Origin of the sequence: Microbacterium sp. (genome assembly GCF_036823965.1) — a bacterium.
GTDB lineage: Bacteria > Actinomycetota > Actinomycetes > Actinomycetales > Microbacteriaceae > Microbacterium.
Genome location: NZ_DAITBE010000006.1, coordinates 1 through 226,487, shown reverse-complemented (window position 1 = coordinate 226,487; position 226,487 = coordinate 1). Strand labels below are relative to the sequence as shown.

Below are 226,487 nucleotides of genomic sequence, written 5' to 3'. Positions count from 1 at the left end.
CTCGGCTCGCCAGGTGATGCTGCCGCTGTGGGGCCTGTCGCTCGGCCTCGACGCCTCGACGATCGCGCTCGTGGTCGGCATCTCGGGTGCGATCGACTTCGCCCTGTTCTACGCCAGCGGCCAGGTCATGGACCGCTTCGGCCGGCTCTGGGCGGCGATGCCAGCGATGGTGCTGATGGGTGCCGGGTTCTTCGCCCTCTCCGTCTCGCACGATGTCGACGCCGCGGTGCTCTGGTACGGCATGTTCGCCGCTGTGCTCGGCGTCGGCAACGGGCTGTCCAGCGGCATCCTGCTGACCCTCGGCGCTGACGTGGCGCCCAAGCGCGACCCCGCGCCGTTCCTCGGCTCGTGGCGCACGCTGACGGACGCCGGCGGCGCGATCGCCCCGCTCGCGATCTCCGGGATCGTCGCCATCGCCTCGCTCCCGATCGCCGCCGCCACGATGGGCGTCGTCGGCATCGTCGGCGCGCTCGGGTTCATCCGATGGATCCCTCGGTTCGTGCCGAGGGTCAAGCCGGACGAGGACGGACGATGAGTCGGATGCTGTCGACCGAGGTGCAGCGGCTCGTCGCCGAGCTCGTGCCGCAGTCGGACCGTGAGCGGGAGATGCAGGCGGACTTCGCCGACACCTTCGGCGACGACTCGGGTCCGGTGTCGCGCGAGTCCGGACCGCACCATGCGACGGCATCATCCGTCGTGTTCGACGAGACTCTGACGCGGACGCTGCTCGTGTTCCACGGCAAGGGACGGTTCTGGGTGCAGCCCGGCGGTCACATGGAAGACGGCGATGCGTCGGTGACGGATGCCGCGCTGCGTGAACTGCGCGAGGAGACCGGGATCGCCGCGGTGCCGACCACTCCCCTGCTCTACGACCTCGACCATCACGCGCTCTCGTCGAGATTCGGGCGCTGCGCCTCGCATTTCGACATCGGAGTGGCGATGATCGCCGACCCCGAGCTCGCCCTCACGGTGAGTGACGAATCCGCCGACGTGCGCTGGTGGCCGGTCGACGCGCTGCCAGCCGAGGCGCCGGAACAGCTCGCCCCGCGGCTGCGCGGGCTGCTGGAGCGGTTGCAGGCGCGAGGCTGACGGCGACCCGACTCGGGGTCCGAGCTCACTGCAGCGCCGTGCGGCTCGTCGCCGTCGATTCCAGCCGCACTCCCTCGGGCACGAACGGCGCGATGAGCGGCGGCATCCACTGTGTCGACACCGTGACGCGCGCCGAGACCCCATCGGGGGTGTCCGCGGACACGAGCTCGGCGTCGCGCGGCAGCGCCGCCCACAGCGCCTGAGCCTGAGCGCGCACGCCGTCGTCACTCAGCTCGGCCCGCACGTTCTCGCCGTCGACGACCAGGGTGAACCCGTCGGCTCCGGCGAGCGCCGCCGCATCCGCGAGCGAGTCGATGCGCTTCTGCGCGAGGTAGAGGTCTGTGGCGCACACGCAGACGAAGAGCACGGCCAGCGCGAGCAGCACGTAGCCGATGATGAGCAGCAGCACGCTGCCCTCGTCATCGTTCTGGGGATGATCGCGCACGGTCATCCCCCCCACATCCGCGACACCTTCTGCGACGCAGACGCCTCCACCGGAATCGACAATGCACGGTCGAGGCCGAACACCGCGGGCACGAACGGCAGGCGCACGCGTGTGGCGACGGTCACGATCACGGTCGTCCCCGCGGCGGGGCACGCGGCTCCGGCCGGCACGCACACCACTCCTGTCTGCACTGAGCCGGCATCCATCGCGTACTCGCCGATCACGCCCTCCAGCACTGCGTCGCTCCGCGCAGCGGCGGCCTCGGCATCGGGCGCCATCGCGATCGCTCGCGCCGTGTGCCGCGCAGCGGCTTCGACGCCGAACGCCTGCTCCTGCACCGTCCCGAGCACGATGACCAGGTAGACCAGCGGCACCAGCAGGATCACGCCGACGGTGATGAACTCGAGCGCGGCCGAGCCCTCGTCATCCGTCACCCAGGCTCTCCTCCGGCGCATGCGCTTCCACCTCCCAGACGCGGGGGACTCCGAGGAGTCCGATCACGGGCAGCGTCGTGCGCACTCGCACATCGATCGTCGGATACCCCAGACGTGTCGACCTGCCGACGGTGATCTCCTCGGCATAGCTCGCACCCACCGCGCGCGTGATCACGTCCCGCGTGCGCTCTGCGCCCTCGTCGAGCCCGGTATCGGCGAGCGCAGCGTGGTACGCGCCCTCCACCGCTGCATCGTGCACGACGTTGCGGACGTAGACCGCGAAGGCGAGCTGCAGCACGGCGAGGGTGAGGATGGTGAGCAGCGTGCCGACCAGCAGGAATTCCACGGGGCTCGACCCGCGTTCGTCCCCCAGCGGCAGCGGCCGGCGCATCAGAGTCCGGACACCCGCTGGATCGCCTGCTCGAACAGCGCCGAGAGGGCTGGGCCAGCGACCGCCCAGATGAGGACGACGAGCCCGGCGGTCATCAAGGTCACGAGCACCCAGCCCGGCACGTCCCCGGCCTCGTCGTCGACCAGCGCCCTGGTCCAGGCGGAGATGTCGTTCCGGCGTCGAAGCGTGGTCATGTCGTTCCTTTCGTGGGCGCTCAGATGATGCCGAGACGCAGGATGAAGAGTCCGGGGTAGATCGCGAACAGTCCGGACAGCGGGAGGATCAGGAACACGAGTGGCAGGAGCATCAGGATCTCCTTGCGGCCGGCCTGTTCGATCAGGGTGCGCTTGGCGTCTTCACGGGCATCGCCGGCCTGAGCCTGCAGCACGCCGGCGAGCGGCGCTCCGCGCTCCAACGCTGCGACGACCTGGTCGACGGCGCGCGTGAGGCCGGGGAGCTGCAGTCTCGCCGCCATCTCGCCCAGTGCGTCGGCGAGCGGAGACCCCGTGCCGACCGCGAGCACGACCTGTCGCAGCTCACCGACGAGTTCCCCCGAGCCGACACCGGTCACCCGCCGCAATGAGTCCAGCAGCCCTTCACCCGCTGACAGACACAGTGAGAGGAACTCGAGCATCGTCGGCAGTTCATCAGCGAGCCGCGCTCGTCGCGACGCGACTCTCGCCGACAGCTGCATGTCGTACACGGCCGCGGCGATGCCACCCGCGAGAACGGGGACCAGCACGATCGGCGGCGTCATCTGCCCCGTGAGCACCAGCACGATCACCACCGCGGCCCCTGACCCGATGCCGACGAGGATCCACCCGAGCTGCCTGGCACGGAACGTCGACGGCTCGGTCCGCGACCCCGCCTGCGCCAGTCGGAGCCGGAGTGCCTCTCCCCCGCCGATCGCCCCCTCGAACGCCGACTTCGCCCAGCGCCACGGCGCGACGCCCGTCGTCGGCAGCACCCCGGCCATGGGGAGTACGTCATCAGGTAGCCGCTCGTCCGGCACGACGTCGCGCACATACGGGGCGATCCTCGACACCAGTGATGCCGCCCGCCACGAGGGGACAGCCGCGAGGAGGAGCAGCACACCGCCGGCGAAGATCCCGCCCATGAGCACTGCGGTGGCCGCAGCCGAGATCGCGTTCATCCGAACCACCGTCGCGGTTCGGCAAGCCGCCCGATCCTGATCATGATGCGGAAGGCGACGACCGAGATCGCGGCGCCGACGCAGATCACCAGCACCCCTTCGGGAGTCCCGTACGCCGACGCACCCTCCGGGCGCATCACGAGCAGTCCGAGGATGACCCACGGCGCCACGGCACCGAGCACAGCTGCCCCGCGGATCCACGACTGCCGTGCCTCGACCTCGCCTCGCAGTGCGGCGTCCGCTCGCACCGACGTCGAGAGCGCTCGCAGCACCGTGGTGAGCTCGGTACCGCCGACCTGCCGCGCCATTCGGAGGGTCTCGATGATGCGGTCGCCGATCGGGTCTGCGAGCGTGGTCTTGAGCCGGTCGAGACTCGACTCGAAGCGGCCGGTGGCCTGCAGATCGCGGGCGAACACCACGAACGCCGGACGCAGTGCAGCGGGGGCCGACTCGCCGAGCCCCGCGACGGCGTCCGGCAGCGAGAGCCCGACACGGATCGAGGCGACCAGCAGGTCGCACACGTCGGGCCACAGCTGCCTGCGGACACGCCGCAGCCGGACCCTCCGCCCGCGGAGGAACATCACCGGCGCTGATCCGCCGGCGATCGCAGCCAGCACAGCGAGCACGGGGAGGCCGGTGAGGAGCCAGACGACGGATGCCGCGGCGAGCGCTGTCGCGGCGATCAGGCTCAGCAGCGCACGCTGCGTGAGCGATCCGAGGCCCGCTTCTTCGCGGAGGCGAGCGAGCGGGCCACGACGCTCGATCGTCGCTCCCCGTGCAGCACGCGGCCACATCCACGGCGACAGGCTCAGCAGCACCCCGGCCGCGAGGAGCGCGCCGAGCATCACTCTCACGACGCCACCTCATCGGCGCGCCTGCGCACGCGGACCGGGACATCGGCGCCTTCTCCGACCACCGTGAGCGCAGCCGAGTAGAGCACCCGAGTGACGATGCGCCCGTCGACGATCTGTCCGGTCGGGGCGATCACCTCCTGCACGCGCCTCGCGCCACTCGATTCGCGTGCGCAGTGCACGACGAGTCCGACAGCCGACGCGAGCGCCGGGGCGATGAACGCCCTGTCGATGTTCCTCCCGGCGAGCAGGGGAAGCATCGTGAGCTTGTCGAGCGCCTCGGACGCCGAGTTCGCGTGCACGGTGCCCGCGCCGGGCACGCCGGTGTTCAGCGCGAGCACGAGGTCGAGCGCCTCCGCGTCGCGGACCTCGCCGACCACGAGCCGGTCGGGCCGCATGCGCAGCGCCTCCTTGACGAGTCGTCGGAGCGTGATCTCGCCGGTGCCCTCGATGCTCGCCTGCCGTCCCTGCAGAGCGACGACATCCGGGCCATCGACAGCGAGCTCGAACGTCTCCTCCACCGTGATGATCCGCTGCTCGTGCGCGCACGCCTGCAGCAGCGCGCCGAGCAGCGTCGTCTTGCCCGCATGCGTCGCGCCGGACACGATGACGCTTCGCCCGTCCAGCATCGCCGCGCGCAGCAGCTCCGCGACCTCCGCCGGCATCGTTCCCTGGGCGGTCAACGCCTCCAGCGTCCGGTATCGCGGAAGGAACTTGCGGATGTTCACCGCCCACGAGCCCCGCACGACATCCGCGATCGCGACATGCAGGCGCGAGCCGTCCGGCAGCGAGGCATCGACGAACGGCTGGCCGATGTCGACGCGACGCCCCGAGGACTGCAGCATCCGCTCCACCAGATCCCGCAGCGTCCCCTCGGTCAGCCGCAGATCCACGCGTGCGGCTACGCCTCCCCTGGCGACGTGCACCTGCCCTGGGCCGTTCACCCAGATCTCCTCGATCTCCGGGTCGTCGAGCAGCGGCTGCAACGCCCCGAACCCCGTCACCGCCGCGAGCACGTCGCGCACGCACTCGGCCTCGTCGGCGATGAGCTCCTCACCACGGGCGAGCGCCATGTCGTTGTGACGACGGACCTCTGACAGCGCCACCCGCCGAGCAGCATCCGGCACCATCGACGGATCCGTGTGCTCGGCCCGCAGTCGCATACGCACGCGATCGGCGACAGCAGCGGAGGGAGGATTCACCCGAGCATCCTCGCAAGATCACCCGCCGCGGCGTGGAAGTTATCCACAGCCGCGATGGCCCCGAGACGTCGGCCCCGCAACTGCGGGCCGATCCCCAGAATCACTGACCCGGCGGTCAGTAGAATGAGACCACCGCGCGGGAGTGGTGGAATTGGCAGACACGCAGGATTTAGGTTCCTGTGCCCCAGGGCGTGTGGGTTCAAGTCCCACCTTCCGCACGACGGATGCTGCGGCATCCGCACCGCAATCCGCCGACCAGTCACGACCGACGGGAATCCTCAGTGTTCGAATCGATGATGCACGCACCGACAGCACTCATCCCCTGGCTCGACCCCCAGACGATCATCGGCGCGGCTGGTCCGTGGGCGCTCCTGGTCGTGTGCTTCATCGTCTTCGCCGAGACCGGCCTGCTGGTCGGCTTCCTGCTGCCCGGCGACACGCTCCTGGTGATCTCGGGGCTGCTCTCGCATCCGATCGGCGCATCCGAGCACGGCGTCTTCGGCATCAACGTCTGGATCGTCGCGCTGCTGATCGGACTCGCCGCGTTCGTCGGCGGCGAGGTCGGCTACGTGATCGGCCACAAGGGCGGACCCGCGATCTTCGAGCGGAAGGAATCGGGTCTCTTCAGCAAGAAGAACGTCGAGCGCACGAACGCGTTCTTCGAGCGCTTCGGCGGCATCACCGTCATCCTCGCCCGGTTCGTGCCGATCGTGCGAACGTTCGCTCCCGTCGCGGCGGGCGTCGGCCACATGCCGTGGCGCAAGTACACGCTCTACAACCTCATCGGCGCAATCCTCTGGGGCTTCGGGCTCACGATGTTCGGCTACGCGATCGGCTTCATCCCACCCGTCGCCGCGTTCGTCGAGAGCTACATCGACCTGATCCTCCTGGCTGCCGTCGGCGGCACGGCACTCATCACGCTCTGGCACTACTTCTCCGAGCGGTACAAGGCGAAGAAGGCCGCTGCCGAGGGCGAAGACGTCGTCACGGATGCCGCCGAAGCCGAAGAGCTCGTGCTCGACACCGAGGTGTTCGACCGGGCTCCCGACCTCGACGGCGACGGCAAGCACTGACGCCGGTCGGCGAGCGCGTCAGCTGGCGCTCTTCTTCGTCGCGGGCTTCTTCGTGCCCTCGGTCGACTTCTTCTCCTTCGAGCGCGCAACGCTCGCACGCAGCGCCTCCATGAGGTCGATGACCTCGCCGCCCTTGGGCACGGCATCCTCGTCGGCGAAGGTCTCCGAGACGTCGAAGCTGTCGCCGGCCTCGATCTTCGCGTCGATGAGCGTTCGCAGCTCCTTCTGGTACTCGTCGACGAACTCCTCCGGATCGAAATCGGTGGAGTAGCTCTCGACGAGGGATGCCGACATCTCGAGCTCCTTCTTCGAGATCCGCACGTCCTCGTGCAGCGCGGGGAAGTCGGCCTCGCGCACCTCGTCGGCCCAGAGCAGCGTCTGCAGCACGAGCACCTTGCCGCGTACGCGCAGCGCGGCGAGCCGGGTCTTCTGTCGCAGCGTGAAGCGCACGATCGCGGTGCGGTCCGTCTGCTCGAGCGTCTTGCGCAGCAGCACGTACGCCTTCGGCGACTTGGAGTCGGGCTCGAGGTAATACGGCTTGTCGAGCGTCAGCGGGTCGACCTGCTCTGATGGCACGAACTCGACGACGTCGATCTCCCGGCTCTTCTCCGCAGGGAGCGAATCGAGGTCCTCCTTCGTGAGCACGACCGTGGTGCCCTCGTCGACGTAGGCCCGATCGATGTCGGCGTAGGCGACGGTCTCGCCGCACACCTCGCAGGTGCGCTGATAGCGGATGCGTCCGCCGTCCTTCTCGTGCACCTGGTGCAGCGGTACGTCGTGGTCCTCCGTCGCGGAGTACACCTTCACCGGCACGTTCACCAGCCCGAAGGTCAGTGCGCCCTTCCAGATCGTCCTCATGACACCAGTGAACACCAGCCGCGACCTCCGCGGCCAGCCCTTGACGCAGTGCCTTCGCGTGCCGCAGCGCAACGGACAGTAGCCTGGCGTCATGGCGGCAGACGAGCAGATCGTGCGGGTCGACGACCGTCGACTGCGTGTGACGAACCTCGACAAGGTCGTCTACCCCGACAGCGGCACCACGAAGGGCGAGATCTTCGCCTACTACTCGACGATCGCTCCGCTCCTGCTGCCACTGCTCGCCGGACGCCCGGTCACCCGCAAGCGCTGGGTCGAGGGCGTCGGGACGGCGGATGCTCCGGCAGACGCTTTCTTCACGAAGCAGCTCGAGCGCGGGGCTCCGGAGTGGATACCCCGCCAGGCGATCCAGCACTCCGACGGCCCGAAGGAGTATCCGCTGGTCGATGACGTGCCGACGCTGGTGTGGCTCGCCCAGGTCGCCGCGATCGAGCTGCACGTACCGCAGTGGCGCTTCACACCGGACGGTCTTCCCGGCCGACCCGACCGCCTCGTGCTCGATCTCGACCCAGGGCCCGGCGTGGACCTCGCGCAGTGCGCGGCGGTCGCCCGCATCGCGCGCGGCATCCTCACCGACATGGGGCTCGATCCGCTCCCGGTGACGAGCGGGTCGAAGGGCATCCACCTGTATGCCGCACTGCCGGGCGAGCAGACGAGCGATGAGATCTCCGCGGTCGTGAAGGAGATCGCCCGCCTGATCGAGAGCGAGCATCCCGATCTCGCGACGGCGACCATGACGAAAGCGGTGCGCGGCGGCAAGGTCTTCCTCGACTGGAGCCAGAACAACGGCAAGAAGACCACGATCTCGCCGTACTCCCTCCGCGGACGAGCGCAGCCCTGGGTCGCGGCACCCCGCACCTGGGCGGAACTCGACGACCCCGACCTCGCCCAGCTCGATCTCGATGAGGTGCTCGCCCGCGCCGCAGACGGCATCGACCCGCTGGCATCGCTGCACACGGCGGATGCGGGCGTCGCGGCCGCTCCCCCGACGAGCCCATCGCACCCGGCCAGGACGCACCGCCCGCGTCCGAGCGGAGCTCCGGCACCCGGCGCCACCCTCCCGTCACTCGCACCGATGCTCGCCGAGCACGGCACACCAGGACGAGCGCGCAGCCTCAGCACACCGTCGTGGGTCGAGGTCAAGTGGGACGGCATCCGCGCGATGGGCACCTGGAGCGATGGACGGATGCAGCTGCACGCCCGCAGCGGCACGGACATCACCGCCCGGTACCCGGAGCTCACCGCCGATGGCGCCCCGTTCCTTCCGGTCGATGACGCGATCGTCGACGGCGAGGTCGTGGCGTTCGACGCGCACGGGCGACCGAGCTTCTCGCTGCTGCAGAACCGGATGCATCTGACCCGGCCTCGGGAGATCGAACGCGAGGTCGTCCGCACCCCGATCGTGTACCTGCTGTTCGACCTGCTCCGCCTGGACGGACATGACCTCACCGCCATGCCCCTGCGCCAGCGTCGAACGCTGCTGCAGGACCTCGCCGGCGACCTCGACGCGCCCGTGCGCATCCCGCCGGTGTTCGACGACCTGGACGCCGCGCTCGCGGCCAGCGACGAGTTCGGCCTCGAGGGCGTGGTCGTGAAGGATCCGGACTCGCGGTACCGACCCGGCATCCGCTCCCCCGGCTGGCTCAAGCTCAAGCACACCCGCATGCAGGAGGGCGTGATCGTCGGCATCCGTCCTGGGAAGGGAGATCGGGAGGGCAGCATCGGCTCGCTGCTGCTCGCCGTCGCGGAGACGCCCGGCGGCGAGCTGCGCTACGTCGGGCGGGTGGGCACGGGATTCAGCGAGCGAACGCTGCGCGACCTGCAGACGCGGCTCGAGCCACTGCGCACGAACGACGCCCCCCTCGACGGCGTGCCTGCGCTCGATGCGTCAGACGCGCTGTGGGTGCGACCGGAACTCGTCGGCGAGGTCGAGTTCGCCAACTGGACCCCTGACGGCGTGCTGCGGCATGCTCGGTGGCGCGGGCTTCGCGCTGACAAGTCGCCCGACGAGGTCGTGCGCGAACCGTGACCGGGACCGGCGAGGGCCGGTCAGGCGTGGTGCGGCTCGCAGTCGGACTGCTCGGCCGGCTCGATCTGGAACGTCGAATGCTCGACGTCGAAATGGTCGGCGAGGCACGCCTGCATCTCGGAGAGCAGCTTCGGCGAGCCGCCGTCGGCGAGCAGCGTCGGATCGACGCTCACGTGCGCACTGAACACGGGCGCACCACGGGTCAGCTGCCAGACGTGCACGTCATGCACCCCGGTCACGCCTTCGTAGTCGAGCAGGTGCTGGCGGATGTCGCTGACGGCCGTCCCCTTCGGCGCCGACTCCGACAGCACCGAGAACACCTCGCGGAGCAGGGAGATCGCGCGAGGGATGATCATGATGGCGATGAACATCGAGGCGATCGCGTCAGCGGGCATCCAGCCGGTCACGACGATCACGATCGCTGCGACGATGACAGCAGCCGATCCGATCAGGTCGCCCATGACCTCGAGGTAGGCGCCTCTGACGTTGATGCTCGTGCGCTGCGCGCGGCTGAGCAGCCACATCGAGACGGCGTTGGCCAACAGGCCGATCACAGCCACCACGAGCATGAGCGGGCCAGCGACCTCGACATCGCTCGGATTCAGCAGCCGCGTGACCGCCTCGAAGCCCACCCAGCCGGCGAGCAGGATCAGGATGACGGCGTTGATCAGCGCGCCGAACACCTCGGCGCGCTGGTATCCGAAGGTTCGACGATCATCGGCCGGACGCGCGGCGACCGCTGCGGCGATCAGCGCGATCACGAGCGCCGAGGCGTCGGTGAACATGTGCGCGGCATCGGCGAGGAGCGCGAGGGATCCGGTGAGGATCGCTCCGACGACCTGCACCAGCATGATCGTCGCGGTGAGGCACAGCGAGATCGTCAGCAGACGTCGGTGCCCTGCGGAACGGATGCCGCCGGCGGCGGGAGCGTGATCGTGCATGCCCCCAAGGCTAGACCGGGTATCCCCCGGTGAAGGGCGATTTCGGCTAGTCGATAACAGGAACGATTCTCAGGCTCAGCAGCAGGATGCTGCAGCGCCGCCGGGGTGTCGGATCAGAGCGCGGTGAGCAACGGCACGAGCTCGGCGAACGCCCTCGCACGGTGCGATTGCGACTGCTTCTCCTCGGCCGTGAAGTCACCGACCGTGCGCTCCTCGTCAGCCGGCTGACCGTCCGGGATGAAGATCGGGTCGTAGCCGAAGCCACCGCCGCCGGAGGCGGCGTGCGCGAGCCGTCCCGGCCAGTCGCCGACCACGACGTGCTCGGCTCCGTCTGCTGTCACGAGCGCGATCGTCGAGGTGAAGTGAGCGGTACGGTGCGGGTCGGCGATGTCCTGGAGCTGGTCGAGGAGCAGCTCCAGGTTCGCCGCGGCATCCTTCTTCTGCCCGGCCCAGTAGGCCGAGAACACGCCGGGCGAACCGCCGAGCACGTCCACGCAGATGCCGGAGTCGTCGGCCAGCGCAGCGAGCCCGGTGTGAGCTGCCGCGGCGCGGGCCTTGATCAGGGCATTCTCCGCGAATGTGACTCCGTCCTCGACGGGCTCGGGGCCGTCGTAGCCGACGACCTCGAGATCAGGCCGCGCCATCGCGACGATCTGCTGGAACTCCGCGACCTTGTGCGGATTGTGCGTCGCGAGGACGACCTTCATCACTCGCCTGCCAGCGCCGCCAGCTGCTGATCCTTGAGCGTCGCGCAGCCGGCGACGCCGAGGTCGAGCAGCGCATCGAGTTCGCGCTTGTCGAAGGGTGCGCCTTCGGCGGTTCCCTGCACCTCGACGAACAGCCCGCGACCGGTCACGACGATGTTCATGTCGGTCTCGGCGCGCACATCCTCGACGTATGCCAGATCGAGCATGGGCTCGCCGTCGATGATGCCGACCGAGACGGCGGCGACCGAGTCGCGCAGCGGCGTCGCGTTCTTGCCGATGAACTTCTTCTCGCGGCCCCACTCGATCGCATCCGCGAGCGCGACGTAGGCGCCGGTGATCGCAGCGGTGCGCGTGCCGCCATCGGCCTGCAGCACGTCGCAGTCGATCACGATCGTGTTCTCGCCGAGTGCCTTCGTGTCGACCACTGCGCGAAGGGCGCGGCCGATCAGGCGCGAGATCTCGTGCGTGCGGCCGCCGATGCGACCTTTCACGCTCTCACGGTCGTTGCGGCTGTTCGTGGCGCGCGGGAGCATCGAGTACTCGGCCGTGACCCAGCCCTTGCCCTTGCCGGTGAGCCAGCGCGGCACGCCGTTCGTGAACGACGCCGTGCACAGCACCTTCGTGCCGCCGAAGCTGATCAGGGCAGAGCCCTCGGCGTGCGCGCTCCAGCCCCGCTCGATCGTGATCTCGCGGAGCTGATCGGTGGAGCGGCCGTCGGCACGGACGATGTCGGTCATGGGAGTCCTTCGTTCGGGGGGGGTGAGGGTTCGGGTGAGCGGTGCGTCGGGTCAGTGCGGTTCAGGGAGCGCGTGCGGAAGCGTGATGACGCCGGTCTGCACGAGCTGCACGTCACGGACCTCGCGGCCCATGAGACGGTTGGCGAGGGCCGTGAACTCGACGGTGGAGTCGCCGGTCGCCTCGTAGACGTAGGTCGCCACGGCACCGGGCGAGGCCAGGAGGTCGCCACGGACCAACTGGCGATAGACGTCGCCGGCCGTCTCGTCGTCACTGGAGACGAGCGTGACGCCCTCCCCCATGACGTAGCTGATCGCGCCGCGCAGGAACGGATAGTGCGTGCAGCCGAGCACGAGTGTGTCGACCTCCGCCTCCCGCAACGGAGCGAGGTACTGTTCGGCGATCTCGAGGACCTCTGGCGTGCCGGTGATGCCACCCTCGACGAACTCGACGAAGCGCGGGCACGCGGCGGTGAAGACCTGCAGCCGCTCATTCACCTCGAGCATGTCCTGATAGGCGCGGGAGCCGATCGTGCCGACTGTGCCGATCACACCGACGCGGCCGTTGCGCGTCGTGGACACCGCGCGTCGCACCGCCGGCCCGATGACCTCGACCACCGGGATGTCATAGCGCTCGCGTGCGTCCCGCAGCATCGCGGCCGAGGCGGTGTTGCACGCGATCACGAGCATCTTCACGCCCTGGTCGACCAGGGTGTCGAGCACCTCGAGCGAGTATCGTCGGACGTCGGCGATGGGCTTGGGCCCATAGGGCGAGTGCGCCGTGTCGCCGATGTAGACGAACGATTCGCGGGGCAGCTGAGCGCGGATGGCCCTGGCCACCGTGAGCCCGCCGACGCCTGAGTCGAAGATCCCGATCGGTGCGTCGTTCATGACTCACCAGCCTAGTCGCGTGCGAGCAGGTCATGCATCGCGACGCTCACTAAGCTGAGCGCATGACCACGTCGACGGCGCTGCTCACCGATCGCTACGAACTCACGATGCTCGCGGCCGCACTCCGCGATGGCACTGCGTCTCGTCCGAGTGTCTTCGAGCTGTTCTCCCGACGATTGTCCGGCGGGCGCCGATTCGGCGTCGTGGCGGGCACCGGACGGCTGCTCAGCCTCATCCGCGACTTCCGGTTCGGCGACGACGAGCTGCGCTTCCTGCGCGACAACGACATCGTGGATGCCGATTCCCTCACCTACCTCGAGAAGTACCGCTTCACCGGGTCGGTCAAGGGCTACCGCGAGGGCGAGCTGTACTTCCCCGGCTCCCCGATCCTCACGGTCGAGGGGACGTTCGCCGATGCCGTGGTGCTCGAGACGCTCGCGCTGAGCGTGCTCAACCATGACTCCGCGGTCGCCACCGCCGCGTCTCGCATGAGCATCGCCGCCGGCGAGCGTCCGCTCGCCGAGATGGGTTCTCGCCGGGCAGCCGAGCAATCGGCCGTCGCAGCGGCCCGCGCCGCGTACATCGCCGGGTTCAAGGCGACCAGCAACCTCGAGGCCGGCCGCCGATGGGGCATCCCGACCATGGGCACTGCTGCGCACTCATGGACGCTGCTGCATGACACCGAAGAGCAGGCGTTCCAGGCCCAGGTCGACAGTCTCGGTCCTGGCACCACACTGCTCGTGGACACCTACGACATCCGGACCGGCGTCGAGACGGCCATCCGCGTCGCCGGCACCGGGCTCGGCGGGGTCCGCATCGACTCGGGCGACCTGCCGATCGTGGCCGGGGAGGTGCGAGCGCAGCTGGACGAGCTCGGAGCGACCGGCACGCGCATCACCGTGACCAGCGACCTCGACGAGTACGCGATCGCCGCGCTCGCGGCATCCCCCGTCGATTCATACGGCGTCGGCACATCGGTCGTGACCGGGTCCGGGTATCCCACGGCGAGCATGGTCTACAAGCTCGTGGCCCGACAGGACTCCGACGGCTCCTGGGTCGGCGTCGCAAAGGCCTCGACCGACAAGGCATCGCATGGAGGGCGCAAGGCCGCGTTCCGCACGCTCGAGGACGGCGTGGCCGCCGCGGAGACCATCCTGGTCGCAGACGGCTTCGAGCAGCTCGACGCGCCGGCCGAGCACGTCGAAGGTCGGCCGCTGCAGGTGACGTTCATGGATGCGGGCGACATCGACGAGTCGTATGAAGGTGCGCCGGGCACCGCATCGGCACGGGCGCATCACCTGCGCGTGCGCGAGGAGCTGCCGGTGCGGGCGCTGGCGCTCAGCAAGTCGGATCCGGCGATCCCGACGGTCTACACCGACATCGCCTGAACTGTCGGACTGCGTCCGTCAGTTCATCATCGACTCGTAGATCTCCTTGCACGTGGGGCAGATCGGGAACTTCTCGGGGTCGCGCCCCGGAGTCCACTTCTTGCCGCAGAGTGCGCGCACGGGCTTGCCCGTGATCGCCGACTCGAGGATCTTGTCCTTCTTGACGTAATGCGAGAATCGCTCGTGGTCCCCTGGCTCCAGGTTCTCCTCGCGGAGAAGCTCTTCCAGTTCGCGATCAAGCGTTGTCACGCCGCCCTGATCGGGGCTGTCCAGCGGAGTACTCATCCCGAGAGTCTAGCCGCGCCGACAGCCCCGTGGGCGCTCGATCATGCCGTCTCGACGAACTCCATCAGACGTTCACCGCTGCGCTCGAAGATCCGGCCGCCGAGGGCGACACCCGCTGCGAGCACGACGAGCCCGATGCCGATGCCGACCCAGAACGTGACCACCGCGAACTGCGGGCCCTCGATGATCGTGGCCCCGAAGAGCCAGATGACGGGCGCGCTCACGACGATGGCACCGAGGAACGCGGCGGCGGGACCGAAGGCACCGCGCGACGTCGGACGCTGCGGCTGCTGGAACGGGCTGTCGCCAGGGCGAGACACCGCATACGGTGCGACCACCGAGACGATGCTCGAGATGCCGAGCGCGGAGAACAGGAGGCTCGCGGCGAGTCCGGTCAGCGGCATCAGCAGACGCCAGTCGGAGATCGTGAGCAGCGAGAGCGGGATCACGATCGCGAGCACCGGGAGCGCGACCAGGAAGACCGGCACGAGGCGGCCGAGACGGTCGGGCACGCCCCGCACGCCGCTCGCGACGTGCGTCCAGAGTGCGGTCGAGTCGTAGGCGACGTCGTTGTGCGGGAGCCACCCGAAGAACAGCGCCATCACCGGTACCGGGATCAGCGCGGCGATCTCCAGGGGCACGCCGGCGACCAGCAGTGGGAACACCGTCAGCACCCCGGCCACCGGCACCACGATGATGTTCATGATGTAGCGGCGGTCGCGGAGCCAGTAGACGAGGCTGCGCGACGCGATCGCACCGAAGGCATTCGACGGCAGCAGTCCGAACCAGCCGAGCCCGGTGCGCTCTCGCGCGGTGACGGGGCGTTCGGTGGTCGTGAGCAGCCGACGCACGAGCCACGCCCACAGCGCGCTGAGCGCGACCAGGGTGACGACGGCGATGATTCCGCTGGTCCAGGCGGCTGCGGTGTCACCGGCGGCCGACGCGAAGAGGAAGCCAGGAGCTGCCGCGAGCGGACTCGCTCCGAAGACCCCGGTGAGCGACTGGAGCGACGCGGGGACCTGTCCGTCCCACCGGAGGGAGGCGAAGAAGACCGCGACGGGGAACGCGACGACGATGAGCGCGAGCGCGAACACCGCCGTGAGCTCCCGCGAGCGTCGCTCAGGGAGGAAGAGCGCGTTGAGCGCCATCCCGATCCGCGCGATCAGGACGGTGCTGATCGCGCCGATGATGGTCACCAGCACGGCCGGCAGCCACGGCGCACCGGCCTGGATCGCGACGACGCACACGCTGATGTAGACGGCGAGAAGCGCGAGACTCGGCACGCTCACGAAGGAGGCCAGCACGAGCACCCACGGCATCCGGCGCTCGTCGACCCCGAACACCGCGAACCGACGGGGATCGAGTTGGTCGACCGTGCCGACGAGGATCGGGCCGACGAGGAAGCCGAGCAGGATCGCGGCGCCGCCCAGCACTGCGACGGTGCGCGCGGCGGCGACCGGCGCATCGGCGAGCGTGAGCACGGCGATGCAGACGGCGGCGGTGACCGCGATCACGGCCGCGAACGTGATGAGTGTTCGAACTCGACGCTCGCCGCGCAACGACCCGATGAGGAGTGCGAACCTCAGTCGGAGAACATGTGCAGCCACTCGAGTCCCTCCACCTCTCCGATACCGCCGGAGAGCTCGACGAAACGAGCCTCGAGCGTCTGACCTGCGCGGACCTCGTCGATCGTGCCCTCGGCGAGCACTTCGCCGCCGACGATGATCGCGACCCGTGAGCACACGCGCTCGACCAGATCCATGCCATGGCTCGACAGGATCACGGTTCCGCCGTGCGCGACATATGCACGGAGGATGTCGAGGATCACGGCGGACGACACCGGGTCCACGGACTCGAACGGCTCATCGAGCACCAGCACCCGCGGCGAGTGGATCATGGCTCCGGCGAGCATGATCTTCTTGGTCATGCCGGCCGAGTAGTCGGAGACCACTCGACTGAGGGCATCGCCGAGATCGAACGCTCTGGCCAGGTCGGCCGTGCGCTTCTCGATCACACTCGACTCGAGCCCGCGGAGGAGTCCGTAGTAATAGAGCAGCTGTCTTCCGGTCAGGCGGTCGAACGTGCGCAGGCGGTCAGGCAGCACGCCCATCACCCGCTTGGCTGCGAGCGGCTGTGCGGCCTGATCGATGCCGCAGATCGCGATGCTGCCGGCATCGGCGCGGAGCAGGCCGGCGACGATCGACAGCGTGGTGGTCTTTCCGGCGCCGTTCGGTCCGACGATGCCGTAGAACGAACCGGCGGGCACGGTGAGGTCGATCCCGTCGACCGCATGATTGTCGCCGAAGTGCTTCACGAGACCGCGGATGCTGATCGCGTCGGCAGTCGTCCCCTCGGGGACCTCGGCGACGACTCGCGTCGCCGCAGTGCTCGGGGCTGCCTCAGGTTCCGGCGACGCCTCGGGCTGAGTCACCACCTCCGACTCGGGCAGCACCTCGGGCTCGGGCTGCACCTCGGGCTCCGGCTGCACCGCAGGCTCAGCCGTCAGGACGGCATCCGAAGCGATCGCACCCGGTGCCTCCGCGCCGGGGACGACCTTCTCGGATTCGTCGGTCGACTCGATCACGGACGCCCCCGTCTCGGCGTGGACATCCGCCACGCCATCCGTCTGATCTTCGACCACGTCCGTGGCGAGAGCCTGTTCCGCCACGCGGGCTTCCTCAGCCAGGCGGGCTTCCTCAGCCAGGCGGGCTTCCTCAGCCAGGCGGGCTTCCTCCGCTGCCTGCGCAGCTGCCGCCTTCGCGGCCGCGGTCTTCGCCGCCGCCGTCCGTGCCGCTGACGTCTTGGCAGAGGCAGACCGAGCGGCGGTCGTGCGCGCCGTGGTCTTCGCAGCGGCCGACTTGGCCGCCGCCGTCTTCGCTGCCGCGGTCTTCGCCGCCGTCGACTTCGCGGCCGTTCCGTTCGCCGCGGTCGACTTCGCCGCCGTGTTGCGGGCAGCGGCGGTCTTCGCAGCGTTCGTCGTACCTGCGCCGCTCTTGGCTGCCGACGCAGCGGCAGTCTTCTTCGCAGCCACGGTCTTCGCCGCCGTCGACTTGGCCGCAGTCGACTTGGCCGCAGTCGTCCTCGCCGCAGTCGATCTCGCAGCCGTGGTCTTCGCGACGGACGTGTGTGCGGGCGTCGCGCCCGGAGCCGACACCGGCTCGATCACGACATCGGTCGACGGCGCGGCTGTCTCGGCTGCAGTCTTCGCAGCGCTGCGCGCAGCGGTGGTGCTGCTCGCCGGAGCCTTGCGAGCCGGAGCCTTGCGAGCCGGAGCCTTGCGAGCCGGAGCCTTGCGAGCAGCGCCGGTCGCCTTCGCCGCAGGCTTCTTCGTCGTCGACGCGGGGCTCCGCTTCACCGGCGTCTTCTTCGCCGTGGAGGCATCCGCATCGGGCGTCGGGGTCACAGGGTCGTCCACCTGGTCGGTGCGGTCGTCAGGGGAGGAAGTCACCGTTCTACGGTATCAAGGGGTGACGACAAGCCGAGGGTCCGCGCAACAATTCGCGGTGCAGGGTTTCAGACTGCGCGATCTGAGCGATATCTCTTGACGGGACGACGCATGGTGTCCGACCCTGGGTGTTGGGTGTGTACTCGATCACGAAATGGCAACAGGGCACCTCTGCCCCGGGGCTTCCCAGCGGAGATCGCTAGCATGAACTCGGCACGAAGAAGTGTCCGGCCGGTGAACCGGCCCTGAACACACTTTCTTTTTTAGGAGCACTCGTGACTCTTCAGACCGTCATCCTCGCAGCCGGAATGGGCTCGCGCCTCGGACGCGCCCTGCCGAAGCCGCTCACCGAGCTGAGCGATGGACGCACCATCATGCGCCAGCAGCACGACAACATCCGCGCCGCCTTCGGGTCGGACGCCCGCATCACCGCCGTCGTCGGCTACCGCGCCGAGACGATCATCGATGCATTCCCCACCGCGAACTACGTGCACAACGAGCGCTACGACGAGACCAACACCTCCAAGAGCCTCCTGCGCGCGCTGGCTGCGACCGGCAGGAGCGGCGTGCTCTGGATGAACGGCGATGTCGTCTTCGACCCGATGATCCTCGGCCGCGCGGCTGCGTACATCGAGCGCGACCAGTCGTTCGTCACCGTCAACACGTCCAAGGTCAGCGACGAAGAGGTGAAGTACACGGTCACGGCCGAGGGCTTCATCAACGAGCTGTCCAAGACCGTCAAGGGCGGGCTCGGCGAGGCAGTCGGCATCAACTACATCTCCGCTGCGAACAAGAAGGCGTTCATGCGCCAGCTGCAGCGCGTCGAGGACCAGGACTACTTCGAGCGCGGTCTCGAGCTGGCGATCGCCGAGGACGGACTCCTCCTCGAGCCGATGGACGTCTCCGACCTGTACGCGGTCGAGGTCGACTTCGCCGAAGACCTGGAGCGCGCGAACCTCTTCGTCTGATCAGGGGCCTTCCCCGATCGAAACGCCGGGAGCCGCATCCTTTCGAGGATGCGGCTCCCGGCGTTTTCGCGGCATGGATCCATAGGATCGGTGCATGGCCGACAAGGTGCACAAGATCCACTCGCTCCCGGATGACTCTCCGTGGGACAAGGGTGTGCCCCCGACGGGGTCTCCGGAGCATCCGATGATGGTGCGCGGGCTCGATCGGGTGCTCTCGATCCAGCGCCCGCTGGTGCTCGCACACATCCGCAGCATCCGCCTCCGCAATCCGCAGGCGACGCCGGCCGAGATCGTCCGGATCCTCGAACGGCGCTATCTCGCCGCCGTCACCACCGGTGGAGCAGCCGTCGGCGCGACCGCCGTGGTGCCCGGCATCGGGACCGGCGTCACCCTCGCCCTCTCCGGCGTCGAGACGCTCGGATTCGTGGAGTCGACCGCGCTCTTCGCACAGTCCGTCGCCGAGGTGCACGGCATCGCGATCGCGAATCCCGATCGTGCCCGCGCGTTGGTCATGACGCTGATGCTCGGCAAGGAGGGCGTCGACCTGGTCGGTCAGCTCGCCGGTCAGGTCGCCGGTCGCGGCGGCAACCGTTCGTCGTACTGGGGCGAGCTCGTGACGAAGTCGCTGCCTCGTGCCGCGGTCGGCCCGCTGGTCGACCAGCTGAAGAGCATGTTCGTGAAGCAGTTCGCCGCACGAGGTGGCGCGTCGTTCATCGGCAAGGCGCTCCCGTTCGGCGTCGGCGCGGCGGTCGGCGGTGCCGGAAACCACATCCTCGGCCGCCGCGTGCTCACGACCTCGCACCGCGCGTTCGGCGCACCCCCGGTCGATCTCCCGCTCGAGCTGGAGCCTGTACCCGGTGCGGAGAAGATGGAGCTGCAGATGCTGCGCGGCGCTCGCTACGCAGGGAACGCCATCGCCGGCGCAGCCGGGACGGCGGCCCGCGGCGTCGGGTGGGCCGGTCGCAAGGTCGGTGCGCTGACGACGCGCCGATCTCGCGGCGGGGACGACGACCGTGCGGAGATCACCTCGGAGTCCCTGGGCGATCACGAACTGCCGTCGGGCATCGGCGACGACGTCACAGACCGCACGCGCTGACCCTCGCAGACGGTGCGCTCTCCCCGGAGTCGCCAAAGGATCACGCGACCCGTTGTGCCGAGCATCCAACAGACCGCGCCGCAGCGACGCTAGGGTGGAATCCGTGACGGACAAGCCCGACCTCTTTACCACCGCCGGCAAGATCGCGGATCTGCGCGCTCGCTACACCGAAGCCGTCGTCGACGCTGAAACGAAGGCGAAGGAGAAGCAGCACGCCAAGGGCAAGATGACCGCCCGCGAGCGCATCGAGCTGCTCGTCGATCCGGGGAGCTTCGTCGAGTTCGACGAGTACGTGCGGCACCGCACGACCGCGTTCGGCATGGATCGCTCCCGCCCCTACGGCGACTCCGTCGTCACAGGTGTCGGGACCATCCACGGACGCACCGTCGCCGTGTACTCGCAGGACTTCTCGACCTTCGGCGGCTCGCTCGGCGAGGTCGCCGGCGAGAAGATCATCAAGATCATGGAGTTCGCCATCGCCGGCGGCATGCCCTGCATCGGCATCCTCGACTCCGGCGGAGCCCGCATCCAGGAGGGCGTCGTGGCCCTCGGCAAGTACGGCGAGATCTTCCGGCTGAACACCCGGGCATCCGGCGTGATCCCGCAGATCTCGATCATCATGGGCCCGGCTGCCGGTGGCGCGGTGTACTCCCCCGCCCTCACCGACTTCGTGATCATGGTCGACAAGACCAGCCAGATGTTCGTGACCGGCCCCGACGTCATCAAGACCGTGACCGGCGAGGACGTCGGCATGGAGGAGCTCGGTGGCGCCCACACGCACAACACCCGCTCCGGCGTCGCGCACTACCTGGCGCAGGACGAGGACGATGCGCTCGACTATGCGCGCACGCTCCTCAGCTTCCTGCCCGACAACAACATGTCCGAGCTGCCGTCCTACGAGGGCGTGTTCGAGTTCGAGACGACGGATGCCGATCGCACGCTGAACACGATCATCCCGGACTCCGCGAACCAGCCATACGACATCAAGACGGTCATCGAACACGTGGTCGACGACGCCGACTTCCTCGAGGTGCAGCCGCTGTTCGCGCCGAACATCGTGATCGGCTTCGGCCGCATCGAGGGTCGCTCGGTCGGCATCATCGCGAACCAGCCGTCGCAGATGGCTGGGACCCTGAACATCCAGGCCGGCGAGAAGGCCAGCCGCTTCGTGCGCTTCTGCGATGCGTTCTCGATCCCGATCGTCACGCTCGTCGACGTGCCCGGCTACCTGCCGGGCACCGACCAGGAGTGGGAAGGCGTGATCCGCCGCGGCGCGAAGCTCCTGTACGCCTACGCCGAGGCGACGGTCCCGCTGGTCACCGTCATCCTGCGCAAGGCCTACGGCGGCGCCTACATCGTGATGGGTTCCAAGCAGCTCGGCGCCGATGTGAATCTCGCCTGGCCGACCGCCGAGATCGCGGTCATGGGCGGGCAGGGCGCCGTCAACATCCTGTACCGCGGCGAGATCAAGAAGGCCGAGGAGGCGGGCGAAGACGTCGCCGCCGTCCGCACGCGCCTCGCCAACGAGTACACGTACGACGTCGCCTCGCCCTTCCTCGCGGCCGAGCGCGGCGAGCTCGACGGCATCATCGAGCCGGCGAACACCCGCGTCTCGATCGCGAAGGCGCTGCGCTCACTCCGCGGCAAGCGGGCGGAGCTGCCGCCGAAGAAGCACGGGAACATCCCGCTGTGAGCGACCAGGCAGACGAGCAGCCGCCGACGCTCGAGATCGTCCGGGGCTCAGCGACCGACGAGGAGCTCGCGGCGCTCATCGCCGTCGTCAGCGACGCCTATGCCACGGAGGCAGCGGACGCCGTCGCCGAGGTGACGCAGGTGTCGGCGTGGACGCGCATGCAGCGCCCGCTGCGCAGGCCGCTGCGCCGTGACATCCCCTGGGGACGGTTCTCCGGCTGATCGCGGCTCGCCGCCGCTGCTGCGCGCTGCGCGCTCAGAGGCGTGGTCGGCGGAACCGCAGCGTCACCAGCTGGAACGCGCGGAGCTCGACCTCGACGTCGCCGTTCGAGACGCCGCTCAGGGCTGTCGGCTCGATCTCGCGTTCGATCAGGTCGGTCTCGATCACGCCGTCGAACTCGAAGGCCGCCGTGATCCTCGCCGCTGTCCGTCCGCCGTGCGCCTCGTACAGGCGCACGATCAGGTCGCCGCTCCGGTCCTCCGCGAGCTTCACGGCCTCGACGACCACGGCATCCGACGACACGGCGAGCAGCGGCGCCGCCGGCCCTGATCCACGGATGTCCCGGGTCGGCAGGTTCAGCCGGTACCCCTCGCGCACGGCGTCCGCGATCGAGGCACCGGGCCGCACGCTCACCCGGAAGGTGTGCTCGCCCTGATCGGCATCCGGATCGGGGAACAGCGGCGCACGCAGCAGCGACAATCGCACGGTCGTCGCCGTACCGCCACCCGCACGCGGCGTCCGCGTCATGTCGTGACCGTAGGTCGAGTCGTTCGCCACGGCGACGCCGAACCCCGGCTCGCCGACGTGCACCCAACGGTGCGCGACGGTCTCGAAGCGCGCCATGTCCCAGGACGTGTTCGCGTGGGTCGGCCGGTGGATGTGCCCGAATTGGATCTCCGAGGTCGCACGCTCCGTGTGCACGTCGAGCGGGAAGGCGAGCTTGAGCAGCTTCTGCCGCTCATGCCAGTCCACCGTGGTCTCGATGTCGAGTGCATGCGAATCAGGGTGCAGGGTCAGAGCCTGCGTGATCCGCGAACCCCCCAGCTCGCGGATCACGCAGACGACCGCAGCCGACGCATGCGGGATGATGTCGATCGAGACCACGTCCGTCACGTCCACCACGTGACGGCGATAGTGCTCGTCGATGTCCCAGGCATCCCACTGTGTCGGAGTATCGCGATGCAGCTGGAGCAGGTTGCCCCGCTCACCCGCCGCGATCGCCTGTCTCCCCGTCGCGCGGACGACGAGTGAGGTGATGAGCCCCGCACCGTCGATCAAGACGGTGAGGTGCTCGTTCTCCAGCTCGAATCCGCTCGTCGTCCGCGCGACTGTCGCAGAGATCTCAGGTCCCTGCACCGCGGCGATCCCCATCGCCGCGGATCCCCCTCCGGCGTAGGGCCCGGCGTTCGCACGCAGCTCGGTGTCACCCGAACCCGCGACGACCGTCAGCGACCCTGCGATGATGCGCTCCGTCGAGGCGAGCACCTCGGCGTAGCGAAGTTCTGCCTCCCGGTGCACCCAGGCGATGGAGCTGCCGGGAAGGATGTCGTGGAACTGCTGCAGCAGCACGGTCTCCCATGCCTCCTGCAGCTCCTCGTACGGGTACGGCGCGCCACGCAGCGCGGCGGCGGTCGCCCACAGCTCGGCCTCGCGCAGCGCGTGTTCGCTCCGGCGATTCCCGCGCTTCGTCCGCGCCTGCGACGTGTACGTTCCGCGGTGGAACTCCAGGTACATCTCCCCGGTCCATACCGGCGGGTCGACATACTCGGCCTCGGCCGCCTCGAAGAATCTCCGCGGCGAGGACAGCTCGACGGTCGGCGACCCCTCCAGGGAACGGAGGCGCGCCGCTGCGGCGAGCATCTCGCGATTCGGGCCTCCGCCGCCGTCGCCGTAGCCGAACGGCACGAGCGAGGTGTTCGCCGCGCCCTTCTCCGCGTACTGGCGCTCTGCGCGCGCGAGCTCGTCGGAGGTGAGGCGTGCGTTGTACGTGTCCACCGGCGGGAAGTGCGTGAAGATGCGTGTGCCGTCCATCCCCTCCCAGTGGAAGGTGTGGTGGGGCATCACGTTGGTCTCGTTCCACGACATCTTCTGCGTGAGCATCCACCGCGATCCTGCAGCACGTGCGATCTGCGGCAGCGCTGCCGAGTACCCGAAGGAATCGGGCAGCCAGACGTCGAGCGGCTCGACGCCGAACTCCTCGAGGAAGAATCGCTTGCCGTGCAGGAACTGGCGGGCGAGCGCCTCTCCGCCAGGCATGTTGGTGTCGGACTCGACCCACATCCCCCCTGCCGGGTGGAAGCGGCCGGCAGCGATGGCATCCCGTAGGCGCGCGAACAGCTCCGGTTGATACTGCTTCATCCACGCGTACTGCTGGGCGGACGACGCGGCGAACTGGAAGTCGGGATCCTCGTGCTGCAGCGACAGCACGTTCGAGAACGTCCTGGCGACCTTGCGCTGCGTCTCGCGCACCGGCCAGAGCCACGCCGAGTCGATGTGCGCGTGCCCGACGGCGTGCACGGCGTGCGCGGAACCGGATGCCGGACGTGCGAGCACGGCGGCGAGGGTGTCACGGGCGGCGTCGATGCTACCCGTGATGTCGTCGGGATCCGCGGCATCCACCATCCGCTCGAGTGCCGCGAGGATCTCGGCACGGCGGGGTGACGCCTCCGGCAGCTGGCCCATGAGCCCCTGCAGCACGACCGCGTCCTGCAGCAGCTCCCACGCGGAGAGGTCGCGGACCACGACGTCGGCGCGGCGCAGCCGGTACAGCGGCTCGTCACCGGCGGTGTCCCACGCGCCGAGCGCGGTCGGCTGGAAGTCCCATCCTCCGGCGACGTCCGGGTTCGCTGCAGCCTCGAGGTACAGCTCGAACGGCTCGCCCGCTGCGGCGTCGAGCGGCACGTGCGCGTTGCGGGGCTCCACCGCCTTCACGATCGATCCGTCGATGCGGTAGACGGTGCCCTCGGACTGGAACCCCGGTTCGGCCGCGTTGAAGCCGAGATCGAAGACGAGTTCGGCCTGCTGCCCCGCCTGCACCTCCGGCACGACGCCAGTGATACGGATCCACATCGTGCTCCAGGCGCGGCCCCACGCAGCCCCGACACGGAGCGGGGTGAACTCCTGCGCCACAGCAGCAGCGAGCGGCACCGGCTCCCCCGGCGCCTGCCACGACGTGAGATCGAGCGGGGTCGTGCTCACCTCGACCGCCGGGCGAAGTCGCTCGTCCAGGAAACGTCGGATTCGCGCTTCGACGAGCGCGGAGTTGTGGTGCATCACAGGCTTCCGGTCGGTGGGGAGGCAGCATCAGATACTACATCGATTGGACTTACCGCTGTCAAGAGCCCCGGCGCCGCCGGACCCCGCGGATGATGATCAGTGCTCGAGGAGCAGCGCCGAGGTGCGCGGCGTGAGCACGGAGTCGAGCACGACGCACGCCGCTCCGACCGCCCCGACGTCGTCGCCCATCACGGTGCCATCCACCGGGATCGTGCGGATCGCCCTGGTCGCACTCAATCGGTCCAGCCGACCCGGCAGCTCTTGGAGATAGACCTCGGAGAGCCGGGACCAGAACGGACCCCCGAGCACCACCCTGTCCACATCGAGCATGTTCGTCAGCACCGCGACGAGCACGGCGAGGTTGGCAGCCGCCTGCCTGAGCACGCGCTCTGCTGCAGCATCCCCCGCAGCCGCGCGCTCGCACAGCTGCGCGAGCCGAACATCGACGACCTCTGCATCGCCTGTCTCCCGATCATCGGGGAACACCCCTGCCTGCTCCGCCTGCTCGACGATCGCCTGCGGCGTGCACACCACCTCGACGCAGCCGCGAGAGCCGCACAGGCACGACGGGCCGTCCGGATCGACGATGATGTGCCCGATCTCACCGAGGTTGCGCGAACTCCCGCGGATGACGTCGCCATCCCTCGCCACTGCGGCGCCGATCCCGGTGCCCAGATAGACGAACACGAAGGAGTCATCGGGCGAGCCGTTGCTCGTCCACAGCTCGCCGACGGCTGCGGCGGTCGTGTCCTTCTCGAGTGTGACCTCGAGACCGGTCGCCTCAGCCAGCACGGCCTGCAGGGGAACGCGGTGCCAGCCGTGCAGCTTGGGTGGATCGATGACGGTGCCCCGTTCCGCGTCGAGGGGACCTGGAGCCGCGACGCCGACACCGGCGATGCGCGACCGGTCGATCCCGGCCCCGTCGATCAGCGCCTCGATCGTGGCGGCCATCGCATCGACGATCCGGCGGGGGTCGGCGGATGACGTGCGCGTCGTCAGCCGCCGCACCACGGTGCCGGCGAGGTCGAGCAGGACGAAGGTCATCACGGAGGGGTCGAGGTGCACGCCGATCGAGTAGCGGCTCTCGGCGATCAGGCGCAGTGTCACGCGCGGCTTGCCCGGCCCGTTGATCGTGCGTCCGGCTTCCTCGATCAGATGATCGGTCAGCAACCGCCGCGTGATGTTGGTGACGGTCTGCGCTGAGAGACCGGTCGCCCCGACCAGCTCGGTTCTGCTCAGGCCGGAACCCGAACGTCTGATCGATTCGAGGATGACGGACTGGTTGAAGTCCCCCATTCGAGGAAGGTTGGTCCCGCGGCGCATTCCCATGGCCCAATCCTCCCCCATCCGTCCATGAAACTGTCCCCCAAAATACCTACAGACAGCGTTTGATCGACCGAGCAGAATAAAGAAGACGCTTCGCGTTCGGCTGTTCTCTCTCTCACAGGGTAGAGAGACGAAGAACGGCCACCAGCGGTCAGTTTTCGGGTAACTGCACCGCATGGCGAGGGGCTGGCGGCTTCGCCGCCCCTCGCCCACTCTCACCACCTCGACTCCGGCCACCTCCCTCGGCCGGAGCCGCGGCGAGGTGCCTGAGTTCAGGCGCCCGTGACCTCGCGCTCGATCTCGTGGAACAGGTCGACGTCGTCGTCGTCACGGGACGACCGCGAGCCTGCTCGTCCGACCACGGTGACGGCGACTCTCGGATCGCTCGACGATCGGATGATCAGACGCCCGGCGCGAGCCGAACGAAGCACGACGGCCAACTCGTCCCTGATCGCCTCCCGCCGCTCTTCTTCGACGCCCTCGAGTCCGCTCTCATCGAACACCGTCACCACGACGCCGCGCCGACGGGCGTCCTCGATCGCGTCGCGCACATCGTCGTTGAGCAGATCGGCGCCGCGCAGCTCATCACGCAGCCGGCCCTCGGCGAGTCTGGCCTGCAGGCGCTCCTCTTCATCGAGTCCGCCGCGCGAGGCGACGACACGGCCGAGCACCGGGCCGGCGACCGCCAGCGCGAACTGCGTGCGCACCCGGCGCTCGCGCTGACGCACCAGCTGCGTCGCGTGCCAGGCCGAGACGGCCTGCTGGATCTCGGCGAGGCGGGCGGTGTCGCGGATCGCGCGGTCCCAGAAGAACACGAGCAGACGCGCGATCACGAGCCACATGATGGATCCGACGAGCCCGAGGTTCAGTGCCACGCCGATGCCGAGGTACGCGGATGAGGTCGCGACCAGCATGACCAGGGTGCCCCACCCGATCCAGAAGCGTCGACGGACGATGCACACGACGCCGAGCAGACCGATGCCGCCGATGTACGACGTCGCGAACGGGGCCGTCCGCGACGCAGGGTCCATCGACAGCGTCGCGAGGGCCGGGATGACGGCGCTGGCGACCAGCGACAGCCAGGCCACCCACATCGGCATCTTCGCCGAGGTGGCAGAGCCCCACAGCGTCGCGACGAGGATGACGGCGAGCAGCAGCACGATGGATGCGACCATCAGCAGCGGCGAGGTCGGCTGCACGACCCACCACATGGAGCGCGCGGCGAAGTACACCGCGAAGCCGACGGCGAGCGAGGTGGCGACACTGCGGACGGTGCGGTTCATGCGCGCTCCCATCCGAGCGTCACGGTCGTGCCGTCAGGGCCCGAGTCGATGTCGGCGGTGCCGGCGACACCCGCCATGCGAGCGATGATCGAGGCGCGGATGCCGAGACGGTCCTCGCCGATCGCGTCGATGTCGAATCCCGGCCCGGTGTCTGAGATCGTCACCACGATGCCCTCGTCGCCGTGCGCGGTGGCGCTGATGTGCAGCCCTCGGCCCTGTGCGTGGGAAACCGCGTTGCCGATCGCCTGTCGCGCAGCCAGCACGAGCGCACGCGCGGCGCGCCCTGGAATGAGTCCGACGCCGCCGCCCTCCTCGACCAGCGCATCCGCACCGAGCTCCGACAGCGCGCGACGCAGCTCCGCGACGATCTGTGCGATGCCGACCGGTTCGTCGCTGCCCTCCTGTGCGACAGCGGCCTCGGTGTTCGCCAATCGCGTCAGCGCCTCCCTGGCCATCGCCACGGCGAGCTCACGCGCGCGCTCGCTCTCGGCACGCTCAGCGGCGATCAGGGCCGCGAGCACGCTGTCGTGCATCAGTGCGGACATCGCGATCCGCTCCTCCTCCGCTGCCGCAGCGGCCGCGGCGGACGCGTAGGAGGCCACTGCGCGACCCCTGGCGTCATCGACGCCGGAGGCGACGGAGCGGAACATCCACCCGAGCGAGATGATGACGATGCCGAGGATGAGGGTGAACGACACGTCGAATGCCGTGGTGACCCAGAACTCATTCGTGAACCCGCCCTGCACGAGCCGGACGTACCCGTACACGAACGGCATCGCGACGGCCCAGGCGAACTGGATGCGGATCGGGAACGCGAGCATCGCGGCGACGACGCCGACGTTGACGAGGAAGAAGATCCAGGGCTGATCGCCGGCGACACCGGGCGACACGACGACCGGCCACGCGGCGAGCGCCAGCAGGAACGCGATCGCGAACGATCCGGACGCGATGCGGACTCCGCGACCGACCACGCAGGCGATGAGCATCGCCACCAATGGGACGTTGACGAACACCACGACGATGATGTGCGCGACATCGGTGCGCGACATCGCGCCGAGTGCGGCGAGGAAGGCCTGGGTGCCGAACACGGCCGACCCGATCGCGACGACCGTCGCCAGGATGCGCTCCATGCGCTTTCCCGTGAAGCGCTCGAACTCGGTCTCAGCGGTACCAGGGGAAGGGATCTTGCTCCAGGCCTCGCGGATGCTGAGCGAGTCAGTGGCCACTCGGGTCCCCGTCCGTCTCCACGATGCCGTCCTCCATCGCCCGCCGCAGCAGGTCGACCTTGGTCGGTGCGGGACGCCCGACCTCGACGTACTTCACGCGGATGCGGGTGATGTTCTCCTTCGCGGTGGAGTACGCGACCCCGAGCCGCTCAGCGACGGCCTTGAGCGGCAGACCGGTCGCATACAGCCGCAGCACCTCGCGCTCACGCGTCGACAGCTGGGCGTCGGCGAAATCGCGGTCGCCGTCGACGGCGCTCGCCCACTCGACGTTGTTGAGCGCCTCGCCGCCGGCGACCGTTCGGATCGCGTCGAGCACGTCATCGAGCGCCGAGGACTTGCTGACCACGCCGGCCGCGCCTGCGGACAGGGCCTCGCGGACGGCGGCCGGTCGGTCGGCGACGCTGTGGATCACGACGCTCGCGCCGTCGTTGACGAGCCGGGTGACGTTCTCGGTGACCGTCGATCCATCGCCGAGCGTCAGGTCGAGGACCACGACCTCAGCGGGGGCGCCACCGGTGGTCGAACGCCATTCGAGGTAGGAACTCACCGAGCTTCCGGAGAAGACGACCGTCTGCGAGTCGCGCGCGAACGCCGCCTCAAGACCGAGGCGAACGGACTCGTGATCATCGATGAGGGCGACCGTGCTCATCCGCCCAGCCTAGTGAGTCGACCGCCCCCAGCGGTGCCTTGACGTCGCCGGGCGTCAGCGCGTCAGCAGCGCGATGACCTCGAAGTGGTGCGAATGCGGGAACAGGTCGAACGCACGCAGCGTCTTCACCTGCCAGCCGAGCCCGCGGAAGGTGCCGAGGTCTCGCGCCAGCGCCACGGGATCGCAGGCGACGTAGGCGATCGCCTCGGGTGAGAGTGCATGCACGCCCTCCACGACCGTGCGTCCGGCGCCGGCGCGCGGCGGGTCGAGGACGACGGCACCGGTGCCCGTTCGATCGGTGACGCCGTGCAGGAAGCGATCGACGCGAGCGGTGACGGCCGAGATGTCGAGCGGGGCGAGATTCGCCTGCGCATGCTGGGTGGCGCGCTTGCTCGACTCGACGCTGACGATCTTCTCGCCGCCGAGGTCGGCGAGCGTCGCCGCGAAGAGGCCGACGCCGCCGTAGAGGTCGTAGTGGGTCGATCCGGCTTCCACGTGGCCGTCGAGCACGCCGTAGACGGCACCGTCGAGCACCGACGCCGCTCGCGGGTGCACCTGCCAGAAGCCGCTCGCATCGACCTGGAATCGGCGGTCGCCGACGATCTCCTCGATCACCTCGGGTGCCGGGCGCCGACCGCCGTGCCCTCGGACGGGCTTCGCGCTGTCCTCGCGGCGGATGACGCGCACCTCGCCGTCAGCGGGCTCGACGAGTTCGATCCGTCCGGCTTCCGCACCGCGCAGCGCCAGTGCGGCTGCGGCGACTGCTGGACGTGCGAGCGGATGACTCGACACCGGGATCACGCGGTGACTGCGTGCCGCGAACGGGCCGACGTTGCCTGCGTCGTCGACGTGCAGGGTGACGCGGGTGCGCCAGCCGAGACCGTCACCGGACTCGACGGCCTCGATCTCCGGTGTCTCGAGTCCACCGCCGGCGAACCGGTCGAAGGCTTCGGCGAGGACCTGCTTCTTCAGCGCGCGCTGGTGCGAGAGCTCGATGTGTCCGAGGTCGGCGCCGCCTGGACGCTGCGCCGGGTCGCGCGAGACGTCGGCCTCGGGCCAGATGTGCGGGCGACGATGCGGCGAGGCATCGAGCACCTCGATGGTCTCAGCGCGCCAGAAGCTGCGGGACTCGGCCGCCTCGTCCTGCGGGTCGATCAGGCGCGCGCGCACGCGCTCACCGGGGATCGCGTCAGACACGAACACCACGCGCCCCTCATGGCGCGCGACGAACGTGCCACCGTGCGCGATTCCGGTGATGTCGAGTTCGAGCACGTCAGCAGGGGAGGAAGTCATCCTTCGAGGATACGGTGGTGCACATGCGCGTCTGCCTGGCCTCCACCTCCCCCGCCCGCCTGATGCTGCTCCGGCAGGCGGGAATCGAACCGCTCACGATGTCTCCGGACGTCGACGAGGATGCCGTCGCGGCCGCCGCTGCCGTGGCGACCGGCGCCGAGCTGGCCCCTGCCGAGCTCGTCCTGCTGCTCGCGCGGGCCAAGGCGGCCGACGTCGCGCACCGCCTCGCGGCCGCAGGCGAGTTCGACGGGATCGTGATCGGCGGCGACTCGATGTTCGCGCTGCACGGGCGCGTGTACGGTAAGCCGCACACGGCAGCGGAGGCGACGCGACGCTGGCAGGAGATGCGCGGCGCCACCGGCATCCTGCACTCCGGGCACTCGGTGTTCCTGGTCTCCCCCGGTGCCGACCCGGTCGAGGCCACAGCGACGGCGGAAGCATCCGTCACATTCGCGGACGACGTGAGCGATCAGGAGCTCGCCGCCTACATCGCCTCCGGCGAGCCGCTGCACGTCGCGGGCGCCTTCACGGTCGACAGTCTCGGCGGCGCGTTCATCACGCGCGTGGAGGGCGATCCCTCGACGGTCGTGGGCATGTCGCTGTCGACGATCCGTCGGCTCGTCGCGGATCTCGGCGTCACCTGGACGGACCTCTGGACGCCCCACCTCCTGCCCTCCGCCTCGTAGGGTCTGCGCGACGTTTCGGCGTCTTTCTTGTGGAGAGTCGTCAAATGGAACGCGAGGCTTCTCGCTAGGCTGGCAACCATGCCTGCTATCGCCAAGGTGCTCATCGCCAACCGCGGCGAGATCGCCGTCCGCATCATCCGTGCCGCTCGTGACTCCGGGATCGCCTCGGTCGCCGTCTACGCCGACCAGGACCGCGACGCCCTGCACACGCGCCTTGCCGACGAGGCCTTCGCGCTCGACGGCTCGACCAGCGCCGAGACCTATCTGCAGATCGAGAAGATCCTGTCGGTCGCCCGTCGCGCCGGTGCCGACGCCGTGCACCCCGGCTACGGGTTCCTCGCCGAGAACGCCGAGTTCGCTCGCGCAGTGATCGGTGCGGGGATGACATGGATCGGCCCGTCGCCCGATGCCATCGAGTCGCTCGGCGACAAGGTGACAGCCCGTCACGTCGCCGAGAAGGTGGGCGCACCGCTCGCCCCCGGCACCCCTGGTCCGGTCGAGACCGCCGAGGAGGTCGTCGCCTTCGCGAAGGAGTTCGGCCTGCCGATCGCCATCAAGGCGGCGTACGGCGGCGGCGGGCGAGGGCTCAAGGTCGCCCGTGAGCTCGACGAGGTCGCCGAGCTGTTCGAGTCCGCGACCCGTGAGGCCGTCGCAGCCTTCGGTCGCGGCGAGTGCTTCGTGGAGAAGTACCTCGACAAGCCGCGGCACGTCGAGACCCAGTGCCTGGCGGATGCCGAGGGCAACGTCGTCGTCATCTCGACGCGCGACTGCTCCCTGCAGCGCCGTCACCAGAAGCTCGTCGAGGAGGCGCCGGCGCCGTTCCTGACGGACGAGCAGAACGACCTGCTGTACAGCGCGTCGAAGGCCATCCTCAAGGAGGTCGGCTACGTCGGCGCCGGCACCTGCGAGTTCCTGATCGGCGCAGACGGCACGGTCTCGTTCCTCGAGGTCAACACGCGCCTGCAGGTCGAGCACCCGGTCTCTGAAGAGGTCACCGGCATCGATCTGGTCCGCGAGCAGTTCCGCATCGCAGCCGGCGGCACGATCGACTACGACGATCCGAAGCCGCAGGGCCACTCCTTCGAGTTCCGCATCAACGGCGAGGACCCGGGCCGCGGCTTCCTTCCCCAGCCCGGTCCGGTGCACGTGTTCAAGACCTTCGGCGGTCCAGGCATCCGCCTCGACTCCGGCGTGACCGCCGGAGACGAGGTCTCCGGCGCCTTCGACTCGCTGCTCGCGAAGATCATCGTCACGGGCAAGAGCCGTGAAGAGGCGCTCGAGCGGTCCCGCCGTGCGCTCGACGAGTTCGAGGTCGCGGGCCTCCCCACCGTGCTCCCGTTCCACCGCAAGGTCGTGCGCGACCCCGCGTTCACCGCTGAGAACGGTACCTTCGGCATCTTCACCCGCTGGATCGAGACCGAGTTCGAGAACGACATCCCCGCGTGGGACGGCGAGCTCGAGGCCCCGTCCGCCGCCGGGGGCCGTCACACGGTCGTCGTCGAGGTCGCAGGCAAGCGTCTCGAAGTCAGCCTGCCCGATCGCGTTGCGGTCGCCGCCGGCACCGCGGGACGCCCGGCAGCCGTACCGCCGTCGCGTCGCAGCCACGCCACCACCGCGAATGCCGGTGCATCCGGCGACGCCGTGAAGTCGCCCATGCAGGCGACGGTCGTCAAGGTCGCCGTCGAGGACGGCCAGCAGGTCGTCAAGGGCGACCTCGTCGTCGTGCTCGAGGCGATGAAGATGGAGCAGCCGCTGCAGGCGCACAAGGACGGCGTCGTCGGCAACATCAACGCGGATGCCGGCGCCACGGTCTCCGCAGGACACCAGCTGCTCACGATCAGCTGAGCTCAGGACCCTTCGACGGGCTCAGGGACCCAGGCAGGGTCAGGGACCGGGCCCGCAGATTCCAGGCGACGAAACGGCGCCCCACCGAGGTGGGGCGCCGTTCGCGTTGCACCGATGCGTCAGGAGATGTACCCCAGGTGCATCGCACGACTGGCGTCGGTGATGCTGCTCGACAGCGACGGATACGCGGCGAAGACGCGCGAGACCTGGTCGACCGTCAGGCGACGCTCGACCGCGACCGCGATCGGGTAGATGAGCTCCGACGCCTTGGGCGCGACGATCACGCCGCCGATCACGGTGCCAGACCCCTTGCGGGCGATGATCTTGACGAAGCCGTCCTTGATGCCCATCATCTTGGCCCGCGGGTTGGCAGCCAGCGGGAGCTTGTAGACGAGCCCGTCCGCGATGCCGTCCTCGACGTCCTTCTCGGAGTAGCCGACCGTCGCGATCTCGGGGGCGGTGAAGATGTTCGAGGTGATCTTGATCAGCTCGAGCGGGATCACGATGTCACCCAGCGCATGGAACACCGCAGTGCGCCCCTGCATGGAAGCCACGGATGCCAGCGGGAAGAAGTTCGTGCAGTCGCCGACCGCGTAGACGTTGGGAACCGAGGTGCGGGCGACCTTGTTGACGCGGACGTGCCCTGACTCGTCGAGTTCGACGCCTGCCTCCTCGAGACCGATGCCAGCCGTGTTCGGGATCGAACCGACCGCCATCAGGCAGTGGCTGCCTTCGACCGTCCGACCGTCCGAGAGGGTCACGACGACCCCGTCCTTGTCGGCCTTCACCTTGTCGGCTCTGGACTTCGAGAGCACCTGCATGCCGCCGCGCTTGAAGACCTTCTCCAGGACGCTCGCGGCATCCTTGTCCTCGCCGGGAAGCACCTGCTCGCGGCTGGAGATCAGTGTCACCTTGGCGCCGAGGTTCATGTAGGCCGAGGCGAACTCGGCACCCGTGACGCCCGACCCGACCACGATGAGGTGCTCTGGGAGCGCCTTCATGTCGTACAGCTGCGTCCAGGTGAGGATCCGCTTGCCGTCCGGCTTGGCGGAGTCGAGCTCGCGCGGCGAGGCACCGACCGCGACGATGATCGTGTCGGCCTCGATGCGGTCGAAATCGGTGCCGCCCTGGCCGGTCGACACCACGATCGCCGTCGGTCCCTCGAGACGGCCATGACCGGAGAGGATCCGCACACCGGCCTCGAGGAGCGTCGCGCGCATGTCCTCCGACTGCTGGCCCGCGAGCGCCACCAGGCGCTTGTTCACGGCGGCGAGGTTGATCGCGATCTCGGGCTTGAGCGGCTTGCCGTTCTCGCCCTTGGCGTAGAAGTTGACGCCGAGGTCGCTCGCCTCGGAGATCGCGACAGCGGCATCCGCCGTGGCGATCAGGCTCTTGGAGGGCACGACATCGGTCAGCACGGCCGATCCGCCGACGCCGACGCGCTCGACCAGGGTGACTTCGGCACCCAGCTGGGCGGCTGCGAGAGCCGCCTCGTAACCGCCGGGACCGCCGCCGAGGACGGCGACGCGCTGAGTGCGCTCGAAAGTGGTTGAAGACATGGAATCCATTCTCGCGCAATCCTGGCACCGGAGCCTGCACCTTCCTAGAGTGGATCCATGCCCGAGACACACAGCAACCCCCTCGACGACCCCACTGCGAACCCCTTCGAGGTGGCCCAGCAGGCCGCCGCGGACATCGCCCGCCTGACCGGCGTCGAGCAGCACGACATCGCCCTCACCCTCGGCAGCGGCTGGGGCAAGGCCGCCGACATCATCGGCGAGACCGTCGCCACGATCCCTGCCACCGAGGTCACCGGCTTCTCGAAGCCCGCCCTGGAGGGGCACGTCGGCACCCTGCGCAGCATCCGCACACCCGACGGCAAGCACGTCCTGGTGATCGGCGCCCGCACGCACTACTACGAGGCCCACGGCGTGCGTCGTGTCGTGCACAGCGTCCGCACGGCCGCCGCCACCGGAGCGAAGACCATGGTGCTCACGAACGGTGCCGGCGGCATCCGCGAGACCTGGACGCCCGGACAGCCGGTGCTGATCAGCGACCACATCAACCTGACTACGGACTCGCCGCTCGAGGGCGCGACGTTCATCGACCTCACCGACCTGTACTCGAAGCGGCTGCGCGACATCGCCCGCGGCATCGACCCGAGCCTCGACGAGGGCGTCTACACGCAGTTCCGCGGCCCGCACTACGAGACTCCGGCCGAGGTGCAGATGGCGAAGGCCATCGGCGGGCACATCGTCGGCATGTCGACCGCACTCGAAGCGATCGCCGCCCGGGAGGCCGGCATGGAGATCCTCGGGTTCTCGCTCATCACGAACCTCGCTGCCGGCATCCAGCAGACGCCGCTCAGCCACGCAGAGGTGATCGAAGCCGGTCGTGAGGCGGAGCCGGTGATCTCGGCACTGCTCGCCCGAGTGGTCGAGGCGCTGTGAGCGAGGAGCTGCTCACCCAGGCGCGTGCCTGGCTGCGCCAGGACCCAGACCACGAGACGCGCGACGAGCTCGCCGGGCTCATCACCCGCACCGCCGGCGGCGATGCCGCGGCAGCCGCAGATCTGGCCGATCGCTTCCGGACCAGGCTGGCCTTCGGCACCGCCGGGCTCCGCGGCGAACTCGGTGCCGGCAGCAACCGCATGAACCGGGTCCTGGTCGCGCAGGCCGCAGCCGGCTTCGCCGCGTACCTGCGCGAGCGTGCCGGTGACGCAACGCCGACCGTGGTCATCGGCTACGACGGACGCCGCAACTCGCGTGTCTTCGCGACCGACTCGGCCGAGCTGTTCGCCGGCGCCGGTCTCCGTGCGATCCTGCTCCCCCGTCTGCTGCCCACCCCTGTCCTCGCCTTCGCGGTACGGCACCTCGGCGCGGATGCCGGAGTGATGGTGACGGCGAGCCACAACCCGCCGAACGACAACGGCTACAAGGTGTACCTGGGCGGGGCCGACCACGGTTCGCAGATCGTCGCACCGGCGGATGCCGAGATCGCGGCGCACATCGCCCGCATCGCCGACTCCGGGTCCGTCGCGGCCCTCCCCCGCTCGACCGCGTACGAGACGGCCGGCGGTGACGTCGTGCAGGCCTACGTCACCGCGACCGCAGCCGTCGCTCCCGCAGCCGCGAGTGCGTCCGGCCTCCGCTGGGTGTACACGGCGATGCACGGCGTCGGCTGGGACACGCTCTCGAGCATCCTGCGGGCGGCGGGCTACCCGCAGCCCGCAGTGGTCGACCAGCAGCTGCGACCGGATGCCACGTTCCGCACCGTGTCGTTCCCGAACCCGGAGGAGCCGGGCGCGATGGACCTGTCGATCGCCCGGGCCAAGCGCGCCAGAGCCGACTTCATCCTCGCGAACGATCCCGACGCCGACCGCCTCGCGGTCGCCGTGCCCGATGAGACAGCCGCCGACGGATGGCGACGCCTCACCGGCAACGAGGTCGGCCTGCTGCTCGGAGCCCGCGCGGCACGCGCCGCCGAGGGCACGCCGGGTGCCTCGCTCGCGTGCTCCCTCGTCTCGTCGCCTGGCCTCGCTGCCGTCGCAGCGCACCACGGGCTGGACTTCCACGAGACGCTGACCGGCTTCAAGTGGATCTCGCGTGCGCCGGGTATGGTCTTCGGCTTCGAGGAGGCGCTCGGCTACCTCGTGAATCCCGAGACCGTGCGCGACAAGGACGGCATCTCTGCTGCCGTCGCGATCCTCGGCCTCGCGGCAGACGCGCACGAGCGCGGCGAGACCCTCTCGACGCTGCTCGCCGAGCTCGGCGACACCTACGGCCACTTCGCGAGCGGCCAGGTGTCGGTGCGTGTCGACGACCTGTCGATCATCGGCACCGTGATGGCGTCGCTGCGCGCCACCCCGCCCGCGCAGATCGGCGAGCGAACGATCGACTCGACCGAGGATCTGCTCCAGGCCGCGCCCGGCACCCCGTCCGGCGATGTGCTCCGGTATCGGCTGTCGGACGGCTCGCGCGTGATCGTGCGTCCGAGCGGCACGGAGCCCAAGCTCAAGGTCTACATCGACGCGAAGGGCGACGACGCGGCACTGGCGGGCGCTGCGGTCGCCGAGCTCGAGGCCGGAGTGCGGGCGCTGCTCGACGAGCGGTCCTGACCTCGGCATCCTCCGCTGTCGGCGGCGCTGGATCTGTCCTCCGCGCCGCCGATAGCATCGGAGCATGGCCCACAGACGCGTGATCATCAGCGCCCACAACGGCGTGCATGCCAGGCCGGTCGCCGAACTGGTGCGGGTCGTGCAGGCGCATCCGAACCCGGTGACGCTGCGAACCGCGTCAGGAGCGTCAGTCGATCTCAGCAGCGTGCTCGCGCTGATGGACCTCGGGCTGGAGCGCGGCGATGCTGTGGTGCTCGAGACGGCCGACTCGGCCGCTGCTGCTGCCGTGCTCGATGCATTGGCCGAGGTTCTCGACCCGAGCTGATCGCCCTCTGCAGTCGATGACGCTCAGCCGTCGATGACGGCGACGAGCTCGTCGAGGAACGACTCGAAGCTGGACGCTCGGCGCACGATGCGCTGCACACTGTCGCGTTCGCTGAACACCTCGACGAGCTGCTCGAACACGGTCTGGAAGGCGGCGCGGTCGCTCTCGCTGAACGCGGCGAGCGCGACCACCTGCACTCGACCGTCTCCCCACGCTGCTGAGCCGTCGGCCACGCCGATCGCGATCGCCGTCCTGGTGGCGGTCATCTGCAGCGCGTGCGGCACCGCGAGCGCATCGGTGAATGCGGTCGACGACATCTGCTCGCGGGCGATCGTGTTCTCGATGTAGTCCTCGCCGATCAGGCCGGCGCGCACCAGCCGGTCGCCGAGCAGCCTGATGATCGCCTCTTCGCCCCGGTCCGGCAGCGGCGAGATGAACGCGTCGGCCTGGAAGTACCGGGCGAGCTCCCCGCGGAGGCGGGTGAGCCGGCGGGCCCGGCGCAGACGGCCGGCGGCGGACTGGACGCGGTCGACGTCGGCATCGGTGAGGAACGGCTGGATGCGCACGAAACGGTCGCCGGAGATGCCGGGTTCGATCGTGCTGAGCACCAGGTCGGTGTCGAACGACGACCAGTCGGGGTCGACGTTCGTGACCACGCTGGTGACCTCGATCGCCGACCCGAGCGAGCGGTCCACGCTCGATCGCAGCAGTTCGTGCAGCTCGTAGTACCCGGGGCAGACGATCGTCGCGGTCAGGATCGACTCGGCTTTGCGGCTGCGCTCGAGGCGCCCGCCGACGTGCATCGCGATATACGCGATCTCATCGTCGTGGATGGGCGCGCCGAGGCGGTCGTGCAACCCGCTCGCGATGGAGACGGCGACCTCGAAGATCATCGGGTAGGAGGTCTTCAGCGAGCGGGTGAGCGGGTTGCGCGTCAGTCCGCTCTCCTCAGCCCGGCGCAGCAGGTTCTGCACGTGCAGGGCGAGACGGAGGATGAACGTCTCGTCGACCAGGTCGACCTGGTAGTCCTCGGCCGCGCGTCGGATCACCGCCCGCACCGCGGCATCCACCGCGGGGTCGACGCTGCTGCGCGCGACGTCGCCGCTCGCGTCCTCGCCGGGCGCGACGATGCGGGTGAGCACGAGCGAAGCCAGGTGGCCGCTGTCGCCCTCCCCCAGGCTGACGGCGAAGTGCTCGCCGGCGAGGCGGGCGATCACCGCCCCGACTCTGGGGATCTCGGGCCGCGCACCGACCGGCCCTGATTCGAGCGCATGCCCTGAGGCCACGCGGTCCGCCGCGATCGCGATGTGCAGGAGCACGTCCGAGATCGCGAGCTCGTTGACGAAGTATCCGAGGGCGCCGAGCTCACGCACGAGCGCGGACTTGAACGGGGCGACGGCGTGCGGCGCCACCGCGCTGCCCTGGAGCGCGCGGCGGAACGTCTCGGGGTGGAAGGAGGCGGCATCCATCTCGTCGTGCGCGAGCCGGCTCAGCAGGCGGCGTTGCGCGCCCTCGTTGCCGCGGAGCCGCACGACCTCCCTGTCGCGATCGAGCGTGAGGTCGGTGCCGTCGAGCAGCCCGCGCACCCTGGCCAGGTCGGCCTCGAGCGTCGCCTCGCTCACATGCAGCCTGGCGGCGGTCTCGAAGACATCGATCCCGGCCGGCTCGTCGAGCAGGGTGCGAACGAGTCCATGCAGTCGATCGCGCGGCGCGGACTCTCCGGACTGGCGGGAGCGCAGCGCATCCCGCGCGGCTGCACCGGCTCGGTAGCCGGCCGGACCGGACTCGACGACGACCCCCTCGCTCGTGCGGGCGTTCAGCGCGGCGACGTAACTGCGGATGCTGCGCGGCGTCACCCCGAGCAGATCGGCGAGGGTGCCGGCGGTCTCCCACGACTTCCGGCGGAGGAGGTGGGCGAGGAGTTGGTCCTGGCGCTGGCGCGACATGATCCCTCCTGCTTCTCCGCGTGCTGACTGCACTGTCTCGACGTCTCTCCATGATGTCAGGTAGCGGGACCCGGTGCGCGGAAGCCGAGGTTCCGCAGGGGCGGAAAGGAACCTGGTGGTGACCGCACGGCAACTCTCACAGACTGTTCTCAGGAAGGTTGGAATCGATGAAGATCCTTGTGGTGTGCGGCGCCGGTGCGTCCAGCACGTTCGTCGCTCAGCGACTCCGCCGTGCCGCAGAGCACGCCGGTCTCGCCTGGGACGCCTCGGCAGGGATGGAGACCTCCGTCGTCGAAGGCGGCCAGGATCTCGTGCTCATCGGTCCGCATCTCGCCGAGCGGATCTCCGCGATCCGAAGCATGGTGAGCGTGCCAGTGGCCCTCCTTCCCGACGACGTCTTCGCCGACCGGGACGGTGAGCGCACGCTTGCGCTCGCCCGCACGCTGCTCACCGACACCCCAGACGCTTCTCACCGACAGAACCTCTCGGAAGGAACATCATGACCGCCACTCGCACCGTCCGCATCGGCTCATCGCACGGACTGCACGCCCGTCCAGCGAAACTGTTCGCACAGGCAGCCAAGGAGTCAGGGGTCGCCGTCACGGTCGCCAAGGACTCCGGCAAGCCGGTCAACGCCGCCAGCATCCTCGGCGTCATCGCCCTGGCCATCGAGCACGGCGACTATGTGACGCTGACCGCGGAGGGCGACAACGCGGAGGGCGTGCTCGACACGCTCACCGAGCTCCTCACCACCGATCACGATCAGGATGCCGCAGGATGAGCACCCTCCGTGGAGTGGGCATCGGTCTGGGCGTCGCCCAGGGACCGGTCGTCCGCATGACCGAGGCGTCACCCGCCCCCGACCAGACCCCGAGCACGCTGAGCGCCGATGACGAGCGTGCCCGTGTCCGCGAGGCCGTCACGGTCGTCGCACAGGAGCTGAACGACCGCGGTGCCGCGGCCGGCGGCTCGGCGCAGGAGGTGCTCGAGGCGCAGGCCATGATCGCCGAGGACCCGACCCTCCAGGACGAGGTCGACACCCGGCTCGACGCCGGCGCGACCGCAGAATGGGCGGTGCACGATTCCTTCGCGGGCTTCCGCGCGACGCTCGAGGCCGTCGGCGGCTACCTCGGCGAACGCGCTGCCGACCTCGACGACATCGCGCAGCGCGTGCTCGCACGTCTTCGTGGCGTCGAGGCTCCAGGCGTGCCGAACCCGGGGCATCCGTTCGTGCTGGTCGCCCGCGACCTCGCGCCGGCCGACACCGCCCTGCTCGACCTCGACCAGGTGCTCGCGCTGATCACCGTCGACGGCGGCCCGACCTCCCACACCGCGATCCTCGCCAGGGAGAAGGGCATCGTCGCGATCGTCGGCGCCGTCGAGGCGACCGGACTCGAGACCGGACAGACCGTCATCGTCGACGCAGCGGCCGGTGTCGTCACGATCGACCCGAGCGCCGACGAGAAGGACCGCGCAGCCCAGCGCTCCGCCGCGCGCCTGGCCGCTGATGCCGCACCACTCACTCCCGGCGCCCTCGCAGACGGCACGCCGATCCCGTTGCTGGCGAACCTGGGGAAGCCGGCTGACGCCGCGGACGCCGTCGCGCGCGGGGCCGAGGGCGTCGGGCTGTTCCGCACGGAGTTCCTGTTCCTCTCGGCACAGCAGGCACCGACGGTCAGCCAGCAGCGCGAGTCGTACCGTGAGCTCCTCGCCGCGTTCCCCGGCCAGAAGGTCGTCGTGCGCATGCTCGACGCCGGTGCGGACAAGCCGCTCGCCTTCCTGAACGACGCGCACGAGGAGAACCCGGCGCTGGGCCTGCGCGGACTCCGTGCGCTGCGCGCCAGCGAGGACATCCTCCGCGAGCAGCTGACGGCACTCGCCGAGGCGGATGCCGCGACCGAGGCAGACCTGTGGGTCATGGCCCCGATGGTCACCACGGTCGAGGAGACCGAGTACTTCACCACGCTCGCGCGCGAATACGGGTTGAAGACGGCTGGCGTCATGGTCGAGGTGCCGGCGAGCGCGCTGCTCGCTGATCGTGTGCTCGCGCACGCGGACTTCGCCTCGATCGGCACGAACGATCTGACGCAGTACACGATGGCGGCCGACCGGATGCTCGGTTCGGTCGCCGGATTCCAGGACCCGTGGCATCCGGCGGTCCTGCGCCTCGTGCGCGAGGTCGGTGCAGCCGGTGCCCGCGTCGGCAAGCCGATCGGCATCTGCGGCGAGGCTGCGGCCGATCCGCTGCTCGCCGTGGTCCTGGTCGGCCTCGGCGCCACGAGCCTGTCGATGGCTCCGGCCGCCCTCGCCGATGTTCGACTCGCGCTCTCCCAGCGCACCCTCGACGAGGCCCGCAGCCTCGCCGAGTCCGCACTGGCGGCGGACGACGCCGCCGGTGCACGCCAGGCCGCTGCGGAAGCAGCAGCGGCCCTCCCCCTTCACCAGAAAGAGACGACATCATGACGACGACGTCACCAGCCGCCACGAAGTCCGGCGGCCTCCGAACGGGCGTGCAGCGTTTCGGCACGTTCCTCTCCGGCATGATCATGCCCAACATTCCCGCACTGATCGCGTGGGGCATCATCACCGCGTTCTTCATTCCGGTCGGCTGGACCCCGAACGAACAGCTCGCGACCCTGGTCGGCCCGATCATCCACTACCTGCTGCCGATCGTCATCGCCTACACGGGTGGCACGATCGTCTACAAGACCCGAGGCGGCGTCGTCGCAGCCATCGCAGTCATGGGTGCCATCGCGGGTTCCGACTACCTGATCGCTCAGGTGAACGCGACGCTGCCCGCCGACAACCAGCTGGGGCAGATCCACATGTTCATCGGCGCGATGATCATGGCGCCACTGGCCGCCTACACGATGAAGTGGCTCGACTCGCTGTGGGACGGCAAGATCAAAGCGGGCTTCGAGATGCTCGTGAACATGTTCTCGGCGGGCATCTGGGGCTTCGTTCTCGTCGTCATCGGCTTCTACCCGGTTGCATGGCTCGTCAACGGACTGATGAACATCCTGTCCACTGCGGTGAACTGGCTCGTCGAGACGAACCTCCTCCCGCTGACGAGCATCCTGATCGAGCCGGCCAAGGTCTTCTTCCTCAACAACGCCATCAACCACGGCGTGCTCACGCCTCTGGGTACGCAGCAGGCAGCGGAGAGCGGCAAGTCGATCCTCTTCCTGCTCGAAGCCAACCCCGGCCCCGGCCTCGGTCTGCTTCTCGCGTTCACCATCTTCGGCATCGGCGCTGCGCGCGCTTCGGCGCCTGGCGCCGCTGTCATCCAGTTCGTCGGCGGCATCCACGAGGTCTACTTCCCCTTCGCGCTGATGAAGCCCGTCCTGATCGTCGCGCTGATCGCCGGAGGTATGACCGGTGTGACGACGAACATGCTCTTCGGAACCGGGCTGATCGCACCAGCTGCGCCTGGCAGCATCATCGCTGTGCTCGGACAGACGTTCCGCACCGACTACCTGGGAGTGATCCTCTCCGTCATCCTGTCTGCCGCGGTCACCTTCATCATCTCGATGGTGATCCTCCGGGCGAGCCGCAAGAAGGATTTGGCCAAGGAAGACGCCTTCGCCGCGGCCGTCGCTCAGACTGAAGCGAACAAGGGGAAGTCCTCGGATGCGCTCAGTGGACTGGCTGCGAAGGCGGCTGCGCCGACGACGACGACGATCGACCGTCGCATCGAGAACGTCGTGTTCGCCTGCGACGCCGGCATGGGGTCCTCCGCCATGGGTGCGAGCGTGCTCCGCAACAAGTTCAAGAAGGCTGGTGTCGACGGCGTGACCGTCACCAACCAGGCCATCGCGAACCTCGACGGCACGGCCGATCTCGTGATCACGCAGCAGCAGCTGACGGATCGCGCGAAAGCTCAGTCGCCGAACTCGATCCACGTCTCCGTCGACAACTTCATGAACTCTCCGAAGTACGAAGAGGTCGTCGAGATGGTGCGCGAGCAGCACGACAGCGGCGCGGCGAGCACCGACGCGTGATAGACCCGGTGGGGCGGATGCCACGGCATCCGCCCCACCGCCACATCCTCAGAAAGGAAACACCATGAGCGTTCTCACCCTCGGCCAGGTCCGTATCCACTCCGGCAGCAGCACGCAGGAGGCGGCACTGCAGGAGGCCACCGACATCCTCGTCACGGCAGGTGCGGTCACCCCGGCCTACGTCGACGCGATGCGCCAGCGGGAGGAGACCGTCTCGACCTACATGGGCAACGGCCTCGCGATCCCGCACGGCACCAACGACACCAAGGACGCGATCCTCGCCTCGGCGCTCTCCGTCGTGCGCTACGACGGCGGCGTGGACTGGGCGGGCGAGCAGGCGACCTTCGTGATCGGCATCGCCGGCCGCGGCGACGAGCACCTCGAGATCCTGTCGCAGATCGCGATCCTCTTCTCGGATGACGACGATGTCGCGAAGCTCAACGCCGCGCAGACCCCCGACGAGCTCTACGCACTGCTGTCTGCGGTGAACGACTGATGAAGGCGGTCCATTTCGGCGCCGGCAACATCGGGCGCGGATTCGTCGGGCTGCTGCTGCACGAGGGGGGCTACGAGGTCGTGTTCTCCGACGTCGCCGATGCGCTCGTCGATGCGATCAACGCGGCCGACTCGTACACCGTGCACGAGGCAGGACCCGGCGGTGTCGATCACGTCGTGACCGGCTTCCGCGCGGTCAACAGCCGCACCGACCCGGACGCGCTGACGCAGGAGATCGCGACGGCGGATGTCGTCACGACCGCGGTCGGACCGACCGTGCTGCGCTTCGTCGCCCCGGCGATCGTGGCTGGACTCGCCCAGCGCTCCCCCGAGGCCGCTCCCCTGCAGGTCATGGCCTGCGAGAACGCGATCGGCGCGACCGACCTGCTCCGCACCGAGATCGAGGCGGCGGCAGGGGCGGATGCTGCGACGATCCTGTCGCGCGCTGTGTTCGCGAACACCGCCGTCGACCGCATCGTCCCGGCGCAGGCTCCCGGTGGCGGCGTCGATGTGACGGTGGAGCCGTACTTCGAGTGGGCGATCGAGTCGACGCCCTTCGGCGGCACGCTGCCGAACATCCCCGGCGCCCACTTCGTCGACTCGCTCGGCCCCTTCATCGAGCGCAAGCTTTTCACGGTCAACACGGGTCACGCCGCGGCGGCCTACTTCGGCGCGCAGCGCGGCATCGAGCGGATCTCGGACGCCCTGGCCGACGGCGAGGTCGCCGCGCGCGTCACCGCCGCGCTCGAGGAGACCTCGGCTGTGCTGGTGGCGACGCACGGGCTCGACCCCGACGACCTGGCGCAGTACCGGGCCACGATCCTCGAGCGGTTCCGCAACCCCGAGCTCGTCGACACCGTGCAGCGCGTCGGCCGGCAGCCGCTGCGCAAGATCTCCCGCAACGAGCGCTTCGTCGGGCCGGCCGCGATGGCAGCCGAGCGCGGGCTCTCCTCGACCGCGCTGGTCGCCGCGGTCGCAGCAGCGCTCGCCTTCGACGACGCCGAGGACGAGCAGTCCGTCGAGCTGCAGCAGCTGCTGCGCTCCGAGGATGCCGTCGCGTTCACCACCCGCACGACGGGGCTCGACCCGGAGCATCCGCTGTTCGCCGCCGTGCGCGACGCCGTGCAGGAGCGTCAGGACGCCATCGCCGCAGCCTGACCCGGCACCGCTCAACACGCCCCCGCGCACCCGATACGATCGGTGCGCGGGGGCGTTTTCGAGCACATCGACGTGCGGGAGCAGCATGAACACATATGCCGTGATCGGCGCAGGTCCGTCAGGACTCGCAGCGGTGCGCGCCCTCACGAAGCGCGGCATCGGCGTCGACGGCTACGAGGCCTCGCACGGCGTCGGCGGCCTCTGGGACATCTCGAACCAGCGCAGCACCATGTACGAGTCGGCGCACCTGATCTCCTCGCGGACCACGACGGAGTTCACCGAGTTCCCGATGCGCTCGGCCGTCGACTACCCGGGCCACCGGGTGCTGCTGGAGTACTTCCACGAGTACGCCGAGCACTTCGGGCTCACCGAGCACTTCCGGTTCGACACCAAGGTCACGCGTCTCGAGCCGAGGGACGGCGGCTGGGATCTCACGGCGACCGGCCCCGACGGCGAGCGGACACGGTGGTATCCGGGCGTCGTGCTCGCCAACGGCACGCTCGCCGAGCCGAACGTGCCGTCGTTCCCCGGATCCTTCTCCGGCGAGCTCATGCACACGAGCGCATACACCTCCCCCACGCAGCTGACCGGCAAGCGGGTGCTTTTGATCGGCGCCGGCAACTCGGGGTGCGACATCGCGGTGGATGCGGTGCACCACGCGGCATCCGTCGACATGAGCGTGCGGCGCGGCTACTACTTCGTGCCCCGATACCTGTTCGGCAGACCCAGCGACACACTCAACCAGGGCCGTCCGCTGCCGGCTCGCATCAAACAGGCGGTCGACAGCCGCGTGCTGCGCGCCTTCACCGGAGACCCGGTGCGATTCGGCTTCCCGAAGCCGGACCACCGCATCTACGAATCGCACCCGATCGTGAACACCCAGGTGCTGAACCACCTCGGGCAGGGCGATCTGCGCATCCGCGCCGATGTCGATCGATTCGACGGCGAGACGGTGCGGTTCCGCGACGGCACGGCCGACGACTACGACCTGGTGCTGCTGGCCACCGGGTACACGCTCGACTACCCGTTCGTCGATCGCTCGCACCTGGCCTGGCGGCGCGCAGCCCCTCGCCTGTTCCTCAACGTGTTCCCCGCCTCGTTCAACGGACTGTTCGTGATGGGCATGATCGAGGCATCCGGCATCGGCTGGCAGGGACGCTTCGAGCAGGCCGAGCTGCTCGCCACATACCTGGCGGCGGTCGAGCTCGACCCGGATGCCGCGGCGCGGTTCCGCACGCGCGTGACCGGCTCACCATGGCCGGACGTCACCGGCGGGTACCACTACCTCGGACTGGACCGGATGGCGTACTACGTGAACAAGGATGCCTATCGCAGCGCTGTGCGGCACGAGCAGCAGCAGTTGACGACGTAGCCTGGAGACATGCAGAAGAAGCGCGGCCGGCGCGTACTCCGGTGGATCCTGGGAAGCCTTGCGCTCGTGCTGGTGCTCGCGGTCGGCGGCGTCCTGATCTGGAGTCAGGTCGGCGTGATGCAGGCCGAGCCCGCGCCGCTCGCATCGGTGCGGGACAACCCCGAGATCTCGGTCGAGGATGCGGCTGAGGGCATCGTGCTGACGCCGTCCGACGGCGACTCCGAGCTCGGGCTCGTGTTCGTCCCCGGCGCGAAAGTCGACCCGTGGGCGTACGCGGCGATCCTGCAGGGGCTGGTCGAGGACGGCGTCACGGTCGTGATCACTCGGCCGTGGCTGAACCTCGCATTCTTCGACCTGCGCGGGCTGGATTCGTTCACCTCCGCAGCTCCCGATATCGAGACCTGGGCCGTCGGCGGGCACTCGCTGGGTGGCGTGCGCGCCTGCCAGCTCGCTGCCGACGCTGATGCGCTCGTGCTCTTCGGCTCGTACTGCGCGACCGACGTGTCGGACTCCGACCTCGCGGTGCTCAGCATCGCGGGTTCGGAGGACGGCCTGTCGACGCCTGAGAAGATCGCCGCGGCCAGGGACCTCCTGCCGGCCGATGCCGAGCTCGTCGAGATCGCCGGAGCCTCCCACGCCTCATTCGGCGACTACGGTCCCCAGGCCGGGGACGGCACCCCGACGATCTCCGCCGACGAGATGCACGCCACCGTCACCGGGCTCCTCGACGACTTCGTGGCGCAGCAGCTGGCCACGCGCTGATCCCAGGACCGGGTTCAGCGCATCAGCCGATGCGCTTGATCAGCGATTCCAGCCCCATGCCGTAGTCGATGCGCACGACCGGGAGCGCGAGCTTGTCCGTGCCGATCTGCACGGTGCCGGGCTCGATCGTGCGGGCCATCTCGAAGCCTGCCTGAGCCACGCCCTGCTTCGCGGTGTCGTTGAAGTGGCCGAAGGGATAGGCCATCACCTCCCGGACGCCGAGGATGTCACCGGAGGCGTTCAGGTCGGCGGCGATCTGGTCGGCGGTCCAGTTGACCATCCGCCCCTTGCCGTTGTCTCCTGCCTGGTGCATGTCGTTCGTGTGGGACCGACGGAGCACGTACAGCGACGGCGGCGGATCCTGCCGGTACGCCGTGATCATGAACGACGTCGTCAGCACCTTGTACTTGTCGACGATCGGCACCGCGAGGTCGAACCAGGTCTGATCCGCGTCGTCATCCGTGACGATGACGGACCGTGCGGGGAGGAACAGCCGGCCGTCGATGAAGGCACTCAGCTCATCCCAGGTCGGCAGGTAGAAACCGGTGGTCGCGATGTGGTTCATCTGGGCGTCGAAGTCGCCGATGTACGCGTAGTTGCCGCGGAGCCACCCCTTCTCGCCCTCGGGGTTCGTCGTGAACTGGTGGTACATCAGGATCGGGATCCGCGCCGCCTCTGCGGCGTTCTGCTCCGGGGTCTTCCAGGCGCCGAAGAGCTCGACCTGCTGATCGGTGCAGACGACCGGATCAGCGCCGTTCACACGGCCCGCCGTGGTGAAGCCCTGCGCGTCGGCGGCGGTCGCGTACCAGCCGGCGAACACGAAGCCGTCGCGGCTCGGGATCGGGAGGGCCTGGTAGAGCGCGCCCTGCTGCTGCAGCATCGGCTCCTGGGCGATCCCGTCGCCCACGAACGATGCCGCGCATGCCATCGGGTCGCCCGAGTCGGCCACGAGCTGCTCCGCGGGCGAGAGCGGATGCGGGATCGGGGTCGCCTCCGCCTTCGGCACCGGCTCGGGAGGCGTCCTGTTCAGCCACAGGACGGCACCGACGCCGCCACCCACCACGATGACGGCAGCCGTCACGATCACTGCGATGACGCCCCCGCGTCGCCTCCCCCTGGCGGCCATGGTCAGATGTCGAAGCCCTCGGCGATCATCTCGACGAGCTCTTCCCGCTCCTCGACGGGGAGGAAGGCGGCGGATGCTGCGTTGAACTGGAAGGCCTCGAGGTCGTCGAGGTCGTACTCGAAGGCCTCGACGAGCAGCGCGAGTTCGCGAGTCAGTGAGGTGCCGCTCATCGTGCGGTTGTCGACGTTCACGGTGACGGAGAACCCGAGCTGGTACAGCAGGTCGAAGGGGTGGTCGGCGAGGGTCTTGCCCCACGCAGCGATCGCGCCGGTCTGCAGGTTCGACGAGGGCGACAGCTCGAGCGGGATCTCACGGTCGCGCACCCATCGGGCCAGGTCGCCGAACTGCACCTGCACCTCGTCGCCCTCCTCCGTGACGACCTGGAGGTCCTCGGCGATGCGCACGCCGTGGCCCAGTCGGAGTGCGCGACCGTCGATCAGCGCTGAGCGGATGGAGTCGGGCCCCGCGGCCTCACCGGCGTGCACGGTCACCGGGAAGAAGTTGTCTGCGAGGTAGTCGAAGGCGGCCCGGTGGTTCGACGCGGGGAATCCGTCCTCGGGGCCGGCGATGTCGAAGCCCACAGCGCCTCGGCCGCGGAAGGCGACCGCGAGCTCCGCGATCTCCAGCGAGCGGTCGGTGTGACGCATCGCCGTGATGAGCTGGCCGACGCGGATGCTGTGACCATCGCGGTCCGCTGCCTCCTCGCCCTCCTCGATGCCCTGCTGCACTGCCTCGACGGTCTGCTCGAGCGTCAGCCCACCGGTGAGGTGCTGCTCAGGGGCCCAGCGGACCTCTCCGTAGATCACACCGTCCGCAGCCAGATCCTGCACGAACTCGCGGGACACGCGGGTCAGGGCAGCTGCCGTCTGCATGACGGAGATGCTCACGTCGAAGGTCTTGAGGTACTTCACCAGCGAGCCGGAGTCGCTCTGCGAACGGAACCACTTCCCGAGCTTCGAGGCATCCGTCTCCGGCAGCTCGATGCCGGCGGCATCCGCGAGCTCGATGATGGTCGCCGGGCGCAGCGCACCGTCGAGGTGATCATGCAGCGACACCTTCGGGAGACTGCGCAGGGATGTTCCCTGGATCGTGACGTCGCCGTTCGGGTCGATCGACATGGTGGTCCTCTCAGAAGTCGTGCAGGTCGTCCCGGTGGTGCAGCTCGTGCGCTCGGGCAGGCCCAAGCCTAGGCCGTGATGCGCTCCCGCACGATCGGGCCGCGCTCGGTCGCTGCGTCTCCGATCGCCCATGCACCCTCGAGTGCCTCGAGCGCGCGCGGGAAGCGTGCCTCATCGGCGGCCGACAGCGTGAACAGCGGCTGTCCGGCGACGACGCGGTCGCCCGGCTTGGCATGAAGGTCGATGCCGGCCTCGAAGACCACAGGATCCTCGGCTCTGGCGCGGCCGGCGCCGAGGCGCCAGGCTGCGACGCCGAACGGCAGCGCATCGAGGCGGGCGAGCACGCCGTCCTCCGGCGCGGTGACCACGTGGGTCTCGCGGGCGGTGGGCAGCGGCGCATCCGGGTCGCCGTCCTGCGCGCGGATCATGGCCTTCCAGCCGTCCATCGCGCGGCCGTCGTCGAGCGCACGCTCGACATCGGCGTCCGGCTGTCCGGCGAGCGCCAGCATCTCGCGGGCGAGGGCGATCGTGAGTTCACGCACGTCGGCAGGGCCGCCGCCGGCGAGGATCTCGACCGACTCGCGGACCTCGTTCGCGTTGCCGATCGCGAGACCGAGCGGCACGTTCATGTCGGTGAGCAGCGCCGTGGTCGCCACACCCGAGTCCGTGCCGAGCGCGACCATCGTGCGCGCGAGTTCGCGGGCACGATCGATGTCCTGCATGAAGGCGCCGGAGCCGAACTTCACGTCGAGCACGAGCGCGTCGGTGCCCTCGGCGATCTTCTTCGACATGATGCTCGACGCGATCAGCGGGATCGCCTCGACGGTGCCGGTCACGTCGCGGAGCGAGTAGAGCTTCTTGTCGGCGGGTGCGAGCCCGGAGCCTGCGGCGCAGATGACCGCACCGACATCGCCCTGCATCTGGGCGAACATCTCCTCGTTGCTGAGCGCAGCGCGCCAGCCGGGGATCGACTCGAGCTTGTCGAGCGTGCCGCCGGTGTGACCGAGACCGCGCCCGCTGAGCTGCGGCACCGCGACGCCGAAGACCGCGACGAGCGGCGCGAGCGGCAGTGTGATCTTGTCGCCGACGCCGCCGGTGGAGTGCTTGTCGACCGTCTTCTTGCCCAGCGATGCGAAGCTCATCCGCTCCCCCGAGGCGATCATCGCGTCGGTGAGCACCCTGATCTCGTCGCGCTCCATGCCGCGCTGGAAGATCGCCATCGCGAACGAGGCCATCTGCGCGTCGGACACGTAGCCGCGCGTGTAGGCGTCGACCATCCAGCGCAGCGCCTGCTCAGGAACGACACCGCCATCGCGCTTGGCGCGGATGACATCCACCGCGTCGAAAGGCTCTACGGTCATCGTGCGTCCTCCAGGTCGCGCGGCCCGAACGCGTCGGGCAGCACCTCGTCGATCGTTCGGATGCCGGAGACGGTCTCCAGCAGCATCCCGGGCATCGCATGCTCGAACAGCAGCTGCCGGCAGCGGCCGCACGGCATGATCGTCTGCCCGTCGTTGTTCACGCACACGAAGGCGACGAGCTGCCCGCCGCCCGACATGTGCAGGTCGCCGACCAGCGCGCACTCGGCGCACAGGGTCACGCCGTAGGAGGCGTTCTCGACGTTGCATCCGGCCACGATGCGGCCGTCGCCGACCAGCGCCGCAGCACCAACGCGGTAGCGCGAGTACGGTGCGTACGCCTTGGTCATGGCTTCGGTGGCGACCTGACGGAGCTCGTCCCAGTCGATGTCTGTCATTGCGATGGTTCCCTTGTCTCGACGGGCCTAGGACTTGATGTAGGGCTCGCCGTCGGCGGCAGGCGCCCGCGACTTCCCGACGAGTCCGGCCACGGCGAAGATCGTCACGACGTACGGGAGCATCAGCATGAACTGGCTCGGCACCGGAGAACCGATGACGCTCAACACGCCCTGCAGGTTGGTCGCGAAGCCGAACAGGAGCGCCGCGAGCGTCGCCTTGATCGGGTCCCACTTGCCGAAGATGACCGCGGCCAGCGCGATGAAGCCGGCGCCGGCCGTCATCTCCTGGTTGAACCGAGGCACTGCGACGAGCGTGTAGAACGCACCGCCGAGACCGGCCACGGCTCCCGCGAGCAGGATCGCGCGGTACCGGGTCGCCAGCACCTTGATGCCGACGGTGTCAGCGGCCTGCGGGTGCTCGCCGACAGCGCGCAGGCGCAGGCCCCACCGAGTGCGGTACAGGCCGAACCACACCAGCGCGACCACGAAGTACATCAGGTACACGATGAACGACTGGCGGAACAGGATCGGGCCGATGACCGGGATCTCGCTGAGGAACGGGATCGGCACCGCAGTGAAGGTGTCGGGGCTGTTGAGCGTCTCCGTGTTCGGTGCCAGCACCTGACGGAAGAGGAACGTGGTCAGACCGATCACCAGCACGTTCAGCACCACGCCGACGATGACCTGATCGACGAAGTACGTGATGGTGAAGACGCCGAGCACGAGAGCGACGAGCATGCCGGCGCCCATCGCCGCGACGAGACCCGCCCACGGCGTTCCCGCCGCCGAGGCTGCGATCGCTGCCGAGAACGCGCCCGCGAGCAGCTGTGCCTCGATCGCGATGTTGACGACGCCGGCGCGCTCGCCGATCACGCCGCCGAGTGCGCCGAAGATCAGCGGGGTGGCGAGGGCGAGTGCACCGCCGAGCAGTCCGACCATGGGCAGCGTCGCGCCGGCGGCGGCCCACGCGAGGAAGCCGATCAACAGCGCTGCGACGTAGACGACCACGAGCCACAGCGGGGTGCGGCGACGCGCGTTCGCCAGGAACACGGCGAACGCGGTGGCTGCGGCGAGCAGGACGACCGAGATCCAGGCCGTGGCCGTGGACGGCAGCACGATGTCGGGCACCGTGAAGAAGGCGTCGCCCGATGCGAGCCGGAAGGTGGTCGCGCCCTCGCGGGAGGCGAACAGCGGCAGCAGGGCGAACAGGACGGTGAAGATGCCGAAGATGATCGGCGCCTTCCACGAGACCACGGCGACCGTGCGGGGCGCTTCGATCTGCGCTGGCGTGGTGGATGCGACGCTCATGCGGACACCTCCTGCTTCTTCGACGCGGTGGTCGTTCGGGTCTTCTTCCGCGAGGGGCGGCCCGGCTGCGGGAGTCCGAACATCGCGCGCACGAGCGGCGGCGCCGCGATGAACAGCACGATCAGCGACTGCACGACGAGCACGATCTCGATCGGGATGCCCTGCGAGGACTGCATCGTGAAGCCACCGGTCTTGAACGCCCCGAACAGCAGACCTGCCCCGAGGATGCCGATCGGCGAAGAGCGTCCGAGGAGCGCCACCGTGATCGCGTCGAAACCGATGCCGGCATCGATCGCACCGCCGAAGCCGCTGGTCTCGGTGCCGAGGATCTGGCTGACCCCGGCGATACCGACGAGGGCACCGGCGATCAGCATGACCGAGAGGTACATGCGTCCGACGTCGATACCGGCGACGCGAGCGGCCGCAGGGTTCTCGCCGACGGCGCGGAACCGGAAGCCGAGCGAGGATCGCTCGAGCAGCCACCAGGCGAATGCCACGGCGGCGAGGGCGATCAGGAAGCCGAAGTGCAGTTTGTACCTGTCACCGAGCAGCAGCGGCAGCACGGCCGAGTCGGGCATCGGCGCCGTCTTCGGGTTGCTCGAGCCCGGCGCCTGCAGAATGCCCTGCGTCGCCAGCATCCAGGCGAGCAGATAGACCGCGATGTGGTTGAGCATGATCGTGGTGATCACCTCATGTGCTCCGGTTCGCGCCTTCAGGAGCCCGGCGATGCCGGCCCACAGTGCGGCGGCCAGCATGCCGGCGATGATCGCGGCGATCAGGTGCAGCGGGAACGGGAGGTCGATCTTCGTCGCGACGTATCCGCCTGCCGCGGCTGCCATCAGCATCTGTCCCTGACCACCGATGTTGAACAGTCCGGCGCGGAACGCGAGACCGACGCCGAGACCGGCGGCGATCAGCGGGGTGGCGAACTTCAGCGTCTCGGTGAGCGGACGGATGCCGGTGGCGAAGTCGTCTGCGTTGAAGTTGTAGATCGCGCCGCGGAACAGCGCAGCGTACGCGCCGGAGACCGAGCTCCAGATCGCGGCGAGCATGTCACCGGGTCGGGCGAAGAAGTACCCGGCGGCCGCCTGGACGTCTTCGTTCGTCGCTGCGATCATGATCGAACCGACGACCACGGCGATCAGCACGGCGAGCACCGAGATGATGCCGTTGCCGGTGACGATCTGCTGGAATGCCACGCGCCACCGCGAGGGGGCGACCAGGGTCTGGGGGTCCGCGAGCGGCCCTCTTGGCTCTGCGGCGCTCATGCGCTGTCTCCGTTCATGCCGGCCATCATCAGGCCGAGCTGGTCACGAGGCGTGTCGCCCGGCACGATGCCGACGACTCGCCCGCGGTACATCACGAGGATCCGGTCAGCGAGTGCCGCCACCTCGTCGAGTTCTGTGGAGATCACGATCACCGGCACGCCGGCATCTCGGGTGTCGACGATGCGTTTGTGGATGAACTCGATCGATCCGACATCCACGCCGCGCGTGGGCTGCGCTGCGACGAACAGCGACAGGTCGCGGCTCAGCTCGCGCGCGAGCACGACCTTCTGCTGGTTCCCGCCGGAGAGACGCCCCGCGGCCTGCGCCGGCCCCTGGGTGCGGATGTCGAACTCCACGATCTTCTCGCGGGCGAACTCGTCCAGCGCACCGCGACGGACCGTCCCGGCCGAGACGAAGTCCCCGCCGAACGAACGGTCCAGCATGAGGTTCTCCGCGATCGAGAACTCCTTGACGAGTCCGTCGACGCTGCGATCCTCCGGCACGAACCCGACGCCGGCGTCGAGGATCTGGCGGACGCTGCGTCCGACGAGCTCTTCGCCGTCGAGGCGGATGCTTCCGCGCACGTGCTCCTGCAGGCCGATGATCGCCTCGGTGAGCTCGGTCTGGCCGTTGCCCTGCACGCCGGCGATCGCCAGCACCTCTCCGCCGCGCACCTCGAACGAGGCGTCGTCGACGAGCACGGTGCCGACCCGGTCGGTGACCGTGAGGCCCTGCACGACGAGCCCGTTGTCGCGGAGGGTCGGCGCGTTCTTGTGCACCGTGAGCTCGACCGCGCGGCCGACCATGAGTGAGGCGAGCTCCTCATTGGAAGCCGTCGGCGACGCTTCGCCGACGACCTTGCCGAGGCGGATGACCGTGATCCGGTCTGCGACCTCGCGCACCTCGCGCAGCTTGTGGGTGATGAAGACGATCGAGGTGCCCTGCGCCTTGAGCGTGCGCATCGTCGCCATCAGCTCGTCGGTCTCCTGCGGGGTGAGCACTGCGGTCGGCTCGTCGAACACGAGGACCTTGGCCTCGCGAGAGAGTGCCTTGATGATCTCGACGCGCTGCTGGATGCCGACCGGAAGATCCTCGACGAGGGCGTCGGGGTCGACGTCGAAGCCGAAGCGTCCGGAGATCTCGCGCACCTTCGCGCGGGCTGCGGCGAGGTCGAGACGGCCGCCGAAGCGGGTCTGCTCATGGCCGAGCATGACGTTCTCGGCAACCGTGAACACCGGGATCAGCATGAAGTGCTGGTGCACCATGCCGATACCTGCGGCCATCGCGTCGCCGGGGCCTGCGAAGTGCTGGACGGCGTCGTCCAGCAGGATCTCTCCTTCGTCGGCCTGGTAGAGCCCGTAGAGCACGTTCATCAGCGTCGATTTGCCGGCGCCGTTCTCTCCGAGAAGACAGTGGATCTCGCCCTCGTTCACGACGAGATCGATGTGGTCGTTGGCAGTCAGAGCGCCGAATCGCTTCGTGATGCCGCGGAGTTCAAGCTTCATGGTGTCGATCCTATTCAGCAGACCGGTCGGCCGGGAATGCCTCCCGACAGGACAGAACGGGGAGGCCGGCACGCGCCGGCCTCCCCGTTCTCAATGTGTCACTCGCTCAGGTACGAGGTGACGGTGACCTTGCCGTCGATGATGTCCTGACGCAGCTGCGTCAGCTCATCCTGCAGGCCGGAGTCGACCTTGTCGGAGAAGTTGTGCAGGTCGGAGATGCCGACGCCCTCGTTCTCCAGCGTGCCGATGTAGGCCTCCGGGTCGAACTCGCCCTTGCCGCTCGCGAGGACTGCCTCGTAGGTCGACAGGTCCATCGCCTTGAGCACCGAGGTGAGGACGACGTCAGCCGTGCTCGGGTCGGTCTCGAAGAGGTCTGCGTCGGCGCCGATCAGGGCGATGTCCTTGCCGGACTCCTTGATGGCCTGCTGGGCCGACTGGTAGATCGGTCCACCGACCGGGAAGATCACGTCGACGTCCTGGTCGAGGATGTTGACCGCGACCTGCTTGGCGTCCTGGTTGGCCTCGAAGCCGCCCGTGAAGGAACCGGTCTTGCCGTCCCAGCCGACGACCTGGACGTCAGCGCCCTTGACCTCGTTGTAGTGGTCGACGCCCTGCTTGAAGCCGTCCATGAAGATCGTGACGGTCGGGAACTCCATGCCGCCGAACGTTCCGACCTTGCCGGTCGTCGAGTAGCCGGCCGAGAGGTAGCCGGCGAGGAACGCCGCCTGTGCCGTGTCGTAGAGGAGCGGCTTGATGTTGTCCGCGTCCTTGGTGCCGTCGAAGTCGTTGTCCGCGGCGTCGTCGACCAGGATGAAGTCGATGTCGGGGTTGGCGGTCGCGGCCTCGACCGTGGCTGCCGAGAGGGCGAAGCCGACGGAGACGATCGCGTTGCAGTTCTCGTCGACGAGGTTCGTGATGTTGGGGCCGTACTCGGTCTCCGCGTTGGACTGGACGTCCTTCAGCTTCACGCCGAGTTCTTCAGCGGCCTTGGTGGCGCCTTCGAAGGAGAGCTGGTTGAACGACTTGTCGTCGAAGCCACCCATGTCGGAGACGATGCAGGGGAGGAAGTCGGGTGCCGCGGCGTCGCCGCCGTCGCCGCCCGATTCAGCCGGTGCCTGGCCACAGCCGGCGAGTGCGAAGATGACGCCGGCGGCGATGGTCGCGCCCAGCAGCTTCTTGGTGGTGGAGATGGTCAACGGATGCCTCCCTCAACGAACCGCGGCCCTCGCGGATCGATCAAAGTTACCCAGTGTTTCGTCGATTCCGCGCGCCGCCGGCCCCTGTGCCAGTGAATGGTTATGAACCTGGAATCAAGCGACCGATGAGCGGAGGGCGCTGCTCATCAGAGCACATCCCCGCGTCCGGTGAGCTTGAGCGATTCGACGACGCCCTTCACGCGCTGCGCGTGCTCGACCGTGGTGACCAGCAGCGCGTCAGGAGTGTCGACGACCACGATGTCCTGCACACCCACCAGGCTGATGACGCGTGAGGTCTGGCTGACCAGGATGCCGCTCGCCCCGTCCGTCAGGACCCGTGCGTTCGGGCCGAGGACGGCGAGGTCGTTCTTGCGGCCGTGCGTGATCAGCTTGGTCAGCGAGGCGAAGTCGCCGACGTCGTCCCAGTCGAAGTGTCCAGGCACCACGGCGAGCCGTCCTCGGCGGGCCGCCGGCTCGGCGACGGCGTAGTCGATCGCGATCTTCTTCAGACCGGGCCAGATCCGATCGACGGCCGGGCCACGCGTCTCACGGTCGTCCCAGGCCTCGGCGAGTTCGAGGAGACCGGCGTGCAGCTCCGGCTCGTTCGCTTGCAGCTCCTCGAGCAGCACACTCGCCCTCGCGATGAACATGCCGGCGTTCCACAGGTAGTCGCGGTCGGCGAGATACGCCTTCGCCGTCTCGAGGTCGGGCTTCTCCACGAAGCTCTCGACCAGCGCGGCCTCGCGGGCGCGCTCGACGACGAGTTCCGCCCCCTTCCTGATGTAGCCGAACCCGACGGCCGGCTCGGTCGGCGTGATGCCGATCGTGCAGATGTACCCGTCGCGAGCGACCTCGACGGCATCCCGCACCGTGAACTCGAACACGCGGGTGTTGCGGATGACGTGGTCCGCACTGAACGAGCCGATGATCACCTCGGGGTCCCTGCGATGCAGGATCGCCGCGGCGAGGCCGATCGCGGCCGCCGACTCGCGCGGCTCCGACTCCAGGAAGACGTTGAGGTCGGCGATGCCGGGAAGCTCGGCCTCGACCGCCGCGCGGTGCGCACGACCGGTGACCACCGCGATCCGATCGGGACCCGCGAGCGGTTCCAACCGATCCCAGGTGTCGCGGAGCAGAGAGTGCCCGGATCCCGTCAGATCGTGCAGGAACTTGGGGGCGTCGGCGCGGGACAGCGGCCACAGCCTGCTCCCGATGCCGCCGGCCGGGATCACCGCGTAGAAGTCCTCGATGGGTTCGGTCACCTCGCCAGCGTACCTGTGCCCCTCCCCGACATCCTGCTCCGGTTAGGGTCGCCTTCGTCGCTCCCAGTCATCTGACAGGAATAGGATGGACGACGATCGGGCATGCCTGACTTTCGACAGGATCACTCTTGGACGAGCGCAGCGCACGCGACCGACGCTCATCGATCCAGGGAGGACGACCGTGTCCACAAGCGCTCGCTTGACACCGTCGATTTCGGAAACCACGTCCAAGACCCCCCGCGGCACCCTCTATCGGGGTCGCGAAGGCATGTGGTCGTGGGTGCTTCATCGCATCACCGGAGTCGCCATCTTCTTCTTCCTGTTGGTGCATGTGCTCGACACTGCGCTGATCAGGGTCTCCCCCGAGGCGTACAACGCCGTCATCGGCACGTACAAGAACCCGGTCATGGCGCTCGGCGAGGTCGTCCTCGTCGCCGCCATCGTGTTCCACGCGATGAACGGCCTGCGCATCATCACGGTCGACTTCTGGTCGAAGGGCGCCAAGTATCAGCGCCAGCTGTTCTGGGGCGTCATCGGCGTGTGGGCCATCATCATGGCCGGCTTCGTGCCCCGCCACCTGATGCTCGCGTTCGCCGGCTTCGGAGGAGGACACTGATGACCGCCCAGACCGTCGTCGCCCCTGCTCGCCGCCAGCGCGGCTTCAACCTCGAGAAGTGGGGCTGGGTCTTCATGCGCGCCTCGGGCATCGTGCTCGTCGTGCTGATCTTCGGCCACCTCTTCATCAACCTGATGGTCGGCGAGGGCATCCACGCTCTCGACTTCGCCTTCATCGCCGGCAAGTTCGCCACGCCGTTCTGGCAGTGGTGGGACGTCCTGATGCTGTGGCTCGCTCTGATCCACGGCGCCAACGGCATGCGCACCATCGTCAACGACTACGTCACGAACGAGAAGGCCCGCAAGGCACTGGTCTGGGCGCTCGGCCTCTCGGCCGGCCTGCTGATCCTGCTCGGCACCCTCGTCGTGTTCACGTTCGACCCCTGCTTGGGCGTCACAGAGGACAGCGTCCTCTGGAGCGAATGCGCTGCGCTGGTCGGGAACTGAGAAGAAGGTTAAAGAAGAAGTGACTACCGAGACGCAGGATTCCGTCGTCCGTGACGGCGTGCATTACCACCAGTTCGACATCGTGATCGTCGGCGCCGGAGGCGCCGGCATGCGCGCGGCGATCGAAGCAGGTCCCGGCGCGAAGACCGCGGTGATCTCCAAGCTGTACCCGACGCGTTCCCACACGGGGGCGGCGCAGGGCGGCATGGCGGCTGCGCTCGCGAACGTCGAGGAGGACTCCTGGGAGTGGCACACCTTCGACACGGTCAAGGGCGGCGACTACCTCGTCGACCAGGATGCGGCGGAGATCCTCGCGAAGGAGGCCATCGACGCGGTCATCGACCTCGAGAACATGGGTCTGCCGTTCAACCGCACGCCGGAGGGCAAGATCGACCAGCGTCGATTCGGCGGTCACACGGCTGAGCACGGCAAGACGCCGGTGCGTCGCGCCTGCTACGCGGCGGACCGCACCGGGCACATGATCCTGCAGACGCTGTTCCAGAACTGCGTGCGCCTCGGCATCAACTTCTTCAACGAGTTCTACGTGCTCGACCTGCTGACGGTGAAGGATGCCGACGGCAGGACCCAGGTCTCCGGCGTCGTCGCATATGACCTGGCGACCGGCGAGCTGCACGTCTTCCAGGCGAAGGCGGTGATCTTCGCGACCGGCGGCTTCGGCAAGATCTTCAAGACGACGTCCAACGCGCACACCCTCACCGGCGACGGCGTCGGCATCGTCTGGCGCAAGGGCCTCCCCCTCGAGGATCTCGAGTTCTTCCAGTTCCACCCGACCGGCCTCGCCGGACTCGGCATCCTCCTCACCGAGGGCGCTCGAGGCGAGGGAGCGATCCTGCGAAACGCCTCCGGTGAGCGCTTCATGGAGCGGTACGCCCCCACGATCAAGGACCTCGCACCCCGTGACATCGTCGCGCGCTGCATGGTGCAGGAGGTCGCGGAGGGTCGCGGCGCCGGGCCGCACAAGGACTACGTGCTGCTCGACTGCACGCACCTGGGCGCCGAGGTGCTCGAGACCAAGCTCCCCGACATCACGGAGTTCGCCCGCACGTACCTGGGCGTGGACCCGGTCGTCGAGCCGGTTCCTGTGATGCCGACAGCGCACTACGCGATGGGCGGCATCCCGACGAACAATGACGCCGAAGTGCTGGCCGACAACGACACCGTCGTGCCCGGCCTGTACGCCGCCGGCGAGTGCGCCTGCGTCTCGGTGCACGGCGCCAACCGCCTCGGCACCAACTCGCTGCTCGACATCAACGTGTTCGGCAAGCGCGCAGGCCGCAAGGCCGTCGAGTACGTGAAGACGGCCGAGTTCGTGCCGCTTCCCGAGAACCCCGCCGGTTTCGTGTCGGGCATGATCGAGGATCTGCGCAACAACCAGGGCACCGAGCGCATCGCGGTGCTCCGCAAGACCCTGCAGGACGAGATGGACAAGGGCGCGCAGGTGTTCCGCACGCACGAGTCGCTCGAGCACGTGCTCGGCGTCATCAAGGAACTGCGCGACCGCTACATGAACGTCCACGTCGACGACAAGGGCAAGCGGTTCAACACCGATCTGCTCGAGGCCGTCGAACTGGGCTTCCTGCTCGACATCGCCGAGGTCGTGGTCTACGCCGCCCAGAACCGCCAGGAGAGCCGCGGCGGTCACATGCGCGACGACTTCCCGACGCGCGACGACGAGAAGTACATGAAGCACACGATGGCGTATCTGACCGGCGATCCGCACTCGTCGACGCCGAGCGATCACATCAAGCTCGACTGGAAGCCCGTCGTGTTCACCAAGAACGACAAGGGTGAGTTCAACTACCCGCCGATGGAGAGGAAGTACTGAGCATGTCGACCGCCATCGCCGAAGCTCCAGCAGACACGACCGAAGAGGCTGCGATCCAGTCCTTCATCGTCACCTTCAACATCCGCCGTTTCGACCCTGAGGTCGATGCAGAGCCGCACTGGGTCGACTACGACGTGGAGCTCTACTCCACCGATCGCGTGCTCGATGCCCTGCACAAGATCAAGTGGGAGGTCGACGGCTCGCTGACCTTCCGCCGATCCTGCGCCCACGGCATCTGCGGCTCCGACGCCATGCGCATCAACGGCCGCAACCGCCTCGCCTGCAAGACGCTGATCAAGGACCTCGACATCTCGAAGCCGATCTACGTCGAGGCGATCAAGGGCCTGCCGCTCGAGAAGGATCTCGTCGTCGACATGGAGCCGTTCTTCGCCTCCTACCGCGAGGTGCAGCCGTTCCTCGTTGCCAGTTCCGTGCCGGAGAAGGGCAAGGAGCGCGTCCAGACGATCGCCGACCGCGAGATCTTCGACGACACCACGAAGTGCATCCTGTGCGCCGCGTGCACCTCGTCGTGCCCCGTGTTCTGGACCGACGGACAGTACTTCGGACCGGCAGCGATCGTGAACGCGCACCGCTTCATCTTCGACTCTCGCGACGACAACGCCGCAGTCCGCCTCGACATCCTCAACGACAAGGAGGGCGTCTGGCGCTGCCGCACGACCTTCAACTGCTCCGAGGCCTGCCCCCGCGGCATCGAGGTCACGAAGGCGATCGCCGAGGTCAAGCAGGCGGTCCTGCGCGGTCGTCCCTGACGATCGCATCGAGCATGCATTCCGGAACAGGCGGTCCCAGCAGGGACCGCCTGTTCCTGCATCCGCACCTGTGCAGACCGCTCGCGCCTTCGCCCCTTGGATAGGGTGGACAGGTGTCTGAACCCGCTGGCGCCGCGACCGATCCCGGTCGCCTGGATGCGGCTGTCGAACGTGCGACGGCACTGACTCAGCGCACGCTCGGGCTCTTCCCGGTCCGGGTGTGGCGACATTTCCTGCAGCACAACGGGTTCCTCCTCGCTGCAGGTGTGAGCTATCAGGCGCTCTTCGCGATCTTCGCGGCGATCTACCTTGCCTTCGCGATCGCCGGCCTCTGGCTCGGTGGCAGCGAGGACGCCGTCGATGGCCTCATCGTGATGATCAACAGCTACATCCCGAACCTGATCGTCCCCGACGGCGGTCTCGTCACGCCGGAGCAGGTGCAGGAGATCGCTGCGAACACGACCGGCGTCCTGAGCGTCACCGGTCTGATCGCCCTCGGCACCGTGATCTGGACCGCGATCGGATGGGTCACGTTCTCGCGACGCGCGACCAGGGACATCTTCGGACTCCCGCCCGACCGGCGCAGCTACGTGCTGCTGAAGGCCCGCGACCTCCTGGCGGCCGCGATCTTCGGCGCCGCGCTCGTCGCCGGATCGATCCTCAGCTCCGCCAGTGCGGCGGTGCTGAGCTGGCTCCTGAGCCTGTTGGGCTGGGACTCCGGCTCCGACGGGGTCAACGTCGGCATCCGCATCGGCACCGTCCTGGTCTCGTTCGCCCTGATGTCCGCGGCGTTGGCGGCCATGGTCCGCTTCCTCACCGGAACCTCGCTGCACTGGGGCACGATCTGGCCGGGCGCGCTGCTCGGCGGCGGCGCGATGACCGTCCTCCAGTACGGCGCGGGCTTCCTGCTGAGCTACACGCCCTCGAATCCGCTGCTCGCCACGTTCGCCATCTTCATCGGACTCCTGCTGTGGTTCCGCGTCAACGGAGTCGTGATGCTGGTCGCGTCCTCGTGGATCGCGGTCGCCGCGCTGGACCGCGATCTCCCCCTGGAGCAGCAGACGGAGGCACAGCGTCGTGAGGCCGAGTACCAGACGCTGCTGACGGCGGCGCGAATCCGGGTGCGGGACGCGCACGCCGCACGCGAGCGCGCACCGTGGTACCGCACGCCGGCAGCGCGGGCGGCCGTGCGGGATGCCGAGCGCGAGCTCGCTCATCTCCAGGCTTCACCGCCGCCGCCGCCGGCGCCGATGACGCCGCTCGCGCAACGGCTGCTGTCCGAGCTGAACAGATCGGACCGGGATGTCGGCGGTGCTCGTTAGGCTGGAACCATGCCTCATCTGCGTATCGCCTCGGTCAATGTCAACGGGATCAGGGCGGCGGCCCGCAACGGGATGAGCGGCTGGCTCGACGCAGCCGACATCGACGTCCTGACGCTGCAGGAGGTCCGCGGGCAGGACGAGCACCTCGAAGCCGCGCTCCCCGGTTGGAGCATCGTCCACGACGAGGCGACCGCCAAGGGGCGAGCCGGCGTCGCGATCGCGAGCCGGACTCCAGCGCTGGCCTCGCGCACCGACTTCGGCCCCGAGGACTTCGACTCCAAGGGCCGCTGGATCGAGGCCGACTTCCTGCTGGGCGATCGTCCGCTGACCGTGGTGAGCGCCTACGTGCACTCCGGCGAAGCCGACACCCCGAAGCAGGACGAGAAGTGGAAGTTCCTCGACGCCTTCGGACCGAGGCTCAGCGAACTCGGTGCGGACGAGGCGCTCGCGCTGGTGACCGGTGACCTCAACGTCGGCCACCGTGAGCTCGACATCAAGAACTGGCGCGGCAACCGCAAGAAGGCCGGCTTCCTGCCGCGGGAGCGCGCCTACTTCGACCGCTTCCTCGGCGCCGCCGGTACCGAGGTGACGGGCGTCGACGGCACGGTCGGCACCGGTCTCGGCTGGGTCGACATCGGCCGGCGCACCCATGGAGAGGTCGAGGGCCCGTACACCTGGTGGTCCATGCGGGGCCAGGCGTTCGACAACGACTCCGGGTGGCGCATCGATTACCACCTGGCGACGCCGGCGCTCGCAGACCGCGCACGGGGCTACCACGTGGCACGTGCAGCCGCCTACGACCAGCGTTGGAGCGACCACGCGCCGGTGGTCGTCGACTACACGTACTGAGGTGCTCCCCCGCGTCGGTCGGCATAGCGGTACCAGCCGCGGTACTCGAGCACCGTGCCGAAGAGCGGGTTGTGCGCGCGCATCGAGATGGTGCGGCGACGACGGTCGTCGTCCCACCCGTCCTCGAGGGTGACGTCGACGCCGAAGATGCCCGTGAGCGGGATGCGCACTCCCCCGACGAGCAGCACGACGCGCCCTGATCGCATCCGCAGGGCGCCGTAGTCGGTCACCGAGCATTGCATCATGACCTCGACACGTTGACGCGCACCGAGAAGGGTGCGCACCACGCCTGGATCGGACGTCTCGATCATGCGATCGAGGAGCGACTGCGTGGAGCCGGGGAAGACGAGTTCGCGCGCGCTGTCGCGTATCTCGACACCGTCGGTGCCGCGGAGCGAGCGGTCGGTGAGGACGAACGGCACATCCCGCCCGAACCGCGTGAGAAGGATGCCGGGGCCCAGGAACGGTCGGACCAGCATGGAGAGCAGTCCGAATCGGCTCCCTGCCGTCGTGAACAGCCCGTGCGCCTCGGCATCCGATGCATCGATGGCCCGCATCTGTGCGAGGACTTCGGGATGCAGCTGCGATGCCTCCGCGCCCAGCACCGTCAAGAAGATCTGCCCCCTGGCGATCATCCGCCGGAGCCCCGCTGGTCAGCTTCCGTGACGGAGCGGTACCAGCCGCGATACTCGAGGATCGTGCCGAGCAGCGGGTTCCGCGCGCGCAGCGAGATGGTCCGACGCCGGTTGTCGGCATCCCACCCGTCCTCGACCACCACACGGATGCGCAGGATGCCGCGAAGCGCGAGGCGCAGCGAGCCGATCCGCACCGCGACGGCGACCGTCCGCATGCGCAGCGCACCCGTCGCCGTGACCGTGCACTCCTCGAGCAGCTGCACCCGGCCGCGGTCGCCGAGCGCGTTGTGCACGATGCCAGGACGCCCGGTCGCCGTGAGCCGGTCGCTGATGCACTGCGTTCCACCGGCGAAGCGGAACTCCCTGGTCGCATCGAGCGTGGCGCGTCCGGACGGTGCCAGCCCTGCACGCTGCGTGATCGAGAACGGCACGTCGTGCCCGAAGCGCGTCACGAGCATGCCCGGCCCGACGAACGGGCGCGCGAGCGCCGTCACGATGCCGAAGCGGCTGCCTGCTCGGGTGAACCTGCCCTCCGCATGCACCGTCGTGGACTCAGCGCGCATCTGCGCCAGAATCTCCGGGTGCAGGTCGCGAGCGGTCTCTCCCAGCGCGTCGAGGAACACGGCACCCTGGGCGATCATTCGCGCAGCTCCTCGCGATACGGCTTGACGGTCTGCGGCGTCGGCCCCCCGGGGTACTCGCAGGTGAACTCCCCACGGTAGCCGAACAGGAAGCCGAGCAGGCGGTTGTGCACCTCGAGATCGATCACGAAGCACTGCCGTTCGTCGTCGAAGCGTTCGGTGAGGCTCGCTCGTCCGCTGAACAGCATCGGGAACCGGAAGGCGACAGGGCCCTCGTAGAAGCGCTGCGCACCCGATCGGAGGCGGAGACCGCCATCGTCGGTCACCGCCAGGTCGAGGTCGACGGCAAGATGCTGGTGGGTGCCGAGGTAGTCGACCACCCGACCGCGAGCGGCACTGTAGATCATGGTTGCGTCGAATCGACGCCGGCGCCCTGGCGCGACGTCCATGGTGCGCACGAACGACACGGTCTCGCGTCCGAAGCCGTCGAGGTACGCGTAGTTGTCGATCTGGAACGGGATGTCGCGGCCGTGCTCGGGGAACATGATGTTCCGCAGGGTCCCGATGGCGAGGAACGGCAGCGTCCACCATGGTCCGCGGCGCACCTCCGACATGACGCCGCGACCGATGCATCCGTAGCCGGCGTCCACGCCCACCCCGAACCGGCGCTGCAGCTGCGGGTGCAGTCGTGCGAAGTCGTCGCCGAGGGCGCGTCGGAAGACGCCGTCGACCGCCGTCACGGCGCGATCACCGCGAGCAAGTCAGGGGCGTTCTGCATGATCGTGCGTCCGTTCCGGCTCGGCGGGCGTGAGAGGCACCGGCGTGCCCGCGGTCGTGGCCGGCGCCCTGGCAGCAGCGACCGCCACCACGTGGTGTGTTCCGGCCGGATGCCGTCTTCGGCCCAGAGGCGGAGCCGATCGAAACTGCGCGCGGTCAGCCACCAGACGAAGCGTCGGGTGATCAGTGGATCGAGCACACGCCCGATCGCACCCCAGCCCGGCGCGTAGTCGTAGCCGGTGAGGAAGCGGACGCCCTCCGGCGTCGGGATGTAGCGCCAATAGCCGCGGCCGGCTCCGAGCGGCGAGAGCGGGTCGGTCGTGTCGAACGCCAGCGCCGATGTGCGCTCCCCACCGCGGCCCTCGCTGCTGCCGAGGGAGACACCGGTGCCGTGGATCGTATGGATGCCGAGGGCCAGCTCGTAGCGGAACTCCTCGGCGCCGTCCTCCCTCGACCGCTCCGGCAGGATCGACGTGAACCGGGCATCCCAGCGCACATGCGAGGCGGGCTCCTGGGTCAGCTCCCACACGGTGTCCAGCGGCGCCTCGATCAGGATCTCGACGTACAGCGCACGGTCCGATCCACCGTGAACGCGCTTCGCGCGGCGGGACGCAACCGTCATGCCCACAGCCTATGGCCTGCGCTGCTCGCTCCGACGTCGCCGGCTCCTCGCACGCCATAGGATTGTGGGGTGACCAAGCCTCGCCTCTACTCCGGAATGCAGCCATCAGCCGACTCCCTCCAGATCGGCAACTACATCGGCGCGCTCCTGCAGTGGCGGGACCTGCAGACCTCCTACGACGCGTACTTCTCGGTCGTCGACCTGCACGCCCTCACCGTGGCGCAGGACCCGAAGGAGCTGCGCGAGAAGACCAGACGCACGGCGGCGCAGTACATCGCGGCCGGCATCGAACCGTCGCTGTCGACGCTCTACGTGCAGTCGCACGTGCGCGCGCACGCCGAGCTCGCCTGGATCCTCAGCACGATCACCGGCTTCGGCGAAGCGAACCGGATGACGCAGTTCAAGGACAAGTCGGCGCGCTACGGCCAGGACGCGACGAGCGTCGGGCTCTTCACCTACCCGGTGCTGATGGCGGCCGACATCCTGCTGTACCAGACCGATGTGGTGCCGGTCGGCGACGACCAGAAGCAGCACGTCGAACTCACGCGCACGCTCGCGGAGCGCTTCAACTCCCGTTTCGGGGAGACCTTCACGGTGCCGGTGCCGGTCATCCAGAAGGAGACCGCACGCATCTACGACCTGCAGAACCCGACGTCGAAGATGTCGAAGTCGGCCGAGAGCGACGCCGGTGTGCTGTGGATGCTCGACGAGCCGGCCAAGTCGGCGAAGAAGATCATGCGCGCGGTGACCGACACCGATGGCTCGGTGCGGTTCGACCGCGAGAACAAGCCAGGTGTCTCGAACCTGCTGACGATCTACGCCGCCCTGACCGGGCGCCAGGTCGCATCCATCGAGGACGAGTACCTGGGTCGCGGCTACGGCGACTTCAAGAAGGGCCTCGCCGAGGTCGTCGTCAACGAGTTCGAGCCGGTGCGCACGCGCGCGCTGGAACTGCTCGATGACCCGGCCGAGCTCGACCGGATCCTCGCCGAGAACGCAGGACGAGCGGATGCCGTCGCCGACGCGACGCTCTCCGACGTCTACGACCGGGTGGGACTGCTCCGACGCGTCTGAGCGGTGCGGCCTAGGATGGTGCTCGTGACAGATCCGCAGCTGCCCCCGCCGTCCGGTGCCGTTCCGCCCGTTCCCCCTGCGCCGCAGCAGGGAGCGGTGCCGCCTCCGGCCGCACCCGTGTCTCCGGCACCCGCATACCCGGCTGCACCCGCATACCCGAGCGCGCCGGTCGCACCCGGGTACTCGAGCGCTCCGGCGGCCCCGTACCAGGCTCCTCCAGGGGCATACCAGGTGCCGGTCGGCGGCTATGCGGTGCCCGCCGGCGAGTACACCGCGCCCGAGGCCACGCCGCGCAGGTCGCCGCTCCTCGGGGTGCTCGCGCTCATCTTCTCGCTCGTCGCCGCGGTGGTCACCCCCATCGTGGTCGGTGTCGCGAGCTACGAGATCGGTCGGCGCATCCCCGAGGCGATGAACCGGGCCGAGGAGTTCTCGTCGCTCGCGTTCCTGTCGCCGGCGCGCGATCAGGTGCTGTGGGCCGAGGTGTCGTTCTGGACCGGCACGATCCTCGGAATCGCCGCGATCGTGATCGGCATCATGGCCATCGTCCGCAAGCAAGGCAGAGGTCAGGGCATCGCCGCGCTGATCGTCGCGGTGGTCGCGCCGATCATCTTCTCGGTCGTGGTCATCGCCGCGCTGTCCGCCGGTGGCGCCACTGGAGTCGCCGGCCTCGCGAGCTGAGCGGCGCTGCGGACCCGCGCTCAGCGAGGGGCGTGGTGCTTCTGCTGCGCGGCGAGCAGGCCTTCCGCGACGAGCAGTTCGACCGCGTCGGCGGCGTCGTCGACCAGGATCGGCAGATTCGCCCGCTCGTCTTTGCCGAACGGCGCGAGCACCCAGTCCGCGGCATCCTGCCGGCCCGCAGGGCGACCGATGCCGACGCGTACCCGAGGGAACTCGGGCGTCGCGATGGCCCTGGCGACGTCGCGCACGCCGTTGTGTCCACCGTGCCCGCCGCCGATCTTCAGCTTCACGGTGTCGAACGGGATGTCGAGCTCGTCGTGCACCACGATGATCTGCTCCGGTGGTACGGAATAGAAGCGCGCCAGCGCAGCGACCGGCGTGCCGGACACGTTCATGAACGTGTTGGGCTTCGCCAGCACGAGCTTGTCGGCCCCTGGACGCAGCCATGTCTCCACGACGCGCGCACCGCCCTTGTGCTCGCGGAAGCTCTCGCCGCGGCGTGATGCGAGCTCATCCACGACCATCTGGCCGATGTTGTGCCTGGTCGACTCGTATCGTTGGCCCGGGTTGCCGAGGCCGACGACCAGCCAGGTGGACGGCATGTTCCTGATCCTCTCCCCGACCGGATCCGCGTGGGATCCCGGTCAGGATACGACAGAGGGGACGCGATGTGCTCGCGCCCCCTCCGCCATGAAACTGTCGGAGATCACTCCGCAGCGGCCTCCTCGGCTGCTGCGTCGCCCTCGGCACCCTCAGTGCTCTCGGCTGCGTCGTCCTCACCGAGGTCCTGCTCGGCCGGGATCGCGATCGCGACGACGAGGACCTCGGCGTCGGTCAGCAGCGTCGAGCCCTTGGGCAGGGTGACGTCGGCAGCGGTGATCTGCGCGCCCTCTTCGAGACCCTCGACCGAGACCTCGATGTTCTGCGGGATGTGCGTTGCCTCTGCCTCGATCGACAGGGTGTTCGCGTCCTGGTTGATGACCGTGCCGGGAGCCGGCTCGCCGGTGACGATGACGGGAACGTCGATCGTGACCTTCTCGCCCTTCTTCACGACGAGGAGGTCGATGTGCTCGATGATCTGGTGCACGGGGTCCTTCTGGACGTCCTTGACCAGAGCCAGCTGCGACTTGCCCGCGATGTCGAGCTCCAGCAGCGCGTTGGCGCGGCGCAGGATCAGCGAGACCTGGTGGCCCGGCAGTGCGACGTGCACCGGCTCGGTGCCGTGGCCGTAGATGACGGCGGGGATCTTGCCGGCGGCGCGCAGGCGACGGGCGAAGCCCTTGCCGAAGCTCTCGCGGAGCTCGGCGTGGACCTTGGTGTCTTCAGACATGAGGTTCTCCTTCGGGACACGCAGCGTGGCGCCGCGCGGTGGTCTATGGATTCGTGATCTCGACGCAGACACGTGAGGAAAGCCACCGGGCTCGCTTCGCCGCGTCGATAACGGATGTTCGCGCACGCGCAGAAGCATCCCTCGCCGAGGTACAGGCTCAATGGTACCGGATGACCCGATAGGCTGGGAACACCGGCCATTTCCTGCAGATCACGGAGTCACACATGCTCGACGGCGCCTTCTTCTCACACGTCATCCTCTGGGTCATCGGCGTCATGACGGTCTGCGCTGCGGTGACCTCGTTCGCCGCCCTGTTCTCGCTCGGCCGCGGCGGCTACCGCAAGGACTGACGCACCCCGGGGTCTGACGCCCGCCCCGATCAGGCGGTGCGCGCCTCCGTGGCCGCACTGATGATCGAGGTCGCCTCGTCGACATCCGCCGACTCGTCCACGCTGATGCCACGCTCATCGGACTCGAGCGGCTCCCACGTCTGCAGCTGCGACTCGACCAGCGACGCCGGCATGAAGTGGTCGCCTCGCGAGCGGACCCTCGCCTCGAGCGCCGCGCGACTGACCGAGAGCTCGGCGAAGAAGGCATCAGGCGCCTGCGCCCGGATCGCGTCACGGTAGACGCGCCGGAGCGCCGAGCAGGCGATCACGATGTGGTCTGCATCGCTGAGCGCCGCACCCACGACCGCGAGCCACGGCATCCGATCCGCATCGTCGAGCGGGATCCCGGCCGCCATCTTCTCGACGTTGGTGAGCGGATGCAGGTCGTCGGCATCGATGAATCGGGCGCCGATGCGTTCGGCGAGCGAGCGTCCCACCGTCGACTTGCCCGAGCCGCTCGGTCCCATCACGACGATCCGCATTGCTTCTCCTCCATCGCTCAGCCGTTCACACCAGCGGCGTGACCAGTTCCATTCTCGCAACCCGCACGGTCACCGTCTGACCGTGGCGCACCCGGGTCTGCGCTCGAGGCGCTCCGGTCATGACGACGTCGCCCGGGCCGAGCGGCGACCAGGAGGCGACGTACGCCAGGCACTCGCGGATCGACATCGGCAGGTCGCGGCTGCCGGTCGCGCACACCACGACGTCGTCGACCAGGAGCTCGAGCTCGACGTCGTCGATGTCGGCATCCGTGTCGATCCATGGGCCGAGGGGCGTGTACCCGTCGCCCGACTTCGATTCGAAGTTGCGTGGATCCCACTCCCCCCGATCGGGGCTGGAGAGATCGTTCACGGCTGTGACGCCGAGCACGAACTCGTGCGCGTTCTCGGCGGTGAGTCCGACCGTGGATCGTGCGATCACGACCGCGATCTCGCCCTCTGCGACCGGGACCCCGGCATCGCGTCGCACCAGCACCTCGGTGCCGGTGCCGACGACGGTGCGTGGACTCTTCAGCCAGGCCTGCACCGGAGAGTGGTGTCCCTGGCCGTTCTGCGCGATGCCGACGACCACGAGGGGTTCGACCGGGGCGATGATCGTGCCGTCGACCCGATCCCCGGCGTCGGACGGCGTGCGCCCATCGGCAGCCGCGAGGAACGGATCCTCGATGGGGACGAAGCCCGAGTCGTCGAGCCTGGCGAACCGGGGGCCGGACGGTGTCGCGATCCGGACGATGCGCATCAGCGCACCGCCGTCGTCGCCGGAGACAGCGCCTGGAGCCCGCTCATCGCCCGACCGCCGTGATCGACACGGTGGTGGCGAAGACATCGTCGCCGCCCTCACCGCGAGACACCTTGATGGCGTCGTCGACGCGGGTGAGGTCGCGGCGCAGGGTCTCGGGTGCGAGGAACGTGGACGCGGTCGTGATCAGCGCGAGCACCGCCATGTACGTCGCGAGCAGCACCCAGTTGCCGCCGGTGACCGCGATCAGGTACGCGCCGAGCACACCGGCGAGGCCACCGGCGAGCACCGCGGAGATCTCGCGGGCCATCGCGACGCCGAGGTACCGGTGACGGTTGCCGAAGAGCTCGGGGAGCATGGCGCACTGCGGTCCGAGCATGCTGTTCACCGCGACGCCGATGCCGATCGCGATGACGCCGATCGCGATCGCATGGTTGCCGAGTGACAGCAGCCACCAGGCGGGGAACGTGTAGATCAGCATGAAGACCGCACCGAAGCGGTACACGGTGCGACGGCCGAAGCGATCGGACAGGTGTCCGCTGATCGGCACCGAGAAGACGCCGATGAGCGAGCCGAGGGTCACACCCCACGTCAGCAGGCTCTTGTCGGCGGTGTCACCGGCGACGGCCACGAAGAACGCGAGCCCCAGCGTGTTGAACATGTAGGAGCCGCCGTTCTCGGCCATCCGCAGGCCGATGCCGACGATGACGCCGGGCAGCCCGTGCGTGAAGATGTCGCGGACCGGCCGCTCGGCGATCTGCTCGTGCTTCTCGAGCTCCACGAAGGTCGGGGTCTCGCGCAGACGCATGCGGATGAAGAGGGCGAGCAGGATCAGCACGAACGATGCGAGGAACGGCACCCGCCAGCCCCAGCTCAGCAGCTGGTCCTCGGGGAGCAGCGTGATCAGGCTGAACACCACAGCTGCGAGGAGGGTGCCGGCCTGGATGCCGATGAACGGCAGCGCGGAGAAGAAGCCGCGACGCTTGACCGGCGCGTACTCCGCCATCAGCACGGTCGCACCCGCCTGCTCTGCCCCGGCGCCGAAGCCCTGCAGCAGTCGCATGAGCACCAGCAGGACCGGCGCCCAGAGCCCGATCGCCTCGTACGTGGGCAGCAGACCGATCGCGGTCGATGCGCCGCCCATCAGCAGGATGGTGGCGACGAGCACCCACTTGCGCCCGAGCTTGTCACCGAGGACGCCGAAGAACAGGCCGCCGAACGGGCGGGCGAGGAAGCCGACGCCGAACGTCGCGAACGCCGCGACGGTCGCCATGGCCGGGTCGTCCTGCGGGAAGAACAGGACGTTGAAGATCAGGGCCGTCGAGAGCCCGTACAGGGCGAAGTCGAAGTACTCCAGTGCGCTGCCGATGCTGGAGGCGAGTGTCGCCCTGCGCAGATTCGCCGCGTACTCGGGGTCATCCGGCACTGCTTCGGCGGGGGTGCTGGTCTCGGTCACTGCCATCTCCTTCGATCGGCTTCGCCAACGGCGTGAGGATGACGATATCAGCCCGTTGGATACAGTTCAACCCTTTGGACGGACATCGGACACACAAACGTCCCGACTGCGCATTCGGCACTCGCGAGCGGATGCGGCTCAGCGTCGAGCTGCGGCGCTGAACGGGTTCGTGAGCACGGCGGCCGCCTCGCGCAGCGCACCGCCGACACGCTCGATGCGCTCGTAGTCCGCCTCGCCGGCCCTGATCGCCACGCCGAGGGCGAGCGGCGGATCGGACGGCGCCCAGGCGCTCAGCGGAACCGCGACGCCGACGACACCGCGCAGCGACTCCTCGGCGTCGATCGACCAGCCGCGCCGCCGAGCCGCCTCGAGCGCCTCCAGCAGCGCGCTCATCGTGGTGGTGCTGCGCTCGGTGAGTGCGGGGAACACGGCATTCTCGCCGAGCAGTGCCGTGACCTCGGCATCCGTCATCGCCGACAGCAGCGCGCGTCCAGTGGCCGACAGCGGAGCAGGCAGCCGAGACCCGAGCGGCGTGCCGAGCCGCAGCGACTGCGAGCCCTCGTGACGGGCGAGATACAGCGCGTCCGAGCCGTCGAGCATCGCGACCTGCACCAGCTCGGTGTGCAGCACCGGCGACGCCTCGCAGACGCTGTAGAACTCACGGACCTGGTTGAACTGCGCGGCGAAGGCACCACCCAGTTCGGCCGTGCGGAGGCCGAGTCGATAGCCCTGCGAGGTGCGCTCGACCATGCCGCCGCCCTCGAGGGCGAGACAGAGGTTCGCTGTCGAGGACTTCGCCAGCCCGAGGTCGCCGGCGAGCTCGGTGAGGGTTCGGGGGCCTCCCGCCTCGGCGAGGAGTCCGAGCAGACGGATGCTGCGCGTCACCGCCGGTGCGGGATCGCGTCCTTCACGACTGTCGTCGTCCATGCGCCGCCCTTTCTCGGGGTCAGTAGAACTCGACCGTATCGACGACCGCGCGCAGCGGCTCGCCATCCAGCAGGCGCGCCGCGTTCTCCGCGAAGCGGCGGGCGATCCGCTCCTCCTCCTTGGAGTTGAGCGCGGCCGTGTGGGGACTGACCAGCACTCGCGGGTGCGCCCACAGCGGCGAGGTCTGGTCGAGCGGCTCCTGCTCGAAGACGTCCAGCGCCGCGAACGAGATCCGCTCGTCGTCGAGAGCCGCCAGCAGCGCCTCTTCATCGATCACGGTGCCGCGTCCGACGCTCGCGATGATCGCGCCGGGCTTCACTGCAGCGAGCACTTCGGCGTCGATCAGGTGATGCGTCTGCGCGGTGCCTGGCAGCGTGATGACGATCGCATCGACGTGCGCGACGGCATCCACGAGTTGGTCGAGCGGCACGAGCCGTTCGACGTGCTCGACCGGCTCACCGGAGCGCGTCGTGCCCCAGACCCTCGCGCCGAGCGCGTCGAAGCGGCGAGCGCACTCCGCGCCGATCCCGCCGAGGCCGACGACCAGGACGGTCATCTCGTCGACCTGACGCATCTCCCAGCGATCGGGCCAGGTGCGGGTGCGCTGGTCCGCCAGGAGGCGAGGCAGCCCCTTCGCTCCGGCGATCACGCCGAAGACCGCGAACTCCGCCAGCGGGCCGCCGTGCACGCCCGCGCTCGTGGTGAAGACGACGCGGTCCAGCGCCTCGCGGTCGAGCCCGGCCGCCTTCACGGTGCCGCCGCCGCCCGCCGCCGTGGTCATCACCCAGCGGAGCCCCGGGTTCGCCTCGACCGTGCGCGCGAGTTCGGAGGCCTGCACGTCGGGGATGCCGAAGAGCGCGTCAGCCGAGTCGACGAGCGCCTCGAACGCCTGCTGCTGCTCTGCAGTGCGAGTGAAGTCGGGGTCGCCGGACCAGTCGGCCGGGCCGCGCATCGGGGGAAGCAGCGTGTGATCGCGGACGAGCTCGATCCGCGGCTCGAGCTCCTCGATCAATCGGCAGAGGTCCTCGCGCAGCGGTACGGTGACGACGACGCGCAAGCGGTTCTCGGTTCCGGCCATGATGATCCCTTCCTCGGGAAAGTCGATGGGTGTCACTCTAGCGTGAATCCATCCTGCTGAACCCTGTTCTCCAGGTTGGATCTTTGCTACCGTGACACCATGAATGCCTCAACCGCCACTGTCGGCGTCATCGGTCTCGGCGTCATGGGTCGCCCCATGGCCGATCACCTCCTGGCCGCCCGCGGTCGTCTCGTGATCCACGCGCGCCGCCCCCAGCCGGAGCTCCTGGCAGCAGGAGCGAGCTGGGCGCAGACGCCGCGTGAGCTTGCGTCCAGCGTAGACGTGCTGCTGGCGATGCTCCCGGATCTCCCCCAGCTGGAGGAACTGCTCGACGGGCCGGACGGCCTGCTCGCCGGAGCGGGCGACCTGCTGATCCTGATCGGCTCGACGTCATCCGCCCCCGCGGTGCGGGCACTGGCCGAACGCCTGCGCGGCCAGACCGACGGTCGCGTGCGCGTCGTGGACTGCCCGGTGTCCGGCGGCGAGGATGGTGCGGTCGCCGGCGCGCTGTCGATCATGCTCGGCGGCGCGGATGACGATGCCGCAATCGCCGCCGAGATCCTCGCGCCCTGCGGCTCTCCCGTGCACCTCGGGCCGCTCGGTGCCGGCGAGGTCGCCAAGGCGTGCAACCAGCTCGTGGTCTCGGCGACGATCCTGGCACTCGGCGAGGCCACCGTGCTCGCCGAGCGATCGGGTCTCGACCTCGACGCGCTCTGGTCGCTGCTCGGCGGCGGCTACGCCGGCTCTCGCCTGCTCGACTCGCGCAGGGAGAAGCTCGTCTCGGGCGACGACTCCCCCAGCGGGATCGCGCAGTACATGGTGAAGGACCTGGGGTTCGCCGCGGACATCGCCGACGCCACCGGCACTGCTGCGATCCTGCTGCCGACGCTGCGCGCTGCCTTCGACGAGATCGTCGCCGACGGCCTCGGCGACCGCGACATCAGCGTCACTCGACGCTTCGTCGCGAACCGTGACACAGCGGCATCCTGAGCCCGCTCACAGCGATACCCTGAAACCACCACATCTTCACGATCGAGGAGCCATCTGTGCCCGAAGCATCAGCGAACATCGGAGTCGTCGGACTCGCCGTCATGGGGTCGAACCTCGCCCGCAACCTCGCCAGCCGCGAGGGGAACACGGTGGCGATCTTCAACCGCAGCCACGAGAAGACGCAGACGCTTCTCGACACGCACCCTGAAGCAGGGTTCATCCCGGCCAAGACGTACCAGGAGTTCGCGGACAGCCTGCAGAAGCCGCGCACCGCGATCATCATGGTCAAGGCCGGCGGCCCGACGGACGCAGTGATCGACTCGCTCGTCGAGGTCTTCGAGCCCGGCGACATCATCGTCGACGGCGGCAACGCCTACTTCCCCGACACCATCCGTCGCGAGAAGGCCGTCCGCGAGACCGGCATCAACTTCGTCGGCGCCGGCATCTCCGGTGGCGAGGAGGGCGCACTGCTCGGCCCGTCGATCATGCCCGGCGGTTCTGACGAGTCGTGGATCACGCTCGGCCCGATCCTGAAGTCGATCGCCGCGATCGCCGAGGGCGAGCCGTGCGTCACCCACGTCGGCCACGACGGCGCCGGCCACTTCGTCAAGATGGTGCACAACGGCATCGAGTACGCCGACATGCAGCTGATCGCCGAGGCGTACGACCTGATCCGTCGCGGCACCGGCAAGACCCCCGCCGAGATCGCGGAGATCTTCGCCGAGTGGAACCGCGGCGAGCTCGAGTCCTACCTGATCGAGATCACCGCAGAGGTGCTCCGCCAGATCGACGCGTCCACCGGCGAGCCGCTCGTCGACGTGATCCTCGACCAGGCCGGCGCCAAGGGCACCGGCGCCTGGACCGTGCAGACCGCGCTCTCGCTCGGCGTGCCGGTCTCCGGCATCGCCGAGGCGACGTTCGCCCGCTCCCTGTCGTCGCACCCCGAGCAGCGCGCCGTCTCGCGCGACCTGCCCGGCCCCGAGGAGGAGTTCTCGGTCGAGGACACCGAGGCATTCATCGAGGACGTCCGTCTCGCGCTCTACGCCTCGAAGATCGTCGCGTACTCGCAGGGCTTCGATGAGATCCGCGCCGGTGCTGCCGAGTACGACTGGAACATCGACCTCGGTGCGATCTCGAAGATCTGGCGCGGCGGTTGCATCATCCGCGCCCAGTTCCTCAACCGCATCGCCGACGCCTACGCCGAGACCCCGGACCTGCCGGTGCTGCTCACCGCTCCGTACTTCACCGAGGCCATCACGCGCGCCCAGGCGCCGTGGCGTCGCGTCGTGATCGCGGCGGCCGAGGCCGGCATCCCAGCGCCCGCGTTCTCTTCCTCGCTGTCGTACTACGACGGCATCCGCGCCGACCGGCTGCCCGCCGCCCTCGTGCAGGGACAGCGCGACTTCTTCGGCGCACACACCTACAAGCGCATCGACAAGGAAGGCACGTTCCACACCCTGTGGTCCGGAGACCGCACCGAGATCGAGGCAGAGGACACGCACTGACCTCGCGCTGACAGCAGAGGGGCCCGGCAGATTGCTGCCGGGCCCCTCTTCGTGCGCAGTGTGCGCTCAGCGCGTGATGTCCTGCACCGTGCCCTTGTTCAATCGCAGGCGTCGCGTCGCGCGCCGGGCGACCGCTGAGTCATGCGTCACCACGATCACGGTGATCCCCTCGGCGCACAGCGCCTGCAGCAGCGTCAGGATCTCGTCGCGCATGCTCTCGTCCAGGTTGCCGGTCGGCTCGTCCGCGAGCAGCACACGAGGTCGCTTCACGATCGCGCGTGCGATCGCCACACGCTGCTGCTGGCCGCCGGAGAGCTCGGTCGGCAGGTGGTCGCCACGGTCGGCGAGTCCCACGTGCTCGAGCGCCTCGGCGACCCTGCTCCGGCGCGCCGTCTTGTCGAGCCGCATCGGTTCGAGCGCCATGTCCACGTTCTCCGCCGCCGTCAGCGTGGGGATCAGGTTGAACGCCTGGAAGACGAACCCGATCTCCTCCGCCCGGATCCGGGAGAGCTCCTTCGCCGACGCGGATGCCAGCTCGGCCCCGTTGAGTCGGAGCGATCCCGAGGACGGCGAGTCCAGTGCCCCGAGCATCTGCAGGAGCGTCGATTTGCCGCCGCCCGTCGGACCTTGGATCGTGACGAACTCGCCAGGCATGATCTCCAGATCGACGCCGGTGAGCGCCTTCACGGTCCTGCCCTTCTGCGCGTAGGTGCGGGTGACGCCGACGGCCCGGTACAGCGGCGAGCCGTCATGGTCCGGCTGAGCGGTCTGCGCGAGATCTGTCATGGTCATGTCGTTCTCCTTCTGGTCGATTCCTCTGGTCGTCCCTGCGGTGCTCATGCGACGGACCGCAGCGCCTCAGCGGGGCTGAGCCGAGCTGCTCGCCATCCGCCGAATGCCCCGGCGATGAGCCCGCCGAGCACCGCAAGGCCGACGGCCGCGATCAGGACCCATGGGGTGAACGGCGCCTGGAGCACGATGTCTGCTGCCTGCGTGGTCTGGAACATCGGGCCGCCGCCGCCGGTCGGTCCTCCGCTCATGCCGCCGCCCGGCCCGCCCTGGTCGACCGCTGCAGCGCCGGCGGCGACGGTCGGACGCACGAGGTTGATCACGACGATCCCGGCGATGCCGAGCACGAGGCCGACCGCACCGCCGATCAGCCCCTGCACCATGGACTCACCGGCGACCTGGCGCACGACTCGTCCGTCGGACCAGCCGATGGCCTTCAGCGTGCCGAACTCGCGTGTGCGACGCGAGACGCCCGACAGGGTCAGCAGCACCGAGAGGAGCACCGCGACGGCGAGCACGATGATCGAGAGCCAGGTGCCGAGGTCCGTGATGAGCGAGGTGGCGCTCGACAGCGAGCCGGAGACGCTGGATGCGAGCTCTGCCTGCGAGGTCACGGTCGCGTCGGGGAGCTCGTCGGCGAGCGCGGTCTGCACGGCGTCGATGGACGCGGCGGAGTCCGCCTGCACGTACACGGTGGAGATGACATCGTCGACGCCGGCGAGCTGCTGCGCCGTGTCGAGCGGGAGGTACACGTTCGCGGCGGTGTCGGCCTCGTCCGATGTGGATGCGAGGATGCCGACCACCTCGACAGCGGATCCGGCGACGTCGATCGAATCACCGACGGCGATCTCGTTCGTGCTGGCGTAGGTGCTGTCGACGAGCGCGACCAGTGCCCCGGAGTCGTCGGCGTCGAGCGCGCGGCCGTCGGTCACCGACGTCGAGGCGAGCGGGCCGATCGCGGTCGCCGCCGGGTCGATGCCGAGCACGCTGAAGGAGTCGACGCCGAAGTCCCCGCCGCCGCCCTGCCCGCCCTCCGGCGGCGCCTGGCCCTGTTCGGGCGCTGCACCCTCGGTGCCGTCCTGCTGGCCGAAGCCGCCGCTGGGCAGCTCGCCCGAGAACGTCGAGTTCGTCAGACTGAGCGCTCCCGATGCCGCCGAGATGCCATCGGTCGACGCGACCGTGTCGATCACCGACGCGTCGAGGGTGCCGCGCATGAAGTCCGTCATGAGCGTGGACTGGTTGAGCGTCGTGGTGTCGCCGTCGGTCTCGCCGGCATCCGCATCGAACTGGAAGCGCTGGCCACCGCCATCGCCCGGCTCTGCCGCTGCGCCGGTGACCGTGAGGTCGGTGCCGACCCCGTACACCGATTCGAGCGCCTGCGCCTGGGCGTCGCGCACGCCGGCGGTGAGCGCGTTGACGACGATCACGAGCGCGATCGCGATCGCCAGGCCGATCGCGACGATCATCGTCTGCTTCTTGCGGCCGGCGAGCTCTCGCCGCAGATATGTCCCGAACATCTCTCTCCCTCTGTCGCGCACATCGCGAACGGGATCGACGTTAGGGAGCGTCCATATGTGAGATCGAGGGGCGGCTGATGAGGAGACTATGGATGGGGGCTGAGCGGTCAGCGTCCCTGGATCGCGGCGACGAGATCACGTGCGCGTGCGGCGAGCGCCACGAGATCTCCGCCGGCGTTCGCCGCGTCGCCGACGAGCGGTCCGCCGACGCCGACGCCGAACGCGCCGGCGGCGAGGAAGTCCTGCACCGTGGCGACCGACACTCCCCCGACCGGGATGATCCGCGCATCGGGGAACGGGTCGCGGACGGCGCGGATGAATCCGGGACCGAGTGCGGATGCCGGGAACAGCTTCACGGCTGCGCTGCCGAGGTCGAGCCCTCGTTGGATCTCGGTGGGCGAATAGACGCCCGGCAGCACACCGATCTCCTGCGCGATCGCGTACTCGACGGATGCCGTCAGCGTCGGCGTCACCATGAACTGGGCACCGGCCGCCACGGCACGGTCGACGTCGGACTCGACGAGGACGGTGCCGGCGCCGATCAGCGCCTCCGGCGGAGCATCCTGCACGACCTGGGCGATCGCGTGCTCGGCATCGCGCAGCGTGAGCGTGATCTCGAGGGTCAGCACCCCCGCTGCGATCAGCGTGTGCGCTGCGGCGACCGTGGCGTCGACGTCGGTGCCGCGGATGATGGCGACGAGCTTGGTCTCGTCGAGTCGCTCGCGCAGCCGCGCGTTGTCCACCGTGGTCATCGCGCAGCTCCCGCCCATGCCGGTGCCGGTGCGCCGCCGACCTCCACCTCGACTGCGAGCAGCGCGCCGTCCGCCTCGCTCGGCTCCGCCAGGCCGACGCTCGCGGTCGTGATCACGAGCAGCCGATCGACGAGGGCGACCGCTGTCGGCCTCGTCGCCGGGAGCCCGATCGTCTCGAGCAGGGCGCCAGTCGGCGCGTAGCGGCGGACCTCCGCTGCATCCCAGACCGCGACCCACAGCATGCCTTCGAGATCGATCGCCATGCCGTCCGGATTGCCGCCGTCGACCCGAGCCACCGTTCGCCGATTCGCGAGTTCTCCATCGGGCGCGACGTCGAACGCCTCGATGCTGCGGTGCGGCAGCGTGTCGATGTAGTAGAGCGTGGTGCCTGAGGGATCGAAGGCGAGGCCGTTCGAGACCGTGACGCCGTCGAGCCGCTGCGTCGGCGTGCCGTCCGCATCGATGCTCCAGAGTCCGCAGTGCGGTGCGCGCGGCATCGACTGGCTGCCGACCCAGAATCGACCGTGCGGATCGGCACCGCCGTCATTCAGGTAGTGGCCGGGAGCCGCGAAGTCGCCGGTGAGCGGGGCGACGAGGCCGTCGTCGCTCACATGCAGCACGCCGCGATCGACTGCGACGAGCCAGCCGTCGCCAGGCTGGGCGAGGGGAACAGGGGCGCCGATCTGCCGACCGACGACCAGGGAAGCACCAGGGACGACCATGCCGTCCTCGAAGCGACCGCGGTGGAGGGAGCCGGTCGCCATGTCGATCCACGCGAGCCCTCCGTCCCGTGCGTCCCATCGCGGCGACTCCGCCTGGACGTAGCGAGTCTCGGAGATGATCTCCACGGACCGCGAGAGGGGTGGACGCGACATCGAAGCCAGCTTTCAGTGGTGGCGAATAACCGTTATGTGGCAGACTATCTCACAATATGCATAACGTTTGCGAGAACGTCCGCCCCGACGCGAAAGCAGGGAACCACTGATGGCTCCGACACTCCAGGGCCTGATGCCCATTCTGGCCACTCCGTTCGATGACAGCGGCGCCCTCGACCGCGCCGGCCTCCGCCGCCTGGTCGAGTTCGAACTGGCTTCCGGCGTCGACGGCGTCGCTGTCTTCGGCATGGCGAGCGAGGGGTTCGCGCTCACCACCGACGAGCGACGGACGATCCTCGACGATGTCGTCGAGATCATCGACGGCCGCGTGCCGGTCATCGCCGGCGTGAACGGCACCTCGACGGCCACATCGATCGAGCAGGCGCTGCTCGCGGAGGAGGGCGGCGCCGATGCGCTCATGGTGCTCCCGCCGTTCATGGTGAAGCCGCCGGCGGCATCACTCGTCGAGTTCTACGGGGACGTCGCAGCCGCCACGTCCCTGTCGGTCATGGTGCAGGATGCCCCGGGCGTCACCGGCGTCGTGATGCCGCCTGCGCTGATCGCGGAGATCGCCCGCCTCGACGGCGTCGACTCCGTGAAGGTCGAGGCACCGCCCACGGCCCCCAAGGTCGGAGCGGTCGTGAATGCGATCGACGACCCGGCGTTCGCGGTGCTCGGCGGACAGAACGCACAGTTCTGCCTCGAGGAGTATGCACGTGGCGCCGTCGGCACGATGCCGGCGTGCGAGTTCCCCGACCTCCTGGGGCCGGTGCTCGCCGACTTCGTCGCGGGGCGCGTCGAAGAGGCCAGGGCCGGCTTCCGTCGTATGCTCCCTCTCGTGCTCATCGGACTGCAGGGCGGCATCGCGTGGGCGGTGCACAAGGAGATCCTCGTCGCGCGCGGCATCATCGAGCACGCGACGGTGCGCTATCCCGCTGCGCGGCTCGATGCCGGCAGCCGCGCCGCGGTCGACCTCGTGATCACCGAGCTCGAGCTCCCGCCGCTCCCGGCAGCGGTGCGCGTGTGACCGCCCGCGGCGTCCTGCTGATCGGCGGCGGCTCCGACATCGGACTCGCGATCGCCCGCGCCTTCGCGGCGCGCGGCGACGCGGTGGTGGGGGTCGGCCTGGACACCTCCGACGACCCGGTCTTCACGGCGTACCTGACCGCCGACTGCAGCCTGCCGGATGCCGCCGACCGCGCCGTCGCCGATGCGCTGCGGGCACTGGGTCGGCTCGACGTCGTGGTCCTCGCCGCAGCGCGCATGCCGATCGGCCGGGCCGAGGAGACGAGCGATGCGGATTGGCGCGGTGCCATCGGTGCGACGCTCGACTCCGCCTTCTTCACGACACGTGCCGCACTGCCGCATCTCTCCGCAGGTGCGGCGATCGTCGCTGTGACCTCGGTCAACGCTACGCTCGCCGCCCCGGCACTGCCCGCGTACGCGGCAGCGAAGGCGGGCGTCGAAGGCCTGGTGCGTCAGCTCGCGCTCGACTGCGGGCCCCGTGGCATCCGAGTGAACGCCGTGCAGCCAGGCAGCATCTCCGCCGCCGACACCGGCGAGAGCGAGGGCTACCCCCTCGGTCGGATCGGGCGCCCCGATGAGGTCGCAGCGGTGGTGGAGTTCCTCGCCTCCGACGCGGCATCCTTCGTCACCGGTGCATCCATCCCTGTCGACGGCGGCCTGTCGATCTCCTCGCCCGCCGCCTGGCTGAAGCCCACGCTGCGCGAGCGCTGGCTCTGACCTTCCCGTCGAGACGACGACGATCGCCGCGCCCCGTGAGGAGCGCGGCGATCGTCGTTCGAGGCCTCAGCTGTTCGAGTCGAGCAGCCCCTGGACTTCCTTCTTCAGCGCGTTGAGACCGGCCTGCACGTCGACCTGACCGGCGAGGATCGTCGCAACACCGGCGCCGATCGCAGCATCGATCTGCGCTGTGACGGCCACACGGTCCCACGCGGCACCCCTGGCGTGCTCCGACACCTCGGTGCGGAACGCGACCTGGAAGGCGTCGGCGGCGAGCGCCGGGATCTGGTCGGCGACGCTCTTGGCCGCAGGGGCGACCGCGGAGTTCTCGTAGAGCGCTGTGGCAGCCTTGACGTTCGTCGCAGCGTACGAGATGAACTCACGACTCGTGAGCTCTCCCTCGCCGGCACTCGCGAACAGACCGCTGCCCCACGCCCGGTTGAAGGAGTCCTTGCCGCCGGCCGTCGGGCGCGAGATCGCGCCGATGTTGTCGATGATGTTCTGTGCGGCGCCGTTCGTCTTCACGAAGGTCGAGGCCAGCGGCGCATCGTCATAGATGGCCGCGCGACCGCTCGCGAACAGGATGCGCGCGTCGCTGCGTGCGACGTTCGTCTGGGTGAGCCCGTCATCCTGCAGCGACTTGTACCAGGTGATCGCCTTGACGCTCTCGGCGTCGCCGATCGTGCAGGTGAGGTCGTCGGTGACGACGTCGCTGCCGAAGCCCCACATCCAGTGCACTGCATCTTTGAGGTCGGGGTTCTTCGTGACCGCCGCGTACGGGATCAGCGACGAGTCCTGCTTCTTGATCTTCTCCAGGGCCGTCGCGAACTGCTCGACGCTCATGCCGGACTTGATGCCGACGCTCTTCGCGATCTCGCCGTTCGTGATCATGCCGATGCCCGCTGCCGTCAGCGGGAGCACGAGCAGCTTGCCGTCCATCGTGTACGAGTCGAGCACGCCCTGGGGAATGCCGAGACCCTTCGCGAGGTCGGTGAGGTCTGCGAGCACGTTCATCGGCGTGAGCACCTGCCATCCGCCGGACTGCCCGACGCCGAGGAGCTTGCCGGAGCGGCCGGTCAGCGCCAGCTGCGTCGCGGCCTGGTCGTAGGGGTAGATCACCGGGGCGACCGTGACGCCTGCGTCTTTCGAGAACCCGTCGAGGATGCCCTGCCAGGCGGCCTTCAGGGCCTCCTCGCCGAGCGAGTTGCCGTAGAAGTTGATGGTCTTGGCCTTGGTCGCGGCGTCAGCGGCGGCGCCCGCACCTGCACCGGGGGCGGTCGGCGTGGCGCAGCCGGCGAGGGCGAGCAGGCCGAATGCGGCCAGTGCGCTGCCGCCGCCGAGGAAGGCCCGGCGACTCAGCTGCGAGTTCGAGAGGTTCATGGAGACTGCTCCTTCGTGATGTGAGGACGTGCATTCGGGTGAGGCATCGCTACCCCTTGACGGCTCCGGCGGCGAGGCCGGAGACGAAGTAGCGCTGCAGGAGGATGAAGATGATGACCAGCGGCAGTGACGTGATCAGGGACGCCGCCATGAGGGCCGGCCAGTCGGCCGTGCCTTCGCGGATGAACGCCTGCGTCAGGCCCGCAGGCAGGGTCTGCTTGTCCGGGCCGGCGAGGGTCAGGGCGAACAGGAGGTCGCTCCAGCCGCGCATGAACGCGAACATCGCGCCGGTGATGAGTCCGGGGACGACCAGCGGGAACACGATGCGGAACATGGTGCCGGTGCGCGACAGGCCGTCGACCTTCGCGGCTTCCAGGATGTCGTCGGGGAGCCCGTCGATGATGCCCTTCAGCAGGAAGACCGTCAGCGGCAGCGTGAAGGTCGTGAACGAGATGATCAGCGCCGTATAGGTGTAGAGCAGTCCGGCGGAGCTCAGCATCAGGTAGAGCGAGATGAGCAGCAGCGCGCCGGGGATGAGCTGCCCGATCAGGAACATGAACATGATGGCGTTGCGTCCGCGATACCGGAACTTCGAGAGCGAGTACGCCATCAGACCGCCGACGAGGACGGCGAGGATCGCGGTGCCCGTGGAGACGATCACACTGTTCATGAGGTTCTTCAGCAGGGCGTCGTTCTGGAAGAACCCGATGAAGTTCTCGAACGTGGGGTCGGTCGGGAAGAACGGACGATCCAGCGCGAAGACGTCCTCCTTCTTCGTGAAGGCCGTCGACGTGAGCCAGTAGATCGGCAGCAGCCCGAAGAGGGCGAGCAGCACGAGCAGGACGCGCCCAGGAATGGACAGCGTGGGTCGGATGATCGATTCTCCGATGTCGCGACTACGGCGCATCACTTCTCCAGCCGTCGGTTGAGGAGCAGGTACCCGCTCGAGATGATCGCGAGCAGCACGAGCCACAGGGCGCCCATCGCTGAGGCCTTGCCGAGTTCGTAGCTGCCGAACGCGAGGTGGTAGAGACTGACCGCGAGGGTCGTCGTCGAGTTGCCCGGCCCACCGCCGGTCATGACGAAGATCGTGTCGAAGTTGCCGAAGTTGTAGATGAACTCCAGCACGGCGACGAGCGTCACAGGCCCCGCGATGTGCGGCAGCGAGATGTAGCGGAAGCGCTGGGCGCGCGTCGCGCCGTCGATCGTCGCGGCCTCGATCTGCTCGCTGGGCAGCGTCTGGAGCACCGCGAGGGCGACCACCATGATCCACGGGAACGAGTGCCAGGTCTTCGCGATGACCACTGCGGCCATCGCGCCGACCGGCTGACCCAGCATGCTGATCTCGGGGAGACCGAAGGTCGCGAGGACATGGTTGACCACGCCATAGCTGTCGTTGAAGATCCAGGCCCAGAGGAAGGAGACGACGACGCCGGGCAGCAGCCACGGCAGCATCAGCGCACCCCGGAGGATGTTGCGTCCGCGCATCCGTGCGTTCAGGAGCATTGCGAGCGCGACGCCGAGCACGAGCGGGAAGAGCGTCGACAGCGAGGCGAACACCAGCGTGGTCCCGAGCCTGGCCACGAACTCGTCCCAGACGGCCGCGTAGTTCTCGAAGCCGACGAAGGTGCGCTCCGGGCGGAGCAGCGACTGGTCGTAGAGGCTGGTGCCGATGCTCGACACGAGGGGGAAGATCGCGATCACAAGGAACAACAGGACCGCGGGAAGTGCGATCATGAAGCCGAAGGTACGATCCTTCGCACCCAGCGTGGAACGACGCCCGGAGCGTGGCTCGACCTGCTCGCGGCTCGCAGGCCGCTCGAGGGTGGCGTGTGACATGGCATTCACTTTCCGAGTAAGGGACGACCCCGGATGGGGCCCTGCACGTCGTCGTCGCAGTCGTCGACGGTGACGTGTCGTCAGTCAACCACATTGCGGATGCGAAATCCACAAAATGCATAAGACACCCACATTTGTGTTGCTCCGCATCATTTCTCTCATTAGGATGACTGGCAGCGGCGACGCGCCGCAGCGTCGCACGAGCGGCGGCACAGTGAGGAGCAGACGCGATGGCATCGGAATCCGTGGGCGGCACCCAGACGGTCGAACGGGCGATGTCGTTGCTCGCGTGCTTCACCGAGGAATCGGGTGAGCTCAGGGTCTCCGAGCTCTGCACCCTCACCGGCCTCGGCCAGTCCACGGTGTCGCGGATGATGTCCGCGCTGGACCGCATGAAATTCGTTGTGCAGGACGGCCGTACCGGCCTCTACCGCCTCGGCCCTGCGGCCGTGTCGCTGGGAACGATCGCGATCAACGGCTCTCCGATCTTCCGCGCTTCGCGCCAGATCGCCCAGAATCTCGCACGAAAGATCGAGATCGGTGTGAACGTCGCAGAGCTCAGCGGGTTCACCTTCACGTACCTCTGCAACTTCGAGGGGGCCCTGGCGCCCAAGTCGTTCGCGATGGCAGGCCGTACCGGGCCGCTGCACGCCACCGGCCTCGGCAAGGCACTGCTGTCGGGCATGCCCGGCGCGATGGTCGACGAGTACTTCGCGCAGACCCCGCAGCGGTTCACGCCGCATACGATCGTCGACCGCGACGCGATGCAGGTCGCCCTGGATGAGACGCGCAGCCGCGGATACGCCACCGAGATCGAAGAGCTCGCCTTCGGACGCGCGTGCATCGCAGCCCCGATCCACAACCGCGCCGGCGAGATCGTCGCAGGCCTCTCGGCCAGCGGCCCGCTCTCGGTGCTCGATCTGCACGAACCCCATCAGGAGCTCGCGCTGCAGCTGATCGAAGCGGCGGACGAGATCTCCGTCGCCCTCGGCTACAGCCCCTCCCGCACCGCGAATTCGTTCGCGACGCTCTGAGCCCGCCGCCGCGGCGCACGCGGCATTCCGACCACACCGCCCCGGCACCGGCCGACGGCATTCCGCCCAGCTCTGTCTTTGGAGACCCTTGTGAGAATCGCGCGCGTCCAGACCTTCCCGCTGTACCTCTCGAAAGAGGATGCAGACAACTCCTATGCCGGCGACACCGCCGTCGAGCATCGCGGCTACGTCATCCGACCGCCGTGGCGCAGCCTCTACTCCCCCGGCTACGAGACGCTGCTCGTCAAGATCGAGACCGAGGACGGCCTGGTCGGATGGGGCGAGGCACTGGCGCCCGTCGCGCCCGTCGTGGCCGCCGCGATCGTCGACAACCTGCTCACGCCCCTGATCATCGGCGAGGACCCTCGTTCGGTGCGCACGCTCTGGCACCGGATGACGGAGTCGATGCGGGAGCGCGGGCACCTCACCGGGCATCAGGCCGATGCCATGGCCGCCGTCGACATCGCCCTCTGGGACCTGTGGGGGCACGCGACAGGGCTGTCGGTCTCCGAGCTCGCCGGCGGACGCTTCACCGAGGTGCTGCCGACGTACGTGTCCGGCATCCGCGGCGTCGATGACGCGGAGCGCGCCGACAAGGCGGCCGAGCTGGTCGAGGCCGGCGTGCGCCGCATCAAGCTGCACCTCGGTGTCGACATCCGCACCGATCTCGCGACCTACGACGCGATCCGCGCCGTCCATCCCGACCTCGACGTCGCCCTCGACGCGCACTGGACCTACCGGCTCGGCGAAGCGAAGGCCCTGGGGAAGGAGCTCGACGACCGGCGCGCCTGGTTCTTCGAGGCACCGCTCGCCCCTGAAGACGTCGAGGGCCACCGCGACCTCGCGGCATCCCTCGCCACCCCCATCGCGATCGGTGAGGCGATGCGCAGCCGCTTCGAGTTCACCGACTGGCTCACGCGCCGCGCCGTCGGCCTCACCCAGCCTGACATCGGACGCACCGGCATCACCGAAGGACTCGCGATCGCGGCCGTCGCCGACGCGTTCCACGCGCAGGTCGCTCCGCACCACTCCGCGGCGTTCGGCATCGCGATGGCCGCGGGCGTGCACATCGCGGCGAGCGCCGCATCGCTGCTCGCCTTCGAATACCAGCCGTTCACGCTGCCGGTCGCCAACCGCCTGCTGACGACGCCGCTCGAGGTGCGTCCGGACGGCGGGTTCATCGTGCCGACCGGCCCGGGACTCGGTGTCACGGTCGATGAAGCAGCCATCCAGGAGTACGTGCGGCACTGACGCTCCTCTCGTCTCGACCACGAGCGGGTGGGTGGGGCCGGATCCGTTCCGACCCCACCCACCCGTTGCTGTTGCCCGTCTTCGTCGGTGCGTCGGCGCGGTCAGTCGCCGACGCGGACGAACTGCGCAGCGCTCACGCGATGGATGCTGGTGTTCCGCACCTCGAGTCGCACGGTGCCGACAGCATCGGCGCCGTAGCGGTAGGTCCCGAGCGAGCGCCAGGCAGTCGCGCCCTCCGTCTGATTCACGATGACCTCACTGCTGCCACCCTGGTGCTCGACGATGTACGCGGCCGAGGTGGTCGTGGTGGAGTTCGTCGGATACCAGACCGACACCCGGTACAGCCCGGCCTGGGGCAGGTCGACGTTCCAGGTCACGGTGCTGCCGACCGAGCCGGTGTCGCTGTAGCGGGTGCGCGTGCCGTTCCACCCCGACAGCCCGCTCGGGAACCACGTGCCGGCCTCGAGGTATCCGGGCCACGGCGACTGGGTGTGCGCGATGACACCCTCATCGGCGACCCGCACCAGCACACCGCGACGCAGCGTCTGGTCGAGCCGTGCCTCGAAGCGCGTCGACGATCCCGGCGCGACGCCGGAGCCGGCCGTCACCGTCCAGGTGTGGGTGAGATCAGACCTCGGAGGCACGGTGACGGTGATGCTCTGCTGACCGACGCTCCATCCGGTGATGCCGTAGAGCGCGAGCGTGCCCTGCAACGGCGTCACGCCGGTGTTGATGACGAGCGCCGTCAGCTTCGCGACGGCGCCGGGACCGCTGATGATCTCGGTGTCGGTCGTCAGCGACACCAGGCGCCGCCGGTCGATGACCTCGATCGCGGCCGGCCGCAGCACGATCGGCGATGCGCCGTGGACCGTGAGCGAGCCCTGCAGCGCGATTTCGCCGAGTGGCGCGTTCGACGCGATGATGGCCGTGGCCTCCACTCTGGCGGATGACTCGGCGGCGACCGAGACCGCTGGCACCGGAGCCTCCAGCGTCCAGCCGCTGGGCAGCGTCAGGCTCACCGAACCCGTGATCGCAGCCGCGGTCGCATTGCGCACCTCGATGATGAGGGGCACCCGGTCACCGGCCGTGCCGGTCGCCTGCGCGACGACGTCGCCGGCGATCCCCGCGTTGTGTCCACTGATCCGCGCTGGCAGGCGAAGCGTGACCTCGGCCGTGGTCGCTCCGCCGGACGTGATCGCATAGCTGAACGTCGTGGTGAGGTCGTCGACCGGGATCGTCCACTCGTACGGATAGCCCTTCGCCGGAGCCTGCTGCGCCGCCTGGCTGCCGATGCGATAGCTCAGCGTGGCGGTCTGCTCGGTGTCGATCTGCACGTAGGCGTCATATCCCTCCCCGTCCGGCCGCACCAGCAGCATCCCCCGAGCGAGGCCGTACTCCGTCGCCGGATCGGAGTCGACCTCTCGGAAGCTGTCAGCGCCATGATCGACGATGTCGTCGGCCGGCAGCGCCGGCTTCGCCACGGTCACCTCGCGCACCACCAGGGCGAGCAGTCCGCGACCTGGCACGCTGACCGTGATCCGTCCGTCGGTCGCCGCGCGAGTGGTGCGGCTGCCGTCGGCTGCGACCACCTCGACCGCGGGTGCTGCATTCCGCGGCACCCCGGTCAGGTCGCTGGAGAGATCGACGGTCACCTGCTGCGCACCGGCCGCCGAGTTGGTCAGGCTGATGTACAGCGAGTCGTTGCCGGTGCCGCCGATCCAGTTGACCAGCGGGTTGTCGAGTGCGATGAGGCCGGCCGGGAAGTACGGCCATACGCCGTCCTCGCCGAAGAACGTGCCGGGCGCGTGGCCGTACGCGAAGAACTTGAAGTAGGCGAAGTCCGCCTCGAACACGTGCGGGAAGTCGATGCTGCCGGCGCTGCGGTAGTAGCTCTCGCTGATCAGGTAGTCCATCGCGAGGCCCAACTGGGCCGGCGCATGGTGGAAGTAGTAGCCGGTGATCCCCACCGGGCCCTGCGTCGCGAAGTCGGGCTTCATGTGGGCGACCTGGAACTGGCGACCGTAGTAGCCCGGGTAGGTCGTGAAGCGGCCGATCACCATGTTGTGCGCGATGTCTGCGATCAACGTGTCGCCGGTATGGTGCGCGAGCCGCAGGAGCGCCCCGGCCCAGCACGGGTTGAAGACGTAGCCGCCGCCTGGATTCGTGATCGTGCTGACCCCGAGCTTGAACGACGACAGCGCCTCGAAGGTGAGCCCTGACGGCGAGACGTACCAGGCCGGCACGGTCTCGGGCGGGACCGTGGTGGTCGGGTAGCTGGGCAGTGACGACCTCGACTCCCAGTCGTACTGCTGCATGATGACATGGCCGCTCGGCACGCTGACCGTCTGATCCGGCACCGGCCTGACCGTGGTCTGCGTGATGAAGCGCTGCACCTCCCGATAGGCGCCGTCGAGGAACTCGGCGTCGCCGGTCACCTCGAAGAGCTCGAGCAGATCGACCCAGTACTTCGAGAAGCTGTAGGCGAAGCCGCCTGGCGGCTGCCCGTTGCCGCGGTACGGCGTGAGGATCTGCTCCTGCACGTAGCGCGATCCGATGAGCTTCGCCTCGGCGAGATAGGCCGGGTCGCCCGTCGCACGATACGTGGCGAGCGCATTCGCGAAGGGCGCTCGACTCTGCCCGACGGTCCCCGCCTTCGTGGCCTGCACGGCGAGGCGCTGGATACCCGCGTTGCGGCCGTGGGTGAGCTGGTAGAGCGCGGTGAGGTTCACGGCATCCGTCGGGATCCTGCCGATCCGGTACTGCGTCGTGTCGTTGTAGACCGGGCTGCCGATCACCGGCGAATGACCGATGCCCTTGCGCGACAGCTGGTACTCGATGAGCGGCCGGGCGCGTCGCTCGTACAGCGTGCCGTCTGCGGTGCCAGTGAGGTAGTGGGCGGAGAGCACCACACCGCTCGCGGCGGCGCGCACCGCATCCTCGTTCTCGACGTCGACGAACCCCTTCGCCCGGTTCCACCATCCCGAGTTCGACGGGATGTAGTCGACCGAGTCGTCGCCGCTCGGCTCGACCGCGATCAGGTCGGTCATGGCGTGCACCGCATCGGTCAGCGAGCGGTCGTAGACGTTCTGCCGATACGCCGTGAGACCGTACTCGCCGCGGCACAGCTGCGTGTACGTGCCGTAGAGCGTGTCGGCCCGAGCCGCCAGTCCGAAGGCGAATCCCCGCGACTCCCCCACCGCCATCACGGTGCGGAGGCCGGGCTGCGGCGAGTACATGCAGGGCACGATGTCGAGGCTGTCGTTGCGCAGGCTCATGCCGTAGGGCTGCCGGTCGGCCATCAGCTGGCGTTCGTGCACGAACTCGGCGACCTCGGCCGGCAGATACACGCCTGAGGTCACCGCGACGTTACCGGCGGTGTACTGGGTGAGCGCCATCGGCGCGAAGAGCTCCCAGGCGCCGAGCGGTGCTGATCCGTCGAGCACGGAGAGGGCATGCTGGTACGACCCGCAGAGCACCTCGTCGAGGTCGTCGATGGCCTTCGAGTCCTGGCTCTGGTAGCCGACGATGTAGTCACCGGCGGTCTTGGCGGTGAGCACGTAGTGCGCCTCCGGATTGTCGCCCTCGAGCCGCCAGCGGACGACGAGGTCGACGTCGTCCGTGCTCGTGCGCAGTTCGATCGCCTGCGCGCTCAGCACCTGGAACGAGGTGAACCCGAGCCAGCTCGGCCGCAGCGGGCCGTAGAGCTCAGGGGCGCTGCCTGAGGGAAGGGTGCCCTCGAACACGATCCACTGCTCGTCGAAGCGGTGGGCGGGATCGGTCAGCAGCAGCCATGCACCATTGTGCTTGACCTCGAGGTCGCGGACGATGGTCTCGCCGCCGTCCCACTGGGCGCGGGAGAACGTCATCCGATGGTTCTGTCCGACCAGCTGCGCCACCTGCGTCAGCGCCAGATTCGGCTTCGCGAGCCTCCGCAGCGCGTCCGGGTACGAGCCGACCGCGGTGGTGTCGGCCGAGGCGGGCGACGGCGCGGCGAGCGGCGACCCGATCACCGGAGGAAGAACACCGGCGATCACCAGCATCCGCAGTACAGATCGACGGCTCCACATCAGGGAGCCGTCATCGGCACCCGCATTCTCCATTGAATCCATGATGCACATATTGCAATCAATATGCGAGCATGTCAATGGACCGACGTGCACTCATCAGGAGCGCCGGTAACGTCGTGACGAGCGATCCCGCACGCAGAGGAAGGCACATGATGACGCAGGAGCAGCCGGAGGAGATGACCGAGTACTCGCTGAGCGAACTCCTGGTCCCCGGGCAGGCCCCGGTCGAACCCGATGACTTCGATGCGTTCTGGCGAGCGACGTTCGAGGAGTTCGGCGCCGGCCCCGTCGCCTGGCGACTCGAGCGCGAGCTCGTTCCCACCGATGCGCACCGGATCACCGAGCTCCGCTTCGACTCCTCCGCCGGCGAGCAGGCCGTCGCCTACGTGATGGTCCCGCACGCGACCGATGCCGTGCGCCGCGGCCTGGTCGTCGGCCACGGCTACGGCGGCCGCACCGGCCCCGACCTCGACCGCGTCCCAGCCGACACCGCTGCGATCTTCCCCTGCGCGCCCGGCACCCACACCGGCGTCGGCAGCCGCTTCCCTGCGATCCCGGACGAGCACGTGCTCGCCGGCATCGGGCATCGCGACACGTACTCGCACCGATTCACCGCCGCGGACCTCTGGCGTGCTGCGACCGTGCTCCTCGACATCGCCCCCGCTGCATCCGCTGCCCTCGACTACAGCGGCGGGAGCTTCGGTGGCGGGATCGGCGCGCTCGCCCTGCCCTGGGACACGCGATTCCGCCGCGCCGCACTCGACGTGCCGAGCTTCGGCGACCACACGATCCGCCTCAGCCGTCGTTGCACCGGCAGCGGTGAGGCCGTTCGCCGGCATCTGCGCACCCACCCCGAGGCGCGCCGCGTGCTCGACTATCACGACGCTGCGATCGCCGCCCGACGACTGCGGATCCCGACGCACGTGTCGGCGGCGGTGCTCGATCCGGCCGTCGATCCCCGAGGGCAGTTCGCCGTCTACCACGCGCTCCCCGGCGCTCGGCGGCTCAGCGTGCGGGCCTGTGGGCATCTCGACGGGGAGATCGGCCAGCTGTCCGATCGACTCGCCCTGCAGAACGGCATCGACTTCCTCGCATTGCCGGATGACCGGTTGGCATGATTACCGAGCGCATCACGCTTTCACAGACAAGCCATAGCCGATCCCATAGATATCACATAGGAGATTCCGCAGAATAGGGGCATGAGCAACGATCTCCCCGAACTGCGCCGCCCCGACGGCTCGCCCCTGCGCATCCTCGCCGTCGACGACGAGCAGATGCTCACCGATCTCCTCGCCATGGCATTGCGCATGGAGGGCTGGGAGGTCCGCACCGCATCCTCCGGCATGGAAGCCCTGCAGGTCGCACGGGAGTTCGAGCCCGACGCCCTCGTGCTCGACATCATGATGCCCGATCTCGACGGCATGGCGGTGCTGAAGCGACTGCGCGAAGCCGGCAGCCTGGTACCGGTGCTCTTCCTCACGGCGAAGGATGCCGTCGGCGACCGCGTCGCCGGGCTCACCGCCGGCGGCGACGACTACGTCACCAAGCCGTTCAGCCTGGAAGAGGTGATCGCGCGGCTGCGCGCCATCATCCGCCGCACCGGCCACGCCATGGCCGACGACGGGCAGTCGATCCTGCGGGTCGCCGACCTCAGCCTCAACGAGGACAGCCACGAGGTCATGCGCGACGGCACCGAGATCGACCTCACCGCAACCGAGTTCGAGCTGCTCAGATACCTGATGCGCAACGAGCGACGAGTGCTGTCGAAGGCGCAGATCCTCGATCGCGTGTGGAGCTACGACTTCGGCGGCAAGTCCTCGGTCGTCGAGCTGTACATCTCGTACCTGCGCAAGAAGATCGACGCGGGACGCACCCCGCTGCTGCACACCGTCCGCGGCGTCGGATACATGATCAAGGCACCGCAGTGAGCACACCCGCGATGACGCGGCGGCCCATGAGCCTGCAGACACGGCTGATGACCGCCGTGATCGGGTTCGTGTCGCTGATCCTCGTGATCGTCGCGGTGATCACCAGTGCCCTGCTGACCCGAACGCTCGAGGATCAGCTCGATCAGAAGCTCTACAGCAACCTGCGGGGGCTCGCGTCGATCGTCGAGCCGGTGCAGCCGAGCCAGGCGACCGTCGACAACATCCTGCAGGGCCAGAGCCTCCAAGCACCGGGACTGCTCTTCGCTGTCGCGAACCAGGTGACCGGTTCGAGCGGTGTGATCAACTCGAGCGTGAGCGGTGATCTTCGCGGAACGATGAAGGCGCTGACGCACGAGCAGCTGTCCCAGATCGCCGCGGCGCTCGAGGGCAACCACGTCGCGAATGTCACGATCAACGGTGTCGGCTCCTACCGGGTCGCCATCACATCCACGCCGAGCGGTGTTGCCATCGTCACCGGTCTTCCCCGCGATGAGATCCAGAACCAGCTCACGACGCTGCTCACCGTGATCGCCCTGGCGACATTGGGCGGTCTGATCCTGCTCGCGCTCACCACCGCGATCACCATCCGCCTCAGTCTGAAACCGCTGCGCGCGGTCGCCGCCACCGCGATGCGGGTCGCGAACCAGCCGCTGGATCGCGGCGAGGTGACGATCACCGAACGCATCCCGGCGTCCGAGGCAGACCCCCGCACCGAGACCGGCCTCGTCGGCGCCTCCCTGAACACCCTGCTCGATCACGTCAACACCTCGCTCGCGGCGAGACAGAAGAACGAGGAGCGGATGCGGCGCTTCGTCGCCGATGCCAGTCATGAGCTGCGCACGCCGCTCGCGTCGATCCGCGGATACTCCGAGCTGTCGTTGCGCGCGATCAGCATGCAGCCGCCTGCCGAGGCACTCGAGGGGACGACGACCTCGCTCGAGCGCATCCAGGCCCAGTCGCTGCGGATGACGCGGCTCGTCGAGGACCTGCTGCTGCTCGCCCGCCTCGACGAGGGTCGAGAGCTCGTGTACGGCACGGTGGATCTCGCACAGCTCGCGCTCGAGGGGCTCTCCGACGCACGCCCCACCGCGATCGACCATGAGTGGGCGATCGAGGTCCCGGATGAGCCGGTCGTGATCGTCGGCGATGCCGGACGCATGCACCAGGTCGTCGCGAACCTGCTGGCCAACGCCCGCACGCACACCCCTGCGGGCACGGTCATCACGCTCAGCGTGAGCCAGGAGGACGACCAGGCCGTGCTGCGGGTGCACGACAACGGCCCAGGCATCGATCCGGGTGTGCGCGACGAGCTGTTCGCCCGCTTCGCGCGTGCCGACACCTCGCGCGCCCGCCAGACCGGCGGCACCGGCCTCGGCCTCGCGATCGTGAAGGCCATCGTCGAGGGACACGGCGGCGAGATCACGGTCGCCAGCGAACCCGGCGACACGACGTTCACGGTGCGGCTGCCGATCAACCCGGCGTCCGCCCCGGAGGCATCCGTCCCGGAGGCCTGAGTCTCGGAGGCGCTCCTCCACGTCCGTTCCCCGTCTCACCACGTACGCCTCGTATGGAGAAGTTCGGGCTGCAGGGAGAATCTCGGCGATCGCCCCTGCATACGTGATTCCTCCCTGCATCGTGAGCGCGAGCTCGTCACTGGACCGCATGGGCACGCACCAGAGCGGCGCGAACGGCCGCGACGACTCGAGGCCAGTCGTTGAGGATCATGGTGTAGTCGAACCGCAATGTCTCGTAGCCCAGGGCGGATGCCGCTGCATCCCGTTGCAGGTCACGGTGGCGACTGGCTGTCCCATCGTGGTGCTCGGCTCCGTCCGCCTCGAGAATGAGCACGCCGGCGATCACGAAGTCGACCCGTCCCACGGTCGGGATCGCGACCTGGCACTCCAGCCGGATGCCGAGCAGGTGCAGCCGTAGGCGGAGCAGCGACTCCAGCCCACTGTCGGCGTCACGACGCGCGATGTCCACGAGCCATCTGGAATGTGCAGGCAATCGTGCACGCAGCTGGGCCAGCGAGCCGAGCTTGCGCTGGCGCAACGCAGATTCGAGCGCGGTGAAGAAGGCCTCGTCGCCGTGACAGCGGTACACGTGGAGCAGTACCTCCGGAAGCGGCGCGAGCCCCAGCATCGTCTGCCCCTCGTGCCAGTGACTGACGCACCCGCAGTCAGTGTGATGCACGCGTCCGCCGGCGCCGAGCCAGACGTGAAGCGCGGCGTCGTCGACGAGCGTCCACACACCGTGCATCCGCAGGGCGGTGGAGCAGGTCACCGCGCCACCATGGGCTGCCGCGAGCACCAGCTCCGGAGCGGTGGTCGCCGTGACGAACACGCCTCCCCGCACACGCACGATGGTGCCATCTCGCACGGACGCCGCGAGCATCCTTCGAGTGACGCCGAACTGCTGAAGTCGCGCCGCGCGCATGACGCCGCCCTGGTGATCGATGATGTGCGCGGGTGCCAGCATCCGATCATCTTCCGGGGTCGGCACCTGCGGCCGCGTCGAAGCCGACCCGATCTGTGGAGCTGCTCTTCATGTCTCTGTCTGTGCAGACAGAGACATGCGTTCGCCCTGCATGGAGATGTCACGGATGCATGGACAACCCGACGATCCCTCCCTGCATTCCGCACATCTCCCTGCAGGACGAACAGGACGGATGCCGCCGCGGATGCCGCGGGTGCCGCCGCGGCGCCCCGCACGCGCCGCGGCGCGCCCCGGGACTCAGTACCCGGCGAAGGCGTCGGTCGTCAGGCCGTGGGCCTTCTGCAGCGCGGGGGCGAGGTCGGCGATCAGGCGCGGTGGGCCCGAGATGAAGGCGTGGCGCGAGCCGAGATCGGGCACGGTGCCCTCGAGGCCGTCCGCATCGAGCCGCACTCCCCCGGCCCACGTCCAGTGCGCCGGCAGGTCGGCCGGCTCGTCGCGGGTGAAGACGACGGTCCGCACGCCGGTCGCGGCGAGTTCGTCACGGAAGGCCAGCTCGTTCGCCTCCGCCGCGACGTAGACGAGCACGATATCGCGCTGCTCGCCCGTCGCCTGCAGCTGCCGCAGCTGCGACACGAACGGTGTGACGCCGATCCCGGCCGCCACCATCAGCACCGGCGTCTCAGCTCGGGGCAGGACGAAGTCGCCCCAGGTTCCGGTCACCGCGAGCGTCGCGCCGGGCTCCGCCGCCGCGAGCGCCCGCTTGTAGCTCGACGGATGCTGCTGGTCGCCGTTCTTGTAGGCGATGCGCAGCGTTGGCAGGTCGGCCGGCGCGGAGACGATGCTGAACTCGCGGCGGGTGCCGCGGGCATCCGCACGGCGGTGCGGCACGTCGAGCTCGAGGTACTGTCCAGGGAGGAACGCGAGCTTGCCCTTGGCCCTGAACGTCAACTCCTGCGCGGTCGGCGTCACGAACGCACGGCGCTCGAGCACGAGCCGCACCGACCCGCGCAGTGCGAAGGCGAACGCGAGCAGGTTGCCGATCAGCAGTGCGCGCTCCTGCCCGAGGGTGAAGAGACCGGCGACCGAGATCGGCCATCCGGCGAGCACGCCGACGAGCGCCGCGACCGAGAACTGCTGCCAGCGACGCGGCGGCAGGGTGAGCGGCTCCGAGAGCATGAACGCGCCGAGGAAGAGGAACGGCGACTGGAGCAGCGCGAACTGCACCGCGGTGCCGATGTCGAACGCGATGTCGAACTGCTGCGACTGCACGAGCTGCCGCACCACCGAGGTGACCAGCGCGACGCCGAGGAACAGCAGCACGACCCGCACCTTCTCGGTGCGCCACAGCACGGCGAGGCCGAGCAGCAGCACCGGCACGAACAGCGACGGCGTCCCCACCCACCACGAGGCGGACGTCCCGAGCCACTCGAACGCCCCGAACGATCCGAGGATCGACACGAAGGCGGCGCCGAAGGCCGCGGGATTGAGGATGTGGCGTCCGCGCCAGGCGATCAGGTACTTCGACAGGCTCGCCACCGCGCCGGCGACGGCGAGGCCGAGCAGCGTCGTCGGCTCGAGGCCAGGCCGCAGCACGAAGAGCAGGATGAGCGCGGTCACGAGCGACGACTCGATGCGCCACGGGAGCCGCAGCAGCCGTTGCGCCGCGGCATCGACCGCGGAGATCACGACCCCGAGCACGACGAACGTGACGACGATCTCGAGCGGCGCCGGCGAGACGATCACTCCGAGCGTCGAGAGCACGAACGCGATCGCCGCGAGTGCGAGGAGCGCGAACAGCACCAGGCGGTACATCGACAGGGCCCCGAGCAGCGCGAGGACTCGCTGACGCGCGGCGGTGAATGCGGTGATCACGGTTCGCTCTTCTCTCGTCGTGCTTCTGGTGTGCTGGTTTGTTCTGGCTCAGCCTCGCTGGGCTGCGCCGGCCAGGAACAGCTCGGCGGTGCATCCCGGCGAGCGCTGGACTCGACCATCGGTCGACATGCGCACCCACTCGACGTCCCAGGCAGCGGCGAGCTCGGGACCACCGTCGAAGAACAGCGCGGTGGCGACGGCATCCGCTCGCATCGTGTCAGGCGCGAGCGCCCAGGTCGCCGCCCAGGTGCGCACCGGCACCCCGGTGCGGGCATCGAGCACGTGATGCAGTCCGTCGCCCCACGCACGCCTGTTGGTCGCAGACGCGCACAGCGCCCCGTCCTGCACCGTGAAGACGCCGATGGCCCTGGTCGCGTCATAGGGATGCTCGAGGGCGACCCTGGCGGCGGCTCCGCGGAACCGCATGTCGCCACCGGCATCGACCACCACGTCGCCGCGAACGCCGTCGAGGGCCGCGAACACGAGGTCGACGAGCCGTCCTTTGCCGAGGGCGCCGACGTCGAGCAGTGCAGGAGCGGATGCCACGGCACCCGCGTCATCCCACGAGAGTCGTTCCTGCCACGCCACCGGTGCCGCCACCGGGTCCGCCGCGACGAGCGAATAGCCCGCGTCGTAGCCGAGGGCCTCGAGGCTCTCGCCGACGAGCGGATTGACCGCACCGGCGGTCGCGGCGGAGAGCTCGCGGTACGCGTCGAGCATCGGCGCGGCATCCGGCGAGCTGAGCTCGCCTCCCGATCGTCCGAGCCTCGTCACGTCGGAGTCGTCACGGAACCGCGACCACTCGCGATCGAACCGCTCGATCTCGGCCGTCACGGCTCCCCGCACGTCGGCGGTCAGCTCGTCGGGGCTCTCGATCTCCCAGCGGGTGCCGATCGCGTCGAACTGCCAGGTCGCCATGATCAGGCGTCAGGCGGCAGCCTGCTCCTTGATCGACTCGACCGCGGTGTTGAACCCGCCGCTGGTGAGCGAGGAGCCGGCGACGCGGCTCACGTTCAGATCGTCGATCGGCTTGCCCACGACCTCGTCGGCGATGCCGTCGATGAACTCGCCCTGATAGCGAGTGGTCTCGGGGGCCTTCGGGTCGCCGGTCACCTCGACGTCGGTCACGACACCGTCGGCGAGGGTCAGCGTGACCGAGATCTCCTCGACCGTCTCGGGGGTCTGGTAGGAGCCGTCAGCGGTGTAGGTGCCGTCGGCGTAGTCGCCGGCAGCGGCATCCGATCCGGAGCTGGTGTCGCTGGATTCGGTGCTCGTGCCGGTGTCTCCGGTGTTGGAGGTGTCTTCGGCGTCTGCGGTGCCGGAGCATCCGGCCAGGACGAGGAGTCCTGCGATGCCGACGATCGCGGAGCTCTTACGGACAGCGGTCGGTACGGTCGTGCGGATCATGGTGGTCCTCCGGCTCTGTTCGGGACAACTGTATGTCGTTGAATCGACCGTAGGGACACGTCCTATGCGCGGGCTGTGCTCACGCGATGCGTTGCTCAGGCGTCGCCGCCGAACATGCTCGTGACGGAACCGTCCTCGAACACCTCGTGGATCGCGCGGGCGAGCAGCGGGGCGATCGGCAGGATCGTCAGGTTGTCCCAGCGACGCGACTCGGTGAGCGGGATCGTGTCGGTGATCACGACCTCGTCGATCGAGGCGTCCTGCAGACGCTCGGATGCCGGGTCGCTGAAGATCGCGTGCGTCGCGGCGACGATGACGCGGTGCGCGCCGGCAGCCTTGAGCGCCTGCGCAGCCTTGACGATCGTGCCGCCGGTGTCGATCATGTCGTCGACCAGGAGGCAGGTGCGCCCCTCGACCGTGCCGACGATCTCGTGCACCGAGACCTGGTTGGCGACCTTCGGGTCGCGGCGCTTGTGGATGATCGCAAGCGGGGCACCGAGGCTGTCGGACCAGGTGTCAGCCACGCGCACGCGGCCCATGTCGGGTGAGACGACCGTGAGGATCTCGCGGTCGGCGGGACTCAGCGTGCGCTTGAAGTAATCCAGCAGCACGGGCTTGGCGAAGAGGTGGTCGACGGGGCCGTCGAAGAATCCCTGGATCTGCGCGGCGTGGAGGTCGACGCTCATCACTCGGTCGGCGCCGGCGGTCTTCAGCAGGTCGGCGACGAGGCGGGCGCTGATCGGCTCGCGTCCGCGGCCCTTCTTGTCCTGGCGCGAATACGGATAGTAGGGAGCGACGACGGTGATCCGCTTGGCCGATGCGCGCTTGGCGGCATCGATCATGATGAGCGTCTCCATGAGCCACTCGTTGACCGGCTCGCCGAAGGTCTGGATGAGGAAGAGGTCGCAGCCGCGGATCGACACCTCGAAGCGCGCGTAGATCTCGCCGGAGGCGAAGGTACGGTGCTCGGTCGGAGCGATCTCGGTACCGAGGGATGCCGCCACATCGGCGAGCAGCTGCGGGTGCGAGCGCCCACCGGCGACGACCAGCCGCTTCTTGGTCTTGGCGACGAGACCGGGGGCGATGCCGTTGTCGCGATCCAGTTCGACCGTCTTCTTCTTGCGCGCCATGGTTCGCCTATTCCGCCGATCGTTCCTTGGCTGCGGCGTCCGCCGCACCCGTTCCTGCCCTGTTCTTCTCGACCCAGCCTTCGATGTTGCGCTGAGGCGCGACGGTCATGGCCAGAGCTCCGGCGGGGACGTCCTTTCGGACGACGGCACCGGCGCCGGTCTTCGCGCCAGCACCCAGCCTAACGGGCGCGACGAGGGTCGTGTGCGAGCCGGTGTGCACCTCGTCCTCGATGACCGTCCGGTGCTTGTTGACGTCGTCGTAGTTCGCCGTGATCGTGCTCGCACCGAGGTTCACGCCGCGGCCGATGGTGGCGTCTCCGACGTACGAGAGGTGGGGGACCTTGCTGCCCTCGCCGATCTCGGCGTTCTTGGTCTCGACGTAGGCGCCGATCTTGCCCCTCGCCCCCAGCACGGTGCCGGGGCGGAGGAACGAGAACGGTCCGACCGTGGCCTCTGCACCGATCACGGCGAGCGTCGCGTCGGTGCGACGGACGATCGCGTCCTCCCCCACCTCGCAGTCGACGAGCGTGGTGTCGGGACCGATGATGGCGCCCTCCGCGATCGTGGTGGCGCGCAGGATGTGCGTGTTCGGCAGCACCGTGACGTCGGGGGCCAGGGTCGCGTCGTCGTCGATCCAGGTGGTCGCCGGGTCGATGACCGTGACGCCCTCGAGCTGCCAGCGCTTGACGATGCGGGCGTTGAGCAGGCGGCCGACCTCGGCGAGCTGCGCCCGGTCGTTCACGCCGTACGTGACGGTGACGTCCGAGACGACGGATGCCGCCACGCGGTCGCCGTCGCGACGGAGGAGCCCGGGGACGTCGGTGAGGTACATCTCCCGCTGCGCGTTGTCGACGCCGACCTCGGGCAGGTAGGTGCGCAGCGTCGCCGCGCGGAACACGTACATGCCGGCGTTGATCTCGCGGACCGCTGCCTCGTCGTCGGTCGCGTCCTTCTGCTCGACGATGCGGTCGACGCCTCCGTCGGCGTCGCGGATGACTCGCCCGTATCCACGAGGATCGTCGACCACGGCCGTCATCAGCGTCGCCGGCGCACCGGAGGCGCGGTGCTCGGCGAGGAACGCGGAGAGGGTGCCGGCGTCCGCCAGCGGGCAATCGCCGGACAGCACGAGCACATCGCCGTCGAACGCGGCTGGGAGCGCGTCGACCGCGACCTGCACTGCCCGTCCGGTGCCGGGCACGTCGTCCTGATCGATGAACACGGCGTTCGGGTAGTCCTCGGCGAGAGCGGCGACGACCTGGTCGCGCTCGTGCCGCACCACGACCTCGATGTGGGCGGCGCTGAGGCGCCCTGCGGTGGTCAGCACGTGTCCGACGAGAGGCCGCCCGCCGATCGCGTGCAGCACCTTCGGAAGCCGCGACTTCATGCGAGTGCCCTGGCCCGCTGCGAGGATGATGATGGCGAGATTGTTCTCTGTCATGCTCCGCCGCCAGGACTCGAACCTAGACCTCACAGCTCCAAAGGCTGTCGTGCTGCCATTACACCACGGCGGACCGCAGCGTCCGCGAGGACGCCACCGGTCAATTCTGCCACGCCAGGGGTCCCCGACCCGGCGCAGCGACGAAACCCGTGCGGCCGTCGACATCCGCGCGAAACACGCGGCGGAGATGATGGAGCAGTGGACATCGTCATCGAACGCATCGAGACCGCCGAGCCGGAGCTGGCGGCCTTCCTCCTCGCCCACCACCAGGACATGGCGGGGACTGCTCCGCCGGAGAGCCAGCACGCGCTGCCCTTCGAGCGCCTGCTCATGCCGGGCGTCAGATTGTTCGCCACGATGGAGGGCGGGCGTCCGATCGCGACCGGGGCACTCGCCACCGTCGAGGATGGGCACGAGGAGCTCAAGTCGATGCGCACCGATCCGGCGCAGCGCGGACGCGGGCTCGCGAGGACGATGCTCGAGTTCCTGATCGCGGATGCCGCTGCCCGCGACATCCATCGGATCTCGCTCGAGACCGGAAGCATGGACTTCTTCATCCCGGCCCGCCGACTCTACGCCAGCGCGGGATTCGAGGAGTGCGAGGCGTTCGGACGCTACCGGCCCGACCCCCTCAGCACCTTCATGACGCTGTCGCTCGAAGACGCCGCCGTCGCCTGAGCACGTCCGCGCGCGCGATAATGAACGGATGAGCGCAACGGACGAGGTCGATCGGATCGTCGGCGCGTGGAACACGCAGCGCCCCGACCTCGATTTCTCGCCGCTCGAGGTGCTCTCGCGGATGGATCGGCTGTCGCGTCACCTCGACCGTGCGCGTCGCGACGTCTTCCGCCGCAGCGACCTGGAGCCGTGGGAGTGGGACGTGCTGTCGGCGCTCCGCCGCGCCGGCGCCCCGTTCCAGCTCTCCCCCAAGCAGCTGCTGCAGCAGACCCTCGTGTCGAGCGGAACCATGACGAACCGCATCGACCGACTCGTCGGCCGCCGGTTCGTGCGGCGCGAGGCCGACCCCGACGACGGACGCAGCGTGCTCGTGACGCTCACCGACGACGGCAGGATCAGGGTGGATGCCGCGATCACGCGCCTCGTCGATGTCGAGGCCGATCTGCTGCAGGCGCTCTCCCGTGCGGACCGCGACCGTCTGGCGGGGCTGCTGCGCAAGCTCAGCCTCAGCTTCGACTCGTGAGCGTCGACTGATGGGCATGCCCTCTCCGCTCCCCGTCCGCGACGGCGTCGGGGCGACGCGCCTACGAGTGCCCCTGTCGGGTCCATGGCCGACGGTGGCCGCGTACATGACCGAGCGCTTCTTCCATCTCGACCCGGATCAGCTCCTGCAGCGCTTCCACCGCGGAGAGGTCGTGGCGCGCGACGGGAGCCCGCTCGCCGGCGACACTCCACTCGGCGTCGAGGAGTTCATCTGGTACTACCGGGATCCTCCGATCGACAGGCACATCCCGTTCGAGATCGAGATCCTGCATCAGGACGAGCACCTCGTCGTCATCGATAAGCCGCACTTCCTGCCGACGATCCCCGGCGGCAAGTTCCTGCAGAACTCCGCGCTGATCCGGCTGCGTCGCCTGCTCGACAACGACGAGCTCGCGCCCATCCACCGCCTCGACCGCGCCACTGCCGGCCTGCTCATGTTCTCGGCGCGTCCGGCGACGCGCGGCGCGTATCAGCTGCTGTTCGAGAACCGCGAGGTGCGGAAGGTGTACGAGGCGGTGTCGGCACTGCCGCACGGCTGGGACGCAGCTGCTCCCGCGCTCGACGGGCGGCCGTTCCCGATCGTCTACCGAAACCACATCCGCAAGGATCGCGGCGAGCTGCGGGTGCAGGTCGACGATGTGCGCGAGCCCAACGCCGAGACCCTGATCGAGTTCCTGCAGGCCGACGATCGAGTCGTGCACACACTCCTGCGTCCGCACAGCGGCAAGATGCATCAGCTGCGGGTTCATCTTGCAGCGCTCGGCGCCGGCATCCTGAACGACCCGTTCTACCCGGAGCTGCGCGGCGAGCTGCCGGACGACTTCGACCACCCCATGCAGCTGCTGGCACGGGAGCTGCGATTCACCGATCCCATCAGCGGAGCGGATCGCGTGTTCACCACGACCCGCTCCCTGCAGGAGGCTCCGCTCAGCGACGCATGATCCTGCGCGCCAGCGTCGTGCCGAGCAGCTGCACGAAGTGCACGAACACGACGATGAGCACGATCGCGGCCCACATCACGACCGGCTCGAACTGACGGAAGCCGTAGATCTGGGCGAAGGCGCCGAGACCGCCGCCGCCGATGAGACCGGCCATCGCGGTCATGTCGATCAGAGCGACGACGATGAACGTGTAGCCGAGGATGAGCGGTCCGAGCGATTCGGGGATCGCGACCGTGAACAGGATGCGCCACGGGCCTGCACCCATGGAGCGGGCCGCCTCGATCACACCGGGTGAGACCGAGACCAGGTGCTGCTCGACGATGCGGCCGATCGCGAACGCCGCGGCGAGACCGATGATGAACGCGCCGGCCGTGGTGCCGATGCCGACACCGACCACGGCACGCGCGAACGGCTGAGCCACCGCCATGAAGATCACGAACGGGATCGGACGGAAGAAGTTCACGGCGAGGTTCGCGATCGTCGAGACGACAGCGTTCTGCAGCAGCCCGCCGCGCCGTGTCACGTACAGGATGATGCCGATCAGGAGTCCGAGCACGCCGCCGAGGACGAGCGCGAACGAGGTCATGTAGAGGGTCTCGAGCGCGGCGGCCCAGAACTCCGGTCCGAGTTCGATCAGACGATCCATCAGCGGCTCTCCTCTCGGGCGATCTCGGTGACTTCGACGCGTTCGCCGATCGAGGCGAGCGCACGATCGATCGCGGCGCTCTCACCCCGGATCGCGAGCGTCAGGTGACCGAACGCACGGCCGCGGATGTCGTTGATGCCGCCGAACACGAGCTCGAAATCGAGCCCGGCCGCGGCGAGGTCGAGGAACACCTGCGCCTGCGAGGAGTCTCCGTCGCGGAACGACAGGGTGACGATGCGCCCCTGGTGCCGTTCGCGGAGCACTGCGAGCTCGGCCGGCGAGGGGACGCCCTTCACGACCGTGCCGACGAATCGCTGCGACGCCGGGTTCTGCGGTGCCGAGAACACGTCGAACACGTCGCCCTGCTCGATCACGCGTCCGCGCTCCATCACCGCGACCTTGGTCGCGATCGTCTGGATCACGTCCATCTCGTGCGTGATGATCACGATCGTCACGCCCTGCTCCTGGTTGACCCGCTTGAGCAGGTCGAGCACCTCGTGCGTGGTCTGCGGGTCGAGCGCGCTGGTCGCCTCGTCGGCGAGCAGGATCGCGGGTCCGGTGGCGAGGGCCCGTGCGATGCCGACGCGCTGCTTCTGTCCACCGGAGAGCTGCTCGGGGTACGCCTTCGCCTTGTCGGCCAGGCCGACGAACGACAGCAGCTCGGTGACCCTTTCCTCGATGTCGGCCTTCTTCCACCCGGCGAGCGTGAGCGGGTAGGCGATGTTCGCCTTGACGCTCCGCGAGGAGAACAGGTTGAACTGCTGGAAGATCATGCCGATCCCACCGCGGACGCGGCGCAGCTCGCTCTCCTTCAAGGAGGTGATGTCGACGCCGTCCACGTGGATCGAACCGGCGGTGGCCGGCTCCAGCGCGTTGATGAGACGCACGAGCGTGGACTTCCCGGCGCCCGAGTATCCGATGATGCCGAAGACGTCGCCCTTCTCGATCTCGAGGGTCACGTCGTCGACTGCGACGATGTCGCCGTCTCCCGGCGTCCGCGACGGGTACGCCTTCGACACGTTCGTCAGGCTCACGATCGGCATGTGTGCTCCGGTCTGGTTCTGGGAAAAGACGAATCGGGTGACGCGTGTGGCGTCACCCGATTCTCTCGCATCAGGCGGGATGGTCCCCGTCGGTGCTTACTTGTTGTCCTCGGCGTCCTTCTGGACCTTCTTGAGCGATGCGACGAGGTCTTCGACCGGCGTCTGCAGCGGAACAGCGACGCCGCCGGACGACTCCTGCAGTCCAGCCTGAACGTCCTCATTCGTCTGGAAGATCTCGACGAGCTTGAGGTACGTCTCGTTGTCGGCGTCCTCGGCGCGGGCCGCGAAGATGTTCACGTACGGCAGCGCGTTCGGGTCCTCGGGGTCGTCCTGCGCGATGGCGTCGTCGAACGTCAGGCCGGCGTCCGTGACGAAGTCGTTGTTGATGATCGCAGCGGCAACATCCGGCAACGAGGTCGGGATGAGCGCGGCTTCCAGCGCCGTGACCTTGACCTTCGACTTGTCGGTGTCGATATCGGCGAGGTCGGAGTACGGCGTGCCGCCGTCCTTGAGCTCGACGAGGTCGGCCTGCTGCAGCACGTTGAGCGCACGAGCTTGGTTCGAGGCATCGTCCGGAACCGCGACGGTCTCGCCCTCCGGAATGCTCTTCACGTCGTCGTACTTGCTCGAGTACAGCCCGAGCGGGTAGATCGCGGTCGATCCGATCGGCGTCAGGTCAGATCCCGAGGCGTTGTTGTACTCCGCGAGGTACACGATGTGCTGGAACTGGTTGAGGTCGATCTCGCCCTCGGTCAGCGCCGGGTTCGGCTGCTCGTAGGAGCCGAAGTCGACGAGCTCGACCTTGATGCCCTCGTCAGCGGCAGCGTCGACGAAGGCCGGCCACTGCGCGTCGCCCTTGCCGACGACACCGATCTTGACGACCTCGGGCGTGGTGGACTCACCCTCGCCGGAACCGGCGTCGGAGGAGTTCGTGGCGCAGCCTGCGAGCGCGACGAAGAGTGGGACCACCGCGAGTGCGGCGATGATGGAGGTGGAGCGACGGGACATGTGAGTACGGGTTCCTCTCTTGGGGGACTCGAATACGTTAGGCAGGCACCGGCGCGCACGCAGAATCCACTCGTCACACAGCGTCACAGCCCGGAATTCCGGGTGCGGCGACCGATCAGTCGAACTCCTCGATCCCCTGCAGGCGCACCTGCTCGAGGTCGAGGCGGGCCGAGATGCGGCGCACGATCAGGTCGTCGACGGTGCCGGAGCGACGCAGCCCGAGCAGCACCTCGCGCTTTCGGTCGAGCAGGGCGAGCTTGAGCGTCGAGTGCTCCTCGTGCCGCACCAGGGGCGAGCGCTGGAGCAGGTCGACGTCGGTGGAGCTCGCGAGCATCTGCAGCGTCACGCCCTCCGCGGCATCCGTCGGCGTCGTGAGCCCGACACCTCCCCCGCTGTCCGGCTCGGTCTGCACGGCACCGCCGAGCGGATCCGGCTCATCGAGCAGGTCATCGAGTGCGCGGGCCTCGGCGTCGACGATGGCCTGCTCACGGGCCAGCGACTTCGCGTTGGCGAGCTCGAGCATCAGATAGCCCTCCGCCCGAACCCGGTCGCGCACCTCCTGGCCGATGCCGTGCTCCGCCGCCAGATCGTCGAGCGCGGCGAGCGCCGCACCCGAGATCGCGCGCTCGGCGAGCTCGTACTCCTCGTCGGCGGCGTGGTCGACGGGGATGCGGGCCCAGCGCACGAAGGCCGGCAGGAGCGGCCCCTGGACCAGGAGGCTCAGCAGGATCACGCCGGCGGTCACGAACACGACCTCGTCGCGACCGGCGAGCCCTCCCCCGGCGGCGAGGGATGTCGGCACAGACAGCGCGATCGCGAGCGACACGGCGCCCCGCATCCCGGCGACGGTCGACACCGTCATGCCGCGCATGCGCCGCCGCCACGGCGGGCGCTGCTCGGTGGACCGCTGGAACGGCACACTGAACAGCTGGAACAGGAAGCGAACGGCCAGCAGCGTCACCCAGACCGCCAGGGTCACGAGCACGAGTCGGCCGATCGCCGCTGCGGAGATCTCGTGCGCCACGTACTGCACCTCGAGGCCGATCAGCACGAACAGGGCTCCGTTGAGCAGGAACACCCCGAACGGCCAGACGGCATCGGTCTGGCGACGCGAGGACGCGGTGGTCACCCGCGGAGACACGTAGGCGACGACGAGTCCGGCGACGACGACCGCGAGCACCCCCGAGGCGTGCACGATCTCGGCGAGGAGGAACGCGGAGAACGGGATCAGCAGCAGCGTCACGTTGATGACCATGGTCGAGGAGACGCGACGGAGCAGCGCATAGCCGAGGCCGGCGATGACCACACCGGCGGCGACACCGCCGACGTACGACATCACCACCATGCCGGTGATCGAGAGCGGGGTCACCTGACCGCCGACGGCCAGCGAGACGGCGATCGCATAGAGCACCAGGGCGGTGCCGTCGTTGGTGAGGCTCTCTGCCTTGAGCTTCATGAACATGCGCCGGGGCAGCAGGCGCCCGAGGGCGGCGACGGCCGTGGCATCCGGTGGCGCGACGGCAGCACCGAGGATGAGGGCGATCTCCCACGGCATCCCGAACAGCACGCCGATGCCGGCGACGGCGAAGGCGGATGCCACGACGAGCACCGTGCTCATCGGCAGGATGTAGCGGAAGTCGCGACGGATCGACCGCAGCGATGTCGTCAGGCTCTCCCAGAACAGGATCACCGGGAGGAAGAGCAGCAGCACCGTCTCAGGCGGCAGCTGCACCTCGCGGAGCGCCGGGATGAACCCGAGCGCGAGGCCGAAGATCACCAGCAGGAGCGGCAGCGCCAGCCGGATCCGCGGCGCCAGCAACGCGCCTGCGAGAATCGTGAGCCCGAGCAGGACCGTGACCTCGAGTCCTTCCATGTGTACCTCCCGGATGCCGCAGGATCATGCCGTGCGACACCGGATGGCGTCAGACCCCGCCCAGAGCACAGCGCACCGCACTGTCACCGTATTCCCAGGAGGGGAGGAACAACAGACCCCCCTTCCGGGGGCGACGGCTCAGTCGAGCTCCTCCGTGAGCTCGAACCAGCGGAGTTCGAGTTCTTCGATCTCGGCCTGCTGATCGCTGATCGCCTTCATCTTGACGCCGAGTCCCTCGAAGTCCGCCTGGTCGTGATCCGCGAGCGCCTGCTTCGCCGCGTTGACCTGCTGCGTGAGCTTCTGGATGCGGCGCTCCAGCGCCGAGATCTCCTTCTGCGCCGAGCGCAGCGCGGCGCCGTCGAGGCTGGAGGCCTTCTTCGCAGTGTTCACGGACGTCTGCGACTTGCCGGGTGCCGAGGTCTGCAGCTGACGCAGACGCAGGTACTCGTCGACTCCACCGGGGAGGTGACGCAGGTGTCCGTCGAGGATGGCGAACTGCTGGTCGGTGACGCGCTCGAGGAAGTACCGGTCGTGGCTCACGACGAGCAGGGTGCCGGACCACGAGTCGAGCAGATCCTCGATCGCGGCGAGCATGTCGGTGTCGAGATCGTTGGTCGGCTCGTCGAGGATCAGCACGTTGGGCTGGTCGAGGAGCACGAGCAGCAGCTGCAGACGGCGCTGCTGTCCACCGGAGAGATCCTTGACCGGCGTGGAGAGCTGCGCCGAATCGAAGCCGAGCCGCTCGAGGAGCTGCCCTGGCGTGAGCTCCTGCGCCTTGGAACCCGACCCCATCGTGTACGAGGTCCGCAGCCGCGAGATGACGACGCGCACCGGCTCGCGGCGCACATCCTCGAGCTCGTCGAGGCGCTGGGTGAGGGTCTTGACCTTGACCGTGGTGCCGCGCTTGACGCGGCCGACAGTGGGCTCGACGGTGCCGGAGATGAGTCCGAGCAGGGTGGACTTGCCTGCGCCGTTGACGCCGAGGATGCCGGTCCGCTCGCCGGGGGCGATGCGCCACTCGATGTCGCGGAGCACCACTTTGTCCGTGGTGCCTGAGCCTGTCGAAGGGTCGACGGTCGGATAGGTCACGCCGACGTCGAGCAGGTCGACCACGTCCTTGCCGAGGCGAGAGACGGCGAGCGACTGCAGCGACACCTTGTCGCGGATCTCCGGCACGTCGGCGATGAGCTCGTTGGCCGCGTCGATGCGGAACTTCGGCTTCGCCGTGCGCGCAGGAGCTCCTCGACGGAGCCACGCGAGCTCCTTCTTGGCGAGGTTCTGGCGCTTGGCCTCGGTGGCCGCCGACATCCGGTCGCGCTCGACGCGCTGCAGGATGTACGCCGCGTAGCCGCCCTCGAAGGGCTCGACGATGCGGTCGTGCACCTCCCAGGTCTCGGTGCAGATCTCGTCGAGGAACCACCGGTCGTGGGTCACGACCAGGAGCGCTCCGGAGTTCTGGCTCCAGCGCTTCTTGAGGTGTCCGGCGAGCCAGGTGATGGCTTCGACGTCGAGGTGGTTGGTGGGCTCGTCGAGGGCGATGACGTCCCAGTCCCCGGTCAGGAGCTTGGCGAGCGAGACGCGTCGGCGCTGGCCACCGCTGAGCGAGCCGATCTCGGCATCCCACGGCAGGTCCTTCAGGAGTCCCTCGATCACGTCGCGGATCCGGGAGTCGCCGGCCCACTCGTACTCCGGGGTGTCGCCGACCACGGCCTGGCTGATCGTGACGTCGTCCGCGAGGGTGTCCGCCTGGGAGAGCACGCCGATCGTGGTGCCGCCGCGCATCGTGACGCGGCCGGAGTTCGGCTCCTTGATGCCTGCCAGCATCCCGAGGAGGCTGGACTTGCCGTCACCGTTGCGGCCGACGATGCCGATGCGGTCGCCTTCCTCGATGCCGAGGGTCACGGAATCGAAGACGACCCTGGTCGGATATTCGAGATGGAGGGCTTCAGCCCCGAGAAGATGTGCCATGTCCTCTCCAGGGTAGTCGGGTGGGGCTGGGCGTTCGCCCGCCCTTCGAGAACCTAAACTCGACGGGTGCCATGGAAACGCCGGGTGTTCTCGCTCTCACTAGACAATCGCAGGGCGAAGCTGGTCCAGTCGAGAAGGCGACCCGGTCGCTTCGAGCTCAGCGTGGATGGAATCCCGCAGTCGGTCGTCTCGATCACCGACCCCACCTACCTCGACTACGAGTACACCCGGCACATCGCCCGCGCGATGGATGCCGCCGCTGAGCCCGGTGCGCCATTGTTCACCGTGCATCTGGGGGCCGGAGCACTCACGCTGGCACGCTATATCGAGGCCACGCGCGCCGGATCGCCTCAGCTCGTGGTCGAGTTCGAGCCCGATCTCTACGCAGCAGTGATCGCCGCACTGCCGCTGCCTCCCGGCTCTGACGTGCGCGTCATCTTCGGCGATGCTCGGACGGTCGCAGACGCGCCGCTGCCGAACGAGACGCCATCGCCGGTGCCGCCATCTCCGTCGCCCGGACTCGGCGCCGCAGAGACGACCGGTCGCCCCGCGACCGACACCGATTGGGTGGATGCGTGCTTCACCGTCGTCGATCTCTGGGACGCCGCCGTCGTCCGGCATCGCGTGGCCAGCCTGGAATTCTACCGACGGGTCGCCGCGCGCTCCGCAGCAGCGGGCGTCGTCGCAGTGAACCTCATCGATGGGCATCCGTTCGACTACTCACGACGACAGGCGGCCACGCTGCGCACCGTGTTCGATCACGTCGCCGTGGTCCTCGACGCAGAACCCGAGGATGAGGAAGGGCCACTCGGCAACGTCGTCATCTTCGCGAGCGATGCGCCGCTGGACATCGTGACGACCCCCGAGATCCTCGGCACACCGCGGCCCCACTTCCTCCACGACGGCCCTCTCACATCATGGATCGCTGACGCGCGCATCATGACCGACGCCGACGGCACGGACTCCCCCGACCCCGACGACCCGATCTGGGCCTAGCGCACCGCGTCGCGACGACCTCCGGTCGGGCGGCGGATGCCGGTGCGGCGCTCAGGCGTGCAGGTTCCGCAGCTCACGCAGTGCGTCGTCGAGGATCTCAGGGAAGGATCGGGTCTCCCCCTCGGCGAGCCAGGCGACGAAGGCGGCGTGGAATGCGGCGGATCCGCTCTGCGCGGCGAGTGAGGCGGTGAGGGGGCTGATGCCTCGGGCCAGGAGCGCCGAGGTGAGCGCGTCGACGAGGCTGGTGCGCTTGAGCGATTCGCGCTCCTGGAGGGCAGGGCTGGAGTCGATGACCCGCTGACGCCCCCGGGAGAGCGGACGTCGCTCGTCAGGGAAGAATGCGGCGCCACCGCGGAAGGCAGTCTCCACGAGTGACATCGGCGCCTGCTCCGCCGACGCGTCGAGGGCTTCGAGGAAGTGCGCCTGGTACTCGTCCTGGTTCGTGAAGAGCACCTCGCGCTTGTCGGCGAAGTAGCGGAAGAACGTGCGCTCGGTCACGCCTGCCGCCGCGGCGATGTCGCTGACGGTGACCGCATCGAAGCCGCGTTCGGCGAAGAGGTCGATAGCGGCCTGCTTGAGTCGATTCTCGGAATCCGCCAGCCATCTCGCCATGCCTTCATCCTAGCGATGACAGTGCATGACATCACGTGCTACGCTCATGTCACACACTGACATGAAAGGTCTTGACATGCGTGTTTTCATCACCGGGGCGAGCGGCTGGATCGGATCCGCCGCAGTCGACGAGCTCCGCACAGCGGGGCACGACGTGCTCGCACTCTCCCGCAGCGACGCGAGCACGGCGGCGTTGGAGCGCGCGGGGGTCTCCGTGCTGCGCGGCACGCTCGACGATCTCGATACGCTTCGCCAGGGCGCGGGCGAGGCTGATGCCGTGCTCCATCTCGCGAACAAGCACGACTGGGCGAACCCCAAGGAGTCCGACCGCGCCGAGCGCGCGGCAGTGGAGGCGCTCGGCGATGCCCTGGTCGGCAGCGGCAAGCGGTTCGCCCTGGCGTCCGGTCTCCTCCGCCTCGACTCGTCGCGCCCCGCGCTGGAGTCCGACCCGAACCCCGGAATCGGCCCCGACGCGCCCCGCGGCGGCAGCGAGAACCTCGCCCTCGACTACGCCGCCCGCGGCGTGCAGAGCATCGCGCTGCGCTTCGCGCCGACCGTGCACGGCATCGGCGACCACGGTTTCATCTCGCTGATCGTGGCTGCCGCCCTGCGCACCGGCGTCTCCGGCTACATCGGCGACGGAACGAACGCGTGGGCAGCCGTGCATCGCGGCGATGCCGCACGCTTGGCGCGGCTCGCGATCGAGCAGGCCCCTGCGGGGGCTCGGCTGCATGCGGTCGCCGAGGAGGGCGTTCCCACTCGGGTCATCGCCGAGGCGATCGCACAGCGACTCGGCATCCCGACCGCGTCGATCGATCCGACCGACGCCGTCGATCACTTCGGATTCATCGGTCGGTTCTTCGGTGCGGACATGACCGCCTCCAGCGAGGTGACGCAGCGAGCGTACAGCTGGACGCCGATCGGGCCGACGCTCATCGAGGACATCGCCGCCGGAGCGTACACCCGATGACTCCACCGCCCAGATGGAAGATGGCGATCATCACCTGGCTCGCCGTCTACCCGCTCATCACCGCGCTGCTGCTCCTCCTCGGACCACTCATCCTCGGGCTGCCGATCCCGGTGATCACACTGATCCTCTCCGTCACGCTCGTGGCGCTGCTGTCGTTCGTGGTCATGCCGCTGCTGACTCGGGCGTTCCAGCCGTGGCTGCGCCAGGGCGCCCGCCCTGCCACTCGTCCGGAGACCGACGTCGCGGAGGGCGCGAGCGGCGCCTGACCCGGGGTCGAAGGTCGCCCCTGCCCCGCTCGCAGGCGTCAGGAGCCGTCGGCGGCTCTGCGCCTGCGAGTGAGCAGGAGTGCGCCTCCTGCAGCGAGCAGTACCGCTGCTCCTGTCAGCGCGATGACGTCGAACTCGGCCCCGGTCTCCGAGAGGCGATCCGGGGCGCCGGCTCCTCCGCTCGAAGAGCCGTCGCCGGAGCCGTCAGGGTCGGCAGTCGCGGTCGCGTCCGCGGTGACGATGAGCGTGGCGGCATCCGTGGTCGTCGCGCCGGTCGCGTTCGTGAACACGGCCCGGTACTGGATGCCGGTGGCGGATGCCGGTGCCGCGACGACCGTGTAGGACGAGCCGGTCGCGTCGGGAATGGCGACCCAGTCCCCCGCGTCCGGAAGCTTCGACTGCCACTGCACCGTGGGCGCCGGCGTGCCGATCGCCCCGGCGGTGAACGTCGCGTCCTGACCGGCGACGACACTCGCGCCGATCGGCTGTGTCGTGATCTGCGGGGCCGCGGGCGCAGGCTCGTCGAGATCGTCGACGGAGGTGCCGGGGATGGTCGTGCCGGGAACGGCATAGATGAAGCGGATGCCGCGGCTGAACGCGGCGCCGATCACCGACAGGTGCGTCTCGTCCGCGAAGACATGGGCGCCGAGCTCGAGCCCGTCATAGGAGCGCGACGTGAGCGTGCGGGCGAAACCGATCATGTCGCTGGTCATCGGGAAGCCGCTGGTCGTCTCCTCCAGCGATCCGACCGACAGGAACACGCGCGCGTCGAGCGCGTCGTTCTCGGCGGCGTACTCGCTCTCGGTCTCGAGGATCGTGCGGTCATCCCACCAGATCGAGGGGCTCGCGATCACGAAGCGCTGGAACAGGCCCTCGTTGTGCAGCAGCGTGTACGTCGCGAAGAGTCCGCCGAAGGAGTGGCCCATCAGCGCCCGGTCGCCTGGGTCGACGTTGAAGTCGCGGTCGATCTGCGGCACCAGTTCGTCACGGAGGAACGACAGGAATTCCGGTGCGCCGCCGGACGGTGTCGCCACGCCGATGTCGGTCGGCGTCAGGTCCAGCGTTCTCGGCACGCCCGAAGCGGTGAACCCCTGGCCGGGGTTGTCGTAGCCGATTCCGACGACGACCGTGCCCGGAGCATTCAATCGAGCGGTCTCGACCGCGAGGCCGAACTCGGCGTTCGCGTCGGTGACGTAGAGCACTCGATATGGTGCACCGTCCGCGTTGTAGCCGGACGGGAGCGCCACGGAGATCTTGTAGGTGCGGTCGGCCTGGGAGGTCATCAGCCAGGTCTGCACATCGCGGATGAAGGGATCCGGTGCGTCGGCGACCTCGGCGGGCACGATCGTTCGAGTCTCCGCCTGTGCCGCCTGATGATCAGTCAGACCACCCGCGGCGAGCGCCGTCGCGAGTGCGAGGGCGATCAGCGCCTGCCGACCACGTCCACTCCGTAGCTCGAAATGCATGAGACATCCCTTCATCGGTCCGGTCGAGTGAGAGTCAACCTACGGCGCGGCGCACTGCCGCCCCATAGGTTGCGCACACAGCGACGAGACCCGGAAGTGTGCGCTTGGCCCGGGGACCGTGCGGGGTTCGCACCGAACCTTCTCGTATCTTTGTTCGAATGTCGGTGGTCGGTGATGGACTGTGTCCATGACCGCACTGCTCGACGCGACCGACTCCCAGATGGCGATGCTCGCCGATCTGGTCGCCGGGCTGCAGGCGGCGGAGGAGACGATCAGCGGCATGCAGGCGGTTCGCGACGGCATACTCGCGATGGCCTCTCAACTGGCGATCGACATCGCACAGGGCGCCGAGCATCCCGACTACGGCGACATGGCGACTCGTGCGGTGGCCGCCGAGATCGGTGCGGCGCAGCGCGTGAGCGATCGCACGATCGAACAGCGGATGGCGGCGGCCTCACGGCTCGTGACCGACCTGCCGGCAGTGTGGGCCGCGCAGGGCGCCGGTCGCATCACGGCCGCGCATGCGCGGGTCATCGTCGAGGCAGGGGCGCATCTCGACGACCCGGTCGACCGGGCGGCCTACGCCGCAGCAGTGCTGGTGGTGGCCGAGGTCGAGTCGCCGAACCGACTGCGGCGCGATGCGCGCAGGATCGCGGAGGAGTACCAGTCGCGCTCACTGACGGAGCGGCACCGCGACGCCCGCGAACAGCGACGCGTCTGGGTCACGGACCTCGACGATGGGATGTCAGCACTCGGCGTGCACGGTCCGTCGACGCTCATCCACGGCATGTACGACCGCCTCTCGCAGATGGCGCATCGCATCCGTGATGAACGCGCTCGGACGGCGAATGCGCAGCCGCAGGAGCAGCAGCAGGACGGGGATGCAGGCGACAGCACCGACGAGCGAACGGTCGATCAGCTCCGCACGGACCTGCTCTCGGATCTCGTCCTCACCGGCGCACCGACCGGACACGACTCGGCGGACGCGCTGCTCGGCGCCATTCAGGCTCGCGTCGAGGTGACCGTGCCGGTCCTGACGCTGATGGGCGGCGGCACCGACCGGGATGACTCGACTCCGGCCGAGCTCGACGGACGGTGCCCGATCGACGTCGCCACTGCCAGACGTCTCGCGGGTGCTGCGACCGGATGGGACCGAGTGCTGACGCATCCGATCAGCGGAGCGATGCTCGCCGTCGACCGCTATCGACCGAGCGATCACCTGAGACGACATCTGCGGGCACGCGACCAGCGCTGCCGATTCCCCACGTGCGGGCTCGCCGCGCGCATGTGCGACATCGACCACAACCACCCGGCGTCCGAGGGCGGGTCGACCTGCGACGACAACCTCGCGCACTTCTGTCGGCGGCATCACATGATGAAGCACCACTCCCCCTGGCGGGTCGCCCAGGCGGCCGGCGGCGTGCTCGAGTGGCGGAGTCCGACGGGCAGCATCTACATCGACCGGCCACCTCGACAGAACACCGTGCGGTTCGAGCCCGCAGCACGGTTCGAGCCCGCAGCACGGTTCGAGCCCGCAGCACCGAACCCCGTGCCGTTCTGAGGAGCCGGAGGAGTCCGGATACATGAGCGGGAACATCTCGTCACAGGCACCTCGGCAACGAAAGAGCCGTCCGGGTCGTATGACCCGGACGGCTCCTCGTTCGCCCTCGATGAGGGCTGGGTGATTACTGGTACGACTTCACGATCTCGAGGAGGCTCGGGACGTTGGCGTATGCCTCAGCAGCGTTCTCCTTCGTGACGATGATCGGGTCGAGCAGGTAGGCCGGGACGACCTTCTTGCCGTTGTCGTACTGGTCGGTGTCGTTGACGTCGACCTCTTCGCCCTTCTGGAGCTGGCCGACCATCTTGATCGACTGCTCGACGAGGAGCGTGGTGTCCTTGTTGATCGTGGAGTACTGGACGCCTTCCATGATCGACTTGACGGACTCGACCTCGGAGTCCTGACCCGTGACGACCGGAACCGGCTTCCCGGCACCCTGCACCGACGTGATGATGGCGCGGGCGAGGGTGTCGTTCGGGGAGAGGACGCCGTCGAGCGTCTCGGAACCGTACGAGGAGGTGAGCAGCGAGTCCATACGGCGCTGCGCGTTCTCCGGCTTCCAGCCCTCGGTCGCCGTCTGTGCGATCTCGGTCTGGCCCGACACCACGTTCAGCGTGCCGTCATCGATCTTCGGCTGGAGCACGTCCATCGCACCGTTGAAGAACACCGGAGCGTTCGCGTCATCCGGCGAGCCCGAGAACAGCTCGATGTTGTACGGAGCCTCGTGACCCGCACGCTCGGCGAGACCGTCGAGCAGAGCCTGGCCCTGCAGCTGACCGACCTTGAAGTTGTCGAAGGCCACGTAGTAGTCCACGGCCTCGGTGTTCTCGATCAGACGGTCGTATGCGATGACCGTGACGCCTGCGTCACGAGCGGCCTCGACCTGCGTGGACAGCTGCTTGCCGTCCTTCGCGCCGATGATGATGACCTTCGCGCCACCGGTGACCATGGCCTGGATCTGGTTCTGCTGCTCGGCGACCGTGTTGCTGGCCGGCGCGTACTGCACGTCTGCCTTGAATCCGGCCTTCTCGAGACCGTCGGTGAACAGCTGGCCCGCGAGGACCCAGTTCTCCGAGGTCTTGTCCGGCAGCGCGACACCGATCGTGGCGTCGGCGGCGAAGCCCTTCGCGGTCTCCTCGCCGGCACCGCTGCCGGTGTCTCCGCCACGCTCCGAGGAGCAGCCGGTGAGGGCGAATGCGCCCACGGCGACAAGCGCTGTCGCCGTCAGAAGAATCTTCTTCATGTGATCTCTTTCTCTGGTGTGTGAAGGTCTTGTCACGCGGGCACGCGACTCGACCCCTACTTTCCGCGCGTCTCGTCGACGGCGGGGGCTTCGTACTTCTGACCTGTGGGGTAGTTCGCCTTCGGGTCGAAGGTCTCGAGTGCCGGGTCTTCCTTGCGGCCGAACCGGCGCGTCATGAACCCGATGATCGAGGGGCGACCCTGCTGCTTGTTCCAGACGTCGACGCCGACGGCGATCAGGAGCACGAGACCCTTGATCATCGAGACCACGTCGGCACCGGCGCCGAGCAGCGCGAGTCCGTTGTTGAGGAACGCCATCACGAGACCACCGATGATCGATCCGATGACGGTACCGATACCACCGGAGACGGCGGCGCCACCGATGAAGACCGAGGCGATCGCGTCGAGCTCCCAGCCGTTGCCGTCCTGCGGGCCGGAGGCCGTGGCACGGGAGACGTAGATCATGCCGGCGAGAGCCGCGAGCACCGACATGTTCATCATGACGAAGAAGTCGACCCAGCGGTCCTTCACACCCGAGAGGCGTGCTGCCTGGCGGTTGCCACCGACGGCGTAGATGTGACGACCGAACACGGTGTTGCTGGTGATGAACGTGTAGAGGATGACGAGCAGGAGCAGGATCACGCCGGAGATCGGGAAGCTGGTTCCCTCACGACCGGTCGCGAACAGCCAGCCGGCGATCAGGATGACGACCGAGATCAGCACGACCTTGGTGACACTCACCCAGGTCGGCGCCATCTCCGCGTTCATCTTGCGCTGCGCGCGGCGCAGGCGGATCTCGGAGAACACGATCCAGGCGACACCGGCGAGCGCCAGCAGCATGGTCGGGATGTTGAACGGCAGCGGCAGGTCGATCTCGGGCAGGTAGCCGGCACCGATCACGCGGAAGCCGTCGGGCACCGGGATGGACTGCGAGTCGCCGACCCACTGGTTCGCGCCGCGGAAGAAGAGCATGCCGGCCAGCGTCACGATGAACGCGGGCACCCCGACATAGGCCACCCAGAATCCCTGCCACGCACCGACCAGCACACCGACGCCGAGGCCGAGCACGATCGCGAGCGGCCAAGGGAGGTTCCAGTCGGCCATCGCCTTCGCGACGATGATGCCGGTGAACGCGGCGACCGATCCGACCGACAGATCGATGTGGCCCATGATGATGACCATCACCATGCCGATCGCGAGGATCAGGATGTAGGAGTACTGGTTGACGACGTTGATCAGGTTGCCGGAGGACAGCGTGAGTCCCTGGCCCTTGAAGATGAACGTCAGCAGCTGGAACACGACGAGGATCGCGACGAGACTGCCGAGGATGCCGAACTGGCGGAGCGTGGACTGCCCGCCGCCGAACATCTTCGTGATGTCCTTGAAGTGGAACCCGCGCTTCGCGGTGGTCGATTCGGTGGTCATGCGGATGCTTTCTGAGTCGCGGAGGTCATGCTGCGCATGAGGGCCTCGGGTGTCGCCTGGTCGGCCGGGATGCAGTCGGTGACCCGACCTTCGAAGACGGTGTAGATGCGGTCGGAGATGCCGAGCAGTTCAGGCAGCTCGCTCGAGATGACGATGACGCCCTTGCCCTGCGACGCGAGCTCGTTGATGATCGCGTAGATCTCGTACTTCGCGCCGACGTCGATGCCGCGGGTGGGCTCGTCGAGGATGAGCAGGTCGGGGTCGGTGAACATCCACTTCGCGAGGACGACCTTCTGCTGGTTGCCGCCGGACAGCTTGCCGACGCCCTCTTCGACCGAGGGGGTCTTGATGCGCAGCGCCTTGCGGTACTGGTCGGCGATCGCGAACTCGGCGCGCGGGTCGACGACACCACGTCGGGCGATCTTGGAGAGCTTCGCCGAGACGGTGGCGCGCTTGATGGTGTCGAGCAGGTTGAGCCCGAGCACCTTGCGGTCCTCGCTCACGTAGGCGAGTCCGTGCTTGATCGCTGCTGCCACATCGGGGAGCGCGATCTCCTGACCGTCCTTGATCATCGTCCCCGACAGGAACGTGCCGTAGGAGCGGCCGAACATGCTCATCGCGAACTCGGTGCGTCCGGCACCCATGAGCCCCGCGATGCCGACGACCTCACCGCGACGGACGTTCAGGTTCGAGCCCTTCACGACCATGCGCTCGGTCACGGTGGGGTGCTGCACCCACCAGTCCTTGACCTCGAAGAAGACCTCGCCGATCTCCGGCGTGCGGTCGGGGTAGCGGCTCTCGAGCGAGCGGCCGACCATGCCGCGGATGATGCGGTCCTCGTTGATCTCGCCGCGCGAGATGTCGAGCGTCTCGACGGTGCGACCGTCGCGGATGATCGTGATCTCGTCGGCGATCTGCTCGATCTCGTTGAGCTTGTGGCTGATGATGATCGACGCGATGCCCTTGGCCTTCAGACCGAGGATCAGGTCGAGCAGGTGCTGCGAGTCGTTCTCGTTGAGGGCGGCGGTCGGCTCGTCGAGGATCAGGAGCTTGACGTCCTTGTTCAGGGCCTTCGCGATCTCGATCAGCTGCTGCTTGCCGACACCGAGCGTCTTGATCTGCGCGTCAGGGTCCTCGTTCAGGCCGACGCGGGCGAGCAGCTCGATCGTGCGCTGCTTCTGCGCCTGCCAGTCGATGCGGCCGAAGCGGCGGATCTCATTGCCGAGGAAGATGTTCTCGGTGACCGAGAGCTCGGGGATGAGCGCCAGCTCCTGGTGGATGATCACGATGCCGGCGGCCTCGCTGGCCGCGATGTCGCGGTAGCGCTGCTCCTCGCCGTACAACAGGATGTCGCCCTCGTAGGAGCCGTAGGGGTACACGCCCGAGAGGACTTTCATCAGGGTGGACTTGCCGGCGCCGTTCTCGCCGCAGATGGCGTGGATCTCGCCCGTCCGAACGGTGATGGAGACGTCGGAGAGAGCCTTCACCCCCGGGAACTCCTTGGTGATGCTGCGCATCTCCAAGATCGGGCCTGAAACAGTCGGCAACGTTGCTGTGGTGCTCACGGATCTTCCTCGCGACGTGCGGTCACCTTCGATGTGACCGTTCACATTGGTTTACATCGTCCAATGATGACGAGACGGTGTCAAGTCCGGACGGGGATTTTGTGTCGTTACCGTGATCCGGACGACTCACGCAGGCGCAGCGTTGTCTGCAGGGGACCAAACGTCGGCACCTGCTCGCCGCGGATCTGAGCGAGCAAGATCTTGACGGCACGACGCCCGAGCTCCGGGAACTCCTGGTGCACCGTGGTGAGCGTCGGCGCGACGTGGGCGGCGACCGGCACATCATCGAAGCCGACGACACTGATGTCATCCGGCACTCGCACCCCGGCGGTCCGGAACCCGTGCAGCAGCCCGATCGCCATCAGGTCGTTCGCCGCGAACACCGCAGTGAAGTCGCGACGGCGTGCCAGCTCCTGCCCTGCGAAGAAGCCGAAGTCCGCGGTCCAGTCGCCGCGGATCGGCGGGAACGTCGGCAGATCCGCCTCGCGCAGCGCGTCGAGGTATCCGCGCATCCTGGATTCCGCCTCGATCCAGTCCTGCGGTCCCGCAAGATGCACGATGTCGGTGTGGCCGAGACCGATGAGATGCTCCGTCGCAGCGCGAGCGCCAGCGACCTGGTCCGCGGAGAGGCTCACACCGTCCGATCCGGAGGCCGTCTGCAGCGTCACGAACGGCATCGACACATCCATGCCGCGCAGGACATGGAAGACGCGCACCTGCGGCGCGAGCACGATGATGCCGTCGACCTGCTCGCGTGCGAGCTGACGGACCGCGTTGCCGATCGCCTCCGGCGTGGTGTCCGAGAGGTTCAGGGTCGAGACCGAGTACCCCTCCTCGCGCGCGGCGTTCTCGATGCTCGCGATCGAGGAGGTCGGGCCGAACTCGCCGATCGTCGCCGACAGGATGCCGAGCATGTTCGACTTGCTCGTGACCAGCGCTCTCGCCGCGAGGTTCGGCCGATAGTCCAGCACCGAGATCGCATCGAGGACCTTGGCCTTGGTCTCCGGCCGGATGCTGGGGTGATCGTTGAGCACCCGGGAGACGGTCTGGTGCGAGACACCAGCCAGACGGGCGACATCGCGGATGCTCGGCAGGCGGGCACGCTCAGAGCCGTTCGACATCACGGCCTCCTCGCTGCATGTGCACGGTCACATCCCCACATCATTATGTACTCAGCGTCGGCTTCCCGCACACCGATGCGTCGACACGGCGGCGCACACGAGGCCCCGAGGAGGGCAGTCGCGCAACGTCCATCGAAAAGAGAAATCCGTCGCGACCCGGAACTTATCGCTAGACTGAGTTCACCCAGCGGGGCGTCTCCGACCCTGCACCCGATGAACGCTCGCCTGAGGAAGGACTCAACTTCGTCCTGGCCTGCCGTCGAGCGTATGGCGACAGGAACAGCCATGAGCTCCGCGAAGCGAACCTCACTCACCCTCACCGGCGCACTTCTGCTGCTGGCCGGCATCATCGCAGCGACCCTGACGACGACCGAACCCGAATGGTGGGAGCTGTACTTCAGCCGCCTCGGCATGACCGGCGACTTCTCGGCGATGCTCTTCAACGGCGGCGCCATCATGGGCGGCATCTCGATCGCATCCGGCGGCGTCATGATGCGGATCTGGTTCCTGCGGTCACCCCTGATCGCCACGAAAGCCCACCGACGTGCGGCACGGGTGATCCCGTTCTTCGGCGTCACGCTCGGACTCAGCCTCGCCGGCATCGGCGTCTTCCCGCTCTCGGTCGACAAGCTCGCGCATGACATCTCGTCGAACGGGATGATCGTCTCGTTCCTGTCCCTGTTGATCGCGCACCGCATCTATCTCCGTTCCCTGTCGCGGCTGCTGAGCGTGCTCGCCATCATCACCGGCAGCGCGCTGGTGCTCAGCCTCGGAGCGATGAGCTTCGGCCTGATCAACCTCACGGTGTTCGAGGCGATCGGCTTCACCGCGATCCTGTCGTGGGTGCACCTGCTCGAAACGCACGTCCGCAGCCTCGCGACCGCACTGGAACCACGACGCACAGCGAACTCTCAGCAGATTTCTTTGTCCCCCATTTGGGGGACAAGCAAAATGGCGCTAGTCTCTGAGGCGTAGCTGGGGCTACACGGGGATGCGTCTGGGGCGCGGAACCAACGAAGTGAGGCAGACCGCCACGTCCCTTGTGGTGAGCACCCTCTCGGGAATCGGTTGGGGAACCGGATGTCCCGAGAGGGGCTGCCCGCTCCGACGTCGTCCGATGTCAGTGGATGATGCGCGCTCCCGGCACCGGACCATGCACGTGCAGCGCGTCACGGCCGGACCGCTGCAGCACGGTCTGCACGTCCTGCGCCGACTCCGGATCCGCGCACAGCAGCGCGACCGTCGGACCCGAGCCGGAGACGATCCCGTGCAGCGCACCGGCGCGGATGCCGTCCTGGATGGTCGCATCGAGATCGGGACGCTCGAAGACAGCCGCTGCCTGCAGATCGTTCAGGAGCGACTCGGCGAGCAGCGCCGGATCCCCGGCGCGCAGTGCCTGGAGCACCGGGATGGGCACATCCAGTGACAGCGGGGGATCGTCGGCCAGCATCCCCTCCTCCTCGCGCAGTGCGTCCAGGCGTCCGTAGACGACGGGAGTCGAGAGGCCCTGCTCGCTCGTGACCAGCACCCAGTCGAAGCGACCGCGCGCGAGCGCCGGGTTCAGCTGATCACCGCGACCGGTGCCGACTGCGGTGCCGCCGTGCAGCGCGAACGGGACGTCGGCGCCGAGCCGGGCTGCGAGCTCGTGCATCCGCGCTGGCGAGAGGCCGGTGCCCCACAGCGCGTCGCAGGCGACGAGCGCAGCCGCGGCATCCGCCGACCCGCCGCCCATGCCGCCCGCGACCGGCACGCTCTTGCGGATCTCGAGCGCCACTCCCCCGTCGTACTCGGTGGCGGTGGCGAGCAGCTTCGCCGCGCGCATCGCGAGGTTGCGATCGTCGAGCGGCACCGAATCGACATCATCGACGCCCGACACGGTGATCGAGAAGTCGTCGGCCGGGCGCGCGATCACGTCCTCATACAGCGAGACAGCCTGGAACACCGTCGCGAGCGCGTGGTATCCGTCGTCGTGGCGCCCGCCGACGCCGAGGTAGAGGTTGATCTTCCCCGGCGCCCGCACATGCACTGACTCGGTCGACGCGAAGACGCTCATGATCCGACGACCGTCACAGCTCCGAGGACTTCGCCCACAGGTTCACGTCGATGGAACCGGCGAGTGCGTCGATCCGCGCCAGCTCCTCCGTCGTCAGGGGCGGGCCGTTGACCGCGGCGATGTTCTCGTCGAGCTGCGAGGTGCGCGATGCGCCGATCAGCGCCGAGGCGACGACCGGGTTGCGCAGCGTCCACTGCAGCGCGAGCTGCGCGAGCGACTGACCGCGCTCTTGGGCGATCTCGTTCAGCGACCGCAGCGTCTGCACGGCGTCGTCCGAGAGTCGACCCTCCGGCAGCGAACCGCGCTGCTGCGCACGGTCAGCGGTCCCGTCGCCGAGGTACTTGTCGGTGAGGAGCCCCTGCGCGAGCGGCGTGAAGGCGATGGCGCCGAGGCCGTTGGTCTGCAGCGTGTCGTTCAGTCCGTCCTCGACCCAGCGGTTGAGGATCGAGTACGCCGGCTGGTGGATGACGAGCGGCGTGCCCAGCTCCTTGGCCACGTCCACCGCCTCCTGCGTGCGCTCGGCGCTGTAGGAGGAGATGCCGACGTACAGCGCCTTGCCCTGGCGGACCAGGGTATCGAGCGCGCCGACGGTCTCGGCGATCGGCGTCACCGGGTCGACCCGGTGCGAGTAGAAGATGTCGACGTAGTCGAGGCCCATACGGGTCAAGGACTGCTCGGCGCTCGCGAGGATGTACTTGCGGCTCGCGAAGTCGCCGTAGGGACCAGGCCACATGTCCCAGCCGGCCTTCGACGAGATGATGAGCTCGTCGCGGTACGGACGGAAGTCCTCGGCGAAGATGCGCCCGAAGTTCTTCTCGGCAGAACCGTAGGGCGGGCCGTAGTTGTTGGCGAGGTCGAAGTGGGTGATGCCGTTGTCGAACGCGTGACGCAGCAGCGCGCGCTGGTTGTCGAGCGGGATGTTGTCGCCGAAGTTCCACCACAGGCCGAGCGAGATCGGCGGCAGGAAGAGGCCGGACGACCCGACCTGGCGGTAGGCGAACTGCCGGTAGCGGGCCTCGTCGGCGGCGTACGGGCGGTGCAGTTCGGGAACGTTCGGGCTGAAGCGGGGCGAGTCGGTCACGGTGCCAGATTAGTCCCTGTCGCCGATCGCGCCCGTCGTCGCGGCATACAGCGCAATACGGTGATAGTCCTCGACCGTCAGGTCCTCGCCGCGTGCGGTCGGGGCGACGCCTGCGCCGATCAGCACCTCGGATGCCGCGGCGGAGCTGCCGAACAGGCCGGACAGCGCCTGACGCAGCATCTTGCGACGCTGGTTGAACGCCGCATCCACGATCTGGAACGTGCGTCGACGCTCGTCCTCGCTGCCGCGCTCGCCCGCAGACCGGTCGAAGCCGACCAGCAGGCTGTCGACGTTCGGAACCGGCCAGAACACCTGACGCGAGACGTTTCCGGACAGTCGCCACTCGCCGTACCAGGCGGCCTTCACGCTCGGCGAGCCGTAGATCTTCGAGCCCGGTTTGGCCGCGATGCGCTCTGCCACCTCGGCCTGCACCATCACGACGCCGCGTTGCAGGTAGGCGAAGTGCTCGAGGAAGTGCAGCAGCACCGGCACCGACACGTTGTAGGGCAGGTTCGCCACGAGCACGCTCGGCTCGCCGGGGAGCTCGGTGATGCGGAGCGCATCAGCATCGACGACCGTGAGCTTCCCGCCCTCGACACCGTGCTCAGCAGCCGTCTGCGCGAGCCTGGCCGCGAGGCGGTGATCGATCTCGACGGCTGTGACGGATGCTCCGGTCTCGAGGATCGCGAGCGTCAGGGACCCGAGCCCTGGGCCCACCTCGACCACGCGCTCTCCCGGCTGCACGCGGGCGGCGTGCACGATCTTCCGCACGGTGTTCGCGTCGACCACGAAGTTCTGGCCGAGCTTCTTCGTCGGTGTGACGTCGAGCTCGGTGGCGAGGCGGCGGATCTCGGTTGCGCCGAGCAGCGTGACGGTCATTGTTCCATTGTCCCCTACCCGGAGCGATGTCCCCGGCGGCGGCTAGTCTCTGGGGGTGCCCTCCCTCGGTGAACTCGTCGCCCCGCGCCGCATGGGCAGGGACTTCCGGTGGCTGCTCGCCTCATCGTGGACCAGCAACGTGGGCGACGGCGTGGCGCTCGCAGCTGCTCCCCTGCTCATCGCGTCGATGACCTCGTCGCCGCTGCTCGTCGCCGCCGGCGCGATCCTGCAGTTCCTTCCGTGGCTGCTGTTCGGGCTGCACGCGGGTGCGATCGCCGACCGCTTCGACCGGCGGCGACTGGTGATGTTCGCGAACGCCGCCCGTGCGGTCGTGCTCGCCGGGCTCTGCGTGTTCCTGGTCACCGGCGTCGCGAACATCTGGATCGTGCTCGCCGTGGCCTTCCTGTACGGCACGGCCGAGGTGTTCGTGGACACCGCAGGCAGCACGCTGCTGCCGATGCTCGTGCAGCCGACCGACCTCGGCATCGGCAACGCACGGCTCCAGGCGGGGTATCTGGTCGCGAACCAGTTCGCCGGCCCGCCGCTCGGCGCCTTCCTCTTCGCCGCGGGCACTGCCTGGCCGTTCCTGCTCGAAGTGGTGTGCGTGAGCCTCGCCGTGGTGCTGATCTCGCGCATGGCGCGGACTCCGGTGCCGTCGCGGGAGTCGGCTGAGCCTCCCCGCGTCCACACCGACATCGCGGAGGGACTGCGCTGGCTCTGGCGCAATCCCCCGGTACGGATGCTGGTGCTGATCATCCTGCTCTTCAACGTCACCTGGGCGGCGCCCTGGGGCGTGCTGGTGCTCTACGCCACCGAGCACCTGCACATGGGCGCGGTGGGCTACGGCGCGCTCACGACGGCCTCAGCCGTCGGCGGCCTGCTCGCGACCGCGAGCTTCGGCTGGCTGGAGCGCCACGTGTCCTTCGCGACGCTCATGCGCGTCGTCCTCTCGCTCGAGGTGCTCATGCACCTCTCCTTCGCGCTCACCACCACCGGGTGGGTGGCGCTGGTGATCATGTTCTTCTTCGGTGCCTACGCGTTCGTCTGGGGCACCATCTCGACGACCGTGCGGCAACGGCTCGTCCCCGCCGCGTTGCAGGGCAGGGTGGCCTCGGTCAACATGGTCGGCGTCTTCGGCGGCATGGTCATCGGGCAGGCGCTCGGCGGCGTGATCGCCGAGATCTGGGGACTCACCGGCCCGTGGTGGTTCGCGTTCGCCGGCGCCGCCCTCACGCTCGTGTTCGTCTGGAAGCCGATCTCGCAGATCGTCAGCGCGACGCCGGTGGATCAGGCGCCGACAGCTCAGGCGTCGAACGAGCCGTAGACCCGGAGCGTGTTCTCCGCGAGCTGCGTGCACAGCTCGTCGACATCGAGCTCGAGCTCGGCGGCCATGAATCGCACCGTGAGCGGCACGAGGTAGGGCGCGTTCGGGCGTCCACGCAGCGGCACGGGTGTCAGGAACGGCGCATCGGTCTCGACGAGGATGCGGTCGAGCGGCGTCACCTTCAGCGCATCGCGCAGGTTCTGCGCGTTCTTGAACGTGACGTTGCCGGCGAAGGACAGGTGGTAGCCGGCATCCGCGCAGATCCGCGCCATCGCATCGTCACCCGAGAAGCAGTGGAAGACGGTCGTGTCGGGGGCGCCGACGCGCGTCAGGGTCTCGAGGACGGCCTCGTGCGCATCGCGGTCGTGGATCTGCATCGCGAGGCCGTGCTGCTTCGCGATCGCGATGTGCGCCTCGAAGGACTCGTGCTGCGGCCACTGGCGCTCCGGCTCCGTGCGGAAGAAGTCGAGCCCGGTCTCGCCGATCGCCCTGGTCCGCGGATGCGCGGCGAGTTCGTCGATCACCGCGATCGCCTCCGCCAGGCGACCCTCCTCGGCATATGTCGGAGCGTCATTGGGATGGATGGCCACAGCCGCGAGCACCCGCGGATCGGACGCTGCAGCCTCGACAGCCCAGCGCGACGACTCGATGTCGCCCGAGGCCTGGATGACGCCGGCGATGCCGACGGCCTGCGCTCGATCCAGCTGCTCGGTCAGCGACAGCGGCTGATCGCCGTCGAGGATCTCGAGGTGCGCGTGGTTGTCGTACACCGGCACCGCAAGCGGCTCGGGGGCAGCCGGATATTTCAGATCCTTGCGGCCGTCTCCCGAGCGCTCGCGCACATACGTGTCAGCCATGGCTCAGGAGGTGGACTCCACACGCGGGAACAGCGGCGCGAGACCGTTGACGCTCGTGCCGGGGCGCAGCACGCCCCAGGCTCCGGCCTCACGGATCGGCTGGTCCTGCAGGCCGCCGAGGCTCTCCGCCGCGCCGAGGGCGACCCAGAGCTTCTCAGTGGCCTGCGGCATCACCGGCGAGAGCAGCACCGCCAGTGCGCGCAGCCCCTCCGCACACGTGTACAGCACGGTACCGAGGCGTCCGCGCTGTGCCTCGTCGCGGGCCAGCGCCCACGGCTCGTTCTCGGTGATGTAGCCGTTCAGCGCGTCGACGATCGTCCAGATCGACGAGATGGCCTCGTCGATGCGGAACTGCTCGATCGCGGCATCCGCACTGCTCGCGGCATCCGCGACGATCTTCTGGATCGCAAGGTCCTGCTCGGTGTAGTCCGCCGCAGGCGGCACGACGCCCTCGAAGTACTTCTCGATCATCGCCGTGGTGCGCGACGCCAGGTTGCCGAAGCCGTTCGCGAGCTCGGCCTGGTAGCGCGCGGACAGGTCCTCCCACGAGAAGGAGCCGTCCTGCCCGAAGGCGATCGCCGAGAGGAAGTAGAAGCGGTACGCGTCGGAGCCGAAGACGTCGGTGATCTCGGTCGGTGCGATGCCGGTGAGCTTCGACTTCGACATCTTCTCGCCGCCGACGAGCAGCCAGCCGTGCGCGAAGACGCCCTTGGGCACCTCGACGCCGGCGGCCATCAGCATCGCGGGCCAGATGACGGCGTGGAAGCGCAGGATGTCCTTGCCGACCACGTGGTACGCGGGCCAGCGGCGCTCGAACTCCGACTGGGCTCCTGCAGCTGCCGAAGCATCGCCGAACCCGACAGCGGTGGCGTAGTTGAGCAGCGCGTCGACCCACACGTAGATGACGTGCGACTCGTCCCACGGCAGCGGGATGCCCCAATCGAACGCGGAGCGCGAGATCGAGAGGTCCTTGAGACCCTGACGGACGAACGAGACGACCTCGTTGCGCGCGGACTCCGGACGGATGAAGTCCGGCTGGGTCTTGTAGAGCTCGAGCAGGCGGTCCTGGAACTCGCTCAGCTTGAAGAAGTAGTTCTTCTCCTGCAGCAGCTCGAGCGGCTTGGAGTGGATCGCGCAGACCTTCAGCCCCTCGAACGGACCGGTGCCGTCGAGGATCTCGGACTCCGGCTTGAACTCCTCGCAGCCGACGCAGTAGAGCGCCTCGTACTCGCCCGCGTAGATGTAGCCGCGGTCGTAGATGGCCTGCACGAACTTCTTGACGCGCTCCTCGTGCCGCTCCTGCGTGGTGCGGATGAAGTCGTCGTTGGCGACGTCGAGCGTCTCCAGCTGCGGGAACCAGCTCTCGGTGACGAGCTTGTCGACCCATTCCTGGGGGGTCACGCCGTTCGCGGCAGCGGCCCGCAGCATCTTCTGGCCGTGCTCGTCGGTGCCCGTGAGCATCCAGGTGTCATCGCCGGCCTGGCGGTGCCAGCGCGCGAGCGTGTCGACGGCCACCGTCGTGTACCCGTGGCCGATGTGCGGCACATCGGACGGGTAGTAGATGGGCGTGGTGATATAGAAGGATTCGCCTGCGGGCATGGAGCAATTCTAGGCGGGATGCCGGGCGGCGTGACGCCGTGGGGAAACGGTCGTGGACCGCGCTCAGTTCACCGACACGTCGACCCGGTGCCAGCCCTGCGCGCCGTCGGGCGCCGGTGCCGCCGGCTGGTCGGTCTGGGTGTCGCCGTCGACGCTGAGCGCCCTGCATTCGATCGTGTGGGAACCGGTCTCGGCCGCCCAGGGGATGCTCCACTGCACCCACGTGTCCGCGGAGATGGCGTCGGCCAGCTCGGCCCTGCGCCACGGCCCGCCGTCGACCCGTACCTCGACACCGGCGATGCCCACCTGCTGCTGCCACGCCATGCCGGCGATCAGCGCGTCGCCGGCATCGACGGCCCGACCACCGCGGGGGACGTCGATCCGCGACTGCAGCTTGATCGGGCCGTGATCCGACCACCCGCGCGGGGTCCAGTACCCCATCGCCTCGTCGAACCGCGTGACCTCGAGCTCGGTGACCCACTTCGTCGCAGACACGTACCCGTACAGGCCCGGCACGACCATCCGCACCGGGAAGCCGTGCTCGATCGGCAGCGGATCGCCGTTCATGCCGATCGCCAGCAGCGCGTCGCGATCGTCGGTGAGCGCCTCGAGCGGACTCGATGCGGTGAACCCGTCAGCCGAGGTCGAGAGCACCATGTCGGCGTCGGACTGCACGCCGGCGCGGGCGAGCAGTTCGCGGATGGGATACCCCAGCCAGCGGGCGTTGCCGATCAGCGAGCCGCCCACCTCGTTCGAGACGCAGGCGAGCGTCACGTAGGACTCGGTCATGGGCAGCGCCAGCAGCTCGTCCCAGGTGATCACCACCTCACGGACCACCATGCCGTGGATGCGGAGCGACCAGTCGGCGGGGTCGACGCGCGGCAGGACGAGCGCGGTGTCGATCCGGTAGAACTCCGCGGTCGGGGTGACGACGGGAGCGAGGCCAGGGATGTCCAGCTCGGCGGCCGCGGGAACGGCAGCTGCGGGAGCGGTCGCCTTGGGCAGCCGAAGCGCCGCGCGGACCGCCTCGATCGAGCGGGACGCGCCGCTCGCGATGTTCCCGACCGCGAGGGCGATCAGACCGGCAGCCGCGGTACCGGCCGTCCAGACGAGGAAGCGGCGACGGTCGTCGTGGTCGGGAGCGAAGCCGGCGATGGGACGGAGTCGACGCGTCAGCATCCGCACGAAGATCAGGGAGAGCCCGCCCGCGAGGATCCCGGGCGCCCAGGCGTACGGCCCCGCGTTCGCACGGGTCAGCGCCGTGACCACGGCGACGGCGCCGAGGATCCCGAAGATCGCTGCGCCGACGCCCGGTCGGCGCAGCTCGAGGATGCCGGCGAGTGCCGCGACCGCCGCGAGCGCCACGCCGATGCCGACGAGCAGTGCAGCCTTGTCCCCCGTGCCGAAGAGGGCGATCGCCGTGTCCTTCGCCCAGCTCGGCGCGAGGTCGATCAGCCCGCCGCCGATCACCGCGAACGGACTCGAACTCGGATCGATGAGTGCCGCGGCCAGTTCGCCGAGGCCGACGCCGAGCGTCGCCGCGGCCAGGCCGGAGAGCGCGGCCATGGCCAGGTCACGCCGCGAGGTCGGCGTCTTGCTCTGCACCTGCGTCATCACATGAGCGTACGCCGCTGACGGAGCCCCCGGCTCGGGACGGCTCCGTCAGCGGATCTCACACCATGGGGTTCAGAGCCCGTTGCGCTTGGCGACCTCGCCCAGCCAGGCGAGCGAGGGCTTCGGGGAGCGCTCGAACGTCTGGTGGTCGAAGCCGATCAGACCGAACGTGGGTGCGAAGCCGCTCGCCCACTCGTAGTTGTCGAGCGCGCTCCAGTGCTGGTACGCCCGCACCTCGATGCCGTCGGAGATCGCACGGTGCAGTCCCTCGAGGGCGCCCTGCGTGTAGGCGATGCGACGCGTGTCGTCAGCCGTCGCGATGCCGTTCTCGGTGACGAGCACCGGCACGCCGCCGCTGCGCTCCCACGCACTGCGCACGCCCATCTCGAGCGCCTCGGGGAAGAACTCCCAGCCGGTCAGCGTGGTCTCCACATCGTCCGCGACCGGACGAGGGCCCTCGGGCCCGATGAACGTGCGGGTGTACGCCTGGACCCCGACGAAGTCGTCGCCGGCGGACTGCTCCAGATACCAGTGGTCGCGCGGGTCGCCGTACTCCGCGACCATCTCATCCGCGCCTGGTTCGCCCGTGGAGTGGAACGCCTGCGTCGCGATGGTCCAGCCGGCCTGCGCGCCGGAGACCGAGTGCACGATCTCGGATGCCCGGTGGTGGGCCTCGAGCAGCGTGTCGGCGACCGCGAGGTCCGGGTTCGGGAGGCCGTACGCCACGAGGTTCGCAGCATCCTCGCCCCCGGCGAGCATCGCAGCGATGTTCGGCTCGTTGATGGTGCAGACGTACTTCACGCCGTCGAGGATCGGCAGCACCGTCTCGACGTAGCGGGAGAACAGGTCGACCGCGTCATCCGCACGCCAGAAGCCGTCCTTCTGGAACCACTGCGGCACCGTGAAGTGCATCAGCGTCACCGTCGGGTCGAGCCCGTTCTCGCGCGCAGTGTCGATCATGCGGCGGTAGTGGTCGAGCATCGCCCGCGACACGAAGCCGCGCTCCGGCTCGATGCGCGCCCACTCCACCGAGAAGCGGTACGAGTTCAGGCCGGCCTCTGCGAGCAGCCGCATGTCCTCCGGGTACCGGTGGAAGTGGTCTGCGGCATCACCCGAGGGCTCCACCATCGACGAACCGGGAGCGTGCTCCATGGTCCACCAGTTGCTGGTCGTGTTGTTCCCCTCCACCTGATGGGCCGCGGTCGCGGCGCCCCAGAGAAAGCCGTCAGGGAATGTGAGCACGAGTGCTCCCTTCTGTTTCTTGCGGATCTGTTCTTGCGAGTTCGTGGGCTAGGAGCGGATGCGCGATGGGTTCGGCACGGCATCCAGCAGCTGGACCGTGTACGGGTCCTCCGGATGCTGCAGCACCTCGGACGTCAGTCCGCGCTCCACGACCCGGCCGCTGTTGAGCACCAGGATGTTCTCGGTGACGAGGCGCGCGCTCAGCAGATCGTGCGTGATGTAGAGCATGCTGATGCCCCACCGTTCGCGCAGATCCTCGAGCAGCGCCAGCACGCCGGCGCGCAGTGAGACATCGAGCATCGACACCGGCTCGTCGGCGATCAGCACCTGCGGATCGCTCGCCAGCGCGCGAGCGATGACCACGCGCTGACGCTGCCCGCCCGAGAGCTGGTGCGGCAGCTTCGCCGCGAACTGCTCGACCGGGGTCAGACCGACGGTCTCGAGGAGCTCGAGCACGCGGGCCCTCGCCTCCTGGCCGCGCAGCTTCGTGTAGTTGCGCACCGGACGGCTGAGCGCATACTCGACCGTGTGCAGCGGGTTCAGGGCCGCATAGGGATCCTGGAACACCATCTGCACGTCCTTGCGCAGGTCGCGGAGACCCGTCCGGCCCAGGGTCGCGACGTCGACGTCGCCGAAGTGCACGGAGCCCTCCGTCGGCTTCTCGACGCCGGTGATGAGCTTCGCGATGGTCGACTTGCCCGAGCCGGATGCTCCGACCAGCGCGAGCGCCTCACCGGGCTCCAGACGGAACGACACGTCGTCGACCGCTGTCACCGGCTGCTCGCCCCGACGCGGTGCCGGGTAGCGCTTGGACACGCCCTCGACCACGATCGCGGCATCCGCCCTGCGGGTGTCGCGCTGCGACACGGTCGGCATGGTCTCGGTGACGTCGGTGCGCGACCGGCCATCGCGGCGACGCGTGCCGAGGTCGACGAATCCGGGGATCGAGATCGACTCGGCGCGCGGATCGGCGTAGTGGCTCAGCAGCATCCGCGTGTACTCGTCCTGCGGCCGCTCCAGGATGTCGATGCTCTTGGCGTCCTCGACGATGCGTCCCTCGTGCATCACCATCACGCGATCCGTGGCCTCGAGCACGATGCCGAGATCGTGGCTGATGAGGATCGCGGTGAAGTGCTCGGCGCGCTGCAGGTCCTTGATCGTGTCCATCACGGCGTGCTGCACGAGCACGTCGAGCGCCGTGGTCGGCTCGTCGAACACCATCAGCTGCGGTTCGAGCGACAGCGCCAGCGCGATCGAGGCTCGCTGACGCATGCCGCCGGAGAGCTCACCCGGATAGCGCGACAGCACGGCGGCGTCGAGGCCGACCTTGCCGACCAGCTCGCGGGCTCTGGCGTCGCGGGCGTCCTTGGGCACGTGTCCGTGCGCCGCGAAGATGTCGCGGAAATGGTTGCCGACCGTGCGAACCGGGTTGAGCGCGTTCATGCCGGACTGCAGCACCATCGCGAAGCCGCCCTGCCGCTGACGGCGGAGCTCCTCCGCGTCGAGCTCGCGGATGTCGCGGCCGCCGAACAGGATGCGTCCGCCGCTGATGCGTGCCGGCGGCTTCTGCAGCCTGGTGAGGGCGAAGCCGAGCGTCGACTTGCCGGAGCCGGACTCGCCGACCAGGCCGATGAACTCGCCGCGGCGGAGCGTGAAGGACACGTTCTCGACGGCGGTCACCGGGGTGGCACCGGGCGAGGCGTACTCCACCGACAGGGAGTCGACCTGCAGGAGCACGTCGTCCTCGAGGGCGACATCGTTCGCGTTCATGGCGTTCATCGGCCCTTCCCTTCACGGAGGCGCGGATTGGAGATGCCGTCCACGCCGAAGTTGATCAGTGTCAGGCTCAGCGCCAGCAGCGCGATGCAGAGACCGGGGGCGAACAGCAGCAGCCACTGTCCGGTGAGCAGCGAGTTGGAGTTCTGCGCCCAGTAGAGCATCGTGCCCCAGCTGACGATGCTGGAGTCGCCGAGGCCGAGGAACTCGAGTCCGGCTTCCGCCAGGATCGCCGCGGTCGCCGCACCGAAGAGCGTGCCGGCGATGATCGAGGTCATGTTCGGCAGGATCTCGCGGAAGACGATCCGTGCCCTGCTGTCGCCGGAGAACTGCGCGGAGGTGACGAAGTCGTTCCCGCGCAGCGACTGCGTCTGGCTGCGCAGCACGCGAGCGCCCCACGCCCAGCCGGTCACCACGATGACCGCGATGATCATCAGGATGCCGCCGTTCTGCAGGTAGGCCGCGATCACGATCATGAGCGGGAGGCCGGGGATCACCAGGAAGAGGTTGACGATGAAGCCGACCACCTCGCCGGCGAAGCCGCGCATGTATCCCCAGCTGAGGCCGATCAGGACCGCGACGATCGTCGACAGGAGCCCGGCTGCCATGCCGACCAGCAGGCTGATCTGCGCACCGTAGATGAGCTGACTGAGCACGTCCTCGCCGGCTGCGGTGGTGCCGAGCCAGTGCGCCCACGACGCGTCGGCGTTGCGCTCGAAGCCGTTGTCCTTCGCGCCGTAGGGCGCGATCAGCGGCGCGAACACCGCGACGAGCACGAACAGGCCGAGGATGCAGAGCCCGAGTCGGGCCTTGCCGTTGGACCACAGCGTGCCGACCATGCGGCCGAACGACCGCCACGGGCTGGGAGCCGCGATCCGCTCTGCGGGGATCTTGACGTTCATGGTGGAGGTCATCAGCGACTCCTTGGATCGAGAACGCGGGTCGGGTGGATGGCGGGAGCAGTCGTGGCGATCATCGGCGCGTCCTCGGATCCAGAACCCCGTAGATGATGTCGACGAGGAAGTTGGCGATGAGCACGCTCACGGTGATCATCAGGAAGAGCGCCTGCATGAGCGGATAGTCCTGACCGATCACTGCGTTGAACAGCAGGTACCCGATGCCCGGGTAGCCGAACACCTGCTCGACGAGGATCGATCCGCCGACCACGCCGCCGAGCGTGAGTCCGAAGCCGGTGAGGTTCGGCAGGATCGCGTTGCGCGCCGCGTACCGCAGGGCGATCGTGCGACCGTGCAGACCGTTCGCCTCGGCGAAGGTCACGTAGTCCTCGCCGAGCGTGTTGATCATGGCGTTCCGCATGCCGATGATCCACCCGCCGAGCGAGGTCAGCAGGATCGTGAGCGCCGGGAGCACGGCATGCTGCGCGAGGTCGCCGATGAACTCCCAGGTGAAGCCGGGGGTCGTCGTCGCGGCGTAGGCGCCGGTCGTGGGGAACCAGTGGAGCACGTAGCCGAAGAAGAACAGCAGCAGCAGCGCTGTCCAGAAGTACGGGAACGTGCTGAGGAACGACCCCGTCAGCGTCGGCAGCGAGTCGAGCCAGGTGCCGCGGCGCCAGGCGGCTGCGACACCGATCAGGGTGCCGATCACGAACGCGAGGATCGTGACGATGCCGACGAGGCCGATCGTGTACGGCAGCGCGGTCGAGACCATGCTCGACACGCTCTGCGGATAGAAGGTGTACGAGACGCCGAAGTCGAGTCTGGCGACCTGACCGAGGTAGGTCACGTACTGCTCCCAGATCGAACCGGTCGGCACGCCGAGCTGCGCCTCGATCGCCGCACGCGTCGCGTCGGAGACCGGACCGTTCTGCGACAGCTTCGCGATGGCGGCGTCCGCGGGCGAGCCAGGCATCAGCCGAGGGAGGAAGAAGTTCAGCGTGATCGCGGCCCACAGCGTGAGCACGAACAGGCCGAGTTTCTGGAGGAGGTACTTCACTTGTCCTCTCCCTTCACTCGCTCGAGCCGCGTGAAGATCATCAGCGGAGCCGAGTCGTAGTTCTGCGGGATCATGTAGGGGTCTTCCTCACTCGGCCATCCGGTGAACTTGGCGTCGCTGAACAGGCCCCAGATCCCGCCGTAGTAGAGCCCGATGACCGGGAGATCGTCGTAGACGATGCCCTGCAGCTCCTTCACGATCTCCATCTGACGGGCGGTGTCGACGGTCTCGCGGTACTCCGCGAGCAGCGCGTCGACCTCGTCCGACCTGTACCGCTCGAAGTTGTTCGCGGTCGCCTCTCCCGAAGGCACGTAGAACTCGCTCGAGAGCAGGTTGTTGTAGGCCTGGTAGACGTCACCGTTGCCCATGCCGCCGATCGCCATCTCGAAGTCGCCGTTGCTGATCGCGCTCTGGTAGCCGGCGGGCTGCGGGAGCTTGAGCGTGACCTTCACGCCGACGGCGGCGAGCTGGCTCTGCACGGTCTGCGCCGCGCGCGTCCAGTCGGTGAAGCCGTTGGCTGTGGTCAGCGCGAACTCGAGCTGCTTGCCGTCGGCGCCCACGAGCTGGTCGCCCTGCAGGGTGTATCCCGCTTCTCCGAACGCTGCGAGCGCGGCATCCGTGTCCTGCGTGATCATGCCCTGGTCGGGGATGCTCGGGTCGAGGTACTCCTCCTGGTTGGGGAGGATGAGACCGGTCTGACCCGCGGGCTTCATGTAGCCCTCGGAGGCGGTCTCGGCGATCTCCTCGCGGTCGAGGGAGAGCGCGATGCCGCGACGCACGTTCACGTCGTCGAACGGCGCGACCTCGAGGTTCGGCATCAGCGCGATCACGCCACCCGGCGGGAACCACCAGGCGTTGTGGTCGCTCGCCGCGCCCCAGGTGCCCTCGACATCGGAGATGAAGGAGTACGCCCAGTCGTAGCCGCGGCTCACGGTGTCCAGCTGCGAGTTCGTCGAGGGCAGGATGATGTGCTCGACCTGGATCTTGTCGGCCTGCCAGTAGTCGGGGTTCTTGTCCATCGAGTACTGCTGGTCGTTGTAGTTGCCGAGCACGAAGGGGCCGGTGCCCACTGGCTGCTCGTTGCGGAACGTGCCTGGATCCTTGACGTCTTCCCAGGTGTGCTCGGCGACGATCATCGTCTGACCGAGGATCGACAGCGAAGGCGCGTCGTCGGTCTGCAGGTGCAGGATGACGTCGCTGCCGTCGGTCTCGACGCTCTCGAGGTGCTGCCAGGCGCCCTTGATGTCGAGCGAGGGGTTGTCCTTGAGGAGCTGGAACGTGAACGCCACGTCATCAGCGGTCATGTCCTCGCCGTCGCTCCACTGCACGCCGTCGCGGATCGTCATGATGATCGTGCGGGCATCGGGCTGCGACCATTCGGAGGCCAGCCATGGGTTGAGCGTGCCGTCGAGCGGATTGACCAGGATCAGCGGCTCGTAGATCCACCGCGACGCAGTCCGCGTGTTCGTGAGATACGGGTTGAAGTTCCGCGTGAAGAACGGATTGCCCTTATCCGCGTTGATCAGCATCGTGTCTGCGCCGATCGATGGATCGGGCTGCGATGTGATCTGGATGCTGCATCCGCTGAGCACGACGGCCGCGGCCGCCAACCCCACGATCGCGGCTCTCCGCCAGCGTCGGAGCATGTGCGTCTTCGACACTCTGCCACCTCATGTCGTCTGTGTCATGAAGGGCGCTACGCGATCGGAACGCCCTGCGGCACGTGCCGCATGAGCGAGTGTAAGCGCATACATTTCTGCTCTGCAACCCCTTGACAACGCCCCACACGGCGCGTCGCCTGTCAGCGACTGGTGTGGGACCGGTGCCAAAGTCGTGCTCAGCCGGGTCGCTGCGAGCTCTCCCTGAGCAGGATCTGGAGCGGCAGCCGCACGGTCGCCGGCTCCGCATCCGGTCGTTCGAGACGACGGCCGAGCAGCTGCACCGCCGCACGGCCGAGGTCGATCATCGGCTGCCGCACCGTGGTCAGCGGCGGAGTCGACAGCGCTGCGGCCTCGAGACCGTCGAAGCCGGTGATCAGCACGTCCTCCGGCACCCGCAGCCCCGCCGAGCGGAAGGCATCGAGCGCGCCGAGCGCCATCTGGTCGTTCGCGGCGACGAGCGCGGATGGCGGCCCGGCCGCGATCAGCGACTCCGCAGCCTCGCGGCCTGACGCTCGGGTGAAGTCCCCGCGGAGCACGGTCACATCATCGAGCGCGATGCCGGCATCGCCCACCGCTGTCGCGAATCCGTCCCAGCGCTGCGCGCCGTCCGGGGAATCGGCGGGTCCGGCGAGGAATGCGATGCGAGTGTGATCGGCCTGTGCCAGCACGAGGCGGGTGAGCTCCGCCATGGCCTCGGTGTTGCTGACGGTCACATGGTCGTAGTCGTCTCCGCGCGACGGTCCTGACAGCACGACGACCGGGATGCGCTGCGCGAGCCGCGCCAGCACGTCGTCAGGCACGCTCTGCGCGAGAACGATCAGTCCGTCGACGCGACCGGCCATGTCGCGCACCGTCGAACGCGAGGGATCATCGCGTCCGACGCCGATCATGAGCACGAAGCCCTGCTTCCAGGCCTCCAGCTCGGCGCCGCGCAGCACCTCGTCGAGGAACAGCAGCGTCGGATGCGCCTCCGGGTCGGCGGCGTCCCGCGCCATGGTGAACGGCGGCATCGAGGCGTGCTCCTCAGCCAGCACATCGAGCAGCGGAGCGTCTTCCGAGGCATCGAATCCGGGGAAGTACAGCCCCAGCACGCCGGTGCGCCGCTCAGCGAGTCCACGCGCGCTCCCGCTGGGCACGTAGCCCAGCTCGGACACGGCATCCATCACCCGTTCCCGGGTGGCGGGGCGCACGGCGTCCGGCGATCGCAGCACCCGTGACACCGTCGCGATCGAGACGGCAGCGCGGTCCGCGACGTCATAGACGGTCGCTCTCTTGGTCACGCTCGATCTCCCTCCGGTGTGTGCACCAGGGTACCTGCGCGATCGGACGCGGGTGGGATCGGGCGGGATGGGCGCGCGGATGCCCGTCAGCGGCGGCGGGCGATCAGGTGACCGTGAGCGCGTCGGCTGATCTCGTCGGGAGTGCGTTCGCGGTGCTCGTGCGACACGACCTCGAAGCCGGCCGCGTCGAGCAGCGAGGTGAGCGCGTCGGCCGACCAGAAGAAGGCCGGTGCGACGGCGTGGGCGAACTCCTCGCGCGCCTCGCCGTCGAAGAATCCGATCAGGATGCTGCCGCTCGGTGCGATGACGCGGGCGAACTCCACGAGGACACCCGGGATGTCTGCGGGCGGTGTGTGGATGAGCGAGTACCAGGCGAGGATGCCGCCGACCGCGCCGTCCTCGAGCGGCACGGCGCGGAACGATGCCCGCTCGAACGACACCTGCGGGAACCGGCTTCGCGCCGAGGCGAGCAGCGCCTGCGACAGGTCGAGGCCCGACACGGTGCGATGCCCATCGTGCAGGAACGCCGTCCAGTGACCAGGGCCGCAGCCGGCATCGAGCAGCGCGCCGGACGTCGCGTCCCGCCAGCGCGCGATGACCGTCCGGTCCCGCTCGTCCATCTGCTCGAGCGTGCCGGCCGCGCCGAGGTACTCCGCTGCGCGACCGTCGTAGGCGTGCGCGATGGCGGCATCGGCTGCGCCGTGCCCTGGCGTCATCACCGCGTGCGGGCCGCCAGCGCAGCCTGGTACAGGTCGCGGGACGAGAGTCCGGTGGCTGCGCCGACCTCGGCGCACGCGTCCTTGAGGCGGATGCCGTCGGCGACGAGCGTCTGCACCTGCGACAGCGCATCCTCGGGCGACGACTCCCGATGCGGGGCGCCCTCCACCACGACGACGATCTCGCCCTTCACGCCGTCCTTCGCCCAGGACACGAGCTCGGATGCCGTACCTCGGCGCACTTCCTCGTAGAACTTCGTGAGCTCGCGGCAGACCGCGATCCGCCGCTCGTCGCCGAAGGCGGTGCCCATGTCGGCCAGCGCAGCGGCGAGGCGGGCGGGCGACTCGAAGAAGACCATGGTGCGCGGCTCGGCGGCGAGCGCGCGCAGCGTCGTGCGGCGCTCCCCCGGCTTGCGCGGCAGGAAGCCCTCGAACGTGAAGCGGTCGGTCGGGAGCCCGGAGATCGCTAGCGCCATGAGCACCGCGCTCGGCCCGGGGATCGCGGTCACCGTGACCCCCTGGGCGACGGCCTCCGCCACGAGTCCGTAGCCGGGGTCGCTGACGGTCGGCATGCCGGCGTCGCTCATCACGATCACGTCGTTCTCTGCGGCGAGCGCTGCGAGCTCGGCCGCCTTCTGCTTCTCGTTGTGGTCGTGCAGTGCGATCAGGCGCGGCCGATTCGAGATCTGCAGCGCCTGCAGGAGCTTCTGCGTGGTTCGGGTGTCCTCTGCGACGACGATCTCGGCATTCTCGAGGACCTCGATCAGGCGGCGGGATGCGTCGCCGAGATTGCCGATCGGTGTCGCTGCGAGGATGATCACCCGCTCAGCTTATGCGGGCCTGCTCGGCGGGTTGTCTAGGCTGGACCGGTGACCGCGCCCGCACCCCTGCTGCCCCCGCCCGAGTCGCGGCTGACGCGCTACGGGCAGCTGCGCGATCGGATGCTGCTGCACCCGCGGTCGAACCGTGTGGTCAGCTGGCTCGCTCCCCTGCTGGTCACCGTGCTCGCGGGCGTGCTGCGCCTGGTGAACGTCGGGCATCCGCACCAGCTCGCCTTCGACGAGACCTACTACGTCAAGGACGCCTGGTCGCTGTGGACACTCGGTTACGAGGGCACCTGGGGAGAGGGCGCGAACGAGGCGTTCATCGCACTGCGCGACCTGCCCCTGTCCCACGAGGGGTCGTTCATCGTGCACCCGCCGCTCGGCAAGTGGCTGATCGCACTCGGCATGGCCATCGGAGGCCCGGACGACAGCGTGGGCTGGCGGCTGGCGACTGCGCTCCTCGGCACCGCCTCGGTGCTGCTCGTGTTCCTGATCGCTCGGCTGCTGACCGGCTCACTGCCCCTCGCGACCGTGGCCGGCACGCTCCTCGCCGTCGACGGCCTGAGCATCGTGATGAGCAGGATCGCCCTGCTCGACGGCATCCTCACCTTCTTCGTGCTGCTGGGCGTGGTCTTCATCCTGCTCGACCGCAGACGCACCATCCCGATCCTCGAGCGACGTGATCCCGACGCCCCAGACGCCTACTGGGGCCCGTTGCTCTGGCGCCGACCGTGGCTGATCGCCGCCGGTGTCGCCCTCGGCGCCGCCTGCGCCGTGAAGTGGTCTGGCCTGTACGTCCTCGCGGCCTTCGGCCTGTATGTCGTGGTGACCGATGCGCTCGCCCGGCGTCGACGCGGCGTCATCCTCTGGCCATCCGACGCCGCCTTCCGGCAGGGGCCGGTCTCATTCCTGCTCCTGGTCTTCCCCGCGCTCGCGACGTATCTGATCAGCTGGACCGGCTGGTTCGTCACCGCGGGCGGCTACGACCGCGACAGTGACGCGAACCCGCTGGTCGCGCTCTGGAAATACCACCAGTCGATGCTCGGGTTCCACGTCGGATTGAACCGCGGCCACCCGTACGCGAGCCCAGCGTGGGAATGGCCGTTCCTGCTGCGTCCGACCGCCGTCTGGGTGGGCACCGACCCGAAGGGATGCGGAGTCGACCACTGCATGGCCGTGATCTCAGCGGTGCCCAACCCGCTCATCTGGTACGGCGGCGTCGCTGCCTCCGTGTTCCTGGTGGTGCTGCTGGTGCGCGGCTGGGTGCAGCGCGTCCCGGTCGGCCCGGCGGTGAGCGTGCCCCTGGTGGGTCTCGCCGCCACCTACCTGCCGTGGCTGATGTTCCCCGAGCGCACGATCTTCCAGTTCTACACGGTCGCGATGGTGCCGTTCCTGGTGCTCGCGCTCGCGGTCGCGCTGCGCACGATCGCCGGGCGGCGGGACGATCCGCTGCACCGGCGACAGGCCGGCGAGCGCACGGTGCTGATCATCCTCGGGTTCGTGCTGCTGGTCTCGGCGTTCTTCTACCCGCTGTGGACCGGCATGAGCGTGCCCTATGAGTTCTGGCGACTGCACAACTGGCTGCCCGGCTGGATCTGAGCGGCTACTCCGAGACGTCTCCCGCGACGTGCTCGACCAGTGGCAGCACCCGCCCGGACAGGTGCGTGCGCATCGCGATCGACGAGGCCGTGCGAGCGACACCCGGCACGATCGCCACGCGGTCGAGCACCTCCTGCAGCTGCGTGGCGTCGCGCGCGACCAGACGCAGCTGCATGTCGCTCGCACCGGTGACGGTGTGCATGTCGACGATCTCCGGCACGGCGTCCGCGAGCGCTGTGGCCACCTCGTCGTGACCGACCTTCTGGTCGATCTCGACGAGGCAGAACGCCACGACGCCGTAGCCGAAGCCGCTCGGATCGATACGCGGAACGATCGCCTCGATCACGCCGCCCTCATGGAGCCGCGCGAGCCTGCTGGTCGCGGTGCCGCGGGCGATGCCGAGCCGCCGCGCGCACTCCAGGATCGGCAGCTGCGGCGACTCCGTCAGCAGGCGGATGAGCTGCGCGTCGAGGCGATCGATGTGCATGCGCCGGCTACTCCCTGACCACGCCGGGCTGCGCGATCCCCCGCGTCGCCCTCGCCACGAGCAGCAGCACCGCGGTGAGCCCGAGGGTCAGCAGCAGCTGGATGCGTGCGGCGGGATCGATCATCGCGAGCGCGATGACGCCGGCGAGCAGTACCAGGCACAGCCACGACAGCCACGGGAAGCCCCACATGCGCATCGGCATGTCCGTCCCGTCGCGATCGGCTCGGCGACGCAGGATGATCTGCGCGAGCGCGGTCGCCGTCCAGATGACCAGCAGCGTGGAGCCGACCACGTTCAGCAGCGCGGGGAGCACGACATCGGGGAACGCCCAGTTCAACCCGACCGTCACGAATCCGAACGACACCGAGGCGAGCACGGCGACAGACGGCACGCCCTTCAGACTCGTCCGCGTGATGCCCTGCGGGGCGAGGCCGCGCTCCCCGAGCGAGAACACCATCCGCGAAGCGCCGTAGATGTTCGCGTTCATCGCCGACAGCAGCGCGATCACGACGATCAGCGACATCACCAGATCGACGCCTGGCACCCGGATCGTGGCGAGCACCGCGGAGAACGGGCCGTCGAGCACGGCGGGATCGTTCCACGGCAGCACCGCCACGATCACGAAGATCGAGCCGATGTAGAAGACCAGGATGCGCACGAGCACCTCGCGCACGATGCGACGGATGTTGCGGGCCGGGTCGTCGGACTCGGCGGCAGCGATCGCGACGACCTCTGTGCCGCCGAATGCGAACACCACGATGAGCAGCGCCGCGGCGATACCCGTCATGCCGTTCGGGGCGAAGCCGCCGTTGTCGACGAGGTTGCCGATGCCGCTGGCCGGCACGCCGGGGATCAACCCGATGATCGCGCACATGCCGACCACCAGGAAGGCGATGATCGCTGCGACCTTGATGGCGGCGAACCAGAACTCGAAGCGCCCGTAGTTGCGCACGCCGAACAGGTTCACGGCCGTCAGCGCGACGACGAAGATCAGCACCCACGCCCAGGCGGGGATGCCGGGCACCCACCCGGCGATGATGCCGGCGGCGCCGGTCGCCTCGGCCGCGATCACGACGACGAGCTGGATCCAGTAGAGCCAGCCGACCGCGCTCCCGGCGCTGCGCCCCATCGCCTTCTGGGCGTACGAGCTGAACGCGCCGGAGCTCGGGCGAGCCGCGACCATCTCGGCGAGCATCGCCATCACCAGGATGACGATCGCGCCGGCCACGAGGTACGAGATCAGCACGGCAGGGCCCGCGAGGCCGATCGCCTGTCCTGAGCCGACGAACAGTCCGGCGCCGATCGCACCGCCGAGTCCCATCATCGAGATCTGGCGACGGGTCAGTCCCGGATGCAGCCCCTTGGTCGTCGTGGTCGTGGTGGGTACCTCGGTCATACGACCGCCTCCTCAGGCGCAGATGCGTGGAGTGTCAGAGCGGATGCCGCGAGTGCGGCCGCGACCCGGTCGACGTCTTCGGCGGAGCCGGACGAGATGCGCACGCCCTCGCCCGAGAACGCTCTCGTGATCACGCCGCCCTCGCGGAGCAGCGTCTCGAGTTCGTCCGTTCGCTCTCCGGCCGGCACCCAGACGAAGTTCGCCTGCGAGGCGACCGCCGGCCACCCGGCCGCGATGAGCAGGGCATGCAGTCGATCGCGCTGCTGCACGACCTCGTCGATGCGCACGGCGAGTTCGCGCTCGGAATCCAGCGACGCGAGTGCGGCGGTCTGCGCCAGGTCGGTGACGCCGAACGGCACGGCGACCTTGCGCTGGTTCTCGGCGACCTCGATCGGGGCGAGCGCGTACCCGATGCGCAGGCCGGCGAGGCCGTACGCCTTCGAGAACGTGTGGAGCACCGCGATGTGCGGATGCCGATGGAACAGCTCGATGCCGGCACCCTGGTGCTCGTCGCCCGAGTGGTCGGCGTCGCTGACGTACTCCGTGCGGTCGAAGTGCACGTAGGCCTCGTCGATCACGACGAGCACGTCGTGCGGCACTGCAGCCACGAATCGCTCGAGCTCAGCGGCGCCCACGACCGTGCCGGTCGGGTTGTTCGGGTTGCACACGAAGATCAACCGTGTGCGCGGGGTGATCGCCGCGAGCATCGCGTCGAGGTCGTGCGCGTGTGTCTCGGTCAGCGGCACCGCGATCGGCGTCGCGCCGGCGATCCGCACGAGCGAGGGGTAGGCCTCGAACGACCGCCACGCGAACATGACCTCGTCGTTCTCGCCGGCCACCGCGTGGATCAGCTGCGCGGCGAGCTCGACCGAGCCGGCGCCGACCGTCACCTGCGCCGGATCGACGCGGTACCGCTCGGCGAGCACATCGCGCAGCACGGTGGCGCTCATGTCGGGATAGCGGTGGATGGTGCCGAGCCGCTCCCCCACGGCCGCGATCACCGCGGGAAGCGGCGGATGCGGAGACTCGTTCGAGGAGAGCTTGGAGGCACCGGCCGGCGCTGAGCGCCCCTGCCGGTAGGTCGGAACGGCATCGAGGCCGGCGCGGGTGGGGAGGGGCATTTCGTCAGAGCATCCTTGCTGCGATCGGGCGGCGGCCCCGACGGGCCGCCTGCTGTCGCGTCACACTAGACCGGATGCCGCCGGGTGGGCAATCGGTGCACAGCAAACTGCGCATTGCGCGCAGAAGACCGATGACGTGTGCGCTTTCACTGTACAGATTGCGCAGCGCGGAAACCGGCTGACACTCGGACCCTCGGCCCCGGCACCACCGTCACCGTCACCGTCGGGCGACCACCGCAGCTGGATCACCCGTTGGCAGCCTGCACACGAAGGAGCGGCAGTCGAACGCGAGCTCAGCCGCATCGGACTTGCCCTCGAACAGCTCGAAGCCTGCATCTGCGAAGGCCTGAGCCTGCGCAGCGGTGACCACGGCGATCACATCCGCATCCGCCCGGCGAGCTGCGGTCGCGAGTGCACCGGACGGAGCATCCGTCACCACCACGATCTGACGGGGCGGATCGACGAGCCCTGCTGCCACGCGCAGCAGGCTGCCGTGGGCGAAGGGCTGCTCGAGCGCACGCGTCGCGAGCCTGCCGACGGTCTCCACCGCGGCCTCACGATAGCGCTCCCCTGCCCCGAGGCGCCAGGCTGCGAGCGCGGCGGCGGCCACCGCCGATGCCCCGGAGGGCAGGTCACCGTCGGTCTGGTCGGGCGAGGCGGCGATGCCGTGCTCGGTCAGCAGGGGATCGAGCCGGTCGCCATCGAGTGCCTGATCGAGGATCTGGAGCGCTGTCGTCGCCCACGCCGCGTCACCGGTGGCGACGGACAGTGTGAACAGTCCATCGGCCAGCAGTCCGAGGTCGGCGGGCGTCGCGATCGCCGTGGACGCGGTGCCGTCCAGCGAGGATCGGACGAGTGCGCCGGTGACATCGCGGTTGACGCGCAGCACGGTCTCGGCGGCGGACGCGGCCGCATCCACCCAGCTGGATTCCCCCAGGGCGGCTCCGGCCCGCGCCAGCGCACCGATCGCGAGCCCGTTCCACGCGGTGATGATCTTGCCGTCCACCGCTGGCGGTTCGAGCGCCGCGCGCTCGGTCGACGACAGGAGGTAGTACCCGCCCTCGCTCCGTGCCCCGTCGATCCAGGACTCCGAGTCCTGCGCCGCGCCGAAGCCGCCGCCGCCGCGCTGCAGCGCCTCCAGCAGGAAGCCAGCGATCCCTCGCGCCGTGTCGAGGTCGCGCTCGTCGACCGCGACCTCCAGCAGCTGCGCATTGTCGGTCAGCATCCGCTCGTAGTGCGGCACCGTCCAGTCGCGCTGCGTCGCGTAGCGGAAGAACCCGCCCTCGACGTCGTCGTACAGGCTCGAGCCCGCCATCGCGGCGAGTGCGCGGCGCGCCGACGCGGCGGCATCCGGCGCCTCACGCCGCACCAGCGAGCTCTGCAGGAACCGCAGCGTCGTCGCGACCGGGAACTTGGGCGCCCCGCCGTAGCCGCCGTACTGCGCGTCCTCGCGTGCCGCGATCGATCCGGCCGCGGCGGCGATGGCCGAGGGCGCAGGCAGCTCGCCCGGCGTCGACTCCGCCGCACGGGCGAGGGCGTCGGACACGGCATCCGCCGACTCCTCGGCCTGTTCGCGCCGCACCGTCCAGGCCTCGCCCACCGCGGCCAGCACCTCTCGGAACGACGGCAGCGGAGCGCGCGCCACCGGCGGCCAGTAGGTGCCTGCATAGAAGGTGCGACCACGCGGGGTCGCGAACACGGTCAGCGGCCAGCCCAGGTTCTGGGTGAACGCCGACGCTGCCGCCATGTACGCGCCGTCGACGTCGGGATGCTCCTCGCGATCCACCTTCACGGCCACGAACCCGGCGTTGATGATCGCTGCCGTCTCCGCGTCGGCGAACGACTCCCGAGCCATCACGTGGCACCAGTGGCACGTGGAGTAGCCGATCGAGATCAGCAGCGGCACATCGCGCCGGCGTGCCTCCTCGAAGGCCTCGGCGCCCCAGGGGTACCAGTCCACCGGGTTGTCGGCGTGCGCGCGAAGGTACGGGCTGAGCGTGTCGGCGAGCCGATTGGTCATGCCATCACGCTACGCCCGATCGAGGAACGCAGCGGCGGTGCTCGACCTCAGCCGACCAGCAGGTCGACCGGACGGGACGCCGCGTAGCCGACCAGCGGCAGGGCGCGCTCCGCAGCGAGCGCGATGCGCGCGTGCAGCACCTCGGACTCGATCACGTAGCCGTTGAAGTCGGTGTCGCTCGCGTAGACGCCGAGCGGCAGGGTCAACGCCTGGAAGAACGAGAACAGCGGACGCAGCTGGTGCTCGATGATGAGGGCGTGACGCTCGCCGCCACCGGTGGCGGCGAGCAGTACCGGCTTGCCGACGAGTTCGTACTGCCCGACGAAGTCGAACAGGTGCTTGAACAGGCCGGTGAACGAGGCGCGGTACACGGGGCTGCCGACGATCAGCAGGTCGGCGGTCTCGATGGCCCGCAACTTGTCCTCGATGGCGGCCGGCAGCTGGTCGCGGCGCAGCGCACCGGAGAGCTGGGGCCCGATGTCGGTGAGTTCGATGACCTCCACGTCGACCTCGGCGCGCTCGGACACGGCGGCCGCGATGGCACGGACGAGGGCGGTGGTCTTGCTCGGTTCATGCAGGGAACCGGACACGGCGACGACGCGGTAACGAGCTGTCATGCCTTGAACGTACTCACGACGACGCCCCGTGTCGCGGCGAGCGACACGGGGCGTCATGTGAGCGATGCGGCTCGGCGTCAGTTCACATCGTCGGGGTGCGAACCGACGCGGCCGGAGCCGTCGAGCGGGTCGAGGGCGTCGATCGCCGCGATCTCGGCATCCGTCAGCGTGAAGCCGAAGACGTCGAGGTTCTCGCGCAGACGCTCGGCGCGCACCGACTTCGGGAACACGATGATCCCCTTCTGCAGGTGCCAGCGCAGCACGGCCTGAGCCGGGGTGACGCCGTGCGCCGCAGCCGCCTCGGCGACCGCAGGCGTGCCGAAGAGGTCGTACTTGCCCTGACCGAGCGGACCCCAGGACTCGATGCGGACGCCATGCTCAGCGCCCCAGGCCACGACGTCGCGCTGCTGGTACGCCGGGTGGAGCTCGATCTGGTTGATCGCCGGGGTGACGCCGGTCTCGCTGACGACGCGCTCCAGGTGCGGCACCAGGAAGTTCGAGACGCCGATGCTGCGGGTCAGCCCGGCCTCGCGAAGCTCGATCAGCTTCGCGAAGGCGTGCACGTAGTCGTCCTTCGCCGGGGTCGGCCAATGCACGAGGTACAGGTCGACCCGGTCGAGACCGAGCTTCTCGAGGCTCTCGCCGATCGCGGCACGCGGCTCCTCGCCGTGGTGGCGATCGTTCCAGAGCTTGGTCGTGATGAACAGCTCGTCGCGCGGGATGCCGGACGACGCGATGGCCGCCCCGACGCCCTCCTCGTTGCCGTAGATCGCAGCGGTGTCGATGTGGCGGTAGCCGATCTCCAGCGCCTGGCTCACGGTGCGCTCGGTCTCGTCGGCAGGCACCTTGAAGACGCCGTAGCCCAGCTGGGGGATGGAGTTTCCGTCGTTGAGTTCGACTGCAGGAATGGTCATGGATCCAGCCTAGGACCGGTCGTGGACATCGGCTTCGGAACCGAGGCCATCGCCCTCGCGCCCGCACCGACGAGGCGTTCCAGCGGCCCCCGCCCCATGCACATCGACCAGAGCGTGGTCGCGAGGAGGAGTCCGAGGATCATGGCGCCCCAGAAGGCGTTGTCGGAGATGAAGGCTCCGGGGCCGGACACCAGCGCGATCACGATCACGTGCCCGGTGTATGCCGTGAGCGGCATGGAGCCGAGCGCTCCGAGCGGAAGGAGCGGCCAGCGAAGCGGACGGCTCAGCAACAGGCAGAGCGCGATGACGGCGAGCGCGAAGCCGCCGGAGCCGACGATCTCGGCGGTGCCTCCGCTGTGCGGCTCGACCGCGACGACGGCTCGGAGCGCCGAGCCCAGCGGATCGGTCGCGACGAGCGCCTGCGGATACGAGTCCCAGCCGCTGGACGACGCACCGGAGCCGGGATCGGGTGCGCCGCCGAGACCGGCCGCCTGCCCGAGCCCGCCGAGGCCGTAGCCGGACACCGCCAGCACGACACCGATCCCCAGCGCGACAGCCGCCGTGTGGATCCGCTCGACGTGCAGGCGTCCGAGCGCCATCCCGCCGAGCACGAACGCCATCCACGCCGTGATCGGGTAGCTGCCGTAGAGCACGAAGCTCACGCCGGCTCCGGAGGGATACAGGGTCAGTGCACCGAGCAGCGCGAGCAGCGCGGGGCCGACCAGCGCGAGCACCGCAGCGCCGACCAGCAGCTGCCAGGGTCGCCACCGGAGGAACGGGATGACGGCGACGTACAGCAGGCCGTAGAGCGTGAGGATGACGGCGATCGGGGTGTTCAGCATCTCGAGCCCCAGGCCGATCACGAAGATCACGGCGCCCCGGCCGATCAGCTGCAGTCGGATGCCGGGGAGGCGCTCGCGATCCGGAAGCGCGCTGCGTCCTGTCATGAGCGCGATCGAGACGCCGGCGAGCACCGCGAACAGGATCGACGAGCGCCCGTGCACGAGGTCGGTCCAGGTGGTGACGTCGGTCCAGTCGAAGGTCGGGGTGTCGCCGATGTGGGCGCCGGCCATGCCGAGGATCGCCAGTCCGCGGGCGATGTCGAGACCGAGGATGCGCGGCGGTCTGCCGAACTCATGGAACCAGCGCATCGGGCGCATCGGATCTTTCACGTGATGATCGTAGGGTGCGAACCCGGCGATACGATGGAGGGCTATGTCTTCCCCCGTGATCTCGTACCCGCCGGAGCTGCCGGTCAGCGCAGCCCGCGCCGAGATCGCCGACGCCATCCGCGACAACCAGGTCGTGATCGTCGCCGGCGCCACCGGTTCCGGCAAGACCACGCAGCTGCCGAAGATCGCACTCGAGCTCGGCCGCACGAACATCGCGCACACGCAGCCGCGGCGGCTCGCAGCCCGCACGATCGCCGAGCGCATCGCGGAGGAGCTCCAGGTCGAGCTCGGCACGCTCGTCGGCTACAAGGTGCGCTTCACCGACAAGGTCTCCGACGAGACGCGCATCGCGCTGATGACCGACGGCATCCTGCTGAACGAGATCCACCGCGATCGCCTGCTGCGCCGCTACGACACGATCTTCATCGACGAGGCGCACGAGCGATCGCTCAACGTCGACTTCCTGCTCGGCTACCTCGCGCGCATCCTGCCGGAGCGCCCCGACCTCAAGGTCATCATCACCTCGGCCACCATCGATCCCGAGAGCTTCGCGAAGCATTTCGCCAGCCCTTCGACGGGCTCGGGGAGCCAGCCGACGCCCGCACCGATCATCGAGGTGTCCGGGCGCACGTACCCTGTCGAGATTCGCTACCGGGCGCAGACCGAGGAGTCAGCGGGCGAGGCCGACGGGAACGAGGACGAGGTGTCGGCGATCGTCGCCGCACTGCGCGAGCTCGACCGTGAGGCGCCGGGCGACGTGCTCGTCTTCCTGCCGGGTGAAGCCGAGATCCGCGATGCGGCGGATGCCGTGCGCGGCGCCTACTCGAACGAGCGCTCCCCCACCGAGGTGCTGCCGCTCTTCGGCCGCCTGTCCGCGGCAGACCAGCACCGGGTGTTCGAACGCAGCCGCGTCGCCGGCGTCCGCCGCCGCGTCATCCTCGCCACCAACGTCGCCGAGACCAGCCTCACGGTGCCAGGGATCAAGTATGTGATCGACACCGGCACCGCTCGCATCTCCCGCTACAGCAACCGCTCGAAGGTGCAGCGCCTGCCGATCGAGGCCATCTCGCAGGCATCAGCGAATCAGCGCTCCGGCCGCGCCGGTCGAATCAGCGACGGCATCGCGATCCGCCTCTATTCGGAGGAGGACTTCGAGCGCCGCCTGGAGTTCACCGAACCCGAGATCCTTCGGACCTCGCTCGCCTCCGTCATCCTGCAGATGCTGTCGCTCGGGTTCGGCGACATCACGGCCTTCCCGTTCCTCACCCCGCCCGACTCGCGCGGTGTCAAGGCCGCGTTCGACCTGCTCACCGAGCTCGGCGCCGTCGAAGCGCAGTCCGGCTCCGACGCGGCTCGACTCACCCGCATCGGGCGCGACATCTCGCGCATCCCCATCGACCCCCGGTTCGCACGCATGCTGATCGAGTCAGGGCGCCCTTCGACAGGCTCAGGGACCCAGAGGACGTCGTCGCCGCAGGTCACGCGCGACGTGCTCGCGATCGTCTCAGGCATGTCGATCCAGGACGTCAGGGAGCGGCCGGAGGAGCGCCGCGAGGAGGCGGACCGCCTGCACGCGCGCTTCGTCGACCCCACCAGCGACTTCATCACGCTCCTGAACCTCTGGAACCATCTGCGCGAGCAGCAGCGCGAGCTCGGCTCGAGCGCGTTCCGTCGGCTCTGCCGCGCGGAGCACCTGAACTACGTGCGCGTCCGCGAGTGGTTCGACGTGCACCGCCAGCTGCGGTCGCTGCTCTCCGGGGCGAAGATCCGCATCGACGACCCGTCGACAGGCTCAGGGACCCAGGGTGGGACAGGGACCCAGCAGGGGGCGAGCGATCCCGACGCGATCCATCGTTCGCTGCTGTCCGGCCTGCTGTCGCAGATCGGCATCCTCGACGAGCGCACCGCCCCTGCCGGCAAGGCGCACTCCCCCGCCAAGGAGCCGAAGGGACGCCGCACGGTCGAGTACCGCGGAGCCCGCGGCATCCGCTTCTCGATCTTCCCCGGCTCCGGCCTCCGCAAGAAGAGCCCGCAGGCGGTCATGGCCGCCGAGATCGTCGAGACCTCGCGCACCTTCGCGCGCACGGTCGCCGCGATCGATCCGGCCTGGGCCGAGCCGCTCGCCGGCGACCTCGCCAAACGGCAGGTGACCGAACCGCACTGGTCGAAGGATGCCGGCGCAGCCGTCGCGTTCGAGAAGGTCACCCTGTTCGGGGTCGAGATCATCCCGCGCCGCCGGGTGCAGTTCGCCAGGATCGACCGCGCCGCCTCGCGCGAGCTGTTCGTGCGGCACGCGCTCGTGGAGGGCGAGTGGGATCCGAGCCGGCTCGACAAGCGCGTGTCAGCGTTCTGGCGCAGCAACGCCGAGCTCCGCAAGCGCCTGGAGAAGCTCGAGGAGCGGGAGCGCCGCCGCGACATCCTCGCCGGCGACGAAGCCGTGTTCCGGTTCTACGACGAGCGCATCCCCGCCGAGGTCTTCGACGTGCGCTCCTTCGAGAAGTGGTGGCGCGAGACGCTCGCGGCCACCCCGAAGCTGCTCGCGATGCGCGAGGGCGACCTGATCGACGACGACGGGAGGGCGGACCAGAGCGACTTCCCCACCCGCTGGACGCAGGGCGACCAGGTGCTGGGTCTCGCGTACCGCTTCGAGCCGGGCGCCGCCGACGACGGTGTGAGCGTCGTGATCCCGCTGGCGCTGCTCGCGCAGGTGGAGGATCGCGGCTTCGACTGGCAGGTGCCCGGGCTGCGGGCCGAGCTCATCACGGGACTGCTGCGGGCGCTGCCCAAGGCGATCCGCCGACACGTGGTGCCAGCGGCGGACTGGGCCGACAGGTTCGGCGTCGAGCTCGCCGGCGATGGTCCTGAGGCGCACGGCGGCCTCCCGAGCCGCACGCTGAAGGAGGCACTCGCCCGCCTCATCCAGCCGCTCGCGAACCAGCTCGTGTCCGCTGCGGACTTCGAGGACGACCGGGTGCCGTCGCACCTGCGAATGAACTTCCGCGCGGTGGACGAACGCGGCAGGGTCGCAGGGAGCGGACGCGACCTGACAGCGCTCCAGGGCGAGCTGTCCGACCGGGCCCGCACCAGCGTGGCGCGCTCGATCGCCGCGCCGCAACGGCAGAGGCACCCCCGGCAACCCGGGTCCCTGAGCCCGGCGAACGGCCCGACCTCGAACATCGAGCAGGACGGCCTGACCGCCTGGACCTTCGACGACCTCCCCGAGGTGCTCGACACCCGCGTGGCCGGCGGCGTCGTCCGCGGCTACCCCGCGATCGTCGATCAGGGCAAGACCGTCTCGGTGCGCGTCGAGTCGTCGGCGGACGCCGCAGCGGCGGCGACCCGTGACGGCGTGCTGCGACTCGTGCTGCTCGCAGTGCCCTCCCCCTCGTCATACGTGCAGCAGCACCTGACCAGCCCCGAGAAGCTCGCCCTCGCGGCGTCGAGCTACCCCTCGGCGGCCGCCCTGATCGAGGACTGCCGTGCTGCGGTGGCCAGACGCGTGATCGATGCCTCGACCGGCGGGTCGGGCGTCGTCCGTACCGCCGCCGAGTTCGCCCGCGTGCGCGATGCCGTGTCGGCGGTGCTCGTCGACGAGCTCTTCGCATCCGTCTCGCTCGTCGCCCGCATCCTCACGCTCTCGCGCGACGTGGAGCGCGGTATCAAGTCCCAGAACTCGCTCTCCCTGCTCGGCCCGCTGAACGACATCAAGACGCAGCTCACGGCGTTGCTGCATCCCGGCTTCGTGTCGGCGGCCGGGATCGACCGACTGGCGCACTTCCCCCGCTACCTCGAGGCCATGCGCGACCGGCTGAAGACGCTCGCGAGCGAACCGGGCAAGGACCGCACCCGCATGAGCGAGTTCGAGCGGATGGTCACGGTGTTCCAGGACGCCGGCGGCGTGGTCCCGCTGCCGAAGGATGCCGCCCCCGCGCTCGTCGAGACCCGGTGGCTGCTCGAGGAGTACCGCGTCAGCGTGTTCGCGCAGCGCCTCGGCACCGCGCTGCCGGTCTCGCCGCAGCGCATCCAGAAGGTCCTCTCTGGTCGCTGAACCCGCCATCCATCTCGCCCGAATGCAGGATCGCGACGGTAGCCTGGTCGCATGGCTCGCGCGATCGTGTACACGGAAATCGGCTCACCCGACGTTCTCCACCTCACCGAGATCCCCGATCCCGTCGCCGCTGACGGCGAGGTCGTCGTGGCGATCGAGGCAGTGGGTGTGAACCCCATCGATGCGAAGATCCGCGGCGGGAAGCGCCCGTCGCCCCCGATCACCGAACCGCGACCGGTCGGCTTCGACGGCGCCGGTGTGATCACCGAGCTCGGCGCAGGCGTCGAGGGCTTCGCGGTCGGCGACCGGGTCGCGATCCGCGATGCGCACGGCACCTACGCCTCGGCGATCGCGATCTCGCCCAAGCATCTCGCGCTGCTCCCCGATTCCGTCACGGCCGCCGAGGGAGCCGGTATCGGCATCCCCGCAGGCACCGCCTACCAGGCGCTGCGATCGCTCGAGGTGAGCGAGGGCGACGTGCTGCTCGTGCACGCCGGGTCCGGCTCGGTCGGCCAGGCCGCCGTGCAGTTCGCCGTGGACTGGGGCGTGACCGTCATCGCGACCGCGAGCCCCTCGCGTCATGCACAGCTGCGCGACCTCGGCGCGATCCCGGTCGCCTACGGCGACGGGCTGCAGGAGCGCGTCGAGCAGGCCGCCCCCGACGGCGTCACGGCGGCACTGGACTGCGCCGGCACCGACGAGGCCATCGAGGTCTCGCTCGCCCTGGTCCCCGACCGCGAGCGGATCGCGACGATCGTGCGCGGACCGGATGCGGCATCCTTCGGCATCCGTGCCTTCTCCGGCGGATCGCCCGTGCCGCTCACGGACCAGGAGCAGGCCTGGCGAGCCGAGGCGCTCCCCGAGACCATCGCGCTGATCGCCTCCGGCGACTTCGTGATCGAGCTCGGTCCGCAGCTCCCCCTCGCCGATGCGGCGCGGGCCCACGAACTCGTCGAGGCCCACGCCGCCTCGGGGAAGATCGTGCTGGTTCCCTGACCCCTGTGCAGCCCGTCCTGCTCAGACCGGAGCCACCGGCCGCCCGATCGACAGCATCAGACGATTCGCCCAGTTGAAGAACGCTGCGCCGTGGATGAGGTCTGCGATCTCCAGGTCATCGAGGCCGGCGGCCCGCAGCCGGGCGATCTCATCCTCCCCGAAGGCGTTCGGGGTGTCGGTGAGGGCGACGGATGCCGCGACGACCGCATTCCAGCGCTCGCCGAGCTCGGCGTCGACGCCATCGTCGAGCAGCAGATCCACGTCGTCGACGCGCTTGCTGTGATGCGCCGCGAATCGGGAGTGCACCGAGGCGCAGAACACGCAGCCGTTGCGACGCGAGGCCGCGGTCGCGGCGAGCTCGCGCTCTGCACGCGGCAGTCCCTCCGACGCGTTGTAGAAGATGTCCTTGTCGACCAGGGTGCGCGCCTTCAGCACCTCGGGGTCGCGCGCCAGCAGTCGGAAGTAGTCGTTCTTCGCCCTGGCCGCGTCCACGAGGCCGTCGAAGTGGCGCTCGGTGAGCTCATCCTCGCCCAGTGGCGGCAGATGCGGCGTCCAGCCGACCTCGGCACGCGTGAAGTCGTGCGGGTGTGGTGCGTCGGTGTGCAGCAGCACGGTCTCGGCGGCGCTCATGCGGCGACCTCCTCGGCGTGGGTCGCCCCGTCGACGGGAGCACTCTCGACGGGAGCGGCGAGCCCCGCTGCGGACAGCGTCCGGAGTCCGGCGACCACTCGTTGCTGGAATGCGAGGAACGCCACCAGCTGCGACAGCGTCACGATGCCGTCGGCCGACCATCCCGCCGACAGGAGGCGACCGAGATCGGCACCCGAGGCCTCGCGCGGACGCAGGACCAGCAGGTGCGTGTGCGCGAGCGCTGCGGCGAGACGCTCGCCGAGCGCGCTCGTGGCGACGTCGGACGGCGCGTAGCGCGCACCCTCGGTGTTCTCGCTCTGCAGTCCCAGCTCCGTGTAGGTGCCGAAGGGACCGGCGACCGCATACTCGACGGCCTCCGAGCGCACCACTGCGGCGCGCGGCGCATCCGCCTCGACGGCGCGCGCCGCGTAGAACACCGCGGTCGCGTCATCGGCCCCTGCGAGCGCCGTGGCGAACGCGGCGATCAGCTCGCGCTCCTCCTGCGACACGTGCTCGGTCGAGACCGGCCGGAACAGCGCGTCGAAGCTCGCCTGCAGCTGCTCCCTGGTGACGGGGCGGCGACGGCGAAGCGCATCGAGCTCCGGCGTCACCTCCGCGATCCGGTCGACGATGTCCGTGGTCATGCCTGCTCCTTGCGGGTCGAAGTGGTGGTCGTGGTCGTGGTGTAGCCGAGGGCCGGGGCGACCTGCTCGGCGAAGAGCTCGATCGACCGCAGCACGTGTGCGTGCGGGGCGTCGACCGAATGCACCTGGAACGCGACTTCGGTGGCCCTGGCGAGTGCGGCGTCGGCTGCGAGTGACGCCGCCACCTCCTCCGGAGTGCCGAGGTGGGTGTCGAGGGCGACGATCAGCTCGTCGATCGAGTCGCCTGGGATCGTCTGCCCCTGTCGGCGGAACCCCTCGGCCGCGCGGCGGAGTCCGACCTCGGCGAAGCGCAGCGCCTCGGCTCGATCGTCGGCGACGAAGACGGTGCGCGATGCGGTGATCCGCGGGGCGACGCCGTCCGGCAGCGCCCCGAGATACGCGTCGATGATCGGATCCTGCAGCGCGGAGAGCGGCGCATGCAGGGCATCCACCGGACGAGGCTGCGTGCGCGAGAGCAGCAGACCGTGCCCGTGCACGCCAGCGCGATGCCCGCCCGGCGCTGAGAAGGTCGCCTGCCACACGCGGTCGGCCAGTGGCGGCCCGTCTCCCGATGCGGCATCCGGGTACAGCGTGTTCCCTTCGCCGACATCACGACCGGCGAGTGCGTCGAGGAGCACCCTGAGCTTGCGGTCGTAGGTCATCGCCTTGTGGTTCACGTCTTCGCCGAAGGGCGAGAAGGAGGTCGGCGTGCCGCCACTGCCGAGACCGAGATCGAGGCGAGCGCCGGAGAGCAGATCGGCGACCGTGGCATCCTCCGCGACTCGCACCGGATCCTCGAGCGGCAGCGTGATCACCCCGGTGCCGAGACGGATGCGCGAGGTCTGCGCCGCGACGTGGGCGAGGAACACGAGCGGCGAAGGCAGACCGCCCTCGGCAGCGTGGAAGTGGTGCTGCGCGACCCAGGCACGTCCGACGCCATGGTGCTCGGCATGCTGGATCTGCTCGGCCGCGAGCGCATAGCGCTCCGACGGCGAGGCGTCGTCGAGCAGTCGCGTGAAGAACGCGATCGTGGGGGCGGTCATACGGTCGTCTCCGTTCGCCCGGGCACTGCGGCCAGCAGTTCCCGGGTGTAGTCGTGCTGCGGCGAGTGGAAGAGCTCCTCGGTGGCCCCCTCCTCGACGATCCGCCCGCGGCGCATCACCGAGACCGTGTGGCTGATCCGTCGCACCACCGCGAGGTCGTGCGAGATGAACAGGTAGGTGAGGCCGAGCTCTGCCTGCAGCGAGGTCAGCAGTTCGAGGATGCGTGCCTGCACCGTGACGTCGAGCGCCGACACGGCCTCATCGAGCACCACGATCTCCGGATCGATCGCCAGTGCCCTGGCGATGGCGACGCGCTGACGCTGCCCGCCGGACAGTTCGCGCGGGGTGCGCTGGGCCACGTCGGACGGCAACGACACCCGATCGATCAGGGCGAGTGCGCGCTCGCGACGCTCCCGTCGCGAGCCCGCTCGGAAATTCTGCAGCGGCTCTGCGACGATGTCGACGATCTGCTGACGCGGATCCAGCGAGGCGAAGGGGTTCTGGTACACGAGCTGGATGCGTCGCCGCAGCGCTCGCAGCCGCTCAGCCGACGCGGTCGTCACGTCGTCGCCCGCGACCTCGATCGAACCGGCATCCGGCCGCTCGAAGCGCGTGATCAGGCGAGCGGTCGTCGTCTTGCCCGACCCCGACTCCCCCACCAGCGCGTGCGTCGTGCCGCGACGGACGCGGAACGAGACGTCATCGACGGCGCAGAACTGCCCCCGCCCGGCGACCTTGAACTCCTTGACGAGGCCTTCCGCGACGATCGCATACGGGTTCTCGGCTGCGACTGCGGCGGCATCTCGGAGGAACGGCGGCGCATCGGGACGGCGGAATCCGGTCGTGAACGCCGGAGCATCCGCGAGCAGCTGCCGCGTGTACGCGTCGCTCGGGGCATCCAGCACCGCGGCACTGGCGCCCTGCTCGACGATGCGACCGTCCTTCAGCACCACCAGCCGCTGGGCTCGGTCTGCGGCGACACCGAGGTCGTGCGTCACGAGCAGAATGCTCGTCCCCTCCTCGCGGCGCAGCTCGTCGAGCAGGTCGAGCACGCGCCGCTGCACCGTGGCGTCGAGCGCGCTGGTCGGCTCATCCGCGATCAGCAGTCTCGGCTGCAGGGCGATCGCCGTCGCGATCAGCACCCGCTGCCGCATGCCGCCGGAGAGCTCGTGCGGATACTGCCGCGCCCGCAGATCGGGATCGTCGATGCCCACCCGGTCGAGGAGCTCGATCACCCTCGCGCGGCGAGCACGCCCGTCGCGGTGTCCGTGCAGGCGCAGCACCTCCTCGACCTGGGCGCCGATCGAGCGCACCGGGTTGAGCGAGGTGGTCGGATCCTGCGGCACGAGTCCGATCTCGGGCCCGCGGATGCTGCGCAGTGCGCGATCCGACCAGCCGGAGATCTCGAGTTCGCCGAGGCGCACCCGGCCGCCGTCGATCGTGCCGCCGCTCGGCAGCAGCCCGAGCAGCGCATGCGCGGTGGTGGACTTGCCGGAGCCGGATTCCCCGACCAGAGCCAGGGTCTCGCCCTCGCCGATCTCGAAGGAGACGCCGTGCACGACCTCGCGACGTGCGGTGCGACCGGCATAGGAGACCCGCAGGTCGTCGACGCTGAGAACGCTCATCGGGCATCCCTTCCGATGCGGTGACTGATGCGATTGGCGCTGAGCACGACCGCGACGACCACGAGACCCGGCAGCGCCGTGAGCCACCACGCTGTGCCGACGTAGTTGCGTCCCTCGGCGATCAGCAGACCCCATTCCGGCGTGGGCGGCGGCGCACCGTAGCCGAGGAAGCCCAGCGTCGAGATGGCGAGGATCGCGGTGCCGAACTGCAGTGCGGCGAGCGCCACGATCGGGGTGAGCGAGTTCGGCAGCACGTGCCGCCAGAGCACCGCGAGGAACGTGGCACCGCTGCCGTAGGCCGCCTCGACGAACTCGGTGCGACGCACGCGAGCGACCTCGGCCCGCATGAGCCTGGCGAACGCGGCGACGCTGCCGAGGCCGACCGCGATCGCGGCGTTGACGGTGCCGAAGCCGAGCAGGATGATCACCGACAGCGACAGCAGCAGACCAGGGATCGCGAGCAGCACGTCGACGACGCGCATCAGGATGTCGTCGATGACACCGCCGAGTGCGCCGGCGATCGCGCCGAGCAGCGTGCCGAGCGCGAGGCCGACCGTGACGGCGATGAGTGCACCGGAGAGGGAGTGCACCGCACCGTGCACGACGCGTCCGAAGAGGTCGCGGCCGAGGGTGTCGGTGCCGAACCAGTGCGCCGCGCTCGGCGGCAGCAGCTTGTCGGCCGGCGTGCCTGTCAGCGGGTCGCCCGGCGCGAAGATCGAGGGGACGACGGCGCAGAGCACGGCGAGGGCCACGACGAGGATCGCGAGATACAGATCCCAGGGATGCCGCCGGCGCGCCCGCTGGGCGAGCGGCGCCGTGACCGGAGCATCCGTCTCGGGGGCGTTCGTCTGCCCAGCCGCCTGCGCGGTCGCCTCCTGACTCAGGACGGGGATCGTCATGCCGGCACCTCCTGGAGTGCGCGTCGCGGCGTGGCACGGACCACGCGCCGCTGGCGCGGATCGATGAGCGGGGTGACCAGGTCGACCGCGAAGCTGATCAGCACGAAGCCGAGCGCCGACAGCAGCACCACGCCCTGGAGCACCGGGATGTCCTGGTTCGCGACGGCCTGCTCTGTCAGGCGTCCGATGCCGGTGCGTCCGAACACGGTCTCGGTGACGACGGCCCCACCGACGAGCTCGCCGAACAGCACACCGGCGATCGTGAGCGTCGGCAGTGCGGCGTTGCGAGCGACGGAACGAGTGAGCACCCAGACCGGCGGAGCGCCCTTGGCCCGCACGACGGTGATGAACGGCTGCGCCTGCACCTGGTCGATCGCGCGGACCAGCACCTGCGCGAGCGGTGCCGAGATCGGCACCGCGAGCGTGAGCACCGGCAGGATGAGTCCTGCGACCGGGTCCGCTCCGACGATCGGCACCCAGCCGAGCCCGAACGAGAACACCTGGATCAGCAGGATGCCGAGCCAGAACACGGGAACGGCCACGAACAGACCGGGCACCTGCCGCAGGCCGCTGCGCAGCCACTCGAATCGGGCGAGCGATGACAGCCCTGCGACGAGCACCGCGATCAGCAACGCCACGACCAGACCGAGCGATGCGAGCAGCAGCGTCGACGGCAGCGCCTCGGCGAGCATGGTCAGCACCGGGGTGCCGAACTGCGTCGAGTACCCGAAGTCACCGGCCAGGAAGCCGAGCCCGGCGTGCAGGTACTGCTCCCACCACGGCAGGTCGGCGCCGTAGGTCGCACGGATGCTGTCGAGCTGCTCCGGCGAGAGGCCGAGGCTCGGATCGGAGAACTTGATCAGGATCGCGTCGCCTGGCAGCAGCTGCAGCAGGAAGAACGTGGCCGTGAAGGCCGCGATCAGCACGATCGCGGCCTGCCCGGCTCGTCGGAGGACGAACAGCATCAATGCTCCTGCAGCCACACACCGGAGAACGTGGGGCGGCCGACGGACTCGAAGGCCACGCCCTGCACGTAGGTGGCGGTGCCGTAGACCTGCGGCTCCTCGAAGAGCGGGATCACGTACGCCTGCTCGGCGATGTAGTCCTGCACGGCCTGCGAGGCCGCGATGCGCTTGTCGGCGTCTGGCTCGGATGCCACGGCGAGCAGCAGCGAGTCGAGCTCGGCGTCGTTCGAGATGAGCGTGTCACGGTTCTTGGTGAAGTACTGGCTCTTGATCACGTCGAGGTCCGCGCGTCCGACCATCGAGTGGTAGAAGCCGGTCTTGTTCGGATCGCGGGTGTCCTCGGCGTAGCTGCCGGCGTCACCGGGCTTGACGGTGAGCTCGACGCCGACCTTCGCCAGCTGCTGCGCGACCAGCTCGAGCGTCTGCTTCGACAGCGGCTGGGGCTTGGCCTCGTAGACCGTGATCGCCAGGCGCTCGCCGTCCTTCTCACGGATGCCATCCGAACCGGGCGTCCAGCCGGCCTCGTCGAGCAGCTCCTCCGCCTTGTCGGGGTCGTACACGTAGTGCTCGGACTCGTCCTTGAAGCCGATGGCCTCGGACGAGAGCACCGACGTCGCGACCGGGTAGTTCTCGGTGAACAGGGTGTCGACGATCTCCTGCGAGTCGACGGCAGCCACCAGCGCCTGGCGGACGCGGATGTCGGTGAGGAGCGGGTTGCTCGGGCGCAGGCTGATCGCGTTGTTCACACCGCGGGTCTGCGGCGCGTAGAGGGTGAAGCCGGCGCTCTCGACGCGGTCCTCGTCGAATGCCTGCACGTAGCGCACGTAGTCCGCCTGGCCTGCGAGCAGCGAGCCGATGCGGACGGAGTCCTCCGGCGTCACGAGCACGTGCACCGCATCGAGGTACGCGCGGCCCTGGTTCTCGGCGCTCTCCGGCGCCCACTCGTAGTCGTCACGGGCGGTGAGCGTGTACTCGGTGCCGAGCTTCTCGTCCGTCACGGTGAAGGGGCCGGAGCCGATGATCTCCTGCGCGTTGCCTGCTCCGAAGTCCTCGATCGTGCCGTCGAGCGTCTCGGGCGAGAGCAGGCCGGAGTTGATGGTCGAGGTGGCCTGCAGGAACCCGGGCGACGGTGCCGAGAAGCGGAAGGTGACGGTGTCGTCGTCGACGACCTCGCTGCTGGCGTAGTTGTTGATCGCCTCCGAGATCGTCAGCCCGCGGTCCGCGTCGCCGAGTCCGTACGTGTCGAAGTTCTTCGCGACCGCCGCGGCGTCGAGCACCGTGCCGTCGGAGAAGCTGACGTCCGGATTGAGGTTGAACGTGTACTCCGTCGCGTCGTCGTTCACGGTCCAGTCGGACGCGATCCACGGTTCGATCTCGAGCGTGTCCGGGTTCTGCCAGGTGAGGCGTGCGGCGATGTTGTTGACGATGCCGCCGTTCGGATAGAACCCGGCCTGCGGCGGATACAGATTCGTGTAGGTCTGGTGCTCGAGGTAGGTGAGCGTGCCGCCCGTGACGGGATCGCCCGCGGCGGCCGGCGCGTTGGCCGGTGCGGGTGACGAGGAGCAGGCGACGAGGCCGGCCGCCATCACGAACGGGAGGGCGACGGCTGCGGCGCGGACGGTGCGGCGGTTCATGGGAAGGGCCTCCTGGGCGGGTGGGGGTGCATGCAGTGCAGGGTGATCGGTGGTGCGTGCGGTGTGGTTGTCACGCTAGAGACGACGGAACGGACGCCGCGAAGGCGATGTCACGGTCCGACGCCGCACGTCATGCGGCGTCACGAGACGTCTGGTCAGGTGGTCGAGAGCGCGGGTTCCGCGGCGGTCGCGGCGACGCCGAGCCGCTCGCGGAGCGTCGAGCCGTCACGTCCGAGCAGGCCGCGGCGACGGAGCTCCGGGACGGCGAGCGCCGTGAACGCCTCGAACTGCGCTGGCTGGAATGCCGAGAGCACATTGAACCCGTCTGCGGCGCCCTGATCGCGCCAGGTCTCGAAGTGGTCGGCGATGGTCGACGCATCGCTGACCACGAACGCGGCGGGAACGGCGTGCGCTGCGACGAGATGCCGCCAGGTGAGCGGATGCCGCGATCCCGCACGATCCGCGATCCCGAGTCCGGCGATGCGGGCCACGCGCTCGATGAGTGCGGCGCCTCCGCCGCCGAGCCTTCGTGCTCCGCCTCGGTCACCGGGCTGTCGAAGGCCGCGTGCCTGAGCGCATCGTCCGGGTCGACCGCCAGCGCATCGGCCAGCGCCGCCACCGTGCGATTGGCGGGGAACGCCGTCCGAGCGGATTGGTGCCCCTCGGCGAGCGGGACCAGCGCCAGCAGTCGTTCGACGATGCGGTGCGCATCGGCATCGGTGTCAGCGACGACCGGTAGGACCGGGGCGATCACCTTGAGACCATCGGGGTCGCGACCGGCATCTGCAGCGAGCCCGCGGAGTGTCCTGCGCACCTCGATCGCATCGACGAGCACCGGCGCCGCGATCAGGGCGAGATCGGCCTCGGTCGCTGCGAGCGCGCGGGAGCGCGGCGAGGTGCCTGCGTGCACGATCGGGATCTGCCCCTGCGGCGGTCGAGCCACGTTCAACGGTCCGGTGACGCTGAGGTGCGCGCCCCGAAGGTCGGCTGCGCGGAGGCCATCCGGATCGATGAGCACGCCGCGCGCGGCATCCGCGATCCAGGCGTCCTCGCTCCACGAATCCCACAGCCGGCGCAGCGCGGTGACGAACTCCTCCGCGCGGTCGTAGCGGCTCACGTTGTCGGCATGCGCATCGCGGCCGTGGTTCCCTGCGGCACGGGGCTCTGCGCCGGTGACGAGATTGATCCCGGCCCGACCGTGGGTGAGCACGTCGAGGGAGGCCAGCGACCTCGCGGTCGTATAGGGGTCGGCGTAGGTCGCGTTGACGGTCGCGATGAGTCCGATGCGGGAGGTGATGCCGGCGAGGAACAGCACGGCGCTCACGGGGTCGATCCGGGCGAGCAGATAGGGATCGCGGAACTCCAGGTCGGGCCCGGTGGCCAGCCAGTCCCCGAAGAACAGGTAGTCGAGATCGGCATCCTCACCCGCCTGCGCGACACGACGCAGGATCTCGGCGTCACCCGCTGGGTCTCGATGTGCGCCCTCCTGGCGCCAGCCGGACGGGTAGGCACCGAGCGTGCGCACCATGGCGCCGATGATGAGAGGTTCGGTCATGCCGCCACGGTAGAAGGGCCACGAGGAGGCCGACCACGCCGCCGATGCCGGAGGTCACACGGTGCAACAGTCCGTCACACCCGCCATACCCTCTACGCTGAGACGATGACTGGTCTTCGTTGGGGAATCCTCGCAACCGGCGGCATCGCCGGCTCGTTCGCATCCGATCTGCGCACCGCAGGACTCGATCTGGTCGCGGTGGGATCACGCTCGCAGGAGTCGGCCGACGCGTTCGCCGCACGCTTCGACATCCCGCGCGCGCACTCGTCCTATGAGGCCCTCGTCGCCGACCCCGACGTCGACATCATCTATGTCTCCACGCCGCATCCGATGCACCACGCGAACACTCGCCTCGCACTCGAGCACGGCAAGCACGTGCTGGTCGAGAAGGCGTTCACGCTCAACCGCGCCGAGGCCGAGGACCTGCAGCAGCTCGCTGCCGAGCGCGGTCTGCTGGTCACCGAGGCCATGTGGACCCGATATCTCCCGCACATGCTCCGCGTCCGCGAGATCATCGCCGACGGCACGCTCGGCGACATCCGCGCCGTCACGGTCGACCACACGCAGCTGCTGCCCTCCGATCCTGCCCACCGGCTGAACGCCCTCGAGCTCGGCGGCGGTGCGCTGCTCGATCTCGGCATCTACCCGATCTCGTTCATCTGGGACATCCTCGGTGCGCCCACCGGCATCCACAGCGTCGCGCGGCTGATCGAGACCGGGGCGGATGCCGAGGTCGCCACCGTCATGACGCACGAGGGCGGCGCGGTCTCGACCAGCCTGTCCTCCTCGCGTGCAGCAGGCCCGAACACGGCCCTGATCCTCGGCACGAAGGCGCGCATCGACATCGACGGCGTCTGGTACTCCCCCACCACCTTCCGCGTCGTGGCGCCGGACGGCACCGTGCTCGAGGAGTTCGACGGACGCCTCGATCCCGAGAACGGCGGGCGAGGCATGCAGTTCGAGGCGCTCGCCGCCGAGCGCCTGGTGCGTGAGGGAAACCTCGCAGGCGACCTGCTCCCCATCGCCGAGACCGTGGCCATCATGGGCACGCTCGACGAGATCCGCCGCCAGATCGGTGTCAGCTACCCGAGCGAGGAGGCCGACCGTGGCTGAGACCACCGACGCGCGCGTCGCCGTCTACCTCGACTTCGACAACATCGTCATCTCCTGGTACGACCGGGTGCACGGGCGCAACGCCTACGGCAAGGACCGCCAGCGGATCGCCGAGAACCCGAACGACCCCGATGTCGTCGATCGGCTCAGCCGGGCCATGATCGAGGTCGGCGCGATCATCGACTACGCCGCCTCCTTCGGCACCCTGGTGCTCACCCGCGCGTACGCGGACTGGTCGTCGCCGGTCAACGCCGAGTACCGCTCGCAGCTGGTCGCCCGCGCGGTCGACTTGGTGCAGCTCTTCCCGGCGGCGGCATATGCCAAGAACGGCGCCGACATCCGTCTCGCCGTGGACGCCGTGGAGGACATGTTCCGCCTGCCCGACCTCACGCACGTCGTGATCGTGGCCGGCGACAGCGACTACGTGCCGCTCGCGCAGCGCTGCAAGCGGCTCGGACGCTATGTGATCGGTGTCGGCGTGGCCGGCTCGACCGCGAAGTCGCTCGCCGCGGCCTGCGACGAGTTCGAGGCCTACGACTCGCTGACCGGCGTGGTGCGACCGAGCAAGCCGGTGGTGCCTGTCGTCGAGACCCCGGCGAGCACGGCCGAACCCGTCGAGGCGGCCGGCGCAGCAGACACGACCGTCAAGGCCAAGGCTGCCCCGAAGACCCGGAGGGCCAAGAGCCCCGCGAAGGTCGAGGAGCCGGCCGAGGTGAAGCTCGACGAGCAGGGCGAGGCGACGCAGCTCCTGGAGCGCGCGCTGCGGCTCGGCCACGACAAGGCGGATGCCGACGAGTGGCTGCACAGCTCAGCCGTGAAGACGCATATGCGCCGCATGGACCCGTCGTTCAGCGAGAAGGCCCTCGGCTACCGCTCGTTCTCCGACTTCCTGAAGTCGCGCGACGACATCACCGAGCTCGAGGAGACCGGGCACGAGCGGCTGGTGCGCCTGCGCGAGCGCTGAGTCCCGGCTCCCGCACTGATCACCGGATCCCGACGGTGGCGGTGAGAACGGCTGACCGCCCTCACCGCCGCATCGACTGCCGTCAGAGCGTGCGTTCGAACGGATCGAAGGCGGCGTCGATCGCGCCGACCTGATCGAGTGTGCTCTCGACCGTGACGAAGCTGCGAGATTCCGCCGCCTCCTCGATCGAGAGCAGCGTGTCGAGCACGTGGAAGCCGAACTCGCCGGTCGCCACGTGCGGGCGTCCAGCCGCGATCGAACGCGCCATGTCGAGCAGACCGACGCCGCGGCCGGAGAGCACGCCCTCCTGCGCCACGTCGACGACCTCCTGCTCGACCGGCTCCGGCGGCACGAACAGCCGACGAAGCGGACGGGTGATCGTGATCGCGCCGCCGAAGGTGTTCGGGTCGGGAATCACGATCGTCCCCTCGGTGCCGGTGATCTCGACGATCCCCTGCCGGATGACGGGCGAGTCGGTGCTGTACACGCTCTGCGCCTGCCCACCCTGCTCGAAGTCCATCAGCACGCTCAGCGTCGACGGGATCTCGACGGGGAACTCCTGACCGGCGAGCTCGCCGACCTGCACTCGACGCGTCGGCGTGCCCTGCAGCCCGAGGGCCGCCACCGAGGCGACTGGACCGAACACGTGCACGAGCGCTGAGACGTAGTACGGCCCCATGTCGAGCAGCGGACCTGCGCCCTTGGCGTACAGGAATGCAGGGTTCGGGTGGAAGATCTCCGGCCCTGACCACTGGAACGTCGTCTGTGCGAAGAGCGGACGGCCGATGTCACCACGCGCGATCGCACGCTTGGCCGTCTGCACGCCGGGTCCGAGCACGGTGTCCGGCGCGACGCCCACGCGGAGGCCGGCGGCATCCGCCCTCTCCAGCAGTCGGCGGGACTCCTCGCGGCTCACGCCGATCGGCTTCTCGGTCCAGACGTGCTTGCCTGCGGCGACGATCGCCTCCGAGACCTCGACGTGCACGGCCGGGATCGTGAGGTTCACGACGATGTCGATCTCCGGATCGTCGAGCACGACCTCGACGCCGCCGGCACGCGGCACCCCGTACTTGTCGGCCTGCGCGCGGGCGCGCTCCTCGATCACATCTCCGACGGCGAGCACGCGCACATCGGGGAAGGTCGTCAGATTCGTGAGGTACTGGTCGCTGATGTTCCCCGCCCCGATGATGCCGACGCCGACGGGGCCTGCGCCGGCCGAGGATGCGGCGACCGCCATCAGCCGGCCACCTTCTCGTCGAGGTACACGCGGCTGCGTTCGATCGCATCGAAGAGGTCGCCCTCATAGTGGTCGAACTCGACGATCGCGAGCTCGAGCGCAGGCGCTGCGGCGATCGCCTCGACGAGCGGCACTGTGCCCTCGCCGGCAGGCACCTGGTCGGCTGGCGGATAGGCGTTCACGAGCGCAGGGTCGAGCGTGCCGTCCTTGGCGTGCACCGCGATCACGCGGTTGCCGAGACGCTGGAGCAGCGCCACAGGGTCGACCCCGCCGCGGGCGACCCAGTACAGGTCGACCTCCAGCACGACGCGCTCGTCGAGAAGCCCTGCGAGCACCTCGAGACCGGTGACGCCGTCGAACACGGCTTCCAGCTCGTGGGCATGGTTGTGGTATCCGACGCGGATGCCGACGCCGGCCCCGATCTCGGCTGCGGCGTTCAGGAGCCGAGCCGTCTCCTCGATCTGTGCGACGGACTCCCAGCGAGCCGGTTCCGTGTAGGGATCGATCACGGTGTCCATGCCGAGCACCTTCGCGGCGGCGAAGACCTCAGCGGGCGACGGGACGGGCAGCGTGGTGCCGCTGCCGTCGGGATTCACGAACGACTCTGACGCGAGGAAGGCGTGCCCGGACGGTGCCGTGAGACCTGCCGCGGCGAGCGCATCCGCCATCGGCGCCGCACGGCGGACGAAGTCGTAGGGCTCGACCGCGGTGAATCCGCGGGCGGCGACGGCAGCGAGCGAGCCTTCGAGGTCGGCCTCCAGCTCGTCCTTGATCGTGAACAGTTGGATGGAAGTCTGGATCGTCACTGGTCTCTCCTTCGGTCGTCGGTGACGTGCGGGCGGTTCACCCGTCGGAAGCACGCTAGCACCCAATACCTCCACATGGAAGTTTTCATTGGCTAGACTCAGCTCATGCCCGAGGAAGACGCATCACGCCAGCGCGGCGCCTACGCCAAGGGGGTCGCCCGCCGACAGGAGATTCTCGACCGTGCGATCGAGGTCTTCGCCGAACGCGGCGCGGACCGCACCAGCCTCCGAGCGATCGCCCGCGAGGTCGGCGTCACGCACGCGGCGCTGAGCCACTACTTCGGATCGCTCGAAGCACTCCTCGTCGCGGTCTACGACGAGAGCAACCGGCCGGACCTTCGCCCGGACACCGAACTCCACGACGCGACGCCGGTGGAGCGGATGATCGCATCCGCTCGGACGAACCGCGAGGTCCCGGGGCTCGTCCAGCTCTACTCGACACTCGTCGCCTCGGCGCTCGAAGAGGGGCACCCGGTCGCCAGGGAGTTCGCCACGATCCGCTTCGCCACGATCCGCGAGAACATCGCGGAGTCCGTCCGTGAGCAGCAGTCCAGGGGGCGGATCCGCGACGACCTCGACCCTCAGGCGGTCGCCGCCCTCATCGTGGCGGCATCCGACGGCCTGCAGACGCAGTGGCTGCTCGACGACACCGCGCCGCAGCACGAGGCGCTCGCGCTCCTCGACCGCCTGCTCCGCCCTGCGCCATCCCGCCCCTCGGCGTGAGGCGCGGCCCGGCGATCAGCGCTTCCGCTGCTCCCAGGCGTCCCGGAGCGCAGGCTCCAGCTCGGGATACGTGAACTCGTACCCGGCATCCGTCAGCACCTTGGGCGCGACCCAGCGGCTCTTCAGCACCAGCTCCGGCTCCTTGCGCAGCACCCACATCGCCGGCTCCAACATGAAGCGCCAGGAGGAAAGACCGAACGGCATCCCCACGACCCGGCGCAGCGTCGCCATCAGGCCGCGGTTGTCGGTCTGGGTCGGCGCCGAGAGGTTGACCACGCCCTCGATCGTCGGATCGTCGCGGATGAACCGCACCGCACCGACGAAGTCGTCGACGTGGATCCAGCTGAACCGCTGGTGCCCGTGCGAGCGGTGTCCGAGCGGATGCTCAGGTTCCGTCGGGTGCGGCCCGATCCCGCGGTAGCGGTTGTGCCGGAACCACCAGCCGTCGAACTGCGGCCCGCCGAGGCCGAAGCGCGCGAGCGTGAAGAACAGCGCTGTCGCCGCACCGTCGCCGATGACGATCGTGATGCGCAGCGCGACGCGCCTGGTGCCGGGCAACTCGCCCGTGAGGAACTCGTCCTCCCAGGCGAGGGCGACGTCCGGAGAGAACCCGGTGTCGTAGTCCGTGTCGTCCTCGGTCTGCGGACGATCCAGCGCGTAGCGATAGACCGTGGCGCTGCTGGCGTTCATCCAGACCGCCGGCGGGTTCGCGGACCGCTCCACCGCATCATGCAGGGCACGTGTGGTGTCCAGCCGTGATCGGAGGAACTCCTCGCGATTGGCATCCGTGAAGCGGACGTCGATGGGCTTGCCGGCCAGTCCGATCAGCAGATCGGCGCCGTCGACGAGTCGGAGGATCGCGTCGGGGTCGTCCCAGCGCGCATCAAGCCCCGCCCGGCCGATCACGCTGACCTGATAGCCGTCCGCCTCGAGCGCGCGCCGCAGCGCCGTGCCGAGGAACCCTGAGCCTCCGCCGAGCACCGCGCGCTTCGCCGCGGTCATGCCTGGTCCTGCTCGTCGGTCTCGGGCTTGCGCTTCTCGAGCTCCTGCCGCAGACGCCACTCCTCGATCTCGCGGTCGAGGTCGGCGATCTGCTGTTCGGTCGTCCTGGTGTCGACGGGCGGCGCCGGGCGCAGATCGACGGCGGAGGGCGACGTGCGCTCCGCCCGACGCATCCGAGGGATCGGGATGCCACCCTCGCCGTAGTCCCTCCCGAGACCGAACCACAGCAGCCCGCCGATGAGCGGCAGCAGGATCACGACGATGATCCACACCATCTTCGGCAGGTGCTTCACCTGGGAATCGTCGCGCGTGATGATGTCGATCAGCGCACCGATCATCAGCGCGATGACGAGGATCGAGAACAGGAACGGCATGGTCTCAGGGTAGACGACGCCGCGTGATCGCGCCCGGGGATGGCGCGCGAGAACGCGACCGACTATGGGAGCAGATGACCCGCCGCACGGAACAGCTCGTACCACTCCGCGCGAGTCAGCTCGATGTCGGCGCCGGCCGCGGCATCCTGCACACGCTGCGGTGTGGTGGTGCCGAGCACGACCTGCATGTTGGCGGGGTGACGGGTGATCCATGCCGTGGCGATCGCGATGGGCGTGACGTCGTAGGCGGCGGCGAGCCGATCGATCACGGCATTCAGCTCGGCGTACTCGGGGTTCCCCAGGAACACGCCGGTGAAGAATCCGCCCTGGAACGGCGACCAGGCCTGCACCGTGATGCCGTTGATCCGGCAGTACTCGACGATGCCCCCGCCATCGCGCACGACAGCCTGGTCCTCGCCGGCCATGTTCATCGCGATCGGCTGCGCGATGATCGGCGCGTGCGTGATCGACAGCTGCAGCTGGTTCGCGATCAGCGGCTGCTTCACCGCCGTGCGGAGCAGATCGATCTGCCGCGGCGTGTGGTTCGAGACGCCGAAGGCGCGCACCTTGCCGGCGGCCTCCAGCTCGTCGAAGGCCCTGGCCACGTCCTCCGGCTCGACGAGCGCGTCGGGGCGGTGCAGCAGGAGCACGTCGAGTCGGTCGGTGCGCAGCGCGCGGAGCGAGCCTTCGACCTGGGTCACGATGTGCTCGTAGGAGAAATCGAACATGCCCTGTGCCGGCACGATGCCGCACTTGGTCTGCAGCACGATCTCGTCGCGCTCGGCAGCACTCAGCTGCAGCGCGTCGGCGAATCGCGACTCGCAGTGATGCATGCTGCCGCCGTAGATGTCGGCGTGGTCGAAGAAGTCGATGCCCGCGTCACGCGCAGCGCGGTACAGCTCGCGGATGTGTGCATCGTCTTTGTCGTCGATGCGCATCATCCCGGCGATGACGGAGGGCGCGACGGTGGACCCGAACGGAACAGTCTTCATGTCGGCCACGATACTCCGCCGCCGAGTGCGTCCTCAGGACGACGGGCGGCCGGGCGGCACGAGGACGGTCGGCGAGATGCCGAGCGCTGCAGCGACCTCGGCCAGGTCGGTGACGGTGAGGTCAGCATCTCCGGACAGCTTCCGCCGCAACATCGACCGGCTCATCCGCATCTCATCGGCGAGCCAGTCGATCGAGCGTTCCGCGGTCGTCAACTGCGAGATCACCGCAGATGCCACCACCTGTCTCGCATCTGTCGTCACCCGACGACACTATCGCCCCGAGTGGGTTCGCACAACGGCCGCCCGAAGCGATATGACAGCATATTGGATGCATACCGGTGCTATCGTGACTCGCGTGAAGACACCTGCCGAGGAGTTCAACGCCGCAGTCGGGCGCCAGCTGCGTGCGGAGATCGCGGCTGCGGGGAGCAGCATCGCCGCCATGTCGCGCGAGATCGGGATCGCCCGGAGCGCGCTCGACAACTACGTCACCGGCAAACGCGCGATCCCCGTCCCGACCGTGTACTCGGTGTGCGCCGCACTGCACGTCGAGCCCCACATCGTGTTCGCGCGAGCCGAAGAGCGACTCCGGGCCGACAGCGGCACGGCAGCCGGTGTGCTCACACCGTTCCGTCGCCGCACGAATGTCGGCGGCCTCGGTGAAGATGTCCCAGAAGTCGCCTTCGACTCGGCGCTCGGGCATGAGGGCGACACCGACGATCTCTACCAGTAGGGAAAGCATGGACGACCTCCTCCGACTCGTCGACGAGCAGGGACTCCGACTGATCGAGCGGCCCGGCCGGACCCTCGGTGGATACGATCACGCATCGCGCAGCATCCGACTCGACCCCGGCATGAGCGCGCGCACCATGCGCAGCGTGCTCGCACACGAGCTCGGACACGCGGTACTCGGCCACACGGTGACGACGCACGCCTCGCTCCGTCGCCGCCAGGAGCGACAGGCGGACGCGTGGGCCGCCCGGCTCCTGATCACCCCCGCAGCATATGCAGCGGCCGAGGCGCTGCGCGGCACCCATCGTGCCAGCCTGGCGTTCGAACTCGGCGTGACCATCGAACTCGTGATCGCCTTCCAGGAGCTCCTGCAGCGTATCGGCGACACCACCTACCTCGACCCCAGGATGGGTGCACACCAGTGGTCGCAACGCTTCGCCGCGGCGTGAGCGCGAGCGCGTTGCGCGCTGGTTGAATAGGCCCATGGCCTTCCTCGTCGCACCCGCCGCCGTCACGCTGACCGGAGCGCTCGTCGAGCTCCGCCCACTGGAGCGCGCCCACCATGATGCGCTCGTGGAAGCGGTCGAAGAGGGCGACCTGTGGCAGACCGCCTGGTACACCTCGGTGCCCGCTCCGGACGGCGTCGCCGCTGAGATCGATCGACGGATCGCACTGCGCGAGAAAGGCGAGATGGTGCCGTTCACCGCCTTCGATGCGGCCGGGCGCGCAATCGGGATGACAACGTACTACGACATCGATGATTCCGTCCCCCGCCTGCACATCGGCTACACCTGGAACCGACCGTCGGCGCACGGCACCGGCACGAACGCCGAGTCGAAGCTGCTGCTGCTCCGCCACGCCTTCGAGACGCTCGGCGTGTTCCGGGTCGGCCTCACCACGCAGTGGGTGAACTTCCAGTCGAGGGCCGCCATCGAGCGCCTGGGCGCGAAGCAGGACGGCGTGATGCGCGCGATGTCGCGCTACCGCAACGGTGCCCTGCGCGACAGTGTCGAGTTCTCGATCATCGAGCCGGAGTGGCCGGCAGTGCAGGCCAACCTCGAAGCGCGACTCGCGAAGCGGCGCTGATCAACCGATCGCGCTCCGCTGCTCGACCAGCGGGCAGCTGAACACATCTCGTTCCCCCAACCCGACCCTGTTGATGTACCGGACGACGATCGCATACGAGGCGAACAGGCCGGTCTGCGTATAGCGCACGTCCTGCTCACGACAGTAGGCGGCGATGATCGGCGCGGCCCGCCGGAGATGCGGGCGAGGCATCGAGGGAAACAGGTGATGCTCGATCTGGTAGTTCAAGCCGCCCATCGCCACGTCGATGGCCCTGCCACCGCGGATGTCACGACTCATCAGCACCTGGCGACGGAGGAAGTCCACTGTCATGTCGCGCGGGACGACCGGCATCCCCTTGTGGTTCGGTGCGAACGCGACGCCCATGTAGAACCCGAACAGGCCGAGCTGGACCGCGAGGAACACGAAGGCGATGCCGGGCGAGAGCACCAGGAAGACCAGCACCAGGTAGCCGATCATCCGCACGCTCAGGAACACGATCTCGACCCAGCGCCGTTCCAGACGACCGCGGGCGAGCACCCGCCGGACGCTCGATGCGTGCAGCGAGATCCCCTCGAGGAACAGGATCGGGAAGAACAGCAGTCCCTGATGCCCCCGCAGCCAGGCGAGCACCGGACCGCGGTGCTTCATCGCGGTCTCGGCCGTGACGGCGATCACGGGAAGCTCGATGTCGGGGTCCGCCGCCAGCTTGTTCGGGTTCGCGTGGTGACGCGTGTGCTTGTGCTGCCACCACCCGTAGCTCATCCCGACCAGCAGGTCTCCGAGGATGATGCTGATCCAGTCGTTCCAGCGCCCGGAGACGAAGATCTGCCGGTGCGCCGCATCGTGGCCGAGGAAGGCGATCTGCGTGAACAGGATCGCGAGGACAGCCGCAGTGAACAGCTGCCACCAGGTGTCGCCGATCCAGACGAAGGCGATCAGGCAGGCGGCGAGGATGAGCGGAGCTGCGACGAGTTTCGACCAGTAATAGCCGTATCGTCGTCGGAGCAGTCCTCGATCACGGATCTGCTGCGCGAGCTCGGTGAAGGTGCTCGACGAGCGATGACGCGCATCACCTGGTCGAGAGCGGACGGTCGAGCGGATGTCACCCATGATGACCTCTTCTCCGGCGGGTCGCCCGCTCAGCGGGAGGCGCCGCCCTCTTCCACCCAGTCCTCGATCCGGGACTCGTCGTCGAAGGCGACCGAAGAGGGATGTGACATGGCGGGTGCCGATTCAACGGAGTCGGCTTCGGGGCCCGCGCGGAGTGCATCCGGATGGGCGTTCGCACGTTCCAGGTCGGAGCTCTGCCCCGCGATCTTCAATTGTGCGTTCATGAACCGACGTTACGCCCCCAAACTGTGCGCCTCACAGTTTGGGGATCCGGTGCGCGCGGCGCAATCGCAACGCGCGGTGACCGTCAGTCCGTGGCGTTGCCCGACCAGTTGTTCGACCGGCGGGTGGCCGTGCCTCCCTGACGCATCATGAAGGCGAGCGAGAGCATCGTGATCAGCAGACCGCCGGTGAAGACGATCGCCTGGAAGTCCTCGAGCGACTGCGCGAGACCCATGAGGTAGATGCCTCCGAGGAAGAGGATCATGAAGAAGATGAAGCTGAGGATCACGGGGTCTCCTGTCGTTGCGGCCGTCTCCTAGCGTACCCGCCGACGCGAGTAGCGCAGACGACCGCGGGAGGAAACCCCCTGTCCAGCACGGCTGGTCGGTGGTTCTGTCAGTGCATGACCACTTCGCTGAAGGCACTCGCCATCTCCTGCACCCTGAAGGCCTCCCCCGCGGACTCGAGCACCGATCTGCTCGCCACCCAGGTCCTCGACGCACTCGCCGAGCACGGCGTGGCCGGAGAGCTCGTCCGCGCCGCCGACAGCGTGATCAGCCCCGGTGTCGAGGCCGACATGGGCGGCGATGACGAATGGCCCGCGCTGCGCGCGAAAGTCCTCGCCGCCGACATCCTCGTGTTCGCCACGCCGACCTGGATGGGCCAGCACTCCAGCATCGCCCAGCGTGTGCTCGAGCGTCTTGACGCAGAGCTGAGCGAGACGGATGCCGACGGGCGCCCGCACCTGTTCGACAAGGTCGCGATCGCGGCGGTGGTCGGCAATGAGGACGGCGCTCACCACATCGCGGCGATCCTGTTCCAGTCGCTCAACGACATCGGATACACGATCCCCGCGCAGGGCTCGGTGTACTGGAACGGCGAAGCCATGCAGACCGTCGACTACAAGGACCTCGACGAGACACCCGAGAAGGTGGCCTCCGCCACGGCCACCGCGGCCCTGAACGCCGCCCACCTCGCGGGACTGCTGCAGGAGCGGGCATACCCGGCGGCGTGAGCGGAACGTTCAGGCGCGCTGGAAGGCGACGACGTCGGCGCGACGTGAACGCTGAAGCGTCATCCCGGCCAGCTCCAACCGGCGGAACACCCGGCGAGGGAGCACCGGGAGCTCGTTGCCGAAGGCGACCGTGCACGCCGCCGTGCTGCGCCGCAGCACCGCGGTGAACACCAGATACGCCGGCAGCGCGATCAGGATGCCGACGAGGATGATCACCAGGCGAGCGCTCAGACGAAGCACGATGTCGTCGAACGCGATCACGAGCAGGGTGCCGCCGAGGCCGAAGACGACGACGATCGCGATGATCGCGCCGGTGAGCACGCGCATCCGCAGCGGGATACCGGGGAAGCGCACGCGCGATCCGTCCGCGTGCTCCTCTCGCTCCCACTCGGGCGTCACCGGTGTCGGCCGTCGCTTCGCCTCACGCCTGGTGAGCGCATCGGTGACGCGGCTGAGCAGACCGAGCCAGATCCAGCCCGCGGCCGGGATCGCGGCGAGTTGCAGCACGACGGCGACGGCGCGGACCTGGCCCGGGAACGGGGCGAGCAGGTCCTCGCCGAACTCGATCACGAACGCGATCGCGGCACCGAGCAGGATGGCGACAGCCGCGTGCAGGAACGCACCGGTGCGGGACGGCGTCATGCGAAGCGTCGCGTTGACGAATGCGAACCCGAAGCACCACCCGCCGACCAGCATCAGCAGGAACGGGAAGAAGCTCAGGTCGTCGCCCGCGAGCGTCGCGACGAGTGCGGCAGCGAGGAGCAGTGCACCCCAGACCAGCGGGTTGCGGACCAGCTTCCGTCCTACCGTCGCACGCACGGTCGCGTCGGTGGTCGCCTCGGTCATCGCAGCAATCCTAGAGCGAACGCACGACACCCCTCGGCGGACGGATCCGGCGAGGGGTGTCGTTGTGCGAGCGGAGACTCAGAAGTCCCAGTCGTCGTCTTCCGTTGCCTCGGCCTTGCCGATGACGTACGACGAACCCGACCCCGAGAAGAAGTCGTGGTTCTCGTCGGCGTTCGGCGAGAGCGCAGAGAGGATCGCAGGGTTCACGTTCGTGACCGACGACGGGAACATCGCCTCGTAGCCGAGGTTCATCAGCGCCTTGTTGGCGTTGTAGTGCAGGAACTTCTTGACGTCCTCGGTCAGACCGACGCCGTCGTAGAGGTCCTGCGTGTACTGCACCTCGTTGTCGTAGAGCTCGTAGAGCAGCGAGAACGTGTAGTCCTTCAGCTCATCGCGCTCGGCCTGCGTGACCTTCTCGAGGCCCTTCTGGAACTTGTACCCGATGTAGTACCCATGCACGGCCTCGTCACGGATGATGAGGCGGATCAGGTCTGCGGTGTTCGTGAGCTTCGCCCGGCTCGACCAGTGCATCGGCAGGTAGAAGCCCGAGTAGAACAGAAAGCTCTCCAGCAGGGTCGAGGCGACCTTGCGCTTGAGCGGGTTGTCGCCGCGGTAGAAGTCCATGACGATCTGAGCCTTCTTCTGAAGGTTCGGATTCTCGACCGACCACCGGAACGCCTCATCGATCTCCTTCGTCGACGCGAGCGTCGAGAAGATCGAGGAGTAGCTCTTGGCGTGCACCGACTCCATGAAGGCGATGTTCGTGTAGACGGCCTCCTCGTGCGGGGTGATCGCATCGGGGATCAGCGACACCGCGCCGACCGTGGCCTGCACGGTGTCGAGCAGCGTGAGCCCCGTGAAGACGCGCATGGTGAGCAGCTGCTCGTCAGCGGTCAGGGTGTTCCACGACTGGATGTCATTGGACAGCGGGATCTTCTCGGGCAGCCAGAAGTTGTTGACGAGGCGGTTCCACACCTCGACGTCTTTCTCGTCCTGGATGCGGTTCCAGTTGATCGCCTGCACGTGGTCGATCAGCTTGAGGGATTCGGGAGGGGTCATCGGTGCGCCGTTTCTGAGTACTGGGTCACTGAGCTTGTCGAAGTGCGGGTCAGAGCATGCACGAGACGCACTCGGCCATGTCGGTTCCCTCGAGCGCCATCTGACGCAGACGGATGTAGTAGATCGTCTTGATGCCCTTGCGCCATGCGTAGATCTGCGCCTTGTTGATGTCACGCGTGGTGGCGGTGTCCTTGAAGAACAGCGTCAGCGACAGTCCCTGGTCGACGTGCTGCGTGGCAGCCGCGTAGGTGTCGATGACCTTCTCGTAGCCGATCTCGTACGCGTCCTGGTAGTACTCCAGGTTGTCGTTCGTCATGAACGCAGCCGGGTAGTAGACGCGACCGAGCTTGCCTTCCTTGCGGATCTCGATCTTCGACGCGATCGGGTGGATCGATGACGTCGAGTTGTTGATGTACGAGATCGAGCCGGTCGGCGGCACCGCCTGCAGGTTCTGGTTGTAGATGCCGTGCTTCTGGATGGAAGCCTTCAGCTCGGACCAGTCGTCCTGCGTCGGGATGTGCTTGCCGGCGAAGAGCTCCTTGACCTTCTCGGTCTCCGGAACCCAGGCACGCTCGATGTACTTGTCGAAGAACGCACCACTCGCGTACGTGGAGTCCTCGAAGCCGTCGAAGGTCGTGCCGCGCTCGATCGCGAGGTTGTTCGACGCACGCAGCGCGTGGAACAGCACCGTGTAGAAGTAGATGTTCGTGAAGTCGATGCCCTCTTCGGAGCCGTAGTAGACGTGCTCGCGAGCGAGGTACCCGTGCAGGTTCATCTGCCCGAGGCCGATCGCGTGCGAGCGGTCGTTGCCGTCCTCGATCGAGCGGACCGAGCCGATGTGGCTCTGGTCGCTCACCGCGGTGAGCGCCCGGATCGCCGTCTCGACCGTCTGGCCGAGGTCATCGGCATCCATCGACAGCGCGATGTTCATCGAGCCCAGGTTGCAGGAGATGTCCTTGCCGATGTTGTCGTACGACAGGTCGTCGTTGTACGTCGTCGGCGTGTTCACCTGCAGGATCTCGCTGCAGAGGTTGGACATGTTGATCCGACCCTTGATCGGGTTGGCCTTGTTGACCGTGTCCTCGAACATGACGTACGGGTAGCCGGACTCGAACTGGATCTCGGCGACGGTCTGGAAGAACTCGCGCGCGTTGATCTTCGTCTTCTTGATCCGAGGGTTGTCGACCATCTCGCGGTACTTCTCGGTGACCGAGATGTCGCCGAAGGGAACCCCGTAGACCTTCTCGACGTCGTACGGCGAGAACAGGTACATGTCCTCGTCGTTCTTCGCGAGCTCGAACGTGATGTCAGGGACGACGACACCCAGCGACAGCGTCTTGATGCGGATCTTCTCGTCGGCGTTCTCACGCTTGGTGTCGAGGAAGCGCATGATGTCGGGGTGGTGCGCGTTGAGGTACACGGCGCCTGCGCCCTGACGGGCACCGAGCTGGTTCGCGTAGCTGAAGCTGTCTTCGAGGAGCTTCATCACGGGGATGATGCCGGAGGACTGGTTCTCGATCTGCTTGATCGGTGCACCCGACTCGCGGATGTTCGACAGCAGCAGCGCGACGCCGCCACCGCGCTTGGAGAGCTGCAGCGCGGAGTTGATGCCGCGGGCGATCGACTCCATGTTGTCTTCGATGCGCAGCAGGAAGCAGCTGACGAGCTCGCCGCGCTGCGCCTTGCCCGCATTGAGGAAGGTCGGCGTCGCCGGCTGGAAGCGGCCGGAGATGATCTCCTCGACCAGGGCGACCGCGAGCTTCTCGTCGCCGTCGGCGAGGCCGAGGGCGGTCATCACGACGCGATCCTCGAAGCGCTCGAGGTAGCGCTTGCCATCGAAGGTCTTCAGCGTGTAGCTCGTGTAGTACTTGAACGCGCCGAGGAAGGTCTCGAAGCGGAACTTCTTGCCGTAGGCGAGGTCGTTGAGCTTCTGGATGAACTCCATCGAGTACTTCTCGATGACGGCGCCCTCGTAGTACTCCTTCTCCACGAGGTAGTCCAGGCGCTCCTTGAGCGAGTGGAAGAACACCGTGTTCTGGTTCACGTGCTGCAGGAAGTACTCCCGCGCCGCGCGCTTGTCCGCGTCGAACTGGATCTTGCCGTTCGCGTCGTACAGATTCAGCATCGCGTTCAGCGCGTGATAGTCGAGGCCCTCGTACCCGGGGTTGATCTTGAAGGCCACCTGCTCGGTCACTGCCTGCTCTTCAACTGCGCTACCCACCGTCGCTCCAATCCGTCGCTCACGCGATCCACATCGTCCTGTGTGCCGAAGATTTCGAGCCGATACAAGTGGGGCACCTCACACTTGCGGCTGATGATGTCACCGGCGAGACAGAAGGAGTCGCCGAAATTCGTGTTTCCCGCGGAGATGACCCCGCGGATGTGGCGCCGATTGCGCTCGTCGTTGAGGAATCGGATCACCTGCTTGGGAACCGCGCCTCGTTCGACGCCTCGCCCCTCGCCCCCACCATAGGTGGGAGTGATCAGCACGAACGGCTCGTCGATGACGAGGTCTCCGTCGGTGCGCTGAAGCGGAATGCGTCGTGCCGGGAGGTCGAGCTTCTCGACGAATCGGGCGGTGTTGCCCGAGACGCTCGAGAAGTAGACCAGGAGCGGCGCTGCAGTCGCGACGGCGCTCATGGTCTGGGCTCAGGCGAGACGGGTCGCGAGCTCGTTGATCTTGTCGGGACGGAAGCCCGACCAGTGGTCCTCGTCGGTGACGACGACCGGCGCCTGCATGTAGCCGAGCGCCTTGACCTGCTCCAGGGCCGTCGGGTCCTCCGACAGGTCGTGGATCTCGTACTCGATGCCCTTGGCGTCGAGCGCGCGGTAGGTCGCGTTGCACTGGACGCAGGACGGCTTCGTGTAGACCGTGATCGACATCTGATCCCCTCAAATCTCATGGTTTCCCGGCAGTCCTCCGCCGGGACTTCAATACTACATATAGGTACGGACATTGGGTGTGACCACAAGGGCTAGTAGTTACATCCGTGTAGTTTTCCACCGCTCTCCCCAGATACAACACAGGTTCTCCACCGTTTCTTCCACAGGGCGAAGCCCCCTCGGAGGGGTCTCGAACCGCGAGAAATCGCGGCTGGGAGACACCTGTGAGCGATCCATCCACAGGGGGCAGCGTACGGCCGAGCTCGGACATTCGGATTCCTGTGGAAACTGCTCTTCGGCGTGTCGTCGGCGTGTCGGGAACACCCCCGCTTCGGCGTCCGTCGCACCCTGCCGGTACCGTTGTGAGGTGGCGGGATATCGGGACCTTCTTCGCACGCCCGGAGTGGCGCGCATGATCGCGGCGCAGCTGACCGCGCGCTTCCCCAACGGGATGTCGTCCTTGGCGATCCTGCTGCACGTCGAGCAGCAGACCGGCTCGTACGGCTCCGCCGGTCTCGTGCTCGCCGCGACGAGTGTCGGACAAGCCGTCGCCGGTCCCGTCACGAGCCGATGGATGGGCAACTGGGGGATGCGCCGCGTGCTCACCCTCACCCTCGCGGTCTGCGTGCTCGCCGTCCTCGGCCTCGCGCTGCTGCCGCTGAATCTGCCGGGCTACATGGTGCTCGGGATGGTGGCGGGGCTCTCGACCCCGCCGATCCAGGCGGCTGTTCGGACCATCTACCCGAAGCTCGTGAACTCCAGCCAGCTCACTCCCCTGTTCTCCCTCGACGCCTCGCTGCAGGAGATCATCTGGGTCCTCGCCCCGGTGGTGATCACCCTCGTCTCCACGCAGGTCGGAACAAGCGAAGGGCTCATCCTCGTCGCGATCATCCTCGTCGGCGGTGGCGCATGGTTCATCCTGTCCCCCGAGGTCGGCCGCGTGCGCATCCCGCGCAGCCGCAACGCCTTCGGGAAGGTCGTCCTCAAGCCCCCGGTGATGCTGGCGACCGTGATCGGCTTCCTGCTGATCGGCGCCTGCTCGGCCGTCGAGGTCGGCGTGGTGTCGACCTTCGAGCACGGCAGCCTCACCGCCGGCGTCGTACTGGCCGTGTTCGCGGTGGGCAGCCTGGCGGGCGGTCTCACGTTCGGGCACATCCCGATCGGACCGTGGGCGATGGCTCGCCGCCTGCTCATCGTCACGGTGGGCCTCGCCCTCACGATGGTGATGCTCAACGTCTTCTGGCTCGGCGGCACGCTGATCCTCGCGGGCATCGGCATCGCGCCGGCCCTCGCGGTGCTGTTCGCGATCACCTCGGCGAGCGTGAAGTTCAGCGAGACCGCTGAGGCCTTCGGCTGGGCCGGCACCGGTCAGCTGATCGGCGCCGCAGCCGGATCCGCCGTCGCCGGGTTCCTCGTCGACGCCGGCGATTGGCGCGGCGCCTACCTCGCTGCGACACTGTTCGCGGCGGCAGGACTCGTGGTCTCGATCGTGTTCGTCCGCTCCTTCCCCGACCTGCGTCACCGCGACGCGAGTCCCCGTCCCGACACCGAACCACTGGCGGTCACCCCCTCATGAACCCCCTCCCTCCCCTGACGTCGGCCCCTGAGATCGTCTGCGTCGGCGAGACCATGGCCCTGATCACGCCGAGCGGCTCCGGCCTCGCGGAGGCAACGGCGGCGACGGTCGGGCTCGCGGGGGCGGAGTCCAACGTGGCCGCCGGGGTCGCCGCCACCGGGCACCGCGTGGTGTGGGCGTCCCGCCTCGGCGACGACCCCCTCGGCGAGCGCATCGCCTCGGAGCTCGAGCGCCGCGACGTCGACCTGTGGGTCGAGCGCGACACGGACGCGCCGACCGGCGTGATGTTCAAGGATCCCGGCGTCGAAGCATCCTCCGTCTACTACTACCGCCGCGGCTCGGCCGCATCCCGCATGGAGCCCGGCTTCCTCTCTCCCGAGCGACTCGACGGCGTGCGCATCGTGCACACGACCGGCATCACACCGGCGCTCTCGCCGTCCTGCCGTGAGATGGTCGACCGGCTGTACGCGGATGCACGGGCCGCCGGCGCGCTCGTCTCGTTCGACGTCAACGATCGACGTGCGCTGTGGAGCATGACGGACGCTGCGGAGACACTGGCCCGCCTGGCGGATGCCGCCGACATCGCCTTCGTCGGACGCGACGAGGCCGAGCGGATCTGGGGAACCGCCACGCCTGCCGAGATCCGCGCCTTCCTGCCCCACTGCGCGCTGCTGGTCGTGAAGGACGGCGACATCGGCGCCACCGCCTACGACGGCGACGCGGAGCCGATCTTCGTGCCGGCACCCGTGGTCGACGTCGTCGAGCCGGTCGGCGCCGGGGACGCCTTCGCCTCCGGGTTCCTCGCCGCGACGCTCGACGGAGCGGGCCTGGCCGACTGCCTCTCCGCCGGACACGCCGCCGCCGAGCGCGTGCTGACGATCGCCGCCGATCTGCCGCCGCTCGAACCGGTCGCCTGAACCGCCTCCATCGTCCGCGCGTCAGGGCACGGTCGTAGGCTGAGAGCATGCCTGCACCGCTCTCGCTGCCCCGCCTCGCCTGGGGCGACCCCACGGCCTCACGGCGCGCCCTCCTGGTCCACGGACTCGGGTCCTCCGGCGCACTGATGTGGCGTCTCGGCGACGCCCTCGCGAGCGCCGGCTGGCACGCCGTCGCGATCGACCTCCGGGGACACGGCGACGCTCCGCGCGCACTCGACTACTCGCTCGCCGCCTACGGGGCCGACCTCGTGTCGACCCGTCCGGACGGCGGCGGCAGCTGGGATGCCGTGATCGGGCACTCCCTCGGCGGCGGATCGAGTGTCGTCGCCGCGGCATCCGACCCAGACTGGACCCGCAGGCTCGTGCTCATCGACCCGGCGATCCACGTCTCCGGCCACGACGCGAACGTCGTGCGGAAGAGCCAGGAGCGCGCCTTCGCCGACACCCGCCTCGAGGTCGTGCAGCAGGAGCATCCGCACTGGCACCCGCAGGACCAGGAGCTGAAGGTGGATGCCGTGCTCCGCGCCAGCGCCTGGGCCGTCGAGCAGACCAGCGTGCAGAACCAGCCGTGGGATGTGCGTGCGGAGGCGAAGACGTTGACCGTTCCGACGCATGTGATCGCCGCGGACCCGGCGGTGTACAGCATCTTCACCGGCGGGCTCGCCGACGAGGTGCTCGCCTCGAACCCCGGCATCACGATGTCGGTCGTCGAAGGAGCGGGCCATTCCCTGCACCGCGACAAGCCGGAGGAATCCATCCGGCAGCTTCTGGGAGTCCTGTCGTGAGCGGCGTCTTCGATCCTGCGGCGTTCCTGCCGGACGACCTGCTCGAGCGGATCCGCGAACGGGCGCCGATCCACGACCGCGAGAACACCTTCCCGCAGCACGACCTCGACGAACTGCGCGCTGCCGGGTACCTGTCGATCCTCGTGCCGACCGAACGGGGCGGCGCAGGACTCGGGCTCGCCGAGGCGGCGATCCTGCAGCAGCGCCTCGCGACGGCGGCCCCGGCGACCGCCCTCGCGATCAACATGCATCTGGTGTGGACCGGCGTCGCCAAGGTGTTCTCCGATCGCGGCGTGCGCGGGCTGGAGTTCGTGCAGGACGGCGCCGTCGCCGGTGAGGTGTTCGCCTTCGGGATCAGCGAGGGCGGCAACGACCTCGTGCTCTTCGGCAGCGACACGGATGCCGTGCCGCTCCCGGACGGCGGGTACGCGTTCACCGGGACCAAGATCTTCACGTCGCTCGCCCCGGTGTGGACCCGCCTCGGCCTGCACGGCCTCGACACCACGAGCGAGGATGCGCCGAAGCTGGTGTTCGCCTTCGTGGAGCGCACGGATGCCGTGACGACCTCCGACGACTGGGACACACTCGGCATGCGGGGCACCCAGAGCCGGACGACGAGGCTCGCGGGCGCGCAGGCCGCACCGGAGCACGTGGTCCGTCGCATCGATCCGGGTCCGAATCCGGATCCGATCGTGTTCGGCATCTTCAGCGTCTTCGAGATCCTGCTCGCCTCGGTGTACACGGGCATCGCCCGGCGAGCCCTCGACCTGGCGGTGCAGACCGCAGCCACGCGACGTTCCAAGAAGACCGGCGCGACGTACAGCCAGGATCCCGACATCCGCTGGCGGATCGCCGACATGGCACTCGCCTACGACGCCCTGCCGCCGCAGATCGCCTCCCTCGCCCGCGACGTCGATGAGCGCGTCGATCACGGCGCCAGATGGTTCACCCAGCTGTCGGGGGTCAAGCACCGGGCGACCACGATGGCCAAGCACGTGGTCGATCAGGCGATCCTCGTCGCCGGCGGCGGATCGTACTTCTCCTCGAACGAACTCTCCCGCCTGTACCGCGATGTGCTCGCGGGAGCCTTCCACCCGTCCGACCCCGAATCGGCCCACGCCACCGCGGCGAGCACCTGGCTCGGCCCATTGGATTCCTGACCGCACATCCTGACGATTCCGGAAGGCACAGGGAACGCAAAGCGCGGAATCGGTTGCCGAACGTCCACACGAGTGCGAAGATCGCACCATGAGTGCGACGAAGAAGCATCCCTCGCTGGATGATGTCTCGAAGACGATCATCGAGCTCCTGCAGGAAGACGGACGTCGCTCCTACTCCGACATCGGTCGGGTCGTCGGACTCAGCGAGGCAGCCGTGCGGCAGCGCGTGCAGCGCCTCACGGAGTCGGGGATCATGCAGATCGTCGCCGTCACCGACCCGATGCAGCTCGGCTTCCACCGCCAGGCGATGATCGGCATCCGCACCTCCGGCGACGCCCGGGTCGTCGCAGAGGCGATCGCCAAGGTCGACGCGATCGACTACGTCGTGATCACGGTCGGCGCCTTCGACGTGCTCGCGGAAGTGGTGTGCGAGGACGACGAGGGCCTGCTCGCGCTCATCAACGACGTCATCCGTCCGATCGACGGCGTGCTGTCGACCGAGACCTTCATCTACGCCAAGCTGCAGAAGCAGCTCTACAACTGGGGGACCAGATGAGCACCGCACACCAGTACGACACCGCCGCACTGCAGGCGAAGGCCCGCGACCACCTGTGGATGCACTTCACCCGGCAGTCCACCATGGCCGAGTCGGGGGTGCCGATCATCGTCAAGGGCGACGGCCACCACATCTGGGATGCCGACGGCAAGCAGTACTTCGACGGCCTCGCCGGTCTGTTCGTCGTGAATGCGGGACACGGTCGCCGCAGACTCGCCGAGACCGCGGCCCGCCAGGCCTCGGAGCTGGCGTTCTTCCCGCTCTGGTCCTACGCGCACCCCGCCGCGATCGAGCTCGCCGATCGCCTCGCCGATGAGGCCCCCGGCGACCTCAACCGGGTCTTCTTCTCCACCGGCGGCGGCGAAGCCGTCGAGACCGCGCTGAAGCTCGCGAAGCACTACTGGAAGCTCATGGGCAAGCCGACGAAGCACAAGGTGATCTCGCGCTCAGTCGCGTACCACGGCACCCCGCACGGCGCGCTCGCGATCACCGGCATCCCCGCCATGAAGTCGATGTTCGAGCCGGTCGCGCCAGGCGGATTCCGAGTGCCGAACACGAACTTCTACCGCGCCGCCGAGATGGGCGCGCCGGCCGACGACGAAGAGGCGTTCGGACGCTGGGCCGCCGACCGCATCGAGGAGATGATCCTCTTCGAGGGAGCAGACACGGTCGCCGCCGTCTTCCTGGAGCCGGTGCAGAACTCCGGCGGGTGCTTCCCGCCCCCTCCCGGCTACTTCGCGCGCGTCCGCGAGATCTGCGATCGCCATGACGTGCTGCTCGTGTCCGACGAGGTCATCTGCGCCTTCGGTCGCCTCGGTCACACGTTCGCCTGCACCGGCCTCGGCTACGTGCCGGACATGATCACCTGCGCAAAGGGCATGACCAGCGGATACTCTCCGATCGGCGCGACCATCGTCAGCGACCGCATCTATGAGCCCTTCTCGCACGGCGACATGTCGTTCCCGCACGGGTACACGTTCGGTGGCCACCCGGTCTCGGCGGCGGTCGCACTCGAGAACCTCGCGATCTTCGACGAGGAAGGCCTGAACCAGCGCGTCCGCGAGAACTCCCCGCTGTTCCGTGCCGAGCTCGAGAAGCTCCTCGACCTGCCGCTGGTCGGCGATGTTCGTGGTGACGGGTACTTCTTCGGCATCGAGCTCGTGAAGGACAAGGGCACCAAGGAGACGTTCGACGACGCGGAGTCCGAGCGGTTGCTGCGCGGCTTCCTCTCCCCCGCTCTGTTCGAAGCCGGTCTCTACTGCCGAGCGGACGACCGCGGCGACCCCGTGATCCAGCTGGCGCCGCCGCTGACGATCGGGCAGCCCGAGTTCCGCGAGATCGAGCAGATCCTGCGAGACGTGCTGACCCGCGCGCAGTCGGTGCTCTGAGGGTGCACGCGCCGATCTGAATCCCGGCGTTCCGACACTCCCCTCGAGAGGGAATATCCTTCGCTTGGAGGAGAGATTCGATGACCGCCGGCCATGCAGCAGAAACCCGTTCGTTCAGCAGCGCATTCAGCGCTGCGCTCAGCGCAAGCGGCATCTCGCTGTCGTCGCTGCGGCGTCGCCTGATCGCCCGCGCGAATCCGATCTCGACCGCGACGTTGAGCTACTGGCGTTCGGGCGAGAGAACCCCCGAGGGCGCGACCTCGCTCGCCGTCGTCGACGACATCGAGCGGCTGCTCGATCTCCCGACGGGTGCGCTCGTCCGGCTGATCCCCGAGCGCGTGCGCCTCGGCACGCTGCATGCGCCGCACAACCCCTTCACCGAGGAGCAGATCAGATCCGCGTTGGCGGAGACGCTCGCGATCCTCGACGCCCCACCGCTCGACATCACGCGCGAGCTGTCGAGCCAGGTTGTCGCGGATGTCGCGGCCGACGGCCTGCTCCGCCGCCGCACCGCGCGGACGCTGATCCAGTCGGTCGTGCCGCAGCCCGTCGATCACGTGACGTACACGCTGCTCTCCGAGGTGGACACGATCGAGCGTCCGGAGATGACGGTGCACGGAGCGCGGATCGTCCGTGATCACCTCCACGCGAGTGGGCATGTGTACGCCTATGTGATGCAGCTCGATCAGCCGCTCACCCTCGGCGCTTCGACGATGATCGAGGTGACGATGGAGAGCCGGCAGGAGTACGCCTGGCAGCCTGAGACCGGTGCGTACGTCGTGCGCCCGATCCACGATCTCGTGCTCTGGACGAGGTTCCACCCCGACGCGGTGCCCGACTGGATCGAGGAGCTCGAGCAGACGGACGACACGGAAGGACCGGTCACCCGTCCCCTCCGGCCCCAGCCGTCGGTGCATCAGTCGCGTCGCGACTTCGGTCCTGGCACCCTCGGCATCCGCTGGGGGTACGACGACCACTGAGTTCCGGCGGGCTCGGAGAGGCAGCCTCAGACGAGGAAGCCTCGCAGCAGCGCTTCCGATCCGGCGAGGTGATCGCGCATCGCAGCCTCGGCGGCGTCAGGGCGACCGGCCAGGATCGCCGAGACGATGCGCTCGTGCTGCTCGCCGGAGTGCTGGATGTTGCGCGGCATCAGCGGGAAGGTGTCGAGCCAGGCGTTCACGTCCGCGCGGTTCTCGGCCACCAGGGCGACCAGCGAGGGGATGCCGGCAGCCTCGGCGATCGCCAGGTGCAGCAGCGTATCGAGGCGTCGATACTCCTCGGGTCCGGCCGGCAGCGCCGCTTCATGCCGCGACCAGAGGTCGGCGCGGGCGGCGGCATCCAGCGATCGTCCGGCAGCCGCGCGCGCTGCGCCGGTCTCCAGCACTCGTCGAAGCCCGAGCACGTCGTCGAGCTCCGCCGTCGTCGCGCCGGCGGCGTTGGTCGGCTGCGGCAGCGGATCCGCGACGAACGTGCCACCGTAGCGGCCCCGTCTGGCCAGCAGGTACCCGGCATCGGCCAGCTCGCGGATCGCCTCGCGCACGGTGTCACGGCTCACGCCGAAGGATGTCGCGAGCTCGCGTTCCGGCGGCAGCGACTCCCCCGGTGCGACGACGCCCAGACGGATGGTCTGCGCGAGCCTGGCGACCGTGTCCTCGAGCGCGTTGCCGCGCCGGAGCGGGCGATACACGGCGCGACGGACCTCGACCAGATCGCCGTCCGTCCCGTGCTCGCTCATCCGATCAGCCTGTCACAGTGAGGTGAGGCGCTCTCACAGCGGGGTGACGTAGGCGTTGGTGATGCCGCCGTCCACGACGAAGGCGCTCGCGGTGATGAAGGAGGAGTCGTCCGAGGCGAGGAACGCGACAGCGGCCGCGAGTTCCGACGGCTCGGCGAAGCGCCCCATCGGCACGTGCACCAGCCGGCGCTGCGCGCGCTCCGGATCCTTCGCGAACAGCTCCTGCAGCAGCGGCGTGTTGACCGGTCCCGGGCAGAGGGCGTTCACGCGCACCCCCTGGCGGGCGAACTGCACGCCGAGCTCCCGCGACATCGCCAGCACGCCGCCCTTCGACGCGGTGTAGCTGATCTGCGAGGTCGCCGATCCGAGCAGCGCCACGAACGACGCCGTGTTGATGATCGATCCGCGACCGGCCGGGACCATGTGCCGGAGCGCTGCCCGGCTGCACAGGTACACGCTCTTGAGGTTCACATCCTGCACGCGGTCCCACGCGGGAAGCTCCGTGGTCTCGATGGAGTCGTCGTCGGCGGGCGAGATGCCCGCGTTGTTGAACGCGATGTCGATGCGGCCGAACTCTGCCGCGACACCGTCGAACAACGCGTTCACCTTCTCCTCATCTGCGACGTCGACCGGGCGGAACACGCCGCCGACCTCTGCTGCGGCGGCTTCGCCCGTGGTCGGGTCGACGTCGGCGATGACGACGAACGCGCCCTCGGCCGCGAACCGCTGCGCTGTCGCGAAGCCGATGCCGCTCGCCCCGCCGGTGATGATCGCGACTCGCTCGTGGAGTCGCCGGGTCAGATCGATGCTCATGGATTCCTCCGGATGGGTCGGTGCGGGGTCAGTGGGAGTCGGTCGCGAAGAAGACGTTCTTCGTCTCGGTGAAGTGCTCGGCCGCGTCCGGTCCGAGTTCGCGGCCCAGGCCGGAGGCCTTCATGCCGCCGAAGGGGGTCGCGTAGCGGACGGAGGCGTGCGAGTTCACCGACAGCACGCCGCTCCGCACACCGCGCGACACGCGGACGGCCCTGCCGAGGTTCTCGGTCCAGAGCGAGCCGGCGAGCCCGTAGATCGTGTCGTTCGCGAGCCGGATGGCGTCTGGCTCATCATCGAAGGGCATCACCGCGACGACCGGTCCGAAGACCTCCTGCTGCGCGATCCGATCGGCGGGGTCGGCCAGCACCACGGCCGGTGCGAACCAGAAGCCGTCGCCCGTCGGCGCCGTTCCACGGAAGGCGATGTCCGTGCCGTCGAGGAACTCCGCCACGGTGTCGCGGTGCCGCGCCGAGATGAGCGGTCCCATGTCGGTGTCGGAGCTGCCGGGGTCGCCGACACGCCATGCCGCGACAGCGGGCTCGAGCAGCTCGAGGAAGCGGTCGTACACCGAGCGCTGCACGAGGAGCCGGCTGCGGGCGCAGCAGTCCTGCCCGGCGTTGTCGAACACGGAGCCGGGAACCGCGGCCGCCGCGCGCTCGAGGTCGGCGTCCTCGAACACGATGTTGGCGCTCTTCCCGCCGAGCTCCAGCGTCACGGGCTTCAGCGCACGGGCGCACCCGGCCGCGACCTCGATGCCGACCTCGGTGGACCCGGTGAACACGACCTTGCGCACATCGGAGTGCTCGACCAGCCGCTGCCCCACGACCGAGCCTGAGCCGGTGACGACCTCGAACACGCCGACAGGCAGCCCGGATTCGACCGCGAGCTCGCCGAGGCGGATCGCGGTGAGCGGGGTGAGTTCGGCCGGCTTGAGCACCACGGCGTTGCCTGCGGCGAGCGCCGGTGCGAACGCCCAGGCCGCGATCGTCATCGGGAAGTTCCACGGCACGATGACGCCGACGACGCCGTACGGATCGTGGAACGTCACGTCGAGCCCGCCGGCCACCGGGATCTGACGGCCGGAGAGCCGCTCCGGGTCGGCCGAGTAGTAGTTCAGCACCTGAGCGACGTGCCCTGCCTCCCAGCGAGCGGATCCGATCGGATGCCCGGAGTTCAGGACCTCGAGCTGCGCGAGTTCCTCGGCCGCGCCCTCCACGGCCCGAGCGAAGGAGCGCAGCGCGTCAGCTCGCGCCACCGGGGGAAGTGCCGCCCAGCGGCGTTGCGCCGAGACGGCCCTCGCGATCGCAGCATCCGTCTCCGCGATCCCTGCACGCTCCACCTCGCGGATGGGCGCGCCCGTCGACGGGTTGATCACGGTGAACGCGCTCATCGCGTACCTGCTTTCTCCTGTGCGGCGAACGCACGAGCCTGTGTGACGAGATCCTCGAAGAGGCGACGGTCCTCGGCATCCTCCTCCGGATGCCATTGGATGCCGACCAGGTGCCCGCGCTCGGTGTCGACCACTGCCTGCACCAGGCCGTCATCCGAGTGCGCCGCCGGCGTGAGCCCCTCGCCGAGGCGATCGATGCCCTGGTGGTGGTAGCTGCGGACGTGCACCGAGTCGTCGCCGAGCACCCCGCCCAGCGCCGTGCCACCGTCGATCGCGACCTTCGTCTCGGCGAAGATCCCGCCGCCGATCCGGTAGCGCTCGGTGCCGAGCGACTCGGGCAGATGCTGCTGCAGGGTGCCGCCGCGCGCGACATTGACGAGCTGCAGTCCGCGGCAGATCGCGAGCACCGGCATCCGGCGGCGCTCCGCAGCGCGGAACAGTGCGAGCTCCCACGCGTCACGGTCGGTCCGCGGCGGGTCGGTGAGCGGATGCCGCTCGGCGCCGTACAGCTCCGGTGCGACGTCGGCGCCGCCGGAGAGGATGAGTCCGTCGAGGCCGGCGATCGCGGCATCCGCTCCGGCCTCATCCTGCGGCGGGAGCAGCAGCGCGATGCCGCCGGCCGAGGTGACGCCGGTCAGATACGGCTCCGGGAGGAACGCAGCGCGGACGTCCCAGACCCCCTGCTGCGCTCGTTCGAGATACGTGGTGACGCCGATCAGCGGCGTCCGCTCAGAGCCGCTCGAAACCACGGACGCGCTCCCAGTCGGTGACGGCGGCATCGTAGGCCTCGAGCTCGATGCGCGCCTGGTTCAGGTAGTGGTCAACGACGTCGTCGCCGAACGCCTCGCGCGCGATCCGCGACTCGCTGAACAGCTGCGCCGCCTCGCGGAGCGTGGTCGGGAGGTGGTCGACGCCGGCCTCGTAGGCGTTGCCCTCGAAGCGCTCCGGCAGCGGCAGCTCGTTCTCGATCCCGTGCAGACCGCCGGCGATGATCGCCGAGATGCCGAGGTAGGGGTTCACGTCGCCGCCGGGCACCCGGTTCTCGACACGGAGTCCTGAGCCGCTGCCGATCACGCGCAGGGCGCACGTGCGGTTGTCGATGCCCCAGGCGACGCCGGTCGGCGCGAAGCTGCCCTTCGCGAAGCGCTTGTAGGAGTTGATGTTCGGCGCGTAGAGCAGCGTGAACTCGCGGAGCGTCGCCAGGATGCCGGCGATCCAGTGCTCCATCACCGGGCTGAAGCCGTGCTCGCCCTCGCCGGCCATCACCGGGGTGCCGTCGTCAGCACGCAGCGAGAGATGGATGTGGCAGCTGTTGCCCTCGCGCTCGTTGAACTTCGCCATGAACGTGAGCGACTGCCCATGCTGGGCGGCGATCTCCTTGGCACCGTTCTTGTAGATCGCGTGCTGGTCGGCGGTCTCGCGCACCTCGGCGTACCGGAACGCGATCTCCTGCTGGCCGAGGTTGCACTCGCCCTTCACGCCCTCGCAGTACATGCCTGCCCCGTCCATCCCGAGCCGGATGTCGCGCAGCAGCGGCTCCATCCGCGTCGAGGCCAGGAGGTTGTAGTCGACGTTGTAGTCGGTCGCCGGCGTCAGTCCCTCGTACTTGCGCGCCCAGGCATCGCGGTAGGTGTTCTCGAAGACGATGAACTCGAGCTCGGTGCCCGAGAACGCGGTCCAGCCGCGCTCGGCGAGGCGATCGCGCTGGCGGTCGAGGATCGCGCGGGGCGATGGCCCGACCGGCTCCCCGTTCTGCCAGACCAGGTCGGCCATGATCAGCACGGTGCCCACGAGCCAGGGCATCCGGCGGAGCGTGACGACATCGGGGCGCAGCACCATGTCGCCGTAGCCGCGGTTCCAGCCAGACATCGCGTAGCCGTCGACCGTGTTCATGTCGACGTCGACCGAGAGCAGGTAGTCGCAGGCCTCGGCACCGTGCTGCAGGATGTCCTCCTGGAACAGCCGAGCGGAGACCCGCTTTCCCACCAGCCGTCCCTGCGCATCGGCGAAGGCCACGATCACCGTGTCGATCTCGCCGGCGGCGATGCCGGCATCCAGCTGCTCGATGCTCAGGTTTCCCGACATCTTCTCGCTCCCGTCGTCGTGGCGAAGCGATCGATCGACCGGCTTCGCCATCAGAGTAGATCACCTCGCGGTCTAAAGGTAGACGAAACCACCATTGACTGCCACAATCATCCGCAAGGTGCACCCGGCGCCTGTGTTCGTGTGAACGGAGAGCGGATGTCTGAACAGAACAGCGGTGCCCGGAAGGTCGCCGGCGCGACCTATACACGCGCCGGCAGCGACTATTTCGACAAGCGGACCCTCAAGCGATCCGCCGGAGTGTGGGGGCTGTGGGGGCTCGCGGTCGCCGCGGTGATCTCCGGCGACTTCTCCGGCTGGAACTTCGGCATCGACTTCGCCGGGTTCGGCGGGATGCTCATCGCCTTCGTGATCCTGGTCGCCATGTACTACGGCATGATCTTCGCGATCGGCGAGATGGCCGCCATGATGCCGCACACCGGCGGCGCCTACTCCTTCGCGCGGTCGGCGATGGGCCCGTGGGGCGGCCTGGTGACCGGCGCCGCCGAGACGATCGAGTACGTCGCCACCACGGCGGTGATCGTGTACTTCTCCGCGTCGTATGCGAACGGCATCACCAGCGAGCTGCTCGGACTCGAGCTGCCCGGGTGGGTCTGGTACCTGATCCTCTACATCGTGTTCATCGCGCTGAACTCCGCGGGAGCTGCGATCTCGTTCCGCTTCGCGATCGTCGTCTCGATCATCTCGATCGGCATCATCGTCGTGTTCTCGCTGATGGCGCTCTTCTCCGGCGCATTCAGCTGGGACGCGCTCTGGGACATCGTGCCCGACGAGGGCCAGACCGAGTTCCTGCCGCACGGCGTGCTCCCGATCCTGTTCGCCCTCCCGTTCGCGATGTGGTTCTTCCTCGGCATCGAGGAGCTGCCGCTCGCAGCGGAGGAGTCGCACAACCCGACCCGTGACATCCCGAAGGCGGGCTTCTGGGCACGCGGCACGCTCATCGTCACCGGGCTCCTCGTCCTGTTCCTGAACACGGGCGTGATCGGCGCCGAGGCCACCGGCACCGCGGGCGAGCCGTTGCTCGACGGCTTCCGCGCGATCGTCGGCGACCAGCTCGCGGCGGTGCTGGCACTGTTCGCCCTGATCGGTCTGCTCGCCTCGCTGCAGGGCATCATGTTCGCCTACGGCCGGAACATGTACTCGCTGTCCCGCGCCGGCTACTACCCACGGTTCCTCTCGCTCACCGGCAAGCGGCAGACCCCGTGGGTCGCGCTCGTCGTCGGCGCGGCGATCGGCTTCGTCGCGCTCATCGTGCTCGATGTGCTCGCCGCTGTCGATGCAGAGGGCGCCGGCTCCGTGGCCGGTGCGATCGTGCTCAACATCGCCGTCTGGGGCGCGGTGCTCGCATACGGCCTGCAACTGATCTCGTTCATGATCCTGCGCAGGAAGTACCCGAACGTCGACCGGCCGTACCGCAGCCCCTGGGGTGTTCCCGGTGCTGTCGTCGCGCTGGTGATCGCAGCGCTGATCTTCGTCGGCTTCCTGTTGAACCCGACGTTCGGGCCCGCGATCATCGCGATCGCGATCGTCTACGTCGTCATCCTGCTCGGGTTCGCGCTGTTCTTCCGGCACCGCCTCGTGCTCTCCCCCGAGGAGGAGTACGCGCTCTCCGGCGGAACGCACGGCGACCCGCAGGCCGAGGGGTACGACGCCATGGAGGGCGAGGTGTTCGACGGCGGACGCTGAGTGCGGGGAGCGCGGGCTACTTCTTGTCGAAGTCGAACGCCTTGAGCAGTTCGTCGACGGCCTGCTCGCGCTCCTCGCCACCCTGCTCGAACATGTGCGTGACGTGGGTGCGCAGATGGTTCTCGAGCAGCAGCCGGTTCAACGACTCGAGCGAGCGCTGGATCGCGCGGGACTGCGTGATGATGTCCATGCAGTACTCCTCGTTCTCGATCATCCGCGCGACACCGCGCATCTGACCCTCGAGGATGCTGGTGCGGTGCAGCGCGCGCTTCTTGATGTCTTCGATCACCCTCTGAGGCTACTCCGCGTCGCACGCACGCCGGGTCCCTGAGCCGCGCACGCCGGTCCCCGAACCGCGCACGCCGGGTCCTGAGCCACCGACGCTCAGTCCCTGAGCCACCGACGCTGGGTCCCTGAGCCTGTCGAAGGGCCCGATGCGAGCCCCCGTGCGAGGATTGCGTCATGCCGCGAACACCGATGGCTCTGCTGTCTCCCGCCGATCAGGAACGACTGCGCGCGCTGCGCCGCATGAAGGCCGTCGCGCTCGGCGCGCTCGTGTTCATGGCCGTCGCCTTCGTGATCGCCTTCATGCTGCAGGAGCGGGTGCCGTGGCTCAGCTACGTGCGCGCCGCCGCTGAGGGCGGCATGGTCGGAGCCCTCGCCGACTGGTTCGCCGTCACCGCGCTGTTCCGCCGTCCGCTCGGGCTCCCGATCCCGCACACCGCGATCATCCCGAGCCGCAAGGACGAGATCGGCCGTACCCTCGGCGAGTTCGTCGAGACGAACTTCCTGGCAGCCGACGTGGTTCGCACCAAGCTCTCGAGCACGCAGATCGCACTGCGCGGCGGCGAGTGGCTGCGCGAGGCGAAGCACGCCGAGCGGGTCGGCGCCGAGGGGGCGACGATCGCGACCGCCGTGCTCAACGCGCTCAGCGACGACGACGTGCGCGACCTCATCACCGATCTCGCACGCGAGCACCTGGTGTCGCCGGAATGGGGGCCGCCGGCCGGAGCGTGGCTGGAGAAGATCGTCGAGGCCGACGCCCACCACGGTGCGGTCGACCTCGCGGCCGAGTCCATCGCCCGGTGGCTCGACGCGAACGCGGAGTCGTTCACCGGCCTGGTGTCGCGCCGCCTCCCCTCCTGGGTGCCGCGCCTCGCCCACCGATTCGTCGATGACACGGTCTACCACGAGGCCGTCAAGTTCGTCGCAGCGGTGCAGGCCGACCCGCAGCATCCGGCTCGTCTCGCGGTCGACGGCTACCTCGCCCGCCTCGCCGACAACCTGCAGAACGACCCGGACACCAGGGCCAAGCTCGAGAACGCGAAGTCCTCGCTGTTCGACAGCCCCCGCGTCGGCGCCCTCGCGGCCGAGGCCTGGAACACCGCCAAGAACGGCCTGCTCTCGGCCCTCGCCGATCCGGAGAGCGGGCTGCGCCGTCGGGCCGTGCAGGCTCTGCAGGAGGTCGGGGAGCGTCTCACGACGGATGCCGCGCTGCAGCACCGCGTCGACACCTGGGTCTCGGATGCCGCGGTGTTCCTGGTCGACCGGTACCGCCACGACATCGCGTCGATCATCACCGATACGGTCGAGCGTTGGGACCCCGCGGAGACCACCGAGAAGATCGAGCTCATGGTCGGCCGCGACCTGCAGTACATCCGCCTGAACGGCACCTTCGTCGGAGCCCTCGCCGGGCTCGCGATCTTCACGATCGCCCACCTGCTGATCCCGGGAGTCTGACATGGCCCTCTCGCACGATCCCCTCTGGCCGCGCGCCGGATCCTGGCCGGCGTTCGACGGCGCGACGGATGCCGTGCTGCTGGGCGTGCCGACCTGGCGCACCTCGCTCTCACCGACCGGCGCCCACGCGACGCCGGCCGCGATCCGCGACGCGCTCCCCCGCTACGGTGCGACGCTGATGGGTCCGCCGATCGTCGACCTGAACCAGGCGCTGCGGATCTCGGATGCCGGCGACGTCTCGGAGCCGGACGGCGACGACGGCGAGGCGACCGTGATCGAGCGCGTCCGCGAGCTGAGCGATGTCTCGGAACTCGTGATCGCCCTCGGCGGGGACAATTCGCTCACCTATCCGGTCGCACTCGGCGCACGGGCCACTGGACTGATCACGTTCGACGCGCACTTCGACCTGCGCGACGGCGTCTCCAACGGCACCCCGGTGCGACGCCTGGTGCAGGACGACCCCGCTGCCTCCGACCTCGAGACCGCGCGCATCGACCCCACCAGAATCGTCCAGATCGGCATCGCGGACTTCGCCAACTCGGCGGCCTACGCGCAGCGGGCGGCGGACTGGGGCATCCGGGTGATCACGCTCGACGAGCTGCGCCGCCGCGGCATCGACGAGGTCGTCGCCGAGGCGCTCGAGCTCGCCGGCGCCGGCACCGACCCTCGCGTGCACCTCGACATCGATGTGGACGTGTGCGATCGCTCCGTCGCCCCCGGGTGCCCCGCGAGCGTGCCGGGCGGCCTCCAGGCCTGGGAGCTGCGGGCGCTCAGCCGCGCCGTGGCATCCGATGCCCGCGTCGTGAGCGCGGATCTCGCCGAAGTCGACGCGACGGCCGATGCCGATGACGCCCGCACCGTGCGGCTCGCCGCGCTGTGCGTGCTGGAGCTGCTCGCGGGTCTGGCAGCACGGCACTAGCCGCGGCCATGCGGTGGCCGGATCAGCGCGCTGGTCTCGACCGGCGGGCTCAGCCTGCGGCGCGGCGCGTCAGCAGCTCGCGGACGTGCGCTTCGATCTCGGCGTCGTCCACGAAGCCCATGCGCGCGTACGGCGATGCTGATGCGGCAGCCGGCGCAGCGGGCAGCTCGACGGGGGCAGCCGCTGCGGCCATCTGCTCCGCGCGCTCGCGCAGCGCGGCGAGGCGGATTGCCTTCCGGCGTTCCTCCTGCGCGTCGATCTCGGCGCGAGCGGTCTGCGCTCGCGATCCGGCGACGGTGACGAGGGGTTCGGGCAGCGGACGAGGAGTCCACGTCGCCTTCCCCTGATCGTGCAGCTCGGGTGCGACGCGCTCCTGCGCCGGCGTCGCGGCAGCGACAGGACGACGAGCGGACCGCGATGCGACAGCGGCCATCCGCTGCAGCGCGATTCCGGCGATCACGACGAGCGCGCCACCGGTCCAGACCCAGAGGGCAGACCCTGCGGCGATCAGCTGCCAGACACCGAGACCGGTGACCGCGAGGCCGAGCAGCAGCAGCGACGTGGCCGTCACCCGCACGCGGCGTCGTGCACGCGCCTGGCGCAGCACCGGATCGGCGCTGGCCGCGGCGAGTTCGTTGCGCAGCGTCGCGAGTTCTGCGGCCTCGCGCTCCGACTGCACGCGCTTCGCGAGCTTCTGCTGGGCGAGCGCCGTGCGGGCGTTGAGCTCGAAACGGACTTCACCGGGAGTCTCGCTCGTCTCCGCGAGCACACGCAGCGCCTGATTGAGGCGTACCGCGTTGCGTTCCGCGGCGTTGTACTGGAAGCGGCCGCGCCAGGAAGGCAGCAGGTAGAGCATCCAGAGGAGCACAGCGACGAGCACGATCACTCCCCCACTCAGCACCGGCCCGTCCATATCGATAACGGTACGGGCACAGCGACTGCACGGCCGCGCAGTCGCGCGCGTGTCGCGGCGAGTCTGTCGCTGATCTGGCCGATCCGGTCCGATCAGAGGGTCAGACGGTCGGACGGCGGCACGTCGGACACTGCAGACGGCACCTGTCCGTTCAGCCACCGTGCGAGCACACCCTGCGGCACGTCTTCCTTGGTCAGCGCGAACGCGTAGTGATCGCGCCAGTCCCCGTCGATGTGGATGTACCGCCGACGGAGCCCCTCGTAGCGGAAGCCGAGCTTCTGGACCACACGGATGCTGGCGGCGTTCTCCGGCCGGATGCAGATCTCCATGCGGTGCAGCCCGTACTCCGTGAAGCATGCGTCGGTCGCGAGCGCCACGGCGGTCGGAGTGATGCCCCGGCCGGCGAAGCGCTCGCTCACCCAGTACCCGATGGTCGCGGAGCAGAGCGAGCCGCGAGCGACGCCCCACACGTTGAGCTGACCGGCGATCTCGCCGTTGTACTCCATCACGAAGGGGTAGCCGCCGCCGTCGCGATACTGCTGCAGCAGACGACGGATGCTCAGCCGCATGTCGAAGGACACGCTGCCGTACGGCACCGTCGCCTCCCACGGCTGCAGCCAGGAGCGGTTCGACAGCAGCTCCTGCTGCAGCTGTCTCGCATCCTTGCTGCGCACGAGTCGCAACTCGACCGCGCCGTGCCTGATCCCCGCCGTGAGATCCATCGTGCGCTCCGACGCCCGCAGTCGCCTAGAGGCGTTCTGCGAACTCCTTCAGCCAGGGACGCAGCTCGGGGCCGAGGTCCTCGCGGTCCGAGGCCAGCTGCACGATCGCCTTGATGTAGTCGACGCGGTCGCCGGTGTCGTAGCGGCGTCCACGGAAGATGACGCCGATGACGCCGGGGCCGTCGTCGGCGGACGCGAGCTCCTGCAGCGCATCGGTCAGCTGGATCTCGCCGCCCTTGCCCGGCTCGGTGCGCTCGAGGATCTCGAAGATCGAGGCCGGGAGCACGTAACGCCCGATGATCGCGAGGTTGGAGGGCGCATCCTCCTGCGCGGGCTTCTCGACGAGTCCGGTCACCTTGACCGACTCGGAGCCCTCGAGCTGCTCGACGGCCGCCGCACCGTACATGTGGATGTTCGCGGGGTCGACCTCCATGAGCGCGATCACGGCTGCGCCGGTGCGCTCGTGCTCGGCGATCATGTGCGTGAGCAGCGGGTCGCGCTCGTCGATCAGGTCATCGCCGAGGAGCACGGCGAACGAGCTGTCTCCCACGTGGGTGCGGGCACGCAGCACTGCGTGACCGAGGCCCTTGGGCTCTCCCTGGCGGACGAAGTGGATGTCGGCGAGGTCGCTCGACTTCATCACGCGCTCGAGACGACCCATGTCGCCCTTCTCCGTCAGCTTCACCTCGAGCTCCGGCACGGAGTCGAAGTGGTTGGAGATCGCGTTCTTGTTGCGGCCGATGATGACGAGGATGTCTTCGATGCCGGCATCCGCCGCCTCTTCGACGACGTACTGGATGGCCGGCTTGTCGACGACCGGCAGCATCTCCTTCGGCATCGCCTTCGTCGCAGGCAGGAAGCGCGTTCCCAGTCCTGCGGCAGGAATGACGGCCTTGATCTTCTGGTTACCCATCCCCCCAGCCTAGTGGTGAGCGCACGTAGACTCGGAGGCATGCCGAATGACGCCGAGCACGAGAAGCGCGCCCTCCGCGCCGATCTGCGCGAACGCCGCGCCCTGCTCTCCGAGGCGCAGCGCGAGTCCGCGGCCCTGGCGATCGGCGAGCGGCTCGACGCGCTGATCGATTCCCTCGGTGCACGGTCCGTCTCCTGCTTCCTCTCGACGACGAACGAGCCTGGCACCCGCGACTTCGTGACCAGAGCCGTGCAGCGCGGCATCCGCGTCCTGCTGCCGATCACCCGCGCAGACGGCCTGCTCGACTGGGCTGTCGCGACCGATGACGACGAGATCGCCGAGGGACTGTTCGGGCTTCCCGAGCCGACCGGTGAGGTGCTCGGCCCGATCGCCGTCAACGATGTCGACCTGATGATCATTCCCGCTGCCGCTGTCGACCGGACCGGGATGCGGATGGGCTGGGGTCGCGGCTACTTCGACAAGACCATCGGTTCCATGGAGAAGTGCCCGCCGGTCTACGCGGTCATCTATGATTCCGAGATACTCGACTCCCTGCCCCGGGAGGTGCACGATCAGCCGGTCACCGGCGTCGTGACCCCGTCGCAGACGCTGATCCTGTCGCACCCGCGACGCTGACCCCGAGGACGCCATGCCCACCTATGCCTATGCCTGCACGTCGTGCGGACACACCTTCGACGCGGTGCAGAGCTTCGCCGACGACGCGCTCACGGTCTGCCCCGAGTGCGGCGGCGCGCTGCGCAAGCAGTACGGATCCATCGGTGTGACCTTCAACGGGTCCGGCTTCTATCGCACGGACTCGCGCGCCAAATCTGGCGGATCGACGGATGCTTCGGCATCATCGAACTCGGGATCGACGACGAGCGCCAAACCGGCTGCTGCGTCGAGCTCGACCTCTTCCTGAGGTCCAGACACTCGGAGGCTCGCATGCTCAAAGGATTCAAGGACTTCATCCTCCGCGGAAACGTCATCGACCTCGCGGTCGCCGTCGTCATCGGAACCGCGTTCACCGCGATCGTGAATTCGGTCGTCGCCAGCATCATCACACCGCTGGTGTCGCTGGTCTTCGAGGCGGACTCCACCGGGAAGTTCGGCCCGACGGTCAAGAACATCTACGGCAACGACGTGACGTTCCCGATCGGCGACCTGATCACCGCGATCATCAGCTTCCTCGCCGTCGCCCTGGTCGTGTACTTCGTGTTCGTCCTGCCGATGAACACCTTCAAGGCACACGTCGAGGCCCGCAAGGGCACCCCTGCCGAGGAGCCGCAGGAGGAGCCGGCAGCCGCCACCGAGGCGGAGCTGCTGGTCGAGATCCGCGATCTGCTCGCGCGCAACCAGCGCAGCTGAGCCCGCCTGACACTGCAGAGGCGCACCTCCCCCGCTCCGGGGCGGTGCGCCTCTGCTCTGCATCCGCCTGCGTCGCGCGGGGATGTCAGTAGTGCGGCGGGATGTCCTGGATCAGCCGGTCGTCGTTCGGCCCCTTGGGGCCGCGAGGACGCGTCTTCTCGGTCGCGGGCTCAGCACCACCGGACTCGGGGTCGGGGTCGGTGCCGGGCACCGGCGTGAGCCTCGCCCGACGAGCACCGGGCACACGCTCGACATGCTGGCGCTTCGGCTCCGGCCCGGAGTGGTCAGACATCGCCGTTGTCGACGATGTCGATCGGCTGCGTGTCGTTGTCAGCACGCGGTGCTGAGTCGGAGATGCCGAGCACCGATGCGATCCTGGATGCCGCGGTGACCGGGTCGCTGTACAGGTCGAAGGCGTGCACGCGCACGTAGTGCCAGCCGAGGCGGCGCAGCACGTGCGGTCGCAGCCGCAGCGTCTCGCGGAGCGACTCTCCTCGCGACTCGGGATCCGACTCGATCACGACGGCCTTGCCCTTGTGCTGCGCGACCAGCGGCAGGCGTCCGCGGTAGTCCACATCGACGGATGCTCCGAGGCGGCGCAGCTCACGCGCGAGCGCCAGGGTGAGCGGATCGGCGAGGTCCTCGAGACGGGCGTCGCGGCTGCGCGTGGCCAGTCCTCCGAGGATCGACATCAGGGTGGCCGCGCCGTGCTCGAGTCGCCCGTCGTCGAAGGAGGAGGGTCGGATCGACGACACGATGACCATGGACCGTCGAGCTCGTGTCATGCCGACGGTGAGCAGTCGTTCGCCGTCGGGCGTCGACAGGTCGCCGAAATCGCTGAGCACGCGGCCGTGCTTGGTGAGGCCGAAGCCGAGTGAGAAGATGACGCGGTCGCGGCTCTCGGCGACGGATTCCTCGAGCGTGAGCACCGCGAAGGGTTCAGCGGTGTCGCGACCCACGAAGTCGGCGACGTCCGACCGGCCGGCGAACGCCGTGGTGACGGCGGCGCGCACGCGCTCGGCGTGACGGGCGCTGGCGGTCACGACCATGAGCGACTCGGAGGGTCGGTGCACCGCGTGCTCGACGACGAGGGTCACGACCCGAGCGACCTCCGCATCCGGACTCTCGACCGCGCCGGAGATCGGATCCGGCGCACCGGTGCCGCCCTCGACGTAGTCGACCGTCAGGCTGCCGCGACCGAGGTACGAGCCGGCCCACGGCAGGGACACGATCTCGCCGCCGTAGAAGGCGTCGTTGATGAGCTCGGCGAGGTCTTCGCCGCCGGCACGATAGCTCCGCGTCAGCGTCATCACCGGGAGCAGCTCGGAGAGGCGCTCGAACACCGAGGTGTCGTCGAACGGGACCTCCGCCTCCCACTGGTCGCTGGGGTCGACGGCGATGTGGAACGGCGTCGGACGCTGTGTGACGGGGTCGCCGAACGCGACGATCTGCCGCGCGCGACGGATCGCCGGCGCGGTCTCGGCGAGGTTCACGGCGGCGGCGTCGACCAGGATGACGGTGTCGAACTCGACGGACTCGGGGATCTCGGGCACGAGATACGGCGAGGAGATCCAGACCGGGGCGAGCACGCCGACGAGGGTCGGCGCCGCGCTGACGATCTCAGCGGTCGTCGAGGTCGGCTGCGTCAATGCGCGGCGCAGGTGCTGCGACTGCTGCGGCTCGTCGACGATCGCGATCTTCCACTGGTTCGCCAGCTGCCAGGCGAGCAGCGGACCGGCCATCGCGGCATGCGCCTCGTCGACCAGTCGGAAATCGCGCTCGAGTCGATCGACGACCGCGGTGTTCGCGCCGAGCAGCGCCCGGTTGTCCTGCAGAGCCCGCTCGAGCAGCGACTGCCACCACGCGAACTCGAGCTCTTCGCCGACCCGACTCTCGGACACATGACGGACCGAGAGCTCGGCGAGCAGCGGCTCCAGACCGAGCAGCGCCAGGCGGTCGCGCAGCTGCGCGCGCTCGACCAGGTTGTCGAAGACATCGGACTTCGCGGCCAGGCCCGCGAGCGTGCGCACGAGTCGCGCGACGGGGAGCGATGCGAGCGGCTCACGCCGGCCGAGCGCTGCGTCGAGCTCAGCGAGCTCGGCTTCGGCGCGCTGCCATGCGACCGCGACATCAGCGAGTCCGAGGGGCACCTCCGGCGCGACACCGGCCTCGACGCAGCGCTGCCACTGCGTGCGCTGGGCCTGGATGCGCAGCAGCGCCTCGTGCATCTCGGTGACGTGCACGCCGGGGCGCACGTACTCCTTGGCCAGGCGGCGGAGCCGGCGGCGGTTCGCTCCGGAGAGACCCGGTGCATCGCGGCGCGAGCCGTGTGCCTGGATCAGCTCGCCGAGCGGACGCTCGAACACCGTCGGACTGAACCGGTCGAGGGTGTCGCGGATTCCCTGGAGCAGACGGAGGTACTCCCCCAGCTCGTCGATGGTCGAGAACGGGCGCATGCGGGTCTGGGCGATCAGCTCGTAGCCGCGTTCGAGCAGGGCCGGCACGCTGTCGGAGTGCAGGCGACCGGCGAGTTCGTTCGCGGCGCGCGCCGCCTCGGTGCTCGAGAACGTCACGCCGTACCAGGGCGAGTCATCCGGCCCGAACCGGAATTCACCGAGCCGTGCGGCGTGCGCGAGCGAGGCGGCGGCCGAGGAGCGGTCTCCCGCGAGGCGGCGAAGGGCGTCGGTGCCCAGGCGGGCGGTGGTCGACGGCGGGACCGGCAGAGAGGCCAGACGGGTCAGATGCCGCGTGGCGTCGAGCACCGAGGCCTCGGTTCCGGCGACCGGCGCAGTGAGCGCCTGGCGGTAGTCGCGGAGCACGGTCCGCAGGCGCACGAGCGCGTCATCGACGTCGCTCACCTTCGGCGCCGTGGCCTTCTCGTTGCGGCCGATCGCCCGCACGAGGTCGCGCCGCACGCTGGCCGGCGAGATCGCGAGGCTGTCCAGCCCGATCCCGGCGAGCCGGTGACGGACGCCGTCGAGGGTGGAACGGCGGGCCGACACCACGAGCACGCGCTTGCCGGCACGCACGAGCTCGCCGACCGCGTTGATCACGGTCTGGGTGCCGCCGGTACCGGGCAGCGTGGCGACGGTGAGCGAATGACCTGCGGCGATCCGCGCGAGCACGGCCTCCTGCTCGGCATCCGCATCGAGCAGCAGATTGTCGGATGCCGGGGCACGGTCATCCGGGCCGGTGTGATGCGGAGCCGCACGAGGCGCCGAGACCTGCTCGCGGTCGCCCACATGGCCGGCCAGCGCGTTCAGCACCTGGTGGTCCAGGCTCCTGCCGTCGCGCACCATCGCACCGCCGACGTCGGCGAACGTCGAGACCACGAGCCGCGGCTCGACGGAGAACGTGTCGATCGAGCGTGCGGTGGCCCGGAGGCTGTCGATCACCGGCTGGGGCTTGAAGATGCCGCCGTCGTAGGCCAGGGCGGCGAGCGCCGCCGCATCGATCGTGATGCCGAAGTGCTCGCGCGCGATGCGGACGAGTTCGGGGTTGACGTCGAAGACCCCCTGCAGCTTCAGTTCGAAGTCGGAGTGGTGCCGACGGATGGCGAGCGGGCGCAGCAGCACCGGGGCGGCGAAACCGATCCCGCCGATGCGCCAGCGTGCGACGCCGACGGTGAGGTGCACGGCCTCGATACCACGGACGGTGCGCAGCTCCGTGTGCTTGGCGGTGATGCGCTCAGCCGCCATCCGCGCGGTCCGGAGGCCGACCTCGTCGCGGAAGAGATTCGACAGGAGCGTCGACTTGCCGGTGATGAACTGCGGGAGGCTGCCGGGGTGCGCCTTGGAGATGTCGATGCCGGATTCGGGGCTGTCGCGGAAGCTCACGAGCGGTGAAGCGCCGCCGAGATCGGCCGCTTCTGCGCGCAATCGCGTGCGTTCGGCCTCCGCAGCGTGCGACACATCGACCCCGGTCCCGGTCTCGTTCAGGTCGCCGAGGGTCATCGCGGCATCCGCCACCGCGTCATCCGCAGACCTGTCTTCCCGTCGCCACACACTTCACACCCTAGGCGCGCAACCGCGCGTCACCCGGCATCCCTGGCGAGTTTCACCGTATTTCTGCCCCTGAACAGCACCCGGAACCCGCTCTGCACGGCTGATGACACCAGAGGCGTTGTCCCCGAACGGTGCCACGGGCGGGCCGTTCGTCGCCGCAGGGTCGACTCCGGCGGACAAGATGGTGCCATGACCTTCCGCTACGACTTCGCTCCGACACCGTTCGGAGACGCGCTGGCGGTGTTCTCCGATGAGGGCATCGTGCGCTTCGACCTGACCGAATCCGAAGATCCGTCGGTGCCCTGGCTCCTCGAGAGCACAGCACGACGACTCGGTGCTGTGCCCGAGCCCGCCCCTGGTGCCGCCGACGAGCTGACGACGCTCCTCGAGGCCTACTTCGACGGTGACCCTGTGCGCTTCGACGAGCATCTGCGTTTCGACTGGCGTCTGGCGGCCGGCTTTCCTCTGAAGGCGCTGCAGACGATCCTCACGATCGACTGGGGCGAGACCATGAGTTACGGCGAGGTCGCGGTGGTCGCCGGAAACCCCGGCGCTGCCCGCGCCGTCGGCACCGCCTGCCGGCTCACACCGTTCTCGATCATCGTTCCCGTGCATCGCGTCGTGAAGTCCGACGGCTCACCCGGGCACTACGGGGCCCACCCCGAGCGCAAGCGGTTCCTCCTCGATCTCGAGTCCCGCTGACACCACCGGGTGCTGGCACCACCGGATGCGACGCCACCAGAGACGACGTGGACCCGGCGAGTAGGCCGCCGGGTCCACGTGCTGTCCGATCCTCGGATGCCGAACGGTCAGTGCTCGGTCGCCTTCTCCGCGCCGAAACCGGTGAGCGAGCGCACCTCCATCTCGGCTGCGAGCTGCGGCGACTCCTTCCGGGTGCTGGTGATCGTGCCGAGCCAGCCGAGGATGAAGCCGAGCGGGATCGACACGATCCCCGGATTGTTCATCGGCCAGATGGCGATGTCGATCCCGGGGATCATCGAGGTCGGCGTGCCGGAGAAGACCGGCGACAGGATGATCAGGATGATCGCGGAGCCGAGACCGCCGTACATGCTCCACACGGCACCACGGGTGGTGAACCGGCGCCAGAACAGCGAGTACAGGATCGTCGGCAGGTTCGCGGATGCCGCGACGGCGAAGGCCAGCGCGACCAGGAAGGCGATGTTCTGCCCCTGCGCGCCGATCCCGCCGACGATCGCCAGGATGCCGATCACGATCACCGTGCGACGAGCGACACGCACCTCGCCGTTCGGATCCGGCTCGACCGCCTTGCCCGAGGCGTCCTTCCGCCCCTTCTGGATCACGTTCGCGTAGATGTCGTGTGCGAACGATGCGGCCGCCGTGATCGTGAGACCCGCGACGACCGCGAGGATCGTGGCGAACGCCACCGCCGAGATGAACCCCAGGAGCACCGGTCCGCCGAGCTCGAGCGCGAGCAGCGGCGCCGCCGAGTTGACGCCTCCGGGAGCAGCGGCGATCACGTCGGCACCGACGAGCGCGCCCGCACCGTAGCCGAGCACGAGCGTCAGCAGGTAGAAGCCGCCGATCAGCCAGATCGCCCAGACGACGGAACGCCGCGCCTCCTTCGCGGTGGGCACGGTGTAGAAGCGCATCAGCACGTGCGGCAGACCGGCTGTGCCGAGCACGAGGGCCATGCCGAGCGAGAGGAAGTCCCAGGGGTTGGCCCCGTACTGCAGTCCGGGAGCGAGGATCGCCTCGCCCTTGTCGGAGTTCGCCACTGCGGCCTCGAGCAGGGTGTTGAGGTTGAACCCGTTGATCGCGAGCACCCAGATGGTCATCGCGAGCGCACCGCCGATGAGCAGGAAGGCCTTCACGATCTGCACCCACGTGGTGCCCTTCATGCCGCCGATCAGCACGTAGACGATCATCAGGACGCCGACGACAGCGATCACGATGGACTGCCCGACGCGTCCGTCGATCCCGAGCAGCAGCGAGACGAGACCGCCGGCACCGGCCATCTGCGCGAGCAGATAGAAGAAGCACACTGCGAGCGTGGTGATCGCCGCCGCCATCCGCACCGGGCGCTGCTTCAGCCGGAACGACAGCACGTCGGCCATCGTGAACTTGCCGGTGTTGCGCATCAGCTCGGCGACGAGCAGCAGCGCGACGAGCCAGGCGACCAGGAACCCGATCGAGTAGAGGAAGCCGTCATAGCCGTTGATGGCGATGGCTCCGCAGATGCCGAGGAACGATGCGGCGGAGAGGTAGTCTCCCGCGATCGCGAAGCCGTTCTGCGGCCCCGTGAACGAGCGGCCGGCCGCGTAGTAGTCCGCGGCGGTCTTGTTGTTGCGGCTGGCGCGGATCACGATGAACAGCGTCACCGCCACGAAGGCCAGGAAGATGGAGATGTTCAGGACGGGATTGATCTCGAGCTCGACCGCCTCGGTCGCGATGCGGATGCCGTTCATGCCTGACCCTGCGCCTTCTCGAGCTCTTCACGGATCTCCGTGGCGAGGGGATCGATCTTCCGATTCGCGAACGACACGTACGCCATCGTGATCGCGAAGGTCGTGACGAACTGGCCGAGGCCGAGCAGCAGGCCGACGGTGATGTCTCCCCAGACCCGCTGCCCCATGAAGTCCGTCGCGAAGGCGGCGAGGATCACGTAGGCGAAGTACCAGATCAGGAAGAACGCGGCGAGCGGGAAGATGAAGGATCGCTGCGTGCGTTTCAACGTTCGGAATCTCGCGGATTGCTCGACCGCGATGTAGTCGATGTCGGTCGAACCGGTCGGTGTCTGGTCGCTCATGGGGCCTCCTTGCCTCATGTCCGGTGCCCGCACGACGTGGCCGTGCGAATGGTAGGGTCGACCCTACGAAACGGGGCACAGGGCCGTCACCCCCGAAAGTAGGTAGTCGTGAGCTCACCGGTCGTCATCGATTCCGAGGCTGAACTCGTCGCCAACGCCGTGCGGGAACTCGCCAGGCGGACACGCTTTCCGGTCGCGTTCGGCGGCCTGATCGACGACGGTGTCGTCAGCGTCACGAGCATCGTCGGCAACCGCACACGTGCGCTCGACGGCTTGCGGGTCCGCCCGGAGCGCGGACTCGGCGGGCGGGCGATGCTGGAGCTGCGTCCACGGATGACGAGCGACTACGGCTCCTCGCAGCAGATCACGCACGACTATGACGTGTTCGTGCTCGGAGAAGGGCTGCGCACGCTGCTCGCGCTGCCGATCGTGGTGAACGGGCGCCCGCGAGGGGTCCTGTACGCCGGCGCGTGGGATCGGGAGCAGATCGGCGGGATCACGACCGCTCCGGCGATGCAGGTGGCGCAGTCGATCGCCGACGAGCTGCGCATCCGCGACGAGGTCGAGCGCCGTCTTCGCTCACAGCCCGCCGCTGACGACATGACGCCGCCGCAGCGGGAGGAGCTCAGGGAGAGCTTCGCCGAGCTCCGCAGCATCGGGGCGTCTGTCGGCGACGACGAGCTGCGGCAGCGGATCGCCCTGGTCGAACGGCGGCTCGCGGAACTCGCCGGCGAGACGGTGCCCGTCACCACAGGCCCGGTCACCGCGGTGCGACTCTCACCGCGAGAGATCGATGTGCTGTCGTGTGCAGCGCTGGGGGCCACGAACGCCGAGATCGCCGCCCGTCTCGGGCTTCGAGCCGGCACAGTGAAGGCGTACCTCGGATCCGCGATGTCGAAACTCGATGCCTCGACACGCCACTCGGCCGTGGCGAAGGCGCGTCGCGCCGGCCTGCTCCCCTGAACGCGAGCTCCGGCCGGCTGCGACTGCACAGCCCCTGCCCAGCACCATCGGATACGCTGACCCCTGATCGGCGCACACCGATCCCGGACGAGGCAGGCCAGTACCCGGTGAGCGAAAAGACTGGTCCGAAAGGACCATCGTCATGTCGTGGATCATTCTGATCGCATCCGGAATCCTCGAGGCCGTCTGGGCGACCGCACTCGGCAAGTCCGAGGGACTCACTCGCCTCTGGCCCAGCGTCATCTTCTTCGTCGGTCTCGTCGTGTCGATGTTCGGGCTCGCGTTCGCGATGCGGGAGATCTCGACCGGCACCGCCTATGCGGTCTGGGTCGGGATCGGCGCATCCCTCACGGTCGCCTGGGCGATGATCACCGGCGACACCGAGATCTCCTGGTTGCGAATTCTGCTGCTCATGGGACTCGTCGGCTGCATTGTCGGGTTGAAATTGATCGACACCGGAGCGCATTGATTCTTGTCCATAAAGGAGACCGCAGGTAAGGTCAATTCCATGGCAAGAAGAATTGTGCATCAGCTGGTCGACGATATCGACGGCACTGTCCTTGAGGTCGGCGAGGGTGAGACCGTGCATTTCTCGGTCAACGGCACCTCCTACGAGATCGACGTGAGCAGCGCGCACGCCGAGGAATTGCGTCAGGCGTTCGAGCCGTACATCTCTGCAGGGCGTCGCGCCGGTTCGTCCGGTGGCGCCCGCGCGACCTCGACGCGAAAGCGTCCTGGCCGCAATCCGGAGGTCGCGGCAATTCGCTCGTGGGCGAATGCGAACGGACATTCGCTGTCCGAACGTGGTCGCATCCCGGCCGCGGTCGTGGAGGCGTACAACGCAGCCAATTGATCCATCGATGTGAGAAGGCGCCCCTCCGGGGGCGCCTTCTCTATTCGTGCGAGGTGTCCGATTCCTCGACCGCGGTGGCCCAGGATTCTCCACGCAGGGAAATCTCGTTCGTCATATCGGTGAGGAATCGAATGACCACATCGCGCTCGTCGCGGGTCAGGCGCGCCGCTGCGTAGAACCGCTTCGACTGCTGCCGCCCCACCGTCTCCATCGCCGCCAGGCGCGTCTCCTTCGAGATCGTGATCGCGAGGGCACGCCGATCCGTCGGGTGCGGAGCGCGGTGGATGTGCGAGCTCTTCTCCAGTCGATCCAGAAGCTTCGTCGTGGCAGCCGTGGAGATGCCGAGGTGCTGCGCGATGCCACTCGGCGTCGCGATCGCGTCGCGGTTCGCGCAGACGATCAGGTAGTGCAGCGCTCGCATGTCCGTCTCGTTCAGCTGCATGTACCGACGAGACGCGAGCGAGAGCCGCTGCTCGGCCTCTCGAAGCTCCCCGATCGCGCCCATGAGTGCGGCGATCTGCTGGAGGTCCTCGGGCGAGACGCCGGAGCGATCGATCAGCGTGCTGCGGGGGTCGCTGGCCTGCACGTCGTAGATGGCCGAATGACTCAGTCCATCAGGTCCTGGCGCGCTCCGGTCCGCCATAGCAGCTCCCCGCTCACCCGTCGCCGGGGTGGTGCGGGACTCGTTCTCCATGCGATCATGTTACACACGACGGGTTTCATGCTAAGTTGATAACTAACTTGGTTAGTGAGTTTGTGGGAGAGGATGCAATGGACCACGTGACTCTCCTTGCGGAAGACGGCTCAGCGGTCGGCACGCTGCCCAAGGATCAGGTGCACACCTTCGAGACTCCGCTGCACCTTGCCTTCTCCTGCCACATCCGAGATCGCGCCGGTCGCATCCTGGTGACCCGCCGCGCGCTCGCGAAGCAGACGTGGCCCGGCGTCTGGACCAACAGCTTCTGCGGTCATCCTCGTCCCGGTGAGGAGATGATCGATGCCGTCCGTCGCCGGGCCGTCGAGGAACTCGGGATCCAGCTCGACGACGTGCGCCTCGCGCTGCCCGAGTACCGGTACCGCGCGGTCGACGCCAGCGGCATCGTCGAGAACGAGATCTGTCCGGTGCACGTCGCCGTGGTCGACGCCGACCCGGTCGCCAATCCCGACGAGGTCGCGGAGTGGGCATGGGCCGACGCCGACGAGCTCGTGGATGCCGTGGCCGCTGCTCCCTTCGCGTTCAGCCCCTGGCTCCGAGAACAGCTCCCCCTGCTCCGTGCGATCGGCAAGGTCTGACGCATGAGCACCACTGCGACGCACGAAGACCTCGGCACTCGGATCGAAGAGGTCCTGCGGCGCCGGTTCTCCGAGCGCAGCGCCGCAGCCGAGTCCTACGGGACCGAGTTCGCCGCCCTGTGGCGCGCGGCATCCGATCACGCGCTGGGCGGCAAGCTGATCAGGCCTCGTCTGCTCCTCGACTTCCGTCGTGCCCTCTCCCCCTCCGGACTCAGCGCCGAGGAGGCCGCAGTCGCGATCGACATCGCAGCCGACGTCGAGCTGCTCCACTATGCGTTCCTGCTGCACGACGATGTGATCGACGGCGACCTCATGCGTCGTCGGCGGCCGAATCTGATCGGCTCGCTCGCCGAGCGTCGAAGCGGCGAGCACGACGAGCCGGCGCTGCACTGGGCGCGCTCGAGCGCGATCCTGATGGGCGACCTGCTGCTGTCCTCCGCGATCCTGGGATTCGCCAGAGCCGAGGTGTCGAGCGACACCCGTGTGCGTCTGCTCGCACTGATGGAGCAGACCGTCTTCGAGACCGTCGCCGGCGAGCACACCGACATCGGGCTCAGCGACGGCATCATCCCGCCCGACCTGCGCACCATCCTGTCGATGAGCGCCTACAAGACCGCCACGTACTCCTTCGTGCTGCCGTTGCGTGCCGCTGCGGTGCTCGCGGGCTCCTCGCCGGCCGCAGAGGAGCACCTCACCGCGATCGGCCGGCATCTCGGTCTCGCGTACCAGTTGCAGGACGACATCCTGTCGGTCTTCGGCGACCACCGCGCCCACGGCAAGGATGCCTTCTCCGATCTCCGTGAGGGCAAGGAGACCGCGATCATCGCCTACGCCCGGATGACCGGGCACTGGCCGAGCATCGAGCTGCACTTCGGATCGACGACCCTGAGCACCGAGAACGCCACCGGCATCCGCGACCGCCTGCGCGAGTGCGGCGCAGAGGGGTTTGCCCGCAGCCTCGTCGAGGAGCAGCTCGGAGCCGTCTCGACCGTCCTCGCCGAGGCGGAGTCCACCGGAAGCATCTCGCCGGCGGCCGGGCGCACCATCCTCGGGCTGGCCGCGAGCATCGAGAGTCGTCGCGCATGAGCGGGAGTCCAGCGAGGCCGCAGGACGACGGCGCCCTCGACCGCTTCACACGCACGGCGGAGATCGCGACCACCGACGTCATCCGCACGTATTCGACGTCGTTCGGCCTTGCCAGCAGACTGCTCGGTCGTCGGCACCGCCAGCATGTCCGCAACATCTACGCGATGGTCCGCATCGCCGACGAGATCGTCGACGGCGTCGCCGCGGAGGCCGGCCTGGACGGGTCGGCGCAGGCGGCCGCACTCGACGCCTACATCGCCGAGACGCATCGGTCGATGCGCAGCGGATACAGCAGCGATCTGATCCTGCACGCCTTCGCACGCACCGCGCTGGAGTGCGGGATCGGCGAGGAGCTGACGCAGCCGTTCTTCGACTCGATGCGCGCGGACATCGCAGCAGATGCAGCGTTCACGGCGCACGACGCCGACTCGCACGAACGCTACGTCTACGGCTCGGCGCAGGTCGTGGGTCTCATGTGCCTGCGGGTGTTCCTGCGCGACGAGACGAGGACGGATGCCGAGCTCGCGACGCTCGACCACGGCGCACGGCAGCTCGGCTCGGCGTTCCAGAACGTGAACTTCCTGCGCGACCTCGCCGACGACACCGAGCGGCTGCACCGCGGCTACCTCGGCGGATCAGCGCGTCTGACCGATGCCGACCGAGATGCGTGGGTGCAGACCGTGTTCGGCGAACTCGCAGATGCCCGCGCCTCGATCCCGCTGCTGCCCAAGGATGCCCGCGCCGCAGTGCGCAGCGCGCTGTTCCTGTTCGCAGCCCTCACGCATCGGGTCGCGAAGACACCGGCCGCCGAGCTCTACCGACGCCGCGTGCGGGTCCCCGACCCGATCAAGGCCGCACTCGCCGCGCGCGCGGTCGTCATCACGGCGCTGGAGCGCGACCGATGAGCCGGGTCGTCGTGGTCGGCGCCGGCGTCGCCGGACTCGCCACCGCCGGCCTGCTCGCTCGAGAGGGACACGAGGTCACGATCCTGGAGCGGAACTCCCGCGTCGGCGGCCGGGCCGGAACCGTCGAGCGCGACGGCTTCCGCTTCGACTCCGGTCCGTCGTGGTATCTGATGCCCGAGGTGTTCGACCACTTCTTCGCCATGATGGGCACCACGACCGAGGAGCAGCTCGATCTCACGGTCCTCGATCCCGGCTACCGGGTGTTCCGCGCGCCGGAGACCTCCGACGAGGCGGTCTCGGCCGTGACCGTGCCGGCAGGGCGAGCGGCTGTCGCCGAGCTCTTCGAATCGCTCGAACCGGGATCAGGGCCGGCGCTCGACGCGTACCTGGATTCCGCGCACGAGGCCAGCACGATGGCCGAGAAGCATTTCCTCTACAACCCGTTCACCCGCGTGCGCACGCTCGCCGCACCCGACGTGCTCCGCGCGCTCCCTCGACTCTTCTCCCTGCTGGGGTCGAGACTGCAGTCGTTCGCCGCGAAGCGATTCCGACATCCGGTGATCCGCCAGATCCTCGGCTATCCGGCAGTGTTCCTCGGCACGGATCCCCGAAGCGCTCCGGCGATGTACCACCTGATGAGCGCACTCGATCTCGACCAGGGCGTCAGCTACCCGCAGGGCGGGTTCTGGCGGGTCGTCGAACGCATCGAGGCACTCGCCCGCGAGGCCGGCGTCCGCATCGTCACCGACGCGGAGGTCACCGGCATCCGTACCGCGAGCATCGCGACAGGCACCACCGTCACCGGGGTCGACTGGATCGACGCAGAGGGCGCGAGCCGACTCGAGCGCGCCGACATCGTCGTCTCGGCCGCCGACCTGCACCACACGGAGACGGTGCTGCTGCCGCCGTCGCTCCGCACCTATCCCGAGTCCTGGTGGCGGCGCCGCACCAGCGGTCCCGGCGGCATCCTGGTCATGCTCGGTGTCCGCGGCGCACTCCCCGAGCTGCCGCATCACTCGCTCTTCTTCACGGAGGACTGGGACGCGAACTTCGACGCGATCTTCGGACGCTCACCGTCGATCCCCGCACCCGCATCGACCTACGTCTGCAAGCCGAGTGCGACCGATCCGGACGTCGCGCCCGCCGACCACGAGAACCTGTTCGTGCTGATCCCGGTGCCCGCCGACGTCGAGATCGGGCACGGCGGCGCGGACGGCGCCGGCTCTCCCCAGGTCGAGGCGGCGGCTGACGCCGCGATCGACATGGTGTCCGAGTGGGCAGGGATCCCAGACCTCCGTGACCGGATCGTCGTGCGCGAGACCACCGGGCCCGCAGACTTCCAGGACGACTACCACTCCTGGCGCGGCGGAATGCTCGGGCCGGCGCACATCCTCTCCCAGAGCGCGATGTTCCGAGCGCAGAATGCCTCCCGCAAGGTGCACGGGCTGTTCTACGCCGGCGCCACCACGGCTCCGGGCGTCGGCGTGCCGATGTGCCTCATCAGCGCCGAGATCGTGCTCAAGCGCATCCGCGGCGACCACTCGGGCGGCCCGCTTCCAGAGCCGGCGGTCCAGCCCGTCCGAGCGGATGCCGGCTGATGGGCGCACTGTATCTCGCAGCCCTGCTCGTGTCGCTCGGCTGCATGCTGCTGCTCGACTGGCGCTTCCGGCTCTTCTTCTGGCGCGATCCCGTGGCGGCGATCATCGTGACCGTCGTCGGCACTGCGTTCTTCCTGGTGTGGGACGTCGCCGGGATCGCCGGCGGGATCTTCTTCCGCGGTGAGGCGACCATCGCGAGCGGCATCGTGCTCGCGCCGGAGCTGCCGCTCGAGGAGCCGGTGTTCCTGCTCTTCCTGGTCGTCTGCACGATGGTGATCTTCACCGGGGCGACGCGCGTTCTCACCCGCCGCGCCGAGCGCCGCAGCACGCGGGCAGGCATCCGATGACCTACCTCCAGCTCGCCGGGATCTTCCTCGCCGCCGCCACCACCGGCGGCGTCGCTCTGTCCCTGCTCGCCCGACCGCGCGGACCCCGTGTGGCTGCGGTGGCGATCACGATCGCCGCGCTGTTCCTGCTCACCGCCCTCTTCGACACGATCATGATCGCGACCGGCCTGTTCCACTACTCGCCGGGTCATCTGCTCGGCGTGCACATCGGCCTCGCTCCCATCGAGGACTTCGCCTACCCGCTCGCCGGCGCGCTGCTGCTGCCGGCGCTGTGGGTCGCGCTGCGTGCCCGGCGCCGGGCGCGCGACGTCCGATCCGACTCCGCCGCCGATGCTGTGAACGAGGAGCAGGCATGAGCACTCGGACCGGCGGCTCGTCGATCGGCCGCGATCTCGCGCAGATCGTGCTCTCCTCCCGCCCGATCAGCTGGATCAACACCGCCTTCCCGTTCGCGGCGGCGTACCTGCTCAGCACCCGCGAGATCGATCCCACCCTCGTGATCGGCACGCTGTACTTCCTCATCCCCTACAACCTCGCGATGTACGGCATCAACGACGTCTTCGACTACGCATCCGATCTGGCGAACCCGCGCAAGGGCGGCCTCGAAGGCGCCCTGCTCTCGCCTCGCATCCATCGCGCCACACTGTGGGCGGCGGCCGCCACGAACATCCCGTTCCTCGTCTACCTGGTCGTCGTCGGCTCTCCCGCGTCCTGGGTCTGGCTGGCGGTGAGCGTGTTCGCCGTGATCGCCTATTCGGCGCCCGGACTCCGCTTCAAGGAGCGCCCCTTCCTCGACTCGATCACCTCGAGCACGCACTTCGTGAGCCCCGCGATCGTCGGGCTCGCACTCGCCGGCGCCCACGTGACCGCGGGGACGGTGCTGGTGCTCGTCGCCTTCTTCCTCTGGGGCATGGCCGCGCACGCCTTCGGCGCCGTGCAGGATGTCGATCCCGACCGCGAGGCAGGCATCTCGTCCGTCGCCACCGTGATCGGCGCCAGGGCGACCGTGCGTCTCTCCCTCGCCCTGTGGGTGATCGCCGGGGTCGCCATGCTGTTCACGCCGTGGCCAGGGCCGTTGGCCGCAGTCCTCGCCGTCCCCTACATCGTGAACGCCGCCCCCTGGTGGAACGTCACCGACGAGGGCTCGGCCGCGACCAACCGCTCGTGGCGCCGGTTCATCGCCCTGAACTATGTCGCGGGCTTCCTCGCGACCATGATCCTCATCCTCGCCTGGGTCTCCTGACCCCGCTGGACCCTTCCGGAAGGAACCCGATGTCTCGTCCCGCCTCCGCGCCGACTCCGACGAAGCGCGAACGCACCCGACGCCACTCGTGGGTGCGCGTGCTCATCCCCGCCGCACTGATCCTGGTGTGGCTGGTCGGCGCGTCGCTGGGCGGACCGCTGTTCGGCAAGATCGACGAGGTCTCCTCGAACGACCAGACCAGCTACCTGCCCGAGTCGTCGGACGCGACCCGGGTGCAGTCGCTGCTCGGGGAGTTCAACGACAGCGAGGCGATCCCGGCGATCGCACTGTTCACCTCTGAGCAGGAGCTCACGGAGAGCGACATCACAGCCATCACGGATGCCGTGGCCGACGCCCCGTCCCTCGAGGGCATCGCCGACGACGTGTCCCCGGCGCTCCCCTCCGACGACGGCAAGGCCATGCAGGCCTTCATCCCGATCCAGAGCGACGCGGAGCTCGCAGACACCGCCGAATCCCTCGGCGCACAACTGCGTGAGGCCGTGCCGGACGGCATCACCGTGTACATCACCGGGCCGGCCGGATTCAGCGCCGACCTGGTCGCCGGTTTCTCCGGCATCGACGGACTCCTGCTCGGCGTCGCCCTGCTGGCCGTCCTGGTGATCCTCGTGCTGGTCTACCGCTCGCTGCTGCTGCCGCTGGTGGTGCTCGCGACGAGTCTGTTCGCGCTCTGCGTCGCGCTCCTCGTGGTGTGGTGGCTGGCGAAGTTCGAGGTACTGCTGCTGAGCGGGCAGACCCAGGGGATCCTCTTCATCCTGGTGATCGGTGCGGCCACGGATTACGCGCTGCTGCTCGTCGCCCGGTTCCGCGAGGAGCTGCGGGTGTCGCAGGACAAGGGCGCCGCCATCCTCGCGGCCTGGAAGGGGTCGTTGGAGCCGATCGCCGCCTCCGGCGGCACGGTGATCGCCGGTCTCCTGTGCCTGCTGCTGAGCGATCTGAAGTCGAACAGCACGCTCGGCCCTGTCGCGGCGATCGGGATCGTGTTCGCCATGCTCTCGGCGCTGACCCTGCTGCCCGCCCTGCTGCTGCTGTTCGGTCGTGCGGTGTTCTGGCCGCGTCGTCCGGTCTTCGAACCAGCGGTCGTGGCCGAGGAGCACGGCATGCGCAAGACCGGGCTCTGGGCCGGCGTCGCGCGCTTCATCACCCGCCGCCCCCGGACGATCTGGATCGTCACGACGCTCGTGCTGCTCGCAGGAGCCGCCGGCGTCACGCAGCTCAACGCGAACGGCGTTCCGCAGTCCGACCTGGTGCTCGGTGCCTCTGAGGCTCGTGACGGGCAGATCGCGCTCGGCGAGCACTTCCCCGGCGGCTCCGGCAGCCCCGTCTCCGTGATCGCCCCGGAGGGCGAGCTGCAAGAGGTCGCCGACGTGCTGCTCGCGAGCGACGGTATCGATGGCGTCTCGGTCACCGCATCCGACTCCCCCAGCGGCTCGGCACCGGTCACGGCAGACGGCATCACCGCGGTCGGCCCTCCAGGCACGGCTGCGCCGGAGCCCACCGTCGTCGACGGCGACGTGCTGCTGCAGGGAACGCTGACGGATGCGGCCGATTCGGATGCCGCTGCGGCCACCGTCCGCGAGCTGCGCACCCAGCTCGAAGGCGTCGATGCGCTCGTCGGCGGCGTCACGGCCACCGCGATCGACACGAACGACGCCTCGATCCACGACCGCACCCTGATCATCCCGGTGATCCTGCTCGTGATCATGCTCATCCTGATGCTGCTGCTGCGGTCGGTCCTCGCGCCGGTGCTGCTGATCCTCACGACGGTGCTCTCGTTCGGCACGGCCATGGGCGTCTCGGCACTCGTGTTCGACGGGATCTTCGACTTCCCCGGCGCCGATCCAGCCGTCCCCCTGTTCGGGTTCGTCTTCCTGGTCGCCCTCGGCATCGACTACAACATCTTCCTGATGACGAGGGTGCGCGAGGAGTCGATCGCACACGGCACCAGGGAGGGCGTGCTGCGCGGACTCTCGATCACGGGAGGCGTCATCACCTCGGCAGGACTCGTGCTGGCTGCGACATTCGCGGCGCTGTCGGTGATCCCGATCCTGTTCCTGGTGCAACTCGCGTTCATCGTCGCCTTCGGCGTGCTGCTCGACACCTTCGTGGTGCGCTCGCTGCTGGTGCCGGCACTGGCCTACGACCTCGGTCGCGTCATCTGGTGGCCGTCGAAGCTCTGGCGCAGCGGGAAGGACTGAGGCGGAACCGACAGCCCTCAGGTGAGGGCGGTCTTCAGCGACTCGAGGTGGCCGCGGCTCTCGGATGCAGCCTTCGCGGGCTCACGATCGATCACGCACTGGGCGAGCTGCACGTGTATCGCGTGATCCGCGGGCCCGGTGTGCGACGTGCGGATGCGGAGCATCTCGATCATCGCCTGTCGCAGTCTCGGCGTGAGCGCGTCGAAGAGATCGAGGAGGATGTCGTTGTGCGCGGCGACCACGATCGCACGGTGGAACGCGGTGTCGGCGTCGACCTGGTCGTCGATCGCGTGACCTGACTGCTCACGAGCACTGAGGGCGGATCGGATCGCGCGCACATCGGTCGCGGTACGCCGGTGTGCGGCGAGCGACGCCGCCTCGGACTCGATCGCGATCCGCGCCTCGATCACGCTCACGATGCCGGCCCGACGCAGCACCGCATCGCGGTCCTCCGGCGCGTCGAGCGCGATCACGAACACTCCGGAGCCCTGCCTGGTCGCCAGCACACCGCGTCCGGCGAGCTGCCGGATGGCTTCGCGGACCGTCGATCGCCCGACCCCGAGCTGCGGGGCCAACGTCGTCTCGCCCGGAAGCTTCTGTCCGAGCGCCCACTCCCCGGATCTGATGCGGTCGAGGAGCACCACGGCCGCCTGATCGGCGAGGGGCGCGCGGTGGACCTGTGCCATGCCTGAAGTCTAACTTGTCAACTTGTCTGAGGAGTTGCTAGGTTGTGCAGGTGCGCATCGGACGTCTTCTCCTTCGCCGCCACGACAGGGCCTGATCTGACCGGCTCCCTGTCGTGGGCACGCGGCGCGCCGGTCGGACTCGACCCCAGCAGGAGACATCATGACCATCCCGACCGCTTTCCCGACCCTGTCCACGCCGAACGGAGCCGTCCCACCCGGGGCGCCCACCTGGAATCGGCAGCGAGCGTCCCAGATGCCCTCGCATCGATACGCCGCCGTCCGCGACCGCGTCGACGTGCCACTCGTCGACCGCCGCTGGCCGACACGCGAGCTGACCGCAGCCCCGCTCTGGGTGCCGGTGGACCTGCGCGACGGCAATCAGGCGCTCGCCGAGCCGATGGACCCCGCGCGCAAGCGGCGCTTCTTCGATCTCATGGTCACGATGGGCTACAAGGAGATCGAGGTGGGCTACCCATCGGCGTCGCAGACCGACTTCGACTTCGTGCGATCACTGGCGCAGGCTGGGCAGGTTCCGGCAGACGTCACGATCGTCGTGTTCACGGCAGCACGCCGCGACCTGATCGAGCGGACGATCGAATCGGTGCGCGGCATCCTGAACCCCGTCGTCATCCACGTGTACACCGCCACCGCGCCGGTCTGGCGCGAGGTGGTCCTCGGCCGCGATCGCGCCGAGCTGAAGGACCTGATCCTGTCGGCCGGCCGAGACGTGCTCGCACTGAGTGACGGCCTGCCCGACGTGCGCTTCGAGTTCTCGCCCGAGGTCTTCAACCTCACCGAACCCGACTATGTCCTCGACCTCTGCGACAGCATCACGACACTCTGGGATGCGACGCCTGACCGGCCGGTGATCCTCAACCTGCCGGCGACGGTCGAGATCGCGACGCCGAATGTGTACGCCGATCAGATCGAGTACATGCACCGCAACCTCGCGCGTCGAGCAGGCGTGATCCTGTCCGTGCACCCGCACAACGACCGCGGCACCGGGATCGCATGCGCCGAGCTCGCCGTGCTCGCCGGAGCCCAGCGCGTGGAGGGATGCATCTTCGGCAACGGCGAGCGGACGGGCAATGTCGACATCGCGACACTCGCCCTCAACCTGCACGCCCAGGGCATCGATCCGATGATCGACTTCTCCGACATCGACGAGATCCGTCGCACGGTCGAGTACTGCAATCGGATCGACGTGCATGCGAGGCACCCCTACGTCGGAGACCTCGTGCACACCGCCTTCAGCGGCACGCATCAGGATGCGATCCGGAAGGGACTTGCCGCCCATCGAGAGCGCGCGCGCACGACCGGCATCGATGCAGCCGCGCTGGACTGGCGTGTGCCCTATCTGCCGATCGACCCGGCCGACCTCGGCCGCGGGTACGAGGCGGTGATCCGGGTGAACTCGCAGTCGGGCAAGGGCGGGATCGCACACCTGCTCGAGAGCGAGTTCGGCATCGACCTCCCCCGGCGCCTGCAGATCCACTTCGCCCGCCTCGTGCAACGCCGGGCCGACGCCGACGGAGCTGAGCTCACGGCAGCGGATCTGTGGGAGTCGTTCGTCGCGCACTACCTCGCCGAGACGTCAGGGCGGATCACGGTGGAGGACTATCGAGTCGACCCGACGTCCACGCGCGTGCACGTGCGGCACGATGACGCATCGCTGACCTCCGTGCACGATCACGTGGGTCCGGTCGAGGCGCTGACGACGGCGCTGCGGGATGCGGGCATCGTCGTCGAGATCCTGGCGCTGCATCAGACCAGCGTGCGCGCCGGCGACGACAGCGAGGCGATCACGCTGCTCGAATACCGCGATGGCTCCGCCGTGCGATGGGTCGCGGGTCGCGCGAGTTCGGTGATCGAGGCCAGCTTCGACGCGGTGATCCGCGCTGCTGACCGCACCCTGGGGTGCCCTCGACAGGATTCGAACCTGCGACCTGCCCTTTAGGAGAGGGCTGCTCTATCCCCTGAGCTACGAGGGCCTGCCCGTCCAGTCTAAATGACCGCCCGGACCGCCGACGATCACGCCGCGAGCGCCAGGTACGGCTCCCAGCGCGGATCGCTGCGCTCGGTTCCGCGCACCGTCCAGGCGGTCCCGTGCGGCGGACGAGGGGTGAACCGCAGCTCCCAGCGCATCTCCTGCGGGGTGCGGTCGCTCTTGACGTTGTTGCACCGGAGACAGCATGCCACCAGGTTCTCCCACGAGTCCGCGCCACCGCGCGACCGAGGCATCACGTGGTCGATCGTCGAGGCCGCCTTGCCGCAGTATCCGCACCGGTGGTTGTCGCGCCGGAGCACTCCTCGCCGTGTGACCGGCACGCGGCGGCTGTTCGGCACCCGGACGTACCGGGACAGGACGATGACGGCCGGTCGGTCGTAGACACCGTGGCTGCCCCAGACGGGGTCCTCCTCGATGCGTTCGATGACGGTCGCCTTGTCGTTCATCACGAGCACGAGCGCTCGTTTGAACGACACGACCGCGAGCGGCTCGTATCCGGCATTCAGGACCAGTGTGCGCATTCGTCATCCTCTCGATCCGCCGGGACGGCTTCCCGGCACTCTCGAATCACATGAGGTCGCGCAGACGGCAGAGTACACGCAGAGACGAAAAAAGGCGCCGTCTCAGAGACAGCGCCTTTCGCGCACGGCAGCACCGTGGCATCCCTGCGGGCTATGCAGAAGGACGTGACGACCGAGGCCATCCATGGTTCGGATGTTCGGTGTTCGCGCCATCAGCCTCTCCCGTCCGTACGACAACGGGATCAGGCTAACCCATTCGGAGAGGTGCGAGGCGAAACTCGGGATGAACTCTCGGGTGTGTCAGGCCGGGATCAGCCGGCGTTCGCGGCGAGCCAGGAGTACGGCTCGACGAGGCCGCCGTTGATCCAGACCTCGAAGTGGAGGTGGTTGGCGGTCGAGCGACCGGTGCTGCCGACGTAGCCGATGAGCTGGCCGGCCGAGACGGTCTGTCCCGCTGCGACCTGGCGCGAGCCGTAGGTCATGTGCCCGTAGGTCGACTGCACGCGCTGGCCTCCGACGACGCTGTCGATCATGACGCACACCCCGTATCCGCCGATGCTCTCGGCAGAAGCACGGACGACGCCTGCTGCTGTCGCATAGATCGGGGTACCGGCCGGCGCGAGCATGTCGGCACCGTTGTGGCCGCCGCCGATGGTACGGCCCTGGTTGTACGAGCCGCCGGGCAGCGGGTACCGGACCTCGCCTGAACCGGGCGAGACGAGCGCGTAGCCGGCGGTGTTGAAGCTCGTCGTCGACGCGACGGAGGATTTGGCAGCCGCAGCCGCGCGGGCTGCCGCGGCCTCTTCGGCCTTCTTCTTCTCGATCTCTTCCGGCGTGGTCGCCGTGAAGGTGCCGCGGCTGAGCGGCGCAGCGGTTGCGTCGGAGGCGACGACCAGGGACTGGGCGTCGACCGCGGCGAGCTGCTGGATCGTGGCGGACGCCTCAGCAGGCTTGCTGTTCGCGTATGCCGGGAGCGCGATGCCTGCGACCAGCGCACCGACAGCGCCGAAGATGGCGATGGAACGGAGCGGCTTCATGGATCTGCGAGCAGGACTCGCCGCGCCGGTGCGGCGGGCGGGTACTCGGTCTTCAGATTTCTTCGCGGACGGTTCGATCTCTGCGGCCAAAACTTGGTTCCTCCTGCGCCTCACGCTTCGGGTAGCGCTGACTCGTCGGCACTCTGCTTCGTGGCACGAAATGTAGCTTCGGGTACTTTGTGCGTTCCTGCCGTGAGGACGACGAGCCGGAAAGGCGATCCTCGCGGTACGTCGTCCACGGGCTTCGCCGACGACTTGACCGAGGTTACCGGAAGATAACGATCATGTCACCCCGGGAAGCTGACAATCCTCGCAACGCGCTGATCTGCCCGGTCCGTGCACCTGTCGAAGGCCGGCCCTGAGCCGCCCTGAGCCCGTCGAAGGATCAGGCGGGCTCGCCGACGAGGAAGATGTGCGAGGCGAGCTCGACCGGAAGCTCCAGGCCGTCTTCCTTGTCCTCCATCTGGATCAGCACGTAGCCCTCATTGAAGCGGAAGTCGCCGCGTGCACCGGGCACGACGCCGGCCTCACGCAGCTGCTCGAGGAGCTCCGGGTCGACCTGAGCCGGCTCTGCGAGGCGACGCACAGTGCCGTCGATCGGCTCTCCGGCAGCGGTCAGCTTCTGGACGAGACCGATGACACCCTCGTCGAATGTGCGAGCGGGAAGGTCGCCGAGCTGGTCGAGACCGGGGATCGGGTTGCCGTAGGGCGATTCCGTCGGGTGCCCGAGGAGCTCGACGAGGCGACGCTCGACCTGCTCGCTCATCACGTGCTCCCAGCGGCAGGCCTCTTCGTGGACGAACGCCCAGTCGAGACCGATCACGTCGGACAGCAGGCGCTCGGCGAGCCGGTGCTTGCGCATGACGTTGACCGCCTTGCGGCGCCCGGCGTCGGTGAGCTCGAGCGTGCGATCCTCGGACACGACGACGAGGCCATCGCGTTCCATGCGACCCACGGTCTGCGAGACCGTCGGTCCGGAGTGGCCGAGGCGCTCGGAGATGCGAGCGCGCAGCGGGACGATGTTCTCCTCCTCGAGTTCGAGGATGGTGCGGAGGTACATCTCCGTGGTGTCGATCAGATCGGTCATGTGCAGGCCTCCGAGGTTCTTAGGTAAGCCTACATTCCCGGGGGGACATCGGCTTCGATGCGGTGATCGGGTGTCGGCCGCGCACCCTAGAATCGACGCATGGCGATCGAGATTCCCCGTGACCTCCTGCCCGTCGACGGCCGATTCGGCTGCGGACCCTCGAAGGTGCGCCCCGCGCAGCTCGAGGCGTTGCTGACCTCGGGAGCGTCGATCCTCGGCACCTCGCACCGCCAGGCCCCGGTGAAGAACCTCGTCGGCAGCGTTCGCGAGCAGCTCGCGGCGCTCTTCCGCGTTCCCGAGGGATACGAGATCCTCGTCGGCAACGGCGGCTCGACCGCGTTCTGGGATGCCGCTGCCTTCGGCCTCATCGAGCGTCGCAGCCAGAACCTGGTCTTCGGCGAGTTCGGCGGCAAGTTCGCCGCCTCCGCCGCAGCCCCGTGGCTCGAAGCCCCCGACGTGCGCAAGGCGGAGCCCGGCTCCCGCGTCGCCGCGGAGATCGTCGACGGCGTCGACGTCTACGCGTGGCCGCACAACGAGACGTCGACCGGCGTCGCGGCCCCGATCGAGCGGATCGTCGCCGACGGCGCGCTCACCGTCATCGACGCGACCAGCGCAGCCGGAGGGATCGACTTCGACGCCGCGCAGGCCGACCTCTACTACTTCGCGCCGCAGAAGAACCTCGGTTCGGACGGCGGCCTGTGGTTCGCCGTGGCCTCGCCGGCCGCGATCGACCGCATCGAGCGCATCGCCGCCTCCGGCCGCTACATCCCCGAGTTCCTGAGCCTGAAGAACGCGCTCGACAACTCGCGCCTCAACCAGACGCTGAACACCCCGGCGCTGACGACACTGCACCTGCTCGACAGCCAGCTCAGCTGGATCCTCGACAACGGCGGACTCACCTGGGCGTCCGCGCGCACGAGCGAGTCCTCGTCGGTGCTGTACGACTGGGCAGCGCGGACCGAGGTCGCGACGCCGTTCGTGTCGGACGCCGCGCACCGCTCCCCCGTCGTCGTGACGATCGACTTCGATGACAGCGTCGACGCGGCGGCGATCGCGAAGACGCTCCGCGCCAACGGCATCGTCGACACCGAGCCGTACCGCAAGCTCGGGCGCAACCAGCTGCGCGTCGCGACCTTCGTCTCGATCGAGCCGGACGACGTGCGCCAGCTCACCCGCTCACTGGACTACGTGCTGGAGAACCTCGGCGCCTGAGCGCCGGAGGTCACTCCTCCTCGTCGACCTCGTCGGCGCCGTCATCCTCGTCGGCGTCGGCGTCGTCTTCCGACTCGTCATCCTCGGAGTCATCGCCCTCGGATTCGGCGTCGTCATCGTCGAAGTCGCTCTCCGCTGACTCCTCGTCGTCGGACATGCTCGGGTCGAGTTCGTCGATGTCGACCCCGTCGACGTCTCCCGCATGCAGGACCGTCCCGCGGTCGGCCTCGTCCTCATCCTCGTCGTCATCGAGGTCGTCGTCGTCGAGTTCCTCTGCGTCGTCATCGTCGAGATCGCCGTCGTCATCGGCATCCTCGACCTCGCCGGATTCGCCCGCCTCAGCAGCCGCCTGCTCCGCCAGCTCTGCCTGATGCGACCGGTATTCGGCGAGACGCTCGACCCACGGCACCCATTCGGGGGCGAGGAGCGCACCGTCGCCCGGCAGCAGTTCGATCTCGAGGACCGTCGGCTCCTCGTCGTCCACGCGAGCGACCGTCACGGTCCAGAACCATCCCGGGTAGCCGGGTAGGCGGTTCTGGAAGCGCAGCGAGACCGAGCCGTCGTCCTCGGGGAGGTATCCGGCCGCCGGCCCGATGCTCGACGCAGGAGTGATCTCGCGCAGTGCCGCGAGCGCGAGATCGTGCGCGTCGATCAGACGCGCGTCGGCGTCAGGCTTCGAGGTCATCAGCGACCTTCCGCAGAACGGCAGCGATCTTGCGGCCGTGGCTGGAAGAGGGGTAGCGACCGCGACGAAGGTCGCCGCCGATGCCGTCGAGCAGCTTCACGAGGTCCTCGACGATGATCGCCATGTCATCCGCCGACTTCCGCTTCGCCTTCGCGAGGCTCGGCGGCGCTTCGAGCACGCGGACGGAGAGGGCCTGGAGGCCGCGCTTGCCGTCAGCGACACCGAACTCGACCCGGGCACCGGCCTTCACCGCGGCGCCTGCAGGCATGGCGGAAGCGTGCAGGAAGACGTCCTGGCCGTCATCGGTGGCGATGAAGCCGAAGCCCTTGTCTTCGTCGTAGAACCTGACCTTGCCGGTGGGCATGGGAGAACCTCGCT

217 protein-coding genes, 3 tRNA genes and 1 riboswitch (1 of these 221 running past the window's edge) are annotated in these 226,487 nt (G+C 68.8%); of the genes, 87 read left to right on the top strand and 133 right to left on the bottom strand.

What is annotated here, in order from left to right; translation table 11 throughout:
- Both V7Z82_RS12305 and V7Z82_RS12300 read left to right on the top strand, forming a co-directional pair.
- A protein-coding gene (locus V7Z82_RS12305) for an MFS transporter (RefSeq protein WP_334151886.1) crosses the window boundary here: on the top strand, positions 1–535 show its 3' end. The gene continues 704 nt to the left of window position 1, outside the view; only the last 535 of its 1,239 coding nucleotides appear in the window; its start codon lies off the left edge, out of view; it ends in the stop codon at positions 533–535.
- The gene (locus tag V7Z82_RS12300; RefSeq protein WP_334151840.1) at positions 532–1,089 is read left to right on the top strand and encodes an NUDIX hydrolase; all 558 of its coding nucleotides are present in this window, start codon (positions 532–534) and stop codon (positions 1,087–1,089) included. The genes V7Z82_RS12305 and V7Z82_RS12300 overlap by 4 nt, the downstream gene beginning before the upstream one ends.
- Before the next feature lie 25 nt (positions 1,090–1,114).
- Here V7Z82_RS12300 and V7Z82_RS12295 read toward each other — a convergent pair whose 3' ends face one another.
- The 7 genes from V7Z82_RS12295 to V7Z82_RS12265 are packed head-to-tail and all read right to left on the bottom strand — an operon-like array spanning position 1,115 to position 5,565.
- Positions 1,115–1,540 carry a pilus assembly protein TadG-related protein gene (locus V7Z82_RS12295; protein WP_334151839.1) on the bottom strand — a complete coding sequence of 142 codons (426 nt, stop codon included), beginning with the start codon at positions 1,538–1,540 and terminating at the stop codon, positions 1,115–1,117.
- The gene (locus tag V7Z82_RS12290) at positions 1,537–1,968 is read right to left on the bottom strand and encodes a TadE family protein (protein ID WP_334151838.1); all 432 of its coding nucleotides are present in this window, start codon (positions 1,966–1,968) and stop codon (positions 1,537–1,539) included. The genes V7Z82_RS12295 and V7Z82_RS12290 overlap by 4 nt, the downstream gene beginning before the upstream one ends.
- Entirely contained in the window at positions 1,958–2,314 is a 357-nt protein-coding gene (locus V7Z82_RS12285; protein ID WP_442927631.1) for a TadE family protein, read from the bottom strand. Before V7Z82_RS12285 ends, V7Z82_RS12290 begins: the two co-directional genes overlap by 11 nt.
- Before the next feature lie 44 nt (positions 2,315–2,358).
- Entirely contained in the window at positions 2,359–2,553 is a 195-nt protein-coding gene (locus V7Z82_RS12280) for a hypothetical protein (RefSeq protein ID WP_334151836.1), read from the bottom strand.
- A 20-nt stretch (positions 2,554–2,573) separates the two neighbouring features.
- Entirely contained in the window at positions 2,574–3,512 is a 939-nt protein-coding gene (locus V7Z82_RS12275) for a type II secretion system F family protein (RefSeq protein ID WP_334151835.1), read from the bottom strand.
- On the bottom strand, positions 3,509–4,357 hold the full coding sequence (locus tag V7Z82_RS12270; protein ID WP_334151885.1) for a type II secretion system F family protein: 849 nt from the start codon (positions 4,355–4,357) through the stop codon (positions 3,509–3,511). The genes V7Z82_RS12275 and V7Z82_RS12270 overlap by 4 nt, the downstream gene beginning before the upstream one ends.
- Positions 4,358–4,362: 5 nt before the next feature.
- A complete protein-coding gene (locus tag V7Z82_RS12265; RefSeq protein WP_334151834.1) occupies positions 4,363–5,565 on the bottom strand; it encodes a CpaF family protein in 1,203 nt (400 codons plus the stop codon).
- A gap of 136 nt (positions 5,566–5,701) precedes the next feature.
- Here V7Z82_RS12265 and V7Z82_RS12260 point away from each other — a divergent pair.
- Both V7Z82_RS12260 and V7Z82_RS12255 read left to right on the top strand, forming a co-directional pair.
- Positions 5,702–5,783 (top strand) — tRNA-Leu (locus V7Z82_RS12260).
- A gap of 78 nt (positions 5,784–5,861) precedes the next feature.
- Positions 5,862–6,638, top strand: a complete 777-nt coding sequence (locus V7Z82_RS12255) for a DedA family protein (RefSeq protein WP_334151833.1) — start codon at positions 5,862–5,864, stop codon at positions 6,636–6,638.
- 18 nt (positions 6,639–6,656) lie between these two features.
- On the opposite strand, the gene ku is transcribed toward V7Z82_RS12255, so the two are convergent.
- Positions 6,657–7,496 carry a non-homologous end joining protein Ku gene (ku, locus tag V7Z82_RS12250; protein ID WP_334151832.1) on the bottom strand — a complete coding sequence of 280 codons (840 nt, stop codon included), beginning with the start codon at positions 7,494–7,496 and terminating at the stop codon, positions 6,657–6,659.
- A gap of 91 nt (positions 7,497–7,587) precedes the next feature.
- On the opposite strand from ku, the gene ligD reads away from it, so the two are divergent.
- Positions 7,588–9,543 carry a non-homologous end-joining DNA ligase gene (gene ligD / locus V7Z82_RS12245; protein WP_334151831.1) on the top strand — a complete coding sequence of 652 codons (1,956 nt, stop codon included), beginning with the start codon at positions 7,588–7,590 and terminating at the stop codon, positions 9,541–9,543.
- 20 nt (positions 9,544–9,563) lie between these two features.
- Here ligD and V7Z82_RS12240 read toward each other — a convergent pair whose 3' ends face one another.
- From V7Z82_RS12240 to murI, 4 genes are all read right to left on the bottom strand, one after another.
- Entirely contained in the window at positions 9,564–10,484 is a 921-nt protein-coding gene (locus tag V7Z82_RS12240; RefSeq protein ID WP_334151830.1) for a cation diffusion facilitator family transporter, read from the bottom strand.
- A 113-nt stretch (positions 10,485–10,597) separates the two neighbouring features.
- A complete protein-coding gene (rdgB, locus tag V7Z82_RS12235) occupies positions 10,598–11,191 on the bottom strand; it encodes an RdgB/HAM1 family non-canonical purine NTP pyrophosphatase (protein ID WP_334151829.1) in 594 nt (197 codons plus the stop codon).
- Positions 11,191–11,928 carry a ribonuclease PH gene (rph, locus tag V7Z82_RS12230; RefSeq protein WP_334151828.1) on the bottom strand — a complete coding sequence of 246 codons (738 nt, stop codon included), beginning with the start codon at positions 11,926–11,928 and terminating at the stop codon, positions 11,191–11,193. Before rph ends, rdgB begins: the two co-directional genes overlap by 1 nt.
- A 51-nt stretch (positions 11,929–11,979) precedes the next feature.
- Positions 11,980–12,816, bottom strand: a complete 837-nt coding sequence (gene murI / locus V7Z82_RS12225; RefSeq protein WP_334151827.1) for a glutamate racemase — start codon at positions 12,814–12,816, stop codon at positions 11,980–11,982.
- A gap of 62 nt (positions 12,817–12,878) precedes the next feature.
- On the opposite strand from murI, the gene V7Z82_RS12220 reads away from it, so the two are divergent.
- Positions 12,879–14,204, top strand: a complete 1,326-nt coding sequence (locus tag V7Z82_RS12220) for a nicotinate phosphoribosyltransferase (RefSeq protein ID WP_334151826.1) — start codon at positions 12,879–12,881, stop codon at positions 14,202–14,204.
- Between the two features lie 18 nt (positions 14,205–14,222).
- Here V7Z82_RS12220 and V7Z82_RS12215 read toward each other — a convergent pair whose 3' ends face one another.
- The 3 genes from V7Z82_RS12215 to V7Z82_RS18125 form a co-directional block, all read right to left on the bottom strand.
- Entirely contained in the window at positions 14,223–14,489 is a 267-nt protein-coding gene (locus tag V7Z82_RS12215) for a DUF3039 domain-containing protein (protein ID WP_045279772.1), read from the bottom strand.
- Positions 14,490–14,530: 41 nt separating this feature from the next.
- Positions 14,531–16,003 (bottom strand): hypothetical protein, encoded by a 1,473-nt coding sequence (locus V7Z82_RS12210; protein WP_334151825.1) that lies wholly within the window; start codon positions 16,001–16,003, stop codon positions 14,531–14,533.
- Between the two features lie 68 nt (positions 16,004–16,071).
- Positions 16,072–16,938, bottom strand: a complete 867-nt coding sequence (locus tag V7Z82_RS18125; protein WP_442927634.1) for an ABC transporter ATP-binding protein — start codon at positions 16,936–16,938, stop codon at positions 16,072–16,074.
- A gap of 1,271 nt (positions 16,939–18,209) precedes the next feature.
- Between V7Z82_RS18125 and V7Z82_RS12200 the strand changes: the two genes are divergently transcribed.
- From V7Z82_RS12200 to V7Z82_RS12185, 4 genes are all read left to right on the top strand, one after another.
- Positions 18,210–18,902 carry a phosphocholine cytidylyltransferase family protein gene (locus tag V7Z82_RS12200; RefSeq protein WP_334151823.1) on the top strand — a complete coding sequence of 231 codons (693 nt, stop codon included), beginning with the start codon at positions 18,210–18,212 and terminating at the stop codon, positions 18,900–18,902.
- A 94-nt stretch (positions 18,903–18,996) separates the two neighbouring features.
- A complete protein-coding gene (locus V7Z82_RS12195) occupies positions 18,997–19,998 on the top strand; it encodes a hypothetical protein (RefSeq protein WP_334151822.1) in 1,002 nt (333 codons plus the stop codon).
- A 103-nt stretch (positions 19,999–20,101) separates the two neighbouring features.
- The gene (locus V7Z82_RS12190; protein ID WP_442927630.1) at positions 20,102–21,691 is read left to right on the top strand and encodes an acyl-CoA carboxylase subunit beta; all 1,590 of its coding nucleotides are present in this window, start codon (positions 20,102–20,104) and stop codon (positions 21,689–21,691) included.
- The gene (locus V7Z82_RS12185) at positions 21,688–21,912 is read left to right on the top strand and encodes an acyl-CoA carboxylase subunit epsilon (RefSeq protein WP_334151820.1); all 225 of its coding nucleotides are present in this window, start codon (positions 21,688–21,690) and stop codon (positions 21,910–21,912) included. Before V7Z82_RS12190 ends, V7Z82_RS12185 begins: the two co-directional genes overlap by 4 nt.
- Before the next feature lie 34 nt (positions 21,913–21,946).
- Here V7Z82_RS12185 and V7Z82_RS12180 read toward each other — a convergent pair whose 3' ends face one another.
- The 6 genes from V7Z82_RS12180 to V7Z82_RS12155 form a co-directional block, all read right to left on the bottom strand.
- On the bottom strand, positions 21,947–24,964 hold the full coding sequence (locus V7Z82_RS12180; protein WP_334151819.1) for an alpha-mannosidase: 3,018 nt from the start codon (positions 24,962–24,964) through the stop codon (positions 21,947–21,949).
- Between the two features lie 99 nt (positions 24,965–25,063).
- Positions 25,064–26,296 carry an ROK family protein gene (locus tag V7Z82_RS12175; RefSeq protein ID WP_334151818.1) on the bottom strand — a complete coding sequence of 411 codons (1,233 nt, stop codon included), beginning with the start codon at positions 26,294–26,296 and terminating at the stop codon, positions 25,064–25,066.
- Positions 26,297–26,565: 269 nt separating this feature from the next.
- Positions 26,566–27,576 carry a hypothetical protein gene (locus tag V7Z82_RS12170; protein WP_334151817.1) on the bottom strand — a complete coding sequence of 337 codons (1,011 nt, stop codon included), beginning with the start codon at positions 27,574–27,576 and terminating at the stop codon, positions 26,566–26,568.
- Entirely contained in the window at positions 27,573–28,802 is a 1,230-nt protein-coding gene (locus tag V7Z82_RS12165; RefSeq protein WP_334151816.1) for a sensor histidine kinase, read from the bottom strand. Before V7Z82_RS12165 ends, V7Z82_RS12170 begins: the two co-directional genes overlap by 4 nt.
- Positions 28,792–29,451: a response regulator transcription factor gene (locus V7Z82_RS12160; protein ID WP_334151815.1), complete on the bottom strand. Its 660-nt coding sequence runs from the start codon at positions 29,449–29,451 to the stop codon at positions 28,792–28,794. Before V7Z82_RS12160 ends, V7Z82_RS12165 begins: the two co-directional genes overlap by 11 nt.
- Before the next feature lie 54 nt (positions 29,452–29,505).
- A complete protein-coding gene (locus V7Z82_RS12155; RefSeq protein ID WP_334151814.1) occupies positions 29,506–30,744 on the bottom strand; it encodes a class I SAM-dependent RNA methyltransferase in 1,239 nt (412 codons plus the stop codon).
- A gap of 23 nt (positions 30,745–30,767) precedes the next feature.
- On the opposite strand from V7Z82_RS12155, the gene V7Z82_RS12150 reads away from it, so the two are divergent.
- Complete coding sequence (locus V7Z82_RS12150; RefSeq protein WP_334151884.1) at positions 30,768–31,430, top strand: Maf family protein; 663 nt, start codon at positions 30,768–30,770, stop codon at positions 31,428–31,430.
- Between the two features lie 78 nt (positions 31,431–31,508).
- On the top strand, positions 31,509–33,275 hold the full coding sequence (locus V7Z82_RS12145; RefSeq protein WP_334151813.1) for an acetyl/propionyl/methylcrotonyl-CoA carboxylase subunit alpha: 1,767 nt from the start codon (positions 31,509–31,511) through the stop codon (positions 33,273–33,275).
- A gap of 119 nt (positions 33,276–33,394) precedes the next feature.
- Here V7Z82_RS12145 and V7Z82_RS12140 read toward each other — a convergent pair whose 3' ends face one another.
- Complete coding sequence (locus V7Z82_RS12140; protein ID WP_334151812.1) at positions 33,395–34,843, bottom strand: NAD(P)H-quinone dehydrogenase; 1,449 nt, start codon at positions 34,841–34,843, stop codon at positions 33,395–33,397.
- 48 nt (positions 34,844–34,891) lie between these two features.
- On the opposite strand from V7Z82_RS12140, the gene V7Z82_RS12135 reads away from it, so the two are divergent.
- The 3 genes from V7Z82_RS12135 (at position 34,892) to V7Z82_RS12125 (ending at position 37,717) form a co-directional block, all read left to right on the top strand.
- Complete coding sequence (locus V7Z82_RS12135) at positions 34,892–35,725, top strand: purine-nucleoside phosphorylase (RefSeq protein WP_334151811.1); 834 nt, start codon at positions 34,892–34,894, stop codon at positions 35,723–35,725.
- On the top strand, positions 35,722–37,392 hold the full coding sequence (locus V7Z82_RS12130) for a phospho-sugar mutase (protein WP_334151810.1): 1,671 nt from the start codon (positions 35,722–35,724) through the stop codon (positions 37,390–37,392). Before V7Z82_RS12135 ends, V7Z82_RS12130 begins: the two co-directional genes overlap by 4 nt.
- A 64-nt stretch (positions 37,393–37,456) precedes the next feature.
- Positions 37,457–37,717, top strand: a complete 261-nt coding sequence (locus V7Z82_RS12125; protein ID WP_334151809.1) for an HPr family phosphocarrier protein — start codon at positions 37,457–37,459, stop codon at positions 37,715–37,717.
- Positions 37,718–37,740: 23 nt separating this feature from the next.
- On the opposite strand, the gene V7Z82_RS12120 is transcribed toward V7Z82_RS12125, so the two are convergent.
- Positions 37,741–39,663 carry a BglG family transcription antiterminator gene (locus tag V7Z82_RS12120; protein WP_334151808.1) on the bottom strand — a complete coding sequence of 641 codons (1,923 nt, stop codon included), beginning with the start codon at positions 39,661–39,663 and terminating at the stop codon, positions 37,741–37,743.
- Between the two features lie 167 nt (positions 39,664–39,830).
- On the opposite strand from V7Z82_RS12120, the gene V7Z82_RS12115 reads away from it, so the two are divergent.
- The 8 genes from V7Z82_RS12115 (at position 39,831) to V7Z82_RS12080 (ending at position 47,451) form a co-directional block, all read left to right on the top strand.
- Positions 39,831–40,166 (top strand): PTS sugar transporter subunit IIB, encoded by a 336-nt coding sequence (locus V7Z82_RS12115; protein WP_334151807.1) that lies wholly within the window; start codon positions 39,831–39,833, stop codon positions 40,164–40,166.
- Positions 40,163–40,444 carry an HPr family phosphocarrier protein gene (locus V7Z82_RS12110; RefSeq protein WP_334151806.1) on the top strand — a complete coding sequence of 94 codons (282 nt, stop codon included), beginning with the start codon at positions 40,163–40,165 and terminating at the stop codon, positions 40,442–40,444. Before V7Z82_RS12115 ends, V7Z82_RS12110 begins: the two co-directional genes overlap by 4 nt.
- On the top strand, positions 40,441–42,126 hold the full coding sequence (gene ptsP, locus V7Z82_RS12105; RefSeq protein ID WP_334151805.1) for a phosphoenolpyruvate--protein phosphotransferase: 1,686 nt from the start codon (positions 40,441–40,443) through the stop codon (positions 42,124–42,126). The genes V7Z82_RS12110 and ptsP overlap by 4 nt, the downstream gene beginning before the upstream one ends.
- Complete coding sequence (locus tag V7Z82_RS12100; RefSeq protein ID WP_334151804.1) at positions 42,123–43,664, top strand: PTS mannitol transporter subunit IICB; 1,542 nt, start codon at positions 42,123–42,125, stop codon at positions 43,662–43,664. The genes ptsP and V7Z82_RS12100 overlap by 4 nt, the downstream gene beginning before the upstream one ends.
- A 64-nt stretch (positions 43,665–43,728) precedes the next feature.
- Positions 43,729–44,160, top strand: coding sequence for a PTS sugar transporter subunit IIA (locus V7Z82_RS12095; RefSeq protein ID WP_334151803.1), 432 nt, complete (start codon positions 43,729–43,731; stop codon positions 44,158–44,160).
- Positions 44,160–45,317, top strand: coding sequence for a mannitol-1-phosphate 5-dehydrogenase (locus V7Z82_RS12090; RefSeq protein ID WP_334151802.1), 1,158 nt, complete (start codon positions 44,160–44,162; stop codon positions 45,315–45,317). The genes V7Z82_RS12095 and V7Z82_RS12090 overlap by 1 nt, the downstream gene beginning before the upstream one ends.
- Before the next feature lie 85 nt (positions 45,318–45,402).
- A complete protein-coding gene (locus V7Z82_RS12085; RefSeq protein WP_334151801.1) occupies positions 45,403–46,689 on the top strand; it encodes a flavin-containing monooxygenase in 1,287 nt (428 codons plus the stop codon).
- Positions 46,690–46,698: 9 nt separating this feature from the next.
- Positions 46,699–47,451 (top strand): alpha/beta hydrolase, encoded by a 753-nt coding sequence (locus V7Z82_RS12080; protein WP_334151800.1) that lies wholly within the window; start codon positions 46,699–46,701, stop codon positions 47,449–47,451.
- 22 nt (positions 47,452–47,473) lie between these two features.
- Here V7Z82_RS12080 and V7Z82_RS12075 read toward each other — a convergent pair whose 3' ends face one another.
- The 9 genes from V7Z82_RS12075 to V7Z82_RS12035 form a co-directional block, all read right to left on the bottom strand.
- Positions 47,474–48,577: a polysaccharide deacetylase family protein gene (locus V7Z82_RS12075; RefSeq protein WP_334151799.1), complete on the bottom strand. Its 1,104-nt coding sequence runs from the start codon at positions 48,575–48,577 to the stop codon at positions 47,474–47,476.
- 2 nt (positions 48,578–48,579) lie between these two features.
- Positions 48,580–49,695 (bottom strand): adenosine deaminase, encoded by a 1,116-nt coding sequence (locus V7Z82_RS12070; protein ID WP_334151798.1) that lies wholly within the window; start codon positions 49,693–49,695, stop codon positions 48,580–48,582.
- Positions 49,696–49,763: 68 nt separating this feature from the next.
- Positions 49,764–51,056, bottom strand: a complete 1,293-nt coding sequence (locus V7Z82_RS12065) for a thymidine phosphorylase (protein WP_334151797.1) — start codon at positions 51,054–51,056, stop codon at positions 49,764–49,766.
- On the bottom strand, positions 51,053–51,451 hold the full coding sequence (locus V7Z82_RS12060; RefSeq protein ID WP_334151796.1) for a cytidine deaminase: 399 nt from the start codon (positions 51,449–51,451) through the stop codon (positions 51,053–51,055). The genes V7Z82_RS12065 and V7Z82_RS12060 overlap by 4 nt, the downstream gene beginning before the upstream one ends.
- A 27-nt stretch (positions 51,452–51,478) precedes the next feature.
- A complete protein-coding gene (locus V7Z82_RS12055) occupies positions 51,479–52,759 on the bottom strand; it encodes an ABC transporter permease (protein ID WP_334151795.1) in 1,281 nt (426 codons plus the stop codon).
- On the bottom strand, positions 52,756–54,027 hold the full coding sequence (locus V7Z82_RS12050) for an ABC transporter permease (protein ID WP_334151794.1): 1,272 nt from the start codon (positions 54,025–54,027) through the stop codon (positions 52,756–52,758). Before V7Z82_RS12050 ends, V7Z82_RS12055 begins: the two co-directional genes overlap by 4 nt.
- On the bottom strand, positions 54,024–55,532 hold the full coding sequence (locus tag V7Z82_RS12045) for an ABC transporter ATP-binding protein (RefSeq protein ID WP_334151793.1): 1,509 nt from the start codon (positions 55,530–55,532) through the stop codon (positions 54,024–54,026). Before V7Z82_RS12045 ends, V7Z82_RS12050 begins: the two co-directional genes overlap by 4 nt.
- A 98-nt stretch (positions 55,533–55,630) precedes the next feature.
- Positions 55,631–56,728, bottom strand: a complete 1,098-nt coding sequence (locus V7Z82_RS12040) for a BMP family lipoprotein (RefSeq protein ID WP_334151792.1) — start codon at positions 56,726–56,728, stop codon at positions 55,631–55,633.
- Positions 56,729–56,874: 146 nt separating this feature from the next.
- Positions 56,875–57,990 carry a mannose-1-phosphate guanylyltransferase gene (locus tag V7Z82_RS12035; protein ID WP_334151791.1) on the bottom strand — a complete coding sequence of 372 codons (1,116 nt, stop codon included), beginning with the start codon at positions 57,988–57,990 and terminating at the stop codon, positions 56,875–56,877.
- A 181-nt stretch (positions 57,991–58,171) separates the two neighbouring features.
- On the opposite strand from V7Z82_RS12035, the gene sdhC reads away from it, so the two are divergent.
- From sdhC to V7Z82_RS12005, 6 genes are all read left to right on the top strand, one after another.
- Positions 58,172–58,606 carry a succinate dehydrogenase, cytochrome b556 subunit gene (gene sdhC / locus V7Z82_RS12030; RefSeq protein ID WP_334151790.1) on the top strand — a complete coding sequence of 145 codons (435 nt, stop codon included), beginning with the start codon at positions 58,172–58,174 and terminating at the stop codon, positions 58,604–58,606.
- Entirely contained in the window at positions 58,606–59,052 is a 447-nt protein-coding gene (locus tag V7Z82_RS12025; RefSeq protein ID WP_334151789.1) for a succinate dehydrogenase hydrophobic membrane anchor subunit, read from the top strand. Before sdhC ends, V7Z82_RS12025 begins: the two co-directional genes overlap by 1 nt.
- Positions 59,053–59,071: 19 nt before the next feature.
- Entirely contained in the window at positions 59,072–60,898 is a 1,827-nt protein-coding gene (gene sdhA, locus V7Z82_RS12020; protein ID WP_334151788.1) for a succinate dehydrogenase flavoprotein subunit, read from the top strand.
- Between the two features lie 2 nt (positions 60,899–60,900).
- Positions 60,901–61,668 carry a succinate dehydrogenase iron-sulfur subunit gene (locus V7Z82_RS12015; protein ID WP_334151787.1) on the top strand — a complete coding sequence of 256 codons (768 nt, stop codon included), beginning with the start codon at positions 60,901–60,903 and terminating at the stop codon, positions 61,666–61,668.
- A 113-nt stretch (positions 61,669–61,781) separates the two neighbouring features.
- Positions 61,782–62,990 carry a YihY/virulence factor BrkB family protein gene (locus V7Z82_RS12010; RefSeq protein WP_334151786.1) on the top strand — a complete coding sequence of 403 codons (1,209 nt, stop codon included), beginning with the start codon at positions 61,782–61,784 and terminating at the stop codon, positions 62,988–62,990.
- A 9-nt stretch (positions 62,991–62,999) separates the two neighbouring features.
- Complete coding sequence (locus tag V7Z82_RS12005; protein ID WP_334151785.1) at positions 63,000–63,839, top strand: exodeoxyribonuclease III; 840 nt, start codon at positions 63,000–63,002, stop codon at positions 63,837–63,839.
- Here the strand turns inward: V7Z82_RS12005 and V7Z82_RS12000 are convergent.
- The 4 genes from V7Z82_RS12000 to V7Z82_RS11985 are packed head-to-tail and all read right to left on the bottom strand — an operon-like array spanning position 63,827 to position 66,454.
- On the bottom strand, positions 63,827–64,474 hold the full coding sequence (locus V7Z82_RS12000; RefSeq protein WP_334151784.1) for a DUF4166 domain-containing protein: 648 nt from the start codon (positions 64,472–64,474) through the stop codon (positions 63,827–63,829). The two genes, V7Z82_RS12005 and V7Z82_RS12000, sit on opposite strands and share 13 nt — an antisense overlap.
- On the bottom strand, positions 64,471–65,115 hold the full coding sequence (locus V7Z82_RS11995; RefSeq protein WP_334151783.1) for a DUF4166 domain-containing protein: 645 nt from the start codon (positions 65,113–65,115) through the stop codon (positions 64,471–64,473). The genes V7Z82_RS12000 and V7Z82_RS11995 overlap by 4 nt, the downstream gene beginning before the upstream one ends.
- On the bottom strand, positions 65,112–65,795 hold the full coding sequence (locus V7Z82_RS11990) for a DUF4166 domain-containing protein (protein WP_334151782.1): 684 nt from the start codon (positions 65,793–65,795) through the stop codon (positions 65,112–65,114). The genes V7Z82_RS11995 and V7Z82_RS11990 overlap by 4 nt, the downstream gene beginning before the upstream one ends.
- Complete coding sequence (locus tag V7Z82_RS11985) at positions 65,792–66,454, bottom strand: SRPBCC family protein (protein WP_334151781.1); 663 nt, start codon at positions 66,452–66,454, stop codon at positions 65,792–65,794. Before V7Z82_RS11985 ends, V7Z82_RS11990 begins: the two co-directional genes overlap by 4 nt.
- Before the next feature lie 69 nt (positions 66,455–66,523).
- On the opposite strand from V7Z82_RS11985, the gene trpS reads away from it, so the two are divergent.
- Both trpS and V7Z82_RS11975 read left to right on the top strand, forming a co-directional pair.
- Positions 66,524–67,528 carry a tryptophan--tRNA ligase gene (gene trpS, locus V7Z82_RS11980; protein WP_334151780.1) on the top strand — a complete coding sequence of 335 codons (1,005 nt, stop codon included), beginning with the start codon at positions 66,524–66,526 and terminating at the stop codon, positions 67,526–67,528.
- Between the two features lie 24 nt (positions 67,529–67,552).
- Complete coding sequence (locus tag V7Z82_RS11975; RefSeq protein WP_334151779.1) at positions 67,553–68,206, top strand: hypothetical protein; 654 nt, start codon at positions 67,553–67,555, stop codon at positions 68,204–68,206.
- A 20-nt stretch (positions 68,207–68,226) separates the two neighbouring features.
- Here the strand turns inward: V7Z82_RS11975 and pth are convergent, their stop codons facing one another.
- Together pth and V7Z82_RS11965 are read right to left on the bottom strand one after the other, a co-directional pair.
- Positions 68,227–68,808 carry an aminoacyl-tRNA hydrolase gene (gene pth / locus V7Z82_RS11970; protein WP_334151778.1) on the bottom strand — a complete coding sequence of 194 codons (582 nt, stop codon included), beginning with the start codon at positions 68,806–68,808 and terminating at the stop codon, positions 68,227–68,229.
- A 104-nt stretch (positions 68,809–68,912) separates the two neighbouring features.
- A complete protein-coding gene (locus V7Z82_RS11965) occupies positions 68,913–69,536 on the bottom strand; it encodes a 50S ribosomal protein L25/general stress protein Ctc (protein ID WP_334151777.1) in 624 nt (207 codons plus the stop codon).
- A 224-nt stretch (positions 69,537–69,760) separates the two neighbouring features.
- Here V7Z82_RS11965 and V7Z82_RS11960 point away from each other — a divergent pair, with 224 nt between their 5' ends.
- The gene (locus tag V7Z82_RS11960; RefSeq protein WP_269429889.1) at positions 69,761–69,886 is read left to right on the top strand and encodes a hypothetical protein; all 126 of its coding nucleotides are present in this window, start codon (positions 69,761–69,763) and stop codon (positions 69,884–69,886) included.
- A 29-nt stretch (positions 69,887–69,915) separates the two neighbouring features.
- Here V7Z82_RS11960 and V7Z82_RS11955 read toward each other — a convergent pair whose 3' ends face one another.
- From V7Z82_RS11955 to V7Z82_RS11935, 5 genes are all read right to left on the bottom strand, one after another.
- Entirely contained in the window at positions 69,916–70,407 is a 492-nt protein-coding gene (locus V7Z82_RS11955; protein WP_334151776.1) for a gluconokinase, read from the bottom strand.
- Positions 70,408–70,432: 25 nt separating this feature from the next.
- Positions 70,433–71,164 carry a fumarylacetoacetate hydrolase family protein gene (locus tag V7Z82_RS11950; protein ID WP_334151775.1) on the bottom strand — a complete coding sequence of 244 codons (732 nt, stop codon included), beginning with the start codon at positions 71,162–71,164 and terminating at the stop codon, positions 70,433–70,435.
- Between the two features lie 43 nt (positions 71,165–71,207).
- Complete coding sequence (locus V7Z82_RS11945) at positions 71,208–72,626, bottom strand: MFS transporter (RefSeq protein ID WP_334151774.1); 1,419 nt, start codon at positions 72,624–72,626, stop codon at positions 71,208–71,210.
- Positions 72,627–72,758: 132 nt separating this feature from the next.
- Positions 72,759–73,547: an IclR family transcriptional regulator gene (locus tag V7Z82_RS11940; RefSeq protein WP_334151773.1), complete on the bottom strand. Its 789-nt coding sequence runs from the start codon at positions 73,545–73,547 to the stop codon at positions 72,759–72,761.
- Between the two features lie 19 nt (positions 73,548–73,566).
- Complete coding sequence (locus V7Z82_RS11935) at positions 73,567–74,625, bottom strand: D-2-hydroxyacid dehydrogenase (RefSeq protein ID WP_334151772.1); 1,059 nt, start codon at positions 74,623–74,625, stop codon at positions 73,567–73,569.
- Between the two features lie 99 nt (positions 74,626–74,724).
- Between V7Z82_RS11935 and V7Z82_RS11930 the strand changes: the two genes are divergently transcribed.
- Together V7Z82_RS11930 and gndA are read left to right on the top strand one after the other, a co-directional pair.
- Positions 74,725–75,615 carry an NAD(P)-dependent oxidoreductase gene (locus V7Z82_RS11930; RefSeq protein ID WP_334151771.1) on the top strand — a complete coding sequence of 297 codons (891 nt, stop codon included), beginning with the start codon at positions 74,725–74,727 and terminating at the stop codon, positions 75,613–75,615.
- 56 nt (positions 75,616–75,671) lie between these two features.
- Positions 75,672–77,120: an NADP-dependent phosphogluconate dehydrogenase gene (gene gndA / locus V7Z82_RS11925; RefSeq protein WP_442927628.1), complete on the top strand. Its 1,449-nt coding sequence runs from the start codon at positions 75,672–75,674 to the stop codon at positions 77,118–77,120.
- A gap of 66 nt (positions 77,121–77,186) precedes the next feature.
- Here gndA and V7Z82_RS11920 read toward each other — a convergent pair whose 3' ends face one another.
- From V7Z82_RS11920 to V7Z82_RS11905, 4 genes are all read right to left on the bottom strand, one after another.
- Entirely contained in the window at positions 77,187–77,912 is a 726-nt protein-coding gene (locus tag V7Z82_RS11920; RefSeq protein ID WP_334151770.1) for an ABC transporter ATP-binding protein, read from the bottom strand.
- Positions 77,913–77,956: 44 nt separating this feature from the next.
- Complete coding sequence (locus V7Z82_RS11915) at positions 77,957–79,426, bottom strand: ABC transporter permease (RefSeq protein ID WP_334151769.1); 1,470 nt, start codon at positions 79,424–79,426, stop codon at positions 77,957–77,959.
- A gap of 107 nt (positions 79,427–79,533) precedes the next feature.
- On the bottom strand, positions 79,534–80,178 hold the full coding sequence (locus tag V7Z82_RS11910; RefSeq protein WP_334151768.1) for a bifunctional 4-hydroxy-2-oxoglutarate aldolase/2-dehydro-3-deoxy-phosphogluconate aldolase: 645 nt from the start codon (positions 80,176–80,178) through the stop codon (positions 79,534–79,536).
- Positions 80,175–81,053 (bottom strand): SMP-30/gluconolactonase/LRE family protein, encoded by an 879-nt coding sequence (locus V7Z82_RS11905; protein WP_334151767.1) that lies wholly within the window; start codon positions 81,051–81,053, stop codon positions 80,175–80,177. The genes V7Z82_RS11910 and V7Z82_RS11905 overlap by 4 nt, the downstream gene beginning before the upstream one ends.
- A gap of 109 nt (positions 81,054–81,162) precedes the next feature.
- Here V7Z82_RS11905 and V7Z82_RS11900 point away from each other — a divergent pair, with 109 nt between their 5' ends.
- Both V7Z82_RS11900 and V7Z82_RS11895 read left to right on the top strand, forming a co-directional pair.
- Positions 81,163–82,080, top strand: a complete 918-nt coding sequence (locus tag V7Z82_RS11900; protein ID WP_334151766.1) for a dihydrodipicolinate synthase family protein — start codon at positions 81,163–81,165, stop codon at positions 82,078–82,080.
- On the top strand, positions 82,077–82,796 hold the full coding sequence (locus tag V7Z82_RS11895) for an SDR family NAD(P)-dependent oxidoreductase (protein WP_334151765.1): 720 nt from the start codon (positions 82,077–82,079) through the stop codon (positions 82,794–82,796). The genes V7Z82_RS11900 and V7Z82_RS11895 overlap by 4 nt, the downstream gene beginning before the upstream one ends.
- Positions 82,797–82,862: 66 nt before the next feature.
- On the opposite strand, the gene V7Z82_RS11890 is transcribed toward V7Z82_RS11895, so the two are convergent.
- From V7Z82_RS11890 to V7Z82_RS11880, 3 genes are read right to left on the bottom strand one after another with little or no spacing between them, the layout of a single operon-like run.
- On the bottom strand, positions 82,863–84,176 hold the full coding sequence (locus V7Z82_RS11890; RefSeq protein WP_334151764.1) for a hypothetical protein: 1,314 nt from the start codon (positions 84,174–84,176) through the stop codon (positions 82,863–82,865).
- 49 nt (positions 84,177–84,225) lie between these two features.
- The gene (locus V7Z82_RS11885) at positions 84,226–85,083 is read right to left on the bottom strand and encodes a carbohydrate ABC transporter permease (protein ID WP_052679095.1); all 858 of its coding nucleotides are present in this window, start codon (positions 85,081–85,083) and stop codon (positions 84,226–84,228) included.
- On the bottom strand, positions 85,083–86,015 hold the full coding sequence (locus V7Z82_RS11880) for a carbohydrate ABC transporter permease (protein ID WP_334151763.1): 933 nt from the start codon (positions 86,013–86,015) through the stop codon (positions 85,083–85,085). Before V7Z82_RS11880 ends, V7Z82_RS11885 begins: the two co-directional genes overlap by 1 nt.
- Positions 86,016–86,245: 230 nt before the next feature.
- Here V7Z82_RS11880 and V7Z82_RS11875 point away from each other — a divergent pair, with 230 nt between their 5' ends.
- Positions 86,246–87,049 (top strand): IclR family transcriptional regulator, encoded by an 804-nt coding sequence (locus V7Z82_RS11875; RefSeq protein WP_334151762.1) that lies wholly within the window; start codon positions 86,246–86,248, stop codon positions 87,047–87,049.
- 90 nt (positions 87,050–87,139) lie between these two features.
- Positions 87,140–88,300: a mandelate racemase/muconate lactonizing enzyme family protein gene (locus V7Z82_RS11870; RefSeq protein ID WP_334151761.1), complete on the top strand. Its 1,161-nt coding sequence runs from the start codon at positions 87,140–87,142 to the stop codon at positions 88,298–88,300.
- A gap of 101 nt (positions 88,301–88,401) precedes the next feature.
- On the opposite strand, the gene V7Z82_RS11865 is transcribed toward V7Z82_RS11870, so the two are convergent.
- Positions 88,402–92,400, bottom strand: coding sequence for a golvesin C-terminal-like domain-containing protein (locus V7Z82_RS11865; RefSeq protein WP_334151760.1), 3,999 nt, complete (start codon positions 92,398–92,400; stop codon positions 88,402–88,404).
- 116 nt (positions 92,401–92,516) lie between these two features.
- On the opposite strand from V7Z82_RS11865, the gene V7Z82_RS11860 reads away from it, so the two are divergent.
- The 3 genes from V7Z82_RS11860 to V7Z82_RS11850 all read left to right on the top strand — a co-directional run bounded on the left by V7Z82_RS11860 (position 92,517) and on the right by V7Z82_RS11850 (position 95,809).
- Positions 92,517–93,485: an acetylxylan esterase gene (locus V7Z82_RS11860; RefSeq protein WP_334151759.1), complete on the top strand. Its 969-nt coding sequence runs from the start codon at positions 92,517–92,519 to the stop codon at positions 93,483–93,485.
- Positions 93,486–93,566: 81 nt separating this feature from the next.
- Positions 93,567–94,295, top strand: coding sequence for a response regulator transcription factor (locus tag V7Z82_RS11855; protein WP_045279715.1), 729 nt, complete (start codon positions 93,567–93,569; stop codon positions 94,293–94,295).
- Between the two features lie 26 nt (positions 94,296–94,321).
- The gene (locus tag V7Z82_RS11850; RefSeq protein WP_334151758.1) at positions 94,322–95,809 is read left to right on the top strand and encodes a sensor histidine kinase; all 1,488 of its coding nucleotides are present in this window, start codon (positions 94,322–94,324) and stop codon (positions 95,807–95,809) included.
- 136 nt (positions 95,810–95,945) lie between these two features.
- Here V7Z82_RS11850 and V7Z82_RS11845 read toward each other — a convergent pair whose 3' ends face one another.
- From V7Z82_RS11845 to V7Z82_RS11815, 7 genes are all read right to left on the bottom strand, one after another.
- Positions 95,946–96,773: a DUF559 domain-containing protein gene (locus tag V7Z82_RS11845; protein ID WP_334151757.1), complete on the bottom strand. Its 828-nt coding sequence runs from the start codon at positions 96,771–96,773 to the stop codon at positions 95,946–95,948.
- Positions 96,774–97,028: 255 nt separating this feature from the next.
- Positions 97,029–98,603 (bottom strand): FAD-dependent oxidoreductase, encoded by a 1,575-nt coding sequence (locus tag V7Z82_RS11840; RefSeq protein ID WP_334151756.1) that lies wholly within the window; start codon positions 98,601–98,603, stop codon positions 97,029–97,031.
- A 48-nt stretch (positions 98,604–98,651) separates the two neighbouring features.
- Positions 98,652–99,521 (bottom strand): FAD:protein FMN transferase, encoded by an 870-nt coding sequence (locus V7Z82_RS11835; RefSeq protein WP_334151755.1) that lies wholly within the window; start codon positions 99,519–99,521, stop codon positions 98,652–98,654.
- Between the two features lie 9 nt (positions 99,522–99,530).
- Entirely contained in the window at positions 99,531–100,010 is a 480-nt protein-coding gene (locus tag V7Z82_RS11830) for an FMN-binding protein (protein ID WP_334151754.1), read from the bottom strand.
- 95 nt (positions 100,011–100,105) lie between these two features.
- The gene (locus V7Z82_RS11825; protein ID WP_334151753.1) at positions 100,106–101,140 is read right to left on the bottom strand and encodes a ribose-phosphate diphosphokinase; all 1,035 of its coding nucleotides are present in this window, start codon (positions 101,138–101,140) and stop codon (positions 100,106–100,108) included.
- Between the two features lie 7 nt (positions 101,141–101,147).
- A complete protein-coding gene (gene glmU / locus V7Z82_RS11820) occupies positions 101,148–102,578 on the bottom strand; it encodes a bifunctional UDP-N-acetylglucosamine diphosphorylase/glucosamine-1-phosphate N-acetyltransferase GlmU (protein ID WP_334151752.1) in 1,431 nt (476 codons plus the stop codon).
- A gap of 1 nt (position 102,579) precedes the next feature.
- Positions 102,580–102,651: transfer RNA gene (locus tag V7Z82_RS11815), tRNA-Gln, on the bottom strand.
- A 125-nt stretch (positions 102,652–102,776) separates the two neighbouring features.
- On the opposite strand from V7Z82_RS11815, the gene V7Z82_RS11810 reads away from it, so the two are divergent.
- From V7Z82_RS11810 to V7Z82_RS11800, 3 genes are read left to right on the top strand one after another with little or no spacing between them, the layout of a single operon-like run.
- The gene (locus tag V7Z82_RS11810; RefSeq protein WP_334151751.1) at positions 102,777–103,256 is read left to right on the top strand and encodes a GNAT family N-acetyltransferase; all 480 of its coding nucleotides are present in this window, start codon (positions 102,777–102,779) and stop codon (positions 103,254–103,256) included.
- 28 nt (positions 103,257–103,284) lie between these two features.
- Entirely contained in the window at positions 103,285–103,779 is a 495-nt protein-coding gene (locus V7Z82_RS11805) for a MarR family winged helix-turn-helix transcriptional regulator (protein WP_334151750.1), read from the top strand.
- 10 nt (positions 103,780–103,789) lie between these two features.
- Positions 103,790–104,740 (top strand): pseudouridine synthase, encoded by a 951-nt coding sequence (locus V7Z82_RS11800; RefSeq protein ID WP_334151749.1) that lies wholly within the window; start codon positions 103,790–103,792, stop codon positions 104,738–104,740.
- On the opposite strand, the gene V7Z82_RS11795 is transcribed toward V7Z82_RS11800, so the two are convergent.
- From V7Z82_RS11795 to V7Z82_RS11775, 5 genes are all read right to left on the bottom strand, one after another.
- On the bottom strand, positions 104,727–105,386 hold the full coding sequence (locus V7Z82_RS11795) for a methionine ABC transporter permease (protein ID WP_334151748.1): 660 nt from the start codon (positions 105,384–105,386) through the stop codon (positions 104,727–104,729). The genes V7Z82_RS11800 and V7Z82_RS11795 overlap by 14 nt on opposite strands.
- Positions 105,386–106,429, bottom strand: coding sequence for a methionine ABC transporter ATP-binding protein (locus tag V7Z82_RS11790; protein WP_334151747.1), 1,044 nt, complete (start codon positions 106,427–106,429; stop codon positions 105,386–105,388). Before V7Z82_RS11790 ends, V7Z82_RS11795 begins: the two co-directional genes overlap by 1 nt.
- Positions 106,430–106,525: 96 nt before the next feature.
- Entirely contained in the window at positions 106,526–107,437 is a 912-nt protein-coding gene (locus V7Z82_RS11785) for a MetQ/NlpA family ABC transporter substrate-binding protein (RefSeq protein ID WP_334151746.1), read from the bottom strand.
- A 115-nt stretch (positions 107,438–107,552) separates the two neighbouring features.
- Complete coding sequence (locus tag V7Z82_RS11780; RefSeq protein ID WP_334151745.1) at positions 107,553–109,310, bottom strand: Na+/H+ antiporter; 1,758 nt, start codon at positions 109,308–109,310, stop codon at positions 107,553–107,555.
- Positions 109,311–109,448: 138 nt separating this feature from the next.
- Positions 109,449–111,278, bottom strand: coding sequence for an ABC-F family ATP-binding cassette domain-containing protein (locus V7Z82_RS11775; RefSeq protein WP_334151744.1), 1,830 nt, complete (start codon positions 111,276–111,278; stop codon positions 109,449–109,451).
- Between the two features lie 162 nt (positions 111,279–111,440).
- Here V7Z82_RS11775 and V7Z82_RS11770 point away from each other — a divergent pair, with 162 nt between their 5' ends.
- On the top strand, positions 111,441–112,274 hold the full coding sequence (locus V7Z82_RS11770; protein ID WP_334151743.1) for a spermine synthase: 834 nt from the start codon (positions 111,441–111,443) through the stop codon (positions 112,272–112,274).
- A gap of 51 nt (positions 112,275–112,325) precedes the next feature.
- Here V7Z82_RS11770 and V7Z82_RS11765 read toward each other — a convergent pair whose 3' ends face one another.
- Positions 112,326–112,886 (bottom strand): TetR family transcriptional regulator, encoded by a 561-nt coding sequence (locus V7Z82_RS11765; protein WP_334151742.1) that lies wholly within the window; start codon positions 112,884–112,886, stop codon positions 112,326–112,328.
- Positions 112,887–112,962: 76 nt separating this feature from the next.
- Between V7Z82_RS11765 and V7Z82_RS11760 the strand changes: the two genes are divergently transcribed.
- Together V7Z82_RS11760 and V7Z82_RS11755 are read left to right on the top strand one after the other, a co-directional pair.
- Positions 112,963–113,856, top strand: a complete 894-nt coding sequence (locus V7Z82_RS11760) for an SDR family oxidoreductase (protein ID WP_334151741.1) — start codon at positions 112,963–112,965, stop codon at positions 113,854–113,856.
- A complete protein-coding gene (locus tag V7Z82_RS11755; RefSeq protein ID WP_334151740.1) occupies positions 113,853–114,122 on the top strand; it encodes a hypothetical protein in 270 nt (89 codons plus the stop codon). Before V7Z82_RS11760 ends, V7Z82_RS11755 begins: the two co-directional genes overlap by 4 nt.
- Before the next feature lie 38 nt (positions 114,123–114,160).
- On the opposite strand, the gene V7Z82_RS11750 is transcribed toward V7Z82_RS11755, so the two are convergent.
- Positions 114,161–115,588 (bottom strand): alpha/beta hydrolase-fold protein, encoded by a 1,428-nt coding sequence (locus tag V7Z82_RS11750; RefSeq protein WP_334151739.1) that lies wholly within the window; start codon positions 115,586–115,588, stop codon positions 114,161–114,163.
- A 187-nt stretch (positions 115,589–115,775) separates the two neighbouring features.
- Here V7Z82_RS11750 and V7Z82_RS11745 point away from each other — a divergent pair, with 187 nt between their 5' ends.
- The gene (locus V7Z82_RS11745; protein WP_334151738.1) at positions 115,776–117,149 is read left to right on the top strand and encodes an HNH endonuclease signature motif containing protein; all 1,374 of its coding nucleotides are present in this window, start codon (positions 115,776–115,778) and stop codon (positions 117,147–117,149) included.
- Positions 117,150–117,273: 124 nt separating this feature from the next.
- Here V7Z82_RS11745 and V7Z82_RS11740 read toward each other — a convergent pair whose 3' ends face one another.
- The 4 genes from V7Z82_RS11740 to V7Z82_RS11725 form a co-directional block, all read right to left on the bottom strand.
- Positions 117,274–118,392: a sugar-binding protein gene (locus V7Z82_RS11740; RefSeq protein ID WP_334151737.1), complete on the bottom strand. Its 1,119-nt coding sequence runs from the start codon at positions 118,390–118,392 to the stop codon at positions 117,274–117,276.
- Positions 118,393–118,448: 56 nt separating this feature from the next.
- Positions 118,449–119,816 (bottom strand): multiple monosaccharide ABC transporter permease, encoded by a 1,368-nt coding sequence (mmsB, locus tag V7Z82_RS11735; RefSeq protein WP_334151736.1) that lies wholly within the window; start codon positions 119,814–119,816, stop codon positions 118,449–118,451.
- On the bottom strand, positions 119,813–121,333 hold the full coding sequence (gene mmsA, locus V7Z82_RS11730) for a multiple monosaccharide ABC transporter ATP-binding protein (protein ID WP_334151882.1): 1,521 nt from the start codon (positions 121,331–121,333) through the stop codon (positions 119,813–119,815). The genes mmsB and mmsA overlap by 4 nt, the downstream gene beginning before the upstream one ends.
- A gap of 155 nt (positions 121,334–121,488) precedes the next feature.
- Positions 121,489–122,502: a LacI family DNA-binding transcriptional regulator gene (locus V7Z82_RS11725; RefSeq protein ID WP_334151735.1), complete on the bottom strand. Its 1,014-nt coding sequence runs from the start codon at positions 122,500–122,502 to the stop codon at positions 121,489–121,491.
- A 285-nt stretch (positions 122,503–122,787) separates the two neighbouring features.
- Here V7Z82_RS11725 and V7Z82_RS11720 point away from each other — a divergent pair, with 285 nt between their 5' ends.
- Positions 122,788–123,477: a DUF998 domain-containing protein gene (locus tag V7Z82_RS11720; RefSeq protein ID WP_334151734.1), complete on the top strand. Its 690-nt coding sequence runs from the start codon at positions 122,788–122,790 to the stop codon at positions 123,475–123,477.
- A gap of 145 nt (positions 123,478–123,622) precedes the next feature.
- On the opposite strand, the gene V7Z82_RS11715 is transcribed toward V7Z82_RS11720, so the two are convergent.
- From V7Z82_RS11715 to rsmA, 3 genes are read right to left on the bottom strand one after another with little or no spacing between them, the layout of a single operon-like run.
- Positions 123,623–124,555, bottom strand: coding sequence for a 4-(cytidine 5'-diphospho)-2-C-methyl-D-erythritol kinase (locus V7Z82_RS11715; RefSeq protein ID WP_334151733.1), 933 nt, complete (start codon positions 124,553–124,555; stop codon positions 123,623–123,625).
- Positions 124,556–124,568: 13 nt separating this feature from the next.
- Positions 124,569–125,636: an L-glyceraldehyde 3-phosphate reductase gene (gene mgrA, locus V7Z82_RS11710; protein WP_334151732.1), complete on the bottom strand. Its 1,068-nt coding sequence runs from the start codon at positions 125,634–125,636 to the stop codon at positions 124,569–124,571.
- A gap of 9 nt (positions 125,637–125,645) precedes the next feature.
- Positions 125,646–126,515 (bottom strand): 16S rRNA (adenine(1518)-N(6)/adenine(1519)-N(6))-dimethyltransferase RsmA, encoded by an 870-nt coding sequence (gene rsmA, locus V7Z82_RS11705; RefSeq protein ID WP_334151731.1) that lies wholly within the window; start codon positions 126,513–126,515, stop codon positions 125,646–125,648.
- Positions 126,516–126,570: 55 nt separating this feature from the next.
- Between rsmA and V7Z82_RS11700 the strand changes: the two genes are divergently transcribed.
- Positions 126,571–127,839, top strand: a complete 1,269-nt coding sequence (locus V7Z82_RS11700) for an MFS transporter (protein ID WP_334151730.1) — start codon at positions 126,571–126,573, stop codon at positions 127,837–127,839.
- On the opposite strand, the gene V7Z82_RS11695 is transcribed toward V7Z82_RS11700, so the two are convergent.
- From V7Z82_RS11695 to rsmI, 11 genes are all read right to left on the bottom strand, one after another.
- Entirely contained in the window at positions 127,818–128,696 is an 879-nt protein-coding gene (locus V7Z82_RS11695; protein WP_334151729.1) for a TatD family hydrolase, read from the bottom strand. The genes V7Z82_RS11700 and V7Z82_RS11695 overlap by 22 nt on opposite strands.
- A gap of 3 nt (positions 128,697–128,699) precedes the next feature.
- Entirely contained in the window at positions 128,700–130,295 is a 1,596-nt protein-coding gene (metG, locus tag V7Z82_RS11690; RefSeq protein WP_334151727.1) for a methionine--tRNA ligase, read from the bottom strand.
- 63 nt (positions 130,296–130,358) lie between these two features.
- Complete coding sequence (locus V7Z82_RS11685; protein ID WP_334151725.1) at positions 130,359–131,909, bottom strand: molybdopterin-dependent oxidoreductase; 1,551 nt, start codon at positions 131,907–131,909, stop codon at positions 130,359–130,361.
- Positions 131,910–131,981: 72 nt separating this feature from the next.
- Positions 131,982–133,151, bottom strand: a complete 1,170-nt coding sequence (locus V7Z82_RS11680; RefSeq protein WP_334151724.1) for a glycoside hydrolase family 1 protein — start codon at positions 133,149–133,151, stop codon at positions 131,982–131,984.
- Between the two features lie 48 nt (positions 133,152–133,199).
- A complete protein-coding gene (locus V7Z82_RS11675; RefSeq protein WP_334151721.1) occupies positions 133,200–134,930 on the bottom strand; it encodes an ABC transporter ATP-binding protein in 1,731 nt (576 codons plus the stop codon).
- On the bottom strand, positions 134,927–135,841 hold the full coding sequence (locus tag V7Z82_RS11670) for an ABC transporter permease (RefSeq protein ID WP_334151718.1): 915 nt from the start codon (positions 135,839–135,841) through the stop codon (positions 134,927–134,929). Before V7Z82_RS11670 ends, V7Z82_RS11675 begins: the two co-directional genes overlap by 4 nt.
- 58 nt (positions 135,842–135,899) lie before the next feature.
- Complete coding sequence (locus V7Z82_RS11665; RefSeq protein ID WP_334151715.1) at positions 135,900–136,880, bottom strand: ABC transporter permease; 981 nt, start codon at positions 136,878–136,880, stop codon at positions 135,900–135,902.
- The gene (locus tag V7Z82_RS11660) at positions 136,877–138,541 is read right to left on the bottom strand and encodes an ABC transporter substrate-binding protein (RefSeq protein ID WP_334151713.1); all 1,665 of its coding nucleotides are present in this window, start codon (positions 138,539–138,541) and stop codon (positions 136,877–136,879) included. The genes V7Z82_RS11665 and V7Z82_RS11660 overlap by 4 nt, the downstream gene beginning before the upstream one ends.
- Before the next feature lie 176 nt (positions 138,542–138,717).
- On the bottom strand, positions 138,718–139,821 hold the full coding sequence (locus tag V7Z82_RS11655; protein WP_334151710.1) for a LacI family DNA-binding transcriptional regulator: 1,104 nt from the start codon (positions 139,819–139,821) through the stop codon (positions 138,718–138,720).
- An 86-nt stretch (positions 139,822–139,907) separates the two neighbouring features.
- Entirely contained in the window at positions 139,908–140,537 is a 630-nt protein-coding gene (locus V7Z82_RS11650) for a class I SAM-dependent methyltransferase (RefSeq protein ID WP_334151707.1), read from the bottom strand.
- Entirely contained in the window at positions 140,537–141,358 is an 822-nt protein-coding gene (rsmI, locus tag V7Z82_RS11645) for a 16S rRNA (cytidine(1402)-2'-O)-methyltransferase (RefSeq protein WP_334151705.1), read from the bottom strand. The genes V7Z82_RS11650 and rsmI overlap by 1 nt, the downstream gene beginning before the upstream one ends.
- Before the next feature lie 48 nt (positions 141,359–141,406).
- On the opposite strand from rsmI, the gene V7Z82_RS11640 reads away from it, so the two are divergent.
- A complete protein-coding gene (locus V7Z82_RS11640; RefSeq protein WP_334151701.1) occupies positions 141,407–142,960 on the top strand; it encodes a dolichyl-phosphate-mannose--protein mannosyltransferase in 1,554 nt (517 codons plus the stop codon).
- 4 nt (positions 142,961–142,964) lie between these two features.
- Here the strand turns inward: V7Z82_RS11640 and V7Z82_RS11635 are convergent, their stop codons facing one another.
- The 7 genes from V7Z82_RS11635 to V7Z82_RS11605 form a co-directional block, all read right to left on the bottom strand.
- Positions 142,965–143,447, bottom strand: a complete 483-nt coding sequence (locus tag V7Z82_RS11635) for an Lrp/AsnC family transcriptional regulator (RefSeq protein ID WP_334151698.1) — start codon at positions 143,445–143,447, stop codon at positions 142,965–142,967.
- Between the two features lie 7 nt (positions 143,448–143,454).
- Positions 143,455–144,843, bottom strand: coding sequence for an amino acid permease (locus tag V7Z82_RS11630; protein ID WP_334151695.1), 1,389 nt, complete (start codon positions 144,841–144,843; stop codon positions 143,455–143,457).
- Positions 144,840–145,964, bottom strand: coding sequence for a histidinol-phosphate transaminase (locus V7Z82_RS11625; protein WP_334151693.1), 1,125 nt, complete (start codon positions 145,962–145,964; stop codon positions 144,840–144,842). The genes V7Z82_RS11630 and V7Z82_RS11625 overlap by 4 nt, the downstream gene beginning before the upstream one ends.
- A gap of 217 nt (positions 145,965–146,181) precedes the next feature.
- On the bottom strand, positions 146,182–147,984 hold the full coding sequence (locus V7Z82_RS11620; RefSeq protein WP_334151690.1) for a thioredoxin domain-containing protein: 1,803 nt from the start codon (positions 147,982–147,984) through the stop codon (positions 146,182–146,184).
- A 47-nt stretch (positions 147,985–148,031) separates the two neighbouring features.
- On the bottom strand, positions 148,032–148,601 hold the full coding sequence (msuE, locus tag V7Z82_RS11615) for an FMN reductase (protein ID WP_334151688.1): 570 nt from the start codon (positions 148,599–148,601) through the stop codon (positions 148,032–148,034).
- A 77-nt stretch (positions 148,602–148,678) separates the two neighbouring features.
- Complete coding sequence (locus V7Z82_RS11610; protein ID WP_334151687.1) at positions 148,679–149,515, bottom strand: aldo/keto reductase; 837 nt, start codon at positions 149,513–149,515, stop codon at positions 148,679–148,681.
- A complete protein-coding gene (locus tag V7Z82_RS11605; RefSeq protein WP_334151686.1) occupies positions 149,512–150,687 on the bottom strand; it encodes a heparan-alpha-glucosaminide N-acetyltransferase domain-containing protein in 1,176 nt (391 codons plus the stop codon). The genes V7Z82_RS11610 and V7Z82_RS11605 overlap by 4 nt, the downstream gene beginning before the upstream one ends.
- A gap of 43 nt (positions 150,688–150,730) precedes the next feature.
- On the opposite strand from V7Z82_RS11605, the gene hrpA reads away from it, so the two are divergent.
- Both hrpA and V7Z82_RS11595 read left to right on the top strand, forming a co-directional pair.
- Entirely contained in the window at positions 150,731–154,735 is a 4,005-nt protein-coding gene (hrpA, locus tag V7Z82_RS11600) for an ATP-dependent RNA helicase HrpA (RefSeq protein WP_442927622.1), read from the top strand.
- 51 nt (positions 154,736–154,786) lie between these two features.
- Positions 154,787–155,731: an NADP-dependent oxidoreductase gene (locus tag V7Z82_RS11595; RefSeq protein WP_334151683.1), complete on the top strand. Its 945-nt coding sequence runs from the start codon at positions 154,787–154,789 to the stop codon at positions 155,729–155,731.
- A 21-nt stretch (positions 155,732–155,752) separates the two neighbouring features.
- Here the strand turns inward: V7Z82_RS11595 and V7Z82_RS11590 are convergent, their stop codons facing one another.
- The 8 genes from V7Z82_RS11590 to V7Z82_RS11555 form a co-directional block, all read right to left on the bottom strand.
- A complete protein-coding gene (locus tag V7Z82_RS11590; protein ID WP_334151681.1) occupies positions 155,753–156,361 on the bottom strand; it encodes an alkylhydroperoxidase domain protein in 609 nt (202 codons plus the stop codon).
- Entirely contained in the window at positions 156,358–157,005 is a 648-nt protein-coding gene (locus V7Z82_RS11585; protein WP_334151679.1) for a CMD domain protein, read from the bottom strand. Before V7Z82_RS11585 ends, V7Z82_RS11590 begins: the two co-directional genes overlap by 4 nt.
- The gene (locus tag V7Z82_RS11580) at positions 157,002–158,048 is read right to left on the bottom strand and encodes a putative FMN-dependent luciferase-like monooxygenase (RefSeq protein WP_334151676.1); all 1,047 of its coding nucleotides are present in this window, start codon (positions 158,046–158,048) and stop codon (positions 157,002–157,004) included. Before V7Z82_RS11580 ends, V7Z82_RS11585 begins: the two co-directional genes overlap by 4 nt.
- The gene (locus V7Z82_RS11575; protein WP_334151674.1) at positions 158,045–159,673 is read right to left on the bottom strand and encodes an ABC transporter ATP-binding protein; all 1,629 of its coding nucleotides are present in this window, start codon (positions 159,671–159,673) and stop codon (positions 158,045–158,047) included. The genes V7Z82_RS11580 and V7Z82_RS11575 overlap by 4 nt, the downstream gene beginning before the upstream one ends.
- Positions 159,670–160,572 carry an ABC transporter permease gene (locus V7Z82_RS11570; RefSeq protein WP_334151671.1) on the bottom strand — a complete coding sequence of 301 codons (903 nt, stop codon included), beginning with the start codon at positions 160,570–160,572 and terminating at the stop codon, positions 159,670–159,672. Before V7Z82_RS11570 ends, V7Z82_RS11575 begins: the two co-directional genes overlap by 4 nt.
- Positions 160,569–161,537 carry an ABC transporter permease gene (locus tag V7Z82_RS11565; protein WP_334151669.1) on the bottom strand — a complete coding sequence of 323 codons (969 nt, stop codon included), beginning with the start codon at positions 161,535–161,537 and terminating at the stop codon, positions 160,569–160,571. The genes V7Z82_RS11570 and V7Z82_RS11565 overlap by 4 nt, the downstream gene beginning before the upstream one ends.
- Positions 161,537–163,171: a TIGR04028 family ABC transporter substrate-binding protein gene (locus V7Z82_RS11560; protein WP_334151666.1), complete on the bottom strand. Its 1,635-nt coding sequence runs from the start codon at positions 163,169–163,171 to the stop codon at positions 161,537–161,539. The genes V7Z82_RS11565 and V7Z82_RS11560 overlap by 1 nt, the downstream gene beginning before the upstream one ends.
- Positions 163,172–163,301: 130 nt before the next feature.
- Entirely contained in the window at positions 163,302–164,726 is a 1,425-nt protein-coding gene (locus V7Z82_RS11555) for an LLM class flavin-dependent oxidoreductase (protein ID WP_334151665.1), read from the bottom strand.
- Positions 164,727–164,831: 105 nt separating this feature from the next.
- Here V7Z82_RS11555 and V7Z82_RS11550 point away from each other — a divergent pair, with 105 nt between their 5' ends.
- Together V7Z82_RS11550 and V7Z82_RS11545 are read left to right on the top strand one after the other, a co-directional pair.
- Positions 164,832–165,839, top strand: a complete 1,008-nt coding sequence (locus tag V7Z82_RS11550) for a Gfo/Idh/MocA family protein (RefSeq protein ID WP_334151664.1) — start codon at positions 164,832–164,834, stop codon at positions 165,837–165,839.
- Complete coding sequence (locus V7Z82_RS11545; RefSeq protein WP_334151661.1) at positions 165,832–166,803, top strand: NYN domain-containing protein; 972 nt, start codon at positions 165,832–165,834, stop codon at positions 166,801–166,803. Before V7Z82_RS11550 ends, V7Z82_RS11545 begins: the two co-directional genes overlap by 8 nt.
- A gap of 82 nt (positions 166,804–166,885) precedes the next feature.
- Here the strand turns inward: V7Z82_RS11545 and V7Z82_RS11540 are convergent, their stop codons facing one another.
- Together V7Z82_RS11540 and V7Z82_RS11535 are read right to left on the bottom strand one after the other, a co-directional pair.
- Positions 166,886–168,040, bottom strand: a complete 1,155-nt coding sequence (locus V7Z82_RS11540) for a Gfo/Idh/MocA family protein (protein ID WP_334151659.1) — start codon at positions 168,038–168,040, stop codon at positions 166,886–166,888.
- Positions 168,040–168,846, bottom strand: coding sequence for a sugar phosphate isomerase/epimerase family protein (locus tag V7Z82_RS11535; RefSeq protein ID WP_334151656.1), 807 nt, complete (start codon positions 168,844–168,846; stop codon positions 168,040–168,042). The genes V7Z82_RS11540 and V7Z82_RS11535 overlap by 1 nt, the downstream gene beginning before the upstream one ends.
- Before the next feature lie 105 nt (positions 168,847–168,951).
- On the opposite strand from V7Z82_RS11535, the gene V7Z82_RS11530 reads away from it, so the two are divergent.
- Positions 168,952–169,569: a TetR/AcrR family transcriptional regulator gene (locus tag V7Z82_RS11530; RefSeq protein ID WP_334151653.1), complete on the top strand. Its 618-nt coding sequence runs from the start codon at positions 168,952–168,954 to the stop codon at positions 169,567–169,569.
- A gap of 15 nt (positions 169,570–169,584) precedes the next feature.
- On the opposite strand, the gene V7Z82_RS11525 is transcribed toward V7Z82_RS11530, so the two are convergent.
- The 4 genes from V7Z82_RS11525 to V7Z82_RS11510 all read right to left on the bottom strand — a co-directional run bounded on the left by V7Z82_RS11525 (position 169,585) and on the right by V7Z82_RS11510 (position 172,198).
- Complete coding sequence (locus V7Z82_RS11525) at positions 169,585–170,571, bottom strand: epimerase (RefSeq protein WP_334151651.1); 987 nt, start codon at positions 170,569–170,571, stop codon at positions 169,585–169,587.
- Entirely contained in the window at positions 170,568–170,945 is a 378-nt protein-coding gene (locus V7Z82_RS11520) for a PLDc N-terminal domain-containing protein (protein ID WP_334151649.1), read from the bottom strand. Before V7Z82_RS11520 ends, V7Z82_RS11525 begins: the two co-directional genes overlap by 4 nt.
- A 62-nt stretch (positions 170,946–171,007) precedes the next feature.
- Positions 171,008–171,937, bottom strand: coding sequence for an aldo/keto reductase (locus tag V7Z82_RS11515; RefSeq protein WP_334151646.1), 930 nt, complete (start codon positions 171,935–171,937; stop codon positions 171,008–171,010).
- Positions 171,938–171,970: 33 nt separating this feature from the next.
- The gene (locus V7Z82_RS11510) at positions 171,971–172,198 is read right to left on the bottom strand and encodes a helix-turn-helix domain-containing protein (RefSeq protein WP_334151643.1); all 228 of its coding nucleotides are present in this window, start codon (positions 172,196–172,198) and stop codon (positions 171,971–171,973) included.
- 94 nt (positions 172,199–172,292) lie between these two features.
- Between V7Z82_RS11510 and V7Z82_RS11505 the strand changes: the two genes are divergently transcribed.
- Genes V7Z82_RS11505 through V7Z82_RS11495 form a run of 3 tightly spaced genes read left to right on the top strand, consistent with a single transcriptional unit; the run spans position 172,293 to position 173,755 of the window.
- Positions 172,293–172,670: a helix-turn-helix transcriptional regulator gene (locus V7Z82_RS11505; RefSeq protein ID WP_334151641.1), complete on the top strand. Its 378-nt coding sequence runs from the start codon at positions 172,293–172,295 to the stop codon at positions 172,668–172,670.
- 7 nt (positions 172,671–172,677) lie between these two features.
- Positions 172,678–173,118 (top strand): ImmA/IrrE family metallo-endopeptidase, encoded by a 441-nt coding sequence (locus tag V7Z82_RS11500; RefSeq protein ID WP_334151638.1) that lies wholly within the window; start codon positions 172,678–172,680, stop codon positions 173,116–173,118.
- 34 nt (positions 173,119–173,152) lie between these two features.
- Positions 173,153–173,755: a GNAT family N-acetyltransferase gene (locus V7Z82_RS11495; protein ID WP_334151635.1), complete on the top strand. Its 603-nt coding sequence runs from the start codon at positions 173,153–173,155 to the stop codon at positions 173,753–173,755.
- Here the strand turns inward: V7Z82_RS11495 and V7Z82_RS11490 are convergent, their stop codons facing one another.
- The 3 genes from V7Z82_RS11490 to V7Z82_RS11480 form a co-directional block, all read right to left on the bottom strand.
- Complete coding sequence (locus tag V7Z82_RS11490; protein WP_334151633.1) at positions 173,756–174,847, bottom strand: fatty acid desaturase family protein; 1,092 nt, start codon at positions 174,845–174,847, stop codon at positions 173,756–173,758.
- Between the two features lie 29 nt (positions 174,848–174,876).
- Positions 174,877–175,071 (bottom strand): hypothetical protein, encoded by a 195-nt coding sequence (locus V7Z82_RS11485; protein WP_334151630.1) that lies wholly within the window; start codon positions 175,069–175,071, stop codon positions 174,877–174,879.
- Positions 175,072–175,154: 83 nt separating this feature from the next.
- Positions 175,155–175,358: a hypothetical protein gene (locus V7Z82_RS11480; RefSeq protein WP_045279658.1), complete on the bottom strand. Its 204-nt coding sequence runs from the start codon at positions 175,356–175,358 to the stop codon at positions 175,155–175,157.
- Between the two features lie 114 nt (positions 175,359–175,472).
- Between V7Z82_RS11480 and V7Z82_RS11475 the strand changes: the two genes are divergently transcribed.
- Positions 175,473–176,084, top strand: a complete 612-nt coding sequence (locus tag V7Z82_RS11475) for a flavodoxin family protein (protein WP_334151623.1) — start codon at positions 175,473–175,475, stop codon at positions 176,082–176,084.
- 9 nt (positions 176,085–176,093) lie between these two features.
- Here the strand turns inward: V7Z82_RS11475 and V7Z82_RS11470 are convergent, their stop codons facing one another.
- From V7Z82_RS11470 to nrdH, 5 genes are all read right to left on the bottom strand, one after another.
- Positions 176,094–176,930, bottom strand: coding sequence for a hypothetical protein (locus V7Z82_RS11470; protein WP_334151620.1), 837 nt, complete (start codon positions 176,928–176,930; stop codon positions 176,094–176,096).
- Between the two features lie 78 nt (positions 176,931–177,008).
- Complete coding sequence (gene nrdF, locus V7Z82_RS11465) at positions 177,009–177,989, bottom strand: class 1b ribonucleoside-diphosphate reductase subunit beta (protein WP_334151618.1); 981 nt, start codon at positions 177,987–177,989, stop codon at positions 177,009–177,011.
- A 49-nt stretch (positions 177,990–178,038) separates the two neighbouring features.
- Positions 178,039–180,183, bottom strand: a complete 2,145-nt coding sequence (nrdE, locus tag V7Z82_RS11460) for a class 1b ribonucleoside-diphosphate reductase subunit alpha (protein ID WP_334151615.1) — start codon at positions 180,181–180,183, stop codon at positions 178,039–178,041.
- Positions 180,180–180,629 carry a class Ib ribonucleoside-diphosphate reductase assembly flavoprotein NrdI gene (gene nrdI / locus V7Z82_RS11455; protein ID WP_334151611.1) on the bottom strand — a complete coding sequence of 150 codons (450 nt, stop codon included), beginning with the start codon at positions 180,627–180,629 and terminating at the stop codon, positions 180,180–180,182. The genes nrdE and nrdI overlap by 4 nt, the downstream gene beginning before the upstream one ends.
- Positions 180,630–180,638: 9 nt before the next feature.
- Entirely contained in the window at positions 180,639–180,872 is a 234-nt protein-coding gene (gene nrdH / locus V7Z82_RS11450; protein WP_045279611.1) for a glutaredoxin-like protein NrdH, read from the bottom strand.
- Positions 180,873–181,284: 412 nt separating this feature from the next.
- On the opposite strand from nrdH, the gene V7Z82_RS11445 reads away from it, so the two are divergent.
- The 7 genes from V7Z82_RS11445 to V7Z82_RS11415 all read left to right on the top strand — a co-directional run bounded on the left by V7Z82_RS11445 (position 181,285) and on the right by V7Z82_RS11415 (position 188,255).
- On the top strand, positions 181,285–182,448 hold the full coding sequence (locus V7Z82_RS11445; protein ID WP_442927617.1) for an MFS transporter: 1,164 nt from the start codon (positions 181,285–181,287) through the stop codon (positions 182,446–182,448).
- The gene (locus tag V7Z82_RS11440; RefSeq protein ID WP_334151604.1) at positions 182,445–183,365 is read left to right on the top strand and encodes a sugar kinase; all 921 of its coding nucleotides are present in this window, start codon (positions 182,445–182,447) and stop codon (positions 183,363–183,365) included. The genes V7Z82_RS11445 and V7Z82_RS11440 overlap by 4 nt, the downstream gene beginning before the upstream one ends.
- 47 nt (positions 183,366–183,412) lie before the next feature.
- Positions 183,413–184,171, top strand: coding sequence for an alpha/beta fold hydrolase (locus V7Z82_RS11435; protein ID WP_334151602.1), 759 nt, complete (start codon positions 183,413–183,415; stop codon positions 184,169–184,171).
- Positions 184,168–185,331 (top strand): acyl-CoA dehydrogenase family protein, encoded by a 1,164-nt coding sequence (locus V7Z82_RS11430; RefSeq protein ID WP_334151599.1) that lies wholly within the window; start codon positions 184,168–184,170, stop codon positions 185,329–185,331. The genes V7Z82_RS11435 and V7Z82_RS11430 overlap by 4 nt, the downstream gene beginning before the upstream one ends.
- A gap of 88 nt (positions 185,332–185,419) precedes the next feature.
- Positions 185,420–185,887: an Lrp/AsnC family transcriptional regulator gene (locus V7Z82_RS11425; RefSeq protein WP_334151597.1), complete on the top strand. Its 468-nt coding sequence runs from the start codon at positions 185,420–185,422 to the stop codon at positions 185,885–185,887.
- Positions 185,884–187,275, top strand: a complete 1,392-nt coding sequence (locus V7Z82_RS11420; RefSeq protein WP_334151594.1) for an aspartate aminotransferase family protein — start codon at positions 185,884–185,886, stop codon at positions 187,273–187,275. Before V7Z82_RS11425 ends, V7Z82_RS11420 begins: the two co-directional genes overlap by 4 nt.
- A gap of 80 nt (positions 187,276–187,355) precedes the next feature.
- Positions 187,356–188,255, top strand: a complete 900-nt coding sequence (locus tag V7Z82_RS11415; protein WP_334151591.1) for a hypothetical protein — start codon at positions 187,356–187,358, stop codon at positions 188,253–188,255.
- A 26-nt stretch (positions 188,256–188,281) separates the two neighbouring features.
- Here the strand turns inward: V7Z82_RS11415 and V7Z82_RS11410 are convergent, their stop codons facing one another.
- Genes V7Z82_RS11410 through V7Z82_RS11390 form a run of 5 tightly spaced genes read right to left on the bottom strand, consistent with a single transcriptional unit; the run spans position 188,282 to position 193,349 of the window.
- A complete protein-coding gene (locus V7Z82_RS11410; RefSeq protein WP_334151588.1) occupies positions 188,282–189,010 on the bottom strand; it encodes a FadR/GntR family transcriptional regulator in 729 nt (242 codons plus the stop codon).
- 33 nt (positions 189,011–189,043) lie between these two features.
- The gene (locus V7Z82_RS11405) at positions 189,044–189,823 is read right to left on the bottom strand and encodes a 3-oxoacyl-ACP reductase (RefSeq protein ID WP_230115366.1); all 780 of its coding nucleotides are present in this window, start codon (positions 189,821–189,823) and stop codon (positions 189,044–189,046) included.
- A 28-nt stretch (positions 189,824–189,851) separates the two neighbouring features.
- A complete protein-coding gene (locus tag V7Z82_RS11400) occupies positions 189,852–191,213 on the bottom strand; it encodes an aldehyde dehydrogenase family protein (RefSeq protein WP_334151583.1) in 1,362 nt (453 codons plus the stop codon).
- Positions 191,210–191,962, bottom strand: a complete 753-nt coding sequence (locus tag V7Z82_RS11395; protein ID WP_334151581.1) for a gamma-glutamyl-gamma-aminobutyrate hydrolase family protein — start codon at positions 191,960–191,962, stop codon at positions 191,210–191,212. The genes V7Z82_RS11400 and V7Z82_RS11395 overlap by 4 nt, the downstream gene beginning before the upstream one ends.
- Complete coding sequence (locus V7Z82_RS11390) at positions 191,943–193,349, bottom strand: glutamine synthetase family protein (RefSeq protein WP_334151579.1); 1,407 nt, start codon at positions 193,347–193,349, stop codon at positions 191,943–191,945. Before V7Z82_RS11390 ends, V7Z82_RS11395 begins: the two co-directional genes overlap by 20 nt.
- Positions 193,350–193,454: 105 nt before the next feature.
- On the opposite strand from V7Z82_RS11390, the gene V7Z82_RS11385 reads away from it, so the two are divergent.
- Positions 193,455–195,002 carry an amino acid permease gene (locus V7Z82_RS11385; RefSeq protein ID WP_334151576.1) on the top strand — a complete coding sequence of 516 codons (1,548 nt, stop codon included), beginning with the start codon at positions 193,455–193,457 and terminating at the stop codon, positions 195,000–195,002.
- 16 nt (positions 195,003–195,018) lie between these two features.
- On the opposite strand, the gene V7Z82_RS11380 is transcribed toward V7Z82_RS11385, so the two are convergent.
- Positions 195,019–195,291, bottom strand: a complete 273-nt coding sequence (locus V7Z82_RS11380) for a metal-sensitive transcriptional regulator (protein ID WP_045279598.1) — start codon at positions 195,289–195,291, stop codon at positions 195,019–195,021.
- A 173-nt stretch (positions 195,292–195,464) separates the two neighbouring features.
- Here V7Z82_RS11380 and V7Z82_RS11375 point away from each other — a divergent pair, with 173 nt between their 5' ends.
- Together V7Z82_RS11375 and V7Z82_RS11370 are read left to right on the top strand one after the other, a co-directional pair.
- Positions 195,465–196,742 (top strand): DUF445 domain-containing protein, encoded by a 1,278-nt coding sequence (locus V7Z82_RS11375; protein ID WP_334151572.1) that lies wholly within the window; start codon positions 195,465–195,467, stop codon positions 196,740–196,742.
- A 1-nt stretch (position 196,743) separates the two neighbouring features.
- Positions 196,744–197,661, top strand: a complete 918-nt coding sequence (locus V7Z82_RS11370; protein ID WP_334151569.1) for an arginase family protein — start codon at positions 196,744–196,746, stop codon at positions 197,659–197,661.
- Between the two features lie 49 nt (positions 197,662–197,710).
- Here the strand turns inward: V7Z82_RS11370 and V7Z82_RS11365 are convergent, their stop codons facing one another.
- The 3 genes from V7Z82_RS11365 to galU form a co-directional block, all read right to left on the bottom strand.
- Complete coding sequence (locus V7Z82_RS11365) at positions 197,711–198,574, bottom strand: hypothetical protein (RefSeq protein ID WP_334151566.1); 864 nt, start codon at positions 198,572–198,574, stop codon at positions 197,711–197,713.
- 92 nt (positions 198,575–198,666) lie between these two features.
- Complete coding sequence (locus V7Z82_RS11360; protein ID WP_197072110.1) at positions 198,667–199,296, bottom strand: GNAT family N-acetyltransferase; 630 nt, start codon at positions 199,294–199,296, stop codon at positions 198,667–198,669.
- 25 nt (positions 199,297–199,321) lie between these two features.
- Positions 199,322–200,209 carry a UTP--glucose-1-phosphate uridylyltransferase GalU gene (gene galU / locus V7Z82_RS11355; RefSeq protein ID WP_334151562.1) on the bottom strand — a complete coding sequence of 296 codons (888 nt, stop codon included), beginning with the start codon at positions 200,207–200,209 and terminating at the stop codon, positions 199,322–199,324.
- A gap of 39 nt (positions 200,210–200,248) precedes the next feature.
- Here galU and V7Z82_RS11350 point away from each other — a divergent pair, with 39 nt between their 5' ends.
- The 3 genes from V7Z82_RS11350 to mscL are packed head-to-tail and all read left to right on the top strand — an operon-like array spanning position 200,249 to position 201,577.
- Positions 200,249–200,845, top strand: a complete 597-nt coding sequence (locus tag V7Z82_RS11350; protein WP_334151560.1) for a 5-formyltetrahydrofolate cyclo-ligase — start codon at positions 200,249–200,251, stop codon at positions 200,843–200,845.
- A 13-nt stretch (positions 200,846–200,858) separates the two neighbouring features.
- Positions 200,859–201,131, top strand: a complete 273-nt coding sequence (locus V7Z82_RS11345; RefSeq protein ID WP_045279592.1) for an FmdB family zinc ribbon protein — start codon at positions 200,859–200,861, stop codon at positions 201,129–201,131.
- 23 nt (positions 201,132–201,154) lie between these two features.
- Complete coding sequence (gene mscL, locus V7Z82_RS11340; protein WP_334151557.1) at positions 201,155–201,577, top strand: large conductance mechanosensitive channel protein MscL; 423 nt, start codon at positions 201,155–201,157, stop codon at positions 201,575–201,577.
- Positions 201,578–201,662: 85 nt separating this feature from the next.
- On the opposite strand, the gene V7Z82_RS11335 is transcribed toward mscL, so the two are convergent.
- Together V7Z82_RS11335 and V7Z82_RS11330 are read right to left on the bottom strand one after the other, a co-directional pair.
- Entirely contained in the window at positions 201,663–201,869 is a 207-nt protein-coding gene (locus V7Z82_RS11335; RefSeq protein ID WP_334151555.1) for a hypothetical protein, read from the bottom strand.
- The gene (locus tag V7Z82_RS11330; RefSeq protein ID WP_442927633.1) at positions 201,862–205,530 is read right to left on the bottom strand and encodes an AAA family ATPase; all 3,669 of its coding nucleotides are present in this window, start codon (positions 205,528–205,530) and stop codon (positions 201,862–201,864) included. The genes V7Z82_RS11335 and V7Z82_RS11330 overlap by 8 nt, the downstream gene beginning before the upstream one ends.
- Positions 205,531–205,770: 240 nt before the next feature.
- Between V7Z82_RS11330 and V7Z82_RS11325 the strand changes: the two genes are divergently transcribed.
- Entirely contained in the window at positions 205,771–206,283 is a 513-nt protein-coding gene (locus V7Z82_RS11325; RefSeq protein ID WP_334151548.1) for a methylated-DNA--[protein]-cysteine S-methyltransferase, read from the top strand.
- Between the two features lie 107 nt (positions 206,284–206,390).
- On the opposite strand, the gene V7Z82_RS11320 is transcribed toward V7Z82_RS11325, so the two are convergent.
- Together V7Z82_RS11320 and V7Z82_RS11315 are read right to left on the bottom strand one after the other, a co-directional pair.
- Positions 206,391–208,028, bottom strand: coding sequence for a solute symporter family protein (locus V7Z82_RS11320; protein ID WP_334151545.1), 1,638 nt, complete (start codon positions 208,026–208,028; stop codon positions 206,391–206,393).
- The gene (locus tag V7Z82_RS11315) at positions 208,025–208,369 is read right to left on the bottom strand and encodes a DUF485 domain-containing protein (RefSeq protein ID WP_334151543.1); all 345 of its coding nucleotides are present in this window, start codon (positions 208,367–208,369) and stop codon (positions 208,025–208,027) included. Before V7Z82_RS11315 ends, V7Z82_RS11320 begins: the two co-directional genes overlap by 4 nt.
- A gap of 108 nt (positions 208,370–208,477) precedes the next feature.
- Between V7Z82_RS11315 and V7Z82_RS11310 the strand changes: the two genes are divergently transcribed.
- From V7Z82_RS11310 to V7Z82_RS11300, 3 genes are all read left to right on the top strand, one after another.
- Positions 208,478–209,332, top strand: coding sequence for a LuxR C-terminal-related transcriptional regulator (locus V7Z82_RS11310; RefSeq protein ID WP_334151541.1), 855 nt, complete (start codon positions 208,478–208,480; stop codon positions 209,330–209,332).
- Between the two features lie 61 nt (positions 209,333–209,393).
- Positions 209,394–209,461, top strand: a riboswitch (guanidine-III (ykkC-III) riboswitch).
- A gap of 13 nt (positions 209,462–209,474) precedes the next feature.
- Entirely contained in the window at positions 209,475–209,801 is a 327-nt protein-coding gene (locus V7Z82_RS11305) for a DMT family transporter (RefSeq protein WP_334151539.1), read from the top strand.
- Between the two features lie 39 nt (positions 209,802–209,840).
- Positions 209,841–210,185 (top strand): histone-like nucleoid-structuring protein Lsr2, encoded by a 345-nt coding sequence (locus tag V7Z82_RS11300; RefSeq protein WP_334151536.1) that lies wholly within the window; start codon positions 209,841–209,843, stop codon positions 210,183–210,185.
- 40 nt (positions 210,186–210,225) lie between these two features.
- Here V7Z82_RS11300 and V7Z82_RS11295 read toward each other — a convergent pair whose 3' ends face one another.
- On the bottom strand, positions 210,226–210,879 hold the full coding sequence (locus V7Z82_RS11295; RefSeq protein WP_442927615.1) for a MarR family winged helix-turn-helix transcriptional regulator: 654 nt from the start codon (positions 210,877–210,879) through the stop codon (positions 210,226–210,228).
- A 77-nt stretch (positions 210,880–210,956) separates the two neighbouring features.
- Between V7Z82_RS11295 and idi the strand changes: the two genes are divergently transcribed.
- From idi to V7Z82_RS11255, 8 genes are read left to right on the top strand one after another with little or no spacing between them, the layout of a single operon-like run.
- The gene (gene idi, locus V7Z82_RS11290) at positions 210,957–211,478 is read left to right on the top strand and encodes an isopentenyl-diphosphate Delta-isomerase (RefSeq protein ID WP_334151534.1); all 522 of its coding nucleotides are present in this window, start codon (positions 210,957–210,959) and stop codon (positions 211,476–211,478) included.
- A 3-nt stretch (positions 211,479–211,481) separates the two neighbouring features.
- Positions 211,482–212,564 (top strand): polyprenyl synthetase family protein, encoded by a 1,083-nt coding sequence (locus V7Z82_RS11285; RefSeq protein ID WP_334151530.1) that lies wholly within the window; start codon positions 211,482–211,484, stop codon positions 212,562–212,564.
- Complete coding sequence (locus V7Z82_RS11280) at positions 212,561–213,469, top strand: phytoene/squalene synthase family protein (protein ID WP_334151526.1); 909 nt, start codon at positions 212,561–212,563, stop codon at positions 213,467–213,469. The genes V7Z82_RS11285 and V7Z82_RS11280 overlap by 4 nt, the downstream gene beginning before the upstream one ends.
- Complete coding sequence (gene crtI, locus V7Z82_RS11275) at positions 213,466–215,067, top strand: phytoene desaturase family protein (RefSeq protein ID WP_334151524.1); 1,602 nt, start codon at positions 213,466–213,468, stop codon at positions 215,065–215,067. The genes V7Z82_RS11280 and crtI overlap by 4 nt, the downstream gene beginning before the upstream one ends.
- On the top strand, positions 215,067–215,414 hold the full coding sequence (locus V7Z82_RS11270; protein WP_334151522.1) for a lycopene cyclase domain-containing protein: 348 nt from the start codon (positions 215,067–215,069) through the stop codon (positions 215,412–215,414). Before crtI ends, V7Z82_RS11270 begins: the two co-directional genes overlap by 1 nt.
- Positions 215,411–215,770 (top strand): lycopene cyclase domain-containing protein, encoded by a 360-nt coding sequence (locus tag V7Z82_RS11265; protein WP_334151519.1) that lies wholly within the window; start codon positions 215,411–215,413, stop codon positions 215,768–215,770. The genes V7Z82_RS11270 and V7Z82_RS11265 overlap by 4 nt, the downstream gene beginning before the upstream one ends.
- A complete protein-coding gene (locus V7Z82_RS11260) occupies positions 215,767–216,657 on the top strand; it encodes a prenyltransferase (RefSeq protein WP_334151516.1) in 891 nt (296 codons plus the stop codon). The genes V7Z82_RS11265 and V7Z82_RS11260 overlap by 4 nt, the downstream gene beginning before the upstream one ends.
- Before the next feature lie 29 nt (positions 216,658–216,686).
- Complete coding sequence (locus V7Z82_RS11255; protein WP_334151513.1) at positions 216,687–218,873, top strand: MMPL family transporter; 2,187 nt, start codon at positions 216,687–216,689, stop codon at positions 218,871–218,873.
- 17 nt (positions 218,874–218,890) lie between these two features.
- Here the strand turns inward: V7Z82_RS11255 and V7Z82_RS11250 are convergent, their stop codons facing one another.
- Positions 218,891–219,559, bottom strand: a complete 669-nt coding sequence (locus V7Z82_RS11250; protein ID WP_334151511.1) for a FadR/GntR family transcriptional regulator — start codon at positions 219,557–219,559, stop codon at positions 218,891–218,893.
- A gap of 160 nt (positions 219,560–219,719) precedes the next feature.
- On the opposite strand from V7Z82_RS11250, the gene V7Z82_RS11245 reads away from it, so the two are divergent.
- Entirely contained in the window at positions 219,720–221,516 is a 1,797-nt protein-coding gene (locus V7Z82_RS11245; RefSeq protein WP_334151879.1) for a 2-isopropylmalate synthase, read from the top strand.
- Here the strand turns inward: V7Z82_RS11245 and V7Z82_RS11240 are convergent.
- The 4 genes from V7Z82_RS11240 to V7Z82_RS11225 form a co-directional block, all read right to left on the bottom strand.
- Positions 221,478–221,550 (bottom strand) — tRNA-Arg (locus V7Z82_RS11240). The two genes, V7Z82_RS11245 and V7Z82_RS11240, sit on opposite strands and share 39 nt — an antisense overlap.
- Positions 221,551–221,590: 40 nt before the next feature.
- Positions 221,591–222,088 (bottom strand): HNH endonuclease, encoded by a 498-nt coding sequence (locus V7Z82_RS11235; RefSeq protein WP_334151510.1) that lies wholly within the window; start codon positions 222,086–222,088, stop codon positions 221,591–221,593.
- A 311-nt stretch (positions 222,089–222,399) separates the two neighbouring features.
- Complete coding sequence (locus tag V7Z82_RS11230) at positions 222,400–223,125, bottom strand: M23 family metallopeptidase (RefSeq protein ID WP_334151508.1); 726 nt, start codon at positions 223,123–223,125, stop codon at positions 222,400–222,402.
- 385 nt (positions 223,126–223,510) lie between these two features.
- The gene (locus tag V7Z82_RS11225) at positions 223,511–224,212 is read right to left on the bottom strand and encodes a metal-dependent transcriptional regulator (protein ID WP_334151507.1); all 702 of its coding nucleotides are present in this window, start codon (positions 224,210–224,212) and stop codon (positions 223,511–223,513) included.
- Between the two features lie 99 nt (positions 224,213–224,311).
- On the opposite strand from V7Z82_RS11225, the gene serC reads away from it, so the two are divergent.
- Complete coding sequence (gene serC, locus V7Z82_RS11220; RefSeq protein WP_334151506.1) at positions 224,312–225,424, top strand: phosphoserine transaminase; 1,113 nt, start codon at positions 224,312–224,314, stop codon at positions 225,422–225,424.
- A gap of 10 nt (positions 225,425–225,434) precedes the next feature.
- Here the strand turns inward: serC and V7Z82_RS11215 are convergent, their stop codons facing one another.
- Positions 225,435–226,109, bottom strand: coding sequence for a DUF3027 domain-containing protein (locus V7Z82_RS11215; RefSeq protein ID WP_334151505.1), 675 nt, complete (start codon positions 226,107–226,109; stop codon positions 225,435–225,437).
- The gene (locus V7Z82_RS11210) at positions 226,093–226,473 is read right to left on the bottom strand and encodes a cold-shock protein (protein WP_334151504.1); all 381 of its coding nucleotides are present in this window, start codon (positions 226,471–226,473) and stop codon (positions 226,093–226,095) included. The genes V7Z82_RS11215 and V7Z82_RS11210 overlap by 17 nt, the downstream gene beginning before the upstream one ends.
- Positions 226,474–226,487: the final 14 nt, after the last annotated feature.

Coding starts and splice junctions, on each gene's coding strand:
- V7Z82_RS12300 (WP_334151840.1), top strand. CDS start 532: ATGAGTCGGATGCTGTCGACCGAGGTGCAGCGGCTCGTCGCCGAGCTC.
- V7Z82_RS12295 (WP_334151839.1), bottom strand. CDS start 1,540: ATGACCGTGCGCGATCATCCCCAGAACGATGACGAGGGCAGCGTGCTG.
- V7Z82_RS12280 (WP_334151836.1), bottom strand. CDS start 2,553: ATGACCACGCTTCGACGCCGGAACGACATCTCCGCCTGGACCAGGGCG.
- V7Z82_RS12275 (WP_334151835.1), bottom strand. CDS start 3,512: ATGAACGCGATCTCGGCTGCGGCCACCGCAGTGCTCATGGGCGGGATC.
- V7Z82_RS12270 (WP_334151885.1), bottom strand. CDS start 4,357: ATGCTCGGCGCGCTCCTCGCGGCCGGGGTGCTGCTGAGCCTGTCGCCG.
- V7Z82_RS12255 (WP_334151833.1), top strand. CDS start 5,862: ATGCACGCACCGACAGCACTCATCCCCTGGCTCGACCCCCAGACGATC.
- ku (WP_334151832.1), bottom strand. CDS start 7,496: ATGAGGACGATCTGGAAGGGCGCACTGACCTTCGGGCTGGTGAACGTG.
- ligD (WP_334151831.1), top strand. CDS start 7,588: ATGGCGGCAGACGAGCAGATCGTGCGGGTCGACGACCGTCGACTGCGT.
- V7Z82_RS12240 (WP_334151830.1), bottom strand. CDS start 10,484: ATGCACGATCACGCTCCCGCCGCCGGCGGCATCCGTTCCGCAGGGCAC.
- rdgB (WP_334151829.1), bottom strand. CDS start 11,191: ATGAAGGTCGTCCTCGCGACGCACAATCCGCACAAGGTCGCGGAGTTC.
- rph (WP_334151828.1), bottom strand. CDS start 11,928: ATGACCGACATCGTCCGTGCCGACGGCCGCTCCACCGATCAGCTCCGC.
- murI (WP_334151827.1), bottom strand. CDS start 12,816: ATGAACGACGCACCGATCGGGATCTTCGACTCAGGCGTCGGCGGGCTC.
- V7Z82_RS12220 (WP_334151826.1), top strand. CDS start 12,879: ATGACCACGTCGACGGCGCTGCTCACCGATCGCTACGAACTCACGATG.
- V7Z82_RS12215 (WP_045279772.1), bottom strand. CDS start 14,489: ATGAGTACTCCGCTGGACAGCCCCGATCAGGGCGGCGTGACAACGCTT.
- V7Z82_RS12195 (WP_334151822.1), top strand. CDS start 18,997: ATGGCCGACAAGGTGCACAAGATCCACTCGCTCCCGGATGACTCTCCG.
- V7Z82_RS12180 (WP_334151819.1), bottom strand. CDS start 24,964: ATGCACCACAACTCCGCGCTCGTCGAAGCGCGAATCCGACGTTTCCTG.
- V7Z82_RS12175 (WP_334151818.1), bottom strand. CDS start 26,296: ATGGGAATGCGCCGCGGGACCAACCTTCCTCGAATGGGGGACTTCAAC.
- V7Z82_RS12170 (WP_334151817.1), bottom strand. CDS start 27,576: ATGAACCGCACCGTCCGCAGTGTCGCCACCTCGCTCGCCGTCGGCTTC.
- V7Z82_RS12160 (WP_334151815.1), bottom strand. CDS start 29,451: ATGAGCACGGTCGCCCTCATCGATGATCACGAGTCCGTTCGCCTCGGT.
- V7Z82_RS12155 (WP_334151814.1), bottom strand. CDS start 30,744: ATGACTTCCTCCCCTGCTGACGTGCTCGAACTCGACATCACCGGAATC.
- V7Z82_RS12150 (WP_334151884.1), top strand. CDS start 30,768: ATGCGCGTCTGCCTGGCCTCCACCTCCCCCGCCCGCCTGATGCTGCTC.
- V7Z82_RS12145 (WP_334151813.1), top strand. CDS start 31,509: ATGCCTGCTATCGCCAAGGTGCTCATCGCCAACCGCGGCGAGATCGCC.
- V7Z82_RS12140 (WP_334151812.1), bottom strand. CDS start 34,843: ATGGATTCCATGTCTTCAACCACTTTCGAGCGCACTCAGCGCGTCGCC.
- V7Z82_RS12135 (WP_334151811.1), top strand. CDS start 34,892: ATGCCCGAGACACACAGCAACCCCCTCGACGACCCCACTGCGAACCCC.
- V7Z82_RS12125 (WP_334151809.1), top strand. CDS start 37,457: ATGGCCCACAGACGCGTGATCATCAGCGCCCACAACGGCGTGCATGCC.
- V7Z82_RS12120 (WP_334151808.1), bottom strand. CDS start 39,663: ATGTCGCGCCAGCGCCAGGACCAACTCCTCGCCCACCTCCTCCGCCGG.
- V7Z82_RS12115 (WP_334151807.1), top strand. CDS start 39,831: ATGAAGATCCTTGTGGTGTGCGGCGCCGGTGCGTCCAGCACGTTCGTC.
- V7Z82_RS12110 (WP_334151806.1), top strand. CDS start 40,163: ATGACCGCCACTCGCACCGTCCGCATCGGCTCATCGCACGGACTGCAC.
- ptsP (WP_334151805.1), top strand. CDS start 40,441: ATGAGCACCCTCCGTGGAGTGGGCATCGGTCTGGGCGTCGCCCAGGGA.
- V7Z82_RS12100 (WP_334151804.1), top strand. CDS start 42,123: ATGACGACGACGTCACCAGCCGCCACGAAGTCCGGCGGCCTCCGAACG.
- V7Z82_RS12095 (WP_334151803.1), top strand. CDS start 43,729: ATGAGCGTTCTCACCCTCGGCCAGGTCCGTATCCACTCCGGCAGCAGC.
- V7Z82_RS12090 (WP_334151802.1), top strand. CDS start 44,160: ATGAAGGCGGTCCATTTCGGCGCCGGCAACATCGGGCGCGGATTCGTC.
- V7Z82_RS12085 (WP_334151801.1), top strand. CDS start 45,403: ATGAACACATATGCCGTGATCGGCGCAGGTCCGTCAGGACTCGCAGCG.
- V7Z82_RS12080 (WP_334151800.1), top strand. CDS start 46,699: ATGCAGAAGAAGCGCGGCCGGCGCGTACTCCGGTGGATCCTGGGAAGC.
- V7Z82_RS12075 (WP_334151799.1), bottom strand. CDS start 48,577: ATGGCCGCCAGGGGGAGGCGACGCGGGGGCGTCATCGCAGTGATCGTG.
- V7Z82_RS12070 (WP_334151798.1), bottom strand. CDS start 49,695: ATGTCGATCGACCCGAACGGCGACGTCACGATCCAGGGAACATCCCTG.
- V7Z82_RS12065 (WP_334151797.1), bottom strand. CDS start 51,056: ATGACCGTAGAGCCTTTCGACGCGGTGGATGTCATCCGCGCCAAGCGC.
- V7Z82_RS12060 (WP_334151796.1), bottom strand. CDS start 51,451: ATGACAGACATCGACTGGGACGAGCTCCGTCAGGTCGCCACCGAAGCC.
- V7Z82_RS12055 (WP_334151795.1), bottom strand. CDS start 52,759: ATGAGCGTCGCATCCACCACGCCAGCGCAGATCGAAGCGCCCCGCACG.
- V7Z82_RS12050 (WP_334151794.1), bottom strand. CDS start 54,027: ATGAGCGCCGCAGAGCCAAGAGGGCCGCTCGCGGACCCCCAGACCCTG.
- V7Z82_RS12045 (WP_334151793.1), bottom strand. CDS start 55,532: ATGAAGCTTGAACTCCGCGGCATCACGAAGCGATTCGGCGCTCTGACT.
- V7Z82_RS12025 (WP_334151789.1), top strand. CDS start 58,606: ATGACCGCCCAGACCGTCGTCGCCCCTGCTCGCCGCCAGCGCGGCTTC.
- V7Z82_RS12015 (WP_334151787.1), top strand. CDS start 60,901: ATGTCGACCGCCATCGCCGAAGCTCCAGCAGACACGACCGAAGAGGCT.
- V7Z82_RS12005 (WP_334151785.1), top strand. CDS start 63,000: ATGCCTCATCTGCGTATCGCCTCGGTCAATGTCAACGGGATCAGGGCG.
- V7Z82_RS12000 (WP_334151784.1), bottom strand. CDS start 64,474: ATGATCGCCAGGGGGCAGATCTTCTTGACGGTGCTGGGCGCGGAGGCA.
- V7Z82_RS11995 (WP_334151783.1), bottom strand. CDS start 65,115: ATGATCGCCCAGGGTGCCGTGTTCCTCGACGCGCTGGGAGAGACCGCT.
- V7Z82_RS11985 (WP_334151781.1), bottom strand. CDS start 66,454: ATGACGGTTGCGTCCCGCCGCGCGAAGCGCGTTCACGGTGGATCGGAC.
- pth (WP_334151778.1), bottom strand. CDS start 68,808: ATGCCGTCCACCTGGCTGGTCGTCGGCCTCGGCAACCCGGGCCAACGA.
- V7Z82_RS11965 (WP_334151777.1), bottom strand. CDS start 69,536: ATGTCTGAAGACACCAAGGTCCACGCCGAGCTCCGCGAGAGCTTCGGC.
- V7Z82_RS11960 (WP_269429889.1), top strand. CDS start 69,761: ATGCTCGACGGCGCCTTCTTCTCACACGTCATCCTCTGGGTCATCGGC.
- V7Z82_RS11955 (WP_334151776.1), bottom strand. CDS start 70,407: ATGCGGATCGTCGTGATGGGACCGAGCGGCTCGGGCAAGTCGACGGTG.
- V7Z82_RS11950 (WP_334151775.1), bottom strand. CDS start 71,164: ATGCGCATCGTCCGGATCGCGACACCGTCCGGCCCCCGGTTCGCCAGG.
- V7Z82_RS11945 (WP_334151774.1), bottom strand. CDS start 72,626: ATGGCAGTGACCGAGACCAGCACCCCCGCCGAAGCAGTGCCGGATGAC.
- V7Z82_RS11940 (WP_334151773.1), bottom strand. CDS start 73,547: ATGGACGACGACAGTCGTGAAGGACGCGATCCCGCACCGGCGGTGACG.
- V7Z82_RS11935 (WP_334151772.1), bottom strand. CDS start 74,625: ATGGCCGGAACCGAGAACCGCTTGCGCGTCGTCGTCACCGTACCGCTG.
- V7Z82_RS11930 (WP_334151771.1), top strand. CDS start 74,725: ATGAATGCCTCAACCGCCACTGTCGGCGTCATCGGTCTCGGCGTCATG.
- V7Z82_RS11920 (WP_334151770.1), bottom strand. CDS start 77,912: ATGACCATGACAGATCTCGCGCAGACCGCTCAGCCGGACCATGACGGC.
- V7Z82_RS11915 (WP_334151769.1), bottom strand. CDS start 79,426: ATGTTCGGGACATATCTGCGGCGAGAGCTCGCCGGCCGCAAGAAGCAG.
- V7Z82_RS11910 (WP_334151768.1), bottom strand. CDS start 80,178: ATGACCACGGTGGACAACGCGCGGCTGCGCGAGCGACTCGACGAGACC.
- V7Z82_RS11905 (WP_334151767.1), bottom strand. CDS start 81,053: ATGTCGCGTCCACCCCTCTCGCGGTCCGTGGAGATCATCTCCGAGACT.
- V7Z82_RS11900 (WP_334151766.1), top strand. CDS start 81,163: ATGGCTCCGACACTCCAGGGCCTGATGCCCATTCTGGCCACTCCGTTC.
- V7Z82_RS11890 (WP_334151764.1), bottom strand. CDS start 84,176: ATGAACCTCTCGAACTCGCAGCTGAGTCGCCGGGCCTTCCTCGGCGGC.
- V7Z82_RS11885 (WP_052679095.1), bottom strand. CDS start 85,083: ATGCGCCGTAGTCGCGACATCGGAGAATCGATCATCCGACCCACGCTG.
- V7Z82_RS11880 (WP_334151763.1), bottom strand. CDS start 86,015: ATGTCACACGCCACCCTCGAGCGGCCTGCGAGCCGCGAGCAGGTCGAG.
- V7Z82_RS11875 (WP_334151762.1), top strand. CDS start 86,246: ATGGCATCGGAATCCGTGGGCGGCACCCAGACGGTCGAACGGGCGATG.
- V7Z82_RS11865 (WP_334151760.1), bottom strand. CDS start 92,400: ATGGAGAATGCGGGTGCCGATGACGGCTCCCTGATGTGGAGCCGTCGA.
- V7Z82_RS11860 (WP_334151759.1), top strand. CDS start 92,517: ATGATGACGCAGGAGCAGCCGGAGGAGATGACCGAGTACTCGCTGAGC.
- V7Z82_RS11855 (WP_045279715.1), top strand. CDS start 93,567: ATGAGCAACGATCTCCCCGAACTGCGCCGCCCCGACGGCTCGCCCCTG.
- V7Z82_RS11850 (WP_334151758.1), top strand. CDS start 94,322: ATGAGCCTGCAGACACGGCTGATGACCGCCGTGATCGGGTTCGTGTCG.
- V7Z82_RS11845 (WP_334151757.1), bottom strand. CDS start 96,773: ATGCTGGCACCCGCGCACATCATCGATCACCAGGGCGGCGTCATGCGC.
- V7Z82_RS11835 (WP_334151755.1), bottom strand. CDS start 99,521: ATGGCGACCTGGCAGTTCGACGCGATCGGCACCCGCTGGGAGATCGAG.
- V7Z82_RS11830 (WP_334151754.1), bottom strand. CDS start 100,010: ATGATCCGCACGACCGTACCGACCGCTGTCCGTAAGAGCTCCGCGATC.
- V7Z82_RS11825 (WP_334151753.1), bottom strand. CDS start 101,140: ATGGCGCGCAAGAAGAAGACGGTCGAACTGGATCGCGACAACGGCATC.
- glmU (WP_334151752.1), bottom strand. CDS start 102,578: ATGACAGAGAACAATCTCGCCATCATCATCCTCGCAGCGGGCCAGGGC.
- V7Z82_RS11805 (WP_334151750.1), top strand. CDS start 103,285: ATGAGCGCAACGGACGAGGTCGATCGGATCGTCGGCGCGTGGAACACG.
- V7Z82_RS11800 (WP_334151749.1), top strand. CDS start 103,790: ATGGGCATGCCCTCTCCGCTCCCCGTCCGCGACGGCGTCGGGGCGACG.
- V7Z82_RS11795 (WP_334151748.1), bottom strand. CDS start 105,386: ATGGATCGTCTGATCGAACTCGGACCGGAGTTCTGGGCCGCCGCGCTC.
- V7Z82_RS11790 (WP_334151747.1), bottom strand. CDS start 106,429: ATGCCGATCGTGAGCCTGACGAACGTGTCGAAGGCGTACCCGTCGCGG.
- V7Z82_RS11785 (WP_334151746.1), bottom strand. CDS start 107,437: ATGTCCCGTCGCTCCACCTCCATCATCGCCGCACTCGCGGTGGTCCCA.
- V7Z82_RS11780 (WP_334151745.1), bottom strand. CDS start 109,310: ATGGAAGGACTCGAGGTCACGGTCCTGCTCGGGCTCACGATTCTCGCA.
- V7Z82_RS11775 (WP_334151744.1), bottom strand. CDS start 111,278: ATGGCACATCTTCTCGGGGCTGAAGCCCTCCATCTCGAATATCCGACC.
- V7Z82_RS11765 (WP_334151742.1), bottom strand. CDS start 112,886: ATGGCGAGATGGCTGGCGGATTCCGAGAATCGACTCAAGCAGGCCGCT.
- V7Z82_RS11760 (WP_334151741.1), top strand. CDS start 112,963: ATGCGTGTTTTCATCACCGGGGCGAGCGGCTGGATCGGATCCGCCGCA.
- V7Z82_RS11755 (WP_334151740.1), top strand. CDS start 113,853: ATGACTCCACCGCCCAGATGGAAGATGGCGATCATCACCTGGCTCGCC.
- V7Z82_RS11750 (WP_334151739.1), bottom strand. CDS start 115,588: ATGCATTTCGAGCTACGGAGTGGACGTGGTCGGCAGGCGCTGATCGCC.
- V7Z82_RS11745 (WP_334151738.1), top strand. CDS start 115,776: ATGACCGCACTGCTCGACGCGACCGACTCCCAGATGGCGATGCTCGCC.
- V7Z82_RS11740 (WP_334151737.1), bottom strand. CDS start 118,392: ATGAAGAAGATTCTTCTGACGGCGACAGCGCTTGTCGCCGTGGGCGCA.
- mmsB (WP_334151736.1), bottom strand. CDS start 119,816: ATGACCACCGAATCGACCACCGCGAAGCGCGGGTTCCACTTCAAGGAC.
- mmsA (WP_334151882.1), bottom strand. CDS start 121,333: ATGCGCAGCATCACCAAGGAGTTCCCGGGGGTGAAGGCTCTCTCCGAC.
- V7Z82_RS11725 (WP_334151735.1), bottom strand. CDS start 122,502: ATGTCGAACGGCTCTGAGCGTGCCCGCCTGCCGAGCATCCGCGATGTC.
- V7Z82_RS11720 (WP_334151734.1), top strand. CDS start 122,788: ATGAGCTCCGCGAAGCGAACCTCACTCACCCTCACCGGCGCACTTCTG.
- V7Z82_RS11715 (WP_334151733.1), bottom strand. CDS start 124,555: ATGAGCGTCTTCGCGTCGACCGAGTCAGTGCATGTGCGGGCGCCGGGG.
- rsmA (WP_334151731.1), bottom strand. CDS start 126,515: ATGACCGTCACGCTGCTCGGCGCAACCGAGATCCGCCGCCTCGCCACC.
- V7Z82_RS11695 (WP_334151729.1), bottom strand. CDS start 128,696: ATGGCTGACACGTATGTGCGCGAGCGCTCGGGAGACGGCCGCAAGGAT.
- metG (WP_334151727.1), bottom strand. CDS start 130,295: ATGCCCGCAGGCGAATCCTTCTATATCACCACGCCCATCTACTACCCG.
- V7Z82_RS11685 (WP_334151725.1), bottom strand. CDS start 131,909: ATGACGCAGGTGCAGAGCAAGACGCCGACCTCGCGGCGTGACCTGGCC.
- V7Z82_RS11675 (WP_334151721.1), bottom strand. CDS start 134,930: ATGAACGCCATGAACGCGAACGATGTCGCCCTCGAGGACGACGTGCTC.
- V7Z82_RS11670 (WP_334151718.1), bottom strand. CDS start 135,841: ATGACCTCCACCATGAACGTCAAGATCCCCGCAGAGCGGATCGCGGCT.
- V7Z82_RS11650 (WP_334151707.1), bottom strand. CDS start 140,537: ATGACGCCAGGGCACGGCGCAGCCGATGCCGCCATCGCGCACGCCTAC.
- V7Z82_RS11635 (WP_334151698.1), bottom strand. CDS start 143,447: ATGCACATCGATCGCCTCGACGCGCAGCTCATCCGCCTGCTGACGGAG.
- V7Z82_RS11630 (WP_334151695.1), bottom strand. CDS start 144,843: ATGACCGAGGTACCCACCACGACCACGACGACCAAGGGGCTGCATCCG.
- V7Z82_RS11625 (WP_334151693.1), bottom strand. CDS start 145,964: ATGCCCCTCCCCACCCGCGCCGGCCTCGATGCCGTTCCGACCTACCGG.
- V7Z82_RS11620 (WP_334151690.1), bottom strand. CDS start 147,984: ATGACCAATCGGCTCGCCGACACGCTCAGCCCGTACCTTCGCGCGCAC.
- msuE (WP_334151688.1), bottom strand. CDS start 148,601: ATGACAGCTCGTTACCGCGTCGTCGCCGTGTCCGGTTCCCTGCATGAA.
- V7Z82_RS11610 (WP_334151687.1), bottom strand. CDS start 149,515: ATGACCATTCCTGCAGTCGAACTCAACGACGGAAACTCCATCCCCCAG.
- hrpA (WP_442927622.1), top strand. CDS start 150,731: ATGTCTTCCCCCGTGATCTCGTACCCGCCGGAGCTGCCGGTCAGCGCA.
- V7Z82_RS11595 (WP_334151683.1), top strand. CDS start 154,787: ATGGCTCGCGCGATCGTGTACACGGAAATCGGCTCACCCGACGTTCTC.
- V7Z82_RS11590 (WP_334151681.1), bottom strand. CDS start 156,361: ATGAGCGCCGCCGAGACCGTGCTGCTGCACACCGACGCACCACACCCG.
- V7Z82_RS11585 (WP_334151679.1), bottom strand. CDS start 157,005: ATGACCACGGACATCGTCGACCGGATCGCGGAGGTGACGCCGGAGCTC.
- V7Z82_RS11580 (WP_334151676.1), bottom strand. CDS start 158,048: ATGACCGCCCCCACGATCGCGTTCTTCACGCGACTGCTCGACGACGCC.
- V7Z82_RS11575 (WP_334151674.1), bottom strand. CDS start 159,673: ATGAGCGTTCTCAGCGTCGACGACCTGCGGGTCTCCTATGCCGGTCGC.
- V7Z82_RS11570 (WP_334151671.1), bottom strand. CDS start 160,572: ATGACGATCCCCGTCCTGAGTCAGGAGGCGACCGCGCAGGCGGCTGGG.
- V7Z82_RS11565 (WP_334151669.1), bottom strand. CDS start 161,537: ATGCTGTTCGTCCTCCGACGAGCCGGGCAGGCCGCGATCGTGCTGATC.
- V7Z82_RS11560 (WP_334151666.1), bottom strand. CDS start 163,171: ATGAACCGCCGCACCGTCCGCGCCGCAGCCGTCGCCCTCCCGTTCGTG.
- V7Z82_RS11555 (WP_334151665.1), bottom strand. CDS start 164,726: ATGACCGAACCTCTCATCATCGGCGCCATGGTGCGCACGCTCGGTGCC.
- V7Z82_RS11550 (WP_334151664.1), top strand. CDS start 164,832: ATGACTGGTCTTCGTTGGGGAATCCTCGCAACCGGCGGCATCGCCGGC.
- V7Z82_RS11540 (WP_334151659.1), bottom strand. CDS start 168,040: ATGGCGGTCGCCGCATCCTCGGCCGGCGCAGGCCCCGTCGGCGTCGGC.
- V7Z82_RS11530 (WP_334151653.1), top strand. CDS start 168,952: ATGCCCGAGGAAGACGCATCACGCCAGCGCGGCGCCTACGCCAAGGGG.
- V7Z82_RS11525 (WP_334151651.1), bottom strand. CDS start 170,571: ATGACCGCGGCGAAGCGCGCGGTGCTCGGCGGAGGCTCAGGGTTCCTC.
- V7Z82_RS11520 (WP_334151649.1), bottom strand. CDS start 170,945: ATGCCGTTCCTGTTCTCGATCCTCGTCATCGCGCTGATGATCGGTGCG.
- V7Z82_RS11515 (WP_334151646.1), bottom strand. CDS start 171,937: ATGAAGACTGTTCCGTTCGGGTCCACCGTCGCGCCCTCCGTCATCGCC.
- V7Z82_RS11500 (WP_334151638.1), top strand. CDS start 172,678: ATGGACGACCTCCTCCGACTCGTCGACGAGCAGGGACTCCGACTGATC.
- V7Z82_RS11495 (WP_334151635.1), top strand. CDS start 173,153: ATGGCCTTCCTCGTCGCACCCGCCGCCGTCACGCTGACCGGAGCGCTC.
- V7Z82_RS11490 (WP_334151633.1), bottom strand. CDS start 174,847: ATGGGTGACATCCGCTCGACCGTCCGCTCTCGACCAGGTGATGCGCGT.
- V7Z82_RS11485 (WP_334151630.1), bottom strand. CDS start 175,071: ATGAACGCACAATTGAAGATCGCGGGGCAGAGCTCCGACCTGGAACGT.
- V7Z82_RS11475 (WP_334151623.1), top strand. CDS start 175,473: ATGACCACTTCGCTGAAGGCACTCGCCATCTCCTGCACCCTGAAGGCC.
- V7Z82_RS11470 (WP_334151620.1), bottom strand. CDS start 176,930: ATGACCGAGGCGACCACCGACGCGACCGTGCGTGCGACGGTAGGACGG.
- nrdF (WP_334151618.1), bottom strand. CDS start 177,989: ATGACCCCTCCCGAATCCCTCAAGCTGATCGACCACGTGCAGGCGATC.
- nrdI (WP_334151611.1), bottom strand. CDS start 180,629: ATGAGCGCCGTCGCGACTGCAGCGCCGCTCCTGGTCTACTTCTCGAGC.
- nrdH (WP_045279611.1), bottom strand. CDS start 180,872: ATGTCGATCACGGTCTACACGAAGCCGTCCTGCGTCCAGTGCAACGCG.
- V7Z82_RS11445 (WP_442927617.1), top strand. CDS start 181,285: ATGATCGCGGCGCAGCTGACCGCGCGCTTCCCCAACGGGATGTCGTCC.
- V7Z82_RS11440 (WP_334151604.1), top strand. CDS start 182,445: ATGAACCCCCTCCCTCCCCTGACGTCGGCCCCTGAGATCGTCTGCGTC.
- V7Z82_RS11435 (WP_334151602.1), top strand. CDS start 183,413: ATGCCTGCACCGCTCTCGCTGCCCCGCCTCGCCTGGGGCGACCCCACG.
- V7Z82_RS11425 (WP_334151597.1), top strand. CDS start 185,420: ATGAGTGCGACGAAGAAGCATCCCTCGCTGGATGATGTCTCGAAGACG.
- V7Z82_RS11420 (WP_334151594.1), top strand. CDS start 185,884: ATGAGCACCGCACACCAGTACGACACCGCCGCACTGCAGGCGAAGGCC.
- V7Z82_RS11415 (WP_334151591.1), top strand. CDS start 187,356: ATGACCGCCGGCCATGCAGCAGAAACCCGTTCGTTCAGCAGCGCATTC.
- V7Z82_RS11410 (WP_334151588.1), bottom strand. CDS start 189,010: ATGAGCGAGCACGGGACGGACGGCGATCTGGTCGAGGTCCGTCGCGCC.
- V7Z82_RS11405 (WP_230115366.1), bottom strand. CDS start 189,823: ATGAGCATCGATCTGACCCGGCGACTCCACGAGCGAGTCGCGATCATC.
- V7Z82_RS11400 (WP_334151583.1), bottom strand. CDS start 191,213: ATGAGCGCGTTCACCGTGATCAACCCGTCGACGGGCGCGCCCATCCGC.
- V7Z82_RS11390 (WP_334151579.1), bottom strand. CDS start 193,349: ATGGCGAAGCCGGTCGATCGATCGCTTCGCCACGACGACGGGAGCGAG.
- V7Z82_RS11385 (WP_334151576.1), top strand. CDS start 193,455: ATGTCTGAACAGAACAGCGGTGCCCGGAAGGTCGCCGGCGCGACCTAT.
- V7Z82_RS11375 (WP_334151572.1), top strand. CDS start 195,465: ATGCCGCGAACACCGATGGCTCTGCTGTCTCCCGCCGATCAGGAACGA.
- V7Z82_RS11370 (WP_334151569.1), top strand. CDS start 196,744: ATGGCCCTCTCGCACGATCCCCTCTGGCCGCGCGCCGGATCCTGGCCG.
- V7Z82_RS11365 (WP_334151566.1), bottom strand. CDS start 198,574: ATGGACGGGCCGGTGCTGAGTGGGGGAGTGATCGTGCTCGTCGCTGTG.
- V7Z82_RS11360 (WP_197072110.1), bottom strand. CDS start 199,296: ATGGATCTCACGGCGGGGATCAGGCACGGCGCGGTCGAGTTGCGACTC.
- galU (WP_334151562.1), bottom strand. CDS start 200,209: ATGGGTAACCAGAAGATCAAGGCCGTCATTCCTGCCGCAGGACTGGGA.
- V7Z82_RS11350 (WP_334151560.1), top strand. CDS start 200,249: ATGCCGAATGACGCCGAGCACGAGAAGCGCGCCCTCCGCGCCGATCTG.
- V7Z82_RS11345 (WP_045279592.1), top strand. CDS start 200,859: ATGCCCACCTATGCCTATGCCTGCACGTCGTGCGGACACACCTTCGAC.
- mscL (WP_334151557.1), top strand. CDS start 201,155: ATGCTCAAAGGATTCAAGGACTTCATCCTCCGCGGAAACGTCATCGAC.
- V7Z82_RS11335 (WP_334151555.1), bottom strand. CDS start 201,869: ATGTCTGACCACTCCGGGCCGGAGCCGAAGCGCCAGCATGTCGAGCGT.
- V7Z82_RS11330 (WP_442927633.1), bottom strand. CDS start 205,530: ATGACCCTCGGCGACCTGAACGAGACCGGGACCGGGGTCGATGTGTCG.
- V7Z82_RS11325 (WP_334151548.1), top strand. CDS start 205,771: ATGACCTTCCGCTACGACTTCGCTCCGACACCGTTCGGAGACGCGCTG.
- V7Z82_RS11320 (WP_334151545.1), bottom strand. CDS start 208,028: ATGAACGGCATCCGCATCGCGACCGAGGCGGTCGAGCTCGAGATCAAT.
- V7Z82_RS11315 (WP_334151543.1), bottom strand. CDS start 208,369: ATGAGCGACCAGACACCGACCGGTTCGACCGACATCGACTACATCGCG.
- V7Z82_RS11305 (WP_334151539.1), top strand. CDS start 209,475: ATGTCGTGGATCATTCTGATCGCATCCGGAATCCTCGAGGCCGTCTGG.
- V7Z82_RS11300 (WP_334151536.1), top strand. CDS start 209,841: ATGGCAAGAAGAATTGTGCATCAGCTGGTCGACGATATCGACGGCACT.
- V7Z82_RS11295 (WP_442927615.1), bottom strand. CDS start 210,879: ATGGAGAACGAGTCCCGCACCACCCCGGCGACGGGTGAGCGGGGAGCT.
- idi (WP_334151534.1), top strand. CDS start 210,957: ATGGACCACGTGACTCTCCTTGCGGAAGACGGCTCAGCGGTCGGCACG.
- V7Z82_RS11285 (WP_334151530.1), top strand. CDS start 211,482: ATGAGCACCACTGCGACGCACGAAGACCTCGGCACTCGGATCGAAGAG.
- V7Z82_RS11280 (WP_334151526.1), top strand. CDS start 212,561: ATGAGCGGGAGTCCAGCGAGGCCGCAGGACGACGGCGCCCTCGACCGC.
- crtI (WP_334151524.1), top strand. CDS start 213,466: ATGAGCCGGGTCGTCGTGGTCGGCGCCGGCGTCGCCGGACTCGCCACC.
- V7Z82_RS11270 (WP_334151522.1), top strand. CDS start 215,067: ATGGGCGCACTGTATCTCGCAGCCCTGCTCGTGTCGCTCGGCTGCATG.
- V7Z82_RS11265 (WP_334151519.1), top strand. CDS start 215,411: ATGACCTACCTCCAGCTCGCCGGGATCTTCCTCGCCGCCGCCACCACC.
- V7Z82_RS11260 (WP_334151516.1), top strand. CDS start 215,767: ATGAGCACTCGGACCGGCGGCTCGTCGATCGGCCGCGATCTCGCGCAG.
- V7Z82_RS11255 (WP_334151513.1), top strand. CDS start 216,687: ATGTCTCGTCCCGCCTCCGCGCCGACTCCGACGAAGCGCGAACGCACC.
- V7Z82_RS11250 (WP_334151511.1), bottom strand. CDS start 219,559: ATGGCACAGGTCCACCGCGCGCCCCTCGCCGATCAGGCGGCCGTGGTG.
- V7Z82_RS11245 (WP_334151879.1), top strand. CDS start 219,720: ATGACCATCCCGACCGCTTTCCCGACCCTGTCCACGCCGAACGGAGCC.
- V7Z82_RS11235 (WP_334151510.1), bottom strand. CDS start 222,088: ATGCGCACACTGGTCCTGAATGCCGGATACGAGCCGCTCGCGGTCGTG.
- V7Z82_RS11230 (WP_334151508.1), bottom strand. CDS start 223,125: ATGAAGCCGCTCCGTTCCATCGCCATCTTCGGCGCTGTCGGTGCGCTG.
- V7Z82_RS11225 (WP_334151507.1), bottom strand. CDS start 224,212: ATGACCGATCTGATCGACACCACGGAGATGTACCTCCGCACCATCCTC.
- serC (WP_334151506.1), top strand. CDS start 224,312: ATGGCGATCGAGATTCCCCGTGACCTCCTGCCCGTCGACGGCCGATTC.
- V7Z82_RS11215 (WP_334151505.1), bottom strand. CDS start 226,109: ATGACCTCGAAGCCTGACGCCGACGCGCGTCTGATCGACGCGCACGAT.
- V7Z82_RS11210 (WP_334151504.1), bottom strand. CDS start 226,473: ATGCCCACCGGCAAGGTCAGGTTCTACGACGAAGACAAGGGCTTCGGC.